Source organism: Microbacterium sp. Leaf288, from assembly GCF_001422925.1.
GTDB lineage: Bacteria > Actinomycetota > Actinomycetes > Actinomycetales > Microbacteriaceae > Microbacterium.
Map to the genome: position 1 here is coordinate 1 of NZ_LMNI01000001.1, position 230686 is coordinate 230686.

Consider the following 230686-nt stretch of genomic DNA (forward strand, 5'->3'; position numbering starts at 1 on the left):
TCTAAAACTGACGGAGGTTGTTGACAGTTGGGTCTTCCGATTGGGAGGAAGATTCCATGTCAGATCGAGAGCTCGAGCGGCGGGCGAATCACAAGCTCGCGGTGCTCAGGCACGTCGAGGAAGTCAGCTTCAACGTGGCCGCGACGTGCCGCTACTACGGGATCAGCCGGCAGGCGTACTACGGCTGGAAGCGACGATACGAGGCGGAGGGGTTTGCGGGACTGAAGGACCGCTCCAGCGCCCCGCACCACCAGCCCACGAAGACGGATCGCGACGTGGTCGAGAAGATCCTCTGGTTGCGGCAGCAGTACCACTTCGGGCCGCAGAAGATCTCGATGTACCTGGCGAGGTATCACGACGTCACGATCAGCGAGTCCGGGGTGTGGCGGATCCTGCATAAGCTCGGCCTGGGTCGGTTGCCGACCTCGCAACGCTACAAGCGCACTCAGACCCGTTGGAAGCGGTACGAGAAGCAACGCCCCGGTCACGCGCTGCAGGTGGACGTGAAGTTCATCGAACCGTTGGGGCAGAAAGGCAAGAAGAAGCGGTGGTACCAGTACACCGCGATCGACGACTGCACCCGCATCCGAGTGCTCCGCGCCTACGAGCGCAACGACCAGAAGACCGCGATCCAGTTCATCGACCACGTCCTGGCGAAGCTGCCGTTCCAGATCGAACGGGTGCAGACCGATAACGGTGCGGAGTTCGGGCAAGCGTTCCACTGGCACCTGCTCGACAAGGGCATCGACCACGTCAAGATCCGACCCCGCACGCCACGCCTGAACGGCAAGGTGGAGAGGTCCCACCGCATCGACTCGGACGAGTTCTACAAGCTCCTCGAAGGCGAGGTCCTCGACGACACCAGACTGTTCGCCGAACGACTCCAACAATGGGAGGACCACTACAACTACGATCGGCCCCACGGCGCCCTCGGTGGCCAAACGCCCTACGAGCGCCTCAAACAGAAAGCAGCGACCCCTCTGTCATAGGGCTCCGTCAGTTGCACANTACGATCGGCCCCACGGCGCCCTCGGTGGCCAAACGCCCTACGAGCGCCTCAAACAGAAAGCAGCGACCCCTCTGTCATAGGGCTCCGTCAGTTGCACACGCCACCGTGGGCCTTTTGCCCACATTTCACCCACGAACGGCACAGATCCGGCCTGATCGAGGCAGATCCAGAACGCGCTGGATCCGCGTGATTCCGCGGGTTCTGGACCGAGACGGACTCACGCGGAACCCCCCTGCGTCGACTGAAAATCGAAAGGTCACCGGATCGATGCCGGTCGGAGCCACAAGGGCGAGCGTTACACTCGCCCCAGGAACCCCCGCGTAGCTTCTACATCGTGGGGGTTTCGTCTTCCTTCAGCGCCTGACGCGGTAGCCGAGGTACACGGACCCCTTCGCGAAGCGGCGCTCGCCTATGAGTTCCAGGTCGAGACGCAGCCCTTCGTCGAGGAAGCGGATGCCGCCCCCGACGACCGCGGGCGCGATCACGGTGTGCACCTCATCGAGGATGCCGGCGCGCGCCGCAACCGAGGCGAGCCGACCGCCGCCGATCGCGATCGGGGTGGCCGAGGCATCCTTCATCCGTCTCACCTCATCAGGGTCGAACGTGGTGCGCAGCTCGGTACGGCGGGTCGTCACGGCCTCGAGGGTCGCGGAATAGACGACCTTGTCGACGTCGCGCCACTGCAGCGCGAACGCGCGCTCGGCGGGCGAAAGGTCGTCGAGCGGGAAGTCCTCCCAGGCCTTCATGACCTCGTAGACGCGACGCCCGTAGAGGTGGGTGCGCGTGGGCGCCATCAGATCGTTGACGAACGAGTGCACCTCGGCGTCGGGCGTGGCCCAGTCCCAGCGGCCGTCGGGGCCGGCGATGTAGCCGTCGAGTGAGGCGGAGTTGAAGTAGATCAGGGAGCCCACGCCTCCGCACGCTACTCGCGCCGGGCGTCGAGCGGCACCGCGGTGGTGTCGTCGGAGCGATGCGGATCCTGCCTTTGTCAGGACTATTGCACATTCTTACAACTCTCAATAAGTTGGCTTCAGCGCACCTGCGCCGGGCGTTCGCGCACCGTGTCGAAGAGACGCGCACCGCGCCCGCGAAGGCGCAGGACGATGCAGCCGGCGTGTTCCCCTCCCCCCATGGCCGCTGCGTCGAGGCCTCGCTGCGGCGTGCCTGCGCGCCCCAGGGGGTGTCGAACGAAGGAGTTGACGTGACCATCACCGACCGCAGACCTCGCCTCAGCCGAGGAAGAACCACGACCGCCATCGGGTGCGTCGTACTGACATCCCTGATCCTCACGCCCGCCGCCGCGCAGGCGAACGGCAACCCCGGCGGTCCGGGGGCGCGGCCCGCGGGCTCCGGCGACTCCGAGGCCTTCACCCCCTCGACGGCGATCGAACCCCGCCCTGGGGCCTACGGGACGTTCGCACGCACGTACACGCAGAACACCGGGGCGAACGCGACGCCGGAGACCAACCCCGCGATCGGCGTGCTCACACCGATGCTCGACTACTTCTCGCCCGGCGCGACATGGAACGACGGAACGGTCCTCAACGCGCAGGTGCATGCGGAGAACATCGGCACCGCCGAGCGGATCACCCAGAATCGCACCGCCGCCGACAGCGCCCAGGCTTGGATCAACGATCGCCGCCACCAGAGCTACTCGGCGATCGCCGGGCTCGCGGGCGACGCCGAGTCGTTCATGGCGCTCACCAACGCCGGCACCACGATCACCGAGGTTCCCGCGGATGCACTCGAGGTCTCGTACAACGATGCCGGCAACGCGAACGGAGCGTGGGCCGACAGAACGTCGGCGCTGGGCTCGGCAGTGCGACTGGTCGACACGCTGCGGGGCTCGTCTGCGAGCGGGAACAACGCGAAGAACTATTACCAGTACATGCGCCCGTTCCGCTGGAGCGACGACGTCGAGGTCGTGCCCGAGCTCGTGGTGCGTCTCGTGCCCGAGGAGAACGCGGCGACCGACGGCGGCTTTCCGAGCGGTCACACGAATGCCGCGTTCCTCGCGGGGCTCGGGTTGGCGTCATCGGCACCCGAGCACTACGACGACCTCCTGATGACGTCGGCCGAGCTCGGCTACAGCCGGGTCGTGGCCGGGATGCACTCGCCGCTCGACGTCATCGGCGGGCGGATCCTCGCCACCGGCCTGGCAGGTGCCACGCTGGCCGATCCCGCGAACGCGGAGCTCATCGCGCAGGCGCGCACCGACGCGCGGTCGCTGCTCGCTCTCGCACCGGCTCTCGGCACCGACCGCGACGCGTACGTGGCTGAGCACACCCGCTACGTCGAGCTCACCTCCTTCGGCCTGTCGGCCGTGGGTGCCGCGGGCGAAGCGCCGCGGGTTCCCGAGGGCGCCGAGTCGCTGCTGCGCTCGCGCTTCCCCTACCTGAGCGGCGAGCAGCTGCGCTGGGTGCTGTATTCGACCGCGCTCGAATCGGGTCTGCCGCTCGTCGACGACGAGGAGGGCTGGGGGCGCATCGACCTCTACGCGGCAGCGCACGGATACGGCGCGTTCGACCGTGACGTCGAGGTGTCGATGGATGCCGCAGCGGGCGCTTTCTCGGCAGCCGACGTGTGGCTCAACGACATCGACGGTGCGGGCGGTCTGACGAAGACGGGCACCGGGACCCTCACGCTGGCCGGCGACAACTCGTTCGAGGGCGGCGTGCTCGTCTCAGGCGGCGACGTGGTCGCGAGCCTCCCCTCGTCGCTGGGCGCCGGCGCGGTCGAGCTGCGTTCCGGAAGCCTTGTCGATGCGGCCGCCGAGACCGTCCGCGTTCAATCGGACTACACGCAGCGCCGGTCCACGACGCTGCGGCTTACGCTGGAGGACGCATCGACGCCCGCTCTCAGCGTCGACGGCGCCGCCCGCTACGGCGGAGTCCTCGAGCTGGATGTCAGCGGCCTCGGCGATGCGGCGGCCGGCACCCGGGTGATCGAGCACGTGCGTTCACAGGGCACGTTCGCCGACCTCGTCGTGACCGGCGCACCCGAAGGCGCGGCGTACCGGCTCGACTACCGCAAGGACGGCGTGTACCTCGTCGCCCAGCGCTCGCAGGGCGCACATCCCGGCGGCGGGCACGGGATCGGACACGGGACCCCCGGAGTCCCGGCGGATCCCGGCAACCGCCCGCGCTCCGTTCGAGTCGCCATCTGACAACGGGCGCGCGCCGCGGACCGCGCCGGCCATGAACGACGGGCCCGGCCCCGCCTCTCCCATCGCGTCGAGGGGCGGGGCCGGGCCTCGTGTTCACCCCTTGCGGCTGGAGCGCCCTTGCGGTCCGGCGCTCATGGCATGTTGAATGTCGATAGGTACATACCGTTTATCGATAGGCAGGCTCGCATGCAGCGCACCACCATCGTCGTCCTGAAGGCCTTGATCGCAGCTCTCCTCCTCCTGCTGCTGTGCTGCCAGGTGTTCGTGGTCCCGGCAGTCGCCGCCCAGTCGGCGGTGCGCTACTCCGAGATCGCGTACTTCGAGATCCCGGGCACGATCGTCGGCATCCTCTTCCTCCTGTGCGTGCAGGTGGTGCTCGTCTGCGTGTGGCGGCTGCTGTCGCTCGTCCGCGAAGACAGCATCTTCAGCGAGAGCGCGTTCCCCGACGTCGACGTCAGTCTCGCGGCGGTCGCGTTCGCGACGTTCCTGGTGCTCGTCGCGCTCATCGCACTGAGCCTCACGGGATTCATGACGCCGTCGATCACGCTGCTCCTTCTGCTCGGCGTCGTGGTCGGCGCCGGCCTGTCGCTCTTGATCGTGGTGCTGCGGGGGCTGCTGCGGAAAGCCTCGCGGCTCGAGCACGACCTCTCGGAGGTGGTGTGATGCCGATCATCATCAACCTCGACGTGCAGCTCGCGAAGAAGAAGATGTCGGTCACCGACTTCGCCGCCGCGATCGACATCACGCCCGCGAACGTCTCGGTGCTGAAGAACGGGCGCGCGAAGGCGGTGCGCTTCACGACGCTCGACGCGATCTGCCGGGTGCTCGAGTGTCAGCCCGGCGACATCCTCGAGTGGGTGCCCGACGACCACCCGGCGGCGATCGCCGCGGCGGAGGGCGAGGCATGACCGCAGCGACGGCGAGTGGCAGGACGGCGCCGGCGTGGAGCTCGACGGCGATCGCGGAGCTCCTCGACGTCGTGCGCTGTCCGGTATGCGGCTCGGGCATCGTCGCCGAGCGGCGGTGCCCGGCCTGCGGCGCGGACTTCCGCGGCGCGATCGGCCGCGATCTGTGGGAGGCGTCCCAGGACGCCGTCGATGCGCTCACGGCACGACAGCTCGTGCTCGAGCGCGTGCCGATCGTCCCGGCGGAGGCACCGAGCGCCGCCGTCGCCGCGGAGCCAGTCGTCGCCCACCACCCTCCGGCTCCGTCGGCGACGCCCTCTCCGGCGGCAGGGCCTTCCGCGACTGTGCAGTCCGTGCTGGCCGTCGCCGGCGCCGGACTCGTGGCCGTCGCGGCCGTCGTGTTCACGTTCTTCAACCCCGACCTCGCCGACCCGCTGCCGCGCGCGGCGATCGTCGGAGCCATCGCCGCGGCGTTCCTGGGCGGATCGGCCGTCCTCGCGCGCCGCGGACTGCGCTTCTCCGCCGAGGCGATCGGCGCCCTCGGCGTGGTGTTCCTGGCCCTCACCATCGCGACGACGCTCGCGCTGCTTCCGTCCGGGCTGGACGGATGGGTCTTCACCGCTCTGACGACGCTGGTCGCCGGCGGTGCCCTCGCCGGGCTCGGCCCGCGAGCCGGCATCCGCGCGTGGCTCTGGAGCGGCCTCGTGGCCCTGGCGTTCGTCCCACTGATGCTCGGCCTCGCGACCCCCTCGGCACTCTCGGCGACGGCCGGCTGCCTGGCCTCGGCAGCCGCGGCGAGCGCGCTGGTCGCCTTCGCGTCCCGCGGGTCGGGCGGCTTCGGGCGCCCGCTGACCGCGGAGACCGTGACCCTCACCGTCGTCCAGTTCGGCTTCGTGGCCGCCGCGCTCGCGACGGTATGGGGAACGGATGCCTCCACCCGCGTCTCGCCCGCGTACCTCGCGAGCGCGGCCCTGGTCGCGATCGCCGCCCTCGCCGCAGTATCCGCCCGGCACCTCGCAGGAGCGCTGTGGAGCGCGGTCGCCGGTGCGGCGATCGTGGGTGCCGCGGCGGTGCTGTCCCTCACCGCGGCGGGTCTCGGCAACTGGCTCGTGGCGTTCCCCGTCGCCGCCGGCCTCGGGCTCGTCGTCGCGGGTGCGCTCAGCCCCCTGCATCGCGTGGTCGCGCGCGGTGCGTTCTTCGCCGGAGCCGTCGCGGTCGTCGCGGCCGTCGCCGTGATCCCGACGCTGACCGCCTTCCTGACGCTGGGGGGCGTGATCGCCGGCCCGAGCACCGTGCTGCCGTCGGCGACCGGGCTCGCACTCACGGCGGGCCTGGCTGCGCTGGCCCTGTCGCTCGCGTCGTTCGCGGCGATCACGACCCCGCACGGCGTCGCACTCGCCGGTGCGGTCGGGGACGAGGCATCCGTCCCCCTTGCCCACGGGTTCGGGGCGGACGCCGTGCCTTCGGGGCGCGCGCCGCACGCCCCGAGCGCACCCGAAGCGCCCCGAATCCCCGTCCCCGACACCGAACCGCTCGAGTCGTGGCGGCCGCCGGCCATCGGGACCCGGTGGCTCGGATTCCTCGGGGCGTGGTACGCGGTGCTCGCGTTCCTCACGGTGCTCGCGCTGCCGGATCTCGAGGTGTGGGCGCGCGTCGCGATCGGGCTCGTCGCGGCGGTCGTGGCCGGCGGCGTCTCGACGACACGGCTGCGGGATGCCTCGGCCGCGGTCCGCATGCCGCTCGTGGTGGGTGCGCACGCGGCCGTCGCCTTCGCCGCGGTGCTGTCGTGGCGCGATGACGACCTCACGGTGTGGGCGGGCGCCGCCGTCGTCGCGGCCCTCGGCGTGCTCGCGCTCACGGTGCCGCGCGCGGCGCGCTTCGTGCACGTGGGGGTCGGATTCGCCTACGCGCTGGTGGTGCTCGCGACGGCGCTCGCCCGTGCGGGCGCCGACCCGATCGTGGTGGTCTGTCTCACCACCTGCGCGGCAGGCGTCGTCGCCATCGCGGTCACGTTCGCCCGCCGAGTCCCGTCGCGCGAGTGGTACGCCGTGCTCGTCGTGACGGCCGTGCCCTTCGCCATCGGCGTGCTGCAGGTCGTGTTCGAGCGCAGCGGCTGGACCGCCTTGTCGACCGCGGTGATCTTCTGCCTCGCCCTGACGCTCGTCACGACGACACGACCGGGGCTCGGCATCGTCGTGCGCACGCTCGCCGCGGCGACCCTGGTGCCCGCCGTCGCGGTGGTCGCGGTGTGCCTCGGCGCGCAGCTGCTGCCCATGAGCGGCTCGCCGATCGTGCTCCCCGTCATCGCGGCGATCGTCGCCGGCGTGCTGGCGTCGGCGGACCTCCTCGCCGGCGCGCTCTCGCGACGCCTGCCGGCGGCACCCGTGCGGGCTGCAGGGCTCGCGGTCGAGGCATCCGCTCTCCTCACGGCGGTGATCGCCGTCGGACTCTCTCTCGTTCGCACGTCGGCGGGGCTGCCGACCACGCTGCTCGTGCTCGTGATCCTGGGCATCGGGTTCGTCGCGACCGCCCTCTTCTCGCCGCGCCGCTACGCGTGGCCGCTCGCCGGCACGGCGTTCACGGGTGCTCTGTGGAGCGCGTGGGGCATCGTCGGCGTCACGGGCCTCGAGCCGTACCTGCTGCCCCCCGCCCTCGGCGTCGCGATCGTCGCTGCCTGGCTGACCGCGCGCGGGCGTCCGGCCGTCGGCCTGTACTCCGTGGGCCTGGCCGTTGCAGTGGTCCCCGTGCTGATCGCGCTCGCGCTGGACGGCACGGATGCGGCGATGCCCGCCCTCGCGATCGACGCCGGCTTCCCGGCCCGGGCGTACGCGCTCGTGGGCGCGGCCTGGGCGCTGGTGGCAGCATCCGTCATCGTGTCCCGTGCGTCCGCACCACGTGTGCGCCGCTTGCGGCTGCTCAGCGCGCCGACGCTCGCCGTCGCGATCACGGCGGCCGCGGCCGCCGCAGTGCAGGGGGTGCGGTGGGGTACGGGGCTCGACGCCGCGCCCACGGATCCGCTCATCGTCGCGGCGCTCGCGTTCGGGCTCGTCGGCGCCGGCGCAGCGGCGAGCGCCGCCCGATTGCTGCACGTCGGGGCGACACCGGGCACGCTGCTCTCGCGGACGCGCTCGCTCGGCGCCCCCGCCGTGCTGATCGTCGGGGTCGCGGCGTGGCCGGCGATCGAGCGGGACTGGTCCGTCATCTGGACGATGTGGGCGCTGCTGCTGGCGCTGCTCGCGCTCATGGTGGCCGTCGCCGCGCGCGGCCTGCGGGCGCCGACCGCGCTGCCACCGGTGTGGTTCCTGTTCGCGGTGTCGTTCGCGACGGCGGTGGTCGCGTGGAGTCCTCGCGACCTGCGCGTCGAGTGGTTCTCGCTGCCGCTCGGGCTCTTCCTCCTCGCGGCCGGGGCGCTCGCGCTGCGCCGGCCCGCACCGTTCGCGCCCACGAGGTCGTTCGAGGCGTGGCCCGCCGGCTGGACCGGGTCGTGGCCGCTGCTCGCACCCGGGCTCGTGACGATGCTGAGCGCGTCGGTCGCGGCGACCTACACCGACCCGCGCACGTGGCGCGCGATCCTCGTGATGGCGATCGCCCTGGTCGCGATCCTGGTGGGAGCCACCCGGCGCCTCGCCGCGCCGTTCCTCATCGGGATCGTCGTGCTGCCTGTCGAGAACGTGCTGGCGTTCATGGTGCAGATCGGCCGCGGCATCGAGGCGATGCCGTGGTGGATCACACTGTCGGTGGTGGGAGCGGTGCTGCTCATCATCGCCGTCGGCTACGAACGGCGAGCCGGCGACGGCACCGGGCTCGCGGCACGGCTCCGCGACCTCGCCTGACCGCGCGGCTCAGGACTCGAAGGTGACGTCGACCTGTATCTCGGTCGCGAGCCGCTCGAGCTCCTGGGTGAGGGCGGCGAGATCGACGGATGCCGGGATCCGGGCGGTCACGGTCGCCTCGAACAGCCGACCGCCGTACATCGCCGCCTCCCGCGTCTCGGTGGTCATGCGGTCGATGCTGATGTCGTGGGAGCGCAGGACCGTCGTCATCTCCCTGACGATGCCCGGATGGTCGTTGCCGATCACCTGGAGGGTCAGCGGACGCATGGCGGCAGCCTCCGGGGAGGGCTCGGAGCCGGTGCTGACCGTGACGGAGAGCAGCCCGTCGAGCACCGACAGCGACTCACGGAGCTCGTCCGCGCGCGCCGGGACGACCGAGACCTCCACGACGCCGGCGAACACCCCCGACAGCTCGGCGAGCTGGCTGTTCTCCCAGTTGCCGCCGTGGCGGTCGACCACATCGGCGACGGCCGCGACGAGACCGGCTCGATCGCCTCCGACAAGCGTGAGCACGAGGATCGTCATGGCTCACAGCGTACCCACCGGGCGTCGGCGGATTCAGTCGGATCGCTCGGCGAGCATCGAGGTCATGCGCGAGATCTCGATGCGCTGGTCGGAGTCGAAGTGGTTGGCGAGCTGCGCGAGCTCCGCCTCCGCACCGTCGGCGCTGCCGAAGAGCTCCGTGATCATCACGAGGGCACCCTGGTGGTGCTGGATCATCGACTGCAGGAACAGCGTGTCGAAGCCCTCCCCCTCGGCGGCCTCGAGCGCTTCCATCTGCTCGGGAGTCAGCATCCCGGGCATGAGCGTGTGCTCGTCGTGCGCAGCATCCGGATCCCTCACCGGCTCGCCGCGGTTCTGAAGCCACGTCTCGAGCTGGACCATCTCGTCTTCCTGGCTGACCCGCATGCGCTCCGCGAGGAGACGGATGTCGCGGTCAGAGGTGCGGTCCTCGACGTAACCCGTCATCTCCAGCGCCTGTGCGTGGTGGTGCAGCATGTCGCGGACGAAGACCACGTCGGTCTGGGTGTGCGCCTCCGGCGTCATCTCGAGCTGCTCGCCCGGCGCGAGCGTTCGGCCCTCCTCACCGGGAGCGCCCAGCTGCACGACGGGGGCGGTCGAGGTCGGGCGAGGTTCGGGCGGCGTCGCGGTGCATCCGGTGAGCGCGAGCGCGATGGCGAGCACAACGCTCATCCGAGCGACGACTGGGGTCACAGAACGCTCCTCCGACACCGATGGCGGGGCCCGAAGTGCCCGAATCGATCCTAGCCAGGAGACACAGAAGACCGATAGATTCCGAGCATCGGCCTCCCCCAGGGCCTGGTTCGCGCACGCTGTCGTGCACGAGCTCCTGCCGGAGGCATCAGTATCCAGCGCAGTGAGAGGGGCACGTCCGATGAAGAACTCCCGATCCGCGCGATGGCGCAGACGCACGCTCGCCGCAGCAGGAGCCCTCCTGCTCGGCGCGTCGGTGCTGACGGCCACCGCCGCCTCCGCCGAGAGCGACCCCCGCGAGGGTGCGCCCGCCGGCTACCTCGACGTCCCGGAGATCACGAGCAACATCGAGCTGCTCGCGACGCTTCCGCGCGTCGCGCCGTTCGACGCTCCTCCGGGCAACTTCGGCTTCGTGAACTCCGACCTCGCCTTCACCGGCGACAACGCCATCGTCGGCAACTTCAACGGCTTCCAGGTCTACGACGTCTCGGATCCCGCGGCCCCCACACTGCGCGGTTCGTTCGTGTGCCCCGGCGGTCAGGGCGACGTGTCGGTCTACGGGAACCTCTTGTTCATGTCGGTCGAAGAGACGCGCGGCCGCATCGATTGCGGCGCGCAGGGCGCCACCGGAAGCGTGAACCTCGAGCGGTTCCGCGGCGTGCGCATCTTCGACATCAGCGACATCGACCACCCGGTGCAGCTGCCCGGTGTGCAGACATGCCGCGGATCGCACACGCACACCCTGGTCACCGACCCCGACGACCCGGCGAACATCTACATCTACAACTCGGGGACGTCGGGCGTCCGCCCGGCCGCCGAGCTCGCCGGGTGCGAGAACGCCGCGCTCACGCAGAGCCCGGTGACCACCGGCAACCCGACGCAGTGGCGCATCGACGTCATCAAGGTGCCGCTCGCGGAGCCCGGCAAAGCGTCGGTCGTGAGCCAGCCGCGCATCTTCACCGACGTCGCGACGGGTGCCTACAACGGATTGCAGAACACGCTCCCGGGCGCTCAGCATCCGTCCGGCACGAACTACTCGCCGCTGCCGAACACGAACACCTGCCACGACATCACGGCGTACCCCGAGATCGGCCTGGCCGCCGGCGCCTGCCAGGGCAACGGCATCCTGCTCGACATCAAGGACCCGGCGAACCCGGTGCGACTGGACGCGGTCTCCGACCCGAACTTCTCGTACTGGCACTCGGCCACGTTCAACAACGACGGCACGAAGGTGATCTTCACCGACGAGTGGGGCGGCGGCACGTCGGCCCGCTGCCGCGCAACGGACAAGCCCGAGTGGGGTGCTGACGCCCTGTTCGACATCGTCGGCGGCAAGCTGCAGTTCGCGAGCTACTACAAGCTGCCCGCGGTGCAGACGGCGCAGGAGAACTGCGTCGCTCACAACGGATCGATCGTGCCGGTGCCCGGTCGTGACGTCATGGTGCAGGCCTGGTACCAGGGCGGGCTGTCGGTGATCGACTTCACCGACACGAAGAACCCGAAGGAGATCGCGTATCTCGACCGGGGCCCGATCAACACGCCCAACCCGACCGGCCTCAACCTCGGCGGGTACTGGTCGACGTACTGGTACAACGGCAACGTCCTCGGCAGTGAGATCGCGCGCGGCTTCGAGACCCTCGGGCTCACGCCGAGCCCGTGGATGTCGGCCAACGAGATCGAGGCCGCCGGAGAGATCCAGCAGGCCGAGTTCAACGCCCAGCTGCAGACGAAGCTCGAACACGCGCCGAGCTTCGCGGTGGTCGGGGCGTACGTCGATCAGGCGGAGCGCGCCGGGTCGCTGACGCCGAAGGCGATCGAGCAGGTGCGCAAGCACCTGGCGGAGGCCGAGGTGCTCTCGGGCGACGGCAGCGCGAACCGCGCCGTCGCCGCACAGCTCGACAACGCCGCTCGCAAGTCGGGCGCCGCGCCCGGCTCCGACGTGGCCGAGTCGATCGCGGCACTCAGGGCGCTGTACAGCTGACACGACGAAGATCACGGCGCCGGTGCCCGACGGTCTTCGGACCGTCGGGCACCGGTCGTTGCGCGTGTGGTCGGCGGACGGGTCTGCGACGTCTCAGCGCGGGACGAGCTCGGAGGTGACCGGGAAGGACAGGACGAAGCGCTCGGGATCGGCGCCGACGGCGGATGCCGCGCCATACTCGTCCGCGACCACCGTGACGCCGCGGGCGCTCGCCTCGGCGATCCGCACCGGTCGCTCGGTGCCGTCCGCGAGGCGAAGGGTCCACCGGTCGGCGAGGTAGCCGATGCCGAGCTCTTCGAGCAGCTCCTCGGCGGCGAGCCACTCGAGGTCCGCGACGCCGTCGGGCGTGCGGTCACGGCCGAGCAGGTCGAAGACGCGGAAACCGCCGCCCGAGGCGAGCATCCAGCCCAGGATCTCGCCGTCGGCGCGACGGTGCTCGATCCAGTCCGCAGGCAGCATGGGAAACGAGCGTAGCGACACCGACGCCGCAAGGCGACGCGGATCATCCACAACCCGCGCCGCGGTCGGGCAGGCGGACGCGGCATCCGGGTAGCATCCCCTTCAGAGATCGCACGTGGGGATGCGCGGTCCCGACGCGGGGAGTCTCATGGCCACCTTCGGCACACCTCCCGCCCGACGGCCGTCGGCGCGGGTGCGTCGCCGGCGCCTGTTCGCGGGCATCGCGGGCGCTGTCGTGCTGCTCGCCGCCATCGGCGGCACAGCCGCGGCGATCGGCTTCGCACGCGCAGGCGCCGACGATCAGGAGACGGATGCTGCGCCCACCGCGACCGCGTCGGCGACACCCACGCCGACCCCGACGCCGCTGACGCCCGAAGAGCAGCTGCTCGCGTCCACCACCGACCCTGCGGCATGCGCGGTGAGCTTCACAGGTGACGGCATCGCCGACGCGCCCATGCTGCAGACGCAGGGCGCGCTGTACGCAGGCTTGCCGATCCCTACGCGCGACGGGCTCGTGTTCGCCGGCTGGTACGCGACGCCGGCGGACGCCGCAGCCTTCGCGGTTCCCGCACGCGTGAACGGCTCTGAACCCGTCGTCTGCACGGACCAGCGTGTCACGCTGTACGGCGCGTGGATGAGCCCCGAGCAGAACGCGGCCGAGGACGCCCGCATCCCGATCCTCATGTATCACCAGTTCACCGCGAATCCCGGCGGCGAAAGCGGCTGGCTGCGCGGCAACTACGCCTACATCGGGGACTTCGACGCACACATGAACCACATCGCGACGACGGGCTTCTACCTGCCCACGTGGGATGAGCTGTCGGCCTTCATCGACGGGCGCCTCTTCTTGCCGAACCACTCGGTGATCGTCACCGACGACGACGCCGACCAGACCTGGTTCGACCTCGCAGCGCCGGTGGTCGACAAGTACAAGGTGCTCACCACGTCGTTCATGATCACCGCATACCGGCAGGACCCGCCCCCGAACGCCTACGTGCTGCGACGGTCGCACACGCACGACATGCATCGCGCGGGCGCGAACGGCGACGGGCTCATCACGAACCTCTCGGTGCCCGAGATCGTGGCCGACATGGAGGCGTCGTACGGCGTACTCGGGGTCAAAGAGATCATGGCCTACCCGTTCGGGCACCACAACGACACCGCGAAAGAGGGCCTGCGCCAGGCGGGCTGGGAGATGGCCCGCACCATAGAGCCCGGCTACGTCACGATCGGCACCGACAAGCTCGCCCTGCCGACAGTGCGCATCAATTACGGCATGGGGCTGGACGCGTTGGTCAACTTGATCGGCTGAGAACTTAAGGCGGGCCTCGGCCCAATACCGGTTCCCCTTAAGGGCTGTCAAGTTTTCGCAGGAAAAGTCTTCCGGTCCTGGCTCGGCGGGCGTACAGTGACATCGCGCAAGAGATCTGGGGATCCCTTCGACCCGACAACCCGGCCGGGTCTGCGCACTGGGGAATGGTCAGCCGACGACGGCACCCGACGACGACGTCGCGCCGACCAGTGAGAAGTTGATGTCTGCTGAGGACGCGTCATCGTGCGCGCGGTGGACCGCGGTCTGAACCCGGCCGCGATCGACGCGGCGCCCGCGGGCGCCGGCGGAGTGACCCGAACACTCCGCCGACGCCCGATCCTCTCGCGCCCGCTCTTCGAGACCCTTCCCGCTGCAGTAGCCCCAAGGGTCCAGCCGTCGCTGGAGCGCCGCCATCTCTGGGAGCGGCGATTCCGGCGGCGGCTGGACTTCACCGACACGGTCAGTGTCACTGTCGCCGTCGCGGCGGCGACCGTGGTCGAGGCTGGACCCGGTGCCGACCTCGCGGATCTTGCGGGGCCCGCGCGCATCGGCGCGTTCGTCATCGCTGCGTGGATGGTCCTGCTGTGGCTCGCGCGAACGCGGGAACCCTCGGTGCTCGGAGCCGGCTCCGCCGAGTACAAGCGCATCGGTCACGCGACGGGCCTCGCCTTCGGCGTCCTGTCGACCGTCTTCATCCTCGCTCAGCTGCCCGGACTGCGCGCGCAGGTGATCGTCGCCCTGCCGTTCGGGCTGGTCACGTTGGTGTTCAGCCGCTGGATGTGGCGCAAGTGGCTCATCCACGAGCGCGAGCGGGGCGAGTGCGTCTCGCGCGTCATCGTGGCGGGATCCCGGGACGATGTCGAGTACGTCATCGAGAAACTCGTCAACGACCCCCACCACGCGTATCACGTCATCGGCGCGACGACCACCGAGTCGCTGACCGAGCCCATCGACATCGACGGCCGGCAGTACCCCGTCATCGGATCGATCCGCTCGACCGCGGCCTTCGGCCGCACCTCCGGCGCCGACGCGATCGTCGTCGCGAGCACGCCCGACGACGACCGCGACTTCGTGCGGCGCCTCGGCTGGGAGCTGGAGGGGACGGCGGCCGAGCTCGTGCTGTGCAACCGGCTCACCGACGTCGCCGGGCCGCGACTCTCGTTGCGACCCCTGGACGGCCTGCCGCTCGTGCAGGTGAAGATCCCGGAGTTCGAAGGCGGAATCCACGCGATCAAGCGCGGGATGGACGTCGTGCTGTCAATGCTCGCGCTCGTGCCCATCCTGCTCGTCACCCCGCTCATCGCCGTTGCGATCAAGCTCGATTCCCCAGGCCCCGTGCTCTTCCACCAACTCCGGGTGGGACGCGATGGCCGTCAGTTCTGGATGGTGAAGTTCCGCACGATGGGCGTCGACGCCGAAAGACGGCGCGATGCGCTCCACGCCCAGAACCAGGGGGCAGGCCCGCTGTTCAAGCTGAAGCGAGACCCGCGGGTGACGCGCGTAGGAGCCGTGCTCCGGAAGTTCTCGATCGACGAGCTGCCGCAATTCGTGAACGTGCTGCGCGGCGACATGAGCATCGTCGGGCCGCGGCCGCCCCTTCCGGCGGAGGTGACGAGGTACGACGGCACGGTCTACCGGCGCCTGTACATCAAGCCCGGCATCACCGGGCTCTGGCAGATCAGCGGTCGCAGCGACCTGTCATGGGAGGAGAGCGTGCGACTGGACCTTCGCTACGTGGAGAACTGGTCGATCGCGACGGACGTCATGATCATGTGGCGCACGGCCCGGGTCATGATCGCACCGAAGGGGGCGTACTGATGCCCCCGCAGCAGACCAGGCCGGCGACAACGGCGTCGCCGGCCGCCAACAACCGGATCCGCGGTCACGAGCCGACGCGCTCCGCCAGGTGCACACTGGCGGTCATGCGCGCGGCGGTTGCCCATTCCCCCAACTGGGCGTGGCCGCGGGTCCCTGGGACGGCGCGTGAGGGCGTGCGGCGACGACACGGAACAGCATCGACCAGGGGTTAGGTCGCGAGAACGGTTGGGGGGGCCGCCGATGGAGGATCGGCAGGAAGCTAAGACGGCGAGCCGGGCAAGGCTCACGCCGGCGATGTGGCGCGTGCTGATCGCCGTGGGCGTCGTCGTGCTCGTGCTCGTCGGGGCCGCCGTGTGGTTCTTCACTGCGTCGGCCGGCGAGACGGCCGAAACCGCGGCCACGCCGCCCGTTCCTTCTCCGTCGGCATCCGTCACTCAAGGACCCCTGCCGGACGCGACGCCCACGACAGGGAGCGAGGTGCCCCAGACGCCCGAGAGCGAGACAGAGACGGACAGCGCAGGCGGCCTCCCGGCCCTGCCGCCACCGGCCTCGCTGCTCACGGAACCGCTGCCGGAGTCGGCCTCGGGCAGTGGGCAGCTCGTCGATGGGTTTCCCGCAGAGGTCATGGGTCCCGCACCGGGGGCGGAAGTCGTGCAGAACGACATCGCGACGGAGGGCGGCGTGATGCAGGTGTCGCTCCTGGCACGGACGGATGCCTCGCCGGAGCAGGTCAGCGACCACTATGCGAAGCTGTGGGCGTCGAAGGGGCTGGTGGCCGCGCCGCCGAGCCCTGACGGGTCGCTCTCGTATACGAGCGCTTTCGACTCGCTGACCCTCGCATTCACGCCTGCCGCCGGCACCGGCACGGTGTACATGGTGCACGGCGTCTTCCGGACGAGCTGACCCTCGTCATGTACATCTCCTTCTCGAACACACCCGAGCCCGGGGAGCAGGAGGGCGCGCCGTCCGCGATGAAGCCGCACAGCCCCGCCGGGATCCGCGCCGTCTCGTCGACCGTCATCACGCTCGGCATCGTCTCGATGCTGACCGACATCTCATCGGAGTCCGTTTCGGCGATCCTGCCGTTGTACATCACGGGGGTGCTCGGACTCTCGACGATCGCGTTCGGATTCCTCGACGGGCTCTACCAGGGCGTGAGCGCGCTCGTGCGGATCGCCGGAGGGCATGTCTCAGACCGCCTCGACCAGCCGAAGTGGGTGGCCTTCACCGGCTACGCGCTCGCCGCGGTCGCCCGGCTCGGCCTGCTCTTCGGCTCCGGCTTCGCCGCGATCACCGCCGTGATAACGGCCGATCGTGTGGGGAAAGGGATCCGCACCGCGCCGCGGGACGCGCTCATCACTGCCGCCTCCGAACCGGAGAGGCTGGGCATCTCGTTCGGCGCGCATCGGACACTCGACAACATCGGTGCGGCCGTCGGCCCGCTGCTGGCGTTCTTCATCCTGCTGGTGATCCCCGACGGCTACGAAACGATCTTCGCGACCTCCTTCGGATTCGCGACAATCGGCGTCGTGATCCTCGGTGTCGTGGTGCCGAACGTGCGCACCCGCCCCCGCCCAGCCACCCTTGGGGAGCCGGATGCCGCGCCGCGGGTTCGGTTCGACTGGAAGATCGTGACGAACGGCCCGATGCGCCGCGTGCTCGCCGCGGCCGGCCTGCTGGGGCTCCTGACGATCGGGGACGGCTTCGTCTATCTCGTGCTGCAGTCACGCGGCAGTTTCGCCGCCCAGTGGTTCCCTCTCTTCTATGTCGGCACGAACGTCGCCTTCCTCGCGCTCGCCATCCCCCTGGGAGCTCTCGCCGACCGCATCGGCCGCACGCGCGTCTTCGTGTGGGGGCATGCGGCGTTGCTCGCCGCCTACATCACCGCTGCGCTGCCGGTCGCGGACGTCGCCGCGACCGTGCTGTGCCTCGTGTTCCTCGGCGCCTTCTACGCGGCGACAGACGGAGTGCTCGCCGCGCTGGCCGCGCAGCTGACGACACCCGAGACCCGCGGGACCGGCATCGCGGCCGCGCAGACAGTGGTCGCGCTCACCCGGTTCGTCTCGGCGGTGGGATTCGGATTCCTCTGGTATGCGCTCGGACGCGAGACCTCGATGCTCGTCGTTGCCGGCCTCCTCGCCATGGCGATTCCGGTCGCCGCGCTGCTGCTCAGGCCCGTCATGCCTGTGAGGGGCGAGTCATGACGGAGCGGGCGAAGTGGTTGCTTGTCGCACTGATCTCGGTGATCGTGATCGGCATCGCGGCCGGCGTCGGCGTGTTCGGCTGGCTCCAGTACCAGGCGAGGGGATCCGGCCCCAGCGAGATCGCCACCTCCTCCTCCCACGACTGGGCGACGGGCGACCGTGTGGTGTTCCGTAACACCGCGGCAGGCGACGGCTACGGTCAGGTCGCCAGCGTCGCGCTCAGCGATCCGCAGGGACCCCGAGCTCTCGTGGACCGTGCCTGTGACCGGGTCGCCGCGTCCGACGCCGAGTTCATCTGCCTGAGGACCGAGCGAGGGGTGGTCCCCCGCTACACGGCGACCCTCTACACAGATGACGGCGCCCAAGTGGAGTCGTGGCCGCTGTCAGGCATCCCGAGCCGCGCCCGGATCTCTCCCGACGGTGCGCTGGTCGCGACGACCTCCTTCGTGACCGGCCACTCATACGCGACGGTGGGCTTCTCGACGCAGACCGAGGTGCACACCACCGATGGACGCGACTTCGGCGATCTGGAGGAGTACGCGCTCATCATCGACGGCGAAGTGGTCTCCCCCGTTGATCGCAATTACTGGGGCGTGACATTCATCGACGACACGAGCTTCTACGCGACCGCCGGGCTGACGACGATCGGCACGACCTACTTGGTGCGCGGTGACCTGGAGAATCGGACTCTCACCGCCGTCGCATCCGGAGTGGAGTGCCCGTCGCTCTCGCCGGACGGCTCACGCATCGCGTTCAAGCGCGTCACTTCAGGGTCGGGACCGACTGCGCATTGGACGCCGGCGATCATGGATCTCGCCGGGGGAACCGTGCGCGTGCTGGACACGGAGACCCGCGATGTCGATGACCAGATCGCCTGGCTCGATGACGACACGATCCTGTACGGACTGCCGCGCGAACGTGCGCCCGGCGACACGGACGTCTGGTCCCTCCCTGCCGACGGCTCTGGGTCACCCGAGATGTTCATCGAGCACGCCTGGTCCCCGTCGGTGGTGCCGTAATGCCCGGACTCGATCGCTACGGTTCCCGGCGATCGCGCCGGACGACGAACAGCCACGCGAGCGCTGCCCCCAGCGCCGCTCCGAGCGCATTCGCCAGGATGTCTCGCAGGCTCGGTTGCCGCGAGGGAATGACGAGCTGGGCGAGCTCGGCGGCGACCGACAGAGCAAGTGCGAGCAAGACACCGAACCAAGGACGTCGGAAGAGCAGCGTCAGCAAGAGACCGAGCGGAAGGAACATGAAGACGTTCGCGATGGACTCGATCCAACCCGCGCCGAACCCGCCGACGCCGAGCGTCGTGTCGAGCCATTCCGCGATGGCTTGCACGATCGTCGCGTACGAGATCGGCAAGAGCACAACCAGCGCGACCGTTGTCGCATATGCCGCGAGGCAGATGAGTACCCAACGGCGCCGGCGGAGCTCTTCTGGCATCGGTCACCTCTGTCATCTGCATGATGCCGGTCCTGAAGGGAAATCCCAAGCATGAGCGAACAACTGAGCGAGTCGGAACGTGCGGAATTCCAACGCACGGGGACAAGCCGATGAATCGCATCAATGTGATGAAGCCTTGGCTGGGGGCCGAGGAGATCGCCGCGGTCACGGCGGTACTCGAGTCCGGCTGGGTGGCTCAGGGACCACGCGTCGCTGAGTTCGAGATCGCCTTCGCCGCACGACAGGGCGCCCACCGTGCCGTGGCGCTCTCGTCGTGCACCACAGCACTGCAGCTGGCTCTCGTGGTGGCCGGCGTCGGCGACGGGGATGAGGTGATCATCCCGTCGTTCTCGTTCATCGCCACGACCAACTGCGTGCGCTATGTCGGCGCAACTCCCGTCTTCGCGGATGTCGAAGTCACCACCGGCAACCTCGCCGTGGCCACCATCGAGCCCGTCGTCACCGAGCGCACCAAGGCGATCATCGGCGTCGACCAAGGAGGCGTTCCACTAGACCTCGACCCGATCCGCCGGTTCGCCGACGCGCGGGGCATCATCGTCATCGAGGACGCAGCCTGCGGCGCGGGATCGACCTATCGTGGCCGCGCGGTCGGAACCGGTGCCGAACTGACCACCTGGTCGTTCCACCCACGCAAGATCCTCACCACCGGCGAAGGTGGAATGCTGACGACGTCGCGGGACGACTGGGCGGATCGCGCGAGGAAGTTGCGCGAGCACGCCATGAGCGACTCTGCGGCGGACCGCCATGGCAGTGTCCTGCCGGCCCCCGAGAGCTACGACGAAGTCGGTTACAACTTCCGGATGACGGACCTGCAGGCGGCGGTCGGCCTCGCACAACTCGATCGACTCCACGAGGCGGTCCTCCGCAGGCGAGCGCTCGCCCACCGGTACTCCGAGGCCATCGCTGACGTCCCTGGGCTCAGAGCCGTCGCCGACCCGGACTACGGAACCTGCAACTTCCAGTCCTACTGGGTCGAGGTCCAAGACGACTACCCGCTGGACCGTGAGGGCGTGCTGGGGGCACTCGCGCAGGCCGAGATATCCGCTCGGCGCGGAATCATGGCCGCGCATCGCCAGGCTCCATACCGCGATCTCGCCCCCGTGGGTTCGCTCCCGAATACGGAGCGACTGACGGACAACACCCTGATCCTGCCGCTCTACCACGAGTTGACCCAGGCGGAGCAGGAGCGGGTCATCGCGGTGCTGGTCGAGGGAGCATGACCGTGCCGATCATCCTGGTCACCGCCGGCGGGCTGGCTCGCGAGACGGCTTCCGCCTGCCTGCATCCCGGCTGGAGCGGGGGAACGCTTCTCGGATACCTGGATGATGACCCCGCGAAGGCCGGGACGACCATTGCGGGTCTGCCCGTACTAGGCACCCTGCAGCGTGTCGACGAACATCCCGAGGCGAAGCTGGTGGTGTGCGCGGGGAAGGGTGCGAGCCGCCGGTCCATCGTCGGACGACTTGCTGAGCGGGGCATCGGGGCCGACCGTTATGCAACGATCATCGACCCGTCGGTTCATGTGCCGGCGAGCTGCACGGTCGGTGTCGGCAGCATCCTGCTCGGGGGCACCGTGCTGACCGCGGACGTGCGCGTCGGCGCGCACGTCGTGTGCATGCCGAACGTCGTGCTCACTCATGACGACGTTCTCGGCGACTTCGCCACCCTTGCCGCAGGGGTGGTCCTGGGCGGCACCGTCCACGTCGGGGAAGCCGCATACATCGGAATGAACGCCTCGGTTCGTGAGCAGCGAAGTGTCGGCGCGGAGGCGACTCTGGGCATGGGATCGGTCCTGTTGTCCGACCAGCCCGCGGAAACGATCTGGGCCGGAGTCCCTGCCCGCAGCCTGACGAGGGCGAGGGAGCCGAAGTGAACATCCCGTTGGTCGACTTGCGCGCCCAGGCCGCTGAGATCGCCGACGAGGTCGAGCCTCAGGTTCTGGAGGTCCTCCGTGCCGCCTGCTACGTCGGCGGTCCCCACGTCGCGGCATTCGAGAGAGAGTTCGCCGAGTTCGTCGGCGTCGCACACGCGATCGGCGTCGCGAACGGCACAGATGCCGTGGAGTTGGCGCTGCGTGCCGTGGGCGTCGGTGCCGGTGACGAAGTGATCATGCCGGCGAACACCTTCATCGCCACCGCCGAGGCCGCGTCCCGCATCGGGGCGATCCCCGTGCCGGCCGACGTCGACCGCGATCACCTGCTCATCTCACCCGACGCCGTCGCCGCGGCGATCACCGAGAGGACCCGCGCGATCGTTCCGGTCCATCTCTACGGCCAGGTCGCTCCGGTCGAAGCACTCGAGGCGATCGCCGCCGCAGCGAATCTTCCGATCGTCGAGGACGGCGCTCAGTCCCAGGGCGCTACCCGCCACGGCCGTTGTGCGGGAAGCATCGGCGCGATCGCCGCGACGTCGTTCTACCCGGGCAAGAACCTGGGCGCGTCCGGCGACGCCGGGGCGGTGACGACCGATGATCCGGACCTGGCCAAGACCGTACGTCTGATGGCGAACCATGGTTCTGCGACCAGGTACGTACACGACGTCGTCGGTATGAACTCGCGACTGGACGCGATTCACGCCGTGACGCTGCGCGCGAAGCTCGCCCGACTGAACGACTGGAACGCCCGCCGTCGCGAGGCATCCGACCGCTATGCGGAGCTGCTCGCCGATGTCCCGAGCGTGGTCCTTCCGCAGACGATGCCCGGCAACAGCGACGTCTGGCACCTCTATGTGATCCGGGTCGCTGAGCGCGATCGCGTGCTCGCGGAGCTCACGGCGGCCGGGGTCGGCGCCGGCGTGCATTATCCAGATCCCTGGTACCTCACGCGGGCATACGCTCACCTGGGGTACCAGCCGGGCGCGGCGCCGATCGCTGAGCGTGCAGCGAGCGAACTGCTCTCCCTGCCCATGCATCCGCACCTGACACGGGAGCATCAGGTGGCCGTCGCCACGGCATTGCGAAATGCGGTGTGCGATGATTGACGACCGCGCCAAAGGCTCGGTGGCGCACCGCGCGTCCAGAGCGTTGGGCTGGAGCATGCTGAACACGATCGCGTCGCGCCTCGGCACGCTCGTGATCGGGATCGTGCTGGCCCGCGTGCTCGGCCCGTCCGATTTCGGCGTGTTCGCGATCGCGACGGTGACGATGCTCGCGGTGCTCAGCTTCAACGAGCTGGGCGTCAGCTTGGCGATCGTGCGGTGGCCCGACGATCCCGCGCGCATCGCCCCGACGGTGAACACGATCTCGGTGAGCACCAGTGCCCTGCTGACGGTCCTCCTCGTCATCTGCGCTCCTTCGATCTCCGCCGCACTGGGCGATGTGAGAGCGACTCCCGTCGTCCAGGTGATGGCGCTGGCGATCCTGATCAACGGGTTGGTGGCCACACCGGCGGCGATGCTCCAACGCGAGTTCATGCAGAAGCAACGAGCCATCGCGGATCAGACCAACGCGTGGCTGGGTGCGATCGTCTCGCTCGCGCTGGCGCTGGCGGGAATGGGCCCCATGAGTCTGGCGATCGGCCGACTGGCAGGGAGCATCGTCTCGGCGGCGATGCTGTGGTGGTGGTCCCCGGCGCCCTACCGGTTCGGATGGGACCGCGTGGTCGCCAAGCGGCTCGTCGCATTCGGCATGCCGCTCGCGGCCGCGAGCATCGTGGTCTTCGCCTCCGGCTATGCGGATCAGATCATCGTGGGATCCCAGCTCGGCGCAGAGGCCCTGGGCTTCTACGTGCTGGCGTTCAGCCTGGCGAGCTGGCCGGTCTCGATCTTCTCGCAGCCGTTGCGCGCCGTCGCCCCGGCCGCGTTCGCAAAACTGCAGCAGGATCGGGAGGCCATGGTGCGGAACTTCTTGCGAGTTCTCCGCATGCTGACCATCGTCGCCATTCCCGCATGTCTGGCCATCAGCGGTGCGGCGACGCCCATCATCGCGTTCCTCTATGGTCCCCAGTGGCTGCCCGCTGCAGACGTCCTCGTCTTCCTCGCCGCGCTTGCGGCACTGAAGGTCTGGTTCGAACTCATCTATGACTACCTCGTCGTTCTCAGCCGGTCGAGATCGGTTCTCGTCATCCAGCTGATCTGGTTCGTCACCGCGGTACCGGCGATGCTGGCGGGTGTCGCGCTCATGGGTGCACCCGGAGCCGCACTCGGGCAGCTCGCAGCAGTCGGCGTCGTAGTTCTGCCCTGCTATCTCATCGTCCTTCGCCGCGTCGGAGTTCGAACGTTCGCGTTCATCGGCGCGGTGGCCCTGCCGACAGCGGCGGGCTTGGTGCTGTGGTGCGGATGCTGGCTGATCTCCCGCATCGTGTCACCGCCCCCGCTCGCGGCAGTCAGCGCCGGAGTCCTGGCCATCCTGGTGATCGCTGCGTTGGCATCCTGGCGGCGGGCTGATGTACGCCTCGTTCGACGTGCAATGAAGGGCGGTGGGCCGTGAGAATCCTGGTGTACCCCCATGACCTGAACATGGGCGGCAGCCAGATGAACGCGATCGAGTTGGCGGCGGCGGTTCGCGATCTCGGACATCACTGCCTCATCTACGGTCGACGCGGCGTCCTGTGCGACCGCATCCGAGAGCTGGACCTCGAGTTCATCTCTTCGCCGGATCCAGGGAGGCGCCCGTCAGTGCGGGTGGCGCGTGATCTGCATGAGGTGGCCGCACACCGTGGCGTCGATCTGATCCATGGCTACGAGTGGCCCCCCGGTCTTGAGGCAGGGATCACCTCGCGGAGGTGGCCGTCCGTCGCCAGCGTCTGCACCGTCATGTCGATGGCGGTGGCTCCGTTCATCCCGAGGTGGATGCCGCTCATCGTGGGGACCGCGCAGATCGCCGCATACGAACGTGCCCACGGCCGTCCAGTCGTGCATCTCCTCGAGCCGCCCGTGGATCTCCACCACAACAAGCCGGTGGCCGAATCAGCTCTGACCGCATTCCGCAATTCCTGGGGCCTCCATCACCGGCCCATCGTCGCCTGTGTCGGAAGGTTGGCGACGGAGCTGAAGGCTGAGGGCGTTCTCACCGCAATCGATGTTGCGGGAAGATCCGCCGCAGGGCCGAATCGGTTTCATCTCGTCCTCGTCGGTGATGGCCCGGCTCGACCTCTCATCGAGTCGGCCGCTGCCGATGTGAACCGGCGGGCGGGCGAGAAGATCGTCGTCCTCACCGGAGAGCTCTCCGATCCGAGACCGGCCTACGCCGTGGCCGATGTGGTCCTCGGCATGGGCGGTTCCGCGCTGCGATCGTTGGCCTTTTCAAAGCCCCTCATCGTGCAGGGCGAACGCGGTTTCTACAAGACACTGAGTCCGACCACATCCGACACCTTTCTCTGGCAGGGGTGGTACGGCGTGGGCGACGGGTCGTCCATCGGATCCGAGAAGCTCGCCGCCGAGCTGGACCCGCTCCTTCGCTCTGAGGACGAACGACGAAGACTCGGTGAATTCGGCCGTGAACTGGTACAGCGGTTCTCGCTGGAGCGCGCGGCCGAGAAGCAGCTGCAGATCTATCGCGAGGCTGTCGATGCGACGAGGCGTGGCTCATCCATCCAGCTCGAGGATCTCCGTGCCGGCAGTACGTTCGTCGCGCACTACGCAAGGAAGAAGGCCGCCCGCCTCACCGGGCATAGGCAGGCGGACGACTTCAACGCGCACCCTGTCGCGGGGCTGAAGACGGCGGAGGGGACTGCACCGCGAAACGACGGCGGGATGCGGCAGAGCGTCGATCTGAAAGAGCCGCTCGACGCGGATTCTGGCTCGCTGGTGTACTTCGCGGGTGTCGACTGGGATGCCGTCGTCGGGACTGATCGGATGCTCGTGCAGGCACTGGCACAGAAGACGCACGTGATCTGGGTTGATCCACCGCAGTCCGTGTGGTCGGCCTACCGTCGCGGCGTCGATGTTGCCCGTGTCAGCAACAGTGCCTACAACGTGACGAGACTTCACACGTATGTTCCACCGGGAGTGAGCAGAACAGGGATTCGCGAGATCTCGGAGCAGGCAACGATACGGAATGTGAAGAGGCTTCTTCGCGAGGAGCAGATCGTCGTGTTCGCCGCCATTGCGTCAGGTACGCAGTCCTTCTTGAGCCGCCTCGCGATTCCCGGCGCGATGAAGATCTTCTTCGCGACCGACGATATGGTCGCCGGCGCACGACTGTGGGGAATGTCGCCGGACAAGATCCTCAAAGACCGAGAAATGAACCTGCGCGCGGCGGACTTGACGTTGGCGGTGACTCCAGAGCTAGCCGGCGAACTACGACGGGAGGACACCCCCGTGCGCCTCTTTCCCAACGGCTTCGACGATGACCGCTACCGTGACATCGCTACAGTCCGACCGGCCGCTGACATCTGGCTGGATCGGCCCATCATCGGCGTGTTCGGACAGTTCAATGAACGCACGGACATCACCCTCCTGCGCGCCGTGCAGGAGGCCGGCCTGAGCCTCTTGTTGGTCGGGCCACGGTACTTCGCCACGAGCGACGCATCGACGGCCTTCCAAGAACTCGTTGCCTCTCCTCGCGTCCAGTACATCGACCGTGTCTCCCCGAGTCTTCTTCCGGGGTACATGAAAGCTCTGCGCGTTGGTCTGACACCGTATGTCGACAGTGCATTCAATCGGCGGAGTTTCCCTCTCAAGACACTCGACTATCTGGCCGCCGGTGTGCCCGTTGTGGCATCCAATGTGGCCCCCGTCACTGACCTGGATCGACGGTTCGTTCGCACAGCCGACGGCCCGCGCGAGTTCATCGAGAAGATCGTCGATCTGCTTGGTGAGAGTTACTCGCCGAGAGAGATCCAGCGCTCCGTGGACGGACTGTCATGGACGTGCAGAGCGACCGAACTGTTTCGCATTCTCAGCGAGATCGAGTCTGGCCAAGCGCGCGCAGAAAAGGGGACGCCATGGTGGTCTTAGCGTCGGCTGCTCTCGTCCCGCAGCCACGTCGTGAAGTCGCCGGAGCGGACTCGGCGCCGAGAGGCAAGCCTGGAAACGACCGTGATCACGCCGAAGACGACGACCTTGAGCGGGTTTGCCGGGTGGGCGAGCGAAATCCGGAGAAGGTCGGCAGCCTTCGTTCGCGACTCGTCCGCACGCAGTGCGAGGTCGTCGAGTTGAGCATTGCCAGTGACGACTCGGATCCGCCTTCGAATGAGGTCCTTGACGGTGCGTGGGACCGCGATTGTGACGATCGCCGACTCGACGATGACACGCTCTTGCGGGGAGAAGGCGTCCGAGATCGCCAGATCGTCCGACATCACGCGCGGCAGCGAGCGTGCGCGCGCGAGGGCCTCCGGCGACATGGCGATGACCCCGCGCCCGAAGACACCATCCTTCACCCCAGGAAGCTGTCGCCAGACCTCGTAGTACCACCGCACCGGTGCTGCTGCACCGCGGACGTCGAGCTTCCGAGTCGGCGCGGCGACGTGGATGGGCGGGCGGAGCGCGGAGAGCAGTTCAGCGATCGCGGCCCAGGTGATGATCACGTCGGCGTCGACATATACCCGGTACGGCATGTTCGCGTGGAGGTCACCGACGTCGAGAGCTGCCCGCTTGCTTGGCTCGGGAATCTCCACAACCTGAACGTCCGGAAATCGCCTCGCCACGTCAGCCGTGTCGTCCGTGCAGCCATTGCACACCACGATGATCTGGCGTCGCTCCGCGGGGCTTTGGCCGTCTACCAGCTCCTGCAGAAGGAGCCCTATCCGGCTGCCCTCGTTGTGCGCGGGGACGATGATGCTTGCGGCGTGCTGGATCTGAGGCACGCAGCCATGATGACACCCCGGGATGCGACGGCGGTACCCGATGGTTACGCGAGCCCACATCGCAACGAGGCGGATGAAAGGTGATGCCATGACGCCAGGGGAGCGCGACTACCTTCATCGCGGAGTCATTTCATTCCTGCCGAAGAATGGCCGGCGTCCGGGCGTCGACCGTCTGCGCGATCGTATGGGAGTCCATCCTGATGGATTCGGCCCCGTGCAAGGCATCTCCGAGAGCTGGTCCTGGAACACGTCGCCGACGAAGGAGGGAGGCGCCGTCCTCCTCAGCGTGGGGGCGCGGCAAGGAGGGCACGATCTCGCCGCGGGGGACGTCCTGTCTTCGATGGGGGACCCGATGCTGGCCGCCCACTGCTCTTCACCGTATGCCGCGATGCGGCCGGGGCGCGAAGGCATCAGCGTGGTCATCGACTCGCTCGGCTTCCGTCAGATGTACGGGCTCGTGACAAGCGACTTCTCGGCTGTTTCGACATCGGCTCTCGCACTGTCCCTTCTGGCTGATGACGTGCGGATGAATCACGAAGCGCTCGCGCTGCAGAGTCACCTGGGCTGGCAGCTGGGCCATCAGACGCTGATCCAGGACGTCGAGGTCTTGCCGTCGAGTGGTCTGATGACCGAGACAGGGTATGTCCCCGCGGATCGCTCCATGTCCGGGACTCCCCGGTCGAAAGATCCTGTCCGAGATGCCGCGGAAATGCTTCGAACACTCTTGAGCGGGTACCTGGATGAGCATCCCGATGCCGAACTGCAGCTGACGGGTGGCCTCGACTCACGAATCATCCTTGCGGCTATTCCGCCGAGTCGCCGGCCAGGTCTTCGCGCGATGACTCTACGAGCGCCGGACAGCGAGGACGCCAGCATCGCCGCCGCCATTTCTGGCAGGTACGGACTCAGGCACGAAGTCAAGGACCTCATCGGTCCCGGCGTCCTCGACCCGGCCGAGGCGTTCCGGATGTGCTGCGCGGCTGCTCACCGGATCGAGGCAAGCGCGGATCCGATCGCGCGCGCCGCCGTCGACCTGGCGGAAGGGGCTCTCGGCGATGCGCCACGGATCGAGGGGCTCGGCGGCGAAGTGGCTCGAGGGTTCTACTATCTGGGGTCACCCCGCTGGAGCCGCATCAGCGATCGTCGCATCCGGCGGCTCGCGCAATGGCGGCTCTTCTCCAACGAAGCGGTGTCGGCCGAGATCTTCGCACCGGACTTCGGCCGATGGGCGGCGGATTCGGCGCTGCGGCAGGTGGGGTCGGCGCTGCGGTCGGAGTCCGACTCGGACTGGCTGGAAGCCGTCGACGGGCTGTATCTGCACCAGAGAATGCGACGGTGGGCCGGCTCCCTGGCGTCTGCCACGTGCTTCGAGCGAGCAAAGTTCAACCCCATGCTCGATCGAGCGTTCTTGGAGCTCGTGGGAACTCTGACTCCCGCCGAGAAGCAGAATGCCTTGTTCCTGGCTCGCGTGCTCGTCGAGCTCGACCCCGACCTGGCGAACATTCCGCTGGACGGCCGGCCGACTCCGGCCGTGATCGCCTCGCGCTCCCGTTCCGGGCGCATCGTGAACACACGAGGGAAGCTGGTGAAGGCGGCGCGGAAAGTCCGTGCGCGAGTGTCTGGGTCGGCACCCCCGCCGGTGGGCGGGGAGCTCCTCGCGACGCTGGTCGTCGGTCATCTGCGATCGGATCGCGACGCCATCGAAGCACTCGCCGCCCACGACTTCATCAGCGCAGAGTGGCTGTCGAAGTTCGTGGACGGCGAGGTCGCTCCGTCTGTGGCGACGTGTTCCTTCCTGGTGAACCTGCTGGCGTTCGGTTCCCGGGTGTGGCGGACCTCCTAGCCGCCTACCGCCTTGAGGTCCTGGTCGCAGTAGTTGCGGGACAGCTCGTTTCCGGTTCCCGCCTTGTAGAAGGCGATCGCCCCATAGACCCAGTCGCCGCAGACGAACCGATTGCCGAGGATCTTGATGTTGGTCGCAGGCTGGGATGCGTCATACGAATCACCGCTGTTGCCACCGAAGATCGTGTAGGCGCCGCCCGAGATCAAGTTGTCCTCGAGCGTCGTGTTCTGCGCGTGGCCGAAGTCCGCGTAGATGGTGAGCGCTGCCGAGAGCCCGCCGCCTCCACTGGTCGGAGTATTCGCCAAGAGGGCGGTGTTGTGCCGCACGGTGACCTGGAGAGCCCCACCGTGTGTCGAGATCCCGGAGTGGTGATCACCGGGCAGGTGGCCCAGGTCGTGGATCCAGTTGTCGGTGATCGTTCCGTTGTATTCGACGGTGATGCCGTTACCGGTACCCGAGATGTCGTTGCCCTGGACCACCACGTTCGGCGCCTCGCCGTAGATGTCCCGTACACCGGAGCGTGCACGGTGCGTGCAGCCCGCCGGTGTGCCGATCAACTCGTTCCTCTGGATGGTCGCGTTGGATCCCCGGTACGAGGCGTCCGAACCGCGGTATCGGATCGCGATGACGTCGTTGTCCGATGAACCGCCGCACACGCTGACGCGGGAGTCGGTGAGGAGTGCGTTCGGGTGATCGATCACGACCTGGCCGGCGATGTCGAGATTCTTCATCACTGCTCCGGCCGCCGTCGTACGCACGACCTTCAGGTTGCTGTCCCATCTCCAGCCGGGGCCGGACGTCGCCTGTGCGGGGACGCTGGTGAAGGTCCCGGTGTTGGGGCCGGTGTTGGTGGCGTCCGGGTAGCCGCACTTGCTGGGCCGCTCCGCACAGTTCACCGACGTGCCGGTGCCGCCACCGCTCGTCGGGGTGGGCGTGGGAGTCGGAGTCGTGCTTGTGGGTGTCGGCGTGGGGGTTGCCGTCGGCTGCGGAGTCGGGGTCGGGGTCGTCGTCGGCGTGGGGGTTGCCGTCGCCCGGGGAGTCGCGGTCGGAGAAGTCGTCGGCGTGGGGGTTGCCGTCGGCTGGTTCCCGTCTCGGGACGACGGTTCGAAGCGGATGTCCACGAGATAGTTCGAGCCCTTGTAGGAGTTCCGCGGGAAGCTAGACGCTCCATAGCTGTATACGCCGGCGTTGGCGGGGAGGGTGAACCCGTTCTGGTTCCGTGTGCGAAGCAGGTCGTTCTCGGTGACCGGGTAGCGGCCGCGCGGCGCGTGATACGAGACGACGTAGGTCTTGCCTGCTTGGAGGCTGACGGCCTGCTTCAGCGCGACGGTGCGCCAGCCTTCCTGCGACGTGGGGGCGAACTGCGTCGTCGCCAGCCGTCGACCATCCGCTGACCACAGTGATGCCGTGGTCACCCCGGAGGTGCGAGCGCCCTGGTAGTACTGCAGGGCGGTTACGTCGCCGTTCGCATCGGGCCGGAAAGTGACTCCGAGCTCCACCGCGGTGACGTCGGAGTCGGCGGAGACCTTGGGCGTCAGATCATCCGCAAAAATGCCTGTGGGCACCGGGCCTGCGACGGCCGGTACAGCCACCAGGGCGGTTGCGGCGATCACTCCGGCACCCAGGAGTGCCGTGAGCCATCGAGTCCACGTCACTCTTTGGGAATGCGCCCGGCGTGCGCCGGCGCGAGTCTGAGGGGGTGTTTTACGCATGCGTATACTCCCATGCATTGGGGATTCGGGGGAAGGGCCCAGCGTAACTCGGAGGTTTCTTCGAGAGCGTTTCCATGAGGAGATCCTCACTGTGGGTCACGCTCTTCTCACGCTCCGCTCATATGCGTCCCGGCGCCGCCCCCCGCAGTCGAGCGCGCTTCACCTCCCTGAGAATCCGGTCCGGCCCCTGCCTCAATGGTCCACCTCGACAGACCGCGACTCAATCGGTCAGCGAGGTACGAGGTGGCGGCCGCATGCCAGTTCGCTGGGCCGCAAGCGTGGGTACAAGAGGGCCTTGATGGATGCTTTCGACTGAGAGTGGCCTCGGATCACCCACGTGAGTTCGGACAGAACAGTGAGTGCCCAGTAGGCAGCACCGGCGTATATGGGATGGGACCGCGCGTAGTAGCGCACCCGGTTGATGATCTGCATGACGTGAGTCCGATCGTTCCGGCCGGACCCGCCCCCGGCGTGGACTGCCAGCGCAGCCGGGGTGAAGCGCACGACCCATCCGTCAGCACGTGCCCGCGCGCAGTAGTCCGTCTCCTCGGAGTAGAGGAAGTACGTCTCGTCCCACTCTCCTACCTCGAGCGAGCACGCTCGACGCACGAGCAGTGCCGCTCCCAATGCCCAGTCGATGGACGCGGCGTGGTCGTACGCGACCTCCTCCTGAACGTACTCCGAGAAGGCGGGCAGCCCCGTGAATCCGAGACCTACAGCACGCAAGAGTGTCGGTTCTCGACGCTGGGAGCGTTCCAGTTCACCGTTGGGGCCGAGCACCTTCGGCGCCACGATCCCGACGTTCGGCGCGTCGAGTTCCGCCAAGAGGCCGCGAATGGCGTCAGGGGCCAGCTCGAGGTCAGGGTTCAGAATGAGATGTGCCTCGGCATGAGGACTGTGTTCGATTCCTCGGTTTATCCCGGCTGCGTAGCCCTTGTTCGCGCTCTGGATGACCTCGACCCACGGAAACTGGGCGAGCTGTGCGAGTGTGTCGTCTGTCGATGCGTTGTCGACCACGATCACCCGGGGAGTTCCACCGGGGTAGGCCGGATCGATCGATCGCAACAGGCGGCCGACGGAGTCGCCGCTGTTGTAGGTGACGATGACGATCGCCAAACCTCCCATGCGCGTCTCCTTGGCACGGTCCGATGAATGACGAGACCGAGGTTACCGGCTCCCCCCTGTCCGCTATAGCGTCTGGATGTGAAGCTTCTTCTTGTGGCGCCGACGATAGACTCCGGCGACGTCGGCGAGGCGTGGGTGGCGTTCCAGTGGGCGGACCACCTATCGAAGCGGCACGAGGTGACCGTCCTCAGCTATCGCAAGCGCGGTGCGCCGGAGATCGGCCCGCAACTGCCGCACGCGCGGGTGATCGAGTGGGTGGAGCCCGCTCTCATCGGCCGGTTGGAGCGGTTCAACAGCCTCCTGAAGCCGGGCTACTTCACGTTCGCCCGTAAAGCTCGACGGTGGATACGGGGTGCCATCGCCGGAGGCCAGCGATTCGACCTGGCGCATCAGGTCGTACCCGTCGCGATGAGGTACCCCAGTCCCCTCAGAGGCGGCCCGCTGCCGTACGTGATCGGACCGGTAGGCGGCAGCTTGGAGTCCCCGGTCGGCTTTCGGGACGAGGAAACAGGTCCGTGGTATCAGCGGCTTCGCCGTCTGGACGCGTGGCGGATACGGTACGACCCGTGGCTGCGTGCGACGTACGAGCGGGCAGCCTGCGTGATCGGGATAGCGGACTACGTCAGTGAGCGGCTTTCGGGTCTGCACGTCAAGAGGCTGGAGATCCTCAGCGAGACGGCCCTTCCCGAAGCGCCCGCGGTGCAGCCGCGCGAGCAGGTCGAAGCAACCACATCTCGGCCGCTGCGGGTGCTCTTCGTCGGCCGGGTCATCCGCACCAAGGGGGTTCGGGATCTGGTCGCGGCGATGGGGCGTCTGCGGGATGTCCCCGTCGTCGTGGACATCGTCGGCGATGGGTTCGATCTCGCCGCATGTCAGGAGCTCGTCCGGGCGCAGGGGCTGTCGGAGGGCGTTCGGTTCCACGGCCGTCGCTCCAGGGCGGAGGTTGAGCAGTTCTACGACCGAGCCGACGTCTTCGCCTTCCCGAGCTACCGCGAGCCCGGAGGAAATGTGATCTTCGAGGCAATGGGGCATTGGCTGCCGCTCATCGTCTGTGATCGTGGAGGGCCGTCCGCTGCGGTGAACTCCGAATGCGCGTTGATCTTGCCCGCGATCTCTCCAGATCAATTGGCCGGAGACCTTGCGGACGCCATCCGGCGTTTGGCGTTCGACCCAGAGCTGCGGGGCCGGATGGGGGTTGCGGCCAGGCAACGACTTCTGGAGGTGGGTCTGTGGGGCCCGAAGATGGACCGGGTGGATGAGATCTACGCGTCCGTCCTGTCGACATAGCGATGTTCGGCCACCTGCCACAGGCGGTACGTGGCGCCGCAGAGGCCCATCATGAGAAACCACAGACCCGGCACCATGGGAAACGAGAAGCCATCGAAGAGTGCAAGGCTGACGGCGCCGCTGCCCGTTGACGCTGCCACGGCGGCGGCCGCTCCGCGCAACCTGGCGTCGTTCGATCGAAGGTAGACCCGGGCGGCGCTCCACAGGCTCGTCGCGATCAGTATGAGCAACGCGATCACGCCGAGGAATCCGATCTCGACCAGCAGGAGCAGATACTCGTTGTCGAAGATCCGGTAGCGCGGAAGAAATGTTCCGATGCCGCGGCCGAACAGCGGCGCCTGTGAGATGTAGGCATCCGCGATCGCGTAGCTTTCCACGCGGGACGTCACAGAAGAGTCGCCCTGCCCGATCGCCGAAAAGAGTCCGAGGATGGAGCCGGCCACTCCGGGCACCGCGAGGAACACTACGGCGAGGAGCCCTGTCAATCCACCGATGGCCGCGATCCGTTGCCTCGGCGTCCAGGTCAACGCCAAAGCGATGGCACCAACGGCGAGCCCGATCACGGCCGATCGTGACAGCGACAGCACGATGGCCAGCCCCATGGCGAGCGCCGGCCACCAGCGTGCGAGAAGGCTCAGCCGGCCTGCGCCGGCGATCGGCAGTTGACCGACGCCGCGGGCGAGGGCGAGCGGCAAGAGCATCGTCATCACTGCGCCGAACTCGATCGGATGGACGGAGGTTCCGGCTGGCCTCGTAAAACCCTCACGCAGCGTTGCACTGAAAACGGCTTGGTGCGCTTCCAGTCCGGGAATCGAAATCTGGTCCACCCAATACTGACCGGTGACGAACTGAAACAGACCGAAGAGCGCCAGCAGGCCACCGAGAGTGGCAAGGTAATGCAAGAGGTCGAGCAGGCGCTCTGCGTTCGGGATCCCGTCGTGGGCGAGGAGCATGGCTCCGAACCAGCCGGCGATGGAGATCAACGTCAAGGTACTGACGCTGACCTCTTCCCCGCTGATCGGTCGAGCCATTCCGACGTAGAACGACGCCAGGATCATGGCGGTGAAGATCACCAACGCTCCGATGACCGGTGATGACTGCTGCGCGTGTGTTCGTTGGATCCGCGCCAGGCTCCACCAGACGAGGCAGCACAAAGCCAGCAGCAGGGCGGGAGAGCCGGCGCCGCGGAGAACCGCGACGACGAACTGCGACGGGAGTACGAGCCTGACCGTGATGAAGACGATCAGGACGCTCGTCGCATCCGGCCCGCGTCCGGTTCGATCGGTCGGCGTGAGGCCTGCAACGAGAGCCGACAAACCCCACTCCTCAGGACTGTTCGGACACCGCTGCGGCGGGCTGTGGAACGTCCGCGTCGGCAAGCGATCTCTCCAGATCGTCTTCGCCGACGCTGCGGTGATGTCGTCGCAGGGAGGAGTCGCTCTCGAGAGGAGTGCTTCCGCGACGGTCGGGGGGAAGATCCTCGACAGCGTCTTCGGGCGCCGACTCGACGCCGGGCTCATCCGAGTCATCCTCGTCGAGGGCATCGCGGGCACGGATGCGACGTGCCTCGCGGCGAAGCAGGACGTTGTCCAGCAGCACCAGCAGGATCAGCGAGAGACCGAGACCGACGATGCCTCCCACGACGGCTCCGACCAGCTTGTCGCGACCGACGGGCTCCGCATCGGCGTCGACCACCAGCACCGATGAGGTCACGCGGTTCCGGCCGTCGACGCCGACAGCCGACTGCAGCTCGGCGAGGCGAGGGGGCACCATCGCGACCAGCAGATCCCGCACTTCCAGAGCCGAGGCCTCGGACTTGTCCTGGACCTGGATGCGGACGATCGGTCCGCTGGAACTCGGATCGGGGCCGACCTCAGCCTCCGCAGTCGGGGATGCCGCCTCGATCTGACGTGTGACTGCCTGATCGGACAGAGCCTTGCCGAGCAGATCCACAGTGAGATCCAGTCCGCCCAGCTGAAGGAATGGATTGCCCTCGGCGGGGACTGTGGAAGCGGGAGGCAGCAGCAGGACCGACGCTGTGGCTTGATAGGTGGGCTTCGCAATGTAATACCCGGCAACTGCGAGTCCTGCGGTGAAGACCAACCCCACGAGTGCGAGAATCCATCGCCGCCGCACGATCATCGCCAGGTTGCTCAGATACAACGGACTGCCTCTCGCGTCTCAGCTTCATTGCCGACCACTCGCGACCGCAAGTAGTATATTTTACGTCCTCAACGTCCGGATCGGTGGCAGGATCGGGGTCCAAAACGGTGACGATCTGGGATCTTCTTGCCCTGTGGAGACGACAATGGGTGGTCACCCTTTTGTGCGTCGCGATGGGAGCATTCGGCGTTGCGCAGGCACGAAATGTGCAGACGGTGTACTGGGGGTCGACCTCGGTGGTGATCGTCGCCCCGTACCTGAAGGGTTACCTCACGCCACTTGGTGGCGATGTCATCCCCTTGGCCGGCGTCGTGGAGAAACTGCTGAACAACGACAGGAATGCGCCGCCGGCGGTCAGTCCCGACGCAAGCATCATCGATCGGGGAATTTACGATGGTGTCGTCGCCGACGTTCCCGACTACGGCGGACAATGGGCGAAGAACTACACGAATCCGATGATCGTGGTGCAGGCGTCTGCGTCGGACCCCGACACTGTCACGCAGCGGATCGCGGAAGAGACGGCGCGGATCGATGAGATCCTCGCCACGCTTCAGGCGGACGCGGGGGTTTCCCTGAGGGCGGAGGCCACCAGCCTTGCGCTGCCTCCCACCCCTGTCGCTGTGCAGGCCAGCGGAGTCGCTTCGCGAGCATTCCTGGCAGCGGTGGTGCTCAGCATCCTGGGAATCCTCATCGTCCCGTTCGGCGCGGACCGGCTGGCGGTCGCCTACCGAAAGGCGCGACGGTCCCCTGCGGCCCGCCCGCAGGCTCAGGCTCCGGCGTCGAATTCTGCCGGTGATCTGCCCAGCCCCAAGAACGCTGCGATGGCGTCGACACCGCGACGAGCCGCCGCGCCGTCGCCGTAGGGATTGCGTGCCTGAGCCATCGCGTCGTAGGCGGCGGGATCGGCGATCAGACGGGAGACTTCGGCCACGATGCACCGCTCGTCTGTGCCCACGAGCTTGGCCGAGCCGGCGGAGACAGCCTCGGGCCGCTCGGTCGTCTCCCGCAGCACCAGGACCGGCTTGCCCAGGCTGGGCGCCTCCTCCTGAACCCCACCGCTGTCGGTGAGCACGATGGTGCTGCGCTGCAGGGCTTGACAGAAGTCCGGGTAGTCGAGCGGCTCGGTGACCACGACGCTGTCACAGCCTTCCAACGGCGGCAGGATGGAGTCCCTCACGATCGGATTGCGGTGAGCGGGAAGCAGGACCATCAGTTCGGGGTGGCGCCGCGAGAGCTCGGCGACCGCCCGGGCCGTACGGCGGATCGGCTCGCCCCAGGACTCGCGTCGATGGCTCGTCACCAGCAGTACCGGACGATCCGCGGAGTTTCGCAGAAACTGCGCGAACTGCGGGTCATGCGCCGGGCGGGGAACGCTCGTGACGACCCGGAGGGCGTCGATGACGGTGTTGCCGGTCACCGTGATGCGTTCGCGCAGCACGTTCTCGAGGAGGAGGTTGTCACGGGCAAGCGATGTCGGAGCCAGGTGCACGTCGGCCAGCTGGGTGGTCAGCCTGCGGTTCATCTCCTCGGGAAAGGGGTTGTACCTGTTGCTTGTCCGAAGCCCGGCCTCGAGATGCACGACCGGCACCTTCTGGTAGAACGCTGCCAGCGCGGCTGCGAGAGCCGTCGATGTATCGCCCTGGACGAGGAGTGCCGCAGGCGCCACGTCGTCGATGATGGGCTCGAGGCCGGTCAGCGCCTTCGTCGTGATGCCATAGAGCGTCTGCCCGTGGCTCAGGATGTTCAAGTCATAGTCGGGGACGATCTCGAACACTCGGTTGACCTGATCGAGCATTTCTCGATGCTGGCCGGTGACGGCCACGACGGGCCGAAGCCGACCATGTCGTTCCATCTCCTTCACGATCGGAGCGACCTTGATCGCTTCCGGGCGGGTGCCGTAGACGATCAGAACCGGCCTGCGGTGGTCGCGGCCCGACTCGATCATCGCCAGTACCCCCGGGTGTCGAAGACCACCTTGCCTTCGAGCATCGGGCGGCTGATCGACCGGAACGCGTCATGGTCGACCAGAAGCAGAACGACGTCGGACTGTGCGACGGCAGTGGCGGGCCGCACGAACTGTATGTTCGGAATGCCCGTCAGGCGGCTGGGAAGTCCTGTCACCATCGGATCAGCGACGTTGATCGTCACGTCCGGCAGCCTGCTCGCCAACAGCTGGACGATGTCGACAGCCGGACTCTCACGTAGGTCGTCGACGTTGGCCTTGAAGGTCAGGCCCAAGCAGGCGACTTCTGGCTGACGGAATCGTGACACGCTACGGACGACGTGGTCGACGACGAACTCGGGCTTCGAATCATTCACTTCGCGCGCGGTGCGGATGAGCTTCGCCAGTCCAGGAGCCGCACCTACGATGAACCATGGATCCACCGCGATGCAGTGGCCACCCACTCCCGGGCCCGGCTTGAGGATGTTGACACGAGGGTGATGGTTCGCCATCTTGATCACCTCCCAGACGTCGAGTCCGACCTGGTCGCAGATCATCGAAAGTTCATTGGCGAAAGCGATGTTCACGTCGCGATACGCGTTTTCGACCAGCTTCGCCATCTCCGCGCTCGCGGCGTCGCAGAGTTGGATCTCCCCCTGGCAGAACACACGGTAGATTTCCGCCGCTTTCTCCGCGCACTGCTGTGTGATCCCACCGATGACCCTGTCGTTCAGCACCATCTCGACCATGATGGAGCCCGGAAGGACGCGCTCGGGACAGTGGGCGACGAAGACGTCGGGCTGCGATTCACCCTCACTCGGCAACTTCAGGTCTGGGCGGAGTTCCGCGAGCCATTCGGTGACCGTCTGGGTCGTTCCGGGCGGAGAGGTGGACTCGATGACCACGATCGCACCCGGATGCAACCGCGGGGCGACGTCGGCCACCGCCGCCTGGACGTAGCCCAGATCAGCCGTATGGTCCGGCTGGAACGGGGTGGGGACCGCGATGATGTACGCGTCGGCCTCCGGCATCTCCGTCGTCGCGGTGAGGCGCCCGCGGGCCACGACGCCGCTGAGACTGGTCTCCAGGTCGGGCTCGACGAAGGGAAGTTCGCCTCGAGCGACCATCTCGACGGTTCGCTGGTTGACGTCGACACCGATGACCTGGGTTCCCTGAGCCGCGAGCATGACGGCCGTCGGCAGCCCGATGTAACCCATCCCCACGACCGCGACGGTGCCATTGAATGACGGCATTATCTGTTCCAATCCAGCCTCGAGCGTCTGGGCGATCGAAGGTATTCGCGCGCGACCATCACGATGAATGCTCCATTCGTGCGGAAATACCGCATGAACATCCGCCGTGGTTCCTGGACCACTCGGAATGCCCACTCCATCCCCAACTTCTGCCAGATTCGCGGGGCGCGTGCCGTCTTTCCGGCGAGGATGTCGAACGATCCGCCGACGCCGTGCGTGACCGGCACCTTCATGACGTTCTGATTCGCGGCGATGAAGGTCTCCTTCTTCGGCGAAGTCATCGCGACGAACAGCATGTCGGGCGAACTGGCGCCGATATCCTGTGCAACGGCCGCCGACTCCGCAGCACTGAAGTAGCCGTCGTGGTGCCCGGCGATGCGGGCGTTGGGGTATCGCTGCTCCACGACTTCGACGACGCGGTCGAGGACCTCGCGGGTTGCCCCCAGCAGATAGACCGAGTACCGCTTCCTGCTCGCAAGGTCGAGGAGATCCTCGAACAGATCGATGCCGGCCACACGCTCGGGCAGCGGCTGCCCGAGGATGTGGCTCGCCCACACGACGGCTTGGCCGTCGGCGAAGATCTCGTCGCAACTCAGCAGCGCCCGACGAAGCGCCGGGTCCTTCGCCGCATTGACGATCTTCGCGGCGTTGAGCACGCCGATCTGGTGCGGCTGACGGGACTCGATCGCACGCTCGCACAGCTCGACCGCCTCCACCTCGGTGGCGGCCAGCACGGGGTACCCGAGAATCTCACGGACGGGCGTATCGGTCATGCTGCGCTCCTCTGCGGGGAGCCCCACGCGTACAACAGCCAGCCGAGTTCATACGGTCGGCATTCGTAGTCGATGTGCCCGGGCGGCATGACCCTGTCGAGACCCGGCACGTGCAGGCCCGGCCGGATCGAAGTGGTGAGGGCGCCGATGGCCCGCGAGGCTTTCACTGCCTCGCGGCGACCGACCTTTCGCCACACGACACCCAGCTCGGGCGCGATCAGCGGCTCCATGCATTCCGGGTGGGTGGTCAACCAGCCGACACCCCGTTGGACGGCATCCGCGTGATCGTCCCCGCCTGTCTCCGCCAACTCGAGCAGCGCCATCGGGGCCATGCCGTGCTGGTGAACCGCGTATACGGGAAAGCCCTCGACCACCGATCCGTCGCGGCGGTCGTAATGCCACCACCACTGTCCGTGGTCGCCTTGCAGATCGACGATGCGCCTCGCGGTCTCGTTCGCAACTGCCAGGTGCTCCGGCCGGCCGGTGACCGTGTGGAGCCGGGCAAAGGCCTGGATGGGATACACCTGATCGGCGAAGCAGCCTACGTGGCCACGGACTCCCCGCGCCGGGGGCAGGGTGTGTGCGAACACACCGGCTGTTCCCCGGTATGCGAGAAGTCGTAGTGCCGCGCGGTCCCGAAGGAGGTCGGCCTCCGCGCCGACCTCCACGGCCGCCATGAGAATCCACGACGCCACGACGGTGTCGACGGCGCCGTCCAGCGCGGTTGCCAACGGGGCGACCAGGCTGCTGTCCGCAGCGCCCGCAACCTCTGCAGCCGCCCACAGAGAGAGCGCTGCGGCACCCGGCTCGGTCTGCCTGAGCGCAGCCGCCTGGCATTCGAGGGCGAAGTCAGCGGCCGTCCGCCCATCGAGCGCAGCGCGTTGGACGTCATCAGCCATGCGACCGAGGCCCAGCGCGGCGATCGCGGCATAGCGCAGATTTCGACCTTGTGGCTCCAGCCGTGGTCCGTCGGCGCTCGGGAGTCCCCGATACGTCTGGGGCACGTCTGTCACGGTCTGGCCGCCGATCTGGGACAGCCCGCGTACGGCAATCTTGAGGAGGTGATCGATGAATGGTTGGGCATTCGGCAGGGCAGCACGCGAGGCCCGGGACACATCGGTCATGACACGGTCACCCCCCGGCCCGCTGCGATCTCTTCGCGCAGCGGCCGCCACCATGCGACGAGCTGCCGGAGCCCGTCGTCGATGCCGATCGTCGCCTCGAAGCCGAGGTCGCGCCTCGCCGCCGACGTATCGGCGAGGCGGCGCACGACGCCGTTCACCGCGCGTTCGGGGCCGTGCTCGACCCCCAGATCGGAGCCCATCGCGCGCAACAGGGCCTCCGCAAGTTCGAGCAGGCTGGTCTCGGTGCCGCTGGCGATGTTATAGGTCCCCTCGACGACGTCGCTCCGGGCAGCGAGGATGTTGGCCCGCGCGATGTCGGGGACGCACACGAAGTCCATCGTCTGCATGCCGTCGCCGAAGATCAGCGGTGGGCTGCCGTCGGCGATGCGCTCCATCCAGCGCACCAGCACCTCCGTGTAGAGGCCGTGCACGTCCATGCGCGGGCCATACACGTTGAAGTAGCGCAGGAGCACGAAGTCCAGGCCCTGCATCGCCCGGAAGCTACGCACGAGGCCCTCGTTGAAGGTCTTCGCGGCGCCGTAGAGCGTGTCGTTGTTCTCGTGGTGATGGCGCTCCGATGTCGGGAACTCCTCGGCCATGCCGTACACCGAGGCGCTGGAGGCCGCGACGAGCTTCCTCACGCGATGCCGCGCCGCGGACTCGACGACGTTGAAGGTGCCGTCGACGAGCACCTCGAGCGCGAGGCGCGGTTCCTCGGCACATTGCGTGATTCGGATCGCAGCCTGGTGGAAGACGACGTCCTTGTCGGCGGTCAGGTCGTCGACAAGTCGCGCGTCACGGATGTCGCCGTCGACCAGCTCGACCCGGCCGGAGGCCAGCGCGTCGTCGAGATTGGCGCGGCGTCCGCGGACGAGGTTGTCGAGCACGTCGACGTGGGCGACCCCGGCCGCGAGCAGCTGGTCGACGAGGGTGGATCCGATCGTGCCCGCACCGCCGGTGACGAGGACGCGGGCGCCTTCGAGCTCGGTCATGCTCCCTGGACTTCCTTGACGAGGGACTGGACCGGGCGCGGGGCGCCGTACGCGAGCAGGCTCGCCGAGGCCCCTTCGAGCACCGACAGGACGCGCAGCCCGGCGTCGCCGCTCGTCCGCGCCGGACGCCCTTCCCGGATCGCACCGGCGAACTCCCCGACCACCGCGGCGAGCGCCTCGCGTTCGGGGAGAGCGGGCGCCCAGGTGTCGCCCAGGCGATAGGAGATGTTGGCGGCCCGGCTGTCGGCCGTCGCCTTGGACTGCAGCGCGAGGTCGACCCCGCGGTCGTAGACGCTGAGGCGCTGCTGCGGATTCAGGTCGTCCCACACGAGCGTGCGCTTGGTGCCCCCGATGACCATCTGGCGGATCTTCGTGGGGCTCAGCCAATTGACGTGCACGTGGGCGATGCCGCCGCCCCTCAGAGGCATCGCGAGGTAGCCGATGCAGGCTCTGCCCGTGGCGAGCGGGTCGGAGCCGTGCGCCGACACCGACGTGACGTCGAGCCCTCCGGGCAGGACGAAGTCCATGATCGACAGGTCGTGGGGGGCGAGGTCCCAGAACACGTCGACGTCTGGCTGGATGAGCCCGAGGTTGATGCGCACGCTGTCGACGAAGAGGATCTGACCCAGCGCACCGTCGTCGATGAGCTCGCGGATCTTCAGCACTGCCGGCGTGTAGCAGTAGGTGTGGTCGGCCATGAGCACCAGGCCGTTGCGGCGCGCGCGCTCGACCATCTCGGCACCGCGCTCGCGGGTGTCGGCGACGGGCTTCTCGACGATGACGTGCTTGCCCGCGTCGAGGGCCGCGAGCACGACGGCATGGTGGGTGCGCGCGGGCGTGGCGATCGCCACTGCGTCGATCGTCGGATCCGCCAGGACCTCCCCGTAGTCCGCACTCACCGGCACTCCGCCGATGCCGTCGGCCACCTGCAGCGCCCGCGCGACGTCCAGGTCGCAGATCGCTGCCAGCTCCCAGTCCGCCGATGCGCGGAAGTTCCGCGCGAGATTGGGCCCCCAATACCCCGCGCCGATCACTGCTGCCCTCAGTCGTTTCGCCACCCGAGCACCCCCAATCTCTCCGCCCGGTCCCCACACCAGAGCGCCAGCTCGTTACGAAGCGTTCACCTCATCCAGGTGTCGTTCAGTTGTCCGGGTCGAAGACGACATCGACCCAGTACTTGTTGCTGTTCGTCGTGCCGGGATTGCCCGAGCCGAAACCGCTGACGCCGCCATTGGCGACCGTCGACAGGGGCCCCACCGTCACGACCGACGCGAGCGCGCCGTTGGTGACGGAATAGCGACCCGACGAGCTGAGCAGTGTCACCCTGTACTCGGTGCCGACGGTCAGTCGCACCGGCGTCGACAGAACTGCCGTCTGCCAGCCGGATGCGGTCTCGTTGCGGAAGGTCACCTGGGCGAGCACCGTTCCGTTCGCGCTGCGCAGGTACCCGGTGTGCGTGCCGTTGTTCTGGCTGCCCTTGTAGTACCGGATCGTGGTGACGACGCCAGGCGCGCTCACGCGGAATCTCGTGCCGGTCTGGATGGCCAGGATGGCGTTGGCGTTCGCGTTGGCCGGCGTGCCGGTGGTGAAGAGGCTCACCTGGTCCGGCTTAGCCATCGTCGTGAACGACCAGGTCCCGTTCGCGACCGCAGTGCCGTTCGCGGTGACGGTCGCGGTGTAGGCGGTGGTCCACGCCAGCGCCGTCGTCGGAGTGAACGTGACCACACCGGTGGAGACGTTGAAGCTGCTGGTCCCCGCGAGGGTCGTGGCCCCCGCCTTCAGGGCAAGACTCGCCGAGAGCGCCCCGGTCAGAGTGGCCGTGATCTTCACCGTCGCCGGGTCGACGTTCGCCGCCGCTGCCGCCGGGGAAGTCGCCGTGAGGGTCGCGGGCCCGACCGTCGTGAAGGACCACGAGCCGCCGGTCACTGCCGTGCCGTTCGCCGTCGCCGTGACGGTGTACGTCCGGGCGTTGGCCAGCGCCGCGCTCGGCGTGAACGTCGCCACACCGGTCGTGGTGTCGAACGCCGAGGTGCCGGCGACGCTCGCGCCGCCGGTCGTGACGGCCAGCGAGGCCGACTCGGCGTTGCCGAGCTTCGCGGTGATCGACACTGCTGTCGGGTCGACGTTCGCGGCGGAGGCTGTCGGCGTCGTCGAGATGATCGCTGCTTCCGGCACCGTCGTGAAGGTCCACGTCCCTCCGGCGAGTGCGGTGCCGTTCGCCGTCACCGTCGCCGAGTAGGCCTTGCCTCGCTGCAGCGGCGCGCCGGGGGTGAAGGTGACGACCCCGGTCACCGCGTCGAAGGCCGAGGCGCCGCCGACCGTTACGCCGCCGACCGTGAGGGTGAGGGACGCCGAGGTCGCGTTCCCGAGTGTGGCCGTGACGGCGGACGTGACGGCGACGTCGGTCGCCCCGGCCGACGGCGACACCGATGCCAGCGTCGGGCGGAAATCGATCACAGGCTCCACGAAGTACGCCGACGCGCCGGAGGACTGTACGGGGAAGCCGCCGATCGCGTCGTAGCGGAAACGTCCGTTCGCCGTCGAGGGCGCGGTGATGTCGCCGGACACCTTCGGGGCCGCGAAGTAGCCGCCCGTGTAGGAGTAGCCGCCGTTCGGCGCCAGATACGACACGACGTACGTCTGACCAGGCGCGACGCTGATGGGCGTCGCCAGTGCGGCCGACTGCCACCCCGACGCCGACTCGGCGAGGAATGTCACCCGCGACAGGATGGCCCCGGTGCTGTCCCACAACGTGCCGCGATGGACGCCGGTGTTCCCCGCGCCCTTGTAGAAACGGATCGCGGTGACCTTGCCGACCTTGCCGACGGTGAAGGCGGTGCCCAGCTCGACCGGCGCGGTCTCGGCGACGGACGCCAACTGCGGCAGGTCGGCTCCGAAGATCGTCTGCATCGTCCCGGCGGGCGCCTCGGCCACACGGAAGACCCAGGAGTCGAGCGTTGCGCCGTCGAGGACCACAGCCGCCGTGTAGTTGCCGGAGGAGACCAGCGCCGCCGACGGCACGAACCGCACCACGCCGGTCGCGCGGGTGAACGAGGAGGCTCCGGCGACGGCGCCACCGGGACCCGTCACCGTGAGGGACGGCGTCTGCGACGCGCTCACCCCGCTGACCGTCGCCGACACCGCGGCGTCGACCGCGACGCCGTCCGCCCCTCGGGCGGGAGTCGGACCCGTCACCGCCAGCGTCGTCTGCACGACGAACTCGACGTCCACGAAGTAGTTCGTCGAATTGTAGGTGTTGGTCGGCGCGACGCCACCCGAGCCGTAGCGGTATCGGCCGTTCGCACCCGCGATGGTCTTGAGAGGCCCGCTCGACACTTCGGCCGCCAGCGCGGCCGGCGTGTAGGCGTATCGCCCGGCGGGAGCGAGGTACGAGACGGTGTACGTCTGGCCGGGGCCCACCACCACCGGACTCGACAGCACCGCGCGCTGCCAGCCGGACGACGTCTCGCCGACGAACGTCACCTGCGCGAGTCGTGTTCCGTCCTGCGCCCAGAGCGATCCCACGTGCACCCCGGAGGTCGCTGCACCCTTGTAGTACCGGATCGCCCGGATCTCGCCGACGACCGAGGTCGTGAACGCGAGGCCGAGCTCGACCGACGCCGTGTCGCCCATCTCCGCCTCGACGGTCGGGGTCGCCGCGGCGAAGAACGTCGTGATGGTCTGCCCTGCTGGGGGCGCGACGACGAAGGACCACGAGACATCCGAGCCGGAGGCGCCGTTCGCACCGGCCAGTCCCGTGATCACGACCGAGACGGCAGCGCCGCGGGCGAAGGCGGACGACGGGGTGAAGGTGATCGTCTTCGCGTCCGACGACAAGGCCCACGTCCCGGGGACGACGGCGCCGTCGGCCTTCACCGTGCCCTGGTAGCCGCCGGCCATCGCACCGCTGAAGACCGCAGAGACGGTCGTCGTCGGAGCCGCGTCGAGCGTTGCGTTCTGAGGCGACACCGACACGAGGGTGGGTGCGACGGCTGCGGGGATGAAGACGACGTCCACTCCGTAACTCGCCGTCGACGTCTGCGACGGATAGCCGCCGCTGTAGGTGAATGCCCCGCCGTTCGCAGGGACGGTCAGCGGCCCTCGCGCGTAGCCGGCGCCGAACTGCCCGGCCGTGACGGCGTATCCGCCGGCGGGCGCCAGGTATGACGCGGTATAGGTCTGACCGGGCACGACGCTGATCGGCGTCGGAAGGGTGACCGTCTGCCATCCCGTCGACGATTCGTTCTGGAAGGTGGCGGCCGAGAGCTGGGTGCCGTTGGCCGCCCACAGCGCACCGACGTGCGTTCCGGCGTTGGCGGCGCCCTTGTAGAACTTGATCGCCGTGATCTTGCCCGCCATCTGTACGCTGAACCTCACTCCGATCGTGACCGAGTCGCGGTCGGCATCCGACCCGACGGTCGGCGTCGTGCTCTCGGGGTAGAGCGAGCAGGGGCACTGGCCCTCGGGGAGGTCGACACCCTGCGTGGTGAAACTCCACGAGGACGCCGCGTCCAGCGCGACGCCGTTGGCGTCCTTCGCCGTCGGCGTGACCGTGTACGTCGTCGATGCAGTGAGCAGGCTCAGCGGGGCGAAGCGCGCCGTCTTGGTCGGCGCGTCGTAAGAGACGGTTCCCTCGACCACGGTGCCCGCAGCATCCTTCATCGTGATCCCCACCGTGGCGGGATCCGCAGGGCGGGTGAACGTGGCCGTGATCGCGGTGCTGAGTGGGACGCTGGATGCTCCGGGCAGCGGCGTGCGGGAGCTGATGCGCAGCGGCGACGAGTCCGACTTCGTGAACATGACGTCGACGAAGTAGTTGCCCTCCTTGTAGGTCGCCGTCGGAAAGGCGCCGGCGCCCGCGTACACGCCCGGGGAGTCGGTGCCCGCGACGTTGTTGACGCTCAGCGGTGGCGACGTGACGGACTTGTACGGCCAGTACAGATCGGTCGTCGCATACCGGCCCTGGGGTGCGGTGTACGAGACCGTGTACTGCGTGCCCGCGATGACCTCGACAGGGCTGACGAACTCGGCTGTCTGCCAGCCGGCAGCCGTCTCGTTCGTGAAGTTGACCGTGGCGATCCTGGTGCCGGACGTGTCCCACAGCGAGCCGAAGTGGGTGCCGCCGTTGCCCGCGCCCTTGTAGAAGCGGACTCCCGTGACGAACCCGTCCGTTGTCGGCGTGAAGCGCAGTCCGAGCTCGTAGGCGCCCGCATCGGAGGTCGAGGCCACGGCGGGGACGGCGTTCCCGAAGACACTCGCGGGGCCGGTGATGTTGAGGCTCCGGGTCGTCCCCGCCGTGGAGTAGTTCGCGCTGTCATCGATCGCTCGGACGATGAGCGGCGTGGTGCCCGTGCCGGACTGGATGTACGTGAATGTCCAGCTCGTGGTGCCCTGGGCCGGGTGCCAGGTCGTGCCGCCATCTGTGGAGGCCTCGACACCGGCGACCCGGCCACCGACATCGCTCGCCGTGCCGGTCGCGGTGACCTGAGCGCCGTTGGCGATGGACTGACCCGCGGTGGGCGTGCTGATCGCGACGACGGGTGCCGTCGTGTCGGTGCTCTTCGTCGCGGCCACGAGGCCGGACATGAGCGACCCGGGCTGAGCGCCCATGTCGGCAAGCAGGTTCACCTGGGCCTGCTGCATGCGCACGTCGGCTGCGGCCCCATTGCCGTCGTGGGTCTGGTCGAGCCCCCAGCCCCACTGGATGCTCGCCGCGGAGAACACGAGCGCTCCGCTCTGTGCCCGATACAGGGTGACGTGATGCGTCGTCGTCCCCGCCACCACCGTGCTGCCGTAGTCGGTCAGATACTGCGGCGTCGGTCCGGTCGTCGTCGACAGGCGGATGAGTCCCTGCGGACGCAAGCCGTTGTCGAGGTCTTCGTTCGCCTCGTACCCGATGGTGTGCGCAGCGAGCGACGCGCTCGTGCCGGAGGCCAAAGACGCTAGCGACGTGTTGCGCCACAACCGCGTCCTGCCCTCCTCGCTGCTGACCTGCACCGCGAGATCCACGTCGTTGACCATGTACATGGTGCCGGTCAGGCGGTTCTCGGGCAGACCGCCGCCTTGCGCAGGGGGCGCGAAGCGGGGGTCCCGCCACGTTCCCGTCCACTGCGGGCTCGGGTCGATCTTGGCGTTGCTCCACGTCTCCTTGTACGACACGAGCGTGCGGTAGCCGGTATTCGAGCCGTCGGCGGAGTTCTCGTAGCGCGTTCGCCAATACCCCTCATTGCCGGCGAGGAACTGCAGATTCACCCCTGCGTCGCGTGCCGCCTCGATGTTGGCGCGCTGCGCTCCCGACCAGTACTCGTCGTGGCCGACCGACATGAACACCTTGTGATTGAGCAGCTCACCGCCCCGCCGGTCGGTGTCGACGCCTGCGAGGTAGCTCACGTCGTAGCCGTTGCGCTCCATGAACCGCACCGTCGCGTATTCGGAGCTGAAGTAGAAGTCGCGGCCCGAACTGTTGCCGCGAGTGGCGAAGGGCCGGTTGTAGCTGATCTTGTAAGCGCGCCCGTTGGCCGCGCCCTGATAGAAGTCCGACCCTCCGTACTTGTTGTACGCCTGCCACGTCGGGTCGGAGGTCTGGAACAGCACCTCGGAGTGGTTGCCGTCGTTGCGAACGATGAAGATGATGTGGCTCGAGTCGGCGTTGTCCGTCCGCGTGAGCTTGGCGATGTACACGCCCGAGACGGCGTCCGCCGGCACGTTCCAGGACGCCGAGACCCCCCAGTTGCCGCAGTCGTAGAGCTCGGTCGTCACGTCGGTTATGCACTGCGGCTGCCCCTGCGGCAGCGTCGCGGTCACGGGCACGGACGTGATGAAGCGCGCGCCGAGCCCCTGGTACCAGCCCGTGCGGTAGACGTCGATCTTGTAGGCGCGCGCGTTCGTGTCGATCTTGAAGTCGATGCGCTGCCCGGCGTTGACGGAGATGTCCGTCGCGAAGCCCTGGATCGACGAGTCCCCCGCCCCGTCGATGTCCCACACCGAGGGGTCGGTTCCCGGCTTCTGGTTCTCGCACGTGACCGGATTGATGCTCGCCCCGCACGGGCTCGCCGCCCGCGCCTGCGGACCAGGCGGAATCGCGATGAGCAGTGCCGTCACCAGCGCTGCGAGCGCAGCGAAGGTGATCGCCTTCTTGCGGTACGTCCGTGATCCGGGCGGAACCGTCGCCAGAGGCTGGTTGATCCCCATGAGCTTCCCAATTCCCGACGCCCTCGTCGGAGCTGCCTTCCCGTCGGCCTTCGGGTGACCGGCTGAGAAGACATCCGCGTGCGATACTTCCCCAGTGCCCGCGGAGGGTCCCGCGCGCAGTATAACCACATCACGACGCACAATGGAACCCGAGCGGCGAAGCGGGGAAGAGGACGATGGGCGATTCCACGACGATCCAGGCGTCCGCCGACGTGGCCGAAAGTGCCCGGCTGGGCGCCAGAACACGCGTCTGGCACCTCGCCCAGATCCGCGAGAACGCGGTGCTCGGCGCCGACTGCAACATCGGCCGAGGTGCCTACATCGGCCCGGGCGTCGTGCTCGGCGACGGGTGCAAGATCCAGAACCACGCCCTCGTGTACGAGCCGGCGCGTCTGGGCGACGGCGTCTTCATCGGCCCCGCCGCCGTGCTCACCAACGACGAGTTCCCGCGGGCGGTCAATCCTGACCTCACCCCGAAGACCGAGGACGACTGGCATCGGGTGGGCGTCACCATCGGCACGGGAGCGTCGATCGGCGCCCGGGCCGTCTGCATCGCCCCGGTCACGATCGGCGAATGGGCGCTGGTCGCCGCGGGCGCCGTGGTGACGAAAGACGTCGCGCCCCACGCCCTTGTCGTCGGCGTGCCGGCGCACCGGGTCGGCTGGGTGGGGCGCGCGGGCAAGCCCCTGCGGCCCGAAGGCGACCAGTGGGTGTGCCCCGACACCGGTGAGCGCTACACGCAGGTCGGCGAGCGCCTCACGCCTGTCGGATAGCGGATGCCGCGGGCCGCAGCATCCGCTTCCCTACAGCTCGCCGGGCTGCATCGCCTCGCGGTCCAGCTCCTCGACGAAGCGGCGGGCGGGGCTGACCTCGGCGCCGGCCTTGCGGGGCGCGTAGACGACCAGCGAGTGGAAGAGGAAGCGGACGAAGAACGCGACCACGAGGGTGATCGCCGTCGCCACGACCGCTGAGATGTGCCCGGTCGAGACCATCATCGCGACGATCGGGATGCGGATGACGGCCTCGGCGTTGTTGAACGTGAACGACTTCGCGAAGCGCAGCCTCACGCCGGAGGCGCTCTCGCGCATGTCCTGGAAGACGAAGCGCTCCTGCAGCAGGAAGTTGCCGACGATCGTGACCTCGGCGGCGACGATCGCGGCGACGATGTAGTCGACGCCCCAGTGGGTGAGCGCCCAGACGATCGCGACGTTGGCGATGGCGCCGAGTCCGCCGATCACGGCGAACAGCGACATCTTGCCGAACCGCAGCGCGGTCAGCTGTGTGAGGAAGTGCAGCCCCTGGCGCACCGACGCCTTCGACTCGCCCGCGTGGCGGTCGGCGAAGTCGAAGGGGATCTCGGCCACGCGCATCGGGCGGCGCGCGAGGATCTCGAGCAGGATCTTGAAGCCCCGCGGCCGCAGCTGCTCAGCGTCGATCGTGCGGCGATCGATGAGGAAGAACCCCGTCATCGGGTCGGACACGTCCTTCAGCCGGATGGGGAACATCGCTCGCGTCACCGCGGTCGAGGCCTTCGACACCATCACCCGGGTGCGGTCGGCGAGTCCGCCCGCGGTGCCTCCGCCGGCGTAGCGCGAGGCGATCACGACATCCACGTCGCCGCGCGAGTAGCGGTGCCAGAGCTCCGGGATCTCTTCGGGCGGATGCTGCAGATCGGCGTCCATGACGAGGCACGCGTCCGCCTCGGCAGCGGCGAAGCCTTCCATGACCGCTCCCCCGAGGCCACCCACGGGTCGATCCCGATGGATCAGCCGGACCGGCAGGGAAGCGGATGCCGCGACCTCGCGGATCACGTCGGGAGTGGCATCCGTGCTGTCGTCGACGAAGATGATCTCGGCGTCGAGACGGTTCTGTACGGCGGCGGTGATACGCCGGACGAGCTCCGCGATGTTCGGAGCCTCGTTGTACGTCGGAACCACGATCGACAACAGCATCGCGGGCTATCCTCCCACGCGTCGGTGAATGGTCCACTCAGGGTTCAGCAGACGCAGGGGAGACGCACGGCCGGCACACCAGCTGCCTCACCCGGCCCGCGCCCAGGATCCATCCCTGAGAATGGGATGGTGACTTTCCCGGCTTCTTCCTCCTCCACCATCACGATGTTCGGCGCCGACTGGTGCCGCGACTGCATCCGCACCAAGAAGCAGCTCGACGAGCTCGGCATCTCGTACACCTACGTCGACCTCGTCGCCGACCCCGCGGCCGCGGACGTCGCCCGCGACATCTCGGGTCGCACCAACATCCCGGTCGTCGTGTACCCGGATGCCTCGCACCACGTCGAGCCGTCGAACGCCGACGTCGAGTCGAAGCTGCGGGAGCTCTCCCTCATCTGAGGCGCCGCTGATCGCGTCTCGGGCCTGACGCCGCACCGTCCCTGCTCATTAGGCTGAGGCCGTGAGCGTCGAACGCAATACCCGGGCGATCGAGGGATCTGTCGTCACCGACTTCGAGGACCGCATGAGCTATGGCGGCTACCTCGATCTCGCCACCCTACTGTCGGCCCAGCGGCCGCTCAGCAACCCCGAGCACCACGACGAGCTGCTGTTCATCGTGCAGCACCAGACCACGGAGCTGTGGCTGAAGCTCGTGCTGCACGAGCTCGGCGCCGCCTGCCGGCTGCTGCGCGAAGACCAGCTCGCACCCGCGCTCAAGTGCATCGCGCGCGTCAAGCACATCCAGAAGACCCTCACCGAGCAGTGGTCTGTGCTCGCGACGCTGACACCCGCCGAGTACGGGCAGTTCCGCGGCGTGCTGGGCAACGCCAGCGGCTTCCAGTCGGCGCAGTACCGCGCCGTCGAGTTCACGCTCGGCAACAAGAACGCCGCCATGCTGCGGGTCTTCGCCTCCGACCCCGCCGCCCACGCCCTCGTCGCGGCCGCTCTCGAGGCACCGAGCCTCTACGACGAGTTCCTCGCGATGCTGGCGCGCTCGGGCTACCCGATCCCCGCCGAGGTGCTCGAGCGCGATGTCACGAAGGCGTGGACCTACACTCCGGAGCTCGTGCCGGTGCTCACCGAGATCTACCGCGACCCGGAGGGCCACTGGGCGGCCTACGAGACGTGCGAGGAGCTCGTCGACCTCGAGGACAACTTCCAGCTCTGGCGCTTCCGCCATCTCAAGACGGTCGAGCGCATCATCGGCCTGAAGACGGGCACCGGCGGCTCGAGCGGCGTGCCGTTCCTGCAGCGCGCACTGGACCTCACGTTCTTCCCCGAGCTGTACGCCGTGCGGACGGAGCTGTGATGTCGCACGATCCCGACGCGCTGCGCGAACTCCTCGGCGCCGATGCGGCTCTCTGCCACCGGGCGATCACCGGCGAGCACGGAGTCTCGCTGCCCCCGTTCACCGACCACCACGTGCACCTGCACCTCATCGACGAGAGCGGTCTGGCCGCAGGCGGCATCGCCGGCGTCGTCGATCTCGGCGGCGACCCGGTGGCACTGGCCCGGCGGGGGAACCACGGCATTCCGCGCGTGGCATATGCCGGCGCTTTCCTCACAGCGGTCGGCGGATACCCGGTCGGCAGGACCTGGGCACCCGCGGAGATCGCCCGTCAGATCGCGGACGCGTCGACCCACCCCGGCGTCGCCGGCGGCGCGGCGACCGCGGTCGACGAGCAGGCCTCGTTCGGGGCATCCGTCATCAAGGCGTCGCTCAACAGCGTCGCGGGTCCCGTTCTCGACGCGCAGGCGCTCGCCGCGATCGTGGAGGTCGCGCGCGAGCGCGGGCTGCCCGTCGTCGCACATGCGGAAGGCGATGGGATGCCGCAGCTCGCGCTCGACGCGGGCGTCGACGGCTTCGCCCACACGCCGTTCACCGAGTTCGTCGGGCGCACCTTCACCGCGCACGCGGTCGCCGCCGGCCAGGTGTGGATCTCGACGCTCGCGATCCACCGCGACGACGACGAGGCCGCCGAGTTCGCGCGGGTGAACCTCGCGGGCTTCGCCGCCGCGGGCGGACGCGTGCTCTACGGCACGGACCTCGGCAACGGCGAGCAGCCGGTGGGCGTCAACCCCGACGAGGTCGCGGCGCTCGACCGCGCGGGCATCCGCGGTGCGGCTCTCATCTCTGCGCTGGCCGATCCGTGGCCGCTCGCCGACCCGCCCTCGGGTGTCTGCACCTTCGTCCCCGGCCCGCCGCCGACCGGACTCGACGAGGTCGCCGAGTGGCTGCGGGGCGCGACCGTCGTCCCCACCGAGGAGCTCATCCATGACGGCCACTGACCCGACCGGGGCCCCGGTGGCCCATGGACTCGAGGACGAGGCATCCGTCCTCGACGCCGCCGACCCCCTCGCCGCGCACCGCGACGCGTTCGTCGGAGCGGAGAGCTCGCTCGTGTACTTCGACGGGAACTCGCTTGGGCGTCCGCTGCGCGCGAGCGTCGAGCGGCTCGCCGCGTTCGCCCGGGACGAGTGGGGCGGTCGCCTCATCCGCGGCTGGGACGAGTCGTGGATGCAGCTGCCGTTCGACATCGGCGACGCCGTCGGCCGCGCGGCGATCGGCGCCGCGGCGAGCCAGACGGTCATCGGCGACTCGACCACGGTGCTGCTGTACAAGCTGCTGCGGGCCGCGTTCGACGCCGCCGTCGCCACGGATCCGGCACGCGTCGAGATCGTCGTCGACCGCGACAACTTCCCCACCGACCGCTACCTGGTCGAGGGCATCGCCGCGGAGCGGGGCGGACGCATCAGGTGGATCGACGTCGACCTCGACGGCGGTGTGTCCGCTGGCGCGCTCCGCGCGGCGGTCGGCCCCGAGACCGCGGTCGTGCTGCTGTCGCACGTCGCGTACCGGTCGGGATATCTGACGGATGCTGCGACCCTCACCCGCATCGCGCACGACGCCGGCGCGCTCATCGTGTGGGACCTCTGCCACTCGGCGGGATCCGTGCCGGTCGAGGCCGACGCGTGGGGCTTCGATCTCGCGGTCGGCTGCACGTACAAGTACCTGGGCGGCGGCCCTGGCTCGCCGGCGTTCGCCTACGTCGCTGCGCGGCTGCAGGATCGGCTGGCCCAGCCCATCCAGGGGTGGATGGGCACGGCCGACGTCTTCGCGATGGGGCCGGAGTACCGGCCGGCCGATGGCATGCGGCGCTTCCTGTCGGGCACGCCGCCGATCGTCGGCATGCTCGCGATGCAGGACACCCTCGACCTGCTCGAGGAGGTCGGCATCGAGGCCGTGCGCGCGAAGTCGATCGCACTCACGGAGTTCGCCGTGCGCGTCGCCGACGAGCTGCTCGCCCCGCTCGGGGTCACGGTCGCGTCGCCGCGGGATCCCGCCGAGCGCGGCGGACACGTGACGCTGTCGCACCCGTCGATGCGCGCGGTCACCGCTCGCCTCTGGACGGAGGACGTGATCCCCGACTACCGCGATCCGGGCGGACTCCGCATCGGCCTCTCCCCGCTCTCCACCTCCTTCGCCGAGACCCTCACCGGCCTCCGGGCGGTCGAGGCCGCAGTCCGCGCCGAGTCCTGACCGCGGGGCGGCCAGGAGGACGTGCCTGAGCATCCCGCACGCTCGAGGCGTTTCGTCTTCGGGCGCTAGAGCGCCCTTCGCTCAAACGACCGGGAAATCGCGGCCTTCCTCTCGGTCGTTGAGCGAGCGAGGAACGAGCGAGACGAAACGCCCCGGACCAACGAGCAAGGCATCCATCGTCCACAACCGGGCTCGCGTCGTTTCGGCACTGACCTACACTGGCGCGATGAGCAATGAGGCTCCGCCGGCGACTGGGGATCAGGCTGGGCCCACGCGCCCCGAGGCTCCGCGCGACGCGCCAGCGGCGCGTGGAGAGGACGTGGGGACCACCTCCGCCCGTCTCAGCCGGGGCACGATCGCGCGGTATGCGACCGGTTCGCTCGGCACAGGCGGTTTCGCGACCCTGCCCGGCCTGGTGCTGACCTATTACCTGACCGACTCGCTGGGGGTCGCCGCGCTCGCGGCCGGCGCGGTCATCACGGTCGCGAAGGTGTGGGACGTCGTCATCGACCCGGTCATCGGCGCGCTCACCGACCGCGACCTCGCCCGCCACGGCAGCCGCCGGCGCCTGATGGTGATCGGCGCGCTCGCACTGCCGGTGCTGTTCGCGCTGACGTTCGCGGTGCCGCCGTCGCTCGGGCCGGTGGTCGCCGGCATCTGGGTGCTGCTCGCGTTCACGCTCACGGCGACAGCCTTCAGCCTCTTCCAGGTGCCCTACATCGCGCTTCCCGCCGAACTCACGCCGCGCTACGACGAGCGGACGCGCCTGCTGACATGGCGCGTCGTCGTGCTCACGCTGGCGATCCTGCTGTTCGGCGCCGGGGGCCCGGCGCTGCGTCGCGTATCGGAGGACCCGTTCGTCCAGTACCTCGTGATGGGCGTGGTCTGCGGCGTCGTCATCGGGATCGGGATGCTGGTGGCCACGGGTGTCGCGAGGCGCGCAGCATCCACCGTCCCTCAACCGATCCGCGAGAGGGAAGCGGGAACGACGGATGCCGCGGCGGCGGGGATCCGGGAGCACTTCGCCGAGGGGATCGGTGCACTCCGGCGCAGCAGGCCGTTCCGGCTGCTGCTCTCGACCTTCGTGCTGCAGGCGCTGGCCACCGGGCTGATGCTCGCGGGCGCGCAGTACGTGGCGACCTGGGTGCTGGACTCGCAGGCGGCGGTCGAGCTGCTGTTCGTCGCGCTCATCGCGCCGGCGCTGCTCGCCGCACCCGCGTGGGGAGTGGTCGCGCGCCGCATCGGCAAGGAGCGCACGTTCACGATCGCGAGCATCGTCTTCGCAATCGCGGCGGTGTCGATCCTCGGCATGCTGTGGGCGCCGGGCGACTGGATCTACGTGCCGGTCGGCATCGCGGGCATCGCGTACGCCGGCATGCAGTCTCTGCCGATGGCGATGCTCCCCGACGTCATCTCGCACGACGAGCGCACGCACGGACCCGGCCGCGCCGGGTCGTTCAGCGGCGTGTGGACCGCCGGCGAGACGGTGGGCTTCGCGCTCGGCGCGACGACGCTGGCGGTGATCCTGGCCGTGACGGGATACGTCTCGTCGACGGGCACGCAGGTGGTGGAGCAGCCGGATGCGGCGATCACGGGCATCGTCGTGAGCTTCAGCCTCGCACCGGCCGTGCTGATCGCGCTGAGCCTTCTCGCGCTCGCCCGCTACCCGTTGCGACGCGCCGACATCGACCGCGACACCGAGTCGCAGGCCGCCTGAGACCGAGTGCCGCCGCACAGGCGCGGTGACATAGGATGCCCGGTGACGTACTCACGAGCGGGAGTCGCGCGCGAGTTCGAAGGAGAACACATGTCCCCCACCTCGTCCGCGACGCCGGCGAAGCCGCGCAAGGCGCCGGCGAAGCGCGCGCCGCAGTCCGACCTTCCGGCCGACGAGCGCGCGGCGCTCGACGCCGACATCGATCGGCTCGAAGCGGGCGCGAAGGTGTGGGTCGCGCTCACCCTCGACCAGCGCGCCCGCCTCCTCGGCCGCGTCCGCGACGCCGTCGGCGTCGTCGCACAGGAGTGGGCCGACGCGGCGACGATGTCGAAGGGCCTGACCCCTGGGCATCCGCTGTCGGGCGAAGAGTGGCTCGGCGGGCCCTACGCCGTCATCGGACTGCTCGACGCGCTGCGCGAGACGCTCGAGGCGCTCGCGAAGGGCGGCAGCCCGCTCGACGGCGTCACGCTCGACGCGGCTCCGGGCGGGCGCCTTCGCGCGCACACCTTCCCCCTGAACGGCACCGAGAAGTTCCTGCTGTCGGGCTTCACCGGCGAGGTGTGGTTCGAGCCGGGCGTCTCCGCGATCGAGGCGACCAGCGCGGCGGGCCTCGCCCAGCTGACCCCGACCGTGTCCGGTGGCGTCGGCCTCGTGCTGGGTGCGGGCAACGTGAGCTCCATCCCGGTCGCCGACGTGCTGTACGAGCTCTTCGCGCACAATCGCGTGGCGCTGCTCAAGGTCAACCCGACGCAGGACGCGCTCGTGTCCGTGTTCGAGCGCGCGCTCGCGCCGCTGATCGAGCCCGGGTTCGTGCGCATCGTGCGCGGCGGAGCCGCGACCGGCGCCTACCTGACCTCGCACCCGCGCTTCACGCACGTGCACATCACCGGCTCGGCGGTCACGTTCGACGCGATCGTGTGGGGCACCGGAGAGGATGCCGCGACGGCGCGCGCGGCGGGAAGCCCGAAGCTGCAGGTTCCGATCACGGCCGAGCTCGGCGGCGTCTCGCCCATCATCGTGGTGCCGGGCCGGTGGTCGGCGGCCGACCTGAAGTACCAGGCGGAGCACGTCGCGACGATGCGCCTCGTGAACGCCGGACACAACTGCATCGCGGGCCAGGTCGTCATCGTGAGCTCGGACTGGCCGCAGCGCGCCGAGTTCCTGCGCGAGCTGCACGCGGCGTACGCCGCGGCCCCGGAGCGCCCGGTCTGGTACCCCCGCAGCGAAGAGCGGCTGGAGGCCGCAGCATCCGCTTATCCCGATGCCGTGTGGAGCGCCGACCGCACGCGCGCGATCGTCGGGGTCGGTGAGAGCGAGGACGCCGACGCTGTCGAGACGGTCGAGTACTTCGCGCCGATCCTCGGGGTCGCCCTGGTGGGCGGCACCGGCCAGGAGTTCCTCGACGCGGCGGTCGCGCACGCGAACGACAGACTCACCGGCACCCTCGGTGCCAACGTGATCATCGACCCCGCCACCGAGGAGGCGCTCGGCGAAGGGTTCGAGCGCGCGATCGCCGACCTGCGCTACGGCGACATCGCGATCAACACGTGGACGGCCTTCAACTTCCTCACCGCACGCCTGACATGGGGCGGGTTCCCCGGGGCGACGCTCGACGACGTGTCGAGCGGCATCGGCGTCGTGCACAACGCGCTGCTGCTGGATCGCGTCGAGCGGTCGGTGGCCCGCGGTCCGTTCCGCCCGTTCCCCCGGTCGGTCGGCGATCAGCTTCGGCGATTGAGCCTGTCGAAATCCACCATCCTGCCCACGCCGCCGTGGTTCGTGAGCTCGCGCACCGGCGCGGAGGTCAGCGCCGGGCTCACGCGGTATCTCGTGGACGGCAAGCTCCCCGGATTGGTGAAGACCCTGACCAAGGCCATGCAGGCGTGACCGCCGGCTTCGGCTCCGACGGGTTCGAAGCCGACTACGTCGTCGTCGGCGCGGGCTCGGCGGGAGCGGCGCTCGCGGCGCGGCTGAGCGACGACCCCGCCGTCTCGGTGCTGCTGCTCGAGGCCGGCGCCCCCGACAGAGCGCCTCAGCTGCACGTGCCGGCTGCGTTCTCGAAGCTGTTCCGCGGCGAGTACGACTGGAACTACGACACGGTGCCCCAGCCGCAGCTCGAAGGCCGTACGGTCTACTGGCCGCGCGGCAAGACGCTGGGCGGGTCGTCGTCGCTCAATGCACTGATGTGGATCCGGGGCTTCGCCGCCGATTACGACGAGTGGGCGGATGCTGCCGGTCCGGCGTGGTCGTGGGACGCCCTGGTCCCCTACTTCCAACGTGTCGAGCGGACCGTCGACCCGGTCGACCCGACGCAGGGTTCCCAGGGGCCGCAGTCGGTCGAGCACCAACGCGACCCCCGGCCGCACACGGCCGTGTTCCTGGCAGCGGCGCAGGAGACGGGGCATCCGGTGACTCCGCCGAACCTCCCGGCTGGGCAGGGGTTCTCGCAGACGATGGTGAGTCAGCACCGCGGCGCCCGCGCCTCGACCGCCGACGCGTACCTGCGGCCGGCGAAGAAGCGGCGCAACCTGCGCGTCGTGACGGGGGCGCACGTGCGACGCGTGACCTTCGCGGCGTCGCCCGGCCCAGGGACCGAGACTCCGAGCGAACCGCGCGCGACCGGCGTGTACGTCGACATCGACGGGATCACGCGCCACGTGCGCGCGCGACGAGAGGTCGTGCTGTCGGGCGGCGCCGTGAACACGCCCCAGCTGCTGATGCTGAGCGGTATCGGCCCGGCGGAGCACCTCACCGCACGCGGCATCGACGTGGTCGTCGACTCGCCCGAGGTGGGTGCGAACCTGCAGGACCACCTCGTCGCGGGGCTCGCCCCCGCGGCCCACGGCGGAACGCTCTACGATGCCGAGAAGCCCGCCGAGCTCGTGAAGTACCTCGTGGCCCGCAAGGGGATGCTGACCTCGAACGCCGCCGAGGCTTACGGTTTCGTGCGCACGCCCGTGGCCGATGCGGCTGGCGTCCCCGAGGGTCTCCCCGACATCGAGATCATCTTCGTGCCCGGGCCGTACGTCGGCGAAGGCCTGGTTCCGATGCCGGCGCACGGGCTGACGGTCGCCGCGATCCTGCTCAGGCCGATCAGCCGCGGCACGATCCGCCTGGCCTCGGCCGACCCGGCCGAGGCCCCGCTCATCGACCCCGCTTACCTGTCGGACGCCGACGACATCGACGCCACGACGCTGCGCGCGGGCCTCGCCGAGTGCGAGCGCCTGATCGACACCGAGGCGCTGCGGAAGATCACGACCGGTGGGTGGGTGCTGCCCGAGGGCGGCGAACACATGACGCCCGCCGATCGCGCGGAGCTGTCGCTCCGCCGCTACTCGCACACCCTCTATCACCCCGTCGGCACGGCACGGATGGGCACCGATGCCGCGTCGGTCGTCGATCCCGAGCTGCGCGTCCGCGGGGTCGCGGGACTGCGCGTGGCCGACGCATCCGTCATGCCCACGGTGATCCGCGGCCACACCAACGCTCCCGCGATCGTGATCGGCGAGGTCGCCGCCGACCTCATCCTCGGCCGCCGGGTCTGACCTTCAACCCCTCCGGCCGGTCCGGTCGGCGCGGGTGTCGTCTCAGGTCCGGGTTTCGCAGCATCCCACGCTCCAGGACCCGCGAAGTCCGGACTTCGCAGAAACAGTCGCAGCCCGGCCACCCGCACCCGTCCGGGTATCGCAGCATCCCACGCTTCAGCGCCTGCGAAGTCCGGACTTCGCAGAAACAGTCGCAGCCCGGCCACCCGCACCCGTCCGGGTATCGCAGCATCCCACGCTCCAGCGCCCGCGAAGTCCGGACTTCGCAGAAACAGTCGCAGCCCGCCCACCCGCACCCGTCCGGGTTTCGCAGCATCCCACGCTCCAGGACATGCGAAGTCCGGACATCGCAACGTTGACGTGGCGGCCGGCGGCGGGTGACGGCCGTGTCGCGCGGAACGACGAACCCCCTCGCACCCTCGGGTGAGGGCGGAGGGGGTCCGAACGTGCGGAGACTCAGCGGCCGCCGCGGCGGTTGGCGCCGTTGGGGCGGACGACCGAGCCGACCATGAGCTTGCCGGTGCCGCCCGACGAGGCGCGACGGCCCGGGGTGCGGGGGTTGCCGGCGGGCTGGGCCGAACGCGAGTGGCCCGCGCTCTGGTCGTGACGCTGGTGCGAGGCCTTGTCGTGCGTGGTTGCGGCGTCGCGACGCTGACCGCCCGCGGCCTGCTGACGGCCGGCGCCCTGTGCCGAACCACCCTGGCCTGAACCACCCTGGCCCGAACCACCCTGGCCCGAACCGCGGCGGCGACGGCCGCCGCCGGAGCGGCTCGCGGTGGCGGCAGCATCCGTCTCGCGTGCGTCACGCGCAGCGCGCTTGCGCTGGGCGTTCGCGCCCTGGCTGGTGCCGCGCGGCGTCTCGGCCACGGGGACCGGCTTGACGTACGGGGCGACCTTGCCGACGAGCTCGACGACCTCGGGCGAGGTCGCCGTGACAGCGACGGGCTCGACGGAGATGGCGGCCTTGCGCAGCAGCTGCGACACGTCGCGGCGCTGCTCGGGCAGCACGAGGGTGACGACGGCGCCCTCGGCGCCGGCGCGAGCGGTGCGGCCGGAGCGGTGCAGGTACGCCTTGTGCTCCATCGGCGGGTCGACGTGGATGACGAGCTCGACGTCGTCGACGTGCACGCCGCGGGCCGCGACATCCGTCGCCACGAGCACCTTGACGGCGCCGGACGAGAACGCCGCGAGGTTGCGGTCGCGCGCGGCCTGCGACAGGTTGCCGTGCAGGTCGACGGCCGGGATGCCCTGGCCGGTGAGCTGCTTCGCGAGCTTCTTCGCCTGGTGCTTGGTGCGCATGAACAGGATGCGGCGGCCCATGCCCGAGGCGAGGGCCGTGACGACGTCCTTCTTGGCGTCGGCGTCGGCCAGCGTGAAGACGTGGTGCGTCATCGCGGCGACGGGCGAGTGCGCCTCGTCGACGGAGTGCAGCACCTCGTTCTGCAGGAAGCGGTTCACGAGCTTGTCGACCCCGTTGTCGAGGGTCGCGCTGAACAGCAGGCGCTGACCGCCGGCCGGCGTCGCGTTCAGGATGCGCGTGACACCCGGGAGGAAGCCGAGGTCGGCCATGTGGTCGGCCTCGTCGATGACGGTGACCTCGACGGCGTCGAGGTGCACGTAGCCCTGCTTCATGAGGTCTTCGAGCCGGCCGGGGCAGGCGACGACGATGTCGACGCCGGCGTTGAGGGCGTTGACCTGACGGTTCTGGTTCACGCCGCCGAAGATCGTGGTGGTCGTGAGGCCGTAGGCCTTGGCGAGGGGCGCGAGGGTCGCGTCGATCTGCGTCGCCAGCTCGCGGGTCGGCGCGAGCACGAGGCCGAGCGGACGACCCTTGCGGCGGGTGCCGCCGGCGAGCTTGCCGCCCAGGCGCGCGGCCATGGGGATCGAGAAGGCGAGCGTCTTGCCCGAGCCGGTCTTGCCCCGGCCGAGCACGTCGCGGCCGGCGAGCGTGTCGGGGAGCGTGTCGACCTGGATCGGGAACGCGGTGGTCTTGCCGTTCGCGGCGAGCACGTCGACAAGGGGCTGCGGCACGCCGAGCGCGCCGAACGAGGTTTCGGTCATGAGGGATGTTCTCTGGGCACGCGAGTGCCCTGTCGGTGGCCGGGGCGTATCTCGCCCGCGGGTCGCCGTACGAAAGATGTCAGCGCGGTTCTTCGGATCGGGGTCCGGATGCCGGCGAGGGAAGCGTTCTACGACGCGAGAAGCGCAAGAATGCGCTGCAAGGGTTTCCACCCTACCAGTGGGTGGCTGGGCGTTGCCCGGCCGGAGTCGTCGGTGGGTCCGGGGCGATTCGACTCGCAAGCTCGCTCAACGACCGCAGAACAGGCCAGGCACGACGAAACGCCGCGTGGGGTGCGGGAGAGTCCCAGCGCTTCTCCCTCCCTCGTCAGAGGTCGGCGGTGTCTTTGCGCTTCTTCGACCCTTTGCGGATGCGCTCCCGGCGCAATGCCGGCTCGGCCACCGAGGAGTCCTCAGGATCAGGGGCGTCTTCGGGGTCGCCGTCGGCGTCGGCCCCGGAGGGCTCCTCTTCCGGCCCGGCGGGCTCGTCCTCCCCCGACTCGGGCATGTCCGACGCCTCCGTCGGCTCCGCCTGAGGAGCCTCCGGCTCCGACGCCTCCTCGGGCTCCGGTGCGGTTCCGGCATCGTCGGGCTCAACCGTCGGCTCCGCCTCAGGAACCTCCGGCTCCGACGCCTCCTCGGGCTCCGGTGCGGTTCCGGCATCGTCGGGCTCTTCCGCCTGCGCCGCAGACTCCTCCGCGAACGCCTCGCGGGCCTCGGGCTCATCCTCCGCGTGTGATTCCTCAGCCGGCGCCCGGTCCGCGAAGCGGTCCGTCGCGGCGCGCAGGGCGGACGCGACGCCCGGCTCGGACGCGGCGTGCGCAGCATCCGGGATCATCACGAAGTCGGCCTCGGGCCACGCGCGGTGGAGGTCCCACGCGGTCATCGCGGGCGTGCAGACGTCGTAGCGGCCCTGCACGATGACGGCGGGGATGTCGCGGATGCGGCCGACATTCGCGATCAGCTGCTCGGGTTCGAACCAGCCGCCATGAAGGAAGTAGTGGTTCTCGATGCGGGCGAACGCCACCGCCGCGCGCGGTTCCGTCATCGCCTCGATGAGCTCGGCGTCAGGGAGCAGCGTGAGGTTCGCGGCCTCCCAGCGCGACCACGCGACCGCGGCGGGAACGTGCACGGCGGGGTCGGGATCCGAGAGGCGGCGGTGGTAGGCCTGCATGAGCCGCGAGCGTTCCAGGATCGGGATGGGAGCGATGAAGTCCTCCCACAGATCCGGGACGATGGATGCTGCGCCCCCCTCGTAGAACCACTCCAGCTCGTGGCGACGCAACGTGAAGATGCCGCGCAGCACGATCTCGGTGACGGCCTGCGGGTGCGCTTCGGCGTAGGCGAGAGCGAGCGCACTCCCCCACGAGCCGCCGAACACCTGCCACCGCTCGATGCCGAGGTTCTTGCGCAGCAGCTCGATGTCGGCGACGAGGTGCCACGTCGTGTTGTGGCGGAGGTCGGCGTCGGGCTCGCTCGCGTGCGGGGTGGAGCGGCCGCAGCCCCGCTGGTCGAGCAGGATGATGCGGTACCGCTCGGGGTCGAAGAAGCGGCGATGCCAGGGCGACGTGCCGGCGCCCGGACCGCCGTGGAGGAACACCACCGGCTTGCCCTCGGGGTTTCCGCTCTGCTCGTACGCGATGCGGTTGCCCTCACCGGCGATGAGGGTTCCGGTGTCGTAGGGCTCGATGGGCGGATAGAGGATGTCGTCGAGGTGTTCGTTCATAGGCTTGCCCCCGAGACGGCGAAGGTGTCGCAGGCGGAAGGCCCGTTGCGGTAACCGGTCTCGAACCAGCGCTGTCGCTGCTCGCTCGAACCGTGGGTCCAGGATTCGGGGTTCACGTAGCCCCCGGACTCCTGCTGGATGTGGTCGTCGCCCACCGCGCCGGCGGCGTTGATCGCGTCGGCGATCTGCTGCTGCGTGGGCTCCTTCAGATACGGTACGCCGTTCTCGTCGCGCTGATCGGTCATGTCGCCCACCCACGCCCCCGCGAAGCAGTCGGCCTGCAGCTCGGTCCGCACGCCGTTGCTGTCGGGACCGGTGCCGTTGTTCGGGTGCTGGTCCATGATGCCGGTGATGTACTGCACGTGGTGGCCGTACTCGTGGGCGAGCACATAGAGCTGGGCGAGGTCGCCGGCCGACGCGTCGAACTGCTGACGCAGGAGGCCGAAGAAGGTGGGATCGATGTAGACGGTCTCTTCGGGAGGGCAGTAGAACGGGCCTGTCTGATTGGACGCCGTGCCGCACGCGGTGCCCGTCTGCTGGTCGACGATGATCAGCTGCGGTGCACGGTAACCCTGCACCTGCGACTCCCAGTACTGGTCGAGCACGACACTGCCGGCGGCGAGACGGCAGTCGTCATCGGCGTTCGCATCGGCGCCCGTCTCGCACTGCTGGATCTCGGACTCCTCGCCGGATCCGACCTGAGGCTGCGAGGGGATGACGCTCGACAGATCCTGTCCGGTGAACAGCTGGAACAGGATCACCGCGATCGCGCCGAGGCCGGCGATACCGCCGCCTGCCACCGCCACGCCCGCTCCTCGACGCCGCGCCGTGTTCCCCCCGACGTTGGCGTTCTCATTGAACGTCATGCCGTCACGGTACCCCGACAGTCCGATCCAGAGCAGGAACCATTCCCTAATCGACGGGAATGAGTACAATGCCGCAGGTCTAGGCTCGGGGGCATGGCGAGCGAACCCACGACCGTGACCATCACCGGCGGCGGGGGCCAGATCGGCTACGCGCTGATGTTCCGCATCGCTGCGGGCGACATGCTCGGCCCGGATCGTCCGGTTCGGCTGCGCCTGCTCGAGATCCCCCAGGGCATGCGCGCGGCCGAGGGCGCGGCGCTCGAGCTGCAGGACTGCGCGTTCCCGCTGCTCGCCGACGTCGACGTCACCGACGACCCGCTCACGGCTTTCAACGGCACCCGCATCGCGATGCTCGTCGGCGCGCGGCCGCGCACCGCGGGCATGGAGCGCGGCGACCTGCTCGCCGCGAACGCCGGCATCTTCGGGCCGCAGGGCAACGCGATCGGCGCGGTCGCCGACGACGGCGTGCGCGTCGTCGTGGTGGGCAACCCCGCGAACACGAACGCGCTCATCGCCGCAGCATCCGCGTCGCCCGACATCCCGTCCGAGCGCTTCACCGCCCTCACGCGCCTGGACCACAACCGCGCCGTCGGCCAGCTCGCCGAGGCGCTCGGCGTCGCTCCCGGCGACATCGCCGACGTCGTGATCTGGGGAAACCACTCGGCGACCCAGTTCCCCGATGTGTCGCACGCGATCCTGCCCGACGGGATGCCGGTGCTCGAGGCGCTGGCCGAGCGGCTCGGCGGCGAGGCCGCAGCGACGGCGTGGCTCGACGACGTCTTCATCCCGCGAGTGGCGAAGCGCGGAGCCGAGATCATCGAGGTGCGCGGCTCGTCTTCGGTCGCGTCCGCGGCGAACGCCGCCATCGATCACGTGCGCGACGAGCAGCTCGGCACACGCCGCGGCCTGACCTCGGCGGCGGTCGTCTCACGCGGCGAGTACGGGGTGCCCGAGGGACTGGTGTGCTCGTTCCCCGTCACCTCACGCGGCCACGACGACGGCTATCGCGTCGTCGAGGGACTCGACCTCGACGAGCGCGCACGCGCCAGGGTCGCGGCATCCGTCGACGAACTCGCCCTGGAGCGTGACGCGGTAAGGGCGCTCGGCGTGCTCTGACGCGCTCGACGGTTCGCGGGAGGCCGGAACGGGCCCGGCAATAGGCTCTGAGTCGTGGAAGCCCTGATCGTCGTCATCATCGCGATCGTGGTGATCGCCCTCGCCACGGCGGTCGCGCCCAAGCTGGGCATCGCGGGGCCGCTGATCCTCGTGCTCGTCGGCGGCGCGGTGAGCCTGCTGCCGTTCCTCGAGATCCCCGAGATCAACCCCGAGTTCATCCTCGTCGGCGTACTGCCGCCGCTGCTCTACTCGGCGGCCGTCTCGCTCCCCGCGATCGAGTTCCGCCGTGACTTCGGACCGATCGCCGGCCTGTCGTTCCTGCTCGTCATCCTGAGCTCCGTGCTGCTCGGGTTCTTCTTCATGGCCGTGATCCCCGGCATCCATCCGGCCGTCGCTGTCGCGCTCGGGGCGATCCTCAGTCCCACGGATGCTGTGGCCACCTCGATCGTCAAGCGCCTGGGTGTGTCGCGCCGCGTGGTGACGATGCTCGAGGGCGAGAGCCTGCTCAACGACGCGACGGCACTGGTGCTGCTGCGGACCATGATCGCCTCGGTCGGACTCGCGACCGGTGTCACCGGCGACACCCGCATCGGGTTCGGGTTCATCCCGGCGTTCGCGTGGGGCGTCGTCGTCGCGGTCGTGATCGGCGCGATCGTCGGATGGCTCAACCTGCGGCTGCGGTCGCTCATCAAGAACTCCGCGGCGAACACCGCGATCGGCTTCGTGGTGCCCTTCATCGCGTACATCCCGACCGAGGAGCTCGGCGGATCGGGCCTGGTCGCGGCGGTCGTCGCGGGCATCGTGACCGGTCAGGGTGCAGCCCGGTGGTTCTCGCCCGAGCAGCGACGATCGGATGAGCACAACTGGCACACCATCGAACTCGTGCTCGAGGGCGCGGTCTTCCTCATCATGGGGCTCGAACTCAGCGACATCGTCGAGCAGAACGTCGAGCAGCACAACGGTCTCGGCACCGGGCTCGGTATCGCGCTCGGCGCGCTGGCGATCATCATCGCGGCGCGCGCCGGGTACGTCTCGCTGCTGGTGTGGCTGCAGAGCCGACGCGCCCGCGGGCGGCAGCGCACGCGCCTCGAGGCCATGAACACGCGGCTAGACCAGATCGCCGACGGCTCGATCGTGCCGGACCCGCGATATCGCAGCCGTCGCAGCGAGGCCTCCTTCGACGACCCGCGTGCGCAGCGGCGCCTCTCGTCGATGCGGTCTCGCGTCTCACGAGCGCTCAGCGACCTCGACTACTACCAGGCGTCGCCGCTCGGCTGGAAGCACGGCGCGATCATCGTGTGGGCCGGCATGCGCGGCGTGGTGACGCTCGCGGCGGCCCAGACGATCTCGAGCGACGTCACCGACGACCGGGCGCTGCTGGTGTTCATCGCGTTCGCGGTCGCCGTGGGCAGCCTCATGCTGCAGGGCTTCACGCTGCCGTGGCTCGTCAGGGCGCTGCGGCTCGAACGGCCGGGCGACGACAGCCTCGACAAGGCCGAGCAGTCGGCACTCGACGACGAGCTGCGCGATGCCGCGATCGGCGCGCTGTCGAGCCCCGCACTGCGCCGCCGCGACGGGTCGTCGTTCGACGAGGAACTCGTCGAACGGATCGGCAGCCGCATGGTCGACCCGCCCGACGAGGCCGACGGGCTCCCGACCCGCGATCTGCTGGAGCTGCGGCTCGCGATGATCGAGGCGATGCGCGGGCGCCTGAACGAGCTGTCGTCGGGCGGCGAGTACTCGACACCCGCCCTGCGCCACGCACTCGCCGAGCTCGACGCCGACCAGCTCAGCCTCGAGCTGCGCCTCGACGACGAAGAGGACTGAGCAGGGCACTGCGCCGCGCTCGGGCGTTTCGACTCGCAAGCTCGCTCAATGACCGGGAAGCCGGGTGAGAGAATGGGGATCGAGCGAGGGGGCCTCACATGAGCGAGACGACGAAGACGCCGGATGCCGCGCACACGCACGCGGCGGCGGCTGCGGGGTCGGTCGCTGCCGACACCGCGCCGCTGCATCTGCCGCACCAGGCGGCCGAGTGCCCCAAGTGCTTCACCGAGCTGCAGCAGAACCGCAACTGGTGGCTCGCCCAGCCCGCCGGCTCACGTCTCGTCGGGCTCGTGATCTCACGCGACGACATGCCGTCCGTCGTCGAGCAGCGGGGCGACCTCACCCGCTTCGGCGTGCCCATCGAAGGCTTCCGCCACCCGGCTCCCGAGACCCTCGAGTCCTGGGAGGACCGGCTCGTCCGCCTCTTCGGCACGCTCGTCCGGGGCGACGTGCTCGTGGTCGCCAACGTGCACGCCCTCGGCCGCGACATCGACGAGGAGACCCGCACCGTCGCGGAGCTGCACCGCCGGGGTGTGGTGGTGAAGGTCGTCAGCCACGGCGGGCGCCACCTGTACGACGCCGGGCGCTGACGCGCCTCGCCGGGTCAGCCGACGAGCGGCGCGATCAGGCTTCGTCCGCTTCAGCCTCACCGCGCAGCGAGGTCTCGTGCTCGACATCCAGAAGGGGGAGGTCGTCGCGCGTGACGAGGCGTGCCGCGATCGCGTGCTCGACGAGTCGCACGCGGCGGTTCGTCGCGTAGGAGCGCACCCCGCCGCGCATGCCGGGCACGCCGGCGCGATCGAGCTTGTCGCACACGTTGTCGAGCTTGCGATTGAAGCGCGTGAGCGTCCAGCCGAGCCGTTCGGCGGCCTGCGCCGACGTCGGCAGTTCGCTCATGCCGGTGCCGTCGCGCCGCAGCACGGGTTCGGCGAGCGCGAGGATCATGACGCGCTGACTGTGGGTCAGCGGCACCTCGCCGATCGTCGAGAGGCCGTCGTCGTCGGCGGGCTGCTGCGTGTCGCGGAAGGTCGGCTCGGCGGCGTGGATGGTGAGCTCGTACGTCGTCGGGCCGGCACTGAAGATGACGGATGTCGCGGCGAAGACGAGCGGCAGCCGTGCACCCGGTGCGAGCCAGGCCTGCACCCGCCCGCCCGAGTCGGTGACCGTCGCCGACAGGCGTGAGCCGACGTTCGAGAGCAGCCAGAGCCCTTCGACGTTCTGGATCGTGAGGAAGTTGCGGTGCAGGAACAGGTTGTCGTCGATCGCGAGGTCGCCCTCGCGGCCCACCGTGAACACCGTGTCGGGATCGACGGAGAACTCCTCGCCCGCGAACTCGACCCTGAGCTCGTCGACCTCTGCGGCTGTCACGGCGTGCACCCCCGCGTCGGGTCGGTCTGCTGCTGACCGTTGGCGCGCACCAGCGTGACGTCCACACAGGTCTGCCCCGTCGCCGCGGCCGGCACGGTGATCTCGGGAACCTCGACCGGCTCGGCCTCGCCCGTGCTGTCGGTGAGCGAGACGGCCTCGACGATGTAGAAGTCTCCGTCCTCGGGGTCGGGGTTCATCCACGTGAACGTCACGCCGCCGTCGACCGGCGCACCGACGACGTCGGTGACGGCCGGCACGGTGGACGCAACCACATCCTGCGGCTTCGACGACTCGCTCGGCTTCGGCTGCTCCTGGGCCGTGCCCGACAGGATGCCCGGCAGCGACACACCGACGATGACCGCGACGATCACGAGCGCGGCGGCGCCGAGCCCGATCCAGAGTCCCGTCCGGCGGCGACGCGGGGGCGCAGCATCCTCCTCCTGCTGGGGAGGGGCCGCGTCGAAGGCGGGAGCGCGCACGATCGTCTCGTCGAGCGACACCGGCAGGTCGACCTGATCGCGCCGGACCGTCTGCTCGTACGCCGACGGGGGTGCGGGTGCGCGGCGAGCGACCGTCTCGGTCTCGACGGGGGCCGGGTCGAACCGCGGCGCGACAGCGGCGGCGCTCGGTGCCGTGACCGCCGACGGGCGGGTCATGCCCGCCGCGGGGGTCGTCTCGGGGTTGATGCTGACGACGCCGCGGACGCGGGTGAGACCGTCGTCCTCGTCCTCCTCGATGTCCTCCGGAACGTGGTCGTCGAGGATGTCGATCGGGGTGACCGAGTGCGACAGCTCGATCTGCACCGTCTGCAGCGCACGGGCGAGGGCGAGCGCGCTCTCGTAGCGATCGGCGGGCACCTTCGCCATCGCACGCTCGAGGACGCGCTGCAACGACACCGGCACGTCCGCGCGACCGAGAGCGGGAAGCGGCAGGGTCTCGATGCGGTGGATGAGCTCGGCCGCGCCGTTGCGCTGACCCGGCAGCTCGAAGGGCGAGCGCCCGGCCAGAAGCGTGTAGACGGTCGCCCCCAGCGCGTACACATCGGAGCGCGGGTCGCTGCGGGGCACGTCGGCGAACGACTCCGGCGGCGACCACGGGATCGACAGGCCCGCCGACTCGGCGGCAGCGTTCGTGGTCGATGCGATGCCGAAATCGGTGAGCGCCGGGCGGTTGTACTCGGTGACGAGGATGTTCGCGGGCTTGATGTCGCGGTGCAGCACGCCTGCGCGGTGCGCCGTCTCGACGGCGGCCGCCACCTGCACGCCGACGCGCAGCGACTCCGCGATCGAGAAGGGCTCGCGCCGGTATCGCACCTGCAGGTTCGGCCGCGGGCAGTACTCCATCACGAGGTACGGGCGGCCGTCCTTCGCGGCCCCGGCCTGGTAGATCGTGACGATCGCCGGGTGCGTCGACAGCATCGCCATGACATTCGCCTCGGCGGTGAACTCCTCGACCGAGCCGCTCGACATGCGGTCCGTGAGCAGCACCTTGACCGCGACCCGACGTTTGGGCAGCTGCTGCTCGTACAGGAACACGTCGGCGAAGCCGCCCGAGCCGAGCAGGTCGACGTAGGTGAAGCCGGGAAGATCCGGCGGCGCCATGGGCGCGCGCTTGGCGCTCACGACAGCCCCTCGATCGCGACGGTGATGCCGTCACCGAGGTCCAGCACATCGCCCGGGATCACGACCGTGCTCTCCCCGGGGTGCAGCCGCACGGGGTCGGCGCCCTGGCGCAGCAGCGTCGTGCCGTTCGTGGTGCGCAGGTCGGTCGCGACGATGCTCTCGCCCTCGACCCGCAGTTCGACGTGGCTGCGCGAGATGTCCTGTTGCGGACTGTCGACGGCCACCAGGTGCGGCAGGTCGGTGCCGCTCACGCGCGTCGAGCGCGGACGCCGGCCGATCACGACGGTGCGGTCGAGTGACAGCACCTGCCCCGTCGACACCCGGATGCGTCCCGGGGCGGGCGGGCGCGGCGGCGCGAGCGGCGCGGGGGTCGAATCGATGGGGAAACCGGATGCTGCGCCCCCGGCGCCGCCCGCCGCTTCACGCAGCGCACGGGCCTGGGCCAGTGAGATCGTCGCGCCGTCGTGGTCACCGGCGGGCGCAGGAGCCTCGGCGGAAGCGCGGTCTTCGTCCTCGCCCTCGGCCGTGCGGTCGCCGTCGGCAGAGCGGATCACCGTCGCCCCCCAGAGGTCGTCGAAGCCGGTGGTCGCGGCGACGTCCGCTTCGGCGGCCGAGGTCGCGATGGCGGAGGCCCCGACAGGCGGGGCGAGGGCGGAGTCCAGGGGAAGCAGCGTCTCACCGTCGGTGGCCGATGGGACCGCGCTCGAGTCGATGAGCGCCCCCGGCTCCCCCGACTCACCCGACTCACCCGACTCACCCGGCGTCATCGGCGAGGTACCCGGCGTCATCGGCGATGCCGAAACACGGGCCGGTTGCCCGACACGCCGGGCCGAGGCATCCGTTTCCGGTGTGTCGCCGTCACCGACCCGTGTTTCGGCAAGGAAGGAGGGGTTCGGACCGGCGGGCACCGGATGCCGGCGAGCACCGGGAGCAGCCCCGGCGGGAGCAGCCCCGACGGGAGCAGCCTCGACGGGAGCAGCCCCGGCGGGAGCAGCCTCGGCGGGAGCAGCCCCGGCGGGAGCGCCACCGGCAGGCGAGACCGAACCCACGGGTGCGGCATCCCATTCGATCCGGCTCGCCAGCACGATGCCGTCGGCGATCTCGAACTCGGCCGGGGCGTCGGACCCCGGCGTCGTGAGCGCGACGCGCACCGCGCCCGGGATGACGCGCTCGGTCCACGTCGTGACGCCGGCGCCCGACACGCGCTCGGACGCGGCGCCGTCGATGTCGAACGCGAAGTCGCCGCGCACGGCGACGCGGACCCCGTCGTCGTCTGCGAGTGCCACCGCGAACGCGGGGATCGCAGTGAGCGAGGCACCGTACGCGCCGGTGAGCGCCTCGAGGACGCCGCCCAGGCCACGGCCGTCGGCGAGCACCGACCGGATGCGGGTGAGCAGCGCCGCCGAGGCGCCAGGCTCGAGCACGGCGAATCCGCGCGGCGTGACGGCGACCGGTGTGGTTCCCGGAGCGTAGAGCGTGGGCATCAGAATCCTCCCGCGAACACCGCGCGGGGCAGCGTGTCGCCGTCGATGTCGGCGTCGTCGGTGGTGTCGGCGGCGTTCACCGGCACCGTGTCGCGCTCGCACGCGCGGCTCGTGCGCGTGCGCACCGCGAGGGCGTCCACGACGATCGCCGTGATGTTGTCGCGGCCGCCGCGCACCATCGCCTCGTGCACGAGCCGCGTCGCGGCCGCCTGCGGGTCGGCCTCGGCGAGGAGGATGCCGTGGATCGCGTCCTGCTCGAGCTCGCCCGACAGTCCGTCGGAGCAGACCAGGATGCGGTCGCCGTCCTCGGCCGGGATGAGCCAGTAGTCGGGCTCGGCGTCGCTGCCCGCCCCGATAGCGCGCGTGATCACGTTGCGGCGGGAATCGCGCTGTGCGGCGTCGGCGGCGAGCTGTCCGCTGTCGACGAGCTCCTGCACGACCGAGTGGTCGACGCTCACCTGCTCGAAAAGGCCCTCGCTGAGGCGGTAGGTGCGCGAATCGCCCAGGTTGATCGCGAGCCAGTAGCCCTCGCCGTCGACATCGGCGATGACCACGCCCGCGAGCGTCGTGCCGGCACCCGCACCGGCCCCGGCCGGCAGCGCCGCGACGCGGCGGCGCGCGCCGGCGACGGCGGCCTGCACGTCGTCGATGGTCAGGCTCTCGCGACCGGTGAGGCCCGAGAACTCCTGGATCACCGTCGCGCTGGCGATCTCGCCCGCGTTGTGACCGCCCATGCCGTCGGCCACGAGGAACAGCGGCGCCACCGCGAGGTACGAGTCCTCGTTGATGCGGCGGCGCAGGCCCGCATCCGTCGACGCCCCGAACGCGACCGCGATGGGCGGCGTGGTCCCGGTCATCACGCGAGCCCCACCGTCACGCGCCGGTCGCCGAACTCGAGTGTGTCGCCGTCGCGCAGGTTCGTGCGGACACCCGGCGTGAGCGGAATCCGTCCACCGTCGCGGACGAGCGTCGTGCCGTTGGTCGAGTGGCGGTCGGCGATCCACGCGCCGGCGATGTCGCCGCCGACCTCGAAGTGCGTCTTCGACAGCGACAGCGTCTCGTCGCGCACGGGGATCGCGACCGCGCCGTCCTCGCTCGCGGGGTTGCGGCCGTAGAGGGTGCGCCCGTACACGGCCATCCGCGTGCCGTCATCCCACGTCAGCACCGCGAGCACCGGCGCGCCGTCGTACAGCGCGGCCCGCTGGGCGGGCGGCGGCACGACGATGCGCGTGGACTCGACATCCTCTTCCACGGACGCCGGGACCAGGGATGCGGCGAACACGGGTGCTGCGGCAGGCGCGATGGCGGCGGCGGTCGTGGGGGCGATGGCACCAAGCGGCTCGGTCGTCGTCGCGGCCGGGAACGGCATCGTCACGCTGGGGAAGGGCTCGGGCGCGCGCGTGCCGAGGGGCTCGTGCGTGATCCACGGGACGTCGGCGATCACACCCGTCGGCACCGGCGGGGCGGGCCGCGTCGCGGCCGGGGCCACCACGGCCGCGGGCGTGAATCCCGGTGCGGGCACCGGGGCCGCCGGCTGCAGCGACGGCACGGGCGGCAGCGGTGCAGCGCCCGTCGGATGCGGCAGGTAAGGGTTCGCGGTGGCGACGACGGCGGAGGCCGAACGCGCAGCATCCGCCTTCCGGATGTCGACGACCACAGCGCGCGATGCCATGTCGTGCCAGCCCTGGCGGCGGCCGCTCGCGTCGAAGAGGGGCGTGAAGTAGCCGACCACGATCGACGCGGCGAGGCCGAACACGAGGTTGCGCAGGATCGCGCGCCAGAATCCGATCGGGGCGGCCGAAGAGGCGTCGTGCAGGCGCAGACCGAGGATCCGCTGCCCGATCGACCCGCCGCCGCTGCCCTGCATCGCCGAGTAGACGAGCCACCAGACGAACATCAGAAGTCCGATGCCGGCGTAGCCGAGCAGGATCATGACCGCCAGGCCCTCGCGGTCCCCAGCCGGGCCCACTCCGAAGATGATGCCCACGACGATGCCGACCAGCACGGCGCCGATCACCCAGGCGACGCCGATGTCGATCGCGAACGCCCCCACACGGCGTCCGATGGTCGCCGCGGGGGCGGCGCCTGGCGGGCTCACGGTCATTCGTTCTCCTGTGGGGGGTGGGCGGAGCGCTCGGGCGAGCTCCGGGTCTTGCTGCCGCGGCGCGAGCGCCGGGTCGACGTCCGTGCCGAAACGGCGTCCGACGCGTCGGGCTGCGCGGCGGCGACAGCGTCCGGCGTCGCTGTCGGCGCCGTGCGCGGGGCCCGTGCCGGGCGTGCAGGCAGGGCGAATCGCGTGCCTTCGAGGAGTGTACGGATGCTGAGCCTCGCGCCGAGACGCTGCCACATCGAGCGGCCCTTCCCCATGCCCCCGACGATCTCGTCGACCTGTGTCCAGAACGCCGCGATGTCGTCGGGCGACGGCTCGGTCGGACCGAACACCTCGAGGTCGGCGCGGGAGGCCAGGGTCGCGACCCGGGGCTCGGCGAACGCGGCGGTGAGCACGCCGGCGTCCTCCTGGCGGGTCGCACCGGGGCGCACCGGGGCCCCGAAGTCCGAGGCGCGATCCACGAGCTCGTCCCACCCGCCGCTGATGCGGTCGGACGCGCGCTCGGCGTCACGGCGCTTGCGGCGGCGCGTGGCCTTGAGGGCTCCGATCACGATGAACGGCGCGAGCAGCACCGCGAGGAGGCCCAGCAGGCCCGCACCGATCGACACGATCGTCCACAGCAGGGCCGCGTCGAAGGCGTCCTCGTCTTCCGAGCCGCGGTCGTCGGCGACGGTCGGCGGCAGGTCGACGGGCTCCGCGGGCGGGGGCGGCGGCTGCAGCACCTGCGGCTTGGGGTCGGCCTTGGGCTTGGTCGTCTGGTCGCTCGGGACCTGGTCCTCGGGAGGCGTCGGATCGAACGGCACCCATCCGGCGCCGTCGAACGCGACCTCGACCCACGCGTGGAGCGTCTCGCCCGTCGCGGTGTAGACGGGCTCGCCGGCGGCGTCCTCGTCGGGGTAGAACCCCATCACGACGCGCGCCGGGATGCCGACCTGGCCGGCGAGCAGGGCCATCGCCGTCGCGTACTGCTCGTCGTCGCCGACCATCTGCTCCGAGCCGAGCAGCGTCGCGATGCGCTCCGCGCCGTGGCCGGCGCGCGAGAGCGGCTGGCCGGCGAGACCGTGGCTGAAGTACCCGCCCTCCGACAGCATCTGCTGCAGCGCGCGCACCTGCTCGACAGGCGTCTCGGCCTCGGCGACGGTCTTCGATGCGATGTCGGCGAGCGCCTCCGGAACGCCGACCTGCTTGGGCATCTTGAGCGGCGCGAAGCTCTGGTCGCCGAGCGCCTCGTCACTCGGCACCTCCGGGATCACGGCGTCGAGCGTGTACTCGTCGCCCTTCTCGAGCCCGACGGTGACGACCCCGGTCTCGGTCGCCTCGTTGTAGTGCGCGGTGCGGCGGAGGTCATCGGCGCGGTCGCCGTCGAACGTGACGCTCCGGACGGCACCGGCATCCGGCATCCACACGCTCTCGAGCTCCCCGATCTCGACGTGCACCGTCGCGGGGGTACCCTCGGCGTCGGCCGACATGTTGGTGCGGGCGGGCGCGAAGGCACTGGACGAACCGCTGCCGTCGTCCGACACGTTGTACACGGTGCCGTTGTACGCGTCCATCGTCGCCAGTCGCATGCGGGCACCCTCGGGCAGGCCGCTCACCGTGAAGAGGGGGTCGTCGGGGTGGTCGCGCACATAGGCGCGGAACGACTGCAGCGGGCTCGCGAACTCGCGGATGTCGAACGGCGGGATCACGATGTCGCGCAGCACGTACCGCGGTGACGACGGTGCCGCGAACCCGCTGGTCGCGACGCCGACGACGGCGGCGATCGCGACGACGGCGGCGCCCATCAGCACGCGACGCACGCCGGCGCCCGACTTCGCGGACCCCTCGCCGACCGGGATCGCGGCCGCCTGCGGCTGCCACGCCTGGCGCAGCGCCAGCCACACCACGCCGACGAGCCCGAACGCGACGCCCTGCACGACGGGCACGAACGGCTCGGACGTGCCGAGCGCGATCTCGATGGCGAGGAACGCGGCCGCAGGGATCAGCGCCCAGCCGGCGCTGCGCAGCCGCAGCGCGAGGGATGTCGTCAGCACCGCCGCGACGAGCGACAGGATGAAGGGCACGATCAGGTGGCCGTCGTCGGTCGCCACCGGAGCGATCGTGGTGAGGAGCTGCTTCCACGACATGACCACGCCGAGCGCGAGCTGGCGCAGCGTCTCGAGGGTGGGGATGACGCCCGCGACCGTCGTGTGCGGCAGCGCCAGCGCCCCGCCGAAGAGGAAGTAGACCGCGATCGCAGCTGCCGTCAGGAGGAGGATGCCCCAGCGGAACAGCCGTCCGAGCACGCCCAGCCCCATGCCGAGCACGAGTCCGCCGAGCGCGGCGACGAGATAGCTCGCGCCGTCGAACGTCGGCGCGAACCCGACGATCGGGATGAGCAGCAGCACGGCGACGGCGCCGAGGTCGAGGATCCAGCGCCGGGTCGGGAGCGCGTCCGTGCGCGGAACGCGCGGGTGGGATGCTGCGGCCCGCGCGGGCGCGGCGGGCTCGGCGCGCGTAGGAAGCGGCGTGACGGGCGCGCTCATGCGAGCACCTTCCGCAGCGCGTTCGGGAGCTGGTCGAGCGCGCCGAGGGTCACGACATCCGCCTCGCCGATCCTCCGCAGCGACGGCGCGGTGTCACCGGGCGACGCGACCACGGCGAGCACGCGCGCACCGAACGGGAGGCGGCTGCACGCGGTGCGCAGGTCGTTGGAATCGACCTTGCTGCCACACACCAGCACGACCACGCTCGCGAGGGGCAGCGTCGCGGCGACGACGCCGGCGAGCTCGACGACGGAGCCCGCCTTCGCCTTCGAATGCCCGAGCGCCGAGAGCGAGTCGAGGAACTGCTTGCCCGTGCCGGCCGGCAGCGCGCGCTCCTGCACCCGCACCTCGACGCGCTGCGAGTCGCGCAGCGCGCGCAGGCCCAGGGAGCCCGCCGCCGAGATCGCGAGCTCGAACTCGTCGTCGTCGCGGTAGTCGCCGGGGCTCGTCGACAGGCCGATCACGAAGTGGGAGCGTCGAGTCTCCTCGTACTGGCGCACCATCATGTGGCCGGTGCGCGCGGTCGACTTCCAGTGCACGTGGCGGAGGTCGTCGCCGGGCTGGTACTCGCGCAGCGCGTGGAACGAGACGTCGTCCGGCGACAGGTCGGTGGCGGGAAGGCCCTCGAGGTCGCGGAGGAACCCGAGCGACTGCCCGTCGAACAGCACCGTGCGCGGGTGCACGAAGAGGTCGACCGGCTCGTCGCGGCGGTGCACGCGCTCGAAGAGGCCGAGCGGATCGCCGCGCACGACGCTCACCGGGCCGACCTTGACGACCGCGCGTCGCGACGTCGGGATGGCGAAGAGCTCCTCGGCGGATTCGCCGGCGGCCAGCCGGTTCACGTCGAAGACGCCGCGGCCGCCCCCGACCGGCAGCAGCACACGCGAGGGGAGGATCGCGCGCGACCCGGTGTTGGCGAGCGTCAGCGCACCGACGGCCCGCTCTCCCACCACGACGCGCGTGCGGTTGAGGTCGAGCGACACGTCGTAGGCCGTGCGGCCGATGAGGAACAGCAGGCAGAGCGCCAGCACGACGGTGATCGAGATCGCCGCGACGGTGAGCTCCCACCAGCCGAGCGACTGGCCGGCGATCCACAAGGTGAGCGCACCGGCGATGAGCACCCAGGCGACGGGGCGCACGACCCCGAACACGCGGCCGAGCACGACGCCGGCGCGCCGCAGCGCGCCGAGCACCAGCTGCCCGTACCAGGCGCGGCGGTCCTCCGTGGCCGCCGGCTGCCCGAGTGCTTCCGTCGTCATCAGGCCGCGGACCTCGCCTGCGGTGCGGCCACCGACTCGAGGACGCGCCCGATGACGGTCTCGGCCGAGGTGCCGGCGAACTCCGCTTCGGGGTCGAGCACGAGACGGTGGGTCCACACCGGCGCCACGAGCGCCTTGACGTCGTCGGGCAGCACGAAGTGGCGGCCCTGTGCGGCCGCGTAGACCTTGGCGACGCGGATCATCGCGAGCGAGCCGCGCACCGAGACTCCCACCCGCGTGGCCGGGTCGTTGCGCGTGGCCTCGGCGAGCTGCGCGGTGTAGCGCAGCACGGCCGGGTCGACGTGCACGGTGCCGGCGAGGTCGGCCATGTCGGCGACCGCGCCGGTCGTGATGATCGCGGGCAGGTGCGCCGACGGGTTGCGGTCGGCCGCGCCGGCGAGGATGCGCTCGGCCACGGCGAGGTCGGGGTAGCCGATGGAGGTCTTCGCGAGGAAGCGGTCGAGCTGCGCCTCGGGCAGCTTGTAGGTGCCCGCCTGCTCGATGGGGTTCTGCGTCGCGATCACGAGGAACGGGCGGCCGACGTCGTGAGTGACGCCGTCGACCGTGATCCGCGACTCCTCCATGACCTCCAGCAGCGCCGACTGGGTCTTCGGCGAGGCGCGGTTGATCTCGTCGGCCAGCACGATCGACGCGAACACCGGACCGCGGTGGAACTCGAAGCGGTGCGAGGCCTGGTCGTAGATCGTGACGCCGGTCACGTCGGAGGGCAGCAGGTCGGGCGTGAACTGGATGCGGCTGCTCGTGCCCTGCACCGTGGCCGCGAGAGCCTTGGCGAGGCTCGTCTTGCCCGTGCCCGGAGCATCCTCCAACAGCACGTGGCCTTCGGCGAGCATCGCCGAGAGCACCAGCGCCACGACCTCGCGCTTGCCCATGAGGGCCTGGTCGACGTTGTCGACCAGTCGCGCGAAGGTGCCCTGGAACCAGGCCGCCTGTTCGGGGGTCATCGTCATGTTCGTCTCGTTCTCTCGTCGCGTGTCTTTGTTCGTCGGCTGTGCCGGGTCAGTACCAGTTCATCGCGTCGGCGTTGCCCCAGCCCTCGATGGTCACCCAGGCGCGGCCACCGGGGTAGCCGTAGTAGCAGTTGGCCCGGACGGTGCCGTTCTCGGGAACCCATGTCGTGCTGCCGCCGCCCCACGAGCCGCCGTTGTCGTGACAGGTCAGGCGGTAGTTGCCGGCGGGGAAGTTCTTCACCGTGACCGCCATGTAGGCGCACGACGCCGAGTTGCAGTCGCTCCAGCTCCCCGACGCGCCCTTGACGGTCTGTGCCGACGGCTGGGGTTTGGCCATGGTCGTCGCCGCGTCCGACGCGATGCCGCTCCACTGGCCCTCGGCATCCTGCGCCCGCGCCTCGATGGTGTGGCGCTCGCTGTAGCCGTAGCTGTTCGTGCGCGAACCGCTGTTGGCCACGTTCTGCCAGCCGCCGCCGTCGATGCGGATCTGCACCTGCGTGATCCTGCGCCCGTTCTCGCTCGGCGGGCTCCAGCTGAACGTGATGTTCGTGCCGTTGGCGCTGGCCGAGACGGAGGGGTTGCGCACCGGACCGTACGGCCGGACGGTGTTCGACGGCGCCGAGGCCGCGCCGGGCTCGCTCGCACCGCTGACAGTGGATACCGCGCGGACGCGAACCGAATAGTCCGTGCCGTTGGCCAACCCGCCGATGACACCGTTTCCGGCCAGTGCCTGCCAGTTGCCGTTGTTCACCGACGCCTGGTAAGCGACCTCACTGGGATTTGCGCCGTTCAGCGGGCCCGGCTGGTAGGTGACGGTCAGGGAGCGGTCGCCCTCCTTTGCCGTGACGTTCGTCGGGGCGCCGGGCGCCGTGAAGGCGCGCTGCGGAGGCGAGTTGGGACTGAACTGGCCCCATCCCGCCTTGTTCTGCGCGCGAACACGGAAGGTGTAGTCCGTCGTCGACGTATCGACCACGACGGCCTGGCTGGTCTGTCCTGCGGAGACCGGAATCGAGTTCACCAGCGCCGATCCGCGGAGGACGTCGAGCTGGTAACCCGAGATCGCGTCGCCGTTGTCGGCGGGGGCGCTCCATGACACCTGCATCTGCGCCTGAGAACCGACCGGCTGAAGACGCGCCGTCGTCGGCGCCGCGGGCGCATCGGGCGCCCGAGCCGGGATCTCGCTCACCGACCACGTGCTCCAGCTCGAAGGCTCAGGGGCACGGTTGTGCGCCTGCACGCGGACCTGGTACGCGACGCCGTTCTGCAGTCCGTCCCACACGATCGAGTTGCCGACCACGTCGGTCTTCTGCGAAATGCCCGACGGCGGGGCGGGCGAGATCTCGAGGGTGTACTTCTCCACCGGCGAACCCGGCGTGGTCGGCGTCACCCACGACACGTTGAGGCTCCGGTCGCCGAACACGAGGCTCGGCGCGGCCGGGGTGTCAGGACGCGCATCCGGACGAGCCGTCTCGGACGGCGCTGACGGGTCGGACGGACCGACACGGTTCTCGGCGACGACCGTGAAGTTGTACTCGACGTTGTTGGTCAGCCCGTCGAGCGTGCACGTGGTCGCGAGGCATTCCTTCTCGTAGTTGCCGGCGGTCGACGAGACGAGGTACCGCTCGATCTCGGCGCCGTTGTTCGCCGGCGGCGTCCACGACAGCACGACCGTGCGGTCCTGCACGCTCGAGACCACCGGGGTGCCGGGCGCATCGGGCTTGCCCTGCACAGTGAGGCGGATCCTTCCTTCGACCTCGCGATCCGGGTCGCCGGTGGCGTCCTGCACGCGGTAGCGGACGACCATGGTCCCGAAGAACTTCGCGTCGGGCGTGACGTCGACCTTGTCGCCGGAGACGGTGACATCGCCCTGCCCTGTCTCCATGATCGCGGTGGTGACCTTGAGCGGCTTATCGGGGAACGGGTTCACATCGTTGGCGAGCACGGGCACCGTCACGGTCTTGCCCTGATGCGCCTCCTCGACGATGTCGTCGTTGGCGGTGGGCAGCTCACGCGTCGATGCGATGACCCGGACGTTCACCGTGCCCTCGATGGGCTCCGTGGTGCCGTCGGTGATGCGCAGACGAATCGTCCCCGCCGTGCCCTTCTTCGTGTCCGCTGCCGCGCCGACGCGCAGCTCGTCGTCCTCGATCGACGCCGTCATACCCTGGGGCGACCCGCCCACGATCTGGTATTCGATGCGGCCCGCATCCTCGGGGTCGGGGTCCGTGGTCAGGCCGCCGAGGTCCAGAGTCGCCGGATCCTCGCCGGGCGCGACATCCATCTGCCCGTTCACGAACGTCGGCTGCTGGTTCTCAGGCGGCAGCACGGTGATCGGAATGGTCAGCGTGGCCTTCCGGCCCTCGGGGTCGTCGGGCCCGGTGCCGTCGGTCACCTCGAACGTGATGGCGTCCGGGCCGAAGTAGCCCTGCGCCGATGTGTAGACGAGCGTCGTCTGGTCCTTGATCAGCGACGAGCCGTCGTTGTGGGCGGCGGTGACCTTGGCGGCCTCGGTGATGACGACCTTGCCGCCGCCCGCCGCACGCACGTGCTTCGACAGCGCCAGCTCGACCGTCTCGCCGCTCTTGACCTCGACCGGCTCCGTCGACACGAGAGTCGGAGGCAGCGAGGACAGCGACGGGACATGGATGAACGCGGATGCCTCGTTCCCGTCGCGATCAGTGATCGTGTAGGTCACGAGCCGGCCCGCGTCGCCGAGCGTGACCCGCACCTTGCCGTCCGCGAGGACCCGCGAGTTCGTGTCGGCGACCTTCAGCTCGAGGTCGTCCACCGTGCCGTCGGGGTCCTCGTCGTTCGCGAGCACCTCGATGTCGACGACGCCGTCCTCGACATCGGCCGCACGCACGTAATCGTCGCGCGCGATCGGCTTCTGGAGGGGGACGTCCTCGGCGACGGTGATCTGCAGCACGGCCTTCGCCTCGGCACCGCGCGCGTCGCGGATCGTGTACTGCAGCGACGTCTCGACGGGCTGCGACGGCGACGTGACGACGACGCGGTTACCCTCGACCTTCGCCTTGAGTCCCGAGACGTCGGGCAGGATCAGGCCGTTCTTGACGATGCCGAACTCGTCGCCGTCGGGGTCGGAGTCGTTCGCGAGCACCGGGACGGCGACCGAGCGGCCGGGGCGCATGATCACGGAGTCCTTGACGGCGTACGGCGCCTGGTTCACGCCCTCGGCGGGCGCGACGCCGACACGGATGGTCGCGGTCGCCTCGGCGCCGAGACGATCGCGCACGCGGTAGGTGAAGGTGTCGACGCCGGCGGTGCCGTCGAACGCCTCGTAGACGAAGTGGTCGGCCCCGGTCTCGGTGATCCGCCCCTTTCCGGGCGAGGAGGCGAGCCCGACGAGCTCGACGGAGTCACCGTCGGAGTCGATGCCGTCCAGCGGCACCGCGATGTTCACGCGGCTGCCGGCCAGCACGCGGACCGTGATGTCGCGCGGCCGCGGCGCCGCGTTCGTGTCGGCATTGACCGGCAGCACCTGGATGGTGATGTAGCCGGCGTCCTTCTGTCCGGTGCTGTCAACGGCCTCGTAGGTCGCGTAGACGGTCCCGGGCTCGTCCGACGCGCGGAAGCGCACGGTGTCCTGCGAGACGAAGATCTCGCCGTCCTCGGGCTCGATGAGCGGGGGCACGAGCTCCGGCGCGACGTGGATCGTGTCGCCGTTCGGGTGGTAGTCGTTGTCGAGGACCGGGATCGTCACGACGTCGCCGGCGCGCACGACGACCTGGTCGTCGTTGGCAACCGGCGGGCGCAGCTGCGCCGGGGCCGGGATGGGGATGACGATGACGTCGCCCTCGGCCGACTGCGAGCCGTTGGAGATGCGGTACGAGATGCGCACCTGCTCCGACAGCGCCGCCTGGTCGCTGATGCGGAGGGTCTCGTGGTTGAGCACGGCCACCGCGACGCCCGAGTTGGGCTCGACGGTGACCGACTGCACCACGAGGATGCCACCCGAGGGGTCCGAGTCGTTGGTGAGCACGTTGACCAGCACCTCGCCGCCGCTCGGCAGCAGCGCGACGTCGCGCACGGCGACCGGGGGCAGGTCGGTCTCGCCCTCGGGAATGACGTCGACGCGCACGATGCCGGGGACGCCGGAAGCGCCCGCCGCCACCATGTACTGGACGTAGTACGTGCCGGGCGTCGCGGAGCGGAAAGTGAAGGTCTTGTTGGAGTAGTCGGGCACGATGTCGGCACCGGAGACCGGGTCGACGCGTGCCAGGCGCAGCGGCTCSCGCCCCGCCCCGACGTCGTTGGCGAGCGGCGAGACGGTCGCCGTCTGGCCGGTGCGAACGGCGATGTAGTCCGCGTTCGTGACCGGGTCGATGGAACCGACCGGCCGCACATCGAAGCGCACGGTTCCGACCGTCACGTCGGAGCCGTCCGAGACGGTGATCTCGACGTCCTTGCGGCCCTGCGTGCCACCGACGGCTCGATAGGTGATGCGGCCGTCGGACGTGAAGTCGGCCTCATCGCCCTCCGCCGGCTGGACGGAGCCGAGGAACACGTCGTCGCCATCGGGGTCGATCCAGTCCGGCAGCACGTTGTACGTGATGGTGCCGCCGGCCTCGACCGCAACCGTCGTCACGCGGTTCTGCTTCGGCGGCGAATTGACGTCCCAGCCGTGCACCGCCAGCGAGACCCGGGCGGTGTCGGTGCCGCCGCGACCGTCGGACACCTCGTAGGTGAACGAGGTCGAACCCTGGGCATCCTCGGGAACGGCGATCTGCAGGGCCCGGCCGTTGTCGATCGACTGGATCTCGCCGACCGTCGGCCCGCCGTCGACCACACGCGTCGTCAGGACGTCGCCGTCGGGATCGCTGTCGTTGTCGAGGATGGGAAGGATCGTGGTGCGGCCCGGGCGCACGCCCAGATCGTCGTCGTTGGCGTCGGGCGGGGTGTTGATGTCGGAGCGCTCGGGGAGGACCGTCTCGGTCGTCTCCTCGGTGGTCTGCTCGTCGTCCTCGGTCTCGCCCTCAGGAGGCGTCATCTCATCCCAGTTGTCGACGCGCTGCAGCTCGTCGACCGCCATCCACGTGGCACCGCCGACGACGTCGTTGAGCACGACCACGTCACGGTTGACGCGGAACTTCAGCAGCGACGTCGGCTCGATGCCGTCGATGTCGGCCGCGAGGTCGTCGGCCTCGCCGGCGCAGTCGCGCACGAATCGTCCCGACCCCGTCCACGCGGCGTAGCCGCAGCCGTCGAGCCACACCGGCGACGCCGGCGCGCCCTCGGCACCGGCCTTGACGGACTTCGGCTCCGATCCGTCGAACGGCACGCGCACGAACGCGGACGCCGTGGAGAGTGCAACGGCATCGGATGCCGCCGACGGCTGCTGCAGGACGGCGTTGCGTCCGCCCTCGATCTCGGTGGCGCGGCCGTCGACGATCACCGTGCCGGTGGCGGTGTCGAGCACGGCGGGCTTGTCGCCGACCGCCGTCACCGTGAGCTCCGCGCTGTCGCCGAGGTCGTTGAGTCCGGACCGGGCCGGCTCCTCCGGGGTGCCGTCCGCGCCGATGCGGATCGTCACCAGCTCGGAGGTCTTCGGCGAGACGGCGTAGACGACGCCGTCGACGCCGACCGCGACATCCGCTCCCTTGCCGAGGCTGGCGGTGGGGTCGGTGCCCTCGATCTGGAACGAGCCGACACTTGCGCTCGGAACCACCCACAGGTCGCCGGAGGCGCGGTCCAGGATCGCGACCGTCTCGCCGCCGAGCGCCACGTCGGCGTCGGCGGGCACGCCGGCCGCGCCCGAGAGTGCGACCATCGCGGGATCGACCACACTCACCGAGGAGCTCGAGTCGTCGACGAGGAGCACGGTGCTGCCGGACTGGAGGATGTCGTAGTCGTCGCTCGTGGTGCGCAAGGCGCCGTCGAGCACCTGCGACTCGTGGTTGAAGTGACCGACCAGCAGGCTCGACTGCTTCGTCACCCACACACCACCGTCGTGGAGGTCGACCTCAGTGGTGGGCACGCCCTGGTAGACGAACGCGAGCGTCGTGATCGTGACCGCGGCAGCAGTCACCGCGCCCGCCGACGCGAGGGCGCGCGGGCGCGCGCGAAGCCAGGCGAATGAGCTCATGGGACGTCGGCCTCCTCCGGGGCATCGTGCGTCTTGTCGTGGCGTGGGACCCCGGCGAGGGGCGTCGCGAGCTCACAGAAGACCTGGGGGAACACCCCAGCCTAACCCGCGGCACGGGGTGTGACGAGACAGGGAGTGTCAACTGCGGAGATCGTATTCCACCTGATCAGACATGATCGATGGGGACAAACACCCATCCCCGCCCGCGGGCTTCGGTCACGCGCCGACGTACTCCCGCAGATGCTGGGCCGTCAGCGTCTCTGCACCCGCGACGAGGTCGGCGGGCGTGCCTTCGAACACGATGGAGCCGCCGTCGTGACCGGCGCCCGGACCGATGTCGATGATCCAGTCTGCGTGCGCCATCACGGCCTGGTGGTGCTCGATCACGATCACGCTGTTGCCGGCTTCGACCAGGCGATCCAGCATCCCGAGCATGTTCTCGACATCGGCCAGGTGCAGCCCCGTGGTGGGCTCGTCGAGCACGTAGATCGCGCCCTTCTTCGCCATCGAGATCGCGAGCTTGAGGCGCTGACGCTCACCGCCCGAGAGGGTGTTGAGCGCCTGGCCGAGCGTGATGTAGCCGAGGCCGACGTCGATCATGCGCATCAGGGTCGTGTGCGCGGGACCTTTGGAGAAGAAGACGGATGCCTCGGCCGCCGACATCGCGAGCACCTCGGCGATGTTCTTGCCGTCGAGGGTGTACTCGAGCACCTCATCGCTGAAGCCCGATCCCTCGCAGAGCTCGCAGAGGGTCTCGACCGTCTGCGTGAACCCGAGGTTCGTGATGATCACGCCGAGGCCGCGGCACGCGGGGCAGGCGCCCTCGGAGTTGGCGCTGAAGAGGGCGGGCTTCACACCGTTGGCCTTCGCGAACGCGGAGCGGATCGTGTCGAGGATGCCCGTGTAGGTCGCCGGGCTCGAGCGGCGGTTGCCCTTGATGGGCGACTGGTCGACGACCACGACGTCGTCGAAGCCGGGCACGTTGCCGTGGATGAGCGACGACTTCCCCGAACCCGCGACGCCGGTCACGACGGTGAGGATGCCGAGCGGCACGTCGACGTCGACCTCCTTGAGGTTGTGCTGAGTGGCTCCGCGGATCTCGAGCGCGCCCTTCGCGACCCGCGTCGAGTCCTTGAGGCGCGCGCGGTCGCCGAGATGACGGCCGGTGATGGTGCCGGACGTGCGCAGACCCTCGACGTCCCCCTCGTACTGCACCTCGCCGCCCGCACGGCCGGCGCCGGGGCCGAGATCGACGATGTGGTCGGCGATCTCGATGACCTCGGGCTTGTGCTCGACCACGAGCACGGTGTTGCCCTTGTCGCGCAGCAGCTTCAGCAGCCGGTTCATCCGCTCGATGTCGTGGGGATGCAGGCCCGCCGTGGGCTCGTCGAAGACGTAGCTGATGTCCGTCAGCGCCGAACCCAGGTGCCGGATCATCTTGGTGCGCTGCGCCTCACCGCCCGAGAGCGTGCCCGAGGCACGGTCCAGCGACAGGTAGCCGAGGCCGATGTCGATGAACGACGCGATCGTCTGGCGCAGGCCCACCATGAGCGGCGCGACGGAGGGGTCGTTCACCGTGTCGAGCCACACCGCGAGGTCCGTGATCTGCATGGCCGCGGCATCCGCGATGCTCGTCCCGTTGATCTTCGAGGACCGTGCGCCTTCGTTCAGACGTGTGCCGCCGCAGTCGGGGCAGGGCAGGAACTTCACAGCGCGGTCGACGAACGCGCGGATGTGGGGCTGCAGCGCCTCGCGGTCCTTCTGGAGCATCGACTTCGTGATCTTCGGCACGAGACCCTCGTAGGTCATGTTGATGCCGGCGATCTTGACCTTGGTCGGCTCCTTGTAGAGGAAGTCCGCACGTTCCTGCTCGGTGTAGTCCTGGATGGGCTTGGCGGGGTCCACGAAGCCGGACTCGGTGAAGGCCTTCACCATCCAGCCGTCGGGGTTGTAGCCGGGGACCTGGATGGCGCCGTCCTTCAGCGACTTGGTCTTGTCGTAGAGCTCGTCGAGGTCGACGTCGCTCACCTCGCCGAGGCCCTCGCAGCGCGGGCACATGCCCCCGGTGATCTCGAACGAGCGGCGCTCCTTGACCTTCTTGCCGCCCTTCTCGAACGTCACGGCGCCGGCGCCCGAGACCGACGGGATGTTGAACGAGAACGCCTGGGGCGAGCCGACGTGGGGCACGCCGATGCGGCTGAACAGCAGCCGCAGCATCGCGTGCGCGTCGGTCGCGGTGCCCACCGTGGACCGCGCGTTCGAGCCCATGCGCTCCTGATCGACGATGATCGCGGGGCTCACGTTCTCGAGCGCGTCGACCTCGGGGCGGCTCAGCTGCCCCATGAACTGCTGCACGAACGTCGGGTACGTCTCGTTGATGAGGCGCTGCGACTCGTTGGCGATCGTTCCGAACACCAGCGACGACTTGCCCGACCCGCTCACCCCGGTGAAGACGGTGAGCCGCCGCTTCGGGATGTCGACCGACACGTCCTTGAGGTTGTTCTCGCGGGCGCCGACGACGCGGATGACTTCGTGCGAATCAGCGATGTGGGACTCGGATGCCATGCCGACGAGTATGCCGGTGAACCCGGACACCGCGCTTCCTGAATCCTGCTCGATCCGGACCACCTCGGGGGTTTGGGGCGCAGTAACTCCGTTGGGGCGGAGAATCTGCGCCCCAACGGAAGGAATGCGCCCCAAGCGTGGGGGACGGGGGACGGATGCTGCGCCTCAGGCGGCGTCGGATTCTGCGGGCTCGATCGCGAAGTTGTCGCGGAAGACGCACGTCGGGTCGTAGGTCGCCTTCACGCGGCGCAGCCGGGCAAGCGTCGCAGGCGGGAACGCCTCGGCGATCCGCTCCGGGCGCTCGGACGAGTCGAAGCTCAGGTACATGCCGTCGAGGTGGTCCGCGAGCATGCGCCACTGGGCGTCGAGCCGGTCGGGGTGGGATCCGAGCGCGGCGACCGAGAAGTTCGCCGACCGGTGTGCATACGCGGTCGCGTCCTCGGCGACGTCGGCCACCGCCCCACCGACCGCGCGCAGCTGGAAGAACGGGACGGCGCCGGAGCGCAGCATACGTTCCGCCGCCGCAGCGAAGGCAGGCGTGACGTGCTCGATGAGGCCCGACCGCGAGTGCGGCTCACCCGCGCCGTGCTGCGGGCCGAGGTCGGCGTTCGCCATGATCTGCGGGTACGTCGTGAGCTGCACGGACTGCTGCACGAGCGGCGCGAGCTCGGCGAACGGCTGCAGGCGGGCGATGACCGTGTCGGGGTCGTCGGAATCGACGACGCCGTACAGCTGAACGACCTGCGGCTGGCCGGGGCGGGGCCCGCCGGTGAGCAGGAACATCGTGAGGTCGCGCGGCGACGACTCGACGATGCGGCCGTAGCCCTCGAGGAACTCCGCGACGTCGTCCACCTGGAACGCGAGCTGCGCGTAGCCCACCTGGCCGACCTCCTGGGCCTCGAACTCGAAGGCCGTGACGATGCCGACGTTGGCGCCGGCGCCGCGGATCGCCCAGAAGAGATCGGGGTGGGTCGAGGCATCCGTCCGCACGATCGAGCCGTCGGCGAGCACCACCTCGGCGGCACGCAGATGGTCGATGGTGAGGCCGTGCTCGCGGGCGAGCAGGCCGATGCCGCCCGCCGTCGCGAGGCCGCCGACCCCCACGCCGCCGTAGTCGCCCGACGTCAGCGCCCAGCCGTGCTCGCCCAGCACCGCGGCCACCTGTGCCCACCGCGCACCCGGTCCGATGCGCACGAGCCGGCGGTCGGCGTCGAGCACCTCGATCTCGTCCAGGCTGCGGAGGTCGATCACGATGCCGCCGTCGTTGGTGCTGCGGCCGCTGATGCCGTGGCCACCGCTGCGCACCGCGAGAGGAAGTTCGGGATGCCGGCGCGCGAACGCGAGCGCCTCTGCGACCTGCTCGGGCGACGAGGGCTGCAGCACCAGGCCGGGGCGCCCGCCGCGCATGTAGGTGGCGCGCACGTCGCCGTAGTCGAAGTCTCCGGGCTCGATCGCGCGGACGCCTGCCGGCACATCGTCGTACGCGATGCCGTCACGGCGGGCGGCGAGCGCCGCCGCCGACCGCACCGGCGCGGCGTCGACCCCGCGGGTGCCGCGTTCGGCGGTCACGAGCTCGCGCACGGCGGGGGCGACGTCCTCGCCGAAGCGCTGGAGCAGGTTCGGGTCGTCGGCCGCGATGATGAACGTGCCGATGCCGTCGTCGAGAGCGAGGCGGGCCAGGCGCTCGGCGAACTCCTGCGGATCGGCGGCGAGCTGCCCGATGTTGAGCAGGCGCCGGATCTCGCGCGGGTCGCGGCCGGCCGACTGGGCGGCCTCGTCGATCGCGGCGTTGCCCTTGGCGAGGTCGCCCGGCTGCATGTAGCCGAGCGACGGCAGCCATCCGTCGCCCTTGCGCCCGGTGAGCGCGAGCATGCGCGGCTTGTACGCGCCGATGTGGATCGGGATGTCGTGCGCCGGCCGCGGCCCGCGCTTCGCGCCGTGAACCGCGTGGAACTTCCCGTCGGTGAACACGCCCCGGCGCTCGTCGGTGCGCCACAGCTCGCGGATGAGATCGATCGCCTCACCCAGCGCCGTCACAGCCTGACCCGGCGTGAGCCGCGTGCCGCCCATCGCCTCGATCGCGTCCCAGAAGCCGCCGGCGCCGAGGCCGAGGTCGAACCGCCCGCCCGACAGCAGGTCGATGCTCGCGGCGGCCCGAGCCACGACGGCGGGCGGGCGCAGCGGCACGTTCAGCACGTTGGGCGCGATGCGGATGGTCTCGGTGCGCGCGGCGACGAACGACATGAGCGTCCACGTGTCGAGGAACGCGGGCTGGTACGGGTGGTCCTGGAAGGTGACGAGATCGAGACCGGATGCCTCGGCCACCTGCGACAGCAGCACCGGCGCCTCAGGGCTCGCGGCGGAGGGGGTGATGAAGGCGCCGAATTCGAGCGGGTGTCCGTAGTCCACGATCCATTCGAACGCATGGGGTGCGCTCGTTGTTCCTCGGGCGTCAGCCGACGCGCCAGCACCCGTCGACGTGGTCGTCCACCATGCCGGCGGACTGCATGAGCGCGTACATCGTGGTCGGGCCGACGAAGCGGAAGCCGCGTTTGCGCAAGGCCTTGCTCATCGCCTGGGCCTCGGGGGTGATCGCGGGGACCTCGGCGAAGGTCGCCGGTCGCCGATGGGCCACCGGCGCGAAGGACCACATGAACGCATCGAGCTCACCGGGCTCGAGGCCGAGCACCAGCCGCGCGTTGGAGATCGTGGCCTCGATCTTGGCGCGATTGCGGATGATGCCGGCATCCGTCATCAATCGCGCGATGTCGTCCTCGCCGAACGCCGCCACGGTCTCGGGCTCGAACCCCGCGAACACCTCGCGGAACCGCGGTCGCTTGCGGAGGATCGTGATCCAGGACAACCCCGCCTGGAACCCCTCGAGGCTCATCTTCTCGAAGAGCGCACGGTCGCCGTGCAGCGGCACCCCCCACTCCTCGTCGTGGTAGCGGGCGTACTCGGGGTCGTCGCCGACCCACGCGCAGCGCGCGCGGCCGTCGGCGCCGAGGCGGACATCGGTGCTCACCCGCGCCAGCCTAGGCTCCCCCGCCGACGTCGGGTCGGGCGGCATCGCCCAGCCAGGCACGATCGGCCGAGTTCAGCCGCCCGACACCCGCTCGATTCCCGGATGGCGCCTGCGTCGCTTACCTTGGAATGTCGGGCTGTTCGGGTCCGCGCAGCTGGGAGGCAGGACCATGAAGATCGTCGCGTCGGCGGATTGGCGGGACTCGGTCCCCTTCGAGAACCCTGTGCTCCTCGCGGACGTGGTCCCGGGCGAGGCGACGCGCTGCTTCACGTGCGGCCCCGACTCCGAGCTGCTGGAGCGCACCGAGCTGTGGGCGTACAAGCACCGGCACCCGAAGAACCACGACGGCTACGTCCGCTTCTACTGCGCGTACCACGTGCCCGCGGCGGCGATCGTGCCGCAGCCGGCGGCGGCCGCGCCGACCGCGCGCGCGAAGTCGTCGTCGCCTCGTCCGGCCGCGCAGCGTCGCGTCGCGAAGCCCGTCGTTCCCGAGCGCGTGCGCGCCATGTGCCCGAACTGCTTCATCGAGATCTCCGCGACCGGCGAGTGCGGCAACTGCGGCTGGACCGCTTCCTGAAGTCGCTCTCGATCCTCAATTGAGGATCGTTGCCGAGATGCGGAGCCGTCGGCGCAGACCGGACCGCATCCCGGCTCCGCTCCTCATTCGAGGACGCCGGCTCGCACGGTGCGAGACGCGCGCCGTCACTTCTTCTTGAGCGACTTCTCCGACACCGGCGCCTCGCCCGACGCGGCGAGCGCGCGGTAGTACTCGCGCGCCTCGTCCTGGCGCTTGCGCTCGGCGCCCGAGGCGATCGGGGCGCGCACGTGCTCGGGCGCGAAGCCGTAGGCGTCGACGAGATCCTGCGCGTGCGGACGGAGCCGCGCCGCGAGACGATCGATGTAGCGGGAGACGGATGCCGCACGCTGGGTCGAGAGCCGGCCGTTGATGATGTACCACGCGAGGTGCTTCTCGATGAGGTGCAGCCCGAACAGGTCGCGCAGCCACGTCAGCACCTGCTTGGTGCCCTCGTCCGAGACACGGTTCACGCCGTCGGTGAAGGCCTCCCACTGCAGCAGCTCGGCGTGTGCGCGGGCCGCTTCGATGAGTTCCGCCTGGTGGCTGTTGAACAGCGCGGCGGCCTCGGCCGGCGACAGCTTGGATGCCGGACGCAGGGCGGCCGCGACATCCGCCACCATCTGCTGCACCCGGCCGGCGAGCAGCTCGTGCTGCTGGTCGGTGCGCAGGCCCAGCTCGATCGAGCGCGCGGTCGAGCCGAAGTCGGTCACCGTCTGCCCGAGCTGGCGCAGGCCCGCGCCGTGGAACACCTTGCCCGCGGTCTGGCCGACGGCGAAGCGGGCCAGCTTCGCAGCATCCGCCCCCTTGAACTGCTTGGCGTAGTCCGACAGGAGTCGCTTGCCGACCAGCTGGAGCAGGACGTTGTTGTCGCCCTCGAAGGTGACGTAGACGTCCAGGTCCTGGTGGAGGCCGACCATGCGGTTCTCGGCGAGGAAGCCGGAGCCGCCACAGGCCTCGCGGGCCTCCTGGATCGTCGACAGGGCGTTCCATGTCGACAGGGGCTTGAGCGCGGCGGCGAGCGTCTCGAGGTCTTCGCGCTCCTCGGGGGTGTCGGTGCGGCCCGAGAACACGGCGTCGAACTTCTTGAGGAGCTCGTCGTGGCTGAAGAACTGCGCGTAGTTCTGCGCGAGGAGCGGCAGCAGGCGCCGCTGGTGCTTGCCGTAATCCAGCAGCACGACCTCTTCGGTGCCGGCGCCCGAGTCGAACTGGCGGCGCTGGTTCGCGTACGTGAGCGCGATGTGGAGGGCGAGCGCGGTGCCGGTGGTCGCGGCCCCGTCGAGCGACACGCGGCCCTGCACGAGCGCACCGAGCATCGTGAAGAAGCGGCGGCCGGGCGTCGGGATGTCGGAGGTGTACGAGCCGTCGGCGGCGACCTGGCCGTAGCGGTCGAGCAGGTTGAAACGCGGGACGCGCACCTGGTCGAACGCGAGCCGGCCGTTGTCGATGCCGTTGAGGCCGCCCTTGACGCCGTCGTCCTCGCTGATGATGCCCGGGAGCATCGCGCCCTCGTCGTCGCGGATCGGCACGAAGAAGCAGTGCACGCCGTAGTTGACGCCGCCCGTGATGAGCTGCGCGAACACCGTCGCGGCCTTGCCGTGCAGCGCGGCGTTGCCGAGGTAGTCCTTGTAGGCGCCCCGGAACGGCGTGTGGATCACGAACTCCTCGGTCTCGGGGTCGTAGGTCGCGGTCGTGCCGATGGCCGCGACATCCGAGCCGTGTCCGGTCTCGGTCATCGCGAACGCGCCCGGGATCGAGAGGTCGGTGATGCCCGGCATCCACTTGTCGTGGTGCTTCTCGGTGCCGAGCTGGAAGACGGCCGAGCCGAACAGGCCCCACTGCACGCCGGACTTGATCTGCAGGCTGGGGTCGGCCAGCACGAGCTCCTGGAAGCCGGCGATGTTCGCCCCGTTGTCGTTGAGTCCGCCGAACTTCTCGGGCATCGCCCGGCGCGAACCGCCGTGCTCGACGAGCAGGTGCAGCTGCGTCAGCACGCGCTCGCGGTGCTCGGGCATCGGCTGCCCTTCGATGCGCCAGAACGCGGGGTCCTTTATCATCTCGCGGGCCTCGCGGCGGGTCTCACCCCACGTCCCGAGGAGCAGGTCGGTGACCGCGGCGATGTCGATACGGGGATCGGATGCCTCGGCCGCGGTGTGCGGAGCGGTCGGGGCTCCCCCGGCGGGCGTGTTCTTGTGAACGGCGGGCTTCTTGGTGCGGACGGCGGCGTCAGCCATGTGCATCACCTCTCGGTGCGACGGGAAGGATCAAGTTCCCTTCGACCGTAGAACTCCGACAACGTCCCCTCAAAGCCTCTGGTGGATGTCCACAAGGTCGGAGCGACACGGGTGACGGATGCGTTGTGCAAGACGCACAGCCAGGGCGCCTCCGGACACTGTGACGGGGATGCACCGGCAGGACCGCGCGAACGTCCGCGGCGAGGCCTAGGCTCGGGTCATGAGCCCGCCGACGGCGATCACGACCGCGTTCATCCCCGTGCACGATCCGCGAGCGAGCGCGCACTGGTACGCGGATGCGTTCGGCCTCGGCGTCGTCGAAGAGAGCGACGCCTCGAGCGTGCTCGCGGGCTCGCACGGACAGGTGACGCTGATGGGGCCGAAGAGCGGCATCCATGTCGACCCCGGCCTGCCGTGGGCGACGTGCAACTTCCGCGTCGACGACCTCGCCTCCGTCCACGAGCGCCTCGCGCGGCTCGGAGCGCACCCGAGCGACGAGCTCGGCGACCCCGACCGCTGCCTCTTCTTCACCGCGACCGACCCCGACGGGAACACCATCCTCGTCACCGATCGCTGATGACCGGGGCATCAGTCTGCGATCCATGATGAACGAGACCGCCGCCGGAGCTCCGCTCGTCGACATGTCGCCGCTCGACCTCGACGGCCGCGAGCCCGATCTCGACGAGCGGTTCGGCGAGGGGGTGCTCGACGAGAAGGTGTGGTGGCCGCACTACCTGCCGCACTGGTCGTCGCGCGAGCGCACCGCCGCCCGCTACTGCATCGCGCCCGACGCGCTCGAGCTCTTCATCGACGCCGATACCGCGCCATGGTCACCGGAGTTCGACGGCGACAACCGCGTCTCGCACGTGCAGACCGGCCAGTTCGCGGGCGTGCGGGGCAGCGCAATCGGGCAGCACCGCTTCCGCGACGGCCTGGTGGTGCGCGAGGAGCAGCCGGAGCGCCGGCTCCACCTGCCCCGGTTCGGCGTGATCGAAGTCCGCATGGCCGCGGTGCGCCACCCCGACGCGATGGTGGCGTTCTGGCCGATCGGCTTCGAGGACCGCCCCGAGGACTCCGGCGAGATCTGCATCGCCGAGATCTTCGGCAGCGAGATCGACGACGAGGGCGGCTGGGTCGGCGTCGGCATCAAGCGCCAGCACGACCCGCGCCTGCGCGACGACTTCGAGAAAGTCCGTGTCGAGGGCGATCTCACCGAGATGCACGACTACGCCGTCGAGTGGACGCCCGACGCGGTGCGGTTCTTCATCGACCACCGCTGGGTGAAGACCGTGCACCAGGCGATCGACTACCCCGTGCAGCTCATGCTGGATCTCTGCGAGCTGCCGCGCGCAGACGGCACCCGCGACCTCACGGCGCTTCCGCACACGTTCCGCGTCGAGCGGGTGCGCACCTTTCCGCCGCTCTGACCGCCGGGTGGCCCGTCTCAGAAGAGCCCGACGATGCGCCCTTCATCATCGACGTCGATGCTGTTCGCGGCGGGGGTCACCGGCAGCCCAGGCATCGTCATGATGTCGCCGCAGATCATCACGACGAACCGCGCGCCCGCGGCGAGGCGCACCTCGCGGATGTCGACGACGTGGCCCGTCGGCGCACCGCGCAGCTTCGGATCGGTCGAGAACGAGTACTGCGTCTTCGCGACGCACACCGGGTACCCGCCGTACCCCTCGTCCTGCAGGCGCTTGATCTGCGCGCGCACGGCGGTCGACGCGGTGATCTCGGACGCTCCGTAGACGCGCGTCGCGATCGCGTTCATCTTGCGCCACAGCGTCGCGTCATCCGGGTACGTGAAGTGCAGCGCTTGCGCGTCCTCCGGTCCCGCGGCACGCTCGTCGCACAGGCGCACGACCTCGCGCGCCAGTTCCTCCGCGCCCGCGCCGCCCTCGGCGAAGTGCTTCGCGACCACGGCCGTGACCCCGACGGACTCGGCGGCCGCGACGAGCGCCGCGGTCTCAGCATCCGTGTCCTCCGCGCGATGGTTGATCGCGACCACCGTCGGGATGCCCCACGTCTCGCGAAGGGTCTTCAGGTGCCGCAGGAGGTTGGCCGTGCCGTGCTCGAGGGCGGCGACGTTCTCGTGCGGGAGGTCCTGGACCTCGACGCCGCCATGGAACTTCATGGCGCGTACGGTCGCGACGACCACCGCCACGTCGGGGCGGAGGCCCGTCGTCCGGCACAGGATGTCGACGAACTTCTCGGCGCCCAGATCGGCGCCGAAGCCGGCCTCGGTGACGACGTAGTCGGCCATCCGCAGCGCGGAATCGGTGGCGAGGTACGAGTTGCAGCCGTGCGCGATATTCGCGAACGGGCCGCCGTGCACGAACGCCGGGGTGTGCTCGAGCGTCTGGACGAGGTTCGGCGCGAGCGCGTCTCGCAGGATCGCGGCCATGGCCCCGTGCGCCTGCAGGTCGCGGGCGCGGATCGGCGTGCGGTCGCGGGTGTACGCGACGACGATCTCGCCGAGCCGCTCTTTGAGGTCGGCGAGATCGGTGGCGAGGCAGAAGATCGCCATCACCTCGCTCGCCACCACGATGTCGAAGCCGTCCTCGCGGGGGTAGCCGTTCGATGGACCGCCGAGGCCGATCACGGCGTCGCGGAGGGCCCGGTCGTTGACGTCGAGCACGCGCCGCCAGGTCACTCGTCGCACGTCGATGCCGAGGGCGTTGCCGTGGTGGACGTGGTTGTCGATGAGCGCCGCGAGCAGGTTCGTCGCGATCGCGATGGCCGAGAAGTCGCCCGTGAAATGGAGGTTGATGTCCTCCATCGGCACGACCTGTGCGTACCCGCCGCCCGCGGCGCCGCCCTTCATGCCGAACACCGGCCCGAGGGCCGGCTCGCGCAGGCAGATCATCGCCCGCTCTCCGATGCGGGTGAGCGCGTCGCCGAGGCCCACGGTGGTCGTCGTCTTGCCCTCGCCCGCTGGGGTGGGCGATACGGCGGTCATCAGCACGAGCCGCCCGCGCGGCTTCTCCTGGAGCGTCCGCAGATGCCGCAGCGACACCTTCGCCTTGAACCGGCCGTACGGTTCGAGCTCCTCGTCAGGGATGCCGAGCCCTTCGGCGATCCGGGTGATCGGCCAGAGTTCGGCCTGCTGTGCGATCTCGATGTTGCTCGTGGCCACGCTCGCTCCCGTTGCGGGCCTCGTCGCCCGCCTCCGTCAGCCTATGCGGGTGGCGCTCACTCGTCGCGGACGCGCACCGACTGACGTCTGTGATCCCAGACGCTGGTCGGGTGTGCGGGCCTATGCCCGATCGGCACCGCGCACCAGACTGGGGGCACTCCGGGCGCTGTGGCCCGGCCACCCCGTGGGGAGTCCGACATGGCCGCACTCGGCGAACAGCTCTTTCGGCGCAAGCCCATCGTCATCCAGCAGAAGCACCACAAGGGCGAGGAGCTCGCCCGGAACATCGGCACCTTCCAGCTCATGATGTTCGGCGTCGGCGCGACCGTCGGCACCGGGATCTTCTTCGTGCTGAGCGAGTCGATCCCCGAGGCGGGCCCCGCGGTGATCATCTCGTTCATCGTCGCCGCGATCTGCGCCGGCCTGTCGGCGCTGTGCTACGCCGAGCTCGCCTCGGCGATCCCCGTGAGCGGCTCCACCTACTCGTACACGTACCACGCGCTGGGCGAGATCTGGGCGGTGATCATCGCGGGCTGCGTGCTGCTCGAGTACGGCGTCGCCGTCTCGGCGGTCGCGGTGGGCTGGAGCGGCTACTTCAACGAACTGCTCGAGAACACGCTCGGATTCCGGCTGCCGGATGCCCTGTCGGTGTCGTTCATCCCCGGATCCGATGGCGCGGCGACCGGCGGCATCATCAACCTGCCCGCCGTCGTCCTCGTGGGCCTGTGCTGCCTGCTCCTCATCCGAGGCGTCGCCGAGTCGGCCACGGTGAACACGATCATGGTGCTGATCAAGCTCGGGGTGCTCGCGCTGTTCATCGTCCTCGGCTTCACCGCGTTCAACGCCGACCACTTCGAGAACTTCTTCGCGTTCGGCGCGGCCGGCATCAGCGCCGCCGCGGCGACCATCTTCTTCTCGTTCATCGGCCTCGACGCTGTCGCGACGGCGGGCGAGGAGGTGCGAAATCCGCAGAAGGCGCTCCCGCAGGCGATCATCGGCGCCCTCATCATCGTCTCGACGGTGTACATCCTGGTCGCCATCGCGGGGCTCGCCGCCGAGCCGGTGGAGTTCTACTCCACCGAGGAGGCCAGTGAGGCGGGCCTCGCCCAGATCCTGGAGAACATCACGGGCAACCCGATCTGGGGCACGATCCTGGCGGCCGGTGCGGTCGTCTCGATCTTCTCCGTCACGCTGGTGACGCTGTACGGCCAGACCCGCATCCTGTTCTCGATCTCTCGCGACGGCCTCGTCCCCCGCCGGTTCCTCAAGGTCAACGCCAAGACGATGACGCCCATCTACAACACGATCGTCGTCTCGGTGATCGTCGCGATCATCGCCGGGTTCGTGCCGTCCGACTATCTGTGGGACACCGTCTCGATCGGCACGCTGGTCGCCTTCAGCGTCGTGGCGCTCGCCGTCATCGTGCTGCGGCGCACGAAGCCCGACCTCGAGCGCCCCTTCCGGGTTCCGCTCTACCCGGTGGTGCCGATCCTCACCATCGCCGCATGCGTCTACATCCTGTCGGGGCTGGCGGCCATCACGTGGGTGATCTTCGGCACCTGGATCGCGATCGTGCTGCTCTACTACTGGTTCTACGGACGAAAGCACGCGACGCTGAACGACTACACCTCGGCGGAGCAGATCGCCGAGCCGATCCATCCCGAGGACGAGACGTGACGTACCTCGTCGGCTACGGACCGCGCGGCGACGATCGCAGCGCGATCGAGCTCGCGTTCCAGTTCGCCCGCTCGCACCCCGAGCCGGTCGTGGCGGTGTCGGTCGTCCCGCAGGGGTGGGGCACGCCGCTCGCCGGCGGCGTCGACCGCGAGTACGAGGAGTGGGCCGCGGGCGAAGGCCGGCTGAGTGCGGAGCTCGCCCTGTCGGACTTCGCCCACCACCCCGGAATCCCCGCCGAGGCGGTGTGGGTCGCCGGCAGATCAGCGCCGGCGACACTGATCGAGCAGGCGGTGGCGCGAGACGCGCGGATGATCGTGGTGGGATCCGCCGAGGAGGCGGAGCCGGGGCGCGTGCGGCTGACCTCGAAGACCGACCGGCTCGTGCATTCCTCGCCCCTGCCGGTGGCCATCGCTCCGCGGAGCTTCCGCACGACGAGCGCCGTCACGAGGGTGACCGTCGGCTTCCGCGATGACGATGCCAGCTGGTCGCTGCTGAACCGCGTCGCGGAGTTCAGCAGACTCGCCTCGGCGCGGATGCGCCTGGTCACGTTCCTCGTGAACCCGTCACGCCGCCCCGTCACCACCGACATCAGCCACGCGCAGACCCAGGTCGTCGAGCTGTGGGGCGTGCAGGCCGCCGCCGCGCAGCGGGAAGCGGCAGCGCACCTGAAGACGCTGGGGTTCTCGGACGACGATCTCGAGTACGGCATCGCCGCCGCCGGCGACTGGGGCACGGCGGTGTCGTCGGTCGGCTGGACCGAGGGCGATGTCATGGTGGTGGGCTCGTCGTCGACGCACCGCCTGGCCCAGGTGTTCCTGGGCTCCAGCGCATCGAAGATCCTGCGCAACGCACCGGTGCCTGTCGTGGTCGTGCCCGGCGCCGGCGCGTAGCCCTGCACAGAATCGGAGGCTCTCGGCGACACGCCGGGTCACAGCATCCCGAGCCCGCGTGTCGGGCAGATTCTCCGATTCTGTGCGCCGGGAAGCGACGACGGATGCTGCGCCGCGAGGTCGCGGCGCAGCATCCCCGTCTCAGCCGGCTAGAGCGAGAGCCCGTGGCCGAAGCGGAACAGCGGGTCGGCGGTGTCGAAGGGCACGTCGGGTCGCGACGCCTCCACGGCCGCCATCGAGCTCGGCACGTCGAACGGCAGCTTGCCGGTCGCCGGGGATCCGCCGGTCAGGACGTCGAGCAGAGCATCGGCGTTCGCTCCCCAGTTCGCCGTGACCGCGGCCGCGGCATCGACGATCGGGCCGAGGATCGCGGGACGGTCGAGGAACACGTCCACGACCGTCGGCACGACCGACGACACCGCGCGCACATGGGCGACGACGTCCTCGGGGAAGTCGAGCGACCCGGCGTGGAAGAAGTTCTCGAACATCGAGGCGCGCTGCTCGTAGGGTGCCTGCAGGCGCAGGATCGCCGCATCCGCTTCCTCCGGCGTCTCGACGACCTCGCCGTAGTGAGCCGCGGCCTCGGGCGCGATGCCCTCGACGTAGAGCTTGAGTCCGCGGCGCAGCGGCAGGGCTCCGTCATTGGACAGCACGGCGATCGAGGCGCGCTGCGCGGCCTCGCCCGCGGCGCGGAACTGCGCCGAGCCGACGATGGCGTCGGCCGCCTCGACGTCCACGTACGGGTTCTCGAACAGGCCCAGCTCGAACTTCTCGCGGAGCAGACGGCGGGCGGAGACGTCGAGGCGCTCCTCGCTCACGCGGCCGTCCCGCACGAGGCCGAGGAGCAGCTCCGGGTCGTGCTCCCCGCCGAACTGGTCGGCGCCGGCGTCGAGGATCTTCACCATGCGCTCGGCGGGGGTCAGGTGCTCCACGCCCCACGCGCGGGCGGCGAAGTCCGTGCCCATGATCGGCTGGTCGGTTACCAGGCCCCAGTCGGTGCAGACGATGCCGTCGAAGCCGAAGCGCTCGCGCAGCAGGCCCGTGAGCACGCCCTTGTTGAAGCCGAAGCCGACCTCCTCGTACTCGGTGCCGACCGGCATGCCGTAGTACGGCATGATCTGGCGGCCACCCGCGGCGAAGATCTCCTCGAACGGCTTGAGGTGCAGCTCGAACTGCCCGCCGGGGTAGACCTGCTCGCGGCCGTACTCGAAGTGCGGGTCCTCGCCGTCCTTCTGAGGGCCGCCGCCCGGGAAGTGCTTGGTCATCGTGCTCACCGAGCCCGGGCCGAACGCGGAGCCCTGGAAGCCGCGCACGTACGCCGCGCCCAGCTCGCCCGCGAGAGCAGCGTCCTCGCCGAACGTCTGCAGCTGGCGTGCCCACCGCGACTCGGTCGCGAGGTCGACCTGCGGGTGCAGCGCCACGCGGATGCCGACGGCCGTGTACTCCTGGCGCGCGATGTCGCCGAAGCGCTGCACCAGGTCCGCGTCACGGGTCGCCGCGAGGCCGAGCGGCTCGGGCCACTGCGAGAACGGGCCGGCGAACATCGCGGCGCCCGGGTTGTCGCTGAACGAGTGGCGCGGGTCGGTCGAGACCGACACCGGGATGCCCAGGCGAGTGGATGCTGCGAGCTCCTGCAGCTTGTTGTGCCACGCCGCGATGTGACTGGCCTTGGGCGCGACGCCCAGCAGGTTGAAGTGGTTCATGTGGCGGCCGGCCACGTACTCGCGGTTCGACGGGATGCCGAAGGCGGAGTCGCCCTCGGACAGCTCGCCGCCCTCGCCCATCACGATCATCGTCTGGAAGAAGAGGCCCGCCTTCTCCTCCACCGTCATCTCGGCGAGGAGCAGCTCGACGCGCTCCTCGACGGGCAGGCTCGCGTCGAGCCAGGGCCGGTCCGATGGGGCAGGGGTCGCCGCATCCGCGATCGTCGTCGTGGTGTCGGTCATCACTTCACTCCCTTGATGCGGTAGACGAGCACGGCGCCGGCGAGGGACACGAGCGCGCCGAAGAGGTAGTACACGGTGTAGCCGCCGAGGGAGGTGGTGGCGCCGAGGGCGATGATGCCCGGGGCGATCGCGGGGGCGATCGACTGCGGCAGCGCATTGGCGATGTTGAGCACGCCGAGGTCCTTCGCGGTGTCGTCGCGGTTGGGCAGCACCTCGGTCGCCAGGGCCAGGTCGACCGACATGAACGAGCCGGCGCCGAAGCCGATGATCGCCTGGGCGACGAGGACGACGGCGATGCTCGGTGCGAACGCGAGGGTCACGAGGCCGACGACCATGATGACGCCGGCGATCGCGACGAACGGGCGGCGCTTGCCGATCTTGTCGGAGAGCACGCCGCCGAGCGGGCCCGAGATGGCCATGGCGACCATCGACGCGAGGTTGGCAATGAGGATCGTGGTGATCGCGGTCTGCTCGTCGAGGCCGAACTTCTCGGTGAGGTAGAAGGGCAGGAACGTCGCGATGCCCGCGTAGCCGAACATCACGAGGAACTTGGTGAGCCAGGTCCAGCCGAAGTCGGGGTGCTTGGCCGGGTTGAAGACGAACGAGCCGAAGAACTGGCCGACCGTGAACTTCTGCGCGGGCTTGTGGTCGAGGCGGCGGTCCTTCAGCACGAGGACGAACAGCACCGCGAGCACGGTGGCGATGGCCGCGGGCACGACGAAGCGGGCGAAGTCGTCCGACAGGAAGTTGACCAGGAACGAGCCGGCGAGGATGCCGAGCGGCGTGGTGAGGCCCACGATGCCCGACACCTTGCCGCGGCCGGTGACCGGCACCTGGTCGGGGAGCGTCGCGTTGGCGGCGGCGAGCACGGCGTTCATCGAGGTCTGCACGAGGCACCACGCGATGAGCACGACCCACACCGACTCCGCGACGCCGATGAGGGCGAAGCCTCCGAGGCCGACGAGCGTGCCGCCGAGGATCCACGGGCGGCGCATGCCGAAGCGGGAGGTCGTGCGGTCGGACAGGCGGCCGGCGAGCGGGTTGGCGATGAGCGCGAACAGCGCGCCGACGCCCATGATGAGCCCGAGGTTGGCGGTGGCGGTGCCTTCGGGCGAGATGTGCTCGACCTTGAAGGCCATCGAGACGAGCACCGGCGTCAGCAGCGCGAGATAGACGCCGAAGTTCACCGCGGCGAGGCCGGGGGTGTAGCCCCGGGGAGTCTTCTCAGGCGTGGTGCCCGGTGCCTTGAAGCCGGTCGTTCCGGCGGCCGCAACCGTCGCGGCGGGCGACATCTCTGTCATCGGAGTCCTTTCTCGGGTGCGACGCGCGTCGACTCCGACGCGCGTCCAGCCACGAGCGTACCTGAAACTCGACCGTTTGGTAACTGAAACTCGACCGCTTGGTAATCGACGAGGATAGGATGGGCGCAGACGAGCGCAGGGAGGCGGTGACGACGTGACGACGACCACCGCACCCGGCGCCGTGCGCACCGCCCGCACCGAGCAGACCCGCGCCGCGATCGTCGCCGCGGCGCACGACGCATTCGTCACCCGGGGATACCGCGCCACGTCGCTGCGTGACATCGCGGCCGCCGCCGGCATCAGCCACCCCGGTCTGCTCCGGCATTTCGCCACGAAGGACGAGCTGCTCGCCGCCGTGGTCGACCTGTTCGAGCGTGACAACGAGACCGAGCTCCTCGAGCGCATGGCGGCTGAGGACCCCGGCACCCTCGCCTACAGCGAGCTCGCGCGGCGCAACGAGACAGTGCCCGGATACCTGGCGCTCTTCGCCGCGCTCACGGGCGAGGCATCCACCCCCCGTCATCCCGCGCACGAGATCATGCGCGACCGGTACGCGCGCCTGCGCGAGCTGTCGACGGACGCCATCGACGAGGCGATCACGCAGGACACCGTCGCGGCGGACCGCGACCCGGGCGGCGAGGCCGTGCGCGTTCCCGCCGCGTGGGACGGCCTCCAGCTGCTCGCACAGTACCTTCCCGAGCGGGTCGACATCGCCGAGACCCTCGAGACGTACGAGGCGTCGCTCGCACTGCCCGTGGGCTGGCGCGACGCCGACGATCCCCCACCCGCCTCGACGGCGGCGCCGGTGCCGCCGATGCCTTCCTTCGCGGCACCGGATGCTGCGCCCTCGGGCTATCGCGTGGGCCGCGAGCGCCGCGCGCTCATCGTCGACGGCGCCACGGCGCTGTTCGCCGAGGAGGGCTACGGCGACACGAGCCTGCGCGACATCGCCGAACGCGTCGGCGTCTCGAAGTCGACGCTGCTGCACTACTTCGGGTCGAAGGAGGATCTGCTGAGCGCGGTGCTGAGCCACCGCGACCAGCAGATCGAGTCGCGGGCGGACCACGTTCCCGCCGACCGGGCGGTCACGGAGCTGCGCGGCCTCCCCCGCGGCGCCGCCGTCAACGCGGCGACGGCCCCGGGCCTCATCGAGGTCTACGCCGTGCTCTCGTGCGAGGCGGTGCCCGCCGACCATCCCGCGCACGCCTACTTCGAGGAGCGCTTCCGCGGCGTGGTGGACCACTTCGCCGCGCTGTTCCGCGCCGCCCAGGAGGACGGCGATCTCCCCTCTCACCGCGACCCCGAGTTCGAAGCCCTCTGGCTCACCGCGCTCTGGGACGGCCTGCAGTACCAGTGGCTCTACGACCGCTCGTCGGTGGATGTCGCGGCTCAGCTCACGGCGCACCTCGACGACGTACTGCCGCGGTGACCGGTCAGGCGGCGGCGACCACCGCGAGCACGGCCTCGCCGTACGCCTCGCGCTTCTTGGCGCCGATGCCCGAGACACCGTCGAGGTCGGCGAGGCTCGCGGGCCGGCGCTCGGCGACGGCGCGCAGTGTCGCGTCGCCGAACACGATGTAGGCAGGCACGCCGAGCTCTTTCGCGACGCCGGCGCGCCACGCGCGCAGCGCCTCGAAGAGACCGGCGTTCGCAGGGTCGAGCGTCTCGGGAGCGGTGGACTTGCGCACCCGTGCGACGCTGCCGGAGCGGCCCATCACGTCGCGGCGCAACGGCACCGGCGTCTCGCCGCGCAGTACGCCCGCCGCAGAATCGCCGAGCGCGAGCGTGCCGTACTCGCCGCGGGCGACGAGGATGCCGCGGGCCAGCAGCTGGCGGATCACACTGCGCCAGTCCTGATCGCTGAGATCGGCGCCGAGCCCGTACGTCGAGAGCTGGTCGTGGCCCTGCTGCCGGATGCGGTCGGTCGAGGCGCCGCGGAGGATGTCGCCGAGGTGACCGGCGCCGAACGCCTGGCCGCGCTCGCGCTGCAGACGCACGATCGTCGAGAGGAGCTTCTGCGCGGGGACGAGTCCGTCCCAGGTGTCGGGCGCCTCGAGGCACGTGTCGCAGTTGCCACACGGGGCAGAGGCTTCGCCGAAATAGGCGAGCAGGTTCTGGCGGCGGCATCCGACCGTCTCACAGAGGCCCAGCATGGCGTCGAGGTGCTGGCCGAGCCGGGTCTTGAAGGCGCGGTCGCCGGGCGACTGATCGATCATGCGGCGCTGCTGCACCACGTCGCCGAGGCCGTAGGCCATCCACGCGACGGATGCCTCGCCGTCGCGGCCCGCCCGGCCGGTCTCCTGGTAGTAGCCCTCGACCGACTTCGGCAGGTCGATGTGCGCGACGAAGCGGACGTCGGGCTTGTCGATGCCCATGCCGAACGCGATCGTGGCGACCATCACGACGCCGTCCTCGCGGAGGAAGCGGGACTGGTTCGCGGCACGCGTCTCGGCGGGAAGACCGGCGTGGTACGGCAGCGCGTCGACGCCCTGCGCCGAGAGGAACTCGGCCGTCTGCTCGACGGACTTTCGGCTCAGCGCGTAGACGATGCCCGCCGCGCCGGACCCCTGCGAGCGTATGAACGCGACGAGCTGGCGCCGCGGGTCGGACTTGGCCTCGATGCGGTACTGGATGTTGGGCCGGTCGAAGCTCGAGACGAAGTGGCGCGCCTGCGGCAGCTGCAGCCGCTCGGTCATCTCGCGGTGCGTCGCGGGAGTCGCCGTCGCCGTGAGCGCGAGACGCGGCACCCCGGGGAATCGCTCGGCGAGGGTACCCAGCGCCAGGTAGTCGGGGCGGAAGTCGTGACCCCACTGCGACACGCAGTGCGCCTCGTCGATCGCGATGACGCTGAGCTCTCCGCGCCCGAGGAATCGCAGCGTCGCCTCGGTGTTCAGCCGCTCGGGGGCGACGTAGAGGAGATCGAGCTCGCCCGCCAGGTACGCCCGCTCGACGGCCGCGCGCTCGGGCGGCGCCTGGGTCGAGTTGAGGTACGCGGCCCGCACGCCGTTGGCGACGAGCGCGTCGACCTGGTCGTGCATGAGGGCGATGAGCGGGCTCACGACGAGCCCCGTGCCCGGGCGTGCGAGCGCCGGAACCTGGTAGCAGACGCTCTTGCCACCGCCGGTGGGCATCAGCACGACGGCGTCGCCGCCGGCAATGACATGGTCGACGATCGCGCCCTGCTCACCGCGGAACGCGTCGTATCCGTACACCTCGCGCAGCACGGTGGCCGCGTCGGCGCCCGTGAAGTCCCGGCGCGGACCGGCGCCCGCGAAGGGGTCGATCGACGTCGAGCCGCCCGCCATGGGGTCGGGAGGCGGCTGGGCCCACGCGCCCGGAGGCTCCGGGCGACGCGCCAGCGGCGTCTGGAGGGGGCGTGGGGACCACCCGTCCTCCGGCGGCGCCCACGAATCGTCGGGCGCAGGAGCGAACTCGGGCTCCCACGCGAGGTCGGCGTACGGGTCGCCTTGGGGGATTGTCACCCGTCCCAGGGTAGCCGCGGGATCCGACGCGCTCCCCCGTGCGCCCCGCCCGGTGCACAACCCGAGCCGAACCCATGTCCCCGGGTTGTGTGGAGGAGCCTCCCGGCATCCTCAATTGAGGATCAGGGCCGAGATGAGGAGCGGCGCGCCGGGGTCGGGGCCGCACTCCGGCCCTGGACCTCAATTGAGGAGCGAGTGAAGCCACCACACCCCGAGCTCAGCACCACTTCTCCGCGAGCGTGGTGATGACGTTCGCGTTGCGGTTGGTCGCGACGCCCAGCAGCTTCGCCGCGCGGAGCGGATCGACGGTTCCGGCCTGGTAGCCCGGGCCGAGAAGCGCGTGCGCGACGCGGCCGCGCACGACCATCTCGCCGGCATCCGTCGTGAGCCCCTCGATCTCGGCGATCGTGTCGGCCTGCGGCGCTTCCTTCAGCAGATACACGTAGTGCCGCTCCAGGCCGCGCCGGCCCGCAGTGAGGACGACGGCGTCACGGGCGATCGCCGCAAGCTCGTCGATCGTGAACACCATCGTGGGTACGTCGAACCCGCGGTCCGCGGCGAAGGCGTCCTCGAGCGCCTTCTCGATCTTCGCCCGCGAGCGCAGCGTCGTCGTGAAGCGCACGTTGCCCGTGTTGATGTGGGTCTCGACGTCGGTGAACCCGACGCCCTCGACCGCGCGCACGATGTCGCCCTTCGGGAACTTCCGGTTCGCCCCGAGGTTGATCGCCCGCAGGAACGCCACGTACGTCGGCATGACGCCATCATCCCGGATGCCGCCCTTCCACCGCATGCGGTAGCGTCACCCCCATGCAATGCCTGTGACCCCGTCTCCCGTCACCATCGGTCTGCGCGATCCGCGCAGCCACAGAATCATGGATGCCGCGTGCCGGCGTCCGCGAAAGGCATCGCATGTTCCCCTCCTCGTCGTCCCTGCCGCTCACCGGCAAGACCGCCCTCGTCACCGGCGTCTCGCGCCGGCGGGGCATCGGCTTCGCCGTCGCCGCCCAGTTCGCGCGCCTCGGCGCCGACGTCTTCTTCCACCACTACCGCCCGCACGACACACGCCTGCCGTGGGGCGGCGACGACCTCGACGCCGTGCGCGAGGGTCTGCGCGCGGAACTCGCGCCGGGCGCACAGCTCGGCGACATCAGCGCGGACCTGCGGGACGCGGCTGCGCCCACGCGCCCGCAGGCTCCGGGCGACGCGCCGGCGGCGCCGGGAGGGGGCGTGGGGACCGTCTCCCTCGTCATCGAGGCCGCCACGGCACTGACCGGGCGGCTCGACATCCTGGTGTGCAATCACGCGCAGTCGGGCGACGACGGATCGATCCTCGACATGACCGCCGACCGGCTCGACGCCTTCTGGCAGACCAACACACGGTCGACGCTGCTGCTGACGCGCGAGTTCGCGAGGCTGCACGCGGGCGCACCTGCACCCGACTCGCGCCCCGGCGAGCGCGTCGAGCGACGGGGGCCGTTCACCGAGCCGACCGGCCGCGTGTTCTGGATGACATCGGGCCAGATCCACGGCGCGATGCGCGGCGAGGTCGCATACGCGGCGAGCAAGGCGGCGCTCGCCGGCGTCACGAAGACGGTGGCGGCGGAGCTGCTCGACCTCGGCATCATCCTCAACACGATCGATCCCGGTCCGGTCAACACCGGCTATCTCGACCCCGAGACGACCGACCGGCCGCTCGACGAGATCGAGGCGTGGATGCGGTCGACGCCTTTCGGCCGCTATGGCGAGCCCGCGGATCCCGCGCGGCTCATCGGCTGGCTCGCGACGCCCGACGGTGCGTGGGTCGTGGGCCAGGTGCTGTCGACCGACGGCGGACTCGGGCTCGGCTGAGCGCGGTCGCAGCCGCGCCGGGGGTTCGTTGTGCGATGGGCACGATCGGGGCGTTCGGGCTACAGCCGCACGACCTCGGTCACCCGCACCACCGCGGTGCCCGCCTCCTCCGACGCGGCGAGGTCGACCACGCCCCGGATGCGCCAGTCGTGATCGCCCGCCGGGTCGTCGATCGTCTGCTCCACGCGCCAGAGCCCCGAGGACGCAGCATCCGTCTCGTCCACGGTCACCAGTCGCGGCGACCGGGCCGCTCCGCCCGTCAGGATCTCGTCGTGGTCGTCGAAATACGCGTCGAGCGCGGCCGGCCAGTCCACCTCGGGGTCGAGCTCGACCAGCTCCTCGTCGCGCTGCAGCGCGGCGAGCTGCACCCTGCGGAACAGCTCGTTGCGCACCAGCACGCCGAACGCGCGGCGGTTGGTGAGCACCGACGGCGGGGCCGGCGGAACCACTGGAGCCGACGGGTCGTCCACGGGGTTGATCAGCGCCTCCCACTCGTCGACGAGGCTCGAGTCGACCTGTCGGACGACCTCGCCGAGCCACGCGACCAGATCGTGGAGGTCGTCGTTCTGCGCCTCGGCCGGAACGGTCTGGCGCACCGCGCGATACGCGTCCGAGAGGTACCGCAGCACCAGTCCCTCGCTGCGCGCGAGCTGGTACAGCGAGATCAGCTCCGAGAACGACAGCGCCCTCTCGAACATGTCGCGCACGACCGACTTCGGCGACAGCTCGAAGTCGCGCACCCACGGCTGGCTCGACGCGAACACCTCGTACGACTGCGCGAGCAGCTCCTCGAGCGGCTTCGGATACGTGACCTCCTCGAGCAGAGCCATCCGCTCGTCGTACTCGATGCCGTCGGCCTTCATCGCGGCGACGGCCTCGCCGCGCGCCTTGAACTCCTGCTGCGACAGGATCGGCCGCGGGTCGTCGAGCGTCGCCTCGATGACGCTCACGACGTCGAGCGCGTAATGCCCTGTCCCCGCGGCGCCCGCCGTGTCGTCGGGGTCGAGCAGCTCGATCGCGGCGAGCGCGAACGGAGACAGCGGCTGGTTGAGTGCGAAGTTCGGCTGCAGATCGACGGTGAGACGGATGCTGCGGCCCTCGCCATCGCCTCCGCTCCGGTCGATCTCCACCACGTCGGCCGTCAGCAGCGTGCGGAAGATCGCGATCGCGCGCCGCGCGAGCTCGTACCGCCGGGCGCGCGGCTCGTGGTTGTCGAACACGAGGCTGCGGACGTTCTCGAACACGTCGCCGCCGCGCGCGATGACGTTGATGAGCATCGCGGCCGTGAGCTGCAGCTGCGGAACGAGGGGCTCGGGCTCGGCCTCGACGAGGCGCTCGAACGATCCGAGGCCCCAGTTGACGACGCCGGTCGGCGCCTTCTTGCGCACGATCTTCTTGCGCTTGGCGGGGTCGTCGCCGGCCTTGCGGAGCGCGGCCTCGTTCTCGATCTCCCACTCCGGCGCCATCACGACGACGGTGCCCGAGGTGTCGTAGCCGGCGCGTCCCGCACGACCGGCGACCTGGTGGAACTCGCGCGCGGAGAGCTGGCGCATCTTCGTGCCGTCGAACTTCGACAGCGCCGTGATGAGCACGGTGCGGATCGGCACGTTGATGCCGACGCCGAGGGTGTCGGTGCCGCAGATGACTCGGAGGAGCCCTCGCTGCGCGAGCGTCTCGACGAGCCGGCGGTAGCGCGGCAGCATGCCCGCGTGGTGCACGCCGATGCCCGCGCGCACGTAGCGCGACAGGGTGCGGCCGAACGCGGTCGTGAAGCGGAAGCCGCCGATCGCCTCGGCGATCGCGTCGCGCTGCTCGCGGGAGACGATCTTGATCGACGACAGCGCCTGCGCCCGCTCCATCGCGGCGGCCTGCGAGAAGTGCACGATGTAGACGGGCGACTCGCCGGTGTGCAGCAGCTCTTCGACCGTCTCGTGCACGGGCGTGCGGGCGTACGAGAAGTGCAGCGGCACCGGGCGCTCGACCCCCGTGATCCGCGAGACCGTGCGCCCGGTGCGGCGCTCGAGATCCTCGGCGATCGGCGTGACATCGCCCAGCGTCGCCGACATCAGCACGAACTGTGCGCGAGGCAGGAGCAGCAGCGGCACCTGCCAGGCCCACCCGCGATCGTGGTCGCCGTAGTAGTGGAACTCGTCCATCACGACCTGGTCGACCGCGGCGTCCGCGCCCTGCCGCAGCGAGAGGTTCGCGAGGATCTCCGCTGTGCAGCACACGATCGGGGCATCCGGATTCACCGACGAATCGCCGGTGACCATGCCCACGTTCGCGGCGCCGAAGATGTCGACGAGCGCGAAGAACTTCTCGCTCACGAGCGCCTTGATCGGCGCGGTGTAATAGGTGCGACCGCCACGGGCGACGCAGGCCGCGTGAGCCGCGACCGCCACGAGCGACTTGCCCGTGCCCGTCGGCGTCGACAGGATCACGTGCGACCCCGACACGATCTCGATGACCGCCTCGTCCTGCGCGGGGTACAGCGCGAAGCCCTGATCCCCCGCCCACTCCACGAACGCGTCGTACAGCGCGTCGGCGTCGGGCGCCCCCGCGGGCGCACCCGAGGCCTCGGCCGCGGCACTGATGGTCTCGAGAAGCGTCACCGTCCGAGTCTGCCAGGTCGCAGCATCCGTTCGTCCTGGCGGTCCCCCCGCTCGCGCGACCCTCTCGCGCGCGCCGCCCGCCCCTTCGCGGATCCGGAATTCGGACGTTCGTGACGTCTCCGGAGCCGCGGGGGGTCCCTGCTCCGGAAAGAGATCACACCTCCGAATCCGGATCGGCGAGATGGGGTCGGCACGGGCAGGCAGGAGGCGGCGGTGCGGGGGCATGAGGACTGACGGATGCCGCGGCCCGCGGCATCCGTCAGTCCTCGCGGATCAGCGCCCGAGCGCGTCCAGGATCACGTCGGTGTAGGCGGTGTACCCCGCATACGTCGGGTGCAGATAGCCCGCCGGGTCACCCACCGGATCGAGCCCGAACCACGGGTCGCTGGGCCCGCCCGGCACGAGCTGCACGCCGTGCCCGGCGAACGCGTCGACCACGTCGGCGTAGAGCACGTTCGCACCGCCCGCGGCGGCGGCGCCGACGGCGCCCTGGATCGCGGCGTTGAGCGCGTCGGTCGCCCCGTTCACCGCGGCGACGAGGGCGGCGAGCTGGGCGAACTGCGGGGCGCCTGGCGGCGCCGCGAGCAGGTGCGGGTAGCCGGTGACGACGATGGTCGCATTCGGCGAGCGCTGGGCGACCGATCCGATCAGCGAGCTGAGCGGCATCACGATCCCCGGCGCGGAACCGACGGCCATCTGGATCGCGGCGAGGCACGGCGCGGGGTCCCCGCCCGCCGCGGCGGCCGCGCACGCGGCGTAGACCTGGTCGAGGTCGAGGTCGTTCGCGCCGACCGTGAGCGTCACGACGTTCGTACCGCGGTTCACCTGCTCCAGCTGCGCCATGGTGTCGGCGATCGTGGCACCGGAGCACCCGGCGTTGCGCAGCAGGTTGAACTTCGGCGCCTGGTCGAGCTGGGCCGCGTAGCCCCCGTCGGTCCGGGCGCAGGCGTCCAGCGGGACGCCGCCACCCTGGCCCGCGGCGATGGAGTCGCCGAGGGCGACGTGTTTGGCGACCAGCAGCGGCGAAGCCGTGGCAGGCCCTGCCGCCCCCGCGACGAGCACGACGGCCCCCAGTGCGACGGCCGCGAGCGCGGCCAGAATGCGTCGTTTCATGATTCCCCTTCGAATCCGTGGACGGATCGATCGATTCCCCCGAATCGGCCCGCGCAGTGCGGACGAGGCCGACGATAGACCCGTGGCCACCGTCCCGCCAGGGGTCCGCGTGTGTGCGGTGGCGGAATCGCGCGGCGGACCCGTACGTTGAGTAGGACGACGGAGGGACTGAAGTGACCGAGACGCAAACGCAGACCATCGTGACCCGCAACGACGAGGATCGCCGCTACGAGGGGCACGTCGACGGGGTGCTCGCGGGATTCACCGTGTTCCGCATCGACGCGAAGGGCCGCCTGCACTTCCCGCACACCGAGGTCGACCCCGCCTTCCGCGGCCGGGGCATCGCCCAGACGGTCGTGGCGGAGGCGATGGCGGATGCCGCCCGCCGCGGCGAGACGGTCGTGCCGCACTGTCCCGTGGTGGCGAAGTACCTCCGCACGCACGATGTGCCCGGGCTCACCGTCGAGTGGCCCGACCAGCCGCACCCGGAGTGATCGGAGCCGGCGACATGACCCGAATGGACGCCGACGACGCCGTCGCGACCGAATCCGCGGTCGAGTGTGCGGGACCGCGCGCTCTCCTGCTCGAGGCCCGCGAAGTGCCGCTCGGCGGCGTGCGCGCGATGTCGGTGCACCGCGCACTCCCGCAGCGTGAGCTGCCGCTCGTGGGCGCCTGGTGCTTCCTCGACCGATTCGGTCCGCAGGAGACGCGCATGCGCGTCGAGCCCCACCCCCACATCGGCCTGCAGACGGTGACCTGGCCGTACCTCGGCGATGTGCGCCACCGCGACTCCGTCGGCAGCGACGTCGTCGTTCATCGCGGAGCCCTCAACCTCATGACGAGCGGCGCGGGCATCGCCCACTCCGAGTACTCGGTCGGCGAGGATGCCGCGCCGCTCGACGCCTTGCAGCTCTGGGTCGCCCTGCCGGAGTCGCGACGCCACGGCGGGCCCGCGTTCGAGCAGCACGCGGTGCTGCCCGAGGTGGAGCTCGCGCCTGTCACCGGCGACGCGGGTTCGGCCACGGTCGTGCTCGGCGAGCTCGCGGGCGTCGCGTCGCCGGCAACCGTCTACACGCCGATCGTCGGCGCGGAGCTGCGGATTCCGGCGGGCTCGACGGTGACGGTGCCGCTCGACCCCGCGTGGGAGCACGCGCTCGTCGCCGTCTACGGCCAGGCCGCCGTCACGGCGGACGCCGGCGACGACGTCGTGGTCGACGCGGCGCACCTCCTCTACCTCGGCACGCACCGCGACGATGTCGTGATCTCGAGCCCGGCCGGGGCGACGCTGTTCCTCCTCGGCGGCGAACCGTTCGAGGACGACGTCGTCATGTGGTGGAACTTCGTCGGCCGCACCCACGAAGAGATCGTCGAGGCCCGCGAGGCCTGGGAGGCGGGCTCCGACCGCTTCGGCCGCGTCGTCGACCACGGCGACGAGCGCATCCCCGCTCCGCCGATGCCCGCCGTGCGCCTGACCCGGCGCCGCCGCCGCCTGTAACCCCGTCCCCCGCACGAGTCTTGGGGGAACGGATGCTGCCGGCCGCAGCATCCGAAATCCACAGACGCGAAGGGCGCCCGGGCCTGAGCCCGGGCGCCCTCGCTGCATCGGTACGGGTTACGGCACGTCCACCGAGACCACGGTGCGCACCTGCGAGTCGCCGTAGCGGACGACGCCCAGGTAGCTGCCCTTGTCGAGACCCGACCACGACAGGTTGTACGTCGCGGCCTGTCCCTGCTGGGCGGCCAGCGTGCTCGGGTCCGCGGTGAGCGCACCGACGCCGCCCGGGCCGACGAGAGCGCTCGTCGCCGTCCAGGTGAAGGGCGCGGTGAACGCGTACACGTTGGCCGAGATCACGTACCACCCTTCGGCCGGCTCCGTGATCTGCACCGCCTCGTCCGCGGATGCGGTGGCCGACTGCCAGCGCGCGTAGTAGCGCAGGTCGGTCGGGCTCACCACATGGTAGACGGTGAGGTCGAGGTCGGTGCCCGACGTGTCGACCGACGAGTTCAGCGCGAACTTCGCCACGTCGATGCCCTTCGGCACCTGAACCAGCACGTTCGTGGTGCCGCCGTTCGCCTCGCCGGTCTTCTCGTTGCCTTCGATGAGCACGTCGGCCTTGGCGAGGCCGAGCACCGTCAGGGGCAGCTGCCCGGTGAAGCCCGGGGTGACCGTGATGTCGAGGTCGCCCTCGGCACCGGTGCCCGCCGCCGTCGGCGGCGCGTCGGCGCTGACCGGGTAGACCGCGATGGGCGAGCGCACCGTGTTGCCGGCGCCCGTCCACGTGAGGAATCCGGTCGCCCACTGCTCGAGCGACGCACCGGCCGTCGTGAAGGTCACCGTGAAGGACTTCGACTCGCCGACCTTGAGCTCGAGCGTCGCCGGTTCGACCACCGCGTCCACACCCGGGACGTTCACCGACGCCGTGTAGGTGCCCGCGGTGGTGGCCGTCACGGTGCGCGTGACCGTCTGCGTGCCCGCGAGCGCGCCGATGCCGATCGAGGCGATGTTCAGGTCGCTCGGGTCGATCGGGTCGACGCCGTCGAAGTAGTCCTGCCCGAGGGCGCCCTCGAGGTACCCTGCCCAGTCGACGATGCCGTTCTCGTACACGAGGCCCGGGTTGAAGTACCGCTTCGGATCGACGTGACCCGCGCCCTGCGCGAACGTGTCGGCCGTCTGCTGCCCGTTCGCGTCGACGAGGTTGTACGCCGTCGTCATGAGCGCGGACTTGATCTTCGCGGGCGACGCCAGCGGCTCCTCGCCGAGGTACAGCGCACCGAGGCCGGCCACCTGCGGCGACGACATCGACGTGCCCGACTTGAAGCCGAACGTGGGCTTCTCCTTGGGTCCGTTGTGCGTGGCCGCGAGGATCGCGACGCCCGGAGCCGACACGTCGGGCTTGATGACGTCGCGGCCGTCCGCGAGGATCGGGCCGCGGCTCGAGAACCCGGCGATCTGCGGCGTCGGCGTCACCTTGCCGGTCACGTTGTCGCCCACGAGCGTCGCCGTCGCGCCGGCACCCGCGGTGCGCACGTAGTCCAGCAGCGCCGCACGGTACTGCGCGTCGATGTGGACGGTCGGCACCGAGTGGAAGTCGTTGTCGAGCGATCCGGCGGTCACGTTGACGAGGATCATCGCCGTGCCGCCCGCCGCCTTGACCTCCTGCGACTTCTCGACGCGGGCGTTGGTGCCGCGGTCGCAGATCACCGTCTTGCCGGCGGCCTTGGCCGGGTCGAGCGTCCCGAGGAAGCACAGCGCCGCCTCGTTCGTTGCGGCGCCCGCCTTGGCGATGTCCCCCGCGTAGACGACCGGTCCGGTCAGCTCCTTGCCGAACGGCACCGTCACCGATGCGCCCGCGGCCTGGAAGCCGTTGGGCAGCTTGACCGTGCCCTCGTAGGTCGGGATGGTGGATGCCGCGACCGTCGTGTACCAGGGCGAACCGTGGTCGGCGGTCGAGGCGCCCGGACCGTCGTTGCCGGCGCTCACCGCGACGAAGACGCCCGCCGCGGCCGCGCCCAGGAACGCGTAGTCGTCGGCGCTCAGCACGGTGGATGCCGCGCCGCCGCCGATCGAGTAGTTGATCACGTCGACGCCGTCCGCGACGGCCTTGTCGATGGCCGCGATCAGGTCGCTGCCGGCGCAGATGTCGTCGGTCGTGACGAGGTCGTCCGGTCCGACGTAGCAGGCCTTGTACGCCGCGACCTTGGCTGCCGGAGCGACGCCCGAGATCTTGCCGAAGCCGATGCCCTCGACCGACGCGTCGACCCCGAAGTTGCCGGCCGCGGTGCTCGCGGTGTGCGAGCCGTGGCCGTCGCCGTCACGCGGCGACAGGAAGTCGTAGCTGAAGTCGAAGCCGGACGCCGCCGCACCCGCGGAGAAGTACTGCGCACCGATGAGCTTGGTGTTGTAGTGGCGCTTGTCCCAGCTCTGGGCGATCGTGATCGGCCCGCGGAACTGGCCGCCGTCCGCCTTGTCGAAGACGATCGTGTCGCCGTTCTCCGTGTACGGGACGCCCTGAGCGCCCTTCTTCTTGAGCTGGTCGCCCGCGAACGAGGGGTTCTCCGGCGCGATGCCCGTGTCGATCACGCCGACCACGACGCCCTTGCCTGCCTCGCTCACACCGCCGACGGCATCCCAGATGCCGCCCGAGCCGGTCGTGTTCGAGCCGAGGCCGAGGAACTCCGTCGACGGAACGGCGGCGGTGGGGTGGTAGATCTCGTCGGGGAAGACGCCGAGCACACCCTTGTCTGCGCTCAGCTCGGCAACCTGCTTCGCCGTCAGCGCGGCGCTGAAGCCGTTGACGGTGACGCCGTACGACTGCTGGGGCGTGACGCCGGCCTCGGCCGCGACATCCGCCTGCTGCTTCTTGAGGTGCGCGAGGTACTTCTTCGAGTTCGTCGAATTGGCGTCCAGCTGCGTGCCCTTGTCGGGCTTGGTGCGCTGGATGCCGCTCGTGCCGCCCTCGTAGGTGGCGAGGGGTGCGTCCTTGAGGAGGACGATGTACTGGCCGTCCTCAGCGTTGATGGGGGTCGGGGTGTTCACCTCCTCCGGGACGCTGCCGAAACTGGCGGTGGCGGTGCCCGTGAACAGTGCGGCGAGTGTGACGACCGCTGCTGCTCTGACGGAGGATCGACCCATACGTGGCCTCCATTGATATGTGGGGAGTCGCTGCGCCACATCGTCGGGGCGCAACGGATTCAAACGTAACTGCCAGGTGAATCTCAGTTAATGAGAGCTCAGTGAGAATCGCGAGGCCGCGTCCCAGTACGCTGGGCAGGTGGCTGCCCGCACCCGGATTTCGACGAGCGTTCTGCTCACCTGCGCCGCCATCGGCGTCGCGACCGGCGTTCTGCAGGCGGGCGCGGGAGCGATCAGCGGCTTCGTCTCGGCCGGTGCGCCGATCCTCTACGGACTCGTCCTCGGCGTGCACGTGCTTCCCGGTGTCGTCGCGCAGGAACTGCTGCGCCGGCCATGGGTCGCGCTGATCACGCACATGGTCGCCGCCCTCGTCGCGAGCGCGGTCGTGCCACTCTGGATCGGCCGCTACATCGGCACCGCCCTCCTCATCGGCGGACTGCAGGAGATCATCGCCGCGACCTCGCGCTACAAGCGCTGGGAGCCGTGGCGATTCTTCCTCTCGGCAGTCATCGTCGGCGTCGTCATCGCCGCCGCGATCTGGTTCGCCGCCGACGTGACCCGCTTCCCCCTGTGGGGTCAGATCGTCTACGTGGCACTGTTCATCGTCGGCCCGGTGGCATGGACCGCCGTGGGTCTCGCGATCGGCTCCGCGCTGCGGCGCGCGGGGGTCGCCCGACGCAGCCAGCTCTGAGGCATCCGTCGCCCCGGAGCCGTTTCGCCGCCACGCGGTCGGCCGGTAAGTTAGGGAAGGCTAAGTTTCCCTCGACGATCGGATCCCCGTGTCTCCTGCCGTGCCGCTGCTGCGCGTGCGCGAGCTCGGCATCACCCACGACGGCGAGACCACGCCGGCGCCGGCATCCGTCTCGTTCGATGTCGCCCCCGGTGAGGTCGTGCTGCTGCTCGGCCCGAGTGGGTCCGGCAAGTCGACGCTGACCCTCGCCCTCAACGGGCTGCTGCCGCAGGCCGTGCCGGCGACCGTCACCGGGTCGGTCGAGGTCGACGGCCTCGACACGCAGGCGACGCCGGTCGCCGAGCTCAGCACCCGTGTCGGCATGGTCTTCCAGGACCCCGACGCGCAGCTCGTGACCGGCACGCTCCTCGACGAAGTGGCCTTCGGGCCGGAGAACCTCCGGATGCCGGTGGCCGAGGTGCTCGCCCGCGCCGAGGAGGCCCTCCGCCGAGTGGGCCTGTGGGAGCGCCGACGCGAGAACCCCGACCACCTGTCGGGCGGCGGACGCCAGCGGCTCGCGATCGCGTGCGCCCTCGCCATGGGGTCGCCGCTGCTCGTGCTCGACGAGCCGACCGCGAATCTCGACCCGGCCGGGATCGAAGAGGTCTACGCTGCCCTCGCCGAACTCGTCGCAGCCGGTGACCGGGCGATCCTCCTCGTCGAGCACAACCTCGACGCCGCCGTCGGCTTCGTCGACCGGGTCGTCGTGCTCGACCACGACGGTTTCCTCGCCGCCGACGGCTCAGTGGATGACGTGCTGCGCGGCCGCGCGGACGATCTCCACGCGATGGGCGTGTGGCTGCCGGTGTCGACGATCGCCGCCCTGCGGCTCCGCCGCGCGGGCTTCCGCCTCGACCCGCTGCCGCTGACCCCCGACGAGCTGCGTGCCGCTCTCGACGCCGAGCCCGCCCCGTCGGCCCCCGCTCCCGCCGGGGTTTCGCACGCGCCTCTGCCCGCCGCATCCGCAATTCGGACAATCGCGCCGATTCCGGATGCTGCGGCCGCCGCGCTCCGGAAGCGCCACGAATCTCCGAATTCCGGATCCGCGAAAAGGGGTGGGGATGCACCGCTGATCCGCGTCAGGAGCCTCACGCTCCGCCGCGGCCGCACCGAGGTCCTGCACGGCGTCGACCTCGACGTGCCGCGAGGCGCCTTCGTCGCGGTGGTCGGAGCGAACGGCGCGGGCAAGACGAGCCTCATCCAGGCGCTCGCCGGGGTGGTCTCACCGCCCAAGGGCACGGTGCACGTCGACGGGCTCGACGTCGGCCGCGCCGACGCGCGCACCCTCAGCTCGCGCATCTGCTTCGTGTTCCAGAACCCCGAGCACCAGTTCATCGCGCATACCGTGTTCGACGAGATCGCGCACGGCCTGAGGCGCCAGCGCCTGCCGGACGACGAGGTGCGACGTCGCGCCGAGGCGCTCCTCGAGCGCTTCGGGCTCGAAGCGAAGGCCGAGAGCCACCCCTTCCTTCTCTCGGGCGGACAGAAGCGGCGCCTGTCCGTCGGCACCGCCCTCGTGGCCGGCGCCCCGGTGCTCGTGCTCGACGAGCCGACGTTCGGCCAGGACCGCGCCCGCGCCGACGAACTCCTCTCCCTCCTCTCCGAGCTGAACGCCGAGGGCACCACGATCGTCGTCGTCACGCACGACATGCAGCTCGTGACCGACTACGCCGACCGCTCCGTCGTGCTCGCCGACGGTCGCGTGCTGGCCGAGGGCCCGACGACCGACCTGTTCGCCGACGACGCCCTCATCGCCCGCGCGGGCCTGCGTCCGCCGCCCCTCCGCCGCGCCCTGCAGGGCGTGCAGCGTCATCCCGAGCTCTCCCGGATCGCCCGCCTCGCCGACCTCCCCGACGCACCCGCACCCCTCCCCACGTCGCGTTCGCAATTCAGGACCGATGCAGGCGAACCCGCCCGAATCGACCTGCCGCGCCCCAACGATCCTGAATTGCGAACCGGATCGACGCCGACGGCCGCACCGGCCCCGCACGCCACGGGAGGTGCCGCGTGACCGACACCGGCCCGCTCACCGCGGCGACGGCCGCGCACTCGACGTTCGATCCGTACGCGCGGCGGGTCGAGGCATCCGCTGTCCGCTTCCTCTACGGGATGAACCCGCTCGCGAAGCTCGCCGCGCCGCTGCCCGCGATGGCGCTGCTCGTGTTCGTGCGGGACCTCGCGACCCCCGCCGCGTTCCTTGCGCTCGCGTACGTCGTGCTGCTGGTGGGGGTGTCGTTCACCCGGCGCCTCGCGGCGATCCTGTTCCTCGCGCTCCCGCTCAGCGCGCTCGTCATCGGTTTCGGGTTCGCACTGTGGACCGACGCGTCGCGGGTCGACCAGTCCGTCGTCGTGTGGCAGCTCGGCGGCTGGACCATGTACGGCGGCGCGCTCGAAGTGGGCTACGCCACGGGTCTGCGCCTCGCCGCGATCCTCGCCCTCACGCTCATCGCGGGGCTCTCGACCAGCGGACCCGACCTCGTGCGCGCTTCGGTGCAGCAGCTGCGCGTGCCCTACCGCATCGGGTACACCGCGCTGGCGGCGTTCCGCTTCGTGCCGCGGTTCGGGCACGAGCTCGACGTCATCCGCCAGGCGCACCGCGTGCGCGGCGCCCACGGCGGGCGCGGGCCCTTCGCCGCGATCGCCCGCTGGTTCGGCTACGTCGTGCCGCTCATGGCCGGCGCCATCCGTCACGCCGAGCGGGTCGCCCTCGCCATGGACGCCCGTGCCTTCGGCGCGCACCCCGACCGCACCGAGCGGTACCTCGTGCCGTGGCGCGTGCGCGACACCGTGTTCGTGCTCGCGTTCTGGCTCGCGTCCGCCGCGCTGTTCGCCGTCTTCTTCCCCTGGGGCCTCTGACCCCCTCGCCCTCCCGACAAGGAGCACCGACATGGCTCATCCTCGACTGGTCAAGCCCGAGACACAGGGCCTCGTGCACCTCACGGTGCTGCGCACCGAACAACTCTCCCCGCACTGGCTGCGTGTGACGCTCGGCGGCGGCGAGATCGACCGGTTCCGCGCCATGGGCTACGACCAGTGGTTCCGCCTGTTCCTCCCCCTCGGGGGCGACGAGGGCCTCGAGCGCCTGCCCGCGAAGGCGAACAAGATGTTCGGGTACCTCAAGTACCTCCGCATCCCCGACGGTGTGCGCCCGGTCATGCGCAACTACACCGTCCGTGCGTTCCGCCCTGCGACGGCGACCACGGGCGCCGAGATCGACGTCGACTTCGTGCTGCACGGCTCCGCGGCCGACGGCACCGCGGGTCCCGCTTCGCGCTGGGCGGAGTCCTGCCAGGCGGGCGAGAGCGTCGTCGTGATCGACGAGGGCCTCACCTTCAACCCCGACCGCGGCACCGACCGCGTCATCCTGGTCTCCGACGAGACCGGTCTGCCGGCGATCGCGGGCATCTGCGCCGCACTGCCATCGCATGCGACCGGCCTCGCGATCGTCGAGGTGCCCTCCGCCGAGGACGCGCTCGACTTCCCGCATCCCGCCGGAATCATCGTGCGCTGGATCGTCCGCGACCACGACGTGAAGCCCGGAACCCTGGCGCTGCAGGCCCTCCGCGACGCTTCGATTCCGGATGCTGCGATCCACGCGTACATCGTCGGCGAGCAGGCCCTCGCCACCGAGGGTCGCCGGCACCTCGTCGGCGAACGCGGCGTCCCGAAGGACCTCGTGAGCTTCTGCGGCTACTGGCGCGTCGGCGCCGCGTCGCCCGCCCCGAAGTCCCAGCGCGCGACGGCCGAGGCCCACTCGTGAGCGGGCCCGGCGCCCCGTCCCCCGCCGCGCCGACGCCGCGGAGCACCCGCGGCCGCGCGACCACCGCGTACCTCCTGACGTGCGCCGCCATCGGCGTCGCCGGCGGCGTGATGCTGTGGGGCGCAGGCTGGATCTCCACCGTCCTCTTCGCGACGGTGCCGTTCGTCTCGGTCGCGATCGCGGGTCTCTGGCTCCTGCCGGCCACCGTCGCGCTGCGCCTGCTCGAGCGCCCGTTCGCCGGCATCCTCGTCGGCGTGATCTCGGGGCTCGTCGTGTTCCCGTTCCTCGGGGCGGCGATCTGGTGGGCGTTCTTCGCCGAGCTCGCGTTCCTGGTGACCCTGTACCGGTCGTGGCGCAAGTGGCAGTACTACGCCGGGGCCGTGTTCGTCGGCGCGATCTACCCCGTGCTCGCCGCCGCGTCGTTCAACCTGTGGGCGATGGAGCCGTGGGCCCTCATCACCTTCTTCGCCCTCACGATCGCGAGCTGCGTCGCCGGCGTCGCGCTCGGCATCCTGGTGGCCGACCGCCTCCGCAAGGCCGGCGTAGCGAAGCTCGCCCGTCGTCGCGGCCTGGCGGCGCGCGGCCTCGGCCGCGGCTCCGGCCCCGCCGGCCAGCACTGACCCCCGCGGCTCCCGCCCCGCCGCCCCGCCTCCTCGCCGCCCGCCGCCCGCTGCCCCGCCGCCCCGCCGCCCGCCGCCCCGCCTCCTCGCCGCCCCGAGGTTCCGCAGTCACCTTTGGCGCGTCCCAGCACCACGAACCCACCCGAACTGACTGCTCAGCGACGGGCGTCTGAGTTCCGCAGTCACTTTGTGCGGGAACGGAACGAACTGCACCCGCCGAAGGTGACTGCGGAGGGAACGCTTGCACACACGACGGATGCCGCGACCCCGTGCCTCCGCAGAGGCGCCGGGTCGCGGCATCCGTTATCGAGTGAGCGTCAGCGCTTGCCGACGATCTGGCGCGAGACCAGGTCGCGCATGATCTCGTTCGTGCCGCCGTAGATGCGGTGCACGCGGGCGTCGAGGTAGGCCCGGGCGATCGGGTACTCGGTGATGTAGCCGTAGCCGCCGTGCAGCTGCACGCCGACGTCGAGGAGCTCGGCCTCGCGGTCGGTCGTCCAGAACTTGACCTTGGCCGCCTCTTCGGCGGTGAGCTTCTGGTCCTTGTAGAGCAGCATCGCTCGGTCGACGTAGGCCCACATCACGTCGACGGTCGTCGCCATGTCCGCGAGCTTGAAGCGGGTGTTCTGGAAGTCGGCGATGCGCTCGCCGAACGCCTCACGGCTGAGCACGTAGTCGCGCGTCCAGGCGAACGCCGCCTCGCCCGCCGCGGCCGCGGCGACGCCGATCGACAGGCGCTCGAGCGGCAGGTTCATCATGAGCTGGATGAAGCCGAGGCCCTCCTTGCCGCCGATGAGATTCTCCTCCGGCACGAAGACGTCGGTGAACGACAGCTCGGCGGTGTCCCAGCCGTGGAAGCCCATCTTCTCGAGCTTCTTGCCGTGGTCGAAGCCCTGCATGCCGTCCTCGAGGATCAGCAGGCTGAAGGCGTCGGGGCGGTTGCCCTCGCCGGTCTTCACGAACGTCACGACCATGTCGGCCGTCTTTCCCGACGAGATGAAGGTCTTCGCGCCGTTGACGATGTAGCCGCCCTCGACGCGCTTGGCGGTGGTCTTGATGCCGCGCAGGTCGCTGCCCGCGCCCGGCTCGGTCATCGCGAGGGCGCCGAGGATCTCGCCGGTCGCCATGCCGGGGAGCCACTTCTCCTTCTGCTCCTGCGTGCCCATGTGCACGATGTACGGCACGGCGAGGTCGTCCTGGATTCCGAGTGCGCCGGCGAGCGAGCCCAGGCCCGCGCCGATCGTCTCTTCCAGCACGATCGAGCGGAAGCGGTAGTCCTGCAGCATGCCCGCGCCGCCGAACTCCTCGGGCACCGACAGGCCGATGATGCCGGCCTCGCCCGCGGCGAGCATGGTCGCACGGTCGATCTCGCCGTCCGCGTCCCACTGCTTGCGCTTCTCGTCCGACGCGTAGCGCTTGACGAACTCCTTGACGACGTCGCGGAACGCCTCGTGGTCCTCGTCGTAGATCTCGCGCTCCATGATGCGCCTTCCTCTCGTCTTCGAGTCTGTGTGGAGACGCACCCCCGGTGGAATTGCATCTCACCGTATATGGTACTCAGTTTCAGGCCGGTGGATGCTGTGAGCCGCGGCATCCGTGATCCGCAGAGTAGTGCCGACGCCCGACGTCAGCCGAGGTAGTCGGGAGCCGGGTCGAGTGCGAAGAACTCCTCCAGCGAACTCCAGCCGCCGTCGTGATAGGCCTTCGCGAGCTCGGGGCCGACGTAGCGGAGATGCCACGGCTCGGGGAGGTAGCCGGTCACCGGCGTGGCTCCCTCGGCGTAGCGCACGATCCACCCGTGCTCCCACGAGTGCTCGGCGACGAATTGGCCCTGCGGCGTCGCGGCGAGCTGGTCGAGCGTCCCGCACGAGCCGGCGCACGCGACGACGTCGGCGCTGAGTCCCAGCTGGTGCTCGCTGTATCCGGGCCGCGCGCTCACCTGGTCGGCGCGCTCGCCCTTCTCGGCGAAGTGGCGCCCGTACGTCTGCTGCTGGGTCTGGTACGAGCGGAACCCGCTCTCGAGCGCGATCTCGCCGACACCGGCGTCGCGGGCGGCGGTGACGAGCGAGGCGAGAGCGGATGCCGCGTCAGACCGCAGCGCGCCGCCCTCGATGTTGCGCACCCCGTCGGGGAGGACGAGTGCGCTGGGGCGGTAGTCGATCGGGTTGGCCGGCCGGATCTTGTCCATGACGGTCCAGACACGGGCGGAGTCGCCGAGGTCCACGCACGGAGCCCGGCCTTCGACGACCGCGGCGCGGAACGCCTCGCCGCCGCCGGCCGCGACGATCGCGGCCTCGTCCTCGCCGCGCTGCACGGCGGCCGCCACGTCGGGAAGCGAGCAGATGTCGGCCGCCGGCGGGGACTCCTCGACCTGGGGAACCGGAAGCTGCTCGATCTCGGGCAGCTCCATCGTCATCGTGAGCGCCGCATCGGTGCCGGCGGCTTGCGGCTCGGACGGGAGCATCATCGCGGTCATCGCCGCAGACCCGAGCAGCAGCGCGGCACCGGTGGCGAGCCCGGCCACCAGGATCAGCCGCTTCGTCAGTCGACGCGGCCGCGCATGGCGCACGGGCTGCGCGCCCTCGTCGACCTCGAGCAGTCCGTCGGCGCGCGCCGCGCGGCGTTCGCTGACAACGGGGCGGGGCGAGCGCACCGCGCGTCGGCGTCCGCGCACGCGCGCCTCGGGAACACGGTGGGGCGTCGAGTCGGTCCGGTGCGCAGCGGCGCCCGTCGGTCGGAGGTCGAGCGGCAGCGCGGACGGTGCGCCCGCCGAGATCGAACCCGGCACGAACTCGTCGCTCGGCAGCTCGAACGCCAGGACGTCGTCGGCGGAATCGGCGGCCGACGCGGGCGCGCCGGCGGGGGCGGATTCCGCTGCACGGGCACGCCTCGCAGCCTCTTCGCGCATCGCTCGGGCGGCGCGGCGAGTCTCGGGGGCGGCTCGGGGGGTAGCGAGCCTGCCAGGCTCCGTCACGTCAGCCATTCTTACCCGCGACGGCCGGTTTTGGCCAGGCAGGCGGCATCCGTCTGGTCGATGTTCTAGACACGGCGTGACCGGTCTTGACTTAAGTTCGAAGCTTTGTTCTCATGGATGCATGCGGTGGCAAGGTCAGGAATTGGGCGTGGCGGATGCTGCGGCCCTGCCCGGCCTCGAACAGCTGAACGGTCTGGTGCGCTCGGTGACGACCCCCGAGTTCGCGGGCGTGACATTCCACGAGGTGCTCTGCAAGTCCGCCCTCAACCACGTGCCGGGCGCCTCCGCGATGCCCTTCGACTGGACGGTGAACCCCTATCGGGGCTGCAGTCATGCATGCGTCTACTGCTTGCATCCCGACACGCAGGTACTGATGGCCGACGGCCGCAGCAAGCGGATCGGCGACGTGCGCGCCGGCGACGAGGTGATCGGCACGCGGCGTGAGGGTTCGTACCGCCGGTATGTGCGAGCTACCGTGTCCGCTCAGTGGGGCACGCGCAAGCGCGCCTACCGCGTGACGCTCGCCGACGGCACCGTGTTGGTCGCGAGCGGCGATCACAGGTTCCTCACCGAACGCGGTTGGAAGTACGTGCAGCCGTCGCCGACTGGTTCGCCCCAGCGCCCGTTCCTTACGACGAACAACAAGCTGATCGGCTTCGGCACCGGCGGCCTGACGGCGGCGACTGCGGAGACCGACGCCTACCGACAGGGGTATCTGTGCGGGATGATCCGCGGTGACGGGATGATGCTGAAGCGACCGTATGCGCGGTCGAATCGCAACGGCACCTCTGTAGCCCATCGATTCCGCCTCGCCCTGGCAGATGCGGAGGCCTTGGAACGCTCGCGCGAGTATCTTCGGACCGCTGGGGTGGCCACGACGCTTCGCCAGTTCACTCCCGCCACTGCGGAACGTCGACGGATCGACGCGATCTTCACGTCCAAAGCAGCGGATTACGAAGCAATCGGTGCCCTCATCCAGTGGCCCGCGTCGGCATCACCCGAATGGATGAGGGGTTACCTGGCCGGAATCTTCGACGCAGAAGGAAGCTGCAGCCGAGGGATTCTGCGATTCTCCAACTCAGACGACGAGATCCTCGCAATGATCGGGACCTCATTGCGCGCCCACGGCTTCGCGTTCGTTCAGGAACCTCCGCGACCGAACGGGGTGAGCAGCGTGCGTCTTCTCGGCGGCCTCCCGGCGCGTCGACGATTCTTCGAGCTCACACGGCCGGCGATCACCCGAAAGCTGAATCTGATCAGCGATGCCGTGAAGTCTGACGCGCCGCTTCGGGTCGTCTCGATCGAAGACCTCGGCGAGACGATCGACATGGTCGACATCACGACGTCGACCGGCGACTTCATCGCGAACGGAGTTGTCAGTCACAACTGCTTCGCGCGGGGGACCCACGAGTACCTCGAGCTCGATGCGGGCCGGGACTTCGACACGCAGGTCGTGGTGAAGGTGAACGTCGCCGATGTACTCGAGAAGGAACTGCGCCGGGGCAGCTGGCAGCACGATCCGGTCATGCTCGGCACGAACACCGATCCGTACCAGCGCGCGGAGGGGCGCTACAAGCTGATGCCCGGGATCGTGTCGGCCCTGACCGAGTCGGGCACGCCGTTCTCGATCCTCACGAAGGGCACGCTGCTGCGGCGGGATCTGCCCCTGCTGCAGGATGCCGCGAGCCAGGTGCACGTGACGCTCGCGATGTCGATCGCGGTGTTCGACGACGAGCTGCAGCATCTCATCGAACCCGGCACGCCCAATGCGACCGCGCGCCTCGAGACGGTGCGCGCGGCGACCGAGGCGGGATTCCGCGTCACGGTGTTCCTGATGCCGATCATCCCGCACCTCACCGACTCGATCGCGGCGATCGACCACGCACTCGCCCGCATCAAGGCGGCGGGAGCGGTGCGGGTCGTCTACGGCGCACTGCACCTGCGGCCCGGCGCGAAGCAGTGGTTCCTCGAGTGGCTCGCCGAGCGGCACCCCGAGCTCGTGTCGTCATATCGAGGGCTTTATCCCGGCGCGACGGCATACGCGCCGAAGGCTTACCGCTCGTGGCTCGCCAAGCGGGTGCGCCCGTTGCTGCGCGTGCACGGCCTCGACGGGCAGGCCGAGGAAGAGAATCCGCGCGGCGCGCCCGTGGCGGGTCTCGCCGATCGAGCCGATGCGCGCAGCGCGCCGCCGATCATCACGACCTCGCGCGGGCGAGCCGCCGCGACGTCGTTGCGGGCGGCGTCCTCCCGGTCGTTGCCTGGGGCCGAGGCATCCGCTCGGCTCTTCTGAGCCCCGCCCGGCGAGAACGCGCCGCTGCGCGCTGCGTCGCAGATGTGCCGCCCGGCCGAGATCTGTGCGCACAGAATCGGAGGTCTCGCGCGACGCGCCGAGCGGCAGCATCCGTGTCCCGGCGCGTCGCGCAGAACCTCCGATTCTGTGCACGCGGCGCTGCTACGCCGCGACCGCGCCCAACTCCGCGACCTCGACACGTTCGGCCTCGACCCGTCCGAGCTCGACCCGTTCGACGTCGACGAGCGGAGTGCGGACGTGGTCCAGCACGGCATCGAGCACCGCGTCGTCGGTGAGGATGCGGTTGTGCCCGAGGCCCTTCGTCGCGAGCAACTGCGCCCCCGGGTTGGCGGCGACGACCCGCCCCGCCTCGGCGAACGGCACGACGCGATCGCCGTGGTCGTGAACGACGAGGAGCGGCACCCCGCCTGGCAGCGGGCGCCGCACACCCGACAGCCACGCGAACGGGTCCGGCTCGCCCGGGAAGTACCGGGTCGCGAAGCGCTCGCGCATGCTCGCCGCGACCGCGTCGGAGTAGCCGAGCATGCCCTGGAACTGGCTCAGCAGCAGGTCGGCGTCGGCGGGCGCGGCGATGGTCACGACGCGCGCCGCTTCGATACCGCCCGCGACACCCACGAGCGTCGCGAGGCCGCCGAACGAGTGGCCCACCATCGCGTCGAACCCGCCGTGGCGCTCCTGGAGCGCGGCGAACACGTCGAGCCAGTCGACGAGATAGGTATGGCGACCTCCCGATCCCCCGTGGGCGGGCGCGTCGAACGCGACGACGCGATACCCGTCGGCGAGGAGTTCGCGCACGAGCACCGAGAACTGGCTCGCGCGGCCGTTCCAGCCGTGCGACAGCACGACCGTTCGCGGACCGTCGCCCCATTCGTAGGTGTCGACGTCGGCACCGCGGCGGTCGACGCCGGCGATGCGCACCGCATGCAAGCGCGCGCGCAGCAACGTGGCTTCGTCGTCGGCGTGCACGGGTCGCGGCTTCGCGACATGACCGAAAAGGGGCATGGCCACGGCGGCTCCCCACCGCGGCGAGAAGGCGGCCGCAGCGCGAACGGACGTGCCTGCGGCGGCGAGTGCGAGATTCATGATGCTCCGATCAGAAGAATACGAACGATCGTACTTATGAACACGAACGATCGTACGGTAATCTCGACGTGTGACACAAGCCCCCATCGACCGACGCCGCCTCCGAGGCGACGAGTCGCGGCGCGCCGTGCTGTCGCACGCGGTCGACACCGCGACGGTCGACGGCCTGGACGGCCTGACGATCGGGCGGCTGGCGGATGCCTCGGGCCACAGCAAGAGCGGCATCGCGACGCTGTTCGGCTCGAAGGAGCAGCTGCAGCTCGCCGTCGTGGCGGCCGCGCGTGAGGTCTTCATCGACCGCGTCGTCGCGCCGGCCCGCGCCCGCACCCCCCGCGGCCTGATCCGCGTGTGCACGCTGCTGGGCGACTGGCTGGACTACTCCCGCGATCGCGTGTTCCGCGGCGGTTGCTTCTTCGCCGCGACCTCCGTGGAGTTCGATGCGAAGCCGGGCGTCGTCCGCGACGCGATCGTCGCGGCCTCGAGCGAGTGGGAGGACTACCTCACCGTGAGCATCGAGCACGCGATGGCGGCCGGCGAGCTGCCCCTCCTCGATGACGCGCGCCAGCTCACGTTCGAGATGGTGTCGTTCCTCGAGGCGGCGAACACCCGCTCGCTGCTCCACACGAGCGAGGAGCCCTACCGCCGTGCCGAGGTCGCACTCCGCGCGCGCCTCATGTCCCTCGGCGGCGACCCCGGACTCATCGCCTCGATCGGCGCCGCGCCCGCCGTCTGACCCCGCCCGACGCGCCGAGGTGGTGGCCGCATGCGCCGCCGAAGCACGGGGTTCCGCCGAAACAGGGCGCCCTGCCCCCGGTCTCGGCCGAAGTCCCCAGGTTCGCCGATACCCCGACGCGCGCGACCGCGCCCGCGACCCCCGCGGTCTCGCTCCCCACCCCGTCCTCATCTGAGGATCAGAGCCGAGATGCGGACCGACGCGCCGCAGCCGGGCCTCACGTCGGCCCACAACCTCAAATGAGGAGCGGATGCTGCGCCCCTGGGGCCGGCCCGCACCCGACCTCTTGTCCTCATCTCAGGATCAGAGCCGAGATGCGGACCAACGCGCCGCCGCCGGGCCTCACGTCGGCCCACAACCTCAAATGAGGAGCGGATGCCCCGAGTAGAGAGGTGGGTGAGGTTCGCGCCGCCGTCGACGAACAGGCGCTTTCAGAGCGGCCTGCGCCTCGCCGGTCTCGGCCTCGACGGTGCGCCGAGGCCCTGGTGCGTCTCCCCGGGTTGCGACACGATGTCCCAATGGCCCGATTCCTGGTGACGGCCATGCCATTCACCGGGCATGTCCTCCCGCTGCGCGCGGTCGCCCAGGCGCTCGTCGCACGCGGCCACGACGTGCGCTTCTACACCGGAAGCGCGTTCCGCGAGGGGATCGAGGCATCCGGAGCAGTCCACGTGCCCTGGCGCGAGGCGCCGGACTTCGACGAGAACGATCTGCGCGCGACGTTCCCCCGGCTCGAAGGCCGCAAGGGTCTCAGGCAGGTCTTCGCGAACCTCGAAGACGTCATGATCGACACCGCCCCCGCTCAGGTCGCCGATCTGCAGGCCGAGTGGGACCGCGAGCCGTGGGACGCGATCGCGACCGACGACACCTCCATCGGCGTCGCCCTCTTCGCCGACCGGTCCGGCTGCCCCCGTGCCACGATCGTCGTGCTGCCGCTCCACCTCTCGAGCGGGCAGGGCCCACCGAGCGGCATGGGACTCACGCCGGGCCGCAATCCGATCACGAAGACACGGGATGCTGCGCTCCGAGGCATCGCGCCGCTCGCGATGCGGCCTCTCACCAAGCCCATCGTGCGCGCGCGGGTCGCGGTCGGGCTGCCCGCGACGCCTCTCACCTTCGAGCAGACGGCGCTGTCGGACCGGCGCATCCTCGCGAGCGGATCATCCCTGCTCGACTTCGGCCGCACCGACCGGCCCGCGCACCTCGACTTCGTCGGTCTGCTCGCGGCCCCGCCCACCGTGCCCGGCGATCTGCCGGCGTGGTGGGGCGATCTCGATGGCCGCACTGTGGTCCACGTCACGCAGGGCACGCAGAACATCGACCCCACCGACCTCATCCGCCCCACGCTCGACGCCCTCGCAGCCCGCGACGTGCTCGTCGTCGTATCGACCGGTGTGCGCGGCCGCGACGAGCTCCCGTTCCCCGTTCCGGCGAACGCGCGGATCGCCGGATACCTCCCTTACGACGCACTCCTCCCCCGCACCGCCGTCGTGATCACCAACGGCGGCTGGGGCGGCACGCTCACCGCGCTGAGCCACGGCATCCCGCTCGTCATCGCGGGTGGCCACCTCGACAAGCCCGAGATCGCGGCACGCGTCGCGTGGGCCGGCGCGGGAGTCAACCTCCGAACCGGCACGCCCACCTCGGCGCAGGTCGCGGCAGGCTTCGAGCGCGCCTCGACCGACACCGCGATGAGGGATGCCGCCACCCGCGTCGCCGCTGAGCTCAGGTCGCTCGGTGGAGCGCCGCGCGCGGCCGAGCTGCTCGAAGGGTTCGCGGCCCGGTCGGGGCGGTGAGCGACGTGACGTCAGCGCCCGGCGAGCTCCTCGAGCAGGTCGTCGCCGGGGCGCACCTCGTCGAACGGCGCCTCGATGTCGGCCCGGTCGAGCAGGTCGGCGAGCCGCTCGCGGCGCGCGCGCGTCACCAACGTGACGACGGTGCCCGAGCGTCCCGCGCGGCCCGTGCGGCCCGAACGGTGCAGGTACGTCTTGTACTCGTCGGGCGCGTCCGCCTGCACCACGAGATCGATGTCGTCGACGTGGATGCCGCGGGCCGCGACATCCGTCGCGACCAGCACGTCGATGCGACCCGACGTGAGCTTCTCGAGGTTGCGCGTGCGGCGGGCCTGGTCGAGGTCGCCGTGGAGGGCGAGCGCGCGGATGCCCACGTCGTCCAGCTGGTCGGCAAGCATCTCGGCGAACGCGCGCGTGCGCGTGAAGACGAGCGTCTTGCCGCTGCGATCGACCAGCGTGCGCAGGATGTCGCGCTTGTCGCGATGGTCGACCACGAGCACACGATGATCGATGGTGCCGGTGCGCTGGGTCTCGCCGGCGATCTCGTACACCGCCGGCTCGCTGAGGAACTCCTTCACCAGCGACGTCACCTCGCCGTCGAGCGTCGCCGAGAACAGCAGGCGCTGCGCGTCGCGGGACGTGCGGCGCATGATGCGCTGCACCGGCTCGAGGAAGCCCAGGTCGCACATGTGGTCGGCCTCGTCGAGCACCGCGACGCGCACCTGCGAGAGGTCGAGAGCGCGCGACTCCACGAGGTCTTCGATGCGCCCCGGCGTGCCGATGACGATGTCGATGCCTCGCTTGAGCGCGCCGAGCTGACGCGCCTTGGGCACGCCACCGTAGATCTGCGTCGTGAAGAGGCCGACGCTGCGGGCGATCGGCTGGACCGTCGCGTCGATCTGCAGCGCGAGCTCGCGCGTCGGCGCGATGATCAGGGCGCGCGGCGCACGGCCGAACTCGCGCTTCTCCCGCGCCTGCGATCGAAGCACGCTCTCGACGAGCGGCGCACCGAACGCGATGGTCTTGCCGGATCCGGTGCGGCCGCGCGCCAGCACATCGCGACCGGCGAGGATCGCCGGGATCGTCGCCGCCTGGATGGGGAACGGATGCTGCGCCCCCAGCTCGGCGATCGTCTTGACGATGTTCTGTCCCAGGCCGAGATCGGCGAACGTCACGCCCCCGACCTCGGCGGGTGCGACCGCGGCGGCCTCGAGCCGCTCGTGCACGACATCGCGGCGGCCCGGCTCCTCCCGGCGCGGAGCGCTGTCCCGGCGCGGAGCGGCATCCCGCCGCGGAGCGGCATCCCGCCGCGGAGCGGCATCCCGCCTCACACCGGCGTCCCGCCGCGCACCGTCGTCGCGGCGAGGTGGAGTGTCCCGGCGCGGCGCCTCGCCGCGCCCCGGATCACGACGGTCGTCGCGGTCACGCCCCGGTCGCCCGCGGTCGTCCCGCGAGTGCGTGCGGATCGCCCGCGACTCATCCCGGCCTGCGCGCTCCTGCTCGGTCCAGCGGCGCTTCGGCGCCGTGGCGTCCGTGGATTCGGTGCGGTGTCCGCGGTGCCCGACGCTGCGGCTCCCCGCCTTGCCCGCCGACGATTCGCCGGGCCGGCGCTTGCCGTCCTGAGCGTCGCGGCCCTCGCTCGCCGCACGGTACTTCGGGTTGTACCGGGGGTCGAAGTTCTTCGCCGCGCGACCGCCGCCGGGCTTCTTGTTCTTGGGCATCCGGCTCCTCCAGGTGCGGGTCCGCGGCACCCGCGCGCCGTCCACGCGGCGCGGCGCGTGAACCGGCCCGTCCAGCGTACCGGGCACGATGCCTACACCACGGAATCGCTGTATACCACCGACCAGCGCTTTCTCGGCTCTGCGGGATACAGTTTCGGTATGCGGTTCGCCGCTGAACTGGGGAATTGCCGTCTTGACCAACGGACCCCGGACCGGGGGTTCTTTGGGGGGATATCCGGCTTCGGGGACGCCGTGCAGAACCGATCGTGAGTCGAATGCCTCCCACGACCCTTTCCGACGCTCCACCGGTCACCGTCTCGCCGTCGCGCGCGACGGCCGCCGTCAGCGCGTCGACGCTCACCCGTGTCGACCCCCGACCCGCCGTGGCGCGGGTGCTCTCGCACGCCGCGACGAGCGCCCCCACGGACGCAGCATCCCTTTCGACGACGACCACCACCGCCGTCGCAGCCACCGCCGCAGCCACCGCCGTCACGACCACCACCGTCGCCACGACCCCGACCCGACCCGCGCCGCCGAAGACCGACAACGGATACCTCGCGCATCGCATCGGCCGGCTCGCCGTGCTGTCGCTCCCGGTCGGGGTCGCCGTCGCGATCCTGACGACGCGCGACACCACGTGGTGGCAGCTCCACTTCTCGCAGCTCGGCACCCACACCGACTTCTCGGGCCGCACCTTCAACAGCATCACGATCTTCTCCGGCTTCTTCCTCGCGGCGTACGGCGTGCTGATCGCGGTGGCGCTGCCCCGCGGCATCCGTCGTCGTGCGTCACGCGCGTTCCGCGGATCGATCGTGTCGGCAGGACTGTTCCTCACCGGCGTCGGACTCGTCCCGATCCCGGTGAGCCCGGTGGGGCACGACGTCATCGCCACCGCGCTCGGGCTGTCGTTCGTCTCGACCGTCGCGACGGGACTTGCAATTCCCGGTCGCAGTCGCCGATTCCGCCGGGCGACCATGCTGTGCGTCGCGCTCCTCGCGACGGGCATGGGAGTGCTCACCGCCGGCTTCATCACCCTCGCGCTCTTCGAGTTCGTCGCCTTCGTGACGATGGGCTTCTGGCTGCTGTCGCTGCCGCGCGCCCTCGCCTACGCACCCGCGCCCGCACCCGTCCCGGTGACCACCACCGCTCCGGCGTCCGCAGAATGGATGGCATGGCAGAACCCGTGGCCCATCCCATCACCGTCGCGATCGAACGGCGCATCGATCCCTCCCGCACCGTCGAAGCCACGAGCTGGATGCAAGCCGGCACCGATCTCGCCGCGGGCTTCGCGGGTTTCCTCGGCTCAGGCTGGGTACGTGCGGGCGAAGGCAGCGACCTCTGGTATATGCTCTACCGCTTCCGCGACATCCCGACCCTCGAAGCCTGGGAGGACTCACCGCAGCGGTCATGGTGGCTCGACTCCGGCCGCGCCTTCGCGAGCGAAGTCAGGGTCGAACGACGCACCGGCATCGAGGGATGGTTCGACGCCCCGTTCGCCACGCACGTCGAGTCGAGGCATCCGAGTCACGCGACTTCACCGGTCACCGGCCCGGTGCAGCAGCCCATCCCGGCCGCTCCGCCGCGCTGGAAGCAGGCCGTCACGATCTGGCTCGGCTTCTTCCCCACGAACCTCCTCGCGTCGTGGCTTCTCGGGTTCGTCCCGGGCTTCGCGGAGTGGCCGCTGATCGCCCGCGTGCTCCTCTCGACGGTGCTGCTCACCCCCGTCATGACGTACGCGGTGCTCCCGTGGGTGACACGGATGCTGCGCCCCTGGCTCCAGCGCGGCGCTTGACGAATCTGTGACCGAATCTTCCTGCGCCGATCACCCTCGACGTTCTCACGCGGTCGTACTCTGACCTCGTGAGCACTGTGAACACCTCGCCGGTGCCGGACGCCGCTCCCCCGACGCCCGGTCGCAAAGCCGAGTCCGAGGCGGTCTACGCCGCGTTCGCCGCCGGCATCGTCGGCGCGGTCTACGGCCTCCTCGTGGGGATCCTCGCCCCCGACGTGCAGCTGGGCGGCCAGGCCGATTCGCTCGCATTCTGGGCGGCCTGCGGCGCCGCGGTGGTCGCCGCCGTCGCCTCCACCGTCGAGTACTGGCGCTCCCGCAACCGCCCGGGCCAGCAGTGGCGGCAGTCGCTGCCGTCGTGGAAGTACATCGTCAACACCATCTCGGTCGTCATCGTGCACACGGCGCTGGCCTTCGTCGCCGTGTACGCGCTGGGACGCGTGCTCGCGATGGGGTTCATCGGGCTGCCCATCATCACGTTCTGGGCGGTCGTGCTGATGGCGATCACGCTCGGCCTCACGACCTGGTTCGTGTACCTCTCCGTGTCGGCGATGACGACGCAGCGCATGTCGTCGCTGCTGCTCACGTTCATCGCGATCGGCACGCTCACCGCCATGGTGACCACGCCCGACCCGACCTGGTGGACGCTCCACTTCAGCCAGCTCGGCACCTTCGAAGACGACCTCTCGAGCTGGGTCTTCAACGGCACCCTCATCGCCGCGGGCCTGCTCGTGACGACGTTCGCCGTCTACGTCGCCAACGACATGCGCGAACTCACCGAGGCGGGTGTCCTCCAGAACCCTCGCGGAATGCGCATCGTCCCGGTGCTCTTCGTCATCATGGGCATCATGCTCGCGTGCGTGGGCATCTTTCCCGTCGACGTGAACATGCCGGCGCACAACCTGTCGGCCTCCGGCATGGCCGTGATGTACCTGGTGCTGCTCATCGGCGGTCCACGGTTCCTTCGGGGGATGCCGCGGACCTACTTCGTCGCGTCGTGGACGTTCCTCGCGGCGATGGTGGTCTCGGTGATCCTCTTCATCCCCGCGGTCGGGTACTTCTCGCTCACCGCGTTCGAGATCATCGTGTTCGCGCTGATCTTCGGCTGGATCGCGGTCTTCATCCGCTTCCTGGGCGTCGCCGGCCGCAAGGACTGACGCGGGTCAGGACTCGCTGGGCGCCAGGAAGACGCCGATGCGGCTGCCGTCGAAGACGAACTGCAGGGCGCTGTCGGAGGGGAAGCGGTCGCGGAGCTGCTGCGGCGCGTTGCTGTCGACGACGAACTGGACGGTGGCGGGGAACGCGCCCGCGCCGCAGCCGCTGTACATGGTCCCCGACATCGACCACGAGTTCGTGTCGGCGTCGAGCTCGGGCATCTGCTCGGTGGCCACCACGGCGAAGCAGTCGGTGCCGAGGGCGCCGGTGTAGCCGCCGGTGCTCTCGAACAGGGTGAGTCCGTAGTACTCGAAGGCCATCGAGCTCGGGCCGGCGCCGAACCAGCCGGCCGGGACCTCGATGAACGGATCGGGCTCGAGCGTGTCGACCTGCGTCGCACCGCTGGAGGCATCGACCGGCGGCGCGGACGTCAGCGAATACGTGAGCCCGGCGGCCAGGGCCGCTGCGCCGAGCACGGAGAGCGCCCAGAGCGCCACGGACCGGCTCGACAGGCGACGGGGCCTTCGGGGCAGGGCGGACGCCGGCATGTCCGACTCGGTCTCGCTCGACTCGGCGATGGCGAAGAGCTCGGCGCCGTCGTCGGCGGGCGGCAGCACCCGCGCCTCAGCGGGTGTGGGCTCGACGTGGGCCTGCCCCTCGGACGGCTCGTCCGGCACCGCGGCGTCCGGCGCATCGCGGCTCGCCTCCAGCTCGCGGAGCCGCTGCAGTGCGGCGGGATCCTGCTCGATGTCGGCGGAGGGGCCATAGGCGCGAGCACGCAGTGTGCGCAGCTCGTCGAGGGTCGCGGCATCCATCTCGTGCATCGTCTCACGCCGCGGGCCGCGGGCTGGATCGCGGGTCCGGTCCGGGACTAGCGTCTTCCTCGAACGATCGCACACCACCTGCGGAGGCATCCGATGCTGAATCACGTCGCCGAGGGTGTTCTCACCCACGAGAGCGAGTTCATCCAGACCCAGGCCACGGTCGTGCAGGGGCGCGACGGCGTGCTCCTGGTCGACCCGGGCATCACGCGCGCCGAGATGGCGGACCTCGCGCACGACCTCCGCGAGTTCGGCCGGCCGGTCGTGGCGGCCTTCTCGACGCACCCCGACTGGGATCACGTGCTGTGGCACCCCGATCTCGGCGACGCGCCGCGCTACGGCACAGCCCGGGGCGCAGCATCCATCCGCGAAGTGCTGTCGATGGCGGACTGGAAGGAGCAGATCGCCGAGGGACTGCCGCCGGAGTACGCCGACGACATCCCGATGGAGCTGCTCGGCCACATCACGGGCCTCCCCGAGGGGACCACGCACCTCCCCTGGGACGGCCCGGCCGTGCGCGTCCTCGAACATCGCGCGCACGCGCCTGGGCACGCCGCACTGCTCGTCGAAGGAAGCGGCGTCCTCGTCGCGGGCGACATGCTCTCCGACATTCTCATGCCGTTCCTCGATCTGCAGGCCGATGATCCGATCGGCGACTACCTCGCCGCGCTCGACCTGTTCGAGAGTGTCGCCGACGACGTCGCCGCCGTCGTCCCCGGGCACGGCTCCGTCGGCGGCGCCGGCGAGCTGCGCCCCCGCATCGCCCAGGACCGCGCGTATGTCGAGGCCCTCCGCGACGGCCGCGCCCCCGACGACCCGCGCATCGGCCCGTCCGCCCCGCTGGACTGGCTCGTCGACGTTCACGACTGGCAGGTGCAGGCGATCGCCGAGCGCCGCTGACGGCGCTCAGCCGGCGGGAGGGCGGACGAAGACGTCCACCGTGTTCTCACGGAATCGGAAGTCGACGTTGCTCCCGTCGGGCAGCCAATGCCCGAACTCGTCCGCTTCCCGCGCGACGCTCAGGGTCAGTGCGACCTCCGTGCCCGGCGGGGCGCACTTGATGGAGAACCTGCCGCTCGCGGCGAGGTCCCAGACGATGAAGCAGACCTTTCCCGCGTGATCCTCGACCGACCACACGCGCACGTCGTGGTACAGCTCGAATCGGTGCAGCGTCGAGGCAACCGGCCCCCTGCCCTGGGCGCTCAGCACGCGGATGATGTCGCTGTCCGCCTCGACGGCGACCTGCTGCAGCGTCGCATCGGGACGTGGCACGAGATTCCACACGGCAGCCGCGAGGACGCCGACGAGGACAGTCGCTCCGACGACAGCCCACGCACGTCGCGGCGGCCGCCGGGCGGGGGCCGGTCGCGTGTCGCCCGTCGGCGCCGCGGGCGCGGCTGCCGGGACGGGCGCGGCGCCGACAGCCGATCCACCGGCTCGCACCGCGGTGGCAGCGGCCAGGTGGGCAGCCTCCAGCTCGACGAGCCGGGCCATCGCCGCCGGGTCCGCCTCGATGTCGGCGTCCGGGCCGTACGCCCGCGCGCGCAGCTCGTCGAGCTCGCGTTCGGGGTCTGACGGGCGCGGGCTTCCTGCCGTGAGCTCGAGCGACTCGGGGCCGGAGTCTGGTGCGGAGGACGATCCATCCACAGCCTCAACGTACCCCTGCGCCCTCGCGGAAGGGGCGACGCTCTTGATGACGGATGCTGCGGGCCTCAGCATCCGTGTCCCCTCAGGTCTGCCTGACGGATGGTCGCGCATCGCGGCACCGCCCGAAGGGGCCGCGATGGGTGGACAATCAAGCCATGGCACGCGGCGCGTGGACGCAGGAAGCACGCCTCGAAGCTGCCGCGGTACGGGTCGAGAAGCAGCTGCACCGTGACGGAGTGGTCGAAGCGCGACGCTTCGCGGTGCGCACCGAGGCCCGGGCGATCGTCGTCGCGGCTCTCGCTTTCGGCATCGGCCTGGCCGCCGGAGCCCTGGGGTTCTGGGGCCGTGCCGCACTCGTCTGGGAAGGGGCGTCGGTCGGTGCGGCAGGCATCGTGGTCGCAGCATCCGTCACGCTCGCGGCCGCGTCGGTGAGCTATCGCCTGGCCGCCCGCGATCCGCGGCAGGCGTGGCTGAAAGGCGTCACGCGTGCTCGGCGGGCGTGGATGACAGCGGCGGTCGGGGTCTCGCTCGCGGCGGTGTTCGGCATGGTCCAGTGGGTGCTGTTCCAGGCGGCATCGATGATCTGGCCCGGGGCCGCGGTCGACACGCTCACGGCGACGATGATCGTCGCCTTCGTGGCCGGCGGGTGCGGCTACACGGCGTTCGCCCTCGCGGCACACGTCACCGCGACCCGGCTCGTGCTGCTGCTGTTCGCCGTCGTGGCGACCGGGTTCACCGTGAGCGTCGCGACGACGCAGGACGACGAGTGGTACCGGCTCAATTTCAGCGAGCTCGGCGGGAGGGGCGGGATCACCTCCGCGGTGTTCAACGCGACCCTGATCATTGCGGGCGGGGTGACGGCGCTGCTCGCGATGTACCTCTTGACGAGCCTGCAGGCGTGGGCGCGCACCGAATCCCGAGTGACCCGCACGCGGGCCCTCATCGTCTACTTCGTGTTCCTCGCGCTGGCGACGTGCTTCCTCGGCGCCGCGCTCGTGCCCGTCACGTTCAGCCAGGTCGGCCACAACATCTTCGCCATCGGCATGGCCATCGTCTTCGGGGCCTTCCTGCTCGGCCTGCGCTGGGTGCTGCCGTGCCTGCGCTGGCCGATGATCACGCTCGCGTACGCGGTCGCGGCGGGCATCTTCTTCTCGGCGAGCCTGTTCTGGATCGGGTACTACACCCTCGCCACGCACGAGATGGTCTGCGCGGGCCTCGTCGTCGGGTGGCTGCTGCTCTTCACGCGCTCGCTCGCCACGGCAGAGCGCGCGGACTCTGCGGCGGCGGAGACGGATGCTGCCGCCTGACGCAGACGGCACTGGATAGGCTGACGCCAGAACCGGCAGCCGGTCGCGACCGGCAACGAGGCGGTGGCAATGCGGGGACCGACGCGAGGCATCGGGGTGGCGCTGATCGCGCTCATGTCGGCGATGCTCACCGCCTGCGCGGGCTCCTCCTCGGGGAGCCGCGCGACACTTTACGACGGCCTCGACGCGATGGCGGCCGACAGCTCGATCATCGTCATCGGCACCGTGACCGGGCAGCGCGCCGACGCATCGACGACGGTGTCGACGGTCGAGGTGACCAACGCTCCCAGCAATCCTCAGCTGGGAGCGAACTTCGAGGGCGACCTCGCCACGGTCGGCGTCGGCGATGTCATCGATGTCAGACAGGACACCGGACCCGTGCTCACTCAGGGTGACGAATACCTGCTGTTCCTCACGCCCTCCATGCTCCCCGGCGACGCCGCGGAAGATTACTTCATCACCGGCGCCGTGGCCGGACTCTACGAGCGCGACGGCGACGAGTTCCGCCGAGTGGTGCCCGACAGCGGCGACACCCTTCCTGAGACCTTCACGATCGCGGAGTGACGCGGCGCGAGGGTGGGTAGCGTGGCAGGCATGATTCGCGTGTGGCTCACCGACTGGGAATGGGCATGCTGCGGCAACGCATTCGCCGTCGGCGACGAAGTCGACTTCGGTATCCAGGCCCGCACGCCGGACCCGTCCCTCACCGAATTGCTCGGCCAGCCGCTCGCCGCAACGGTGGACGCGATCGAGTCGCACCATGAGGAGGAGTTCGCTGATCGAGTCCGCGGGCGCGTCGTCGCCGTACACGCGGTCACTCACGACGTCGAGGAACGGCAGTCGCTGCGGAGGCCCGGTCACGGCACGCCGCCGGACGCGGTCCTGCCACCGGAAGGCGAGGAGTGGCCGATGGTCCGTCGCGAACTCGGCGGCGGCGTGTTCGCCGCGTCGCGACCGTCGCGGTTCATGATCGAGAGCATGCCGGTGCCGGACACGGCCGCGCTCGAGCCGGTTCGCGGCGTCCGGCTCGCGTCCGCAGCGGAGGACGCTCCCCCGCCGGCGGTCGGCGACCCGCCACCTGAGCGGACGACACGCTCCTCCGCCGGATGGCTCGTCGACGTCGAAGATCGCTGACTCGGCGGGTCGCGGCATCCGTCGACGGCGATAGGCTCCCGTTGCCGGCCGAGGACGAAGGAGTGACGGATGAACGCGCGACCACGTGTGGTCATGAGCGTCGTGATTCTCGCCGCAGCACTGACCGTCGCAGGGTGTTCGACAGTTCCCGATCCTCCCGCCGCGGTTGGCGAGAACTACCCGGGCACCTGCATGCCGGCGGAGTTCTCGTGGCCTACCGACTTCCTCGACGCTTTGCCGGGCGAATCATCCGCGGTCGGCGGGACCATCGTCGGCCTGCGGCTCGAGTACGTCGATTCCGAATGGGTGTGGCGTCTTCGCAGCGTCGACACGAAGGAGGACGGGTTCGGCGAGCGCGTGGACGACCCGAGCTACGGCAAGGAGTCGATCGTCGACGTCAGGACGATGCGAGTGATCGCCTCCCACGAGACAGAGCTCACCGAGGCGGAACAACGGATGCTTGGCACCAGCGCCTTCGCCGCGGCTCAGCTCTCCGGCGAGCAGTGGCCGAGCCCGCTCATCATCGAAATGGCCCGTGTCATGGAGGACGGCACGCCGGCCTGGCGGATCACGACGTGCGACACCGCCACCAACGCGCACTCCGTGATGACGGTGAACTGACGGCAGGTCGGTCAGCGCCGGCGAAGCGGCTCCGGGTTCACGCCTCGGGATGGCGCAGCCGACCCGCGAGCAGCAGCGCCGCGGCAGGGACGAGCAGGCACACAGCGATCGCGAGCCGGAGTCCCGCCCACTCGGCGATGGCACCCACGAGCAACGGCGAGGCGAGGAGGCCGACCCGCATGACCGTCGCAGCGGCGGCAAGGCCGGTCCCGGGGTCGAGGCCGGGCGCGCGTTCGGAGGCATCCATCGCCAGCGGGATCATCGGTGCGATTCCGAGCCCGAGCAGGCCGAGACCGACGGCGACGACCCAGGTCTCGGGAGCGAATACGGCGGTGACGAGTCCGACGAAGGCCGCCACCGCGCCGACCTGAACCGTACCGACGGCACCGATGCGGTCGACGAGCGCGTCGGAGGCGAACCTGCCCAGCGTGAGCGCACCCATCAGCGCGGCGAACGGGATCGCTGCCTCGGCGACACCGGCACCGGTCTCCGCGACCACATACACGCCGCCCCACGTGGATCCGAGGTCTTCGAGGAAGGCGCCGATGGCAGCGATGGCGCAAGCGGCGATGAGCATCGCGCTGAGCCGACCATGCCGACGGGAGTGCGGGTGCTCCGATCGCGGAGCCGGCTCGGTGCGCAGCCGCACGAGCGGGAGAGCGCCGAGGCTTCCCGCGATGATGACGGCGCCCATGACGGGCAGATGGACGGAGATCGGAATCGCGAACTGCAGAGCGAGTGCGCCGAGCAGGGCACCCGCGATCGCTCCGGCGCTCCACGCCCCGTGGAGGCCGTTGATTATCGATCGGCCCATCAGTCGCTGGATGGCGAGCCCGTGTGCGTTGTTTCCGACATCGCCCGTCGCATCCCCGAACCCGATCGCGAACAGCACCACCGCGAGGACGACCGGTGTGCCGGCGAAGCCCGCTCCCACCAGCAGGGCGCCGAGGATCGCGGATGACGTGACGGCCACCGGCACCGCGCCGAGGCGATTCACCAGCCTTCCGGCGAGGAGGCTCCCGACGACGGAGCCCACGGGCCCGCACGCCACCATCAGGCCGAACGCCAGCTCACCCAGGCCGAATCGATCCTTCAACTCCGGGTAGCGGGTCACGATCGTCGCGAACACCAACGCGTTCGCGACGAAGAGCATCGAGACCCCGCGCCGCGCAGCCGATACTCGCGCAAGGGTGATCGGCGCGGTCATCCCTGGATTCTAGGATGCTCGGCCTGGGCAGAAATCCTCACCGGCCGATGTAGAGATCGCGCGTTCGGTTCCGTCTCCTATCTGAAGCGGCCAGAATGGGCCGCACCGGAACGGGAGGCTGTCATGGCCAAGTACCTGATGCTCAAGCACTACCGGGGCGGACGCCCCTCGGTGAACTCGGTCCCGATGGATCAGCTCACGCCGGACGAGTGGGCCGCGCACATCCAGTACATGCAGGACATGGAGGAGCGCCTCATCGCTTCGGGCGAATTGGTCTCGTCCGAGGGGCTCGCCATGGAGGGCGCCTGGGTCCGCTTCGACGGCGAGGGCCGCCCGCCCGTCGTCGACGGCCCCTTCGCCGAGACGAAGGACCTCATCGCCGGCTGGATGATGATCGAGGTCGACTCCTACCAGCGCGCACTCGACGTCGCCTCCGAGCTGTCGGCGGCGCCGTGGGCCGGCGGCACGCCGCTCGGGGAGTGGCTCGAGCTCCGTGAGGTGATGAGCGCGCCGCCCGCCGACGTCGGATGACCGAGGCGGTCCCCACGCCCGGCCCAGCGGCCGCCCTGCGCCGCGCGATCCCCGAGGTCGTCGGCATCCTCGTGCGGCGCGGCGCGGACTTCGCGTCGGCCGAGGACGCCGTGCAGACCGCTCTGGTGCGCGCACTCGAGCGACCGGGCCCAGAGGGAGTGCGCGACATCCGGGCGTGGCTCGTCACGGTCGCGTGGCGCGCGTTCCTCGATCAGGTGCGCAGCGATACGGCGCGCGCCGCGCGCGAGGAACGGCTCGCGCAGGAGCCCGAGTCCGGGCCCGTCCCGCAGCACGACGACACGCTCGGGCTCTACTTCCTCTGCACCCATCCGGTCCTCACCCCGACGTCGGCGATCGCCCTCACGCTTCGGGCGGTCGCGGGCCTGACGACGCGGCAGATCGCTGATGCCTTCCTCGTGCCTGAGGCGACGATGGCGCAGCGGATCAGTCGGGCGAAGCAGCGGCTCGTCGGCATCGCACTCGATCAGCCGGGCGATCTGTCCCGCGTGATGCGCGTGCTCTACCTGCTCTTCAACGAGGGCTACTCGGGCGAGATCGACATCGCCGCCGAGGCGATCCGCGTGACCCGGCAGCTCGCTGTGCTCACCGACGAGCCCGAGGTGGACGGTCTGCTCGCACTCATGCTGCTGCACCATGCGCGGCAGCCGGCACGTGTGCTCGGCGGGCGGCTCATCCCGCTCGCCGAGCAGGATCGCACCCTGTGGGACGTGGACACGATCACGGAGGGCGTCGCCATCCTGCAGTCGGCCCTCGCCTGCGACCGGCTGGGTCAGTACCAGGCGCAGGCCGCGATCGCGGCTCTGCACGCCGACGCACCGACGGCCGACGAGACCGACTGGGTGCAGATCGTCGAGTGGTACGACGAGCTGCTGACGTTCGGGGATTCTCCCGTCATCCGCCTGAACCGTGCGGTTGCGGTCGGGGAGGCTGACGGGCCGCAAGCGGGCCTCGCCGCTCTCCACCCCGTCGGCGAGGATGTGCCGCGGTACCACGCCGCGCTCGCATACCTCCACGAACGGGCGGGCGTGACGGATGCTGCCGCCGCCGAATACGCGGAGGCCGCGCGCCGCGCGACCAGCGCCCTAGAGCAGGAGCACCTGCTGCGTCAGGCGGAGCGCCTGCGTCAGCCCCGGCGGTAGGTCCCGACCATCGGGCAGTCGAACGGATCGCGGGCTGCCAGGCCGACGCGGTTGAGGTAGTCGATGACGATCCCGTAGGAGCGCCACAATGTCGTCTCGGTGTACGGCACGCCGAGGGTACGGCACTGTTCGATGACGATCTCGCGGGCGCGTGCGAGGTGCGGCCGGGGCATGTTGGGGAACAGGTGGTGCTCGACCTGGTAGTTCAGTCCGCCCATCAGCCAGGTCGCCCACCAGCCGCCGCTGACGTTGCGGGAGGTGCGCACCTGCTTGCTGAAGAAGTCGAGCTTCGCGTCCGCGGCGATGATCGGCATGCCCTTGTGGTTCGGCGCGAACGACGCGCCCATATAGACGCCGAAGACGGCCAGCTGCACGCCGAGGAACGCGAACGCCATCCCCAGCGGCAGGAAGAGGAACACCGGCGTCCAGATCACCGCGAAGCGCGCGGCGATGAGCGCGAGCTCGATCCAGCGATCCTTGACGCCGTCGCGCGAGAACAGGTGCCGGAACGCGTGCGCGTGCAGGTTCAGGCCTTCGAGCGTGAGCAGCGGGAAGAACAGCCACCCCTGCTTGCGGGTCACCAGAGCGCGCAAGCGACCTGCGGAGGCGGCATCCGTCTCGAGGAATGAGATCGTGTCGACCTCGATGTCGGGATCCTTGCCCACCCGATTGGGGTTCGCGTGATGGCGGTTGTGCTTGTTGTTCCACCAGGAGAGGCTGATGCCCACGATGCCGGCGGCGAGGAAGCGCGCGAGCCGCTCGTTCGCGGGGCCGGACGCGAGGATCTGACGGTGCGCGGCCTCGTGCGCGAGGAAGGCGACCTGCGTGAACAGGATGCCGAGGGCACCGGCCATCAGCAGCTGGTACCAGGTGTCGCCGAGCAGGACGAAGCCGGTGATGACGCCTCCGAAGCCCAGGAGAAGGCCGACGCCGACGAGGGCGTAGAACCACTCGGCACGGCGGAGGAGACCGGTCTCGCGGACGACCTGCGACACCTCGGTGTACGCGCGGGCCATCGGCGGGAAGTCAGCCGTGCCGGCGTACGTCTGACGGACGGGACCGAGTCGGGACTCGAGAGCGGTGGAGGAGATGATGCACCAGTTCCGATGGGGACCGTTTGGCCGTTGAAAGCCAGAGGCGGTTGCCCATCGCTGTCCTCAGGTTACGTGGACCCACATGATCCGGAGGGAATACTTCCTGATTCGTAGGCGATGCCCAGGTGAACAGCAGCGCCCGCCCCGGCCGAAGCCGGGGCGGGCGCTTGTGAACGCGGGAGCGTCAGAGCGGACGGATGTTCGCCGCCTGCATGCCCTTGGGGCCCTGCTCGGCGTCGAACTCCACCTTCTGGTCTTCGCGGAGCTCCTTGAAACCGCTGCCTGCGATCGCGCTGAAGTGTGCGAAGAGATCGGCCGAGCCGTCATCGGGAGCGATGAAGCCAAAGCCCTTCTCGGAGTTGAACCATTTCACGGTGCCAGTGGCCATCGTGTCTTTCCTATTCTTCGGGCCGCCGGAGCGACCGGGGGTGCCGCGCCGACGAATGCGGTGCGGACGGATGTGGACCGGTGCCGGAGCCGACAACGGTGAGGATGCGGATGCTGCGACCGCCGCGCGGGCGTGATCGTGTGTCGCATGGAGCCCGAGGTCCTCACCTCGGGGTCCGTGTGCGCGGAATCCGCTCGACGTCGTATCGATGAAGCCAGCGTATTCGTCGGAGCGCGTTGCGACATAGACATCGTCGTCGGCCTGTCGCCAGGCGAGCGCCTGGAGGTGGGAGTGCATGGTGATGTGTTTCGTTCGTTGGCGCGAAGCGTTGCGGCGTTCGCGGCGGCGGCGTGCAGAAGCCGCGGAGAGGATGAGACGTTCGAATCTGCATCTCCACGATGAGGCAGAGAGATGAACGCGAAGTTCCCTGAAGGGAACTCGTAACTATAGCACGGGCGCCTCCAGACTCCGAAATCGGGGTAGCCGTCCGAGCGTGCGAGGGATACGTTCGCGGTGACGTCAGATCCCGTTGGAAGAGGCGGTGCCGCGATCTCCAGGCCTGATGCCACGGTCTCCCTGCCCAGTCCGCGCAGGGTGCAAGGCACGTATTACACGCTCATGCTCGGCAACACGCTTGCCGCCTCCCTCATCTGGGGGGTCAACACGCTGTTCCTGCTCGACGCCGGGCTCTCCAACCTCGAGGCCTTCGCGGCGAATGCGTTCTTCAGCGCCGGGATGCTCATCTTCGAGATCCCGACGGGCGTCGTGGCCGACACCGTCGGACGCCGGGCCTCGTACCTGCTCGGCACGGTCACGCTGGCCGTGACGACGATCCTGTATTGGATGCTGTGGGTCTGGCAATCGCCGTTCTGGGCGTGGGCGCTCGTGTCGGTGCTGCTCGGTCTCGGCTTCACGTTCTTCTCGGGCGCGGTGGATGCGTGGCTCGTCGACGCACTGAAGGCGACCAGCTACACGGGCAGCCTCGAGACCGTCTTCGGCCGGGCGCAGATCGTGGGCGGCGTCGCGATGCTGTCGGGATCGGTGCTGGGCGGTGTCATCGCCCAGGTGACGAACCTCGGCGTTCCCTTCCTGCTCCGCGGCGCCATCCTGCTGGTGATGTTCGTCGTCGCCGCGCTGCTGATGCGTGACCTGGGCTTCACACCGGATCGGAGCGAGAGCCCGTTGCGCGCGACGCGCACCGTCCTGCGCGCCTCGATCCGCTACGGCCTCGGTGATCCACCCGTGCGCTGGCTGATGCTCGCGAGCCCGTTCACCGCAGGCGTCGGCATCTACGTGTTCTACGCACTGCAGCCCTACCTCCTGGAGCTGTGGGGCGACGAGGAGGCGTACACCGTCGCCGGGCTCGCGGCGGCGCTGGTGTCGGGCACCGCCATCCTCGGCGGCACCCTCGCCCCCTGGGTGCGCAAGCTCTTCCGCCGGCGCACCTCGACGATCCTTCTGGCGACGATCACCAGCGCGCTGGTGCTGGTCGGCATCGGACTCGTGCGCAACTTCTGGGTCGCCGTCGTGCTCGTCGCACTCTGGGGCATCGCGTCGGCGATCGACGACCCCGTGCATCGCGCCTACCTCAACGACATGATCCCGTCGAAGCAGCGCGCCACCGTGCTCTCGTTCGATTCGCTCATGGGTTCCGCCGGCGGCGTCGCCGTCCAGCCGGTGCTGGGACGGGTGGCGGATGTCGGCGGCTACGGCGCGTCACTGGTCTGGAGCGGCGTGATATCTGCGGTGGCCGTCCCCTTCGTCCTGTTGAGCCGTGCGCAGAAGCCGGCCGCCGACACGGCTCGCGAAGTCACACCTCAGACACCCCAGTAGGCCAGGACGGCATCGCAGAAGTCGTCGTTCGTGCCCGTCGAACCGAAGATCTGCTCTTCGTCGATCACCTCGTCGGTGGCGGTGTCGATCGTCAGGCGCACCCGGATCTGCCCGTCGTTCTTGGCGATGATCTTGCCGTCACTGCCGAGCGTCCGGCCCCCGCCGGTGAGGAGCTGAGTGACGGTGAGCGTCCCGTCGCCGTTGTCGACGACCTTGTGGTCCTTGGCGAGGGTGTTGGGCTGGATGTCGGTGACGGTCATCCCGTTGTAGGTGAACGTGCGCACGACGGTGAGCTTCTCGTGAAACCAGAACAGCCCGTCCTTGCCCCGATTCATGACGAAGCCGGACCCGGTCTGGTCGTAGGTGAACGTGGGCTGCAGCCCGACGCCGCAGAAGTCGTCTGCGACCCCGCTGTCCGAGAAGTCGAGACTGTAGCGCTCGACGACGGCGGCATTCGCTGGGCCGGCCGCGGCGATGACGAGTCCTCCGGCGAGGAGCGCGGCGGTGAGGGGAGTGAGCTTCCTGAACATGGTGGTGCCCTTCGGGTGAGCGGACATGCGGACGGACGGTGTCCGCGCACGGTCACGCGCAGTTTCCCGAGAGGACCGGCTGCGTTGACGCCCTCCTTGCGCCAGAGGGTACTCCGGCGGTCGACGCGCCGACAGGTCGCCCGGGTGTCAGAGCTCGCGTGGGCGGCCGGGGTCGCGTGTGGGAATCAGCAGCACGATGCCGAGCAGCAGACTGACGCCGAGGGCGATCATCTCGCCGATCGCGTCGAGCATCGGCATGTGGCTCAGGTGAAGCGCGTGGTAGGCGAAGTGCAGCACGCCGAAGATCGTCCACGCGATCCCGAGGATCCGAAAAGCGAGTTCGCTACGCCAGATGAGGCTTCCGATGCTGGCTCCCCCGAGGGCGAGATACATCGCTCCGACGTCGCGGATGAGGTGCTCGTTGAACGGGCCGTCGACGGAGACCCACGATCCGAGAACCCCCGGGAAGGAGTCATAGAAGGACTGGGGAAAGAAGTACGCCCACACCCCGACGAAGCAGGCGAGGAGTGCGGACAGCGCGGCGGCCGCGGCGTGTAGTCGTCTCACACTCACTCCGACGACGCAGCTCGCCGGGTTGTGTCATCGCGTCGCGGATTCACCACTCACGCGAGTCACCCGAGTTGTCGTGGCCCAAGCGCAGGAAGCCGGGCACACCGGGGCGGTGGTGGGTCCTCCCGCCGTCGACGGGGGCCGTCTCGTGCCCGGCCAACTGGTGGATCCACGGCGGCTGCTGCTCCATCGTCACCGACCCCGCCCCGGTCGTGAAGTACGCGGCGATGGGAGGGCTCGCGACGAACGCAGCGGCCACGACGACGCCATCTCGGATGCGCACCAGCGCATCGCGTGCCAGCAGATCGCGCATGAGCGTAGCGAACGCGCCGGGATCGACGGATGCTGCCTCCCTCGGCGCGCCCGGCAGCTCCGCGGCCAGCTGGCCGACGACCGCCTCCCGTTCCACGGTGGAAAGCCGGAAGTAGGCGGCGGCGTACGCCTTGTCAGCGACGCTCGCCGGCACGTTCCCGAGGACGTACGCGTATCGCGCGATCTGCTCGTCCGGGGTGATCTGCTGCTGAGCATGCCGCCTCGTCACGGTGCCTCCCACATGATGAGCGCCAGAGTACGCTCACCGGCGACCACCGTCGACGGGATCACGTCGGCATCCCGGGACGATCGCGTGCGCACTCTCGACGGAACGGAATTCGCGCTCACTCCTCGGGAGTCCTCGGGCGCCTCCGGAAGTAGGCGTCGTCCACGCCGCGCGTAGACAGCGCGCTCCGCCGGGGCCACGATGGTGCCATGTTCCGGGGGGCGGTGGGGAGATCGTGGCTCATCGTCGCGGTCGCGCCGGCGCTCGTCCTGTCGGGATGCACGCCGGACCCGATAGCTGAGAAGCGGGCGGCGAGCACGGAGGTCTTCGAGGCGGTGGTTCCCGACGATACGCCGGGGTGTTCCGCCGCTGTCTCCATCGACGGGGACGTCGTGTGGGCGCAGGCGCGGGGCGTGGCGAACCTCGACACCGGCGAGCAGTTGAAGACGTCGACACCCATCCACATCGCCTCGGTCGGGAAGCAGTTCACCGCCGTGGCCGTGCTCATGCTTGCCGAGCAGGGACTGCTGTCGTTGGATGATTCACCCGCGGATCACTTGGACGGGATGCCGACGTGGGTCGAGGATCTGACTCTCAACGACCTGATTCACCACACCTCGGGGATCGCAGAATTCCTCAGGTTGCCGGCAAGCAACTTCGGGGCACCCCCTTTGAACAACGACGACATCCTCGAGTTCGTGCGAACGAGCCCGATCGCGCAGTCGGGCATGCCCGGCGCGTTCTCCTACTCGAACACGAACTACACCCTGCTCGCCGACATCGTCACCGAGGCCACCGGGGTCGAGTTCGCGGAGTGGATGCAGGCCAAGGTGTTCGGGCCGCTGGACCTGGAGGCGAGGATCGGGCCGCCGGTGCCTTCCGACCCGGTCGGCTATGAAGCCGTCCTCGACGACTTCATCGTCGCTGAGCCGTTCGCGTGGGACGTCGTCGGACCGGGATTCGTCACGATGACGGCTTCGGAACTCGCGCGGTGGGGCGACCAGATTCGGGCGCCGTCGCTCGTGAGTGAGGAGACGCTCGACGACGCCCTGAGTGATGGCGCACCGGTTGACGAGGGGTGGAGCTATGGTCCGGGCCTGCTGGTCGCCGACGACGGCACCCTGGGTCACGATGGGGCCGGGGCCGGCGACGAGACGAGCTTCGCTGTCAGTCCCGATCGGCACACCACGATCGCCATCTCGTGCAATCACGACGGGCTGCACCTTCCGACCGTCATGAACGACCTCGCGGCAGTGTGGGTCGGTTAGTCGCCCTTCGCCGCCGCCCGCGACTGGCTCGGGGAGCGCCACGCGCACTGATCGCTCCCCGGCCGCGAAGCCTCGCCGGCGAAGGCGCCGACACGGCCTGACCACGATGCGGACGCCCTCGGTGCCACGGTCGACGGGCGGCGTATCGGTTGGTCACCGGCGCCCGGGATAATGCGGTGCATGACGGCGCGGGTGCGCCGTCATGAAGGGAGCTGACGGTGATGGATGGCGTGCCGGTCGAGGGCCTGCGGGAGTACATCGAGCATCTGCGTCAGGAGGGCTACTCGGTGCGCGACGGGCACACCGCGGATCCGGATCTGATCGACCCGCATGGGAACCCGGTCTACACCTGGCAGGAGGGCTACCCGTACGGCGATCTGATGGACCGCGATGCGTACGAGTTCGAGAAGTACCGGCTGCAGATCGAGCTGCTCAAGTTCCAGTACTGGCTGGAAGACAACGGCCGGCGGGCGATCATCCTGTTCGAGGGACGGGATGCCGCGGGCAAGGGCGGCACGATCAAGCGATTCACCGAGCACCTCAACCCCCGCACCGCGCGGGTCGTCGCGCTCAGCAAGCCGACCGAGCGGGAGCTCGGGCAGTGGTACTTCCAGCGCTACATCGAACACCTGCCGACGGCGGGCGAGATCGTGATGTTCGACCGTTCCTGGTACAACGGGGCGGGCGTGGAACGTGTGATGGGCTTCTGCACCGACGAGGAGTACCAGCAGTTCATGACGCAGGCACCCCAATTCGAGCGGATGCTGGTGGACTCCGGCATCCACGTCGCCAAGTTCTGGTTCTCGGTGTCGCGCACCGAGCAGCGCACCCGGTTCGCGATCCGCCAGCTCGATCCGGTCCGGCGGTGGAAGCTGTCGCCGATGGACCTGGCATCGCTGGACCGCTGGGAGGACTACACCCGTGCGAAGGAGGAGATGTTCCGTCGCACCGACAAGAAGCACGGCCCCTGGATCATCGTGCGCTCCAACGACAAGAAGCGCGCCCGCCTGAACGCGATGCGCTTCTTCCTCCGCCAGTTCGACTACGACGGACGCGACGACAAGGTCATCGGCACGCCCGACCCGCGCCTGGTGATGCGCGGCATCCGCGAGACCGCCGACGAGTAGCGAGGAAGCGGAGCACCCGCACGTCGCCGGATCGTCGTCGGGTGACGGATGCTGCCGCCCGGGGTTCGCCCTTCACCGCAGCATCCGTCACCATACGCAAGAGGCCGCGCCGCCCTGGAGGGGACGGCGCGGCCTCGTGTGCGTACGGGTGTCAGAGCGTCGCGGCGAACGGATCGAAGTCCGCGGGCACCGACGGGACGGCGTCGACGGTGGTCTCGATCGAGACGGACTGGCCGGACTCGACGGACTGCTCAGCGGAGAGCATGACGTCGAGCACGTGAAGTCCGAGCCGGCCGCTGGCGACGTGCGGGCGGTCCTCGGCGATGGCGCGCACCATGTCGAGGAGGCCGAGGCCGCGACCGACGACCGCGCCCTGCTGGGGGACGTCGATCCACTCCTGCTCGAACTTCGCACCGTCGCGCAGCACGCCGAGCGGCTTCACGTAGGCGATGCGACCCTCGAACTGGTTGGGGTCGGGCAGCACGATCGTGCCTTCGGTGCCGTGCACCTCGAAGACGCCGTGGCGCTCGAGCGCGGAGTCGAAGCTCAGCAGGCTCTGCGCCTGCTGGCCTGCCTCGAACACCGTCGTCAGCTGCACCGTCGTCGGCACCTCCACCGTGAAGTTGGTGCCGGCGATGGGGCCGAGGTGGACCGTGCGCTCGTCGCGAGCGCGCAGGCCTGCCGCGAACACGCGGGCCACAGGTCCGAGGAGGCTCACCAGGCCGCTGATGTAGTACGGACCCATGTCCAGCAGCGGGCCGGCGCCCGTGCTGAAGAGGAACGCGGGATCCGGATGCCACAGGTCGGGGCCCTGCGTCTGGAACGCGGTCTGCGCGAACAGCGGCTCGCCGATGACGCCCTCCGCGATCGCCCGCTTGGCGGTCTGGAAGCCCGGTCCGAGGATCGTGTCGGGCGCCGAGCCGACGCGCAGCCCGGCAGCGTCCGCGGCCGCCAGGATGCGGGAGACGTCGGCGAGGTCGAGTCCGACCGGCTTCTCGGTCCACACGTGCTTGCCGGCGTTGATCGCGGCCTCGGAGACCTCGACGTGCGCCGCCGGGATGGTGAGGTTCACCACGACCTGGACGTCCGGGTGGTCGAGCACCGCAGAGGCATCGCCGTGCACCGGCACGCCGTACTCCTCGGCCTTCTTCTGCGCGCGGTCGGGCAGCAGGTCGCCGACGGCCAGGACCTCGACGTCCGGGAACGACGTGAGGTTCTTGAGATAGGTGTCGCTGATGACGCCGGCGCCGATGATGCCGACTCCGACGCGGGTCATCGGACGAAGCCGCCGTTCTGCAGGAACGCGTACGACGCTGCGATGTCGGCGAAGACGTCGCCGGGCGCGTTGTCGTATTCGATGACGGCGTACTTCACGGAGGTGGCGGCGTTGAGCGCGTCGGAGAGCGCGACGACGCCATCGCCGGGGTGGGTCTGCTGCAGGCTCTTCGAGGTGAAGGCCGGCGCGTCGGGAGCGAACGGGTTGCTGGCGGGCACCAGTCCGTCCTTGATGTGGAGCGCGACCAGGCGGTCGCCGATGGCGCGGGTCAGCGCCGTGACGTCCTGTCCGCCGACGGCGGCCCAGTACAGGTCGAGCTCGATGGCGACACGGTCGTCGGTCAGCTCGAGGAAGCGCTCGAACGCGGTCTGGCCGTCGAACGAGGCCAGGAACTCCTGCGCGTGGTTGTGGTAGCCGACCGTGAGACCGAACCCGGCGGCGATGTCGACGAGGTCGTTCAGGCGGCGAGCGGTGTCGGCGACGCCTTCCTCGGTCAGCCACCGGTCGGTCGGCACCATCGGGTCGATGACCGTGGTCGCGCCGATCGTCGCGGCGGCCTCGAAGACGACCTCCGGAGCGGGCGTCGGGATCGAGCCGTCGGGAGTCCACAGCTCGTCCGACAGGAGCGGAGCGTGACCGGTCGGCGACGCGAGGCCGGCCGCGTCCAGTGCCGCGCGGATCTCCTGCGGGCGACGGACGAAGTCGAAGGCCTCGACGTTCTTCAGACCGATCGCGGCGAGCTTGTCCAGCGAGCCGGACATGTCGGCGGAGAAGGCGGCGGCCAGGGTGTAGAGCTGCACCGAGCTCTCGGGTCGAGTCACTTCGGACCCCTTTCGTACATCTTCGTGCGGATCGGCTGAACCGTGCGAAGGCAGATTAGCACAAAACCTCCACGTGGAGGTTTTGTGCTGTGGGTGATCCGTGGGCCTGGCGGAGCGGCATCCGTTCTGCTAGGAAAGGACCGTTATCGCGCTTTCGTCTGGGTTTTCACCAGGCCGACCGGGCGCGGAGCAGCGGTGGTCGAATCAGGGGAACCCACCAGTCGTCGAGTTCGAGGGGGAACTCCGTGGCCAACAGAATCACCTCCGTCGATGCTGACGGAACGCCTCACGCACTTCTCATCGACGGCGACACGCTCGTCCTCAGCGATGACGATCACGGCTCGCCGATCGACATCTCACCCGGGAACGACCCAGGGGACGTCGTCCTCTACGTGGGCGACGGGCTCGCGATCGTCGCGGATTCGGGAGGCGTCCGCGTCTCGAAGGACCCCGCAACGCCGTTCCGCGTCGATTTCGACGGACCGGATGAGACCCGGATGATGTTCCTCGGTCCGACCGGGTCCGCCCTTCATGGGTCGGGCGCGGGTGAACCGATCACCCTGGCCGACCCGTCGTCCGGAGCCGGCTGCTGGTTCCAGGTCTCCGACGTGCCCGACGCTCCCTCCGCGGGGCGCGTGCAGATGCACTGGAGCGCCGACGAGGGCCATGCGTACGACGAGGGGCACAACACCCACCTGTGGATCTTCAACCGAGCAGTGGATCTGATCATGACGCCGGGCTTCTCCCACAGCCCGAACCTCGCTCAGCTCAAGGAACTTCTCGGCCGACCCGAGTTCATCACCGGGATCCGGGACGGCATCTACGCCGCCGACAACACCGGGATCTTCGACGCCGCCACCTCGGGCTTCGTTTACAGCGCCCACTTCTACAACCCTCAGACGAAGAAGGGCCCGAACTGGGAGCCGAAGCCGGCCGCGGTCAACGCGCTCAAGTACGGCGTGAGCTACTTCGAGAAGGCGGTGAACGCGGCGGATGCCCGTGCCGGAGGACGCGCGCTCGGACTGGCGATCCACTACCTCCAGGACGTATGCCAGCCCATGCACGCCGGCCTCTACGGCAACGACCCCGGAATCAACTTCCAGCACGAGAACTACGAGCAGTGGATCGCGAATGTCCAGGACTCGTGCCGGCTGCCGCTCCACGAGCTCATGCTCAACGAGCTCAGGGTGTCGACGACCGCCGACTGGTACTCGCTCGCCTCGACGAAGGGCCTCGCCGTCTTCACGTCCTGGATCGGGGTTCAGACGTCGCCCATCGGAGGGCAGACCTCCACCATGCCGAAGCTCGACAAGAGAGGCGCCAACAAGCCGCACCCCGATTGGATGGCGGACGCCACGGCGATGCTGAAGCTCGCCCAACGGGTCACGACCGGCCTCCTGCTCTACTGGGCGGCGCAGTCTCCCGTGCTCGTGACAGGTCGAGACAGCACGAAAGCGATCCCCGGCGCGTTGGCGACACTCGGCGCGCCTCAGCAGGTCGTCTTTCTGTCGGCCGGGGGTTCGGATCCGGTTCGCGACCCCGACGCCGACGGCGCCCATCTCCACCAGCTCGAATGCAGGGGCGGGCGGTGGGTGGTCACCGACCTGAGCACGGTGATCGATGGGATGCTGCCTGCCTTGAGGCCGCCGACACAGCTCGCTGCGATGGGCTCACCGTCCGAGCAGATCCTCTTCCGCGGACGCGACGGTCACGTCGTGGCGTACTGGTACGAGAACTCGTGGCGTGCGTCGGACCTGACCGCGACGGCGGGAGGACCCGACGCCGACCCCGACACCTCGTTCGCGGCGCTCACGACCCCTCACCGACAGCTGTTCTACACCTCCGACGCGGACGGCCATCTGCACTGCCTCTGGTTCACCCAGAGCTGGCGCGACACCGACCTCACCGCCGCGGCGGCGGCACCCGTCCCCGCGCGAGCGACCGCCATCGCGGCACTCGCCGTCGGCCAGAGCCAGCGCGTGTTCTACACAGCGGATACGGACGGCCACGTTCACGCCCTGTGGACGGACCAGGGCGTCTGGAAGGACGCCGACCTCACGGCATCCGCCGGCGCGCCCGATCCTGCGATCACGACGCCGCTCGCCGCGCTGTCGACGAACACCCAGCTGTCGTACCTGGCGAAGCAGGACGGCCACCTCCACGCGCTGTGGTACGACGGCAAGTGGAAGGACACGGACCTCACGGCGTCCGCCGGCGGCGCGCTTCCCGCCGCCGATTCGCCGCTCGCCACGCTCGCCTCACCCCAGCCGCAGGTGTACTTCCTGTCGACGGACCGCCACATCCATGTGCTCTGGTACAGCGGGGGCTGGCGCGACACCGACACCACTGCGGCATCGAGCGCGCCCCCCGCGGGCACCGGGAGCACTCTCGCCACGCTCGCACAGCCGCAGGCTCAGCAGGTCTTCTTCACCGCCGAGGACGGCGGCGTGCATCAGCTCTGGTACCAAGACGCCTGGAGGCACACCGAACTCAGCTGAGGGCGGCTCAGTCGCGCGACGTGGCGTTCACGCTGCCGGAGCGTTCCTGTCCGCTCAGGCGTGCGATCGCGGCCATCATGCGCTCGGTGATCTCGCGACGAGCCTTGCCGTCCGGCACGCCCTCGAGGTCGGCGAGATCGAGCGGCACGCCGAAATGCACCTCGACACGCGGCCTCCCCGGCAGCAGGTGGCTCAGAGGCTTGACGCTGCCGGTTCCGATCAGCCCGACGGGCACGACCGCGGCACCCGTGTCGCGGGCCATCCACGCCGCGCCACCGTGACCCTCGTGCAGCTTCCCGTCGCGGGAGCGGGTTCCCTCGGGGAACACTGCGAACACGCTCCCGGCCCGGAGGATGCTGCTGCCCGCGTCGAGCGCGGCGCGGGCATCGCGACCGGTCGCGCGGTATACCGGAACACCGCCGATCGAGGTGAAGAACCAGCGCTTGACGCGGCCGAGCACCCCCGAGCCCGTGAAGTACGACGACTTGATGAGGAACTGCACCGGCCGGGCCGCGGATGTCGGGATGATGACCGTGTCGAGCGACGCGAGGTGGTTGCTGGCCAGCAGCACCGGCCCATGCTCAGGCACGTTCGCTCGGCCGACGATGCGCGGGCGGTACATGAGCCAGAACAACGGTCGCAGGACGACCCGCCCTAGGAAGTAGATGGTGCCCGGCCGCGGCACCGGGGCAGGGCTCGTCGAAGCGGGGGCTGTCACCTCGCCACCCTATCCGTCATCGTCGGGTGCGATCCGTCCGCGGGAGAGGGTGAGTGTCAGTGCCTCCCGCCGCACCGGACCGGTGCTTAGCGTGGGGGCATGACCGTTCCGAACTTCACCTTGAACAACGGTGTCGAGATCCCCGCCATCGGCCTCGGGGTCTTCCAGACTCCGCCCGCTGAGACCGTCGATGCGGTGACGGCCGCCCTCCGCACGGGCTATCGCCACATCGACACCGCGGCGGCCTACGGCAATGAACGCGAGGTCGGTCGAGGCATCCGTGAGTCGGGCGTGGCGCGTGAGGACGTCTTCATCGAGACGAAGGTGTGGATCAGCGATTACGGCTACGACCAGACCCTGCACGCCTTCGCCAAGAGCGCCGGAAAGCTGGGCGTCGACCGGCTCGACCTGTTCATCCTTCATCAGGCGCTGCCGTCCGCCTTCGAAAAGACGATCGCCGCATACAAGGCGCTCGAGACGCTGCTGGCCGACGGAAAGGTGCGCGCGATCGGCGTGAGCAACTTCATGCCGGAGCACCTCACTGCGCTGCTCGATCAGACCGATGTGGTGCCCGCGGTGAATCAGATCGAGGTGCACCCGTACTTCCAGCAGCGGCAGCTGCAGGCGCTCGACCAGGAGCACGGAATCCTCACGCAGGCGTGGTCGCCGATCGGCGGGATCACGTCCTACCGCGACTCCGCCCGACGCAGCTTCGACGAGCCGGTGCTCCTGGCCATCGGTGCGAAGTACGGCAAGTCCGCCGCGCAGGTCATGCTCCGCTGGCACATCCAGAAGGGCATCCAGGTCATCCCCAAGTCGACCCGGCCCGAACGCATCGCCGAGAACTTCGACGTGTTCGACTTCGACCTGACCGGCGACGAAGTCGCCCAGATCGACGCCCTCGACACCGGCCAGCGCGGCGGCCCCGAACCCGAAGCGATCACTCTCGAGGCCTTCGGCCGCGTCATCCCCGAGGCGTAGAGACCGGGGTACAGGCTGATTGCCGAGCGGACGCCCAAAGACCGGCCGGTCACCTGAGGGACTGCGGTTACGTCAGCACGTCTCGGGTCGTGAACCGCCAGACCGCGAGTGCCCCCGCGACGACGATCCAGACCGCTTGCAGCAGCGCGTTGTCGAGGAACGAGTCCCACGAGATCGGCGAGCGCAGCAGGTCGCCGAAGTCGAGCCAACGGTCGGTGAAGAGGTAGGGGTGAACCGCCGACAGCTGCGGGATCTGACCGACGATCTGCGCCGCGACAGCGAGGATTGCGGTGGCCGCCATGGCACCGACCGGCACCGTCGTGAGGGTCGAGAGCAACACGCCGATCGCCGCGAGCCCCAGCATCGACACCGACACGTATGCGACGACGGCAAGACAGCGGACCAGTCCCTCGGCGAGGCTCACCTGCGTCCCGCTGAGCAGGGTCAGCGGGCCGGCGCCGAAGAGGATCGCGCCGACGATCACACCCACCGCGACCACCGCGAAGGTCGCAATCACGCAGAAGACCGCGGCGACGACGTACTTGACCGCGAGGAGCGCGACGCGCCCCGAAGGTGCGACCAGCAGGTAGCGAAGGGTGCCGAGGCTCGCCTCGCCGGCGATCGTGTCGCCGGCGACGACGCTGATGGTGAGGGGAAGGAAGAGCGGGGTCGCGATCGTCAGCGCGGCGAGGCCGACGAAGACGCCGTTGTCGGTGATCTGATCGAGGAACGCCGGCCCGCGGCCTGCACGGGTGCCGCCCGCGATCCGCACCGCGACGCCGAGGAGGATGGGGACGAGGCACAGCGCTCCGAGCATCATCCACGTGCGGAGGCGGCGGAAGAGCGTCGCCAGCTCACTTCCGAGAAGACCTGGAACCCCGCTCCCGCGCGCCACGCTGCGCGACCCGGACGCCGTCGGAGCGGCGTCGGTCAGCCGAGACGCGGCATCACGCGACGACATCGAAGCCCTGCCCCGTCAGCTCGACGAATCTGTCCTCGAGGCTCGTCCGCTCGACCGTGATGCCGCGCACACGCACATCGGCACGCACGAGGGCCGCGACGAGGTCTTCCGGCTCGGGCTCGTGCTCGCCGAGCGTGCCGACGAGCGTGAAGGGCGCAGCATCCGTCGTCTGAATCCCCGCGTTCGCGAGCACTTCTCTCGCGCGCGCGACGTCGGGGGTCTGCAGCTGCAGGCGGCCCGCGCCGTCGCCGCGGCGCAGCTCGTCGAGCGTGCCCGAGGCGACGAGCCGCCCCGCGCTCATGATCCCGGCGTGCGTGCACACCTGCTCGACCTCGGCGAGCAGGTGGCTCGAGACGAACACGGTCGCCCCCTCGCCGGCGAGCGAGCGGATGAGTCCGCGCACTTCGCGCGTCCCCTGCGGGTCGAGCCCGTTCGTCGGCTCGTCCAGCACGAGCAGCGCGCGGGGAGTGAGGAGGGCGTTGGCGATGCCGAGGCGCTGCTTCATCCCGAGCGAGTAGGCGTGCACCTTCTTGTCGGCCGCCGTGGTCAGTCCGACGCGCTCGAGCGCCTCGTCCACGCGTCGACGACGGGAAGTGGATGCCGTGTGCCGGGCCGCCGCGTCGAACCGGTGCAGATTCTGCCTGCCGGTGAGGAACGGGGCGAACGCCGGACCCTCGACGAGTGCGCCGACCTGTGGAAGCACGGTATGAAGTGCGTCGGGGACGGGCTGCCCCAGCACGTGCGCCTCACCCGCGGTCGGACGAACGAGGCCGAGGAGCATCCGGATCGTCGTCGTCTTACCCGATCCGTTCGGCCCGAGGAACCCGAACACCGAACCATGCGGCACGTCGAGCGCGACCGCATCCACGGCGGTCTGCGCGCCGAACCTCTTGGTCAGACCGGAGGTCTGGATCGCGAGATCGGCCACCGCGGGCTCAGTCGCCGGCCGCGACGTGTGCGAGGTGATCGGCGCTGACGGCACCCGCGAACACACGGCCGTCTTCCGCGAAGTACACCGTGACGAGCGCCGTCTCGAGCACGCGACCACCCGCGACCGGACGGGTCAGGCTCTCGAGCGTCGCCTGCTGCTGGCTCGTCGCACCCGAGGTGCTGGTGTCGGCCGGCGGCAACTCGACGACAGCGGTCCAGCCTTCGCCATGCACGACCGGCTGATGCGCGGCATCCGTTCCCGTATCGCCCTGACCGGGCGTTGCCCCGTGGTCCGGGGCCGACAGCGTCTTGTTCTCAACGGTGTATCCCGACGCGGGAGTGTACGTGAGCGTCGCGGGGTCGGGCGCCGCGAAAGAGACGTCCATGAACTCGATGTCGAACGCGGGCTGGTCGGCGCCGCGGGCGGTGATGGATGCTGCGAGCGCAGCGCCCGTCTCACCGTCGATCGCGAAGCGCACCTCGCCGACGAGGCTGGCGGCGTCGTCCGGCACGAGCACGAGCTCGTACACGTCACGGCCTGCCACGCGCCCGTCGGTTCCTACCGAGATCTCGGTCGAGTCGCCGAGCTTGGTGAGGGCGTCGTCGAGCATCTGCTGCGGGGTTTGTGCCGTCGCGTCAGGCTGCTGCTGCGGAGCGGTCATGTCGCCGCTCGCCGTGTAGTGCGTCGCAGTCTTGGTCTCGGAGTCGACGAACCAGCCCTCCCCCGCGGCCCGGTCGATGTACACGTCGCGTTCGGCAAGGCGATCGAGCACCTGCACGCGCGACTTGTCGCCATCGAGATAGACCTTGGCCGTATGCGAACCGGTGAGGAGGTCGATGGCGTCGGAGGCGTCTGCGCTCGAATCCGCTGTGCCCGACGGGCCCGTCAGGCTCGACAGGTCAGGCAGACCGAGATCCGACGTCTGCTCGATGGTTCCGGTCATCGCGGTGACATCGCTCGCGGCGGCGAACTCGAGGAGCTCGGCGGGAGTCTTGTCGGGAAGGTTCACCTGGGCATCCGCGGCTGCCGGGATGACCACGGCCGCAGTCACAGCCGCGGCCAAGACGAATGCGCCGGCGATCGGGAGCCAACGAGCTGGTGACCGGCGCGGATGCCGCCTATCCATGGGGAAAGCGTACGCCTCGGCGCCGACCCGCGGGCCTATCCTCCTGAGTTCGATACCCCCGGCGATGCCGGCGGGTGCCGGATCCGACCCCCTACGTCGACAGGGTCTCGCCGGGGGCGTTCGTCGCGGCCCAGCTCGCGAGGAGCTTGATCCGGTCCTCGTGAGGGGTGCCCGGCTCGGCGGTGTAGAGGTTCAGGGTCCGCGCCGCGCGGTTCGGGTTGGCGAGCTCGGCGGATTGATAGGTGAGCTCGAGGTTGCCGACGACGGGGTGGCGGAGGCGCTTGAGTCCTTCGTGGCGGCTGCGCACGTCGTGAGAGGACCACAGCCCGGTGAAGTCGTGGCTGCGGGTGGAGAGCTCTCCGATGAGCTCGCGAAGCGCGCGGTCGTTGGGTTCGCGCCCGGCCTCCGCTCGGAGCAGGGCGACCGTGGCGGATGCGCCCCCTTCCCAGTCGACGAAGAAGTCGCGAGCTGCGGGGTCGAGGAAGTGGAAGCGGGCGAAGTTCGCCCGGTCGCCGACGGTGGTGGGGCTCTCGAACATCGGCGCGTGCAGGGCGCGGGCCAGGGCGTTGGTGGCGAGGACGTCGAGCCGGCCGTTGCGGAGGAACACGGCAGACAGCGTCACGGAATCGATCAGCCAGCGGACCGGACCGTCGAGGCCCCCATCCTTGGGACGAGGCTCGCGCCGCACCGTGGGGCGGGCGGCTTTGGCGAGATCGAAGAGGTACTCGCGTTCGTCGTCGTTGAGCTCGAGAGCGCGCGCCACGGCTCCGAGGACCTCTTCCGAGACGCCGGTGATGTGCCCCTTCTCCAGGCGGGTATACCACTCCGTGCTCACCCCGGACAGCACCGCGACTTCCTCGCGACGCAGGCCCGGCACGCGTCGGCGGCTGCCGGCGGGCAGCCCGACCTGCTCGGGGGCGATGCGTCCGCGCCGGCTGACGAGGAAGTCCCGGATGTCATCGCGGTTGCTCGGGCTCTCCATTCCCCCACGGTAACCCCGGGCACGGCTGCGTAGGGGGTGGCGCCTGTACCCCCTATAAGCCCGACCTCCCGCGCATGCGAGCGCCGGGATGTGATGGATGCTGTCGCCGCGAGATCCGCGGACATCCGAAGGAACTGCCACCGATGACCACCGACGGCATCCAGGCCACCCGGCCACGAGAGACCGCCCCGTCGACCGACCCGTCGCGGACGCGACTGCCGCTCGTCGTGTACGTGCTCGCGGTGGGGACGTTCCTGATGCTGACGACGGAGTTCGTGGTTGCCGGCATCCTTCCCGAAGTCGCCACGGATCTGCAGATCTCACTCGCGCAGGCGGGAAGCCTCATCACGGTGTTCGCCGCCGGGATGATCATCGGGGCCCCGATGATGGCGCTGCTCACGATGCGGATGTCGAAGCGACTCACCCTGATCACCGCGATGCTGATCTTCGTCGCGGGGCACATCGCCGTCGCCCTCACCTCGGACTTCGCCATCCTGCTCGGCGCCCGCTTCGTCACCGCGGTGGCGACCGGTGCGTTCTGGGCGGTCTCGGCTGTGGTGGCCACCCGCGCGGCCGGTGCGAGCGCAGGCGCTCGCGCCCTCGGCGTCGTCACCGCCGGCGGCGCACTGGCGACCGTCCTCGGCGTCCCCATCGGCGCGTTCATCGCGCAGGCGGGCGGTTGGCGCACCACCTTCTGGGCGCTCGCCGTCGCCGCCGTCATCGCGACCGTTCTCGTCGCCCGTCTCGTACCCTCGGATGACCCGAACCAGCCTGTCGCGTCACTCCGGCGCGAACTGGGCGGGCTTCGCTCAGGCCGCCTGTGGCTGGCGCTGCTGGCGTGCATCACCACGACCGGCGGAGTGCTGGCCGCATACTCCTACATCGCGCCGATCCTCACCGATCAGGGCGGCGTCGATGCGGGCTACGTCCCGCTCGTGCTCACCGGGTTCGGCATCGGCTCGTTCGTCGGCACGGTGCTGGGCGGCCGCTACGGCGACCGTCATCCCGGCCTCGTCACCATCCTCACTCCCGCCGTGACCACCGCGATCCTCGCGGCGATCAGCGTCACCACGGGCGCTCCGCTCGTCATGACGGGGCTCGTGGTCCTGCTCGGCCTGTTCGGATTGAGCGCTAACGGCGTGCTCATCCATGTCGTCGTCCGCTCCGCCGGGCCGGCCGCGACCCTCGGCTCCGCGCTCGCGGTCTCGGCGTTCAACGCCGGCACCGCCATCGGCACCACGATCGCCGGTGCCGCTCTGTCCAGCCCGCTCGGCGTCCACGGACCAGCGGCCATCGGGGCGGTCATCGTCGCGCTCACCCTCATCCCCACCGTCGCGCTCGCGGTTCTGCGTCACCGCAGCCCCGAGCGCTCCTGACCCCCAACTGCAAAGGAACCCGAATATGCGTGCCACGCTCATGTACGGTGCCGGCGACGTCCGCATCGAGAACGTCCCCGACTCCCGCATCAAGAACCCCACCGACGCGCTCGTGCGGATCACCGCATCCTGCATCTGCGGGTCCGACCTGCACCCCTATCACTCGATGGATGCTGCGGCCGCACCGGCCCGCATGGGTCACGAGTTCATCGGCGTGGTGGAAGAAGTCGGGTCCGACGTCGTGACGGTGAAGAAGGGCGACCTCGTCGTCTCCCCCTTCGCCATCTCCGACAATGTCTGCGAGATCTGCAAGGAGAACCTGCAGACCTCCTGCCTGCACCACGAGGCCGGCTTCTGGGACGGCATCCCCGACGAAGGCGGCCAGGCCGAAGCGGTGCGTGTGCCGCTCGCCGACGGCACCCTCGTCAAGCTGCCGGTGGCCGCCGACTCAACGCTGATGCCGTCGCTGCTCACCCTGTCGGACGTGTTCGGCACCGGCTACCACGCCGCGGTCGCCGGCGGCGTGAAGGCCGGCTCATCGGTCACCGTGATCGGCGACGGCGCGGTCGGACTGCTCGCTGTGCTGTCAGCGAAGCGCCTCGGCGCCGAGCAGATCATCCTCATGGGCCGCCATCAGGTGCGCACCGACCTCGGCAGGGAGTTCGGTGCGACCGGTGTGGTCTCCGCCCGGGGCGAGGAGGGCATCGCCCAGGTGCGCGACCTCACCGGCGGGCACGGCACCCATGTGGTGCTCGAGGCCGTCGGCTACATGGCCGCGTACGAGCAGGCGCTCGGCGTCGTCCGTCGCGGGGGTGTGATCAGCCGCGTCGGCGTGCCCCAGTACGAAGATGCACCGATCGGCTTCGGCAGTCTGTTCCGCCACAACATCCGACTCGCCGGCGGCCCTGCGCCCGTCCGCGCGTACATCGACGAGCTGATGCCCGACATCCTCGATGGGAAGATCGACCCCGGCAAGGTGTTCGACGCCACCACCGACCTCGACGGCGTACCGGCCGGATACCGCGACATGGACCAGCGCACCGCGCTCAAGGTCCTCATCACCCCGTGACCTCGCCGGGCGGCGAGAGCCCGTGGTGCCGGTCGGCTATTGCCCTCGGCATCCGCTCGTTACGATCGGCGGGTGGGATTCGAAGGACTCGATCGCGACGCCGTCTCGTTCTACGCCGAGCTTCGCGCCGACAACACGAAGACGTGGTGGACGGCCAACAAAACCCGCTACGACACGGCCGTTCGCGGGCCGTTCGAAGAGCTCGGTGCGGAACTCGAGCCCGAGTTCGGCGCGGTGAAGATCTTCCGCCCGTACCGCGACGTCCGGTTCAGCGCCGACAAGACGCCCTACAAGCTGCACATCGGCATGGTCTCGCAGGCGCGAGTGGCGCACTATGTGCAGCTGAGCGAGGAGGGCCTCATGCTGGGCGGCGGCGTGTATGACGTGCCGCCCGCGGCGCTGGCCCGCTTCCGCGAAGCCGTCGACGATCCGCGCACCGCCGAGGATCTCGACGCGCTGCTCGCGGAACTGCGCGGCGCGGGCTTCGAGCTCCTCCGCGACGACGCCCTCAAGACCGCGCCTCGCGGCTACCGAGCCGACCACCCGCGCCTCCCGCTGCTGCAGCTCAAACGACTCGCGGTCGGCAGGCGAGAGACTCCCGCCGACTGGATGTGGACGCCCGACGCGTACGACATCATCGCCGACGACTGGCGCACCGTCTCGACCTGGTGCGCCTGGCTGACCGAGACGCTCGGCCCCGAGCTGCTCGAGGCCGCACAGTCGTCGCGGCGGGGTCGCAGCGACCGGACGTGACGACCGCGGCTCAGCACATCGCGGGCCGTGAACCCCCAGACGGCGCGTGCTCCCGTGACGACGATCCCGACTCAGCGAGGTGCGCGCAGGGGGGAGATGCGGAACAACTCGAAGGGCGCGGCCGCCCGCCGATCGCCCCTGTCGGACATCACCAGTCCGCGATCAGGCCCGACCTGATCATTTCGGCGCGCAGGTCATCTTCGAGGTCGTCGGCCTGATCACGCAGGGAATGGTCGTGGTCGTCCCGGCTGCTCGCTGCGATCGCGCCTGATCTGGCCATCTCGTCGGTACCTCCATGATGTGAACGGTTCCACTCTCACCGATCACGCGTAGCCGAGGTCGGGGGTTGACAGCGCTTCTGACGTTCGCAAACGGTGGCTGAGGCGGTCCGCCCCACCGTCGCCGCTCGGTGGCAGCGGCACCCACCACCGGAGCGGCGGCGGTTGCATCAGGCGGGGATGCGCTCCCTGACCGGCGGCCGGTGCGGGATCGGAATCGGACGCCGCGCAGCGGGCCGTCGCGGAGCGGTGACCCTGTCGATGACCGCGTCGAGGACGTCAGAGGGGCACATGAATTGCTCCGCGAGCCCGAGGTCGCGCAGCCACACGACGTCGTATTCCAGGTCGTCAACCTCATAGACGTGTGCCACCACACGTTCAGGGTGGCTCTCAGGCAGAGAGAGGTCCTCGATCAGCCATTTGATAGAGGAGACCCTGCGCATTTCGAATCGAGGGTTCGGTTCAGTTGACATTGTTCGCCTCCGATCTGGATCACCCAGCAGAAAGCGCCCGCTTGTCACGTCCGCAGCACTCACGTCACCGTGCGACTGCCCGCAGGACGGACTCCCAGAACCCCGGACGTACGAACGCGATCACTCCCGCCGGAATGTGGTCACTTCAAGGATAGGAAGCTGGGTTGGCACTCTCAAGAGGTGAGTGCCAACTCTTCCGCGCTTGCCAGAGGTTCTCGCGGAGGGTCGACGAGTTCGAGCCCCACGCACGCCGGAGCCGAACTCGTCCGCAGCCGCTCAGGACGAAGCTCTGGAGTCCCTCTTCGCGGGCACCGTGATGGCTGCCACCTCCTCGAGACGAGGATGCCGTTCGTCCCCGTTCTCGACCACCCCGGTGTGCCATGTCATCGTGAGTCCATCGGGTCCGTCCTGCAGCAGCGCGAGGTTGTTGTCGAACCACGGACCCTCTACCGTCCTCCAGCGGAAGGGTGGGTCGGGAACCTTTGCGGAATGCGCGGCTGCAGCGCCCAGCGGCGTCGCTGCGCCGTACGACATCGCCACCGAGAACCAACGCAGGAAGCGGGGCAACGGATTTCGAACCGGTGAGCAGACTGCCTGCAAGATGCGACTGCCGTCCTGGCGCTCTACCTCCGCCAGGTACGAGTAGTGCACGTCGCCGGAGAGGAAGGTCACCGTCAGCGGCGACGGGCCGCGGGTGCCGTCCGCGAGCTCCGTCGCAATCCCCGCAACCGCCTGGAAGCTGTTCTGGAACGCCGCCCAGTGCTCCAGGTCGAATGCCTGCCGCAGCCGTTCCCCGACCCACGCGGCCGGTCGACCCCAGGCGCCCTGTGCGATCGCCTCATCCCATGCCTCGACATGGTGCAAGCCCAGCGGCAGAAGGATCGGGAGCGAGGTGGCGACCAGAACGTGGCGGAATCCGCCCCGCATCTGACGGTCGAACCACGCCAGCTCTTGACCGTTGAGCAGTCCTCGAGCCGAAGGCGTGAGATCTCTCGAGACGCGTGAATCCAGGACGATCAGCCGCGTTCCATCGAAGTCCCGGGAGTAACTCCAGCGATAGCTGTCGGGGTCCTTGTCGCACCGGTCAGCGAACTCGTCCAGCGCAGTGCTCAGGTCGGGAGAAGGGGCGTCGTGGCGCCGCCCGATGACCTGCTGCCACATCTGGTCAGCGGCACGTTCCCGGGGGGACAAGTTGCCGAGGTGCTGGTACACCCAGTACGACGCCAAGCCGGCGACGATGCGCTCGTGCCACCAGGTGGTGGCTTGCATCTTCCGCTTCCAATCGAGCGAGGCGTTCCAGTCATCGCGGATGTCGTGGTCATCGAAGATCATCGCGCTCGGCACGCAGGAGAGCAGCCACCGATTCGCGTCGTCCGACCAGGCCAGTTGGTACAGATGGGCGTATTCTTCGAAGTCTTTGAGCTCCTTGCCCGGTTCCTCGCGGATGTCGCGGCGGCTGCGGATGAATGCCTGCATCTCCTTCGTGGTGGAGTCGGCGTACACCTGGTCGCCGAGCAAGAGCAGCATGTCCGGTCGGTCCACGCGGCCGTCGGCCACCGCGAGCGCAAAGGCGCGCAGCGAGTCGACGCCGTGGGTTCGGTTGCCTGACCGGTCGTGCGGGACGCTGGTACGGCACGATCCGTAGGCGATCCGCGACCGTTGCCCGGGCGTACGCGCGGCGATCACTGATGCCGGATACTCAGAGCCTGGCTCCGGCCAGACCGAGACCCCGTCGATCTCGACCTCGTACGGTGAGACGCTTCCGGGCTCGAGCCGGTCGACTTCAACGAGCGCGTAATGGTGGCCGTGCACGGCGAAGCTGCGGGCCTGCCACGATCGCCCCTCGGCATGGACACTCACCAGACATTCGGCTCGCGTCTCCACCCAGATGGCGGCCGACGTCTCATCGACATAGCGCAGCATCGGCCCCAACACCAGCGGGGATCCCATGGACCCGTTCTACCGTGGTCACACCCCAGCGGCCAGAGGTGCCTGCATCGACCGCGCCCTCGAGCGCCGCCGTCGTCATCTCTCACGGCTGCGCGGAACCGTCAAGGGCACGGCGCGGTACCTGCGCAGCGGGTAGCGTCGAAGGGGCTGTCGCGGGCTCGGTCCGCGGCGAGGAGGAACCGATGGCAGACGCGAACGCCGACGACACGGCGCCGCTGATCGACGGCCGCTATCGACTCGGCGACCTCGTGGGCGAAGGCGGCATGGCCCGCGTCTACCGCGCGGAGGACGTTCTGCTGGGCCGCACGGTGGCGATCAAACTCATCCGGCCAGGAATAGACGGCGCTTCGTCGGAGCGCGCGCGCAGCGAGATGACGGTGCTCGCTTCGCTGAACCACCCGTCGCTCGTCACACTCTTCGATGCCAGCCTCGTGCCCGGTCAGCCCGAGTACCTCGCCATGGAGTTCGTCGACGGCCCGACCCTCGGGGCTCGACTGGCCTCGGGTGGACCGCTGCCACCGCACATCGTCGGTCACCTCGGGGCCGAGCTCGCCGAGGCCTTGCACGTCGTCCACAAGGCCGGCGTCGTGCACCGCGACATCAAACCCTCCAACGTGCTGCTGAGCCCGCCGCAGATCCCGGGCGCGCGCCCGCGCGCGAAGCTCGCCGACTTCGGCATCGCCTACCTGCTCGACACGTCGAGGATCACCTCGCCGGGGCTGGTGATCGGAACGGTGGCCTACTTGGCCCCCGAGCAGCTCCGCGGTGACCCGCCCACACCCGCGGCCGACATCTACTCGCTGGGTCTGGTGTTCCTCGAGGCGCTCACGGGCGAGCGGGTGCACCCGCAGGGTGGCGGCATGGCAGCCGCGGTGGCTCGCCTCGAGAGCCGGCCCGAGATCCCCGCCTCTCTGGATGAGCCGTGGATCGAACTGCTGACACGGATGCTGCATCCCGATCCTTCGCAGCGACCGACCGCCGCCGAGGTCGCGGCTGCGACCGGCAGCCTCGCGCAGCACACTCCTGCTGCCGGGTCGTTCGCCGCGACGACCGGGGCCACAGTTCCGTTCACGGCGCCGACGCTGATCGCTCCAGCCGGGGGCGTCATCGCTGCCTCGTCCGGGCGAGCAGAAGCGGCAGCCCTCGCGCCGGACGCAGCCGGAAACAAGGCCCGACGCAAGCGCCTCATGGCCACACTTGCGGGCGCGCTTGCGGCCGTTGCCGTCCTCGTCGGAGCGGTCGCCGGGATCGCGGCGCTCAATCAGCCGGAGCCCGCGCCGGCGCCCGTGGTGACGACCCCGGCAGCGCCCGACCCGTCCGACTCCCCGCCCGCCGAGGTGAACACCGGGACCGGGGGCGGCGAAGACTCGGGCGTGACCGAGGAGGAGCGTAAGCAGGCTGAGCGGGAGCAGCGCAAGCAGGCCCAAGAGGAGGAGAAGCGGCTCAGGGAAGAGCAGCGGGAGGACGACGACGACTGATCGCCACGCAGAGACCGTGCGACGGTCGGCCGGCCTTCATCACGTGAGGATCTTCCGTCTCGAGGCAAGCGGGCGTCGGTCGCCGGTCCGCCCCAGGGCCCCACTTACGGTCGCGTCCCGTGAGCGCCACCGAGATCGCGGACCGGGTCCAGGATCGCTTCCGCGGCCCAGGTCGCGGCGTCGGCGATGTCGCGGCCGCTCATCCCGAGTTCGCGGCGCATCGTCACCCAGGTCGCCGAGGAGTCGAGGTGGCACAGCGCCGCCACGACGGCCCGGCGATCGTCGTCGCCCAGCGACGGCACCTCGCGGCGCAGCATCCCGTCGAAGTCCTCGCGATGGGGTGCCGGGTCGGCGCCGTTCACACCCCGCATCGCCGTCTCGGCGACGACGTGCGCCAGTTCGGGCCGGCGGTCGTACGCCTCCATCGCCTCGCGTATCGCGATCGGCACGTCGAAGATCGAGTCCGACTCCGCGCGCGTGAAGATCGTGCGCTCGATCCACGCCGACGTCGCGAGCAGAAGGTCGACGCGCGTCGGGTAGTAGCGGAACACGGTGCGCTCGCCGACGCCCGCGCGCAGCGCGATGAGTCGGAACGAGACGTCGTCGGTGCCGACCTCCTCGATGAGCTCGGCGTAGGCGGCGAGGATCGCCGCCTGCGTCCCCGAGACCTGAGACGCCGGTGGAGGCGTCGCCATCACGCCGACCGATTCGCCTCGGTCGCGGCGGGCAGCACCCGCCGCAGGGCGAGATCGAACACCCCGAACGTCTCGTCGGCGCTCATGTCGAAGCCGGTCCGCATCCGCGCCCAGAACATCGGCGAGACGAAATAGCGGAGGGATGCTGCGGCCCGTCGCGCGTCACGACGGTTCAGGCCCGGCGCCACGGCGTCGATCATCGAGACGATCGCCTCTGTGATCGGCGCGGCAGGGTCATCCGCGGTCGGAGAGAGGGCACCCCCGCGGGCGGCGACGAAGGCGAACGCCGGTTCGGCGTCGTAGGCGCGCAAGCGTGCCTGCACCGCGTCACGGAACTCTGTCGCCGTGCGGAACTCCGGGACCGGGAAGTGCTCCGCCTCGATCCAGCGCGCGAGGGCCTCGAGCAGGTGCGACCTCGTGGGAAATCGACGGTAGATCGTGCGCTCGGAGACCCCGGTGGCCTCGGCGAGCTCGAGGTAGGAGACGTCTTCGAAGGTGCGCTGCCGCAGCAGCAGGGCCGCGCTCGCGAGGATCGCAGACGGGGTGTCGACGATCTCGTCCATCACAGCATCCTTCCCCGCCCGTCTGGATGGAGCGTGGTGGCCGGCTCAGCCGGGAGGACGTACCGGTCGGAGTCATCGAGCGTCAGCGCCAGGGACGAGACGAACTGCAACTCGCCCCGTGGTCCTGACTCGGCCGAGGCCAGCATATCCGGCCGCTCGAACGTGTAGCCCGTGACATGGCAGCGCAGCCGCTCCCCAGACGGATTGCCCTCGCTGTCGAGGATCGGGCTCGGGATGCCGTCCGATGTCCGTCGCAGGTAGTAGCGCCCACGGGTCGCGATCGCCATGAGAGGCGTGACGACGACGGCGACGCCGATCGCGATGAGCACGGAGAAGGGCTGCATCGCCGGCCCGAACGCGCCGGCGAAGCACAGCAGCGAGAGCAGCGAGGCCAGGCCCACCGAGACGGGGCCGACGGGATTCCAGTTGTGGAGCATTCCGCGGCGGAACTCCGGGAAGAGCGGGGAGAGCCGCAGCAGATGCTTGTTGATCACGATGTCGGCCGAGATCGTGACGAACCACGCCATGACGACGTTCGCGTAGAGGCTCAGCACGAAGGAGATGAGGCTGAACACGTCCATCAGCATGAGCGAGAGCGCGATCGCGAGGTTGAAGATCACGAAGACGGTGCGGCCGGGGTAGCGCTTCTTCACCCGCGTGTAGACGTTCGACCAGGCGAGCGAGCCGGAGTACGCGTTCGTCACGTTGATCTTGACCTGCGCCACCACGATGAGAAGCAGGACCAGTGCGAGGGCGATCCAGTCCGGCACCAGGGACTGGTACATGCCCAGGAACTGCTTGACCGGCTCGGCGGCGCGATCGGCGAGCGCCGGGTCGACTTTCGTCACGAGGTAGACGGCGAGGAACAGCCCGATCACCTGCTTCGTCCCGCTGAAGATCACCCACCCGGGACCGCTGAAGACGAACGCAGCCCACCAGGACCGCGAGTTCGCAGCCCTGCGGGGCGGCATGACCCGGATGTAGTCGATCTGCTCGGCGAGCTGCGGAGTCAGCGCGAAGCACACCGCAGCGCTCGCGACGACGGCGCTGAAGCTCACCGTGCCGTCGGAGGCGCCCTCGAACCCGATGAACTCGGTCACCGCATCGGGCTGGGTGAACACGACCCAGATGAGCGGGAGGAGGGCGAGCGCGAGCCAGAGAGGCGTGGTCCAGAACTGCAGCCGCTCGAGCGCGCGCATGCCGTAGATCACGATCGGGATCACGACCACCGTGGAGATCACGTAGCCGACCGGCAGCGGGATGCCCACCGCGACCTCCAGGCCCTGGGCCATGATCGCGCCTTCGAGCGCGAAGAAGATGCACGTGAAGCCCGCGAACACCACCGTCGTGATGATCGAACCGTGATACCCGAAGCCCGAGCCGCGGGCGATGAGGTCGAGGTCCAGGTTGTAACGCGCCGCGTAGTACGCGACGGGGAACCCGACCACGAAGATGATGACGGAGGCGAGCAGGATGCCGAGCACGGCGTTCGTCGTGCCGTGCTCGAGGCCGACGCTGGCGCCGATCGAGAAGTCCGCCAGGAAGGCGATGGAACCGAGCGCGGTGCCGCCGACGGAGAGAGCGCTCCAGCGACGGAACGAGCGCGGCACGTAGCGGAACGCGTAGTCCTCGAGGCTGTCTTCGGCAGCGGAGCGTGCGTCCCCGCCCCGCGCGCCGGCTCTCACGCCCAGCGCATGCACACTCACCTCCAGCGCTTCCACTGTCTGGATCATGCCGGAGGCGTGTTTCGTGCGCGTTGCCGCGGAGAATCCATCTGATTCAGATCGCCATCGCGTCACGCACCGTGTCGATGGCGGCGGCTCCCCCCTGTCCGGTGATCGTGATCCGGCCGGACTGCAGCACGTAGAACGTGTTCGTGGACCTCAGCGCGAAGCCGACGTGCTGCTCGACGAGGAGGACCGAGAGGTCGCCGCGCCGGGTGAGGTCGATGATGACGCGCTCGATGTCGGCGACGATGTTCGGCTGGATGCCTTCGGTGGGCTCATCGAGCACGAGGAGTTTCGGCTTCGTCAGCAGCGTGCGGGCAATCGCGAGCTGCTGGCGCTGCCCGCCCGAGAGCAGTCCGGCACGCCGTCCCAGCAGCTCCTTCAGCACCGGGAAGAGATCGAAGACCTCGTCGATGTCGGACTGCCGCTTCGCGACCAGCTGCAGGTTCTCGAGCGTCGTCATCCGCGGGAACGACTGCTGCCCCTGGGGGACGTACCCCAGTCCGCGCTGCACGCGTTTGGAAGGCGGCATCCGTGTGACGTCCTCGCCGTCGATCAGCACCTGACCGCTCATCACGGGAATCAGTCCCGTAGCCACGCGCAGCAGGGTCGTCTTGCCCGCGCCGTTGTGCCCCATGACAGACACCGCCTGAGCGGTGGGGATGTCCACGGTGACGTCGTGCAGCACCTTGGTGCGCCCGTATCCGGCGGTGACTCCCTTGATCTCGAGCATCAGTGATCGCCCTTCCCCTCGACGGCGGCGTCCGCGGCCGACCCGAGATAGACCTCCTGGACCCGCTTGTCGGCCTGCACCTGTTCGACCGTCCCGGCCGTGAGGAGCTTGCCCATGTGCATCACGGTGACCCACTCGGCGTAGTTGCGGACGAAGTCCATGTCGTGCTCGATGACGATGATCGTGCGCTCGTCGCCGATGCGGCGCAGCAGCTGCCCCGTCTCGTCGCGTTCGTCAGCGTTCATGCCGGCGACAGGCTCATCGAGGAACATCACTTTCGCGTCCTGCACGAGAAGCATGCCGATCTCGAGCCATTGCTTCTGGCCGTGCGCGAGCGTTCCCGCCGGCTTGTCGCGCAGGGCGGTCAGCCCGATCGTCTCGAGTGCCTCCTCGACATACGAGGGCACGCCGCGACGCGTGAGCGGCAGCCGCCACGCCTTGCGGTGAACCCCGCCCGCGATGTCGAGATTCTGCAGCACCGAGAGCTCGTCGAACACGGTCGCGGTCTGGAACGTGCGCCCCACACCCGCCCGGATGATCTTGTTCGTCTTCATGGACAGCAGGTCCATGCCGTCGTACATCGCGGTGCCCGTGGCCGGGACGAGCCCGGTCAGCGCGTCGACGAGCGTGGTCTTGCCGGCGCCGTTCGGCCCGATCAGGAAGTGCACCTGTCCCTTGAGCATGAGCAGGCTCACGTCACTCACGGCAGTGAACGCGTCGAAGGTCACCGTGAGATTCGAGACCTTCACGGAGGTCTCGGCCTCAGGAGTCAGGGGCTCCCCCGCCTCGGCAAGGGGAGGCGTCGCGTCGGTCCCGCTCATACTGCCAGCCCCCTGTCGGCCTTGGTGCGCCTGCCTGCGGTGCTCCGCGCGGCGGTCCACATCCTGCCGATGAGCGAGGCGAGCCCGTTCGGGAGGAACAGCGTCACCACGATGAACAGCAGTCCGAGGATGTAGATCCAGCCCTCGGGCCAGCTCGATGCGAGGCTGGACTGCCCCCAGCCGATAGCCATCGCCCCGAGCACCGGGCCGAAGAGCGAGGCACGCCCACCGAGGGCCACGCCGGCGATGAAGAGGATGGACGCGGACGCGCCGATCTCCTGCGGGGTGATGATGCCGACGAGGGGCACGAACATCGCCCCGCCGATGCTCGCCATCACCGCAGCGATGACGAAGGCGACGAGCTTGATGTTGGCCGGGTCGTACCCGAGGAACCGCACGCGGTCCTCAGCATCACGCGTCGCGAGCAGGAGCTCGCCGAACCGGCTGCGGTAGAGTTGCCACGCCACCAGCATGCACACGATCAGCAGGCCCACCGTGATCATGTAGATCATGAGCTTGTTCGCATCGTCGTTCAGGACGTAGCCGAAGAAGTACTTGAAATCGCTCAGCCCGGTGTCGCCGCCGGTCTCACGGATCGTCGAGCTGACGAGCACCGCCAGCGCGACGGCGAGCGCCTGGGTCAGGATCGCGAAGTACGCCCCCTTCACCCGGCGCTTGAACAGCGCGAAGCCGAGAACCCCTGCGACGATCACCGGCAGGAGCACGATCGCCAGCACCGTGAACAGCTCGCTGCGAAACGGCTCCCAGAACGCGGGGACGGCAGCCAGCGGGTCGTACAGGATCATGAACGTGGGGGTCGCGTCCGGTCCCGCGGTCTCGAGCGTCATGTGCATCGCCATCGAGTAGGCGCCGAGAGCGAAGAAGACGCCCTGCCCCATGACGAGCATGCCGCCTCGGCCCCATGCCAGTCCGATGCCCACCGCGACGATCGCCCACGCGCAGTACTTGCCCAGGTTGTTGATCCAGTGCATGGATAGCACGGAGGGGGCGACCGCCAGAAGGAGCACCGCGAACACCGCGATACCGATGAGTGACAGCCGCGGGCTGCGATTGCGCGTCACGGGCTTCGCGAGATCGGGGCTCGCGAGTTCGATCTTCGTCAGCTCGGTCATGCCAACCCCCTCGTGCGGACGGTGAAGAGCCCTTGCGGGCGCAGCTGCAGGAAGATCACGACGAGGACGAAGGCGAGCACCTGCGCGAGGCTGCCGCTCGTCCAGTCCGCGAAGAACGCCATCGCGACGCCGATCACCCATGCGGCGATGACCGTGCCCTTGATCTGGCCGATCCCGCCGGCGACCACGACCAGGAAGGCCGGGATGATGTATTGGACTCCCATCTGGGAGTTCGTGCCACCGATCAGCGATGCGGCGACTCCGGCCACCCCGGCGAGCCCGGACCCGACGAAGAACGTGATCCGGTCGACGTTGCGCGTGCGCACGCCGACGGTCTCTGCGAGGTCGCGGTTCTGCACGGTCGCCCGGATGCGGCGACCGAACGACGTGTACTTGAGCCAGGCGGCGAGCGCGCCGACGCAGATACCGGCAAGCGCGATCGTGAATGCCTGGCGGAGCGGCCACGCGTAGCCGAACACGTCGATCTGGCCCTGAAGCCACCCCGGATTCTCCACGGGGACGCCCTGGGCCGGGAAGATCTGGAGGGCGACCTGCTGCAGGATGAGCGAGACGCCGACCGTGGCCAGCAGGGTGTCGAGCGGCCGGCGATACATCCACTGGATGATGCTCACTTCGAGCAGCAGCCCGAGAAGACCGGCCACGAGGAACGCCGCAGGCAGCGCGAGAGGGATCGAGATGTCGCTGGAGGGCACGACCAGCTGGGTCAGATAGGTGACGAAGGCGCCCACCATGATGAACTCGCCGAGCGCCATGTTGATCACCCCCATCTGACCGAAGATGAGCGTGAGCCCGAGCGCTGCCAGCAGCAGCAGCGCACCCACGGCGCTGCCGTTCAGCAGCGGGGGGATGAGTGCATCCATGCGAGGTCACTCCCTTCTGTGCGAATGGGTGTGTGGAAGGGGGGATGGATGCTGAGGCCCCGTGCCGTGCGTGCGGCACGGGGTCTCAGCATCCGTTGCGAGAATCAGCCGGCGGCAGCCACGAGCGACTTGCGGACGTTCTCGGGGAACCAGTCGTACTCCTCGAGGTACGGGTCCGGCTCGATGAACTCGTCGGAGGCCCAGACGATGTCGAACTGGTTGTCGGCGTTGATCTTGCCGATGTGGCCCGGCTTCGAGATGTGGTGGTTCTCACCATCGAGGGTGACGACGCCCTCCGGCGCGTCGACGGTGATCTCGTTGTCCACCGCGGCGTCGTTGATCGCGTCGACGTCGAACGAACCGGCGGCCTCGACGAGGGCCTTGTAGAGGTAGAGCGAGATGTAGGCGGCCTCCATCGGGTCGCTGGTCACGCCGCTCGAGCCCGGGTAGGCCTTCCACGCCTCGATGAACGCCGGGTTGTTCGGGGTGTCGAGCGACTGGAAGTAGTTCCACGACGCGTAGTTGCCCGTGACCTCGTGCCCCATCGCGGGCGCCTCCTCCTCGGCGATCGACACCGAGATGATCGGGGTCGTCTCCGGCGTGAGGCCGGCGTCGTAGTAGGCCTTGATGAAGCCGACGTTCGAGGAGCCGTTGATCGTGTTGAAGATGAAGTCCGGCTTGGCCGCGGCGATCTTGGCCACCTGAGTGGTCCAGTCGTCCTTGTCGAGCGGCACGTACTCCTCGCCGACGATCTCGATGCCGAGCTCCTCGGCGTACAGCTTGATGATCGCGTTCGCGGTGCGCGGGAAGACGTAGTCGGAGCCCGCGAGGAACAGCGTCTTCACGCCCTGCGAGGCGAGGAAGTCCATCGCCGGGATGATCTGCTGGTTGGTCGTCGCGCCGGTGTAGTAGATGTTGGGCGATGCCTCGAGGCCCTCGTACTGCACGGGGTAGAAGAACAGTCCGTTGTGCTCCTCCACGACCGGCTTGACGGCCTTGCGCGACGAGGAGGTCCAGCCGCCGAAGATCGCGGCGACGCAGTCCTGCGTGAGCAGCTTCTCGGTCTTCTCCGCGAAGGTGGGCCAGTCGGTGGCGCCGTCCTCCTGGATGTACTCGATCTGCTTGCCGAGGATGCCGCCGTCGGCGTTGATCTCGTCGGCGGCCATGTGCAGCACGTTGGACACCGTCTTCTCGGAGATCGCCATGCCCCCGGTGAGGGAGTTGAGGAAGCCGAGCTTGATGGTGTCGCCGGACGTGTCGACGCAGCTCTCGGCGGCCGCGGCCGACTCGCTCGGGGCTGCGTCGCCGGCGCGGCTGCCGCAGCCGGACAGGACCAGGGCGGCGCTCGTGACGAGCGCGCCCGTGGCCAGGATCGCCCGGAGGCGCTTCCTGTGGGTGGTGATCATGCTGTGCTCCGTTTCGGGGGTGATGCGGTGCGTGTCAGGTGTGATGCGGTGCGGGTGCAAGCCGAGCGCATGGGCGCTGCGGGTGGTCCCACGATGGAGTCACGGCATTACATTGCCATTGCTCTCATATGTCGAGGATGTAAAAGGTGCGACAGCCGAGGTTGCCGAATCCGTTGATTTTCCGGGGTTCAACGCTGGCCACTCGCGCGCGAAAGAATCTCACTGCGCCAGCGCGATGGCAGACTTCTGACACGCATCCACGAGGAGGGAGCACCCCTGCACCTGTCACCCGCCGACACGGAGAAGCTGCTGCTCGCTGTCGCGGGCATGGTGGCGCGAGATCGCAGGGAGCGCGGCGTCAAGCTGAACCATCCCGAGGCGGTCGCGCTGCTGTCCACGTGGGTCATCGAGCGCGCCCGCGACGGCGCGGAGGTGGCTCAGCTGATGGCCGAGGGCCGCACCGTGCTGAGCCGGGACGACGTGATGGACGGCGTCGCCGACATGCTCGCCGACGTACAGGTCGAGGCGACGTTCCCCGACGGACGCAAGCTCGTCACCCTCCACCACCCGATCGACTGAGGAGCAGCAATGGCATCAGGATCCGCATCCGGACCGGGCGCCATCCGGGTCCGCCCCGGATGGATCGAGCTCAACGCGGACCGCACCGACGTCGAGCGGCTCGAGCTCGTCATCCTCAACACCGGCGATCGGCCCGTGCAGATCGGCTCGCACATCCACCTTGCCGACGTGAACGCCGCGCTCGAGTTCGATCGCGCCGCGGCCGCGGGATTCCGGCTGGACATCCCCTCGGGCACGTCCGAGCGATTCGAGCCCGGCGTCTCGAAGCGCGTCGCCGCGGTGACACTGCGCGGACACCGACGTGTTCCCGGCATCCAGATCCGCTCGACGGAGGTCGACTGATGGTGCGCGTCGACCGGGAGCGGTACGCCCGCATCTACGGGCCGACCACGGGAGATCAGATCCGGCTCGGTGACACCGACCTGTGGATCGAGCTGGAGGACGATCTCACCGTCGGCGGCGAAGAGGCGGTCTTCGGCGGCGGGAAGTCGATCCGCGAATCGATGGCGCAGAGCACCGTCTCGCGCGCTGACGGCGCGCTCGACACCGTCATCACCAACGCCGTGATCCTCGACTGGTGGGGCGTGGTCCGCGCGGATGTCGGCATCCGTGACGGGCGCATCGTGGGCATCGGTCGCGCCGGCAACCCCGACATCGCCGACGGGGTCGACCCGCGGCTCGTCATCGGCCCCTCCACCGACGTGATCTCCGGCGAAGGCAAGATCCTCACCGCGGGGGCCATCGACTCCCACGTGCACCTGCTCTCCCCCTCGCAGATCCACGAGGCCCTCGCGACCGGCATCACGACGATCGTGGGCGGCGGCACGGGACCATCCGAAGGCTCGAAGGCGACGACGGTCACCCCCGGCGCCTGGCACCTCGAGCAGATGCACCGCTCCCTCGACCGTCTGCCGGTGAACGTGCTGCTGCTCGGCAAGGGGAACACCGTGTCGGCCGCGGCCTTCGAAGAGCAGGCCCTCGCCGGCGCGGCCGGGTACAAGGTGCACGAGGACTGGGGATCCACGCCGGCGGCGATCGACGCGAGCCTGCGCGCCGCCGAGGAGTGGGGACTGCAGGTCGCCCTGCACAGCGACTCCCTCAACGAGGCCGGCTTCGTCGAGTCGAGCATCGCGGCTATGGCGGGACGCAGCATCCATGCCTTCCATGTCGAAGGCGCGGGAGGCGGCCATGCGCCCGACATCCTGTCGATCGCGAGCCTGCCGTACGTCATCCCCGGGTCGACGAACCCGACCCTGCCGCACACCGTGAACACCGTCGCCGAGCACCTCGACATGCTGATGGTCTGCCACCACCTCAATCCGGGGGTGCCTGAGGACCTCGCGTTCGCGGAGTCCCGCATCCGTGCCACCACGATCGCTGCGGAGGACATCCTCCACGACATGGGGGCGATCTCGATCACGTCCTCCGACGCGCAGGCCATGGGCCGCATCGGCGAGGTGATCACGCGCACCTGGCAGGTCGCGCACGTCATGAAGGCCCGGCGCGGGTCGCTGGGCGAGAGCCTCCCCGCCGACAATGAGCGCGCCCGGAGATACGTCGCGAAATACACCGCCAACCCCGCGATCGCGCACGGGATCGACGGCGAGGTCGGCTCTGTCGAAGTCGGCAAGCTCGCCGACCTGGTGCTGTGGGACCCGCGTTTCTTCGGGTTCCGCCCGAGCGTCGTCGTCAAGGGCGGCGGACTGGTGTGGGGGGCGCTCGGCGACCCGAACGCCTCGATCCCGACGCCCCAGCCGGTGCTGATGCGCCCTTCGTTCGCGGACGCGATCGGCGGTTCGCTCTCTGTCTCGTTCGTCGCGCCCGCGGCGCTGGACGCCGGCCTCGAAGAGCGGCTGGGACTCACGCGCCGCCTGCTGCCGCTGGCCTCGACGCGCGCGGTCGGCAAGGCCGACATGCGCAACAACGACGCGCTCCCCCGCATCGACATCCGGCCCGACACGTTCGACATCTCGATCGACGGCGAGCGCGTGGAGCCCGCGCCCGCCGCACGCCTGCCCTTGGCCCAGCTCTACCAGCTGTTCTGATGCCGCCCCTCTCCGCCTCCACCGCCGCCCTGCTGCTGGCCGACGCGCGACTGCCCTCGGGCGGTCACGCCCACTCGGCGGGGGTCGAGCCCGCGGTGATGGCGGGGGTGGATGCTGCGCACCTCGGTGCGTTCCTGCACGGCAGGGCCGCGACCACCACCCTCGTCGAGGCCGGCACCGCGGTCGCCGCCCGCCACGCCCGCCTCGCGGGCGGCGATCTCGACGCGGTCGAGGCCGCGTGGGCCGCCCGCACCCCGAGCAAGGCGCAGCGCGATGCCGCACGGCTGCTGGCACGCGGGTACCTCCGCGTCGGCGGCATGCTGCTCCCGGGCGACGAGGCCATCGCCTCCTGGCGGCAGCGTCCGACCCCGCCGCCGCGCCCCTGCGTGCTCGGCGTCATCGCCGCCGGGCTCGACATCGCGCCGCTCGAGCTCGCGCGACTCGTCGTCTACGAAGACATGCAGGCCGCGACTGCCGCCGTGCTCAAACTCGAGCCGCGCGATCCGCTCGAGCTCGTGTCGCTCGTGGTCGAACTGTGCGGTCGCGTCGAGGGTCGCCTCGCCGCGATCGCCGCGATCACCGGCCCCGCCGACATCCCCGCACTCACCGCACCACAATCCGAAGCGTGGGCCGAAGCCCACGCGCGATCCAACAGGAGGCTCTTCCGTGCCTGAATCCGCCGCATCCCGTGCTCTGCGCCTCGGCGTCGCCGGTCCCGTCGGCACCGGCAAGTCATCGCTCATCGCGACGATCTGCCGTGCCCTCGCCGACGAGATCCGCATCGGCGTCATCACCAACGACATCTACACCGATGAGGACGCCCGCTTCCTCCGGTCGGCGGGCGTCCTCGAGCCCGAGCGCATCATCGCCGTCGAGACCGGCGCGTGCCCGCACACCGCGATCCGCGACGACGTCACGGCCAACCTGCTGGCCGCCGAAGACCTCGAGCGCGCGTTCGCGCCGCTCGACATGGTCGTGATCGAATCCGGCGGCGACAACCTCACCGCCACGTTCTCGCCCGCCCTCGTCGATGCGCAGATCTTCGTGCTCGACGTCGCCGGCGGCGGCGACGTCGCTCGCAAGGGCGGACCCGGCATCGGCCGCGCGGACCTCCTGGTCGTCAACAAGACCGACCTCGCCCCCTATGTCGGCGTGGACGTCCCGCAGATGGTCGCCGATGCCACAGCCGCACGCGACGACCGGCCCGTACTCGCCCTGTCGCGCACCGACGCCCCGTCGGTGGCCGCGCTGCGCGCGTGGGTGCTCTCCGTCCTGGCCGCACACCGCGCCGGCTCGCACATCCCGCAGGACCCGGGCCCCATGGCACCCCACTTCCACGCCGATGAGGACGGCACCGGCTTCCTTCACACCCACGAGGACGGCGAGGCGCCGCACGCGCACAGCCACGCCGATCACGTGCACCCGTGATCCCCACCGTCGTCGACATCTCGCCCCGCGGGGAGGGGGTGTCCTGTCTGCTGGAGGGCGAGCTCGTCGTGCCACGCCTCGTGCGGCGGCACGGGAGATCGGTCGAAGTGGCGCTGGTCGCCGGGCGCGCCATGCTCCTCCCCGGCGACGACGTGCGAATTCGGATCACCGTCGGCGAGGGCTGCACTCTCCGCCTCGTCGACATCGGCGGCCTCGTCGTCTACGGGCGTCCGGGCGAGACTGGCGACGCGTCGCAGTGGCACGCCCGCGTCGACGTCGAGCCCGGTGCGCGGCTCGCCTGGGACGGTCTTCCGACCGTGATCACGGATGCCGGTTCCCTCACGCGGTCGCTGACCATCACGCTCGGCCGCGATGCGTCGGCGGTCTTGCGCGAGACCCTCGTCCTCGGCCGCACCGGAGAGCGCGGAGGCCGGCTCACGGCGAACACGGATGTCTCGGACGCGCGGGGCCCCATCGTCCGCGAAGCCCTCGAGGTGCGCGGCGACTCCCGCGTGCCCGGCATCCTCGGAGCGAACCGGGTCATGGACAGCATCATCTCCGTCGGCGACCAGGCGCATGTCGCCGATGTCCCCGGGGCGACCCGCCTCGAGCTCGACAGAGCAGGGTCGGTGGTGCGCTATCTCGGCGAGTCTGCGCACGACAGCCCGCTGGGCGGCGTCCTCCTCGACGCCGCTCTGCTCGACCGGGAGCCTGCGCATGTCGTTTGAGAACACGAAGGAATCGGCACGCTCGGGGGCGGAGCCTCTTGCCACCGATGAAGCCGGGAACGAGGCATCCATGAATCGCATCACACCGACCGCGCGCCGCGTGCTGATCGTCGCCGGCGCACTGCTGCTCGTCAGCTGGGCGCTGTTCACGATCGTGGTGCTGCCCGCGGACTATCAGGCCGGGACGTCCACGTTCGGGATCGGTCTGGCCGTCACCGCCTTCGTGCTCGGCATGCGCCATGCGTTCGACGCCGACCACATCGCAGCCATCGACAACACCAGCCGCAAACTGGTGGACGACGGGAAGGACCCTTCGAGCGTCGGCCTGTGGTTCGCGCTGGGGCATTCCACCGTCGTGCTGGTCGCGGTCGGTCTCGTCACCGCCGGCGTCGGAGCGCTGACCGCCCAGATCGGGGCGGAAGGTTCTCCGCTGGAGATCTTCACCGGCGTCTGGGGCCCGACGGTGTCGAGCATCTTCCTCCTGGCCATGGCGACGGCGAACCTGGTCATCCTCGTTCGGCTTCTCCGTCGCGCGCGGGGGGACGCCGCCGGTGAGGGCGCCCTGCCCGGTGGTGTGATCTCGCTGCTCATCGCGCGGACCGCGGCGACCCTGGATGCCCCGTGGAAGATGTTCGTCGTGGGCCTCCTCTTCGGGTTGGGATTCGACACCGCCTCGACGATCGCGCTGCTCCTGATCGCGGGCGGGGCGGGCATCGTCATGCCGTGGTACGCCGCGATGGTGCTGCCGCTGCTGTTCACCGCAGGGATGGTGACGTGCGACGGCCTCAACAGCATCGTCACGGCGGGGCTCTACCGATGGTCGGCGGATCGTCCCGAGAGGCGGCGACGCTACAACGCCGCCCTCATCCTGCTCTCGGTCACCGTCGCATTCATCGTCGGAACCGTCGGCCTGTGCGGCGTGCTCGTCGACTCCGCCGGGGTCCGGTGGGCGCCCGTCGAGGCCATCGCGGAGACGAACCTCGATTCGTTCGGACTGATCATCGTGGGGACGCTGCTCATCGCCTGGCTCATCAGCTGGATCTTCGCCCGCTCGCCCCGCACGGCCGGAAGGCCCAGATCATGGCGTCAGGTCTGATCCGAGCTGCCGGTCTCGGTGAAGAGGTTCCCCTGCGCTGCAGCGGAGCCCGACTCGCCCCCACCCCGTCCCCGCAGGACGAACGCGATGCCGACCGCGATCACAGCGCCGACAAGTGGGCCGGCGACGTAGACCCAGTAGTCGGTGAACGTGAGACTGGCGAGATCCGGGCCGAAGGTTCTGGCCGGATTCATCGATGCTCCTGAGATCGGGCTTGCCCACAGACCCGCGAGGGCGATGTACCCGCCCACGCCGAGCGCCCCGAAGATGCCGATGTTCTGGGCCCCGGACGCCGTCCCCAGGATGACGCTCACGAGACCGAGGGTGAGCACCGCCTCCATGACGAAGGCGGGCCCCGCACCATACGACTCGGCAGGGTAGTTCGAGCCGTAGGTGGCCGACACTCCGACCACCCATTGCAGGAAGAGCGCCGCCAGCGTCGCGCCGGCGAGCTGGGCGACGATGTAGCCCGGCACTCTTCGCCACGGGAAGTCGCGCCTCAGCGCGAACGCGATGCTCACGGCCGGATTCAGATGCGCACCCGACACCTTGCCCATGAACAGGATGATCCCCATCACCATCAGCGCGGGTGCGACGACCGCGGCCGCGCGCGAGATCGTCCCCGGGAACGCCTGCCCCATCATTCCGGCGCCGGCAGCCACGAGCACCAGCAGAAAGGTGCCGTACAGCTCGGAGACCAGGCGCCGCCACTCCTGATGCGGATCACGGAAGTCCGCCATCGGGCCTTCCATGTCTCGATGGACCCATCGCAGGAACTCTTGCTCGGTGCGCTCGATTCCACCGCTCATGACGACGCTCCATCCCTTGTGAAACCGGCGAGGTGAAGGGACCCGGCGCTCACAGTAGACCTTCGGGCGGGCCGTCGCCACCGGTCTCTCCGCTCGGACGAGCCGGCGCCCCGCGGAACCGGCGCCTCAGATCCGATCGGAGCGGTGCTCCGAACAACCGTCGAGCACTCGGCTCGTGGATGGGGGTGCACGGTGACCGTACGTCGCCCGCGCAGGTTCTTCGCGCTCGCCGCGCTCGCAGGCGTGGTCAGCGCAGCGGTGTTCCTCGCGGCTGCCGAGGTGCTCGCCCTCTTGGTGGCGCACGATGCCAGTCCGATCCTGGCCGTCGGATCGTTCGTGATCGACGTCGTGCCGCAACCGCTGAAGGAACTCGCCATCTCCACGTTCGGCGAGTTCGACAAGGTCGCCCTGCTGGCAGGACTCGGGCTCGCGGTGGTGATCGCCTCCGCGATCGCGGGGGTGCTGCAGTTCGTGAGGCCGCCCCTCGGCGTCGTCGCGCTCGGTCTCGCCGGGGCGCTCTCGGTCGCGGCGATCGTGACACGGGCCGGCGCCACCCCGCTCGCGTTCCTGCCGCCGGTGATCGGAGCGGTCGCGGGTTCGATCGTGCTGGTCGTGCTCTGCCGGTGCCTTCGAGGATGGCAGAGTGCGATCGTTCCGCCGGAGCCTGGTGAGCAGGCGAGCACGAGTCGCTCGGGTGTGGATCGGCGCCGGTTCTTCGTCATCGCCGGTGTCGCCGGTGCATCCGCGGTGATCGTCGGCGTGACGGCGAGAGCCGTGAGCATGGCCACCTCGTCCGTGGAGGCGGTTCGGCGTGCCTTGCGCCTCCCCGCGGCACGATCGACCGTGACGGTGCCTGCGGGCGCGGAGTTCGACATCCCCGGCCTCACGCCCCTGTTCACGCCCAATGGGGACTTCTACCGGGTCGACACGGCCCTCACCGTGCCCACCGTGAATCCCGACAGCTGGCGGCTGGTGGTCGACGGCATGGTCGACCGACGTGTCGAGCTCGGCTTCGAGGAGCTGCTCGCGATGGGGCTGGACGAGTACGCGATCACGCTGACCTGTGTGTCCAACGTGGTCGGCGGCGAGCTCGTCGGAAACGCCATGTGGCTGGGCGTGCCGGTGCGCGACGTCCTCCGCCTCGCCGGGCCGCGATCCGGCGCCGACATGGTGCTCTCTCGCAGCGTCGACGGCTATACGGCCAGCACCCCGCTGTCCGCCCTCACCGATGACGGGCTCGACGCGATCCTCGCCGTCGCGATGAACGGCGAGCCGCTGCCACTCGAGCACGGATTCCCCGTCCGGATGGTGGTGCCCGGTCTCTACGGCTATGTCTCGGCCACCAAGTGGCTGACCGAGCTGAAGGTCACCACGTTCGCGCAGGACGAGGCCTACTGGACGCCCCGCGGCTACAGCGCGGAGGCGCCGATCAAGTTCTCGTCGAGGATCGACACCCCGAAGATCGGCAAGCCGGTCGCGGCGGGCCGCATCCCGATCGCCGGCGTCGCATGGGCGCAGTCCGTCGGCATCCAAGGCGTCGAAGTGCGCATCGACGACGGCGCCTGGCAGCCCGCGACACTCTCGACTCCGATCAACACCGACACGTGGGTGCAGTGGTTCCTGGAATGGGATGCCGCACCCGGCACTCACTACGTCTCGGTGCGGGCGACGAACAAGAACGGCGAACTGCAGCGCGAAGAGGTGGCACCGATCGCGCCGAACGGGTCATCGGGCTGGCAGAGGTCTCTTATCTCGGTGACCTGATGCCCGCGTCGAGGCGAACCACGACGTCCGCAGCATCGATCACCGCTTGATCGTGACTGACGCACACCACGGCGACGCCGCGATCCGCCTCCGATCTCATCGCACCGAGGATCCGTCTCGCGCTGTCCAGGTCGAGCGCGGTCGTGGGTTCGTCGAGCAGGAGGGCGTCGGCTCGGCGCGCCAACCCCTGCGCGAGGAGGGCCCGCTGCTGCTGTCCTCCCGACAGCGCCGGGAATGGCGCCCGCTGGAGGGTGGTGAGGTCGAGGCGATCGAGGGCGGCATCGACCGCCTCTCGTGCCGCGCGATCCAGCCGGCGCCACGCGCCGACCCGCCCCCACGCTCCCACAGTGACGACATCGCGCACGGTGAGCGGCAGGGTCGGCGAGATCGCCGCGCGTTGAGGCACGAAGGCCCGTGACGCCGCGCGAATCGCGACGCTGCCTGCACGCGGTGCGATCGTTCCCGCGAGCACCTCGAGCAGCGTCGACTTGCCGGCGCCGTTCGGCCCGGCGATCACGGTGAGGGTGCCCCCAGCCGCGTCGAAGTCGACGTCACGCAGTGCCGGCGTCCCGGCATGGTCCACGAAGACCGCGCGCAGAGACAGCGCTGCGGACGTCGTTCGGAAGGGCACGAGCTCAGCCTAACTGATTTTGAGAATCGTTCTCATTAACGCTACGGTCGTCGCTCGTGACCTTCATGACCGATCCGTTCACCCTGGAGTTCGTGCAGCGCGCCCTCCTCGGCGGCGGCCTCGTGGCCGTGCTGTGCGGTGTCGTCGGCACCTGGGTCGTCGCTCGCGGCATGGCGTTTCTGGGCGAGGCTCTCGGCCACGGAATGCTCCCGGGCGTCGCTCTGGCGACCCTGTTCGGTGTGCCCGTGCTGCTGGGCGCGGGCGTCAGCGCAGTGGCGATGAGTCTCGGCATCGGTGCGCTGCAGCGACGCGGGCGACTCTCGTACGACACCAGCATCGGCATGCTCTTCGTGGCCATGCTCGCGGCCGGCGTGATCGTCATCTCGCACTCGGGAAGCTTCGCGACGGATGCCACGGCCATCCTCTTCGGCGACATCCTCGCGATCTCGACCGAAGATCTGGTCGTGCTCGCCTGGGCGACGGGTATCGGCCTCGCGGTCGCCGCGGTGGCGCACCGCTCCCTCGTGGCGCTCGCGATCGACCGCAGAGTGGCGGCGGTGCTCGGGCTCCGGCCGAAGATCGCACAGGCCGCGCTGGTCGGCCTTGTCACACTCGCGGTGGTCGCGTCGTATCAGGCCGTGGGCTCGCTCCTGGTGGTGGGTCTCCTCATCGCGCCGGCCGTCGCCGCCGGCCACTGGACTCGCCGCCTGCCGTCCACCATGGCCCTCGCGTGCGGCTTCGGCATCGCCGCCGTCGTTCTCGGCCTGCTGCTGTCGTGGCACGCGGGAACCGCCGCCGGCGCCTCCATCGCCCTCACCGCTGTGCTCCTCGCGGCGGCCTCGTGGGCCGCGCACGCCGCTCGTGTGCACACGCTCACCACGCGCGGCGCCTTGGCCTGACCGAGAGGTCGGCGCCGCAGCATCCACCCCCCATCCGACGAAGGAACGAAAGCCCCCGTGCCCCACAGATCTGCCCCGTTGACCGCCATGCTCACGCTTGCCATGCTCACGCTCACCGGCTGCGCGCGTGCCGAGGCCGACGCGCCCGCCGCGAGTCCCGAATCCACCGGCCATGGCGCCGTGGCCCGTGCGACCGAGATGAGCGAGCCTCCGCTCGCCGTGGTGACGATCGACCCGGGCGGCACCGTGCGCCAGCTCGACCTGCTCGACGAGTCGGTCGCGGAGCTCGGCGAGGTACCGGTGGCATCTCGCGCGAGCAGCGACGGCCGCTACGTCTTCGCCGACGGTGGCGACGGGCTCTCGATCGTCGACAGCGGCCGGTGGACGTGGGACCACGTCGACCACTTCCACTACTATCTCGCCGCACCGAACATGCTGGGCGAGGTGCCGGGCCGCGGGCCTGCGACCGTGGCGACGACCTCGTCGTCGACCACCGGCGGTACCGGGGTCTTCTTCGCCGAGAGCGGCGAAGCGGTGCTCCTCGACACCGCGGCGATGTCGAGAGGCGAACTCGTCGAGCGATTCCGCCTGGAGGTCGACCCCCACGACGGCTTGGTCGTGCCGATCGGCGGGTACGCGCTGGTGACACAGCCGCAGGCCGGGGTGGCGGCATCCGTCTCGGTGCTGGACGAGGATGGGATGCCGCAGCCCGGCGCCACCGCCGACTGCGCCGACGCGCGGGGCACTGTCACGACCCGTGTCGGTGCGGTCATCGGATGCGCCGACGGCGCGCTCCTCGCGACCCTCGTCGACGGCGGCGTGGAGCTCGAGCGGATCCCGTACCCCGCGGGCACGGCGGCTCCGCCGGCGACGGCGTTCGCGGGACGGGACGGCCGGCCCACGGTCGCCGGTCCGGCAGGAGACCAGGGCATCTGGCTGCTCGACACTCGCGAGCGCACCTGGACGCTGCTTGCGGTCGACCGACCGATCGTGCAGGCGACCGCCGTCGACGACGAGGCCCAGCACGTGCTCGCGCTCGCTGTGGACGGGCGGGTGCTGGTGATCGACGGGAAGACGGGGGCGTTGCTGTCGCAGACCGGGCCGCTGGTCGCGGACTCGCTCGCGACGGATGCCGGCAGCCCGACGCTGATCGCCGACCAGGCCCGCGCCTACCTCAACGGGCCGGCGGAGCAGGTCGTCTACGAGATCGACTTCGCCGACGCCGCCCGCATCTCGCGGACCTTCGCGACACCGACGGAACCCGCCCTGTTCGCGGAGACCGGTCGATGAGCCGGCGGGTGCCCGCAGCGCTCACCGCGCTGCTGACGGCCGGGCTCGCCGCATCCGTCCTCGCGGGGTGCGCGCCGGCAGACGATGAACGCCCGCTCGTCGTGGTGTCGACGAACATCCTCGGCGACGTCGTGGACCGGCTCGTCGGCGACGACGTCGAGGTGATGACGCTGATGCGGCCGGACGCCGATCCGCATTCCTTCGAGATCTCCGCACAGGATGCCGCGCGCCTGCGCACCGCCGACCTGCTGGTGTCGAACGGTCTGGGCCTCGAGGAAGGGTTGCAGCAGCACATCGACGCCGCCGTCGCCGAAGGAGTCGACAGCTTCGTCGCGGGCGAAGCCATCGCAGTGCTCGCATACGCCTCGGGCGATGCCGCCGGCACACCCGACCCGCACTTCTGGACCGACCCGGGCCGCATGATCGATGTCGTCGAAGCACTCGCTCCGCGCTTGTCCGCCCTGTCGGGGGTGGATGCAGGCGGTATCGACGCGCACGTCGACGCCTACCTCGCCGAGCTCGCAGCGCTCGAGGACGACATGACGACGGCGTTCGAGACGATTCCCGCGGAGCGCCGGGCACTGGTCACCAACCACCATGTCTTCGGCTATCTCGCCGAACGCTTCGGGTTCCGCATCGTGGGCGCCGCGATCCCCGGCGGTACGACACTGGCCGCGCCGAGTGCGGCCGACCTCGCCGACCTGGTGACCGCGATCGAAGAGAACGACGTGCCGGCGGTGTTCGCCGAGTCGTCCTCGCCGGACCGGCTGATGCAGGCCCTCGCGGCGGAGACCGATACGCACGTGGAGGTCGTGGAGCTGTACACCGAGTCGCTCACCGCCTCCGGCGGCGGCGCGGAGGACTACCTGACCATGATGCGCGAGAACACGCAGCGCATCGCCACCGGGCTCACGCGATGAGCCCCACCCCCAAGAAAGAGGAACACCCATGCGCACACGCACGCTGCGCCGCGCCGGCCTGATCGCCGTCGCCGCCGGTGCCGTCGCGACCCTCGCGGCCTGTTCATCCGCTCCTGCCGCGGCACCCGTCGACGGCGGAGCCGAGACGCCGACGGCCACCGCGGCAGGGCCCCGGATCGCGCTCTCGTACGAGGGCGGCATCCTCGTGCTTGACGGCGAGACCCTCGAACCGGTGGCCGACCTCGCCTCCGAGGAGTTCACCCGCCTCAACCCCGCCGGCGACGGCCGCCACGTGCTGGTCACGATGAGCGAAGGCTTCCAGGTGCTCGACACCGCGGCGGGGAGCACCGACGAGCCGGAGCTCACCGATCTGATCTTCGCGGCCGACACCCCGGGCCACGTGGTCCGCCACGGCGGCAAGACGATCCTCTACGCCGACGGCACGAGCGACACCACCGTCTTCGACACCGACGCACTGCTCTCGGCCGACGGCGAGCTGCCCGCCACCGAGACGGTGCCCGGCGTCGAGGCGCACCACGGCGTCTCGGTCGTCCTCGAAGACGGCACCTTCCTCACGACCGTGGGCGGCGCCGACGGCCGCACCGGCGTCTCGGCGCGCGATGCCTCCGGCGCAGTGATCGCCACGAGCGACGCCTGCCCCGGCGTGCACGGCGAAGGGACCGCCGCCGACGAGGCCGTCGTCTTCGGCTGCGAGAACGGCGCACTCCTCTACCGCGACGGCGAGATCCTCAAGCTCGACGCCCCCCACCAGCCCTATGGCCGCATGGGCAACGCGTACGTCAGCGAGACGAGCCCGCTCGTCGTCGGCGACTACAAGAACGACCCGGATGCCGAGGGCTACCTCCTCGGAGCGGTCACCGTCATCGACACCGAGGCCGGCACCCTCGAAGTCGTCGACCTGCCCGAGGGCGTCGAGTACACGTTCCGCGACATCGCCCGTGGGCCCGAGGACCTCGCCTACATCCTCGCGAGCGACGGATCCATCCACGTCTTCGACCCCGCCACCGGCGAGATCACCGACACGTTCCCCGCGATCGAGGCATGGGAGGGCCCCGCCCAGTGGCAGGACCCGCACCCGGCGATCGTCGTCCTCGGCGACATCGCCTATGTGACCGAGCCGGCCGCGGACGCGATCCACGCCGTCGACGTCACGACCGGCGAGATCGTGGCGTCGACGACCCTCGACGTCGCGCCGAACGAGATCGCGGTCACCGCCGGCTGATCCACGGCGAGGGCGGGCTCCACGTCCGCCCTCGCTGTCCATGTCGATTCGCTCGAGAGGGGCCGGCGCCGAAGAGCGATCGCCGTGGAGGTGCGGGCATGATCAGGATGGCCATCGCCCCTGCTCGTCGTGGTTCGCGGAGGTCAGCGAGCCCAGATCGAGACCAGTGAAGCGATGAAGGCGGGAAGCGCCGCGAGTAATGCCACCGCGAGCAGGATCCGTCCGATCAGGACCCCCATCCTCGACGCGCGGGCTGCGAGCAACGCCGGCAGCAGGCGGGGGAATGCCAGCGCGACGAGTCCGGCAAGAGCGAGCAGGACTCCGAGCGGCCACAGCACGACAGCCGGGAGCAGTGGGACGGTCGTCGCCGGCCAGTTGCGTCGCGACATGAGTGGAAGGCTGCGGCTCAATCGCCCCGCGACTGCCGCGAGGAACGCGCCCTGCAGCACGGCGAGCCCGGCGAAGAGGAGCACCGCGAGCCATCCAGGCCCGACGATGTCGAAGTCGATGTTGTCGGAGCGCAGAGGATCGATGAAGGGCGACACGGTCACGAGCAGCAGGACACCGAAACCCGGGCCGCGCAGTCGTCCCGGGGGAAGCCACGGTTCCACGAGGAGATACAGCAGCGCCGATGCGAACGCGAACGGTATCGCGCCGAAGAGAAGATAGCCGAGCGTCCCCTCCAGCGTGATGAACCCGACGAGCTCCCCCGCTTCCGTGAGCCGCCCCCTCGCCTGCGGTGAGGTGACAGCCAGCAGACGCATCACCAGCCGCCCGCCCGCGCCGGTCACGAGGATGCTCGAGGCCGTGGCCGCGACCAGGAAGACCGACACCCACCACACGTAGTAGCGCAAGCCGGCGCGATGACGTCGTGTGGGTGCATCCGCCCCGGGAAGGTGCGGCACGGTGAGCCGCTCGCCATTCCACAGGATCGCGAGCACCACCCCCGTGATCAGCAGCGCCCCGCATACGATCACCAGGAACATCTGACACCCGCCTCACACGCAGGAACCGGCTATCGCGAAGCTACTCCCGCGTGCCCTGCCGCAGTAGTGGGATCAGCCTCGGGATCGGCGTGAAGTTCGAGCTGGTCGAGCAGGGGTTCGAGCTCTCGCTCCTCGAGATGCCGGCCGGCACGACTGCGTACCGATCCTGAGGGACGTCCTGTCGCCGCGGACCTACGTCGCGGAGGGCGCTCAGCAGATCCCCTGCTCAGGTCTGGCGAGGCGATCGAGACGCGACACGAACGCCGGCCCCTCAGGCGTCCCGCATCAGGCGATAGACCGATACGTGACTGTTGGATGCCGCGGTGAACGCGCTGCGGTCCCAGTCCGCCCATCGGGACTCGAGCTCGAACCCTGCGAGGCGCGCCATGAGGTCCAGCTCGCTCGGCCAGATGTAACGGTGCGGGGACCTCCCGATCCGCGCTTCGCGACTGCCGGTGATCTGCGCGTCGAAGGACACGTGATGCGAGACGACCAGCTGTTGCAGAGTGTCGTACGTGTCGACGAGGAGATAGCCGGGCTCGCTCACCTCGAGAGTGCCACCGTGCCCCGGCACGAGTGCGCGCAGCTGGGGCACCCACAGTTCGATCACGAACCGCCCCTCGGGACGCAGGTGCCGGGCGGCGTTGCGGAAGCACTCGACCTGCTCGTCCTGGGTGAGCAGGTTCGAGATGGTGTTGAACACAAGATACGCGAGCGCGTAGCCGTCACCCGCGCTCGCTGTCGTCATGTCGCCCTGCACCACCGGGAGATCATCAGGTGCGACCTTCTCCCGCAACCGGGCGAGCATCGCGGTCGACAGCTCGATGCCGGTCACCGCCACCCCTGCCTCGGCCAGCGGAATCGCGACCCGGCCTGTGCCGATCGCGAACTCGACTGCCCGGCCATCTCCGGCCAGCTCTGACAGCACCTCTACCGTCGGCCCCAGCACGTCGTCGCTGAACATGCCTTCGCCAGGAGTGTCATAGTTCTGGGCGACATCGTCGTCCCAAATCCTCTGCTGATCGACCATCACGTCATCCTTCCAGTCGCCGCGCACCCGTCAAGCTCCGTGGTGTGACAGTGCCCACGCCGTCAGATGCGCGTGGGCCGGTGCTGGCCGCGTCCTCAGGGAGGTGCACGTGGGCGTTGTCGGTTCGCGCCGGTGTCAGGTCCTCGAACCGAGTGTCAGTTCAAGGGTGCAGTCGCGCCCGCAGTCGACGAGCTCGTCCAGCCCAGTGGTGAGGTGGCCGAGGAGGGTGAGGCCGTGGTCGGGGACCGCGGACCCATCGGTGAGGAAGACGACGATGCTCTGCTCGGCGGTGACGTAGGCGACGTCGCCGGCGCGGTACTCGTTCATCGGCGCGGCGTGGTCGGCCGGGAGGGGCGTGGGCAGCTGCGCGAGCGCGGCGGTGCCCATCCGGTCGTGGAATGTCACGGTGAGGGGAAGAAGCGCGGCGATCTGCGCGGCCGTGGCGGAGTCGTCGAGTGCGACGGATGCCTGCGGCGGAGGGACAGCGCCGGCAGGGGCAAGGGTAGGCATCGTGAGGAGCAGGAGTGCGGCGACGACGCTATTGAGAACGCGTTGGGGTGCAATTCGGAGCAGTGAGAGCTGGGGCATGCTGCCCAGCCAACGGCTCGCCGGACACGGGCGGGAGTCCCTGGTCTGACGTGCCCTAGCAGGGCATCCCAGTGCGGTGGCTGGTCGACCTAGCCTGTGTGCATGGACAACCGTTCCGAGGTGCGCGACTTCCTGATGTCGCGGCGAGCCCGGGTGGAGCCCGAAGATGTGGGCTTCGCGCGGGGTGCCGATCGTCGCGTGCCGGGGCTGCGCCGGGGTGAGGCGGCCGCACTGGCAGGGGTGAGTGTCGAGTATTACGCCCGTCTGGAGCGGGGGCAGATCGCCGGCGCGTCCGGGGCGGTGCTGGACGGCGTCGCCAGGGCGCTGCGGATGGACGATGCCGAGCGCGAGTACCTGCACCGGCTTGCGCACCAAGCCGCAGGGACGACGACCGGCGCCCGCCGGGCCGGGAAGCCGGCGCCGGTATGGCGGCCGTCGCCGAGCATCCAGTGGTTCCTCGACTCGATGCAGTCCGCCGTGGCGATGGTCGGCAACGGCCGCACGGATCTGCTGGCCTGGAACCCGCTCGGCGGCGCGCTCATGGACGAGATGCTCGCAACGGCGACCAGCACGCCGCCGAACTTCGCTCGGTTCATCTTCCTGGAACCTGTCGCCCGTCGGTTCTACCCGGACTGGGAGGCGATCGCGGGCATCAACGTCGCGCAGCTGCGCACCGAGGCCGGACGCGACCCGCACAGCAAACCGCTGCACGACCTCGTCGGAGAGCTGTCGACACGCAGCGATCACTTCCGGACTCTGTGGGGCCGCCATGACGTGTGGGAGCACCAGTCCGGAGTAAAGCGTTTCCACCACCATGCGGTCGGCGACCTGACTCTCCATTTCAACGGGCTGGACCTGGTGGGCGAATCAGGGGTGCAGCTGACGGTGCTCACCGCGGAACCGGGCTCACCTGACCATGACGCGCTCCAACTGCTGGGCGGGTGGGCCTCGTCCACCTCACGCCGTAAGCCTCCGCACCCGACCGACGTGGAGAAGACGCGGAGAGAATCCGGGGAGACGGTATGACCAACCGACCGGTGCGCATTGCGGTGCAGCTGCAGCCGCAGCACGCGACATATGAGACGATCCGCGACAGGGCGGCCGAGCTGGAGGAACTCGGCGTAGACATCCTCTTCAACTGGGACCACTTCTTCGCGCTCAACGGTGACCCCGACGGTGAGCATTTCGAGTCGTGGACGATGCTCGCTGCGTTGGCCGAGCAGACCCGCCGAGTCGAATTGGGCGCCCTGGTGAACTGCAACAGCTATCGCAACGCGAACCTGCAGGCCGACATGGCGAGGACCATCGACCGGATCAGCGCCCACGGGACAGGGCGAGGCCGGTTCATCTTCGGGACCGGGTCGGGCTGGTTCGAGCGCGACTACGACGAGTACGGATACGCGTTCGGCACCGTCGGACAGCGTCTGGACGCCCTCGCCGAGAACCTCCCCGTCATCGAGGAACGCTGGGGGAAGCTCAACCCGCCGCCCACCCGCAGGATCCCCATCCTCATCGGCGGAGCCAGGGAGAAGAAGACGCTGCGCATCGTCGCAGCCCACGCCGACATCTGGCACAGCTACAGCGACATCCCCACCCTGGAACGCAAACTCGCTGTCCTCGCCGACCACGGCAGCGCCATCGGCCGCGACACCTCGGAGATCGAGATCTCCGCCGGCGTTCTCGACTCCATCGCCCACCGATCCTTTCAAGACGCCGACGAGCTCCACCAGATGGGGACGACATTGTTCACGATCGGGCTCTCCGGTCCCGACTACGACCTCACCGTCGTGACCGACTGGCTCGCCTGGCGCGACCAGAAGAACGCCTGACCGCGATCCGAACGAGACAGTCATGACGATGGCGGACTACCCCGGATGGGCGGGCACCCTCACCGCCATCCTGCTCGGACTGCCACAACTCATCCGGCTCGCGCGGACGCGAAACGTCGAGGGACTTTCACTGCCGGCGTGGCAAGCGTTCCTCGCCGTCGGCATCGGGTGGACCGCCCACGGCATCACGATCGGCCAAGCGCCCCAGATCGTCGCCAGCGCCCTCTCCCTCGCCTCGACCATCCCGATCCTCTACCTGCTGTCACGGCACCTCCACCGGAACTTCCTCCTCACCCTGCTCCCCGGCCTCGTGCTGGCCGCGATCATGATCGGCATCGACCAGATCTTCGGCTCGGGCGCCTACGGTGCCGTCGCCCTCATCCCGGCGGTGATCGCGAACGCCGGCCAGAGCGTCGCCCTCATCCGCGCACCGCACGTCGGCGGAGTGTCCGTGCTGTTCCTGATCCTGGCCGTGCTCAACCAAGTGCTCTGGCTCGCCTGGTCCATCCTCGTCGCCGACCTCGGCACCATCATCGCCGCCGGCACAACGGGCACCATCGCACTCTTCAACCTCATCTGGTACACCGCCCGCCAACTCGGCGTTCCGCCGATCTGGCCGACTACCGCATCACCTGAGCGCGAGCTCTCCCGCCCCGGATGAACCCAGGGTCGTAGCATTCGTCCGCGTCCCTGGCAACCCCACCCCGATTTCATGCTCGGTCACGGGTGGCGCGCATACGATTGCGCGATCGCACGACGAAGGGAGACGAGAATGACCGACACCCAGGGAAACTCCGAAGCCACACAGGCGGCGCGAGACGCCGCCGAGCGAGTGCGCATGTCGGCCGCCGACGGCGCCGAATCGTTCGGCGCCACGGCGGAGCAGATCGCTGACGAGGTCTCGGCCGGCGCGCAAGCCGCGAAGAGCGATGTCGCAGGAACCGTGAGCGACCTCGCAGACACGGTGAGCGAGAAGGTCGGGGACGTCGTCGATGGAGCCAAGAGCGCTGCGTCCGAGGCGAGAGCCGCGGCCGGAAAAGCCGCTGATGCCGCCGTCGATGCCGCGAAGGCCGCAACCGCGAGTATCAAGGATGCGGCCGACAACGTCGATTTCGACAGCCTTGCCGCCCAGACCAAGACGGTCGCGGCGGAGTGGACGGACAAGCTGAAGCAGACCTATCGCGAGCGTCCCGGCCTGGTGATCGCCGCAGCTGCGGGCGTTGTGGTGGTGCTGGGCGCGATCGTGCGTTCGATCGGTCGTCGCTGACACTCACGCTTGCCTGCATCCAAGCCGAAGCGGCTTGGCGGCCAATGCACGGCGTGCGTCGCCACGGCCCAGCAAGACTGTCGATGCTCAGGCCCCCTCCCTCGGCTGCGCGGGCGAGACGCGGGCGGCGATCTGGTCGGGTGCGGTGGGTACGGTGGGGCTGTGGCAGTGGATACGCAGCGGATGGTGTTGATCGAGGGTGGCACGTTCCGGATGGGTTCGGAGGAGTTCTATCTGGATGAGCGGCCGATGCATGAGCGCACCGTGGAGCCGTTCCGGATCGATCGGTACGAGGTGACGAACGAGATGTTCTCCGTGTTCGTCGATGCCACCGGGTATGTGACCGTCGCGGAGCGGGAGTTGGATGCTGCGGGCTTTCCGGGTGCGGATCCCGCCGACCTCGTCCCGGGGTCGATGGTGTTCACCCCGACGGCGGGTCCGGTGGATCTGGGTGACTGGCGGAAGTGGTGGCGGTGGCAGCCGGGCGCGTTCTGGCGGCGCCCGTTCGGACCCGGATCATCGATCGACGATCGGATGCAGCATCCTGTCGTTCACGTCGCGTTCGAGGACGCGACCGCGTACGCCGCGTGGGCGGGGTCGCGGCTGCCGACGGAAGCGGAGCATGAGTTCGCGGCCCGCGGCGGGGCGGATGGCGAACGGTTCGCGTGGGGTGCGGATCCGTACCCTGGCGGGGTGCCGCAGGCGAATTCGTGGCTGGGCCGGTTCCCGTATGACAACCAGGGGGTCGGGGGGACGGCAGAGGTTGGTTCGTATCCGGCGAACGGATACGGGTTGTTCGACATGATCGGGAACGTCTGGGAGTGGACGAGCGACTATTACACGCCCAGGCACGTGAGGCTGTCGGATCGTCCGGTCGATCCGCAGAAGCGGCGGAATCTTCTGGCGCGGGCGAGCGCCGACGAGGCGTTCCCGGCGACCGCACGCCGCGTGTTGAAGGGCGGGTCGTTCCTGTGCTCGCCGGAGTACTGTCTGCGGTTCCGGCCGGCAGCGCGTTCGCCGCAGTCCGAGGACACGGGGATGTCGCACATCGGGTTCCGGTGCGCGCGCGACGCGTAAGGATTCGCATGCGGGTCGTGCCCCAATGGGGAACCTGTCGGCGCCAGGGTCTACCGTTCGAGAATGGTCGCCGCCTCTGCCAAGCCCGAGTTGCACGTGAACACCGTCGAGGAATGGGAGCGTTGGCTGGAGTCCGGTCCTGATCCCGACGGAGTGAGGCTGCGCGTCCGCAAGGTGGCGTCGAACAAGCCGGGCATCACCTATGCCGAGGCGTTGGACGTCGCATTGTGCTTCGGCTGGATCGACGGGCAGAAGCAGTCGTTGGATGCCGACTACTTCCTGCAGGTCTTCACGCCGCGCCGGCCGCGCGGGGTGTGGTCGAAGGTCAACATCGAGCACGTCGCCCGCCTGATCGAGGAGGGCCGGATGCGGCCCGCCGGCCACCGCGAGATCGAACGTGCGAAGGCGGACGGGCGATGGGACGCCGCCTATCGTCAGCGCGACGGCGAGGTCCCGCCCGACCTCCAGGCGGCACTGGACGCCGACCCCGCGATCGCCGCCGCGTTCGCCGCGCAGTCCGCGCAGAACCGCTTCGCGATGGCCTTCCGCGTGAGTAGCCTGAAGCGCCCGGAGACCCGTGCGGCCCGCGTCGCTCAGTACGTCGCCATGCTCGCGCAGGGCGAGACGATCCACTGAGTCGCCCGGCGAGAAGTCGACCGCCTCCAATCCTGCTGCGTGCGACGACGGCGGGGGTCGAGCGGTGGTCGGCGCGGCTGCGCCATGGATCGGCCGCTGCTGCGGGTGTACGTTGCACCCGTGGACGGGTCCTCGCACCGCTCGGATGCCGACCGCGAGTTGAGTGAACCGCGCGCGAGTGCAACGAACGGTCCGGAACCCGAATCGCGGACGCCGGTCAGTCCTGCGTCTGCGACGCCGCCGCCTGCACGCAGCCGGCGGTCGCTGTGGCAGCGAATGATCGCGACGCGATGGAGTCGGCTGGCGTGGGCGGCAGGCGCGCTGGTAGTCGTCGGGAGCGCAATCGCCCTGACGGTCGTACTCGTGACGACACCGCGTCCCGACGAGACTCTGCATGTGACGGCAGCTGAGCCTGACGATCTGGTTCGCGGTCTGGTGGCCCGCGGGGCCTCGCGGGCTCACATCGCCGACTCGACACTCCGCAGCTACGGGTCCTTCCTCGGTCTGGAGATCTGGTCCGGGACAGATGGGTTCGGCTCTCCGTGCATCCTCTCGGTGAACCGGGCCAACGACACCCTCTCCGACCTGCGATGTGCGCCTCACCCTGCGGAGCTCTTCATCGACATCGCGTCGTTCGGCGACGACTACGACGGGCTGCCCGGCGAAGGGCTCATCCGGTTCATCCACCGTGGCGGCACCGTAGACGCCTATGTCCACCTGATGCCGGGGACCGACTGATGGACACCTCCTCGGTCCCATCGGATGCTGAGCGCGAACTCGCCGAACTCCGCGCGAGAGCGTACGGCCCTGATGCCGACATCCAGACGGACCCCGCCGCGCTTGCGCGGCTGTGGGAACTGGAAGCGACGCACCTCCCGAGGCCACCGAAGCCCGCAGACGACGAGCTCGATGTGGCCGGAGGCTCGCCCGGCGGCGAGCCGTCCGCGACGGGAGGGCACGCCGAGGGCGCAGGGCCCAGAGGCGACATCTCACCCGACATCGCGGCATCCGAGATTCCGCCGCTTTCAGGATGGAGGGGTGCCGCCGCGACACGCGGCGGCCGCGCCACGATCGTCGCGGCTGCCCTCGCCACCGTCCTCGCCGTCGGGTATGCGGTGGGCTGGCTCGTCGGTGCGCATCCGGATGCCACCCTCCGTCCTACCGCGGACGAGGCGAGCAACGCCGCGCTCTCGATGATCCACTTCCTCGACGCGCAACCCGACGCCACGACGATCCGCGGCTACGAGAGCTACCGGGGAATCGAACCTTGGTTCTTCGAGAATGAGCAGGGCTACAACTGCTTCATGCTGGTCACGCCTCCGGCCTATGTCGACGGCGCCAACTGCGTGCCGCCCGGAGTGGATCTGTTCGCTGACATGGCGCTCTTTTCCGAATCGGTCGCCGAGAACTCCGAACCGCTCCCCGCCGGAAGCATCATCCGGTTCCATTACCTCGCAGACCGAGTGGACGTACACGTCTACCCGGCATCGCATACCGACTGAGCGACGTGCGCGCATCGAGATCGCCACGCGGGGCGCGGTCCGGCAGGAGTACGTGGCGGCCTAGGAGACTCCCGGCCCGACCCGATCCGTAGCCCTGTTGCGGGTGGGACTGACCGCCGCCGCCGGCCGCCGCAGCGGCGGGTGGCCGCGACGACGCGGGTTCAGATATGCGCTTCGCATGTGGCGAGGAATGCCACGCAGCGGCGCTGATTCGCGGTAGACGGTGGCACGCGACACGTATCGACCGCGCCCGGATGCTGGACTCCGCAGGTAGGGCAAGAGGATGATGGGCGTCGGGGTCGGATCTCGCGATCGGCGCCCTCGCGGTCACGCTCGGCAACGCGCTGACTATCGGTGCCCGGCCCGGTGCACCCGTCGATTGGGCAGCTTCCGACGTGTCGAAGGAGCCTGCCATGAGCGCCGAAGTAGCCGCGTCGATCGATGCGGAGCGGATCCAGCAGTTCGCAGCGGGGCTGCGCGGCGGCGTCCTCCAGCCGGGCGATGCCGCGTACGACGAGGCTCGCGCCGTCCGGAACGGGCTGATCGACCGGCGCCCGGCGCTGATCGTGCAGTGCCGGGGAACGGCCGACGTGGTCGATGCTGTCGGATTCGCCCGTGCACTCGGTCTGCTGGTGTCGATCCGGGGCGGCGCGCACAATGTCGCCGGGAATGCGGTCAACGACGGCGGGATCGTCATCGACCTCTCAGAGATGCACAGCGTGCACGTCGATCCCGAGCGCCGTATCGCGCGCGTGCAGGGCGGTGCGACGTGGGGCGAGGTCGACCGTGAGACGCAGCTGTGGGGCCTCGCCGCGCCGGGCGGCCAGGTGAGCACGACCGGCGTCGCCGGCCTGACCTTGCACGGCGGTCTGGGCTCGCTGCATCGCAAGTACGGGCTGGCGCTCGACAGCTTGCGATCGGTCGAGATCGTCACGGCCGACGGTCAGGTGCGCACTGCGAGCGATTCGGTGAACCCCGAGCTCTTCTGGGCCGTGCGGGGTGCCGGGAGCAACTTCGGGGTGGTCACGTCATTCGAATTCGCGCTGCATCCGGTCGGACCCGAGATCTACCAAGCGGCCCCGATCTTCTCGCTCGACGATGCGCCGGCCGTGCTGCGCAAGTACCGGGACTTCTGCGCGACCGCGCCCGACGAGTTCGGGCCGCAGGCGATGTTCTGGAGCGTGCCGGCGGTCGACGATTTCCCGGCGGAGCTGCATGGGATGCCGATCATGGTCGTGTTGGTCGTCTACTCGGGCGACCCTGACGAGGGAGAGCGGCTGCTGGCGCCGGTTCTCGACTGGGCGACCCCGATCCTCGACCTCAGCGGGCGTGCGCCTTGGGCGGTCGCCCAGAGCTCGTTCGATGCCTTCTTCCCGTCCGGCGGCTACTACTACTGGAAGTCACTGCTGGTGGGTGAGCCGAGCGATGACCTGCTGGACGCGGTCGTCGAAGTTGCCGCCGACCGGCCGTCGCCTGATGCGATCGTGAACTTCTGGCAGTTGGGCGGCCAGATCGGACGGGTCGCTCCGGATGCCACGGCGTTCGCGCAGCGGGACGCGAAGTACCTGCTCAGCCTCGACACCTCGTGGTTCGATCCCGACGCAACGGAGCGGTGCATCGACTGGACCCGAAGGACCTGGGCGGCGATGCAGGAGCGATTCGCCACGGACCGCGCTTACCTGAACTTCGTCGGCTTCGGCGAAGAGAAGGAGGCGCTCGTTCGCGCCTCGTACGGCGCGAATTACGATCGGCTGGTGGCGGCCAAGACGACGTACGATCCAGGCAACCTGTTCCGGATGAACAACAACATCCCGCCGCGAGGTTGAACAGCCGACCGTCACCACGCCATCGCCGTGTGGGCCATCGTCGCCGGCGTCGTCGTCATCGCCGGGGTCTGACGTTCGGTTGGTGCACGATGGCTGACCGGCACCGTCATTGGCTGATTGTCGTGAGCGCAGTGACCGCCGCGGTCGGCGCCATCGTGACCGTCGTGTACTTCTTCCAGCCGTGGCGTAGCTGCGACGACGAAGACACCTCAGCTGGGTGCGCGATGCTCCCCGCCGACGCGAATGTCATGCTCATCGCCATTCTGGTCGCGCTCTCGGCAGCCTCCGTGCTTGTGATCTCGCTCCTCACCAAGGAGAAGACTCACTCCCGCTGACGAGAGGACGCGCGGCGAAGGGCTTGGACCATCGCCCGCAACACCCCATCAGCGTGCACCGCACGGATACGGATCAACGTCGCGACGGGACCGAGCCTTTGGGCCCGAAAGCATCCGAGGCCGGTCTCGTGGACTTCGCCCCCGCCGCCCCCTCGGGGCGTAGCGTGACAGCGTGGCGAGCTCAGAGACGCGCACACCCGGCGCGGGCAGGATCAGCTGACGATGGATGCTGCTGCCCGCGCCGAACTGGCCGCACTACGTCGCCGCGCGTATGACCGGGACGCCGACATCGCCGACGACGAAGTCGCGTTGGAGCGTCTGTCCGAGCTCGAAGGGCTCGCCCTCGCAGCCCGGTCTGTGACCGCACCCGCGCCGTCGTGCGCGTCAGGCGCCCCAGAGCCCGAGGACTCCACCCTGGATCCCTTCACTCACAGAGGACCACCATCCGATGCGGGCCCGACGGCCGACGGATCGGCGACCGGCCGCCCCTCGCCCCGCCGCCTTCTGATCTTCGGCCTCGTCGCCTCGGTCACGCTGTCCGCGGCCGCACTCGGGGCGGTCCACGGGCTGCAGACCACGCCGGACCCGACCAGCGCTGGCGCGGCCACCGTGCCTTCTCCCACAAGTCCCGCTGCGACCGACCCCACCGCGAACGGTCGCGTGACCATCCCTCTGCTCGTCGACAGGGTGCGCGGCGAGTTCATCGACGTGTCCTCGCGGCCCGATGGGCCGATGTTTCCCGCCAGCGGCGTGACGATGTGGGCGCAGTCACTCGGCGACTACTACGGATGGGCGGTATGGGTCGCAAGAGTATCGAGCCGGCACGGACCGGAGAACTGCCTGCTGTTGACCGATGGCGCTGCGACCGAAGCGCAGTGCATTCCCCACGATGCCACCGCGGAGCGGACGGTTGGAGTGTCGCTCGCCTTCTACAAGCTCGCCGAAGATCAGCGACCCCCGGGCATGACACCCGATCAGCGGGTGACCTTCGGATGGGACGGTCGGGCCTACATGACCATGGAGATCAACGACAGCTGATGTGTCCTCGCCTCGCCTTGCTCACAACGAGGTACGGCGTCACCGCTGAGGGATCCGCTCTGACGGGTCGGTCAGAGGTCGGCGGTTCCGGAGATGATGACGTCCGCGCGGCCACCGACCCAGATGCGACCATCTTCGCTGTTGATGTGCACGCGTCCGCGTCGGCCGATGGCGCCACCCTGAGCCGCGAGGTACGGCGCTCCAATTCGTCCGGTGGCGATGAGCCATTCCGCGGCGGCGGCGTTGAGGCTGCCCGTGACGGGGTCCTCGCGGAGCGGCCCGTCACCGTCCGTGAAGAACGCCCGCACCTCGACAGCCGGGAGCGAGTCGGCTCCGTGCAGTCCGAGAACGCCGATGTCCCAGCGGCCGGGGTGCCCGGAGGCATCCGGACGCAGCTTCAGAACAGTCGCCGCGTCTGCGAGCAGCACACCCACCCAGCCGGGGCCGTTGTCGAGCCACTCGGCATCCACGATCTGCCCCTCGTCGATGCCGAGGATCTCGGTGACCGCCGCGAGCAGGTCGGCATCGACCGCGCCGGAGCGGAGTCGGGGCGGGGCCGCGAAGGCGAGGATGTCACCGTCGAGGCGCACGGGAACGACACCGGCACCGCATTCCTGCATGACCACACCTGGCGTGGCTGGAATACCACCGGCATCGAGCCACGCGCGCGCCGTTCCCAACGTGGGGTGACCCGCGAAGGGGAGCTCGGTGTTCAAGCTGAAGATCCGTACCCGATAGTCCGCATCGGGCACGGTCGGAGGAAGCACGAAGGTGCATTCCGACAGGTTCGTCCACACCGAGAACCGTCGCATCGCGTCATCCGCCAGGCCATCCGCGTCGAGCACCACAGCCACGGGATTGCCGTCGTTGGAGCCCAGTCCGAAGACATCGACCTGACGGAAAGCGCGCCGCACAACAGCATCCATCCCCCGATCGTGCCTCCTGCGTGTGGACCTGTCGACAGACCACTTGGCACGCCGCGGACCGATACCCGGGGTCGGCGCCCTCGAGCCCGACGACACGGCACGACCGGCCCCGGGCGGGTGGCTCCAGTGCGGCCCTGAGACGGTCTCAGTCGCAACCGTCGCTCAGCGGTTTCCATTGGCGCGGATGCACGCGGGTGGCGCCCCTTCCGGACGCCGCTCGGACTTCTCGGTCCATCGGTCGATTCCTCCGCTGAGGACACGTACGTCGGTGTGCCCGGCGGCCAGGAGGAGGTTCGCAGCGGCTTGGGCGCGCGGGCCGACTTTGCAGTAGACGATGACCGGGCGGTCGACCGGCAGCTGGAGGGAGTGTGGTCCGGCGTTTCGGATCTGGCTGAGTGGCGTGGAACACGAGCCGGAGATGTGTGCGAGAGCGTATTCGTCGGGCTCGCGGACGTCGAGCAGCTCGAACGCCGCCCGGCCGGCGGAGCGTTCGTGGAGAGCCACGGTCAGCTCTTCGACGGTGATGACCTCGGGTCCGCAGGTCGCGGCAACGTCGGCGGCGCACGCGTCCGGGAGGTTGTCGCGGCGTGTCACCGGCGGCCGGTTGGTGTCGGGGAACACCGTCAGCTCCCGCCATGTGGTGTCTGCGAGGTCGACGATGGAGAGCCGACCGAGCAGGGAGCGTCCGGTGCCTGTGATCAGCTTGATCGCCTCGGCCGCCATCATCGATCCGGCGACTCCGCAGAGCATTCCGAGTACGCCGGCCTCGCCGCAGGAGGGCGCCGCGTCAGGCGGTGGTGCGTCGGGGTACAGGTCGCGGTAGGTGGGTCCGTGGGTGCTCCAGAACACGCTCACCTGAGCGCCGAACCGGAGGATCGAGCCCCAGACGCACGGCTTGCCGGTGGACGCCGCGGCATCGGAGACGAGGTACCGGGTGGCGAAATTGTCCGCGCCGTCGATGACGAGGTCGTACTGCGCGAACAGCGCCACCGCGTTCTCGGCCGACAGGCGCAACGGGTGAGTGCGGACATGCACGAGCGGGTTGATCGTGCCCAGGGCGTCGCGCGCCGAGTCGACCTTGAGCCGGCCGATGTCGTCGACGCCGTGCACGATCTGGCGCTGCAGATTGCTCGCCTCCACCCGGTCGTCGTCCACGATGCCGAGCGTGCCGACGCCGGCGGCGGCGAGGTAGAGGAGGACCGGCGATCCGAGACCTCCGGCGCCGATGACCAGCACGCGCGCGTTCTTCAGCCGCCGTTGCCCGATGTCTCCGATCTCGGGCAGCAGGAGGTGCCGGGAGTAGCGGTCGATCTCCGCCGGCCCCAGGCTGGACGCCGGCGCGACGAGCGGCGGCAGAGTGGCAGGCCGCGGTGTCGGGGTCATAGGTCGGGTCGCCCTTCCATGGTCGAGGAGGCTTGGGCGGTGGTGCGTCGGGGGATGCGGCCCGAGAGGCGGGCGAGGCGTCCCGCGATCACCGCGTGCCGGAAAGCGGCAGCCATGCCGACGGGATCCTGCGCGCGGGTGACGGCAGTCGCGAGCAGGACGGCATCGCAGCCGAGTTCCATGGCGAACGCGGCATCCGAGGAGGTGCCGATTCCGGCGTCGAGCACGACCGGGACGCGTGCGCGTTCGACGATGAGCGAGATGTTGTGCGGGTTGAGGATGCCGAGGCCGGTGCCGATCGGGGCGCCGAGCGGCATGACGGCCGCGGCACCGAGGTCTTCGAGCCGCAGCGCCAGGGCCGGGTCGTCGTTGGTATAGGCGAAGACGACGAATCCGAGGCCCACGAGCTGTTCGGTGGCGAGGGCGAGTTCGGCGCCGTCGGGGAGGAGGGTGTCTTCGTCTGCGATCACCTCGAGCTTGATCCAGTTCGTCGACAGGGCTTCGCGCGCCAGTTCGGCTGTGAGTACCGCCTCCCTGGCGGTGAGGCATCCCGCCGTGTTCGGAAGGAGGCGGATGCCCTGGTCGCTCAGGAGCCGGAAGAGGGATCCGTTGGTCGATGGATCGTGTCGCCGCATGGAGACCGTGGTGAGTTCAGTGCCGGAGGCCCGGAGGGCGTCGCCGAGTCCGGTGTGGCTGTGGGCGCCGCCGGTTCCCATGATCAGGCGGGAGCCGAGGTCGACGCCGTCGATGCGCAGCGTGTCGGTGGTCACTTCAGCCTCCCTGGGTCGCGCTGACGATCTCGACCGCATCTTCGTCGACGAGATGCTCGTGGCCCCAGTCCGCACGCGGGATGACCACGGAGTTGACCGCGACGGCGATGCCGAGGGTGGTCCCGTCGGGGAGGGTGCCATCGGGGGCGATGCGAACGCCGAGGATCTTCTCCACCAGGTCGGCGACGGACGGTTGCGTCGAACTGTGGTGTGGTTCGCCGTTGACGGTGATCGTGGTCATCGGGGTGTCCTTTCTGCCGTGAGGTCGGCACGGAGATGTGCGAATCGATCGGGGAGGAACGCGTCCCACCGCGGATCGGGGTATCCGTCGAGGAGCCCGAGCACGATGTCGGCGGCGAGCGGGGCGAGCAGCACACCGTGTCGAAAGAACCCGGTCGCCACGACCAGCCCCGAGATCGCCGCACCGTCACGCCGCCGGATGCGTCCGAGCAGGGGCGCGTTGTCGGGGGTGCCCGGTCGCGCCCTCGCCGTCGCCTCCACCAGCGGCAGTTCCGCGACGGTGGGCAGCAACAGTTGCGCATTGTGGAGGAGCCGGTGCACGCCGCCCGCCGAGACGGCCTCCAGTCCGTCCTCCCGGTGTGTCGCGCCGACCACGAGCGTGCCGTCGGCACGGGGCACGAGATACACGCTCTCGCCATGGACCAGAGCTCGCACCGTCGTCCCGAGGAGCGGGCGGGTCGGATCGGGCATGCGCAGGCGGAGGATGTCGCCGAACACGGGTCGCACCGGCAGCTCGAGACCGTCGGGCAGCCCGTCGATCTTCCGGGCCCCGAGACTGTTCGCGAGCACGACCTCGGCACCGGCGACCGTCGTCCCGTCCGCCAGGCGCACCCCGGTGACGGGCGAGTCGTGGTCCGACGGATCGTCGTGCAGGAGGGCGACCGCCTGGACGCGGACGATGCCGACCCGCCGGCTCCCCGCTACCGTCCTGGTGAGCTCGTCGATCAGCCGTGCGGTGAGCATCCGCGGGTCGATCTGATGATCGCCGGGGACGCGGTAGGCGCTGGTCACCCGCGGGCCGAGCAGCGGTTCCCGGGTTCGCGCCTCCCGGGTCGTGAGGGGCTCAACGGCGAGTTCGGCACGACGATGCGCGGTGTGAAGATCGGCCAGCGCCTGCCGGTCGCCGTGGTCGACGCCGACCAGCAGGGTCTCGTTGCGGAGGTAGCCCGCCACCTCGTCGGCGGGAGCGAGCGCGCGCACGAACTCGGGGTAGCGGGCCGCGGACTCCCGCATCGCCGGCAGGAGCGCATCCTCCTGGTGGTGGTACTCGCTGACCGGGGCGAGCATGCCGGCCGCCGCGAAGGTGGCGCCCCGGGCCGGCGCCGGGTCGATCAGCCGCACGGAGCGGCCGGTCTGCGCCGCGCGCCACGCGATGCTGAGCCCGATGATCCCACCGCCGACGACGATCACATCGACGGGCGGCCCGTCAAGACCCCGGGGGCCCGTCGCTACGCTGAGCGCATGTCCCTCGCCGCCGCGCGCCTCTACCTCTGCACCGACGCCCGAGCCCGTCAGGGCGACTTCGCCGATTTCGTGGATGCCGCGTTCGCGGGCGGCGTCGACATCATCCAGTTGCGGGACAAGTCTCTGGAGGGGGGCGAGCAGCTCGACCTGTTGGGCGTCCTCGCGGATGCGGCCGCCCGTCACGGCCGGCTCTGGTCCGTCAACGATCGCGCCGACATCGCGCACGTCACCGGCGCCCCCGTGCTGCACCTCGGTCAGAAGGACCTTCCCGCCCGTCTTGCCCGCAGGGTCGTCGGACCGCGCGTGCTCGTCGGCATGTCCACCCACACCCCCGAGCAGGTCGACGCCGCCGCCGGCGCGGACGATCTCGACTACTTCTGCGTCGGGCCGGTCTGGGCGACCCCGACCAAGCCCGGGCGCGCCGCCGTCGGGACCGGGCTCGTCCGCCATGCCACGAGCATCTCCACGGCACGTCCGTGGTTCGCGATCGGCGGTATCGACCTGTCGAACATCGAGGAGGTCGTGGCGGCCGGCGCCGAGCGGGTGGTCGTCGTCCGGGCGATCACCGAGGCGGACGACCCCGCCGACAGCGCGAGGCGGCTGCGAGCAGCCCTCCCCGCGGCTGTCACGGTGGGGCTCGTCTGAGCTCTCCCCGCGTCCGGCGGCCCTCTGGTCGTTCGAGTGAGCCATGCGCAGTGCCTAAGGCTGGCGTAGCGCGGGCGTCGGCACGTAGACCGTCCCGCCGGATTCCCTGAACTGCGCGGACTTCTGCGCCATCCCGGTCGTGCGCGTGGACTCGGCGACGAGTCCGAACTGGTCGCGGATGTCTTGCGAGATCCGCATCGAGCAGAACTTCGGACCGCACATCGAGCAGAAGTGCGCGGTCTTCGCCGGCTCGGCCGGCAGCGTCTCGTCGTGGAACTGCTCCGCCGTCACCGGGTCCAGCGACAGCGCGAACTGGTCGCGCCACCGGAACTCGAACCGCGCCTTCGACAGGGCGTCGTCCCGCAGTCGGGCACCGGGATGCCCCTTCGCCAGGTCGGCGGCGTGCGCGGCGATCTTGTACGTGATGACGCCGGTCTTCACGTCGTCACGGTTGGGAAGTCCCAGGTGCTCCTTGGGGGTGACGTAGCAGAGCATCGCGGTGCCGTAGCGGGCGATCTCCGTCGCCCCGATCGCCGACGTGATGTGGTCGTAGCCGGGCGCGACATCCGTCACCAGCGGTCCCAGCGTGTAGAACGGCGCACCGTCGCACAGCTCCTGCTGCCGCTCCACGTTCTCCCGCACCAGATGGAACGGCACGTGCCCGGGTCCCTCGACCATCACCTGCACGTCGTACTCCCAGGCCCGCTTCGTCAGCTCGGCGAGCGTGTCCAGCTCGGCGAACTGCGCGGCATCGTTGGCGTCGGCGATCGACCCCGGCCGCAGCCCGTCACCGAGCGAGAACGCGACGTCGTATCGGGCGAAGATCTCGCAGAGCTCATCGAAGTGGGTGTAGAGGAAGTTCTCCTGGTGGCGGGCCAGGCACCAGCCGGCCATGATCGACCCGCCCCGTGAGACGATTCCCGTCACCCGGTCGGCTGTCAGCGGCACGTACCGCAGCAGCACTCCGGCGTGGACGGTCATGTAGTCCACACCCTGCTCGCACTGCTCGATGACCGTGTCGCGGTACACCTCCCACGTGAGCGCCGACGCGTCGCCATTCACCTTCTCCAGCGCCTGGTAGATCGGCACCGTGCCGATGGGCACCGGCGAGTTGCGGACGATCCACTCGCGCGTCGTGTGGATGTCGTCGCCGGTCGACAGGTCCATGACGGTGTCGGCGCCCCACGTGGTCGCCCACTGCAGCTTGGACACCTCCTCGGCGATCGAACTGGTGACGGCGGAGTTGCCGATGTTGGCATTGATCTTCACCAGGAACGCCTTGCCGATGATCATCGGCTCCGACTCGGGGTGGTTCACGTTGCTGGGGATGATGGCGCGCCCGGCGGCGACCTCGGCGCGCACCAGCTCCACGTCGCAGTCCTCCCGCAGCGCGACGAACCTCATCTCCGGCGTGATCATCCCGCTGCGGGCGTAGTGCATCTGCGTGATCGTGCGCCCCGGCTTGGCACGCCGCGCGGCCCGCTTCTCACCCTTCCATTCCGCGGATGCTGCGCCCCGGCGCACTGCGGAACGCCCATCGTCCTGCAGATCCCGGTCGCGACCGTCGTAGCACTCGGTGTCCTCGCGTGCGGAGATCCACTGCTCCCGCAACGGCGGGAGCCCGCGCACCGGATCGCTGCCCGGACCCTGGGTGCGGTACACCGTCACCGGCGCGCTGACCGACCCGTCAGGAGACGGCTCCAGCGCGATCCGGTCCACCGGGACCCGGATGTCGTGTTCACCGTCGTGCAGATGCGCGAGAACGCGCGATGAATGGACGGACTCCATGGAGGCGACTCCTACTTCCTTCGCCGGCATTACCCGGACAGGTTCGAACGGTCGCAGGCCGCGTCAGCCCGATCTCAGCCCTTGCGAGGGCACCCGTGTGGATAGCGCCACGCTACCGCATCCGCCCCAGGCGATCGGACGGAGCCCGGCGCACACAGTCCCGGCGTCGCGCGGTCAGCCGTGGCCGCGGCGCAGCTGCAGTCCCCCGACGAGGAGCTCGACGCCGAACACGAACTCGGCATCCGATGCCTCGTCCTGCCGCGGTTCGTCGATCCCGTCTACCTGGACACCCAGGTCGCGATACTGCTGCCGTTGCTGCTCGTGCAGGACATGACCGAGCACGAAATGGAGCAGGACCGCGGTCGCCCGCTGAACGGATTCATCGTCGAACCCGCCGGCGGCGATCGCCGCAGCGAGGCGGTGCTGCGCGGCCCGGGACCCCAGGCCGAGGGCGAACGTGCTCGCCACCAGTTCGGCACCGTCCCGGTGAGCGAGCAGCGCGGCGCGAAGCGCGAGCGCTTCCGCGCGGACGCGGGCGGCCCACTCCGGATCCGCCGATCCGGAGTCCACCTCTGCGACGATCCGGTCGGAGAGTTCCGCCAGCAGACTCTGCTTGTTCGGGAAGTGCCAGTACAGGGCACTCGGCTGCACCTCCAGCGCGGCCGCGAGGCGACGCATCGTCAGGTCGGGCAGGCCGTACTCGTCGAGGATCCGCATCGCGGTGCGTGCGACCTCGTCGCGGGTGTGACCCCGACCTGCTCTCGCCGACCCCATCACAGCACTCTACTGAACAGCGTTATAGTGAACAGCGTTCACGTGAACACCGTTCAGGACCACTGTATCCATCGAAGGGACCTCGTCCGATGGCCACTCCCCCCGCATCTTCGCTCGCCCCGCAGACAGGCGTTCACGCGCTCGACGCGACCGCGCTGGCCCGCGTCGCGGTGTTCGCCGCGATCATCGCCGTACTCGGACTGCCGGGCGGCTTCACGATCCTCGGCGCGGTGCCGATCACGGCGCAGACGCTGGGCGTGATGCTCGCAGGCGCCATCCTCGGCCCGTGGCTGGGCGCGCTGTCGGTCACCGTCCTGCTCGGCCTCGTCGCGGTCGGGATGCCCCTGCTCGCGGGTGGACGCGGCGGCATCGGCGTCTTCTTCGGCCCGTCCGCCGGATACCTGCTCGGGTGGGTCGCCGGGGCCATCGTGATCGGACTCATCGTTCACGCCGGCGGCCGCAAGCCCACGACCTGGCGCACGCTGCTCGGCGTCGTGGTCGGCGGCATCCTCGTCGTGTACGCGCTCGGCATCCCGGTGCAGAGCCTGGTGACGCGGCTGCCGCTGGCCGAGACGGCGCTGATGAGCCTGGTGTTCGTGCCCGGCGATCTGGTGAAGGCGGTGCTGGCGACGGCAATCGTGGTGACGCTCGTGCGGGCATACCCGCGCGCGTTCCGCCGGGCGTGGACGACGAAGCCCGCCGACATCGATCCCGCACCCGTGTCGTGATCGTCCCGCTCGCCGGCGACGCGGCCGACCTGCTCGAGCGCGTGTGGGCGACGCGCGAAGCCGGCGACATCCCGCTCGTGGGCGATCCGCGCTGGCCGCGCGCCCAATGGGATGCGGTGATCGCCGCGGCTGCCGAAGCGGGCTCTCCCGACGGCATCGCCTGGGCGACGCAGACGTCGGGCAGCGCGGGTCGACCGCGGATCGTGCTGCGCACCGCCTCCTCGTGGGAGGACTCCTTCGGCGCCGTGTCGAGGCTGCTCGCCGTCGGCCTCGATGACGTGGTCGCGCTGCCGTCGCCGCCCGTGTCCTCGCTCACGATGTTCTCGGTCGCGCACGCGCTTGCCGGCGGCCCGCGTCCGCTGTTGGGCGCCGCCGTCGGCCCGGATGCCACGTGTCTGCACTGCACCCCGCAGGCGCTGCGGGTTGTGCTCGACGCCGGCGCCCCGCCGCGGCTGCGGACGGCTCTCGTCGGAGGCTCGCACCTCGACGACGCGCTGCGCGAGCGCGCCCGGGCCGCCGGCATCCGTGTCGTCGCGTATTACGGCGCCGCAGAGCTGTCGTTCGTCGCCGTCGACCACGGTGACGGGCTGCGGGCGTTCCCGGGGGTGGAGCTGCGCGTCCGCGACGGTGAGCTGTGGGTGCGGTCGTCATTCGTCGCATCAGGCTATGCGGGCGCCCCCGGTCCGCTGCGGCGCGACGGCGCGTGGGCCACGGTCGGCGACCGCGCCGAGCTCGTCGACGGACGGTTGCGGCTGCTCGGCCGCGCGGATGACGCGATCCTGAGCGCGTCGGCCACCATCGTTCCCGAGGAGGTCGAGGAGGTGCTCCGCTCTGTTCCCGGCATCCGAGACGCGATCGTGTTCGGACTTCCCCGCGAACGGGTCGGGGCGCTCGTCGCCGCGTTCGTGGAGATCGACGGCCACGCCGATGACCTGCGCGAAACGGTCACGACCCACCTGGCACCTGCTCACCGGCCACGGCAGTGGTTCGCCGGCGAACTGCCACGCACCGCATCGGGCAAACCGGCCCGAGCGCAAGCCGTCCGCCAGGTCCTGGACGGGGAGGTGCCGCGCGTTGCCGTCTGACCGCGACCCCGTCATCATCGCCGCCCGCCGGACGCCGATCGGCACCCGCGGGCGGGCGCTCGCCGGGCTGGACGTCGGCGCGCTCGGCGCCGCCGTGATCCGCGCGACGCTGGTCGACGCCGCGACGGCGACGGGCTCGCCCGTCACGGTGGCCGACGTCCTGCTCGGCAACTGCATGGGCCCGGGCGGCAACCCGGGGCGCGTGGCCGCCCTCGCCGCCGGCCTGGCGCCCTCGGTGCCGGGCGGCACCGTCGACCGCCAGTGCGGCAGCGGCCTCGCCGCCGTGCTGGACGCAGTGGCCGCGATCCGCGGCGGCGGCGACCGGATGCGGGTGGCCGGGGGCGTCGAGAGCCCCTCGACCGCTCCGGTGCGCAGCGTCGGGGGTGTCGCCTACGACCGGGCCCCGTTCGCACCCGCCGGCTTCCCTGACCCTGACATGACACGGGCGGCCGAGGACCTCGCGGAGCACGACGGGATCGCGCGCTCCCGGCAGGACGCGCACGCGGCCCGCAGCCACGCGCGGGCCCGGGCCGCCCGAGCCGCGGGGCGCTTCGAGGCCGAGCTGGTGCCGCTCGCGGGCCTCCGTAACGACGATGCGATCGGCGGGGCCGAACCGCTGCTGCCGCGGCTGCCTCCCCTGTTTCCCGGCGGAACGGTCACCGCGGGCACCTCGACGCGCATCGGCGATGGCGCGGCAGCCGTCGTCGTCGCCCCCGCCGGCACCGGCCCGGGACTCGCCGTGCGCGCGTCCGCCGTGGTCGGATGCGACCCCGCGCTTCCCGGCATCGGCGCGGCCCCCGGCATCCACTCCGCCCTGCAGGCAGCCGGTGCGACCGTCGCCGACGTGGAGGCGTTCGAGATCGTCGAGGCGTTCGCCGCGCAGAGCCTCGCGGTGCTGGACCGGCTCGGCGTCGCCGACGACGATCCGCGGGTCTGCGCCGACGGCGGCGCCCTCGCGCTCGGACACCCGTGGGGCGCCAGCGGCGCCGTGGCTCTCGTGCGCCTGTTCAGCAGACTCGTGCGCACCGGCCGGCCCGCGGGCACGCTCGGGGTCGCCGCCGCGTCGGTCGGCGGCGGACTGGGGATCGCGGCAGTGGTCGAGGTGGTGCGATGACGATCCGGCTGGACTCCGTGAGCCTCCGGCTCGGCGACACGGATGTGCTCAGCGACGTGTCGCTCGACCTCGACGCGCGCACCGTGGCGGTCATCGGCGAGAACGGGTCGGGCAAGTCGACGTTCGCCCGGCTGATGGGTGGCCTGGTGCGTCCGAGCGGCGGCTCGTTGAGCATCCTCGGCCTCGACACCGCCCGCCACGCGGCAGAGCTCCGCCGACGCACCGCGCTCGTGTTCAGCAATCCCGACGCGCAGATCGTCATGCCGACCGTCGCTGAGGACGTCGCGTTCTCGCTCCGCGCCGAACGGATGCCGCCGGCCGAGGTCCGCGCGCGGGTCGAGGTGGCCCTCGAGAGGTTCGGCCTCACGTCGCTCGCCGAGCGGTCCGCTCATGACCTCTCCGGAGGACAGAAGCAGCTGCTCGCCCTGTGCGGCGCGTTCGTCCGGCGACCGGACCTCGTGATCGCCGACGAACCGACCGCCTACCTCGACGCCCGCAACGCGCGGCTCATCGCCGACCATCTGTTCGCCGACGCCGGCCACCGGCTGATCCTGGTGACCCACGACCTGAACCTCGCCCAGCGCTGCGAGACGGCCGTGCTGTTCGCCGGGGGCCGGGTCGCGGTGGTCGGCGAGCCCGCCGCGGTCGTCGCCGAGTATGAAGTGCTCCTGCGATGCTGACGCTCTACCGCCCCGGCGACGGCTGGCTGCACCGGATGCCGGCCGGCCCGAAGACGCTGCTGCTGCTCGCCGTCACACTCGGAGTGCTCCTGTTGCCCACCGCGTGGTGGACGGCCGCCGCGGCGGCGGCGATCAGCGTCGGCGCGTACGCGGTGGCAGGGCTCGGCGACGGCCTCTGCGGGATGCGGGAGCTCGGCCGTCAGCTGTTCGCGCTGCGCTGGATCGTCCTGATCACCGTCGCCGGGCAACTGCTCTTCGTCGGCCCGGAACCGGCGGCCGCCAACACCGCTCGGGTGACGGCATCCCTCGTTCTCGCGGGGCTCCTCGTCCTCACCACCCGCGTCAGCGAGCTTCTCGACGCGTTCGAACGCGGTCTGCGCCCACTGCGACGCATCGGCGTCGACTCCGAGCGTGCTGCGCTCCTGCTCACGGTGACGCTCGGCACCATCCCCGTACTCGCCCGGCTCGCCGGCGAGGTCCGCGACGCCCAACGAGCCCGTGGCGCCCGCGCGACCCTGCGCACCTTCGTCGTCCCGTTCCTCGTCGTCTCGCTCAAGCACGCCGATCAGCTCGGCGACGCCCTCGCCGCGCGGGGGCTGCGATGAGGCAGGAGCGCCCCCGCGTCCTCGGGCCGGTGGTGGATGCCGAGACCCGCTGCATCCACTACTCCACACCCCTGGACGTCATCGCGATCAGGTTCCGGTGCTGCGGCGAGTTCTACCCCTGCCACATCTGTCACGCGGAGTCCGTCGACCATCCGGCCGAGCAATGGTCCGCCGATGAGCGCGCCGACCGCGCTGTACTGTGCGGGCCGTGCGGGTACCGGCTGACGATCACGGAGTACGCCCGCGCCGAAGCGTGCCCGGCCTGCGCGGCGCCGTTCAACCCCGGATGCAAACTGCACTGGGAACTGTACTTCCAGGTCTGACCCGAACACTCCCTCTCAGGACGAGACCATCGAAACCGCGGGGTTCCAGCGTGGATTCGTCTGGACGCGGAAGCAGATGGATCGATTTGTCGAGTCCCTCCTGCTGGGCTTTCCGATCCCGGGTCTTTTCCTCGTCCGACAGCAAGACAAGCGATACCTAGTGCTGGATGGGCAGCAACGTCTTAAGACTCTTCAGGCCTTCCACAAAGGCGTCCATCAAGGCAAGGTTTTCTCGCTCGCCAACGTGATGCTGCTGGTGTCTCGGAGGCTGTCACCGCGTTGAGCGCGAACGAGAAGTTTGACGCGGCCACGTCGCGCGCAACCGCCGACGAGGCGGTCGTGAAGGCGCGAGTAGGCATTGCCGCCGAGACCTTCGGCAACAGCTGATGGCGTGGCCGGTGCCTGGCCGTCGCACGCACTCTCCTCGTCGCGCGCTGGCCTCGCCGAACTTCGCAAAGAAGTTGACTCATTGGACTCCGACACATCGCCGGAGACCGACCAGGCGATGGCGCGATTCTTGGTCTTGAGGGCGTGCGGTCACGTCGAGTTCACCTTCGACGAGTCGTTCTGCGCATTCGCAGAGAGCAAATCCAGCCCTTCCGTTGCGTCGTACGTGCGGACGCAGTTCTTCCGCGGGGCTAACCCCTCCGCGGCACGAATAGGCGAGACTCTCCGCAAGCTCGATCCGTCACGCGCCGATAAGTTCGAGGACTTCATCAATGAGGACGATCAGAGGCTCAAGCGTGAGCTGGACTTCATGGTGAACCGTCGAAACAAGATTGCGCACGGGCAAAGCGAGACGGTTCGGCGGAGGAAAGCGTTGGATCTTGCCGATGTATCCGCGGAAATCGCGGACTGGGTAGTGACGTCACTCGATCCGCGAACGTAGCCCCGACCCGCTTCGCGCTCCCCCTCAAGCGAATCCACGACCGCCTCTCGTTTGACCTGCTCGTCGTAGCCGTGGACGGTCGCGTATTGAGTCAGCCAGATTCTCCGAGCACTAAGCCGGAAGTCCCGCGCACTTAGTCTGTGCGGCGGCCTGCGCCAGCGGAGGTCAAGCCCCGATGGGAGGGCTCGGCTCGCCCGCAGGCCGGTCCCTCAGCGGGCTGCTCAGGCTTGCGGCGCCGCAGGACTGCTTAGGTTATCGGACGCGGGTTGGTGCGCGCGGCCTTGATCGCATCCTTGACGTGTTCGACGCCCAGATCGATCGGAACCGTGTTCGTGTCGATCAGCACGTCCGGGTCGATACGCGTCACCTCATGCGCCCATCGCTCGTACACGCCACTGAGGAACTCTCGCTCCTTTGAGATCCCCCGCGTTGGATCTGCCTTGGCGCGATCGAATGCCACCTCGAAAGGAGTGGTGGTGACGACGGTGACGGTTGCTGCACCCTCCGGAACTTGGCGCAGGAGCTTGAGCACTTCGTCTTGCGTCCCCGAACCTTCGGCGACGACGCATGTGAGGCTCGTCCTCGCCCACATTCCGGTGACGGACTCGAAGATCTGGTGTGCGGCATCCCAGCCAGCAAGGGTGGGCAGCGCCATGGCGGCAATCTGATCGAGTTCGACGAGAGCGACCATCTCGCCACCTTTGCGCAACTCGGCCGCGAGCGCTGCCGCGAGTGTGCTCTTCCCGGATGCCTGAGGCCCAGCGATCAGGACGACGGCAAGTGGGAGTTCTGCGGAGGCCATCAGTCCAACCTGCCCGAACTGCTCGTTGAAAGCGACCGACCGCCGGCGGGTCCTTCTGCGAGCGTTTGGGACGGCCGCACCTCGTTAGGTGCTCGTAGAGTCGGGGCAAGTTGGGGATGTCGTGGGGGACTGTCGTCCGTGTGCGCCGGCCGTCGCCGCGACCGTTGAACGTACTATCAGCAGATGGATGACGAGGACGTCTCGGAGCTGGTCGACGGCGCCGCCCCAGCGCCGGTGAGGATCGCTCGCCTGTGGTGGGTGGTCTCGGCGGCTGCCGCGCTGCTGCTTGTCGTCCTGCTTGGCGCGGTGATCTTCTATCGCCAGGCGGACAAGCCGTTCGGTTTCGAGGTGGAGTGGATGGGAGAACTGGTCGAGGCTCGCGCGCCGGTGTTCACGGTCCCCGCGCTCGCCTTGAACTGGATCGGCGGGGGCATCAGCGGGGTCGCGATTGTTCCGCTCGTCATCATCACCGGCTTGCTCATCTGGCGAAGGCCGTGGGCGGCGCTCTATTTCGTCTGCGCCGCGATCGCGAGCGCGCTGGTGGTCCTGGTCATAAAGAACCTCGTGGGGCGTCCGCGTCCGACGGATATCCTCGTCGCGGCCGACGTCGGTTCGTTCCCGTCCGGCCACAGCGCGAACGCAGCGCTCATCGCCACGACGCTGGGAATCATCTTCTGGCGCACGTGGGTATGGATCGTGGGAGCCGCATACACACTGCTGATGATGTTGAGCCGCACCTACCTCGGAGCGCATTGGATATCCGACACCATAGGTGGGATGCTCGTCGGAGTCGGTCTTGCAGTGATCATCTGGGCCCCGTTTGCGTTTGTGCTCTACCGCGAGCGCCGCAAACCACATCCGCCGATTTGGGTGAAGGTCGTAACCCCCACAGCGGGGATCGATCAGTCCGGAGAAAGCTCACACTGACCCGCCGTCCTGGGCACGCGGGGAGCGTATGTGCCTGGGGACCGAGGTCGAACCACTGTGATCGAATCATGCCGCCGGGGTGCCGGTCACACTGGACGCGGCTGCTGAATCGCAGCGTGCCTCTGCTCCGCTCAAGCTGACCCCCGCAGGTCGCATTCCGGCAGCGCGGCGGGCAGCCGGCGTCACCATGCACCCCAGGCCAGCGCGCAGGGCTCTCGACCCCCGCTCATTGGCCGGTCGCTGACCGTTCGCGGCGAGGGCGCGCGAGCAGGCCCGGCGTGGCTACAGGGTGTTCGTTGAGATTTCGGGCTTCTCCATGCACACGAGGCGCGGACGTCTGTCCCACGTGGGCACAGCCACGAACCCTCGGCTGCGGTAAAGACCGATCGCATCGTCTCGCCAATCCCAGACAGTCAGTCGCATCGGAAGACTGTTCGCGCTGTAGCATGCCGCATCGAGTAGCGCGGATCCCACACGCTGCCCGCGAGCGCGTGGATCGACCCAGAGCCGCTTGATCTCGACGCCATCGCGCACCTGCTGCACCACGACTACTCCGACCGTCGCGCCGTCCAGCTCGGCGAGGAGTACCCGCGCGTTCTCGTATGCGCGCGCAGGATCCTCGACTTCCGCGACGTAGCGCCGGGGCAGGTCTGCATCGGTGAACTGAGCGGCGATCTCGTGTGCCTTCTCCTGCTCGGTCTGCAGGAGGTACGCCCTCACAAGGCGCCCGACCACAATCGCGTCGACGCCGGCCAGATCCGCACTCCGAACATGCACGTTCGGCCCAGTCCCCATCGCCCCATCCTCCCACCGTACGAGGCCGCCCCGATGCGGGTCGATCTGCGCACGCGAGCCGGTCCTCCAGCGCGCGGGCGCCTGAGGACTCGGCCCGTCGCGTGGGGACGCGCGGCGGTGGTGCGCGTTTACCCAGCCCCGCGAAGGGACCCGCGTGGCCGCCCTATTCGCGCGGCCACGCGGAGAGTCCCGTCGGCAATCTGGCTAGGACACCGACCTGTGTCAGTGGTCGTCGCGGGGACGATCCTCGTCACCCTCGGCCCCGTCGGCCCCGTCGGACTCGTCGCCTGCGGGTGAGGCGTCACCGGCGTGCGGCTCCGTCTCGTCGGTCGCGACGTCGGCATGATCAGGTCCCGTAGCGTTGTCGCCGTCTTCCGCGGAGTCCTCAGCGGACGCGGGCGATTCCACCGGCTCCGGCTCGACGCTGGTTTCACCCGGAGCGCCACTCGTCGGCTCGCCCGTCTCGTCCGACTCCGCTGCGGGCTCAGGTTCTGCGGCGGGCTCCGGCTCATCGGGAGTCTCCCCCGGCGCCGCGTCATCAGCCGCTTCCGTCGTGGAGTCAGAGGCCTCGGCCGCCTCGCCGCCCAGCCCGTCGCCGTCCCCCGGCTCCGTGTTCTCCGGTGCCTGGGTGTCGCCCGAGACGCTGACCTCGGGCGCCTGGGCGGCCTCAGGCTCAGACACAGCCGGCTGCTCAGCGCCCGCGGCCTCCGGAGCGGACGCCACGTCGGGCTCCACCGTCTCGGGCTCGACCTCGGGCTCCAGCGCGGCAACCTCCCCTGCTGGCTCGGGCTCGACCTCAGCCCCCGCCTCGACCTCGGCCCCGGCCTCGACCTCTGCCGCGGGCTCGGCGTCAGCCTCCAGCGCAGCCACCTCGCGGGCGGGCGCGGCCTCGACGGGTGCAGGGGTCGAGTCCGACACCTCGATGTCGGGGCCCTCCTCGATCTCGGGCACGGCTACCTGGGCGGTCTCGGCATCGGCCGAGCCGCCCACCGCACGCTGACGACGCTGCCGCCGGGTCTCGAACGCCGCCCCACCGGCAACCCCTGCAGCACCGCCATCACCGGCTGCACCCGAACCCGCAACGTCACCCGCACCCGCGGCACCAGCGGCACTGGCAGCGACACCCGCACCTACGAGCACGCCCGCGGTCGCAGCATCCGTCCCGCCATCCGGGCCATCGCCCTCCGGAGCCGGGCCGCCGCCATCACCCTCGTCGCGGCGCTTGCGCCGCTCGATGCGCCGCTCCTTCGCACCCTCGACGAGGTTGTACAGCGTCGGCAGCACGAGCAGCGTCAGCACGGTCGACGACACCAGACCGCCGATCACGACGATCGCGAGGGGCTGCGAGATGAAGCCGCCCTGACCGGTGATGCCGAGCGCCATGGGCGTGAGCGCGAAGATCGTCGCGAGCGCCGTCATGAGGATCGGGCGGAGGCGTCGCGAGCCACCGGCCACCGCCGCGTCGTGTGCGGTGAGGCCCTTCTCGCGGTACTGGTTCACGAGGTCGACGAGCACGATCGCGTTCGTCACCACGATGCCGATGAGCATCAGCACACCGATGAGCGAGGCGACGCCGAGCGGCACGCCCGTGATGATCTGCAGCAGGATCGCGCCGGTCGCCGCGAACGGCACCGACACGAGCAGCAGCAGCGGCTGACGCAGCGACTTGAAGGTCGCGACCATCACGATGTAGACGATCAGGATCGCCGCGAGGAGCGCCAGGCCGAGCTGGGAGAACGCGTCCTGCTGCTGCGTCACGACGCCGCCGAGCGTCGCGTCGGCCGACGACGGAAGGTCGGCGTCGGCGAGCGCAGTCGTGACAGAGGCCGTCGCGGTCTGGAGGTTGTCGGTCGACGGGGTCACCGTGACGGTCGACGTGCGCTGGCCGCCCTCGGTGGTGATCGAGGTCGGACCCTCGCTCTCCTCCACGGTCGCGACCTGCTCGAGCGGGATCGGGCCGGTGGCGCTCGGCACCCGCAGCTGGCGCAGGTCGTCGAGCGAAGCCGGCGTCTCGGACGCCGCGAGGTAGACCGTGAGCGACGTGTCGTCGATCTCGACGGTGCCGATCGACTGCGGCTGCATCGTGTTCGACACCAGCGCGCCGACCGCGACCTCCGAGAGGCCGAGCTCCGCGGCCTTGTCGCGGTCCACCGCCACGGCGATGTACGGCAGCGAGGCCGACAGGTTGCTCGTGACCTGGCCCACGCCGTCGGCTCCTTCGACGGCCGAGATGACAGCATCCGTCGCGTCCTGAAGCGTCGACGAATCGGGAGCCGTCACGTCGATCGCGATGTCGGTCGAGCCGAAGCCGCCGCCCCCCGCGGCGACCGTGATCTCACCGGCGTCGTCGAGGTCGGCGACCGCTTCCTGCACCTCTTCGCGCAGCGCGACCTGGTCGACGCCCGGGTCGGTGGTGATCGAGTACGTGATGCCGCTGCCGCCGCCCGAGAAGGCGTCGCGCAGGGCCGAGCCGCTCGAGCCGATCGACACCTGCACGGTCTCGATGCCGTCGATGTCGAGGAGCACCTCTTCGACCTGCTCCGCGGCTGCGCTCTCGGCCTCGAGCGAGGGGGCCGGGCCGATGTCCTGGGTCATCGTGAACGTGTTCTGGCCCGAGTCGCCGAGGAAGTTCGTCTTCATGAAGGGGGCCGCGGCGATCGTGCCGACGAGCACCAGCACGGCGAGGGCGAGCGTGATCCACGAATGGCGGAGCGTCCAGCGGAGGATCGGCAGGTACGACTTCTGCAGGCGGCTCGGCGGCGCCGCCGGGTCCTCCGGGTCGACCGCGACGCCCCCGGCGTCGAGGATCGGCTTGCCGGGCTTGAGGAACCAGTATGCGAGCACCGGAACGATGGTGAGCGCGACGAACAGCGACGCGGTCATGGCGATCGTCACCGTCATCGCGAACGGACGGAACAGCTCGCCCGTGACATCGCCGACGAACGCGATCGGCAGGAACACCGCGACCGTCACGATCGTCGACGCCGTGATGGCCGACGCCACCTCGCGCACCGCGCGACGGATCGAGTCGCCCTTGTCTGCGTCGCCGACGTAATGCCTCTTGATGTTCTCGATGACGACGATGGAATCGTCGACCACGCGCCCGATCGCGATCGTGATCGCGCCGAGGGTCAGGATGTTGAGCGAGTAGCCGAACGCCTGCAGACCGATGAACGTGATCAGGATGCTGGTCGGGATCGAGATCGCCGCGACGAGCGTCGAGCGCACCGACAGCAGGAAGATGAAGATCACGATCACCGCGAAGACGAGGCCGAGCAGGCCCTCCTTCGCGAGGGTGTCGATGGACTCCTGGATGTACGGCGCCTGGTCGAACACGACCGTGAACTCGGCGCCGTCGAGCGAGTCCTCGAGGTCGGGCAGCACCGCGAGCACGCCGCGCGACACATCGACCGTGTTGGCGGCGGGCAGCTTCGTGACGGCGATCGTGAGCGCCGGCTCGCCGTTCACGCGCGAGATGGTCGTGACCGGATCGGCCTCTTCCGCAACGGTCGAGACGTCGCCGATGGTCTTCGGGCCTGCGACGAACTGGTCGGCCGTCGAGGGCACGAGCGGCAGCGCCGCGATCTCGTCGACCGACGAGATCTTCGAGCCTGTCTGCACCGTCAGCGTCTCGTCGCCCTCGGTGATCTCGCCACCCGGGAACAGCACGCCGTTCTGGTCGAGCGCGTCGCGGATCGCCTGCTGCGTGTAGCCGGCCTCGGCGAGCTTCGCCGGGTCGGGGGTGATCGTGACGCGCTGGCCGACGCCGCCGACGATCTGCGCGGCGTTGACGCCCGCGACGTCCTCGAGATCCGGGATGACGGATGCCTCGAGCTGCGCCTGGATCGTCGCCTCGTCGTCGTAGCCGGTCACGGCCAGCTGGATCACCGGGAAGTCGTCGATGCTCGCCGAGATGACACTGGGCTCGACCCCGGTCGGCAGCTGCGACTTGATGCGGTTGATCGCCTGCGTCATCTTCTGCTCGGCTGTCGCGAGATCGGTGCCGTAGGTGAAGGACGCCTGCACGATCGAGGCGTTCGTGGTGCTCGTCGCACTCGTCGACTCGAGCCCCGGAACGCCCTGGATGGCGGTCTCGATGGGCACCGACACGTCGTTGCTCACGACCTCGGGCGACGCGCCCGGGTACGTCGAGACGACGATGAGCGCGGGGAACTCGATCGACGGGATCAGTTCCTGCTTGAGGTTCGTGAGCGCGAGACCGCCGAAGATGGCGGCGACGATCGTGATGAGCGCGATGAGCGCGCGGTTCTTGAGACTCAGAACGGCGAGGTTCGACACACGGAGGCCTTCGCTGGTGAGGTTATGCAGGGGGAGGGCGGGAGCCCGCACGATACGGAGATGTATCGCGTTTCAGTATTTCATGCGGCTCTCATGAAACCGCTCCCCCGAGGAGGAGGCCGAGACCCGCCGCGATGGCTGCGAGCGCGAGCGTGCCGAAGAGGTTGAGGGCGGCGTGCCGCCAGCGCTTCCGCTGGGCGAGCAGCACGGTCTCGACCGAGACGGTGCTGAAGGTCGTGTACCCGCCGAGCAGGCCGAGCCCGAGCACGAGCGACAACTCCGGGGCGATGGCCGTGCCGAGCCCGGTGATCACGCCGAGCACGAACGAGCCCGACACGTTGACCACGAGGATCCCTAACGGGAAACGTGCACCGTTCGCCGGGGTCAGCCACCGGTCGACGACGTACCGCAGCCCCGCCCCGACGCCGCCCGCGAGCGCGGCGACCAGCAGCCAGGGGCTCACTCGGCGTCCTCCGGGTACTCGATCTCGCCGGGCCGGTCGGCGATCCGGCGTCCGATGAACAGTCCGACGATCGCGCCGACGACACCCGCGATGATGGATGCTGCCGCCAGCCCCGCGGCCATCCACGGCGTCGCGACCCACAGAGCAGTGGCCACCGCGAACGCGCTGTAGGTCGTGAAGCCGCCCATGATCCCCGTCCCGAGGAACGAGCGGAGCATCGGCCGCCGATCATCGAGCCAGCCGACGACGACCCCGAGGATGAGGGACCCGACCACGTTGATCCCGAGCGTCACCCACGGCACCGCCGTGGGATCGGTCACCGGGTCGAGCACGAGCGCGCGGGCGAGGACGCCGATCGCGCCCCCGGCCACCGTCACCCCGAGGATCCGGGGATCGACGGGCTGCGGCATCCCTTCACGCTACTCGCCCGATGATCCCGGATACTCAGAGCGTTTCGACTTCGCGCGCCGGAGCGCGCTCCGCTCAACGAGCGGGAAGTCAGAGATTTCGCTCGTTGAGCGAGCGAGGAACGAGCGAGTCGAAACGCCCCGAGCGCGGTCGCAACGCCGGCTCAGCGTCCCGGCCGCAGCAGCCCCCGGATCGCCGACTCCGGCGTGATCGAGAGGTCGAGCAGGTTCCCCTCGCGGTACCGCGTGAAGACCCGCGGGTCGATGTACGACCCCCGCGCGACCGCCGGGGTGTTGCCGAGCGCCTCGGCCGTCGCGCGCACGGCGAGCACCTCGGCGCGCTTGCGGTCGGTCTTGGTGTCGACCGTGCCGATGCGTGCAAGCGCCTCGGCCGCGAGGATCGTGCCGCGCAGCGTCCGGAAGTCCTTCGCGGTGAACTTGCCGCCCGTGAGAGCCCGCACGTACGCGTTCACCTCCGCCGGGGTGAGCGCGACCCGGCGCCCGCCCCGCTGCCACGCGAGCAGCGGCGACCGCGGCCGACCCGTGGCCAGCAGCTCCATCGCGGCGGCGAGGTCGGCGTCGTCGAGCTCGAGCACCTGGTGCTTGCCGCTCTTGCCCGGAAACGCGAAGGAGACGACGGATGCCTCGACCGAGACATCCCGTCGCTGCAGCGTCGTGAGGCCCCGGCTGCCGTGCGCGGCGAGATACCGCTCCGAGCCGATGCGCGGGGCGGCGTCGTCGAGGAGGCGGAACGCGACCGCGAGCACCCGCTCGCGGTCGAGCGCCTCGCGGCGGATCGACGTGGTGACGCGCGCCCGCGCGCGCGGCAGCGCCTCGGCGAGCGCGAGCGACCGCGCGAACTTGCCGCGGTCTCGGCCCGCGGTCCAGTCGGGGTGGTAGACGTACTGGCGGCGGCCGGCGTCGTCGACACCCACCGCCTGGATGTGCCCGTCGGGCCGCGTGCTGATCCACACGTCCTGCCACGCGGGCGGGATCACCAGGCCGTGTATCCGGTCCAGGTGCCGGGGTCCGGGCGTGCGGCCCTTCGCGTCGAGGTACCGGAAGCCCGACCCGGACCGCAGCCGACGGAAGCCGGGGTCCTCGTAGGGACGGACGCGCGCGAGCTTCGGCATCCGATCACGCTACCGGGATCGCAGGGCCGGCCGACGAGCTCGGGCGACCCTCCGGCCGAGTCTCCTGCTGCGTCAGTGATTGCGGATCATCGAGATGAGCTCGGACTTCTTCTTGCCCGAGTACCCCGTCAAGCCCAGCTCCTTCGCGCGCTTGCGCAGCTCGGGCACCGTGCGGTCGTCGTAGTCCTTCGCTTTCGCACCGCGGCTGCCCACCGTCTTGCGGCCCTGCGCTGCCGCGGCGTTCGAGATGCGTGCGGCCTTCTCCTTCGAGGCGCCGTCCTTGCGGAGCTCCTCGTACATCTCGCGGTCCTTGAGGTTCGATCCGCGTCGTCCTGGCATGGCTTCCTCCTTCGTCCACCGCCGCGGGGGCGGGTTTCACAGGCCCTTCCCTCCGGTCACGGGCAGGATGGCGCCCGACGTGAACGACGCGCCGTCGCTCGCGAGGTACACGTAGGCGCCGGCGAGCTCGGCGGGCTGACCCGCGCGGCCCAGCGGCGTGTCCTGTCCGAACGTCGCCAGGCGCTCAGCATCCCATCCCGTCGCAGGAATGAGCGGGGTCCAGATGGGTCCCGGCGCGACGCCGTTCACGCGGATGCCCTTCGGGCCGAGCTCTTCGGCGAGCGCCTTGACGAACGCGACCTGGGCAGCCTTGGTCATCGCGTAGTCGATGAGCCCCGGCGACGGGTTGAACGCCTGGATCGAGGTCGTGACGATGATCGACGATCCGGGCTTCAGGTGAGGGATCGCGGCACGCGCGGTGAACATCTGCGCATACAGATTGGTGCGGAAGACGCGGTCCAGCTCTTCGGTCTCGAGGTTCTCGATGCCGTCGCGATCCTTCTGATACGCGGCATTGAGAACGAGCACGTCGAGTCCGCCGAACTCGCCGACCGTCCGCTCGACGATCTCGGCGCAGAAGTCCTCGTCGCGCAGGTCGCCCTCCAGCGGGAGGGCTCGCGCACCGCTCTCGGTGATCCACCGCGCGGTGTCGTCGGCGTCCTCCTGCTCCTCCGGCATGTGGGTCAGCGCGACGTCCGCACCCTCGCGGGCGAAGGCGATGGCGACGGCGCGGCCGATGCCGGAGTCGCCGCCCGTGATGAGCGCCCGGCGCTCCGAGAGCCGCAGCGCGCCCTGATACGAGCGTTCGCCGTGGTCGGGCTCGGGTCGCGTCTCATCGGTGAGGCCCGGCTGCTCCTGGTGCTGCGCCGGGAAGCCGTCCTCGTGGTGAGCGGTCGTCGGATCGGTCGCGGATGTGCTCATACCCGCGAAGCTACGGACGCGGTCCCGAACGCTCACGGGGGTTGACAGCGCCCGCCGGACCGCCCTAGGCACCGCGCCGGTAGGCCCGGCGTATCACCGGCCGACGAGGCTCGTCAACCCCCTACGGACCCTGCCCTCCGGGTGCCACTGTCGAGATGTGCCCACGAGGCACGCGATGCATCACATGCATCGACGACGAAGAAGGAGAGCTCCTATGAACCTCGCCCTGATCATCATCATCGTCGTCGCGATCATCCTTGCGATCGTCGGCGGCCTGAATACGGCGCTGAGCTGGCTGCTGTGGGTGGCCATCATCGTCGGCGTCATCGCCCTGATCGCTTTCCTGTTCCGAGTGATCAGCGGCGGACGACGCACCTGACCCCTGCACCACAGGATCAGTTGACGAACGGATGCCGCGGCCACTGCTGGCCGCGGCATCCGTCTGTCTTCTCGCGGTGGGCGCGCTTCCCGCTCACCTGTCACGAATCGTCGGTCGGACCGGCACATCGCGACAGGTGAGCGAGGAGGACTACAGGTTCGCGTCCGCGTAGACGCGGAGCGCGTCGCGCACGAACTCGGCGCCGTGCGTGCCGCCCTGGCTCGTCGCGTAGTTCGCGCCGAACCGCGGGTCCGCGACGTACATCTCGCCGAGGCCGATCACGTACGCCTTCACGTCGCCGCCGGGCGCCGCCGCGGGCGTCCCGGGAATGCCGGTCAGCCACTCGACGTGCCGCTTCGCGACCGCCTGGGCCTCGTCGCTGTCGGGGGCGATCCCGGATTCCGCGGCCGCGATCCAGTCACGGCCGAGGTCTGAGACCCGCTGCTGCCACGCCGTCTTCTCGTCGGCGCTCATCGAGCGCCACCAGCGGTCGCTGTCGGCGTACGCCTTCTTTCCCCAGCGCTGTTCGACCTCGTCCTTGTACTGCGTGTGGTCGAAGCCGTCGAACATGTTCTCTGCCATCAGTCGTTCACCTCCTCTCACTGCACTGATCGTGTTCTCGACCGACGCGATCTGCCGCGCCAGTCGGCTCTGCTCCTGCCGGAGCCATGACAGGTGCGCCTCGAGGGCGGGCACCTCGCCGGTCTCCCGCTCGATCACCGCGGCGATCTGCGGCAGCCCGAGTCCGAGCTCGCGCAGCAGCAGAATGCGCTGCAGCCGCACGAGCGCGGCCTGGCCGTAGTACCGGTAGCCGTTGTGGCCGATGCTCGACGGCGCGAGCAGGCCGATGTCGTCGTAGTGGCGGAGGGTGCGGCTGGTGGTGCCGGCGAGCTTCGCGATCTGCTGGATCGACCACTCCTGCTCGTCTTCCATGACGACCTCCTCTCGTCTCTTCGTCGTCGCTGACAACGCTAAAGGTTGACGTTGCGTCAAGGTCAAGCCGCGGCATCCATTCGCCCTCTGGTTCGGGGGCGCGCCGCGGCCAATCGGGGCGCGGCGGACACGCCCCAACCGTGCGCGACGCGCCCCAAACCCGGGAGGAACCTGAGGATCGAGACCCGCGCCCTTGACACAGACGCGATATATCGTGTTATCCTCGCATCACGCGATATATCGCGACTCCGACCAACTCAGAGATACGCAGGAGAAGCAGTCATGACCCTGGAGAAGTGGATCATCCACCCGGGCGAGACGCGCGTCATCGACATCGAGGACGTGCGCACGCTCAAGATCGGCCTCGTCGGCGGGCAGGTCGACGTGATCGCCCACGACGAGCCCGGCGTCCGCATCGAAGTGCACGACGTCACCGTCAAGGACCTCCGCATCGAGGTCGCCGACGACCACGTCGAGATCGACCACCCGCAGCTGCGCTGGGACAACTTCCTCGAGGTGTTCCGCAACTTCGGCAACACCGGCCCGAAGGCCGAGATCAGCGTCGCGGTCCCCCGCGAGGTCGCCCTCACCCTCGGCGTCGTCAGCGCGAGCGCCCTCGTCTCGGGCCTGCAGAACAACGCCTCGCTCAACACCGTGTCAGGCGACATCATCGTCGACGGCCTCACCGGCGACCTCTCGGTCAACGCCGTCTCGGGCGACGTGCAGGTGCGCGAGCTCGTCGGCTCGCTCAACGCCAACAGCGTCTCGGGCGACGTGGCCACCACCGGAACCCTCCGCAAGGCCACCATCGACACGGTCTCGGGCTCGGTGCTCGTGGACTCGGTCGGCGACATCCTGTCGGTCGGCCTCAACACCGTCAGCGGCACCTCGACCGTGCGCCTCGACGAGGGCCATCCGGCCAACTACGTCATCCGCAGCGTCAGCGGCAAGGTCCAGGTGGACGGCGTCGTGCGCTCCGGCAACGGCACCGGCCCGACCACCAACTACGCCGGCTCCGTCGGCGAGCTCTCGGGCCGCTTCGCCGACGTGCGCGCCCACAGCGTCTCGGGCGACATCACGGTTCTGCGCCGCGCGGCTTCTCCGGTGACGGATGCTGCGCCCCCCGCGTCCGTCGACGCCCCGGTGTCGCCTCCGGCTCCGGCTTCGGCCGAGTCGTCGGCCCCCGCTGCGGGTGTCGACGAGGCGGCCGCCGGTGAAGCGGCGGACGGCTTCGACCGAGAAGGGCTGTGAACACCATGACCCCGGTCTTCTCGCACGGCGATCTTCGCCTGTACCTGCTGAACCTGCTCGATGAGGGGCCGCGCCACGGCTACGACATCATGCAGGCCCTGTCGGACCGCACCGGGGGCACCTACACCCCGAGTGCCGGCACCATCTATCCGCGTCTGGCGAAGCTCGAAGAGGAGGGCCTCGTGACCAAGACCGTGGACGGACGCAAGACCGTGTACGCGATCACCGAGGCCGGCCACGCCGAGGTGCAGTCGCGCGCGGGCGAGCTCGAGGGCATCGAGGCCGGCCTCGCCGACTCGGTGCGGCTCATCGCCGACGAGGTGCGCGGGAGCGTCCGCGAGGCGATGAAGAGCCTCCGCGCCGACCTCGCCGCCGCCTCGCGCGAGGAGCGCCAGACGACACCTCAGCCCTCGCGCGAGGACGACCCGCGGGTGCGCAGCCGTGAGCAGGTGCAGCGCGTCGACGCCCTCGTGAACGAGTTCCGTGCCAACGTGCGCGGCGACGTCCGCGTCCACGTCGCCCGGGGCGGCGAGCTCGCCTCGTCGATCGTCGACCAGCTCGCGAGCGAGCTCGACCGTGTGGCCCGCGACGTGACACGCGCGCTGCGCGGCTGAGCCGCAGCATCCGTCCCCTCGCACGAGTCGGTCCACAACCCAAACCAGTGAGACGACAGCCGGCGGACGAGACCTCGGGGTTCACCCAGGGTCTCGTCCGCCGGCTGTCGTCTCACCGTTGAAGGGCGGCGCGGGGCCGGCGGCCCGGGGACGGGCCGAACGGAGTCCGGGCCGAACCGGGGCTCAGGCGGGCCCGGGGGCTCAGGCGGGCCAGATCTCCTCGTCGTCGGGCACGGGCTCGCCGAGCGGGACGATCAGGATCGGGCGGTGCTGGCGGTGCGCGAGGCGCGCGCCGACCGAGCCGGTGAAGAACTCGCGGACCGACTCGCCGAAGCCGCGCTTGCGGGTGCCGACGACGAGCAGGCGCGCGTCGATCTCGTCGGCGAAGTGCTTGAGGGCCATCGCGGGGTCGCCCACGAGCTGGCGTACCGTCCAGTCCGGCCCGGAATCGCCGAGGACGGATGCTGCGGCGTCCTGCACCTTCACCAGCTCGCCCTCGCCGGCCGCGATGTTGATGTCGATCGGCGCGGAGTGGACGTACCCGTCGGGATCCTCGTAGGTGACGAAGCGTGTGATGTCGACGTGCACGACCACGAGGGGCGCCTGAAGAAGCTTCGCGTAGCGCGCCGCCTCCTTCAGGACCCGCGGCGACTGGTCGGGGATCACACCCGCGATCACCGCCCCGTGCAGGCTCGCATCGGTCGTCGCGCCGCCTTCCGGCTCGGATGCCTCGTCGGTCATATGTCCGCACTCCTCGTCCACCACTGGCGTCGGAACGGCCGGGTTACCGGGGCTCCGTGTTATCCTGAATGCTACTCTTACCGGTTCGAAGCCGGATTCGTGAATGCCCGGGTTTGCGAGGCCGAGAGCCTCCCAAAATAGCCCGCGACCTTAAATGAGGGGGTCTCGCATGGGGCGTGGCCGTCAGAAGGCGAAGCACACCAAGATCGCCCGTGAGCTGAAGTACGACACGTACAACGTGAACTACTCCGCACTCGAGCGCGAGCTCGGTCACCATGACGACGAGTACGTCGACAAGTGGGCCGACCAGTACAACGACGAAGACGAGGACGAGACCTCGCCGCTCTCGTCGTCGCAGGCGTAACACCTCGCATGTCGGCCGCCGCTCTGGCGGCCTGATCGGTGTTCGTCGACCCCGGATGCCCAGGGCACCGCGGATGCCTCACCAGGCGCCGTGCCGGCGCTCCCAGTCGTCCTCGACGGTATGGGGGCGCGCAGCGACGACGCCCGCGGGGATCGCGGCCGCGACGACGATCGCCAGCACGATGAGCGGACCCGTCCACGAGTGGGTCGCCTCGTGGAGCAAACCGATGCCGAACGGGAACAACGCGGCGATCGCGTAGCCGCCGCTCTGCGCGAACCCACTGAGCGCGACCGAGCCCTCGTGCGTGCGCGTGCGCAGACCGAGCAGCACGAGGATCATCGGGAACAGCAGCGGCGCGAGCCCGAGCAGCACCACCCAGAGCCACGGCGCGGCCGTCGGCACGAAGAGGAACCCGGCGATGCCGGCGAACCCGCACGCGACCGCGACCCCGAACAACAGTCGCGTGGCGTTCCAGCGCGTGACGAGCAGCGGCACCACGAGGGATGCCGGCAGGCCCATGAATCCGAAGAGCGACAGCAGCGCACCGGCCGTGGCGGGCGTGACGCCGGAGATGTCGACGAGCAGCTGGGGCATCCACGCGAACGACGTGTAGGCGATCGTGCTCGACACCGCGAACGAGACGAGCAGCGCCCACGCGAGCGGGATCCGCCACATGCGGCCGAACGCCAGCGGGCTCGGCTCCTCGATGTCGTCGTCGTCCTTCGCGGCCTGCTCGGCACGGTGGCGCAGCGCGAGACCGATCCACGGGATCATCGCCACCAGGGCGAAGACGCCCCACAGGCCCAGCGAAACGTGCCAGTCCGCAGCATCCGCCATCGGAACGGCGATGAGGGGCGGCAGGAAGGTCGACACGGCCATCGTGGTCGAGAAGATCGTCGTCATCAGGCCGATGCGGTCGGGGAAGTACCGCTTCACGAGCGGCGGCAGCAGGATGTTGCCCGTGCCGACCGCGGCGAACACCAGCGCGGTGCCGGCGAGCAGCAGCCCCCAGCTCGGCGCGAAGCTGCGCGCGACGAGCCCGAGCGTCACCACCGCCATCGCGGCGACGGCGAGGCGTTCGAGCCCGAACCGGCGCTCGAGGGCGGGCGTCAGCAGCCCGAAGATCGCGAAGCACACGGGCGGCGCCGTGCCGATGAGCCCGATGACCGCCGGCGGAACGGCGAAGTCCGCCGCGATGTGGTCGTAGAGGGGCGACAGCGAGGCGACCGCAGAGCGCAGCGAGAACGCGAACAGCACGATCCCGACGAGCGCGAGGGTCCTCCCCTGCCAGAGCGGGCGGGCAGGAGACGACTTCACCTATCCACCCTACGGGCGTGGACGGATGCCTCGGCCCGGGCCGAGAGGAGAGTCAGGACTCCTGCGAGCCCTCGACCCAGGCGAGGTACTCGTCGGTGACGGTGCCCGTGATGTAGCGGCCGTCGAAGCAGCTCATGTCGAGATCCTCGACGTCGGAGCCCTCGAGGATCGCCGCCTTGAGGTCTTCGACCTCCTGGTAGACGACGAAGTCGGCGCCCAGCTCCTCCGCGATCTCGGGGATCGTGCGGCCGTGGGCCACCAGCTCGTGACGCGACGGCATGTTGATGCCGTAGACGTGCGGGTAACGCACGGGCGGCGCGGCCGAGGCGAACGTGACGCTCTTGGCCCCGGCATCCCGTGCCATCTGGATGATCTCCTTCGACGTCGTGCCGCGCACGATGGAGTCGTCGATGAGGAGCACGTTCTTGCCCTTGAACTCGCTCGACATGGCGTTGAGCTTCTGGCGCACGCTGCGCTTGCGCGCGGCCTGGCCCGGCATGATGAACGTGCGGCCGACGTAGCGGTTCTTGTAGAAGCCCTCGCGGTACTCGACGCCGAGCTTGCGGGCGACCTGCATGGCCGCCGGGCGCGACGAGTCGGGGATCGGCATGACGACGTCGATCGCTTCCTTCGGCGTGTACTTCGCGATGGTGTCGGCGAGCCGGTCGCCCATGCGAAGACGCGCCTCGTAGACCGAGATGCCGTTCATGACCGAGTCGGGGCGGGCGAGATACACGTACTCGAACGAGCACGGCACGAGCTGCGCGTCGGTGGCGCACTGCTGCGTGTGCAGGTTGCCCTCGAGGTCGATGAAGACGGCCTCGCCCGGGTCGA

Annotated in this window: 196 protein-coding genes, 3 pseudogenes and 1 riboswitch (1 of these 200 cut by a window edge); of the genes and pseudogenes, 103 read left to right on the top strand and 96 right to left on the bottom strand. The window is 69.8% G+C overall.

The features are described 5' to 3' along the window. The first annotated feature begins 56 nt into the window (after window positions 1-56). The gene (locus ASF40_RS00005; RefSeq protein WP_056364676.1) at window positions 57-989 is read left to right on the top strand and encodes an IS481 family transposase; all 933 of its coding nucleotides are present in this window, start codon (window positions 57-59) and stop codon (window positions 987-989) included. A gap of 373 nt (window positions 990-1362) precedes the next feature. Here ASF40_RS00005 and ASF40_RS00010 read toward each other — a convergent pair whose 3' ends face one another. Continuing rightward, window positions 1363-1920 carry a dihydrofolate reductase family protein gene (locus ASF40_RS00010; RefSeq protein WP_056364678.1) on the bottom strand — a complete coding sequence of 186 codons (558 nt, stop codon included), beginning with the start codon at window positions 1918-1920 and terminating at the stop codon, window positions 1363-1365. Window positions 1921-2210: 290 nt separating this feature from the next. On the opposite strand from ASF40_RS00010, the gene ASF40_RS00015 reads away from it, so the two are divergent. From ASF40_RS00015 to ASF40_RS00030, 4 genes are all read left to right on the top strand, one after another. Then, window positions 2211-4175, top strand: coding sequence for an acid phosphatase (locus tag ASF40_RS00015; protein WP_056364680.1), 1965 nt, complete (start codon window positions 2211-2213; stop codon window positions 4173-4175). Window positions 4176-4361: 186 nt separating this feature from the next. Then, a complete protein-coding gene (locus ASF40_RS00020) occupies window positions 4362-4838 on the top strand; it encodes a DUF2975 domain-containing protein (RefSeq protein WP_056364683.1) in 477 nt (158 codons plus the stop codon). Then, complete coding sequence (locus tag ASF40_RS00025) at window positions 4838-5083, top strand: helix-turn-helix domain-containing protein (protein ID WP_056366551.1); 246 nt, start codon at window positions 4838-4840, stop codon at window positions 5081-5083. The genes ASF40_RS00020 and ASF40_RS00025 overlap by 1 nt, the downstream gene beginning before the upstream one ends. Beyond that, complete coding sequence (locus tag ASF40_RS00030; RefSeq protein ID WP_056364686.1) at window positions 5080-8913, top strand: SCO7613 C-terminal domain-containing membrane protein; 3834 nt, start codon at window positions 5080-5082, stop codon at window positions 8911-8913. Before ASF40_RS00025 ends, ASF40_RS00030 begins: the two co-directional genes overlap by 4 nt. A gap of 9 nt (window positions 8914-8922) precedes the next feature. Here ASF40_RS00030 and ASF40_RS00035 read toward each other — a convergent pair whose 3' ends face one another. Beyond that, on the bottom strand, window positions 8923-9438 hold the full coding sequence (locus ASF40_RS00035; protein ID WP_056364688.1) for a glycine cleavage system protein R: 516 nt from the start codon (window positions 9436-9438) through the stop codon (window positions 8923-8925). Window positions 9439-9471: 33 nt separating this feature from the next. Then, a complete protein-coding gene (locus ASF40_RS00040; RefSeq protein ID WP_157549292.1) occupies window positions 9472-10128 on the bottom strand; it encodes a DUF305 domain-containing protein in 657 nt (218 codons plus the stop codon). Between the two features lie 181 nt (window positions 10129-10309). Here ASF40_RS00040 and ASF40_RS00045 point away from each other — a divergent pair, with 181 nt between their 5' ends. Beyond that, on the top strand, window positions 10310-12109 hold the full coding sequence (locus ASF40_RS00045; RefSeq protein ID WP_056364694.1) for an LVIVD repeat-containing protein: 1800 nt from the start codon (window positions 10310-10312) through the stop codon (window positions 12107-12109). 93 nt (window positions 12110-12202) lie between these two features. Here ASF40_RS00045 and ASF40_RS00050 read toward each other — a convergent pair whose 3' ends face one another. Next, on the bottom strand, window positions 12203-12568 hold the full coding sequence (locus ASF40_RS00050; protein WP_056364696.1) for a hypothetical protein: 366 nt from the start codon (window positions 12566-12568) through the stop codon (window positions 12203-12205). A 148-nt stretch (window positions 12569-12716) separates the two neighbouring features. Here ASF40_RS00050 and ASF40_RS00055 point away from each other — a divergent pair, with 148 nt between their 5' ends. The 5 genes from ASF40_RS00055 (at window position 12717) to ASF40_RS00075 (ending at window position 18921) form a co-directional block, all read left to right on the top strand. Beyond that, on the top strand, window positions 12717-13880 hold the full coding sequence (locus ASF40_RS00055) for a polysaccharide deacetylase family protein (RefSeq protein WP_056364702.1): 1164 nt from the start codon (window positions 12717-12719) through the stop codon (window positions 13878-13880). 252 nt (window positions 13881-14132) lie between these two features. After that, window positions 14133-15698, top strand: coding sequence for a sugar transferase (locus tag ASF40_RS00060; protein ID WP_235560067.1), 1566 nt, complete (start codon window positions 14133-14135; stop codon window positions 15696-15698). 240 nt (window positions 15699-15938) lie between these two features. Next, window positions 15939-16601: a hypothetical protein gene (locus ASF40_RS00065; RefSeq protein WP_235560068.1), complete on the top strand. Its 663-nt coding sequence runs from the start codon at window positions 15939-15941 to the stop codon at window positions 16599-16601. 8 nt (window positions 16602-16609) lie between these two features. Then, window positions 16610-17902 (top strand): MFS transporter, encoded by a 1293-nt coding sequence (locus ASF40_RS00070; RefSeq protein ID WP_082496757.1) that lies wholly within the window; start codon window positions 16610-16612, stop codon window positions 17900-17902. Beyond that, window positions 17899-18921, top strand: a complete 1023-nt coding sequence (locus ASF40_RS00075; protein ID WP_056364708.1) for a TolB family protein — start codon at window positions 17899-17901, stop codon at window positions 18919-18921. The genes ASF40_RS00070 and ASF40_RS00075 overlap by 4 nt, the downstream gene beginning before the upstream one ends. A 16-nt stretch (window positions 18922-18937) precedes the next feature. On the opposite strand, the gene ASF40_RS00080 is transcribed toward ASF40_RS00075, so the two are convergent. Next, window positions 18938-19351 carry a VanZ family protein gene (locus ASF40_RS00080; RefSeq protein WP_082496758.1) on the bottom strand — a complete coding sequence of 138 codons (414 nt, stop codon included), beginning with the start codon at window positions 19349-19351 and terminating at the stop codon, window positions 18938-18940. A gap of 128 nt (window positions 19352-19479) precedes the next feature. Here ASF40_RS00080 and ASF40_RS00085 point away from each other — a divergent pair, with 128 nt between their 5' ends. Genes ASF40_RS00085 through ASF40_RS20745 form a run of 5 tightly spaced genes read left to right on the top strand, consistent with a single transcriptional unit; the run spans window position 19480 to window position 26269 of the window. Next, window positions 19480-20592: a DegT/DnrJ/EryC1/StrS family aminotransferase gene (locus ASF40_RS00085; protein ID WP_200919402.1), complete on the top strand. Its 1113-nt coding sequence runs from the start codon at window positions 19480-19482 to the stop codon at window positions 20590-20592. Next, window positions 20589-21245 carry a NeuD/PglB/VioB family sugar acetyltransferase gene (locus tag ASF40_RS00090; RefSeq protein WP_056364716.1) on the top strand — a complete coding sequence of 219 codons (657 nt, stop codon included), beginning with the start codon at window positions 20589-20591 and terminating at the stop codon, window positions 21243-21245. The genes ASF40_RS00085 and ASF40_RS00090 overlap by 4 nt, the downstream gene beginning before the upstream one ends. Beyond that, window positions 21242-22351, top strand: coding sequence for a DegT/DnrJ/EryC1/StrS family aminotransferase (locus ASF40_RS00095; protein WP_056364719.1), 1110 nt, complete (start codon window positions 21242-21244; stop codon window positions 22349-22351). The genes ASF40_RS00090 and ASF40_RS00095 overlap by 4 nt, the downstream gene beginning before the upstream one ends. A 55-nt stretch (window positions 22352-22406) precedes the next feature. Beyond that, on the top strand, window positions 22407-23798 hold the full coding sequence (locus ASF40_RS00100) for a lipopolysaccharide biosynthesis protein (RefSeq protein ID WP_235560070.1): 1392 nt from the start codon (window positions 22407-22409) through the stop codon (window positions 23796-23798). Beyond that, entirely contained in the window at window positions 23795-26269 is a 2475-nt protein-coding gene (locus ASF40_RS20745) for a glycosyltransferase family 4 protein (protein ID WP_082496759.1), read from the top strand. The genes ASF40_RS00100 and ASF40_RS20745 overlap by 4 nt, the downstream gene beginning before the upstream one ends. Here the strand turns inward: ASF40_RS20745 and ASF40_RS00110 are convergent. Further along, on the bottom strand, window positions 26266-27117 hold the full coding sequence (locus ASF40_RS00110) for a glycosyltransferase (RefSeq protein ID WP_162239834.1): 852 nt from the start codon (window positions 27115-27117) through the stop codon (window positions 26266-26268). The two genes, ASF40_RS20745 and ASF40_RS00110, sit on opposite strands and share 4 nt — an antisense overlap. Window positions 27118-27190: 73 nt before the next feature. Between ASF40_RS00110 and ASF40_RS00115 the strand changes: the two genes are divergently transcribed. After that, window positions 27191-28960 carry a hypothetical protein gene (locus ASF40_RS00115; RefSeq protein ID WP_157549295.1) on the top strand — a complete coding sequence of 590 codons (1770 nt, stop codon included), beginning with the start codon at window positions 27191-27193 and terminating at the stop codon, window positions 28958-28960. On the opposite strand, the gene ASF40_RS21570 is transcribed toward ASF40_RS00115, so the two are convergent. Then, window positions 28957-30615, bottom strand: a complete 1659-nt coding sequence (locus tag ASF40_RS21570; RefSeq protein WP_162239835.1) for a DUF4082 domain-containing protein — start codon at window positions 30613-30615, stop codon at window positions 28957-28959. The genes ASF40_RS00115 and ASF40_RS21570 overlap by 4 nt on opposite strands. A gap of 285 nt (window positions 30616-30900) precedes the next feature. Then, complete coding sequence (locus tag ASF40_RS00125; RefSeq protein WP_056364735.1) at window positions 30901-31797, bottom strand: glycosyltransferase family 2 protein; 897 nt, start codon at window positions 31795-31797, stop codon at window positions 30901-30903. A 78-nt stretch (window positions 31798-31875) separates the two neighbouring features. Here ASF40_RS00125 and ASF40_RS00130 point away from each other — a divergent pair, with 78 nt between their 5' ends. Beyond that, window positions 31876-33084 carry a glycosyltransferase family 4 protein gene (locus ASF40_RS00130; protein ID WP_235560071.1) on the top strand — a complete coding sequence of 403 codons (1209 nt, stop codon included), beginning with the start codon at window positions 31876-31878 and terminating at the stop codon, window positions 33082-33084. On the opposite strand, the gene ASF40_RS00135 is transcribed toward ASF40_RS00130, so the two are convergent. Both ASF40_RS00135 and ASF40_RS21240 read right to left on the bottom strand, forming a co-directional pair. After that, complete coding sequence (locus ASF40_RS00135) at window positions 33060-34400, bottom strand: O-antigen ligase family protein (RefSeq protein WP_162239836.1); 1341 nt, start codon at window positions 34398-34400, stop codon at window positions 33060-33062. The two genes, ASF40_RS00130 and ASF40_RS00135, sit on opposite strands and share 25 nt — an antisense overlap. Before the next feature lie 10 nt (window positions 34401-34410). Then, window positions 34411-35247: a hypothetical protein gene (locus ASF40_RS21240; protein WP_162239837.1), complete on the bottom strand. Its 837-nt coding sequence runs from the start codon at window positions 35245-35247 to the stop codon at window positions 34411-34413. Between the two features lie 107 nt (window positions 35248-35354). Between ASF40_RS21240 and ASF40_RS00145 the strand changes: the two genes are divergently transcribed. Beyond that, on the top strand, window positions 35355-36110 hold the full coding sequence (locus ASF40_RS00145) for a hypothetical protein (protein WP_157549301.1): 756 nt from the start codon (window positions 35355-35357) through the stop codon (window positions 36108-36110). Here the strand turns inward: ASF40_RS00145 and wecB are convergent. The 7 genes from wecB to ASF40_RS00180 all read right to left on the bottom strand — a co-directional run bounded on the left by wecB (window position 36014) and on the right by ASF40_RS00180 (window position 48522). Next, complete coding sequence (gene wecB, locus ASF40_RS00150) at window positions 36014-37192, bottom strand: non-hydrolyzing UDP-N-acetylglucosamine 2-epimerase (protein ID WP_056364746.1); 1179 nt, start codon at window positions 37190-37192, stop codon at window positions 36014-36016. The genes ASF40_RS00145 and wecB overlap by 97 nt on opposite strands. Continuing rightward, window positions 37189-38442: a UDP-N-acetyl-D-mannosamine dehydrogenase gene (wecC, locus tag ASF40_RS00155; RefSeq protein ID WP_056364749.1), complete on the bottom strand. Its 1254-nt coding sequence runs from the start codon at window positions 38440-38442 to the stop codon at window positions 37189-37191. Before wecC ends, wecB begins: the two co-directional genes overlap by 4 nt. Next, window positions 38442-39176 (bottom strand): WecB/TagA/CpsF family glycosyltransferase, encoded by a 735-nt coding sequence (locus tag ASF40_RS00160; protein WP_235560072.1) that lies wholly within the window; start codon window positions 39174-39176, stop codon window positions 38442-38444. The genes wecC and ASF40_RS00160 overlap by 1 nt, the downstream gene beginning before the upstream one ends. 35 nt (window positions 39177-39211) lie before the next feature. Further along, on the bottom strand, window positions 39212-40339 hold the full coding sequence (locus ASF40_RS00165) for a hypothetical protein (RefSeq protein WP_157549304.1): 1128 nt from the start codon (window positions 40337-40339) through the stop codon (window positions 39212-39214). After that, window positions 40336-41331 carry an NAD-dependent epimerase/dehydratase family protein gene (locus ASF40_RS00170; protein WP_056364757.1) on the bottom strand — a complete coding sequence of 332 codons (996 nt, stop codon included), beginning with the start codon at window positions 41329-41331 and terminating at the stop codon, window positions 40336-40338. Before ASF40_RS00170 ends, ASF40_RS00165 begins: the two co-directional genes overlap by 4 nt. Next, window positions 41328-42389 carry a Gfo/Idh/MocA family protein gene (locus tag ASF40_RS00175; RefSeq protein WP_056364762.1) on the bottom strand — a complete coding sequence of 354 codons (1062 nt, stop codon included), beginning with the start codon at window positions 42387-42389 and terminating at the stop codon, window positions 41328-41330. The genes ASF40_RS00170 and ASF40_RS00175 overlap by 4 nt, the downstream gene beginning before the upstream one ends. A gap of 82 nt (window positions 42390-42471) precedes the next feature. After that, a complete protein-coding gene (locus ASF40_RS00180) occupies window positions 42472-48522 on the bottom strand; it encodes a DUF4082 domain-containing protein (RefSeq protein ID WP_082496763.1) in 6051 nt (2016 codons plus the stop codon). A 176-nt stretch (window positions 48523-48698) separates the two neighbouring features. Here ASF40_RS00180 and ASF40_RS00185 point away from each other — a divergent pair, with 176 nt between their 5' ends. Then, window positions 48699-49295: an acyltransferase gene (locus ASF40_RS00185; protein ID WP_056364764.1), complete on the top strand. Its 597-nt coding sequence runs from the start codon at window positions 48699-48701 to the stop codon at window positions 49293-49295. Window positions 49296-49325: 30 nt separating this feature from the next. Here ASF40_RS00185 and ASF40_RS00190 read toward each other — a convergent pair whose 3' ends face one another. Further along, window positions 49326-50474 carry a glycosyltransferase gene (locus ASF40_RS00190; RefSeq protein ID WP_056364767.1) on the bottom strand — a complete coding sequence of 383 codons (1149 nt, stop codon included), beginning with the start codon at window positions 50472-50474 and terminating at the stop codon, window positions 49326-49328. A 126-nt stretch (window positions 50475-50600) separates the two neighbouring features. Here ASF40_RS00190 and ASF40_RS00195 point away from each other — a divergent pair, with 126 nt between their 5' ends. The 7 genes from ASF40_RS00195 to ASF40_RS00225 all read left to right on the top strand — a co-directional run bounded on the left by ASF40_RS00195 (window position 50601) and on the right by ASF40_RS00225 (window position 59277). Continuing rightward, a complete protein-coding gene (locus ASF40_RS00195) occupies window positions 50601-50873 on the top strand; it encodes a glutaredoxin domain-containing protein (RefSeq protein ID WP_056364771.1) in 273 nt (90 codons plus the stop codon). Window positions 50874-50934: 61 nt separating this feature from the next. Next, window positions 50935-51783, top strand: coding sequence for a tryptophan 2,3-dioxygenase (gene kynA, locus ASF40_RS00200; RefSeq protein ID WP_056364776.1), 849 nt, complete (start codon window positions 50935-50937; stop codon window positions 51781-51783). After that, on the top strand, window positions 51783-52763 hold the full coding sequence (locus tag ASF40_RS00205) for a hypothetical protein (RefSeq protein WP_056364780.1): 981 nt from the start codon (window positions 51783-51785) through the stop codon (window positions 52761-52763). Before kynA ends, ASF40_RS00205 begins: the two co-directional genes overlap by 1 nt. Then, window positions 52750-54015: a kynureninase gene (locus ASF40_RS00210; RefSeq protein ID WP_056364783.1), complete on the top strand. Its 1266-nt coding sequence runs from the start codon at window positions 52750-52752 to the stop codon at window positions 54013-54015. Before ASF40_RS00205 ends, ASF40_RS00210 begins: the two co-directional genes overlap by 14 nt. A 319-nt stretch (window positions 54016-54334) precedes the next feature. After that, window positions 54335-55732, top strand: a complete 1398-nt coding sequence (locus ASF40_RS00215) for an MFS transporter (protein ID WP_056364784.1) — start codon at window positions 54335-54337, stop codon at window positions 55730-55732. A 90-nt stretch (window positions 55733-55822) separates the two neighbouring features. Then, window positions 55823-57619 carry an aldehyde dehydrogenase family protein gene (locus ASF40_RS00220; protein ID WP_056364787.1) on the top strand — a complete coding sequence of 599 codons (1797 nt, stop codon included), beginning with the start codon at window positions 55823-55825 and terminating at the stop codon, window positions 57617-57619. After that, window positions 57616-59277, top strand: a complete 1662-nt coding sequence (locus tag ASF40_RS00225; protein WP_056364790.1) for a GMC family oxidoreductase — start codon at window positions 57616-57618, stop codon at window positions 59275-59277. Before ASF40_RS00220 ends, ASF40_RS00225 begins: the two co-directional genes overlap by 4 nt. A gap of 456 nt (window positions 59278-59733) precedes the next feature. Here ASF40_RS00225 and ASF40_RS00230 read toward each other — a convergent pair whose 3' ends face one another. From ASF40_RS00230 to ypfJ, 3 genes and pseudogenes are all read right to left on the bottom strand, one after another. Continuing rightward, window positions 59734-61338 carry a DEAD/DEAH box helicase gene (locus tag ASF40_RS00230; protein WP_056364793.1) on the bottom strand — a complete coding sequence of 535 codons (1605 nt, stop codon included), beginning with the start codon at window positions 61336-61338 and terminating at the stop codon, window positions 59734-59736. Between the two features lie 754 nt (window positions 61339-62092). Continuing rightward, window positions 62093-63061 (bottom strand): annotated as a pseudogene (pip, locus tag ASF40_RS00235) (prolyl aminopeptidase); the annotation flags it as partial. Further along, window positions 63058-63927 (bottom strand): KPN_02809 family neutral zinc metallopeptidase, encoded by an 870-nt coding sequence (gene ypfJ, locus ASF40_RS00240; RefSeq protein WP_056364796.1) that lies wholly within the window; start codon window positions 63925-63927, stop codon window positions 63058-63060. The gene ypfJ and the pseudogene pip, both read right to left, overlap by 4 nt. 93 nt (window positions 63928-64020) lie before the next feature. On the opposite strand from ypfJ, the gene ASF40_RS00245 reads away from it, so the two are divergent. From ASF40_RS00245 to ASF40_RS00255, 3 genes are all read left to right on the top strand, one after another. Then, window positions 64021-65043 (top strand): malate dehydrogenase, encoded by a 1023-nt coding sequence (locus tag ASF40_RS00245; protein WP_056364799.1) that lies wholly within the window; start codon window positions 64021-64023, stop codon window positions 65041-65043. A 54-nt stretch (window positions 65044-65097) separates the two neighbouring features. Continuing rightward, a complete protein-coding gene (locus ASF40_RS00250; protein WP_056364802.1) occupies window positions 65098-66870 on the top strand; it encodes a cation:proton antiporter in 1773 nt (590 codons plus the stop codon). 98 nt (window positions 66871-66968) lie between these two features. Next, entirely contained in the window at window positions 66969-67460 is a 492-nt protein-coding gene (locus tag ASF40_RS00255) for a recombinase family protein (protein ID WP_235560074.1), read from the top strand. A gap of 34 nt (window positions 67461-67494) precedes the next feature. Here ASF40_RS00255 and ASF40_RS00260 read toward each other — a convergent pair whose 3' ends face one another. The 12 genes from ASF40_RS00260 to ASF40_RS00315 all read right to left on the bottom strand — a co-directional run bounded on the left by ASF40_RS00260 (window position 67495) and on the right by ASF40_RS00315 (window position 89947). Continuing rightward, the gene (locus ASF40_RS00260) at window positions 67495-68247 is read right to left on the bottom strand and encodes a hypothetical protein (protein WP_056364805.1); all 753 of its coding nucleotides are present in this window, start codon (window positions 68245-68247) and stop codon (window positions 67495-67497) included. Then, complete coding sequence (locus tag ASF40_RS00265; protein ID WP_056364808.1) at window positions 68235-69860, bottom strand: serine/threonine-protein kinase; 1626 nt, start codon at window positions 69858-69860, stop codon at window positions 68235-68237. The genes ASF40_RS00260 and ASF40_RS00265 overlap by 13 nt, the downstream gene beginning before the upstream one ends. Next, window positions 69857-71344, bottom strand: coding sequence for an FHA domain-containing protein (locus ASF40_RS00270; RefSeq protein WP_056364811.1), 1488 nt, complete (start codon window positions 71342-71344; stop codon window positions 69857-69859). Before ASF40_RS00270 ends, ASF40_RS00265 begins: the two co-directional genes overlap by 4 nt. Further along, window positions 71344-72201, bottom strand: a complete 858-nt coding sequence (locus ASF40_RS00275) for a PP2C family protein-serine/threonine phosphatase (protein WP_056366565.1) — start codon at window positions 72199-72201, stop codon at window positions 71344-71346. Before ASF40_RS00275 ends, ASF40_RS00270 begins: the two co-directional genes overlap by 1 nt. Beyond that, window positions 72201-73448 (bottom strand): RDD family protein, encoded by a 1248-nt coding sequence (locus ASF40_RS00280; protein WP_056364814.1) that lies wholly within the window; start codon window positions 73446-73448, stop codon window positions 72201-72203. The genes ASF40_RS00275 and ASF40_RS00280 overlap by 1 nt, the downstream gene beginning before the upstream one ends. Beyond that, the gene (locus tag ASF40_RS00285; protein WP_082496765.1) at window positions 73445-75979 is read right to left on the bottom strand and encodes a transglutaminase family protein; all 2535 of its coding nucleotides are present in this window, start codon (window positions 75977-75979) and stop codon (window positions 73445-73447) included. The genes ASF40_RS00280 and ASF40_RS00285 overlap by 4 nt, the downstream gene beginning before the upstream one ends. Continuing rightward, window positions 75976-77238, bottom strand: coding sequence for a DUF58 domain-containing protein (locus ASF40_RS00290; RefSeq protein WP_056364817.1), 1263 nt, complete (start codon window positions 77236-77238; stop codon window positions 75976-75978). Before ASF40_RS00290 ends, ASF40_RS00285 begins: the two co-directional genes overlap by 4 nt. Continuing rightward, window positions 77238-78209: an AAA family ATPase gene (locus ASF40_RS00295; protein WP_056364821.1), complete on the bottom strand. Its 972-nt coding sequence runs from the start codon at window positions 78207-78209 to the stop codon at window positions 77238-77240. Before ASF40_RS00295 ends, ASF40_RS00290 begins: the two co-directional genes overlap by 1 nt. Window positions 78210-78258: 49 nt before the next feature. Continuing rightward, entirely contained in the window at window positions 78259-84312 is a 6054-nt protein-coding gene (locus tag ASF40_RS00300; protein WP_056364824.1) for an Ig-like domain-containing protein, read from the bottom strand. A 216-nt stretch (window positions 84313-84528) separates the two neighbouring features. Further along, entirely contained in the window at window positions 84529-86877 is a 2349-nt protein-coding gene (locus tag ASF40_RS00305) for an ATP-binding cassette domain-containing protein (protein WP_056366568.1), read from the bottom strand. Between the two features lie 165 nt (window positions 86878-87042). Next, window positions 87043-89289: an LLM class flavin-dependent oxidoreductase gene (locus ASF40_RS00310; RefSeq protein WP_056364828.1), complete on the bottom strand. Its 2247-nt coding sequence runs from the start codon at window positions 89287-89289 to the stop codon at window positions 87043-87045. 40 nt (window positions 89290-89329) lie between these two features. Beyond that, complete coding sequence (locus tag ASF40_RS00315; RefSeq protein WP_056364830.1) at window positions 89330-89947, bottom strand: DNA-3-methyladenine glycosylase I; 618 nt, start codon at window positions 89945-89947, stop codon at window positions 89330-89332. 124 nt (window positions 89948-90071) lie between these two features. Here ASF40_RS00315 and ASF40_RS00320 point away from each other — a divergent pair, with 124 nt between their 5' ends. Beyond that, window positions 90072-90479, top strand: coding sequence for a hypothetical protein (locus tag ASF40_RS00320; RefSeq protein ID WP_056364832.1), 408 nt, complete (start codon window positions 90072-90074; stop codon window positions 90477-90479). 125 nt (window positions 90480-90604) lie between these two features. On the opposite strand, the gene ASF40_RS00325 is transcribed toward ASF40_RS00320, so the two are convergent. Then, a complete protein-coding gene (locus ASF40_RS00325) occupies window positions 90605-92710 on the bottom strand; it encodes an acyl-CoA dehydrogenase family protein (RefSeq protein WP_056366573.1) in 2106 nt (701 codons plus the stop codon). Window positions 92711-92930: 220 nt separating this feature from the next. On the opposite strand from ASF40_RS00325, the gene ASF40_RS00330 reads away from it, so the two are divergent. After that, complete coding sequence (locus ASF40_RS00330) at window positions 92931-93287, top strand: VOC family protein (RefSeq protein WP_056364836.1); 357 nt, start codon at window positions 92931-92933, stop codon at window positions 93285-93287. Between the two features lie 25 nt (window positions 93288-93312). Next, complete coding sequence (locus ASF40_RS00335; protein ID WP_056364839.1) at window positions 93313-94137, top strand: glycoside hydrolase family 16 protein; 825 nt, start codon at window positions 93313-93315, stop codon at window positions 94135-94137. Between the two features lie 17 nt (window positions 94138-94154). On the opposite strand, the gene ASF40_RS00340 is transcribed toward ASF40_RS00335, so the two are convergent. Beyond that, complete coding sequence (locus ASF40_RS00340; RefSeq protein WP_056364843.1) at window positions 94155-95849, bottom strand: formate--tetrahydrofolate ligase; 1695 nt, start codon at window positions 95847-95849, stop codon at window positions 94155-94157. A gap of 198 nt (window positions 95850-96047) precedes the next feature. Between ASF40_RS00340 and ASF40_RS00345 the strand changes: the two genes are divergently transcribed. Beyond that, window positions 96048-97526: an APC family permease gene (locus ASF40_RS00345; RefSeq protein ID WP_056364847.1), complete on the top strand. Its 1479-nt coding sequence runs from the start codon at window positions 96048-96050 to the stop codon at window positions 97524-97526. Beyond that, window positions 97523-98416, top strand: a complete 894-nt coding sequence (locus ASF40_RS00350; RefSeq protein ID WP_056364849.1) for a universal stress protein — start codon at window positions 97523-97525, stop codon at window positions 98414-98416. The genes ASF40_RS00345 and ASF40_RS00350 overlap by 4 nt, the downstream gene beginning before the upstream one ends. A gap of 149 nt (window positions 98417-98565) precedes the next feature. Here the strand turns inward: ASF40_RS00350 and ASF40_RS00355 are convergent, their stop codons facing one another. Both ASF40_RS00355 and ASF40_RS00360 read right to left on the bottom strand, forming a co-directional pair. Further along, window positions 98566-100362, bottom strand: a complete 1797-nt coding sequence (locus ASF40_RS00355) for a glycoside hydrolase family 3 protein (protein ID WP_056364852.1) — start codon at window positions 100360-100362, stop codon at window positions 98566-98568. Next, window positions 100362-101663: an MFS transporter gene (locus ASF40_RS00360; RefSeq protein ID WP_056364854.1), complete on the bottom strand. Its 1302-nt coding sequence runs from the start codon at window positions 101661-101663 to the stop codon at window positions 100362-100364. The genes ASF40_RS00355 and ASF40_RS00360 overlap by 1 nt, the downstream gene beginning before the upstream one ends. 154 nt (window positions 101664-101817) lie before the next feature. Between ASF40_RS00360 and ASF40_RS00365 the strand changes: the two genes are divergently transcribed. Then, complete coding sequence (locus ASF40_RS00365) at window positions 101818-103092, top strand: TetR/AcrR family transcriptional regulator (protein WP_056364858.1); 1275 nt, start codon at window positions 101818-101820, stop codon at window positions 103090-103092. 4 nt (window positions 103093-103096) lie between these two features. Here the strand turns inward: ASF40_RS00365 and recQ are convergent, their stop codons facing one another. After that, window positions 103097-105145, bottom strand: coding sequence for a DNA helicase RecQ (gene recQ, locus ASF40_RS00370; RefSeq protein ID WP_056364861.1), 2049 nt, complete (start codon window positions 105143-105145; stop codon window positions 103097-103099). Between the two features lie 217 nt (window positions 105146-105362). Continuing rightward, window positions 105363-105899 (bottom strand): DUF1697 domain-containing protein, encoded by a 537-nt coding sequence (locus ASF40_RS00375; protein ID WP_056366576.1) that lies wholly within the window; start codon window positions 105897-105899, stop codon window positions 105363-105365. A gap of 155 nt (window positions 105900-106054) precedes the next feature. Between ASF40_RS00375 and ASF40_RS00380 the strand changes: the two genes are divergently transcribed. Then, a complete protein-coding gene (locus tag ASF40_RS00380) occupies window positions 106055-106993 on the top strand; it encodes an SDR family oxidoreductase (RefSeq protein WP_056364863.1) in 939 nt (312 codons plus the stop codon). Between the two features lie 59 nt (window positions 106994-107052). Here ASF40_RS00380 and ASF40_RS00385 read toward each other — a convergent pair whose 3' ends face one another. Both ASF40_RS00385 and ASF40_RS00390 read right to left on the bottom strand, forming a co-directional pair. Next, complete coding sequence (locus tag ASF40_RS00385) at window positions 107053-109605, bottom strand: DEAD/DEAH box helicase (RefSeq protein ID WP_056364865.1); 2553 nt, start codon at window positions 109603-109605, stop codon at window positions 107053-107055. Window positions 109606-109878: 273 nt separating this feature from the next. Beyond that, entirely contained in the window at window positions 109879-110718 is an 840-nt protein-coding gene (locus ASF40_RS00390) for a GDSL-type esterase/lipase family protein (RefSeq protein WP_056364869.1), read from the bottom strand. A 173-nt stretch (window positions 110719-110891) separates the two neighbouring features. On the opposite strand from ASF40_RS00390, the gene ASF40_RS00395 reads away from it, so the two are divergent. Together ASF40_RS00395 and ASF40_RS00400 are read left to right on the top strand one after the other, a co-directional pair. Then, window positions 110892-111212, top strand: coding sequence for a GNAT family N-acetyltransferase (locus ASF40_RS00395; RefSeq protein WP_056364873.1), 321 nt, complete (start codon window positions 110892-110894; stop codon window positions 111210-111212). Window positions 111213-111226: 14 nt separating this feature from the next. Next, the gene (locus ASF40_RS00400) at window positions 111227-112213 is read left to right on the top strand and encodes a pirin family protein (protein ID WP_056366581.1); all 987 of its coding nucleotides are present in this window, start codon (window positions 111227-111229) and stop codon (window positions 112211-112213) included. A 117-nt stretch (window positions 112214-112330) separates the two neighbouring features. On the opposite strand, the gene ASF40_RS00405 is transcribed toward ASF40_RS00400, so the two are convergent. Continuing rightward, window positions 112331-115351, bottom strand: a complete 3021-nt coding sequence (locus ASF40_RS00405; protein ID WP_056364875.1) for a S8 family serine peptidase — start codon at window positions 115349-115351, stop codon at window positions 112331-112333. 139 nt (window positions 115352-115490) lie between these two features. Here ASF40_RS00405 and ASF40_RS00410 point away from each other — a divergent pair, with 139 nt between their 5' ends. From ASF40_RS00410 to ASF40_RS00430, 5 genes are all read left to right on the top strand, one after another. Beyond that, window positions 115491-116042 (top strand): ECF transporter S component, encoded by a 552-nt coding sequence (locus ASF40_RS00410; protein ID WP_056364878.1) that lies wholly within the window; start codon window positions 115491-115493, stop codon window positions 116040-116042. An 82-nt stretch (window positions 116043-116124) separates the two neighbouring features. Further along, window positions 116125-118092 carry an ABC transporter ATP-binding protein gene (locus ASF40_RS00415; RefSeq protein ID WP_082496767.1) on the top strand — a complete coding sequence of 656 codons (1968 nt, stop codon included), beginning with the start codon at window positions 116125-116127 and terminating at the stop codon, window positions 118090-118092. Next, a complete protein-coding gene (locus ASF40_RS00420; protein WP_056364881.1) occupies window positions 118089-118937 on the top strand; it encodes an energy-coupling factor transporter transmembrane component T in 849 nt (282 codons plus the stop codon). Before ASF40_RS00415 ends, ASF40_RS00420 begins: the two co-directional genes overlap by 4 nt. Window positions 118938-118968: 31 nt before the next feature. Beyond that, entirely contained in the window at window positions 118969-119841 is an 873-nt protein-coding gene (locus tag ASF40_RS00425; RefSeq protein WP_056364884.1) for a siderophore-interacting protein, read from the top strand. Continuing rightward, window positions 119838-120461: an ECF transporter S component gene (locus ASF40_RS00430; RefSeq protein WP_235560078.1), complete on the top strand. Its 624-nt coding sequence runs from the start codon at window positions 119838-119840 to the stop codon at window positions 120459-120461. Before ASF40_RS00425 ends, ASF40_RS00430 begins: the two co-directional genes overlap by 4 nt. 317 nt (window positions 120462-120778) lie before the next feature. On the opposite strand, the gene ASF40_RS00435 is transcribed toward ASF40_RS00430, so the two are convergent. Continuing rightward, complete coding sequence (locus tag ASF40_RS00435; RefSeq protein WP_056364887.1) at window positions 120779-121942, bottom strand: acyl-CoA dehydrogenase family protein; 1164 nt, start codon at window positions 121940-121942, stop codon at window positions 120779-120781. A 146-nt stretch (window positions 121943-122088) separates the two neighbouring features. Then, window positions 122089-123435: a M15 family metallopeptidase gene (locus ASF40_RS00440; protein ID WP_157549307.1), complete on the bottom strand. Its 1347-nt coding sequence runs from the start codon at window positions 123433-123435 to the stop codon at window positions 122089-122091. 121 nt (window positions 123436-123556) lie between these two features. Here ASF40_RS00440 and ASF40_RS00445 point away from each other — a divergent pair, with 121 nt between their 5' ends. Beyond that, complete coding sequence (locus ASF40_RS00445; protein WP_200919403.1) at window positions 123557-125725, top strand: intein-containing Rv2578c family radical SAM protein; 2169 nt, start codon at window positions 123557-123559, stop codon at window positions 125723-125725. 162 nt (window positions 125726-125887) lie between these two features. Here the strand turns inward: ASF40_RS00445 and ASF40_RS00450 are convergent, their stop codons facing one another. Next, window positions 125888-126829 (bottom strand): alpha/beta fold hydrolase, encoded by a 942-nt coding sequence (locus tag ASF40_RS00450; protein WP_056364892.1) that lies wholly within the window; start codon window positions 126827-126829, stop codon window positions 125888-125890. Between the two features lie 70 nt (window positions 126830-126899). Here ASF40_RS00450 and ASF40_RS00455 point away from each other — a divergent pair, with 70 nt between their 5' ends. Next, complete coding sequence (locus ASF40_RS00455) at window positions 126900-127562, top strand: TetR/AcrR family transcriptional regulator (RefSeq protein WP_056364895.1); 663 nt, start codon at window positions 126900-126902, stop codon at window positions 127560-127562. Between the two features lie 518 nt (window positions 127563-128080). Further along, complete coding sequence (locus tag ASF40_RS00460; protein WP_056364897.1) at window positions 128081-129358, top strand: glycosyltransferase; 1278 nt, start codon at window positions 128081-128083, stop codon at window positions 129356-129358. Between the two features lie 11 nt (window positions 129359-129369). On the opposite strand, the gene ASF40_RS00465 is transcribed toward ASF40_RS00460, so the two are convergent. Further along, window positions 129370-131076 (bottom strand): DEAD/DEAH box helicase, encoded by a 1707-nt coding sequence (locus tag ASF40_RS00465; RefSeq protein WP_056364899.1) that lies wholly within the window; start codon window positions 131074-131076, stop codon window positions 129370-129372. 275 nt (window positions 131077-131351) lie between these two features. Here ASF40_RS00465 and ASF40_RS21670 point away from each other — a divergent pair. The 3 genes and pseudogenes from ASF40_RS21670 to ASF40_RS00475 all read left to right on the top strand — a co-directional run. After that, window positions 131352-132104 (top strand): annotated as a pseudogene (locus ASF40_RS21670) (hypothetical protein); the annotation flags it as partial. Window positions 132105-132247: 143 nt separating this feature from the next. Continuing rightward, window positions 132248-132868 carry an antibiotic biosynthesis monooxygenase gene (locus ASF40_RS00470; RefSeq protein WP_235560079.1) on the top strand — a complete coding sequence of 207 codons (621 nt, stop codon included), beginning with the start codon at window positions 132248-132250 and terminating at the stop codon, window positions 132866-132868. Window positions 132869-132936: 68 nt separating this feature from the next. Next, on the top strand, window positions 132937-134022 hold the full coding sequence (locus tag ASF40_RS00475) for a DUF998 domain-containing protein (protein ID WP_056364902.1): 1086 nt from the start codon (window positions 132937-132939) through the stop codon (window positions 134020-134022). A gap of 6 nt (window positions 134023-134028) precedes the next feature. On the opposite strand, the gene ASF40_RS00480 is transcribed toward ASF40_RS00475, so the two are convergent. Then, window positions 134029-134835, bottom strand: a complete 807-nt coding sequence (locus ASF40_RS00480) for a hypothetical protein (RefSeq protein WP_056364905.1) — start codon at window positions 134833-134835, stop codon at window positions 134029-134031. Between the two features lie 102 nt (window positions 134836-134937). Between ASF40_RS00480 and ASF40_RS00485 the strand changes: the two genes are divergently transcribed. Next, complete coding sequence (locus tag ASF40_RS00485; protein ID WP_056364908.1) at window positions 134938-135741, top strand: MBL fold metallo-hydrolase; 804 nt, start codon at window positions 134938-134940, stop codon at window positions 135739-135741. A 6-nt stretch (window positions 135742-135747) separates the two neighbouring features. On the opposite strand, the gene ASF40_RS00490 is transcribed toward ASF40_RS00485, so the two are convergent. Beyond that, window positions 135748-136560, bottom strand: coding sequence for a hypothetical protein (locus ASF40_RS00490; protein WP_157549313.1), 813 nt, complete (start codon window positions 136558-136560; stop codon window positions 135748-135750). A gap of 83 nt (window positions 136561-136643) precedes the next feature. Here ASF40_RS00490 and ASF40_RS00495 point away from each other — a divergent pair, with 83 nt between their 5' ends. The 4 genes from ASF40_RS00495 (at window position 136644) to ASF40_RS00510 (ending at window position 139550) form a co-directional block, all read left to right on the top strand. Then, window positions 136644-137795, top strand: coding sequence for a hypothetical protein (locus ASF40_RS00495; RefSeq protein ID WP_056364914.1), 1152 nt, complete (start codon window positions 136644-136646; stop codon window positions 137793-137795). A gap of 69 nt (window positions 137796-137864) precedes the next feature. After that, window positions 137865-138359: a hypothetical protein gene (locus tag ASF40_RS00500; protein WP_056364917.1), complete on the top strand. Its 495-nt coding sequence runs from the start codon at window positions 137865-137867 to the stop codon at window positions 138357-138359. Window positions 138360-138389: 30 nt separating this feature from the next. Beyond that, window positions 138390-138929, top strand: a complete 540-nt coding sequence (locus tag ASF40_RS00505; protein ID WP_056364920.1) for a DUF6578 domain-containing protein — start codon at window positions 138390-138392, stop codon at window positions 138927-138929. A gap of 69 nt (window positions 138930-138998) precedes the next feature. Then, window positions 138999-139550, top strand: a complete 552-nt coding sequence (locus ASF40_RS00510; RefSeq protein WP_056364923.1) for a hypothetical protein — start codon at window positions 138999-139001, stop codon at window positions 139548-139550. 37 nt (window positions 139551-139587) lie between these two features. Here ASF40_RS00510 and ASF40_RS00515 read toward each other — a convergent pair whose 3' ends face one another. After that, complete coding sequence (locus tag ASF40_RS00515) at window positions 139588-140757, bottom strand: MFS transporter (RefSeq protein WP_056364926.1); 1170 nt, start codon at window positions 140755-140757, stop codon at window positions 139588-139590. A 123-nt stretch (window positions 140758-140880) separates the two neighbouring features. Here ASF40_RS00515 and ASF40_RS00520 point away from each other — a divergent pair, with 123 nt between their 5' ends. Then, window positions 140881-141288 carry a YciI family protein gene (locus ASF40_RS00520; RefSeq protein WP_056364929.1) on the top strand — a complete coding sequence of 136 codons (408 nt, stop codon included), beginning with the start codon at window positions 140881-140883 and terminating at the stop codon, window positions 141286-141288. Next, a complete protein-coding gene (locus ASF40_RS00525; protein ID WP_056364932.1) occupies window positions 141285-142448 on the top strand; it encodes an RNA polymerase sigma factor in 1164 nt (387 codons plus the stop codon). Before ASF40_RS00520 ends, ASF40_RS00525 begins: the two co-directional genes overlap by 4 nt. On the opposite strand, the gene ASF40_RS00530 is transcribed toward ASF40_RS00525, so the two are convergent. Both ASF40_RS00530 and ASF40_RS00535 read right to left on the bottom strand, forming a co-directional pair. After that, a complete protein-coding gene (locus ASF40_RS00530; RefSeq protein WP_056364935.1) occupies window positions 142433-143539 on the bottom strand; it encodes a fatty acid desaturase family protein in 1107 nt (368 codons plus the stop codon). The two genes, ASF40_RS00525 and ASF40_RS00530, sit on opposite strands and share 16 nt — an antisense overlap. A gap of 187 nt (window positions 143540-143726) precedes the next feature. Continuing rightward, window positions 143727-143930, bottom strand: coding sequence for a cold-shock protein (locus ASF40_RS00535; protein ID WP_045296627.1), 204 nt, complete (start codon window positions 143928-143930; stop codon window positions 143727-143729). A gap of 618 nt (window positions 143931-144548) precedes the next feature. Between ASF40_RS00535 and ASF40_RS00540 the strand changes: the two genes are divergently transcribed. Next, a complete protein-coding gene (locus ASF40_RS00540; RefSeq protein WP_082496771.1) occupies window positions 144549-145763 on the top strand; it encodes an MFS transporter in 1215 nt (404 codons plus the stop codon). Here the strand turns inward: ASF40_RS00540 and ASF40_RS00545 are convergent. The 3 genes from ASF40_RS00545 to ASF40_RS00555 form a co-directional block, all read right to left on the bottom strand. After that, window positions 145748-146320, bottom strand: coding sequence for a hypothetical protein (locus ASF40_RS00545; protein ID WP_056364942.1), 573 nt, complete (start codon window positions 146318-146320; stop codon window positions 145748-145750). The two genes, ASF40_RS00540 and ASF40_RS00545, sit on opposite strands and share 16 nt — an antisense overlap. A gap of 120 nt (window positions 146321-146440) precedes the next feature. Then, a complete protein-coding gene (locus tag ASF40_RS00550) occupies window positions 146441-146860 on the bottom strand; it encodes a hypothetical protein (protein ID WP_056364945.1) in 420 nt (139 codons plus the stop codon). 49 nt (window positions 146861-146909) lie between these two features. After that, on the bottom strand, window positions 146910-147404 hold the full coding sequence (locus tag ASF40_RS00555; protein ID WP_056364948.1) for a hypothetical protein: 495 nt from the start codon (window positions 147402-147404) through the stop codon (window positions 146910-146912). Window positions 147405-147610: 206 nt separating this feature from the next. Here ASF40_RS00555 and ASF40_RS00560 point away from each other — a divergent pair, with 206 nt between their 5' ends. Both ASF40_RS00560 and ppk2 read left to right on the top strand, forming a co-directional pair. Then, a complete protein-coding gene (locus ASF40_RS00560) occupies window positions 147611-148669 on the top strand; it encodes a serine hydrolase domain-containing protein (RefSeq protein ID WP_056364951.1) in 1059 nt (352 codons plus the stop codon). Between the two features lie 221 nt (window positions 148670-148890). Continuing rightward, complete coding sequence (ppk2, locus tag ASF40_RS00565) at window positions 148891-149796, top strand: polyphosphate kinase 2 (RefSeq protein WP_056364954.1); 906 nt, start codon at window positions 148891-148893, stop codon at window positions 149794-149796. Between the two features lie 151 nt (window positions 149797-149947). On the opposite strand, the gene ASF40_RS00570 is transcribed toward ppk2, so the two are convergent. After that, window positions 149948-151072, bottom strand: coding sequence for a Gfo/Idh/MocA family protein (locus tag ASF40_RS00570; protein ID WP_056364957.1), 1125 nt, complete (start codon window positions 151070-151072; stop codon window positions 149948-149950). After that, the gene (locus ASF40_RS00575; RefSeq protein WP_157549322.1) at window positions 151069-151893 is read right to left on the bottom strand and encodes a sugar phosphate isomerase/epimerase family protein; all 825 of its coding nucleotides are present in this window, start codon (window positions 151891-151893) and stop codon (window positions 151069-151071) included. Before ASF40_RS00575 ends, ASF40_RS00570 begins: the two co-directional genes overlap by 4 nt. A 245-nt stretch (window positions 151894-152138) precedes the next feature. On the opposite strand from ASF40_RS00575, the gene ASF40_RS00580 reads away from it, so the two are divergent. Beyond that, the gene (locus ASF40_RS00580; protein WP_056364960.1) at window positions 152139-154391 is read left to right on the top strand and encodes a zinc dependent phospholipase C family protein; all 2253 of its coding nucleotides are present in this window, start codon (window positions 152139-152141) and stop codon (window positions 154389-154391) included. Window positions 154392-154398: 7 nt separating this feature from the next. Here ASF40_RS00580 and ASF40_RS00585 read toward each other — a convergent pair whose 3' ends face one another. Continuing rightward, entirely contained in the window at window positions 154399-155109 is a 711-nt protein-coding gene (locus tag ASF40_RS00585) for a lysophospholipid acyltransferase family protein (protein ID WP_235560080.1), read from the bottom strand. A gap of 99 nt (window positions 155110-155208) precedes the next feature. Between ASF40_RS00585 and ASF40_RS00590 the strand changes: the two genes are divergently transcribed. Next, window positions 155209-156090: an aldo/keto reductase gene (locus tag ASF40_RS00590; RefSeq protein WP_056364963.1), complete on the top strand. Its 882-nt coding sequence runs from the start codon at window positions 155209-155211 to the stop codon at window positions 156088-156090. 67 nt (window positions 156091-156157) lie between these two features. Here ASF40_RS00590 and ASF40_RS00595 read toward each other — a convergent pair whose 3' ends face one another. From ASF40_RS00595 to ASF40_RS00610, 4 genes are all read right to left on the bottom strand, one after another. Beyond that, window positions 156158-157051, bottom strand: coding sequence for an ABC transporter permease (locus ASF40_RS00595; protein ID WP_082496772.1), 894 nt, complete (start codon window positions 157049-157051; stop codon window positions 156158-156160). Continuing rightward, complete coding sequence (locus ASF40_RS00600; RefSeq protein WP_235560081.1) at window positions 157038-157979, bottom strand: ABC transporter ATP-binding protein; 942 nt, start codon at window positions 157977-157979, stop codon at window positions 157038-157040. The genes ASF40_RS00595 and ASF40_RS00600 overlap by 14 nt, the downstream gene beginning before the upstream one ends. Before the next feature lie 7 nt (window positions 157980-157986). Next, window positions 157987-159021 (bottom strand): LolA family protein, encoded by a 1035-nt coding sequence (locus tag ASF40_RS00605; protein ID WP_056364970.1) that lies wholly within the window; start codon window positions 159019-159021, stop codon window positions 157987-157989. A gap of 178 nt (window positions 159022-159199) precedes the next feature. Next, window positions 159200-160090, bottom strand: coding sequence for a helix-turn-helix transcriptional regulator (locus ASF40_RS00610; protein WP_056364973.1), 891 nt, complete (start codon window positions 160088-160090; stop codon window positions 159200-159202). A gap of 143 nt (window positions 160091-160233) precedes the next feature. Between ASF40_RS00610 and ASF40_RS00615 the strand changes: the two genes are divergently transcribed. From ASF40_RS00615 to ASF40_RS00625, 3 genes are all read left to right on the top strand, one after another. Further along, window positions 160234-161466 (top strand): MFS transporter, encoded by a 1233-nt coding sequence (locus tag ASF40_RS00615; RefSeq protein WP_056364976.1) that lies wholly within the window; start codon window positions 160234-160236, stop codon window positions 161464-161466. Window positions 161467-161491: 25 nt separating this feature from the next. Continuing rightward, window positions 161492-162535 (top strand): alcohol dehydrogenase catalytic domain-containing protein, encoded by a 1044-nt coding sequence (locus tag ASF40_RS00620; protein WP_056364979.1) that lies wholly within the window; start codon window positions 161492-161494, stop codon window positions 162533-162535. Between the two features lie 72 nt (window positions 162536-162607). Beyond that, window positions 162608-163288 carry a DUF2461 domain-containing protein gene (locus ASF40_RS00625; protein WP_056364984.1) on the top strand — a complete coding sequence of 227 codons (681 nt, stop codon included), beginning with the start codon at window positions 162608-162610 and terminating at the stop codon, window positions 163286-163288. 148 nt (window positions 163289-163436) lie between these two features. On the opposite strand, the gene ASF40_RS21575 is transcribed toward ASF40_RS00625, so the two are convergent. From ASF40_RS21575 to ASF40_RS00635, 3 genes are all read right to left on the bottom strand, one after another. Beyond that, window positions 163437-163568 carry a hypothetical protein gene (locus ASF40_RS21575; RefSeq protein WP_268776114.1) on the bottom strand — a complete coding sequence of 44 codons (132 nt, stop codon included), beginning with the start codon at window positions 163566-163568 and terminating at the stop codon, window positions 163437-163439. A gap of 168 nt (window positions 163569-163736) precedes the next feature. After that, window positions 163737-164009, bottom strand: coding sequence for a hypothetical protein (locus ASF40_RS00630; RefSeq protein WP_235560082.1), 273 nt, complete (start codon window positions 164007-164009; stop codon window positions 163737-163739). A 306-nt stretch (window positions 164010-164315) separates the two neighbouring features. Continuing rightward, entirely contained in the window at window positions 164316-165989 is a 1674-nt protein-coding gene (locus ASF40_RS00635) for an alkaline phosphatase D family protein (protein ID WP_056364990.1), read from the bottom strand. Between the two features lie 182 nt (window positions 165990-166171). Here ASF40_RS00635 and ASF40_RS00640 point away from each other — a divergent pair, with 182 nt between their 5' ends. Beyond that, window positions 166172-167467 carry a serine/threonine-protein kinase gene (locus tag ASF40_RS00640; protein ID WP_056364993.1) on the top strand — a complete coding sequence of 432 codons (1296 nt, stop codon included), beginning with the start codon at window positions 166172-166174 and terminating at the stop codon, window positions 167465-167467. A 104-nt stretch (window positions 167468-167571) separates the two neighbouring features. Here ASF40_RS00640 and ASF40_RS00645 read toward each other — a convergent pair whose 3' ends face one another. From ASF40_RS00645 to urtA, 8 genes are all read right to left on the bottom strand, one after another. Beyond that, a complete protein-coding gene (locus tag ASF40_RS00645; protein ID WP_056364996.1) occupies window positions 167572-168162 on the bottom strand; it encodes a TetR/AcrR family transcriptional regulator in 591 nt (196 codons plus the stop codon). After that, complete coding sequence (locus ASF40_RS00650; RefSeq protein WP_056364999.1) at window positions 168162-168725, bottom strand: TetR/AcrR family transcriptional regulator; 564 nt, start codon at window positions 168723-168725, stop codon at window positions 168162-168164. Before ASF40_RS00650 ends, ASF40_RS00645 begins: the two co-directional genes overlap by 1 nt. Next, complete coding sequence (locus ASF40_RS00655; RefSeq protein WP_235560083.1) at window positions 168725-170458, bottom strand: purine-cytosine permease family protein; 1734 nt, start codon at window positions 170456-170458, stop codon at window positions 168725-168727. The genes ASF40_RS00650 and ASF40_RS00655 overlap by 1 nt, the downstream gene beginning before the upstream one ends. A gap of 46 nt (window positions 170459-170504) precedes the next feature. Continuing rightward, window positions 170505-171185: an urea ABC transporter ATP-binding subunit UrtE gene (urtE, locus tag ASF40_RS00660; RefSeq protein ID WP_056365002.1), complete on the bottom strand. Its 681-nt coding sequence runs from the start codon at window positions 171183-171185 to the stop codon at window positions 170505-170507. Continuing rightward, a complete protein-coding gene (locus ASF40_RS00665; protein WP_082496774.1) occupies window positions 171185-172006 on the bottom strand; it encodes an ABC transporter ATP-binding protein in 822 nt (273 codons plus the stop codon). Before ASF40_RS00665 ends, urtE begins: the two co-directional genes overlap by 1 nt. After that, complete coding sequence (urtC, locus tag ASF40_RS00670) at window positions 172003-173139, bottom strand: urea ABC transporter permease subunit UrtC (RefSeq protein WP_056365005.1); 1137 nt, start codon at window positions 173137-173139, stop codon at window positions 172003-172005. The genes ASF40_RS00665 and urtC overlap by 4 nt, the downstream gene beginning before the upstream one ends. After that, window positions 173136-174020: an urea ABC transporter permease subunit UrtB gene (gene urtB, locus ASF40_RS00675; protein ID WP_056365008.1), complete on the bottom strand. Its 885-nt coding sequence runs from the start codon at window positions 174018-174020 to the stop codon at window positions 173136-173138. The genes urtC and urtB overlap by 4 nt, the downstream gene beginning before the upstream one ends. A 104-nt stretch (window positions 174021-174124) precedes the next feature. After that, window positions 174125-175426, bottom strand: coding sequence for an urea ABC transporter substrate-binding protein (urtA, locus tag ASF40_RS00680; protein ID WP_056365011.1), 1302 nt, complete (start codon window positions 175424-175426; stop codon window positions 174125-174127). 276 nt (window positions 175427-175702) lie between these two features. On the opposite strand from urtA, the gene ASF40_RS00685 reads away from it, so the two are divergent. From ASF40_RS00685 to ASF40_RS00715, 7 genes are all read left to right on the top strand, one after another. Next, the gene (locus tag ASF40_RS00685; RefSeq protein ID WP_056365015.1) at window positions 175703-176005 is read left to right on the top strand and encodes an urease subunit gamma; all 303 of its coding nucleotides are present in this window, start codon (window positions 175703-175705) and stop codon (window positions 176003-176005) included. Window positions 176006-176014: 9 nt separating this feature from the next. Then, window positions 176015-176347, top strand: a complete 333-nt coding sequence (gene ureB, locus ASF40_RS00690; RefSeq protein ID WP_056365018.1) for an urease subunit beta — start codon at window positions 176015-176017, stop codon at window positions 176345-176347. After that, the gene (locus ASF40_RS00695; protein ID WP_157549325.1) at window positions 176347-178050 is read left to right on the top strand and encodes an urease subunit alpha; all 1704 of its coding nucleotides are present in this window, start codon (window positions 176347-176349) and stop codon (window positions 178048-178050) included. The genes ureB and ASF40_RS00695 overlap by 1 nt, the downstream gene beginning before the upstream one ends. Beyond that, the gene (locus ASF40_RS00700) at window positions 178050-178724 is read left to right on the top strand and encodes an urease accessory protein UreF (RefSeq protein ID WP_056365020.1); all 675 of its coding nucleotides are present in this window, start codon (window positions 178050-178052) and stop codon (window positions 178722-178724) included. Before ASF40_RS00695 ends, ASF40_RS00700 begins: the two co-directional genes overlap by 1 nt. Then, a complete protein-coding gene (gene ureG, locus ASF40_RS00705) occupies window positions 178717-179478 on the top strand; it encodes an urease accessory protein UreG (RefSeq protein ID WP_056365023.1) in 762 nt (253 codons plus the stop codon). Before ASF40_RS00700 ends, ureG begins: the two co-directional genes overlap by 8 nt. Beyond that, window positions 179475-180206 (top strand): urease accessory protein UreD, encoded by a 732-nt coding sequence (locus ASF40_RS00710; RefSeq protein ID WP_056365026.1) that lies wholly within the window; start codon window positions 179475-179477, stop codon window positions 180204-180206. Before ureG ends, ASF40_RS00710 begins: the two co-directional genes overlap by 4 nt. A 70-nt stretch (window positions 180207-180276) precedes the next feature. Then, window positions 180277-181302, top strand: coding sequence for a HoxN/HupN/NixA family nickel/cobalt transporter (locus ASF40_RS00715; RefSeq protein ID WP_056365031.1), 1026 nt, complete (start codon window positions 180277-180279; stop codon window positions 181300-181302). Here the strand turns inward: ASF40_RS00715 and ASF40_RS00720 are convergent. Beyond that, complete coding sequence (locus tag ASF40_RS00720; RefSeq protein ID WP_082496776.1) at window positions 181293-182111, bottom strand: MIP/aquaporin family protein; 819 nt, start codon at window positions 182109-182111, stop codon at window positions 181293-181295. The genes ASF40_RS00715 and ASF40_RS00720 overlap by 10 nt on opposite strands. A 192-nt stretch (window positions 182112-182303) precedes the next feature. Between ASF40_RS00720 and ASF40_RS00725 the strand changes: the two genes are divergently transcribed. After that, window positions 182304-183875 (top strand): molybdopterin-dependent oxidoreductase, encoded by a 1572-nt coding sequence (locus ASF40_RS00725; protein WP_056365032.1) that lies wholly within the window; start codon window positions 182304-182306, stop codon window positions 183873-183875. Here ASF40_RS00725 and aztA read toward each other — a convergent pair. Beyond that, complete coding sequence (aztA, locus tag ASF40_RS00730) at window positions 183859-184506, bottom strand: zinc ABC transporter ATP-binding protein AztA (RefSeq protein ID WP_056365035.1); 648 nt, start codon at window positions 184504-184506, stop codon at window positions 183859-183861. The genes ASF40_RS00725 and aztA overlap by 17 nt on opposite strands. A gap of 65 nt (window positions 184507-184571) precedes the next feature. Between aztA and aztB the strand changes: the two genes are divergently transcribed. Genes aztB through aztD form a run of 4 tightly spaced genes read left to right on the top strand, consistent with a single transcriptional unit; the run spans window position 184572 to window position 188858 of the window. Further along, entirely contained in the window at window positions 184572-185405 is an 834-nt protein-coding gene (aztB, locus tag ASF40_RS00735) for a zinc ABC transporter permease AztB (RefSeq protein WP_442922679.1), read from the top strand. 57 nt (window positions 185406-185462) lie between these two features. Further along, window positions 185463-186695 carry an ABC transporter gene (locus tag ASF40_RS00740; protein ID WP_235560084.1) on the top strand — a complete coding sequence of 411 codons (1233 nt, stop codon included), beginning with the start codon at window positions 185463-185465 and terminating at the stop codon, window positions 186693-186695. Further along, window positions 186692-187615 (top strand): zinc ABC transporter substrate-binding protein AztC, encoded by a 924-nt coding sequence (aztC, locus tag ASF40_RS00745; RefSeq protein WP_056365041.1) that lies wholly within the window; start codon window positions 186692-186694, stop codon window positions 187613-187615. Before ASF40_RS00740 ends, aztC begins: the two co-directional genes overlap by 4 nt. A gap of 28 nt (window positions 187616-187643) precedes the next feature. Further along, window positions 187644-188858: a zinc metallochaperone AztD gene (aztD, locus tag ASF40_RS00750; RefSeq protein ID WP_056365044.1), complete on the top strand. Its 1215-nt coding sequence runs from the start codon at window positions 187644-187646 to the stop codon at window positions 188856-188858. A gap of 143 nt (window positions 188859-189001) precedes the next feature. Here the strand turns inward: aztD and ASF40_RS00755 are convergent, their stop codons facing one another. The 3 genes from ASF40_RS00755 to ASF40_RS00765 form a co-directional block, all read right to left on the bottom strand. Further along, window positions 189002-189844: a hypothetical protein gene (locus ASF40_RS00755; RefSeq protein WP_056365047.1), complete on the bottom strand. Its 843-nt coding sequence runs from the start codon at window positions 189842-189844 to the stop codon at window positions 189002-189004. Window positions 189845-190115: 271 nt separating this feature from the next. Then, the gene (locus tag ASF40_RS00760) at window positions 190116-190874 is read right to left on the bottom strand and encodes a class I SAM-dependent methyltransferase (RefSeq protein WP_056365050.1); all 759 of its coding nucleotides are present in this window, start codon (window positions 190872-190874) and stop codon (window positions 190116-190118) included. A gap of 135 nt (window positions 190875-191009) precedes the next feature. Continuing rightward, window positions 191010-191384 (bottom strand): cyclophilin-like fold protein, encoded by a 375-nt coding sequence (locus ASF40_RS00765; protein WP_157549331.1) that lies wholly within the window; start codon window positions 191382-191384, stop codon window positions 191010-191012. A gap of 180 nt (window positions 191385-191564) precedes the next feature. Here ASF40_RS00765 and ASF40_RS00770 point away from each other — a divergent pair, with 180 nt between their 5' ends. From ASF40_RS00770 to ASF40_RS00820, 11 genes are all read left to right on the top strand, one after another. Then, on the top strand, window positions 191565-192488 hold the full coding sequence (locus tag ASF40_RS00770) for a helix-turn-helix transcriptional regulator (protein WP_056365055.1): 924 nt from the start codon (window positions 191565-191567) through the stop codon (window positions 192486-192488). Continuing rightward, window positions 192485-193291 (top strand): LLM class F420-dependent oxidoreductase, encoded by an 807-nt coding sequence (locus ASF40_RS00775; protein WP_056365058.1) that lies wholly within the window; start codon window positions 192485-192487, stop codon window positions 193289-193291. Before ASF40_RS00770 ends, ASF40_RS00775 begins: the two co-directional genes overlap by 4 nt. Window positions 193292-193313: 22 nt before the next feature. Continuing rightward, complete coding sequence (locus ASF40_RS00780) at window positions 193314-193952, top strand: SemiSWEET family sugar transporter (protein WP_056365063.1); 639 nt, start codon at window positions 193314-193316, stop codon at window positions 193950-193952. A gap of 177 nt (window positions 193953-194129) precedes the next feature. Beyond that, window positions 194130-194558, top strand: a complete 429-nt coding sequence (locus ASF40_RS00785; RefSeq protein WP_157549334.1) for a hypothetical protein — start codon at window positions 194130-194132, stop codon at window positions 194556-194558. A 183-nt stretch (window positions 194559-194741) separates the two neighbouring features. After that, entirely contained in the window at window positions 194742-195635 is an 894-nt protein-coding gene (locus tag ASF40_RS00790; protein WP_056365068.1) for a formylglycine-generating enzyme family protein, read from the top strand. A 63-nt stretch (window positions 195636-195698) separates the two neighbouring features. Next, a complete protein-coding gene (locus ASF40_RS00795) occupies window positions 195699-196271 on the top strand; it encodes a YdeI/OmpD-associated family protein (RefSeq protein WP_056365070.1) in 573 nt (190 codons plus the stop codon). 396 nt (window positions 196272-196667) lie between these two features. Further along, window positions 196668-197009, top strand: coding sequence for a hypothetical protein (locus tag ASF40_RS00800; protein ID WP_157549337.1), 342 nt, complete (start codon window positions 196668-196670; stop codon window positions 197007-197009). Continuing rightward, window positions 197009-197773, top strand: a complete 765-nt coding sequence (locus ASF40_RS21290) for a hypothetical protein (protein ID WP_056365074.1) — start codon at window positions 197009-197011, stop codon at window positions 197771-197773. The genes ASF40_RS00800 and ASF40_RS21290 overlap by 1 nt, the downstream gene beginning before the upstream one ends. A gap of 413 nt (window positions 197774-198186) precedes the next feature. Then, on the top strand, window positions 198187-199599 hold the full coding sequence (locus ASF40_RS00810; protein WP_200919404.1) for an FAD-binding oxidoreductase: 1413 nt from the start codon (window positions 198187-198189) through the stop codon (window positions 199597-199599). Between the two features lie 122 nt (window positions 199600-199721). Next, on the top strand, window positions 199722-199934 hold the full coding sequence (locus ASF40_RS00815; protein ID WP_056365077.1) for a hypothetical protein: 213 nt from the start codon (window positions 199722-199724) through the stop codon (window positions 199932-199934). A gap of 222 nt (window positions 199935-200156) precedes the next feature. Beyond that, complete coding sequence (locus ASF40_RS00820; RefSeq protein WP_056365081.1) at window positions 200157-200972, top strand: hypothetical protein; 816 nt, start codon at window positions 200157-200159, stop codon at window positions 200970-200972. A 71-nt stretch (window positions 200973-201043) separates the two neighbouring features. On the opposite strand, the gene ASF40_RS00825 is transcribed toward ASF40_RS00820, so the two are convergent. From ASF40_RS00825 to thiO, 5 genes are all read right to left on the bottom strand, one after another. Next, entirely contained in the window at window positions 201044-201898 is an 855-nt protein-coding gene (locus tag ASF40_RS00825) for a PhzF family phenazine biosynthesis protein (protein ID WP_200919405.1), read from the bottom strand. A 162-nt stretch (window positions 201899-202060) separates the two neighbouring features. Next, window positions 202061-203281 (bottom strand): molybdopterin-synthase adenylyltransferase MoeB, encoded by a 1221-nt coding sequence (gene moeB / locus ASF40_RS00830; RefSeq protein WP_056365088.1) that lies wholly within the window; start codon window positions 203279-203281, stop codon window positions 202061-202063. Further along, window positions 203278-204090, bottom strand: a complete 813-nt coding sequence (locus ASF40_RS00835) for a thiazole synthase (protein ID WP_056365089.1) — start codon at window positions 204088-204090, stop codon at window positions 203278-203280. Before ASF40_RS00835 ends, moeB begins: the two co-directional genes overlap by 4 nt. Continuing rightward, window positions 204053-204292, bottom strand: a complete 240-nt coding sequence (gene thiS, locus ASF40_RS00840; protein WP_056365092.1) for a sulfur carrier protein ThiS — start codon at window positions 204290-204292, stop codon at window positions 204053-204055. Before thiS ends, ASF40_RS00835 begins: the two co-directional genes overlap by 38 nt. Next, complete coding sequence (gene thiO, locus ASF40_RS00845; protein ID WP_056365095.1) at window positions 204289-205482, bottom strand: glycine oxidase ThiO; 1194 nt, start codon at window positions 205480-205482, stop codon at window positions 204289-204291. Before thiO ends, thiS begins: the two co-directional genes overlap by 4 nt. A 51-nt stretch (window positions 205483-205533) precedes the next feature. Here thiO and thiE point away from each other — a divergent pair, with 51 nt between their 5' ends. Next, window positions 205534-206181: a thiamine phosphate synthase gene (gene thiE, locus ASF40_RS00850; RefSeq protein WP_056365098.1), complete on the top strand. Its 648-nt coding sequence runs from the start codon at window positions 205534-205536 to the stop codon at window positions 206179-206181. A 54-nt stretch (window positions 206182-206235) separates the two neighbouring features. Here the strand turns inward: thiE and thiC are convergent, their stop codons facing one another. Both thiC and ASF40_RS00860 read right to left on the bottom strand, forming a co-directional pair. Further along, on the bottom strand, window positions 206236-207969 hold the full coding sequence (gene thiC, locus ASF40_RS00855) for a phosphomethylpyrimidine synthase ThiC (protein WP_082496778.1): 1734 nt from the start codon (window positions 207967-207969) through the stop codon (window positions 206236-206238). Next, window positions 207968-208076: riboswitch (TPP riboswitch) on the bottom strand. It overlaps the preceding gene by 2 nt. A 67-nt stretch (window positions 208077-208143) precedes the next feature. Further along, window positions 208144-208743: a TetR/AcrR family transcriptional regulator C-terminal domain-containing protein gene (locus ASF40_RS00860; protein ID WP_056365105.1), complete on the bottom strand. Its 600-nt coding sequence runs from the start codon at window positions 208741-208743 to the stop codon at window positions 208144-208146. A gap of 89 nt (window positions 208744-208832) precedes the next feature. On the opposite strand from ASF40_RS00860, the gene ASF40_RS00865 reads away from it, so the two are divergent. The 8 genes from ASF40_RS00865 to ASF40_RS00900 all read left to right on the top strand — a co-directional run bounded on the left by ASF40_RS00865 (window position 208833) and on the right by ASF40_RS00900 (window position 214167). Then, a complete protein-coding gene (locus ASF40_RS00865; protein WP_056365108.1) occupies window positions 208833-209471 on the top strand; it encodes a biotin transporter BioY in 639 nt (212 codons plus the stop codon). After that, a complete protein-coding gene (locus ASF40_RS00870; protein ID WP_056365110.1) occupies window positions 209468-210556 on the top strand; it encodes an AMP-binding enzyme in 1089 nt (362 codons plus the stop codon). Before ASF40_RS00865 ends, ASF40_RS00870 begins: the two co-directional genes overlap by 4 nt. Further along, window positions 210546-211670 carry a thiolase family protein gene (locus ASF40_RS00875; protein ID WP_235560085.1) on the top strand — a complete coding sequence of 375 codons (1125 nt, stop codon included), beginning with the start codon at window positions 210546-210548 and terminating at the stop codon, window positions 211668-211670. Before ASF40_RS00870 ends, ASF40_RS00875 begins: the two co-directional genes overlap by 11 nt. Beyond that, a complete protein-coding gene (locus tag ASF40_RS00880) occupies window positions 211667-212350 on the top strand; it encodes an energy-coupling factor ABC transporter ATP-binding protein (protein WP_056365113.1) in 684 nt (227 codons plus the stop codon). Before ASF40_RS00875 ends, ASF40_RS00880 begins: the two co-directional genes overlap by 4 nt. Then, window positions 212344-212955, top strand: coding sequence for an energy-coupling factor transporter transmembrane component T family protein (locus ASF40_RS00885; RefSeq protein WP_056365116.1), 612 nt, complete (start codon window positions 212344-212346; stop codon window positions 212953-212955). The genes ASF40_RS00880 and ASF40_RS00885 overlap by 7 nt, the downstream gene beginning before the upstream one ends. Continuing rightward, window positions 212952-213278: a CHY zinc finger protein gene (locus tag ASF40_RS00890; RefSeq protein ID WP_056365120.1), complete on the top strand. Its 327-nt coding sequence runs from the start codon at window positions 212952-212954 to the stop codon at window positions 213276-213278. The genes ASF40_RS00885 and ASF40_RS00890 overlap by 4 nt, the downstream gene beginning before the upstream one ends. 28 nt (window positions 213279-213306) lie before the next feature. Further along, the gene (locus ASF40_RS00895; protein ID WP_082496780.1) at window positions 213307-213561 is read left to right on the top strand and encodes a DUF262 domain-containing protein; all 255 of its coding nucleotides are present in this window, start codon (window positions 213307-213309) and stop codon (window positions 213559-213561) included. 108 nt (window positions 213562-213669) lie between these two features. After that, window positions 213670-214167 carry a HEPN domain-containing protein gene (locus ASF40_RS00900; RefSeq protein ID WP_157549340.1) on the top strand — a complete coding sequence of 166 codons (498 nt, stop codon included), beginning with the start codon at window positions 213670-213672 and terminating at the stop codon, window positions 214165-214167. A 247-nt stretch (window positions 214168-214414) separates the two neighbouring features. On the opposite strand, the gene ASF40_RS00905 is transcribed toward ASF40_RS00900, so the two are convergent. After that, entirely contained in the window at window positions 214415-214969 is a 555-nt protein-coding gene (locus ASF40_RS00905) for a hypothetical protein (RefSeq protein WP_056365129.1), read from the bottom strand. Between the two features lie 183 nt (window positions 214970-215152). On the opposite strand from ASF40_RS00905, the gene ASF40_RS00910 reads away from it, so the two are divergent. Continuing rightward, window positions 215153-215896 (top strand): phosphatase PAP2 family protein, encoded by a 744-nt coding sequence (locus tag ASF40_RS00910; RefSeq protein ID WP_056365131.1) that lies wholly within the window; start codon window positions 215153-215155, stop codon window positions 215894-215896. Between the two features lie 282 nt (window positions 215897-216178). Here ASF40_RS00910 and ASF40_RS00915 read toward each other — a convergent pair whose 3' ends face one another. From ASF40_RS00915 to ASF40_RS00945, 7 genes and pseudogenes are all read right to left on the bottom strand, one after another. Continuing rightward, window positions 216179-216691, bottom strand: coding sequence for a GNAT family N-acetyltransferase (locus ASF40_RS00915; protein WP_056365134.1), 513 nt, complete (start codon window positions 216689-216691; stop codon window positions 216179-216181). A gap of 1146 nt (window positions 216692-217837) precedes the next feature. Further along, window positions 217838-220990 (bottom strand): annotated as a pseudogene (locus tag ASF40_RS00920) (efflux RND transporter permease subunit); the annotation flags it as partial. Between the two features lie 91 nt (window positions 220991-221081). Beyond that, the gene (gene crcB, locus ASF40_RS00925) at window positions 221082-221453 is read right to left on the bottom strand and encodes a fluoride efflux transporter CrcB (protein ID WP_056365139.1); all 372 of its coding nucleotides are present in this window, start codon (window positions 221451-221453) and stop codon (window positions 221082-221084) included. Continuing rightward, a complete protein-coding gene (locus ASF40_RS00930) occupies window positions 221450-221863 on the bottom strand; it encodes a fluoride efflux transporter FluC (RefSeq protein ID WP_056365141.1) in 414 nt (137 codons plus the stop codon). Before ASF40_RS00930 ends, crcB begins: the two co-directional genes overlap by 4 nt. A gap of 161 nt (window positions 221864-222024) precedes the next feature. After that, window positions 222025-222993, bottom strand: coding sequence for a DNA topoisomerase IB (locus tag ASF40_RS00935; protein ID WP_056365143.1), 969 nt, complete (start codon window positions 222991-222993; stop codon window positions 222025-222027). A gap of 72 nt (window positions 222994-223065) precedes the next feature. After that, window positions 223066-223332 carry a DUF7218 family protein gene (locus tag ASF40_RS00940; protein WP_056365146.1) on the bottom strand — a complete coding sequence of 89 codons (267 nt, stop codon included), beginning with the start codon at window positions 223330-223332 and terminating at the stop codon, window positions 223066-223068. 36 nt (window positions 223333-223368) lie between these two features. After that, window positions 223369-224253, bottom strand: coding sequence for an SDR family oxidoreductase (locus tag ASF40_RS00945; protein ID WP_056365149.1), 885 nt, complete (start codon window positions 224251-224253; stop codon window positions 223369-223371). A 214-nt stretch (window positions 224254-224467) separates the two neighbouring features. Between ASF40_RS00945 and ASF40_RS21245 the strand changes: the two genes are divergently transcribed. Continuing rightward, window positions 224468-224632, top strand: coding sequence for a DUF2207 domain-containing protein (locus tag ASF40_RS21245; protein WP_162239839.1), 165 nt, complete (start codon window positions 224468-224470; stop codon window positions 224630-224632). Between the two features lie 150 nt (window positions 224633-224782). Here the strand turns inward: ASF40_RS21245 and ASF40_RS00950 are convergent, their stop codons facing one another. After that, entirely contained in the window at window positions 224783-225565 is a 783-nt protein-coding gene (locus ASF40_RS00950; protein WP_056365151.1) for a MerR family transcriptional regulator, read from the bottom strand. Window positions 225566-225847: 282 nt separating this feature from the next. Between ASF40_RS00950 and ASF40_RS00955 the strand changes: the two genes are divergently transcribed. Together ASF40_RS00955 and ASF40_RS00960 are read left to right on the top strand one after the other, a co-directional pair. Then, complete coding sequence (locus tag ASF40_RS00955) at window positions 225848-226816, top strand: DUF4097 family beta strand repeat-containing protein (RefSeq protein WP_056365154.1); 969 nt, start codon at window positions 225848-225850, stop codon at window positions 226814-226816. A 5-nt stretch (window positions 226817-226821) separates the two neighbouring features. Next, the gene (locus ASF40_RS00960; RefSeq protein ID WP_056366620.1) at window positions 226822-227430 is read left to right on the top strand and encodes a PadR family transcriptional regulator; all 609 of its coding nucleotides are present in this window, start codon (window positions 226822-226824) and stop codon (window positions 227428-227430) included. 201 nt (window positions 227431-227631) lie between these two features. Here the strand turns inward: ASF40_RS00960 and ASF40_RS00965 are convergent, their stop codons facing one another. Then, a complete protein-coding gene (locus tag ASF40_RS00965) occupies window positions 227632-228171 on the bottom strand; it encodes a universal stress protein (RefSeq protein ID WP_056365157.1) in 540 nt (179 codons plus the stop codon). Window positions 228172-228340: 169 nt separating this feature from the next. Between ASF40_RS00965 and ASF40_RS00970 the strand changes: the two genes are divergently transcribed. Continuing rightward, complete coding sequence (locus ASF40_RS00970) at window positions 228341-228535, top strand: DUF3073 domain-containing protein (protein ID WP_045296302.1); 195 nt, start codon at window positions 228341-228343, stop codon at window positions 228533-228535. Window positions 228536-228613: 78 nt separating this feature from the next. Here the strand turns inward: ASF40_RS00970 and ASF40_RS00975 are convergent, their stop codons facing one another. Both ASF40_RS00975 and purF read right to left on the bottom strand, forming a co-directional pair. Further along, window positions 228614-229852 carry an MFS transporter gene (locus tag ASF40_RS00975; protein WP_056365159.1) on the bottom strand — a complete coding sequence of 413 codons (1239 nt, stop codon included), beginning with the start codon at window positions 229850-229852 and terminating at the stop codon, window positions 228614-228616. Window positions 229853-229904: 52 nt separating this feature from the next. Beyond that, a protein-coding gene (gene purF, locus ASF40_RS00980) for an amidophosphoribosyltransferase (protein WP_056365162.1) crosses the window boundary here: on the bottom strand, window positions 229905-230686 show its 3' portion. The gene runs 679 nt beyond the window's last position; 782 of the gene's 1461 nt are visible here — the last part of the coding sequence; the start codon falls outside the window, past its right edge; it ends in the stop codon at window positions 229905-229907.

Bases quoted from the DNA above. Each gene is read 5' to 3' on its own strand.
- ASF40_RS00790 (WP_056365068.1), top strand. From the start codon at position 194,742: ATGGTGTTGATCGAGGGTGGCACGTTCCGGATGGGTTCGGAGGAGTTC.
- urtB (WP_056365008.1), bottom strand. From the start codon at position 174,020: ATGGATGCACTCATCCCCCCGCTGCTGAACGGCAGCGCCGTGGGTGCG.
- ASF40_RS00360 (WP_056364854.1), bottom strand. From the start codon at position 101,663: ATGACAGAGATGTCGCCCGCCGCGACGGTTGCGGCCGCCGGAACGACC.
- ASF40_RS00380 (WP_056364863.1), top strand. From the start codon at position 106,055: ATGTTCCCCTCCTCGTCGTCCCTGCCGCTCACCGGCAAGACCGCCCTC.
- ASF40_RS00650 (WP_056364999.1), bottom strand. From the start codon at position 168,725: ATGGACGAGATCGTCGACACCCCGTCTGCGATCCTCGCGAGCGCGGCC.
- ASF40_RS00560 (WP_056364951.1), top strand. From the start codon at position 147,611: ATGTTCCGGGGGGCGGTGGGGAGATCGTGGCTCATCGTCGCGGTCGCG.
- ASF40_RS00525 (WP_056364932.1), top strand. From the start codon at position 141,285: ATGACCGAGGCGGTCCCCACGCCCGGCCCAGCGGCCGCCCTGCGCCGC.
- thiS (WP_056365092.1), bottom strand. From the start codon at position 204,292: ATGACCACGATCACCGTCAACGGCGAACCACACCACAGTTCGACGCAA.
- ASF40_RS00785 (WP_157549334.1), top strand. From the start codon at position 194,130: ATGTCGGCCGCCGACGGCGCCGAATCGTTCGGCGCCACGGCGGAGCAG.
- ASF40_RS00125 (WP_056364735.1), bottom strand. From the start codon at position 31,797: ATGGGAGGTTTGGCGATCGTCATCGTCACCTACAACAGCGGCGACTCC.
- ASF40_RS00490 (WP_157549313.1), bottom strand. From the start codon at position 136,560: ATGCTGAGGCCCGCAGCATCCGTCATCAAGAGCGTCGCCCCTTCCGCG.
- ASF40_RS00220 (WP_056364787.1), top strand. From the start codon at position 55,823: ATGTCCCCCACCTCGTCCGCGACGCCGGCGAAGCCGCGCAAGGCGCCG.
- ASF40_RS00210 (WP_056364783.1), top strand. From the start codon at position 52,750: ATGACGGCCACTGACCCGACCGGGGCCCCGGTGGCCCATGGACTCGAG.
- ASF40_RS00765 (WP_157549331.1), bottom strand. From the start codon at position 191,384: ATGCCTACCCTTGCCCCTGCCGGCGCTGTCCCTCCGCCGCAGGCATCC.
- ASF40_RS00280 (WP_056364814.1), bottom strand. From the start codon at position 73,448: ATGACCGTGAGCCCGCCAGGCGCCGCCCCCGCGGCGACCATCGGACGC.
- ASF40_RS00780 (WP_056365063.1), top strand. From the start codon at position 193,314: ATGACGATGGCGGACTACCCCGGATGGGCGGGCACCCTCACCGCCATC.
- ASF40_RS00960 (WP_056366620.1), top strand. From the start codon at position 226,822: ATGACCCCGGTCTTCTCGCACGGCGATCTTCGCCTGTACCTGCTGAAC.
- ASF40_RS00810 (WP_200919404.1), top strand. From the start codon at position 198,187: ATGAGCGCCGAAGTAGCCGCGTCGATCGATGCGGAGCGGATCCAGCAG.
- ASF40_RS00390 (WP_056364869.1), bottom strand. From the start codon at position 110,718: ATGAAACGACGCATTCTGGCCGCGCTCGCGGCCGTCGCACTGGGGGCC.
- wecC (WP_056364749.1), bottom strand. From the start codon at position 38,442: ATGCCGTCATTCAATGGCACCGTCGCGGTCGTGGGGATGGGTTACATC.
- ASF40_RS00655 (WP_235560083.1), bottom strand. From the start codon at position 170,458: ATGATCCAGACAGTGGAAGCGCTGGAGGTGAGTGTGCATGCGCTGGGC.
- urtC (WP_056365005.1), bottom strand. From the start codon at position 173,139: ATGACCGAGCTGACGAAGATCGAACTCGCGAGCCCCGATCTCGCGAAG.
- ASF40_RS00610 (WP_056364973.1), bottom strand. From the start codon at position 160,090: ATGGAGAGCCCGAGCAACCGCGATGACATCCGGGACTTCCTCGTCAGC.
- ASF40_RS00090 (WP_056364716.1), top strand. From the start codon at position 20,589: ATGACCGTGCCGATCATCCTGGTCACCGCCGGCGGGCTGGCTCGCGAG.
- ASF40_RS00540 (WP_082496771.1), top strand. From the start codon at position 144,549: ATGCTCGGCAACACGCTTGCCGCCTCCCTCATCTGGGGGGTCAACACG.
- ypfJ (WP_056364796.1), bottom strand. From the start codon at position 63,927: ATGACGTTCAATGAGAACGCCAACGTCGGGGGGAACACGGCGCGGCGT.
- urtA (WP_056365011.1), bottom strand. From the start codon at position 175,426: ATGATCACCACCCACAGGAAGCGCCTCCGGGCGATCCTGGCCACGGGC.
- ASF40_RS00715 (WP_056365031.1), top strand. From the start codon at position 180,277: ATGAATCGCATCACACCGACCGCGCGCCGCGTGCTGATCGTCGCCGGC.
- ASF40_RS00195 (WP_056364771.1), top strand. From the start codon at position 50,601: ATGGTGACTTTCCCGGCTTCTTCCTCCTCCACCATCACGATGTTCGGC.
- ASF40_RS00290 (WP_056364817.1), bottom strand. From the start codon at position 77,238: ATGACGACGGAAGCACTCGGGCAGCCGGCGGCCACGGAGGACCGCCGC.
- ASF40_RS00545 (WP_056364942.1), bottom strand. From the start codon at position 146,320: ATGTCCGCTCACCCGAAGGGCACCACCATGTTCAGGAAGCTCACTCCC.
- ASF40_RS00075 (WP_056364708.1), top strand. From the start codon at position 17,899: ATGACGGAGCGGGCGAAGTGGTTGCTTGTCGCACTGATCTCGGTGATC.
- wecB (WP_056364746.1), bottom strand. From the start codon at position 37,192: ATGATCGAGTCGGGCCGCGACCACCGCAGGCCGGTTCTGATCGTCTAC.
- ASF40_RS00255 (WP_235560074.1), top strand. From the start codon at position 66,969: ATGAGCGAGACGACGAAGACGCCGGATGCCGCGCACACGCACGCGGCG.
- ASF40_RS00485 (WP_056364908.1), top strand. From the start codon at position 134,938: ATGCTGAATCACGTCGCCGAGGGTGTTCTCACCCACGAGAGCGAGTTC.
- ASF40_RS00450 (WP_056364892.1), bottom strand. From the start codon at position 126,829: ATGAATCTCGCACTCGCCGCCGCAGGCACGTCCGTTCGCGCTGCGGCC.
- urtE (WP_056365002.1), bottom strand. From the start codon at position 171,185: ATGCTCGAGATCAAGGGAGTCACCGCCGGATACGGGCGCACCAAGGTG.
- ASF40_RS00055 (WP_056364702.1), top strand. From the start codon at position 12,717: ATGGCCACCTTCGGCACACCTCCCGCCCGACGGCCGTCGGCGCGGGTG.
- ASF40_RS00905 (WP_056365129.1), bottom strand. From the start codon at position 214,969: ATGGCCTCCGCAGAACTCCCACTTGCCGTCGTCCTGATCGCTGGGCCT.
- ASF40_RS00930 (WP_056365141.1), bottom strand. From the start codon at position 221,863: ATGCCGCAGCCCGTCGATCCCCGGATCCTCGGGGTGACGGTGGCCGGG.
- ASF40_RS00720 (WP_082496776.1), bottom strand. From the start codon at position 182,111: ATGAGCGGTGGAATCGAGCGCACCGAGCAAGAGTTCCTGCGATGGGTC.
- ASF40_RS00080 (WP_082496758.1), bottom strand. From the start codon at position 19,351: ATGCCAGAAGAGCTCCGCCGGCGCCGTTGGGTACTCATCTGCCTCGCG.
- ASF40_RS00860 (WP_056365105.1), bottom strand. From the start codon at position 208,743: ATGGGGTCGGCGAGAGCAGGTCGGGGTCACACCCGCGACGAGGTCGCA.
- ASF40_RS00030 (WP_056364686.1), top strand. From the start codon at position 5,080: ATGACCGCAGCGACGGCGAGTGGCAGGACGGCGCCGGCGTGGAGCTCG.
- ASF40_RS00890 (WP_056365120.1), top strand. From the start codon at position 212,952: ATGAGGCAGGAGCGCCCCCGCGTCCTCGGGCCGGTGGTGGATGCCGAG.
- ASF40_RS00510 (WP_056364923.1), top strand. From the start codon at position 138,999: ATGAACGCGCGACCACGTGTGGTCATGAGCGTCGTGATTCTCGCCGCA.
- ASF40_RS00335 (WP_056364839.1), top strand. From the start codon at position 93,313: ATGATGAACGAGACCGCCGCCGGAGCTCCGCTCGTCGACATGTCGCCG.
- ASF40_RS00375 (WP_056366576.1), bottom strand. From the start codon at position 105,899: ATGCCGACGTACGTGGCGTTCCTGCGGGCGATCAACCTCGGGGCGAAC.
- ASF40_RS00620 (WP_056364979.1), top strand. From the start codon at position 161,492: ATGCGTGCCACGCTCATGTACGGTGCCGGCGACGTCCGCATCGAGAAC.
- ASF40_RS00535 (WP_045296627.1), bottom strand. From the start codon at position 143,930: ATGGCCACTGGCACCGTGAAATGGTTCAACTCCGAGAAGGGCTTTGGC.
- ASF40_RS00760 (WP_056365050.1), bottom strand. From the start codon at position 190,874: ATGGTCGATCAGCAGAGGATTTGGGACGACGATGTCGCCCAGAACTAT.
- ASF40_RS00065 (WP_235560068.1), top strand. From the start codon at position 15,939: ATGGAGGATCGGCAGGAAGCTAAGACGGCGAGCCGGGCAAGGCTCACG.
- ASF40_RS00405 (WP_056364875.1), bottom strand. From the start codon at position 115,351: ATGGGTCGATCCTCCGTCAGAGCAGCAGCGGTCGTCACACTCGCCGCA.
- ASF40_RS00115 (WP_157549295.1), top strand. From the start codon at position 27,191: ATGAAAGGTGATGCCATGACGCCAGGGGAGCGCGACTACCTTCATCGC.
- ASF40_RS00955 (WP_056365154.1), top strand. From the start codon at position 225,848: ATGACCCTGGAGAAGTGGATCATCCACCCGGGCGAGACGCGCGTCATC.
- ASF40_RS00185 (WP_056364764.1), top strand. From the start codon at position 48,699: ATGGGCGATTCCACGACGATCCAGGCGTCCGCCGACGTGGCCGAAAGT.
- ASF40_RS00915 (WP_056365134.1), bottom strand. From the start codon at position 216,691: ATGGGGACTGGGCCGAACGTGCATGTTCGGAGTGCGGATCTGGCCGGC.
- ASF40_RS00515 (WP_056364926.1), bottom strand. From the start codon at position 140,757: ATGACCGCGCCGATCACCCTTGCGCGAGTATCGGCTGCGCGGCGCGGG.
- thiE (WP_056365098.1), top strand. From the start codon at position 205,534: ATGTCCCTCGCCGCCGCGCGCCTCTACCTCTGCACCGACGCCCGAGCC.
- ASF40_RS00005 (WP_056364676.1), top strand. From the start codon at position 57: ATGTCAGATCGAGAGCTCGAGCGGCGGGCGAATCACAAGCTCGCGGTG.
- ASF40_RS00910 (WP_056365131.1), top strand. From the start codon at position 215,153: ATGGATGACGAGGACGTCTCGGAGCTGGTCGACGGCGCCGCCCCAGCG.
- ASF40_RS00355 (WP_056364852.1), bottom strand. From the start codon at position 100,362: ATGACCGACACCACGACGACGATCGCGGATGCGGCGACCCCTGCCCCA.
- ASF40_RS00205 (WP_056364780.1), top strand. From the start codon at position 51,783: ATGTCGCACGATCCCGACGCGCTGCGCGAACTCCTCGGCGCCGATGCG.
- ASF40_RS00505 (WP_056364920.1), top strand. From the start codon at position 138,390: ATGATTCGCGTGTGGCTCACCGACTGGGAATGGGCATGCTGCGGCAAC.
- ASF40_RS00230 (WP_056364793.1), bottom strand. From the start codon at position 61,338: ATGACCGAAACCTCGTTCGGCGCGCTCGGCGTGCCGCAGCCCCTTGTC.
- ASF40_RS00270 (WP_056364811.1), bottom strand. From the start codon at position 71,344: ATGCCCACGCTCTACGCTCCGGGAACCACACCGGTCGCCGTCACGCCG.
- ASF40_RS00970 (WP_045296302.1), top strand. From the start codon at position 228,341: ATGGGGCGTGGCCGTCAGAAGGCGAAGCACACCAAGATCGCCCGTGAG.
- ASF40_RS21575 (WP_268776114.1), bottom strand. From the start codon at position 163,568: ATGGCCAGATCAGGCGCGATCGCAGCGAGCAGCCGGGACGACCACGAC.
- ASF40_RS00325 (WP_056366573.1), bottom strand. From the start codon at position 92,710: ATGGCTGACGCCGCCGTCCGCACCAAGAAGCCCGCCGTTCACAAGAAC.
- ASF40_RS00400 (WP_056366581.1), top strand. From the start codon at position 111,227: ATGACCCGAATGGACGCCGACGACGCCGTCGCGACCGAATCCGCGGTC.
- ASF40_RS00645 (WP_056364996.1), bottom strand. From the start codon at position 168,162: ATGGCGACGCCTCCACCGGCGTCTCAGGTCTCGGGGACGCAGGCGGCG.
- ASF40_RS00570 (WP_056364957.1), bottom strand. From the start codon at position 151,072: ATGACCCGCGTCGGAGTCGGCATCATCGGCGCCGGCGTCATCAGCGAC.
- ASF40_RS00770 (WP_056365055.1), top strand. From the start codon at position 191,565: ATGGACAACCGTTCCGAGGTGCGCGACTTCCTGATGTCGCGGCGAGCC.
- ASF40_RS00695 (WP_157549325.1), top strand. From the start codon at position 176,347: ATGGTGCGCGTCGACCGGGAGCGGTACGCCCGCATCTACGGGCCGACC.
- ASF40_RS00945 (WP_056365149.1), bottom strand. From the start codon at position 224,253: ATGAGCACATCCGCGACCGATCCGACGACCGCTCACCACGAGGACGGC.
- ASF40_RS00050 (WP_056364696.1), bottom strand. From the start codon at position 12,568: ATGCTGCCTGCGGACTGGATCGAGCACCGTCGCGCCGACGGCGAGATC.
- ASF40_RS00025 (WP_056366551.1), top strand. From the start codon at position 4,838: ATGCCGATCATCATCAACCTCGACGTGCAGCTCGCGAAGAAGAAGATG.
- ASF40_RS00880 (WP_056365113.1), top strand. From the start codon at position 211,667: ATGACGATCCGGCTGGACTCCGTGAGCCTCCGGCTCGGCGACACGGAT.
- ASF40_RS00245 (WP_056364799.1), top strand. From the start codon at position 64,021: ATGGCGAGCGAACCCACGACCGTGACCATCACCGGCGGCGGGGGCCAG.
- ASF40_RS00495 (WP_056364914.1), top strand. From the start codon at position 136,644: ATGGCACGCGGCGCGTGGACGCAGGAAGCACGCCTCGAAGCTGCCGCG.
- ASF40_RS00825 (WP_200919405.1), bottom strand. From the start codon at position 201,898: ATGGATGCTGTTGTGCGGCGCGCTTTCCGTCAGGTCGATGTCTTCGGA.
- ASF40_RS00665 (WP_082496774.1), bottom strand. From the start codon at position 172,006: ATGAGCGGGACCGACGCGACGCCTCCCCTTGCCGAGGCGGGGGAGCCC.
- ASF40_RS00315 (WP_056364830.1), bottom strand. From the start codon at position 89,947: ATGCCGCCCGACCCGACGTCGGCGGGGGAGCCTAGGCTGGCGCGGGTG.
- ASF40_RS00820 (WP_056365081.1), top strand. From the start codon at position 200,157: ATGGATGCTGCTGCCCGCGCCGAACTGGCCGCACTACGTCGCCGCGCG.
- aztC (WP_056365041.1), top strand. From the start codon at position 186,692: ATGAGCCGGCGGGTGCCCGCAGCGCTCACCGCGCTGCTGACGGCCGGG.
- ASF40_RS00965 (WP_056365157.1), bottom strand. From the start codon at position 228,171: ATGACCGACGAGGCATCCGAGCCGGAAGGCGGCGCGACGACCGATGCG.
- ASF40_RS00595 (WP_082496772.1), bottom strand. From the start codon at position 157,051: ATGTCGTCGCGTGATGCCGCGTCTCGGCTGACCGACGCCGCTCCGACG.
- ASF40_RS00275 (WP_056366565.1), bottom strand. From the start codon at position 72,201: ATGACCGGGACCACGCCGCCCATCGCGGTCGCGTTCGGGGCGTCGACG.
- ASF40_RS00640 (WP_056364993.1), top strand. From the start codon at position 166,172: ATGGCAGACGCGAACGCCGACGACACGGCGCCGCTGATCGACGGCCGC.
- ASF40_RS00775 (WP_056365058.1), top strand. From the start codon at position 192,485: ATGACCAACCGACCGGTGCGCATTGCGGTGCAGCTGCAGCCGCAGCAC.
- ASF40_RS00085 (WP_200919402.1), top strand. From the start codon at position 19,480: ATGAAGCCTTGGCTGGGGGCCGAGGAGATCGCCGCGGTCACGGCGGTA.
- ASF40_RS00755 (WP_056365047.1), bottom strand. From the start codon at position 189,844: ATGTTCCTGGTGATCGTATGCGGGGCGCTGCTGATCACGGGGGTGGTG.
- aztD (WP_056365044.1), top strand. From the start codon at position 187,644: ATGCGCACACGCACGCTGCGCCGCGCCGGCCTGATCGCCGTCGCCGCC.
- ASF40_RS00285 (WP_082496765.1), bottom strand. From the start codon at position 75,979: ATGAGCGCGCCCGTCACGCCGCTTCCTACGCGCGCCGAGCCCGCCGCG.
- ASF40_RS00835 (WP_056365089.1), bottom strand. From the start codon at position 204,090: ATGCGGTCGAGATCGTCAGCGCGACCCAGGGAGGCTGAAGTGACCACC.
- ASF40_RS00940 (WP_056365146.1), bottom strand. From the start codon at position 223,332: ATGCCAGGACGACGCGGATCGAACCTCAAGGACCGCGAGATGTACGAG.
- moeB (WP_056365088.1), bottom strand. From the start codon at position 203,281: ATGACCCCGACACCGCGGCCTGCCACTCTGCCGCCGCTCGTCGCGCCG.
- ASF40_RS00470 (WP_235560079.1), top strand. From the start codon at position 132,248: ATGGCAGAACCCGTGGCCCATCCCATCACCGTCGCGATCGAACGGCGC.
- ASF40_RS00885 (WP_056365116.1), top strand. From the start codon at position 212,344: ATGCTGACGCTCTACCGCCCCGGCGACGGCTGGCTGCACCGGATGCCG.
- ASF40_RS21290 (WP_056365074.1), top strand. From the start codon at position 197,009: ATGGACACCTCCTCGGTCCCATCGGATGCTGAGCGCGAACTCGCCGAA.
- ASF40_RS00590 (WP_056364963.1), top strand. From the start codon at position 155,209: ATGACCGTTCCGAACTTCACCTTGAACAACGGTGTCGAGATCCCCGCC.
- thiC (WP_082496778.1), bottom strand. From the start codon at position 207,969: ATGGAGTCCGTCCATTCATCGCGCGTTCTCGCGCATCTGCACGACGGT.
- ASF40_RS00795 (WP_056365070.1), top strand. From the start codon at position 195,699: ATGGTCGCCGCCTCTGCCAAGCCCGAGTTGCACGTGAACACCGTCGAG.
- ureB (WP_056365018.1), top strand. From the start codon at position 176,015: ATGGCATCAGGATCCGCATCCGGACCGGGCGCCATCCGGGTCCGCCCC.
- ASF40_RS00700 (WP_056365020.1), top strand. From the start codon at position 178,050: ATGCCGCCCCTCTCCGCCTCCACCGCCGCCCTGCTGCTGGCCGACGCG.
- ASF40_RS00170 (WP_056364757.1), bottom strand. From the start codon at position 41,331: ATGACCGAGCTCGAAGGCGCCCGCGTCCTCGTCACCGGCGGTGCGGGC.
- ASF40_RS00295 (WP_056364821.1), bottom strand. From the start codon at position 78,209: ATGACGATGACCCCCGAACAGGCGGCCTGGTTCCAGGGCACCTTCGCG.
- ASF40_RS00630 (WP_235560082.1), bottom strand. From the start codon at position 164,009: ATGCGCAGGGTCTCCTCTATCAAATGGCTGATCGAGGACCTCTCTCTG.
- ASF40_RS00305 (WP_056366568.1), bottom strand. From the start codon at position 86,877: ATGGCATCCGAGTCCCACATCGCTGATTCGCACGAAGTCATCCGCGTC.
- ASF40_RS00865 (WP_056365108.1), top strand. From the start codon at position 208,833: ATGGCCACTCCCCCCGCATCTTCGCTCGCCCCGCAGACAGGCGTTCAC.
- ASF40_RS00190 (WP_056364767.1), bottom strand. From the start codon at position 50,474: ATGCTGTTGTCGATCGTGGTTCCGACGTACAACGAGGCTCCGAACATC.
- ASF40_RS00615 (WP_056364976.1), top strand. From the start codon at position 160,234: ATGACCACCGACGGCATCCAGGCCACCCGGCCACGAGAGACCGCCCCG.
- ASF40_RS00345 (WP_056364847.1), top strand. From the start codon at position 96,048: ATGGCCGCACTCGGCGAACAGCTCTTTCGGCGCAAGCCCATCGTCATC.
- ASF40_RS00100 (WP_235560070.1), top strand. From the start codon at position 22,407: ATGCTGAACACGATCGCGTCGCGCCTCGGCACGCTCGTGATCGGGATC.
- ASF40_RS00480 (WP_056364905.1), bottom strand. From the start codon at position 134,835: ATGGATGCCGCGACCCTCGACGAGCTGCGCACACTGCGTGCTCGCGCC.
- ASF40_RS00520 (WP_056364929.1), top strand. From the start codon at position 140,881: ATGGCCAAGTACCTGATGCTCAAGCACTACCGGGGCGGACGCCCCTCG.
- ASF40_RS00165 (WP_157549304.1), bottom strand. From the start codon at position 40,339: ATGACCGATGTGTCCCGGGCCTCGCGTGCTGCCCTGCCGAATGCCCAA.
- ASF40_RS21245 (WP_162239839.1), top strand. From the start codon at position 224,468: ATGAACCTCGCCCTGATCATCATCATCGTCGTCGCGATCATCCTTGCG.
- ASF40_RS00460 (WP_056364897.1), top strand. From the start codon at position 128,081: ATGGCCCGATTCCTGGTGACGGCCATGCCATTCACCGGGCATGTCCTC.
- ASF40_RS00180 (WP_082496763.1), bottom strand. From the start codon at position 48,522: ATGGGGATCAACCAGCCTCTGGCGACGGTTCCGCCCGGATCACGGACG.
- ASF40_RS00635 (WP_056364990.1), bottom strand. From the start codon at position 165,989: ATGGGATCCCCGCTGGTGTTGGGGCCGATGCTGCGCTATGTCGATGAG.
- ASF40_RS00070 (WP_082496757.1), top strand. From the start codon at position 16,610: ATGTACATCTCCTTCTCGAACACACCCGAGCCCGGGGAGCAGGAGGGC.
- ASF40_RS00035 (WP_056364688.1), bottom strand. From the start codon at position 9,438: ATGACGATCCTCGTGCTCACGCTTGTCGGAGGCGATCGAGCCGGTCTC.
- ASF40_RS00465 (WP_056364899.1), bottom strand. From the start codon at position 131,076: ATGCCCAAGAACAAGAAGCCCGGCGGCGGTCGCGCGGCGAAGAACTTC.
- ASF40_RS00425 (WP_056364884.1), top strand. From the start codon at position 118,969: ATGGCTCATCCTCGACTGGTCAAGCCCGAGACACAGGGCCTCGTGCAC.
- ASF40_RS00950 (WP_056365151.1), bottom strand. From the start codon at position 225,565: ATGGAAGACGAGCAGGAGTGGTCGATCCAGCAGATCGCGAAGCTCGCC.
- ASF40_RS00020 (WP_056364683.1), top strand. From the start codon at position 4,362: ATGCAGCGCACCACCATCGTCGTCCTGAAGGCCTTGATCGCAGCTCTC.
- aztB (WP_442922679.1), top strand. From the start codon at position 184,572: ATGACCGATCCGTTCACCCTGGAGTTCGTGCAGCGCGCCCTCCTCGGC.
- ASF40_RS00935 (WP_056365143.1), bottom strand. From the start codon at position 222,993: ATGCCGAAGCTCGCGCGCGTCCGTCCCTACGAGGACCCCGGCTTCCGT.
- ppk2 (WP_056364954.1), top strand. From the start codon at position 148,891: ATGGATGGCGTGCCGGTCGAGGGCCTGCGGGAGTACATCGAGCATCTG.
- ASF40_RS00435 (WP_056364887.1), bottom strand. From the start codon at position 121,942: ATGGAGCGCGAGATCTACGACGAGGACCACGAGGCGTTCCGCGACGTC.
- ASF40_RS00445 (WP_200919403.1), top strand. From the start codon at position 123,557: ATGCGGTGGCAAGGTCAGGAATTGGGCGTGGCGGATGCTGCGGCCCTG.
- ASF40_RS00320 (WP_056364832.1), top strand. From the start codon at position 90,072: ATGAAGATCGTCGCGTCGGCGGATTGGCGGGACTCGGTCCCCTTCGAG.
- ASF40_RS00045 (WP_056364694.1), top strand. From the start codon at position 10,310: ATGAAGAACTCCCGATCCGCGCGATGGCGCAGACGCACGCTCGCCGCA.
- ASF40_RS00500 (WP_056364917.1), top strand. From the start codon at position 137,865: ATGCGGGGACCGACGCGAGGCATCGGGGTGGCGCTGATCGCGCTCATG.
- ASF40_RS00330 (WP_056364836.1), top strand. From the start codon at position 92,931: ATGAGCCCGCCGACGGCGATCACGACCGCGTTCATCCCCGTGCACGAT.